Source organism: Nocardioides lianchengensis, assembly GCF_900101465.1.
Taxonomy (GTDB): domain Bacteria; phylum Actinomycetota; class Actinomycetes; order Propionibacteriales; family Nocardioidaceae; genus Nocardioides; species Nocardioides lianchengensis.
The window spans coordinates 227,133-424,997 of record NZ_FMZM01000004.1 but is presented as its reverse complement, the minus strand read 5'-3'; the positions used below and the strand labels follow the sequence as shown (position 1 = coordinate 424,997).

145 protein-coding genes, 3 tRNA genes, 1 other RNA gene and 1 pseudogene (1 of these 150 cut by a window edge) are annotated in these 197,865 nt (G+C 72.9%); 103 read left to right on the top strand and 47 right to left on the bottom strand.

What is annotated here, in order from left to right; all coding sequences use genetic code 11:
• The 6 genes from BLT76_RS09785 to BLT76_RS09760 form a co-directional block, all read left to right on the top strand.
• The coding region (locus BLT76_RS09785; protein WP_139175466.1) for a substrate-binding domain-containing protein at window positions 1-531 on the top strand (531 nt) is incomplete at its 5' end.
• A 365-nt stretch (window positions 532-896) separates the two neighbouring features.
• Window positions 897-1,283 carry an L-rhamnose mutarotase gene (locus tag BLT76_RS09780; RefSeq protein WP_090854453.1) on the top strand — a complete coding sequence of 129 codons (387 nt, stop codon included), beginning with the start codon at window positions 897-899 and terminating at the stop codon, window positions 1,281-1,283.
• 7 nt (window positions 1,284-1,290) lie between these two features.
• Window positions 1,291-2,454 carry an L-rhamnose isomerase gene (gene rhaI / locus BLT76_RS09775; RefSeq protein ID WP_090854450.1) on the top strand — a complete coding sequence of 388 codons (1,164 nt, stop codon included), beginning with the start codon at window positions 1,291-1,293 and terminating at the stop codon, window positions 2,452-2,454.
• A gap of 56 nt (window positions 2,455-2,510) precedes the next feature.
• Window positions 2,511-4,547, top strand: a complete 2,037-nt coding sequence (locus tag BLT76_RS09770; protein WP_090854447.1) for a bifunctional aldolase/short-chain dehydrogenase — start codon at window positions 2,511-2,513, stop codon at window positions 4,545-4,547.
• Window positions 4,544-6,028, top strand: a complete 1,485-nt coding sequence (locus tag BLT76_RS09765; protein ID WP_090854444.1) for a rhamnulokinase — start codon at window positions 4,544-4,546, stop codon at window positions 6,026-6,028. The genes BLT76_RS09770 and BLT76_RS09765 overlap by 4 nt, the downstream gene beginning before the upstream one ends.
• Before the next feature lie 54 nt (window positions 6,029-6,082).
• The gene (locus tag BLT76_RS09760; RefSeq protein WP_090854441.1) at window positions 6,083-9,067 is read left to right on the top strand and encodes a glycosyl hydrolase; all 2,985 of its coding nucleotides are present in this window, start codon (window positions 6,083-6,085) and stop codon (window positions 9,065-9,067) included.
• Window positions 9,068-9,231: 164 nt separating this feature from the next.
• On the opposite strand, the gene BLT76_RS09755 is transcribed toward BLT76_RS09760, so the two are convergent.
• A complete protein-coding gene (locus tag BLT76_RS09755) occupies window positions 9,232-9,897 on the bottom strand; it encodes a response regulator (protein ID WP_090854573.1) in 666 nt (221 codons plus the stop codon).
• Window positions 9,894-11,099, bottom strand: coding sequence for a sensor histidine kinase (locus BLT76_RS09750; RefSeq protein ID WP_090854438.1), 1,206 nt, complete (start codon window positions 11,097-11,099; stop codon window positions 9,894-9,896). The genes BLT76_RS09755 and BLT76_RS09750 overlap by 4 nt, the downstream gene beginning before the upstream one ends.
• A 112-nt stretch (window positions 11,100-11,211) precedes the next feature.
• Here BLT76_RS09750 and BLT76_RS09745 point away from each other — a divergent pair, with 112 nt between their 5' ends.
• Window positions 11,212-12,402 carry a serine hydrolase domain-containing protein gene (locus BLT76_RS09745; protein WP_090854433.1) on the top strand — a complete coding sequence of 397 codons (1,191 nt, stop codon included), beginning with the start codon at window positions 11,212-11,214 and terminating at the stop codon, window positions 12,400-12,402.
• A gap of 222 nt (window positions 12,403-12,624) precedes the next feature.
• Here the strand turns inward: BLT76_RS09745 and BLT76_RS09740 are convergent, their stop codons facing one another.
• The gene (locus tag BLT76_RS09740) at window positions 12,625-13,347 is read right to left on the bottom strand and encodes a FadR/GntR family transcriptional regulator (RefSeq protein WP_090854430.1); all 723 of its coding nucleotides are present in this window, start codon (window positions 13,345-13,347) and stop codon (window positions 12,625-12,627) included.
• Between the two features lie 101 nt (window positions 13,348-13,448).
• Between BLT76_RS09740 and BLT76_RS09735 the strand changes: the two genes are divergently transcribed.
• The 3 genes from BLT76_RS09735 to BLT76_RS09725 are packed head-to-tail and all read left to right on the top strand — an operon-like array spanning window position 13,449 to window position 16,317.
• Window positions 13,449-14,234: a (Fe-S)-binding protein gene (locus BLT76_RS09735; protein ID WP_090854427.1), complete on the top strand. Its 786-nt coding sequence runs from the start codon at window positions 13,449-13,451 to the stop codon at window positions 14,232-14,234.
• Window positions 14,231-15,721, top strand: a complete 1,491-nt coding sequence (locus BLT76_RS09730; RefSeq protein WP_090854424.1) for a lactate utilization protein B — start codon at window positions 14,231-14,233, stop codon at window positions 15,719-15,721. The genes BLT76_RS09735 and BLT76_RS09730 overlap by 4 nt, the downstream gene beginning before the upstream one ends.
• Window positions 15,718-16,317: a LutC/YkgG family protein gene (locus BLT76_RS09725; RefSeq protein ID WP_090854421.1), complete on the top strand. Its 600-nt coding sequence runs from the start codon at window positions 15,718-15,720 to the stop codon at window positions 16,315-16,317. The genes BLT76_RS09730 and BLT76_RS09725 overlap by 4 nt, the downstream gene beginning before the upstream one ends.
• A gap of 52 nt (window positions 16,318-16,369) precedes the next feature.
• Here BLT76_RS09725 and BLT76_RS09720 read toward each other — a convergent pair whose 3' ends face one another.
• Window positions 16,370-16,600 carry a LysR family transcriptional regulator gene (locus BLT76_RS09720; RefSeq protein WP_139175465.1) on the bottom strand — a complete coding sequence of 77 codons (231 nt, stop codon included), beginning with the start codon at window positions 16,598-16,600 and terminating at the stop codon, window positions 16,370-16,372.
• Window positions 16,601-16,887: 287 nt separating this feature from the next.
• Here BLT76_RS09720 and BLT76_RS09715 point away from each other — a divergent pair, with 287 nt between their 5' ends.
• Window positions 16,888-22,614, top strand: coding sequence for a family 78 glycoside hydrolase catalytic domain (locus BLT76_RS09715; RefSeq protein WP_139175464.1), 5,727 nt, complete (start codon window positions 16,888-16,890; stop codon window positions 22,612-22,614).
• Window positions 22,615-22,671: 57 nt separating this feature from the next.
• Here BLT76_RS09715 and BLT76_RS09710 read toward each other — a convergent pair whose 3' ends face one another.
• Window positions 22,672-23,139 (bottom strand): MarR family winged helix-turn-helix transcriptional regulator, encoded by a 468-nt coding sequence (locus tag BLT76_RS09710; protein WP_090854411.1) that lies wholly within the window; start codon window positions 23,137-23,139, stop codon window positions 22,672-22,674.
• Window positions 23,140-23,199: 60 nt separating this feature from the next.
• On the opposite strand from BLT76_RS09710, the gene BLT76_RS09705 reads away from it, so the two are divergent.
• Entirely contained in the window at window positions 23,200-23,568 is a 369-nt protein-coding gene (locus BLT76_RS09705) for a VOC family protein (protein ID WP_090854408.1), read from the top strand.
• A gap of 31 nt (window positions 23,569-23,599) precedes the next feature.
• Here BLT76_RS09705 and BLT76_RS09700 read toward each other — a convergent pair whose 3' ends face one another.
• Both BLT76_RS09700 and BLT76_RS09695 read right to left on the bottom strand, forming a co-directional pair.
• Window positions 23,600-24,445 carry a PfkB family carbohydrate kinase gene (locus BLT76_RS09700; protein WP_090854405.1) on the bottom strand — a complete coding sequence of 282 codons (846 nt, stop codon included), beginning with the start codon at window positions 24,443-24,445 and terminating at the stop codon, window positions 23,600-23,602.
• A 79-nt stretch (window positions 24,446-24,524) separates the two neighbouring features.
• Window positions 24,525-29,615 carry a family 43 glycosylhydrolase gene (locus BLT76_RS09695; RefSeq protein WP_090854403.1) on the bottom strand — a complete coding sequence of 1,697 codons (5,091 nt, stop codon included), beginning with the start codon at window positions 29,613-29,615 and terminating at the stop codon, window positions 24,525-24,527.
• A 255-nt stretch (window positions 29,616-29,870) separates the two neighbouring features.
• Here BLT76_RS09695 and BLT76_RS09690 point away from each other — a divergent pair, with 255 nt between their 5' ends.
• The 7 genes from BLT76_RS09690 (at window position 29,871) to BLT76_RS09660 (ending at window position 55,221) form a co-directional block, all read left to right on the top strand.
• Window positions 29,871-37,262 carry a family 43 glycosylhydrolase gene (locus BLT76_RS09690; RefSeq protein WP_090854400.1) on the top strand — a complete coding sequence of 2,464 codons (7,392 nt, stop codon included), beginning with the start codon at window positions 29,871-29,873 and terminating at the stop codon, window positions 37,260-37,262.
• A 227-nt stretch (window positions 37,263-37,489) separates the two neighbouring features.
• Window positions 37,490-41,803: a beta-L-arabinofuranosidase domain-containing protein gene (locus BLT76_RS09685; protein WP_090854397.1), complete on the top strand. Its 4,314-nt coding sequence runs from the start codon at window positions 37,490-37,492 to the stop codon at window positions 41,801-41,803.
• 106 nt (window positions 41,804-41,909) lie between these two features.
• Window positions 41,910-44,768: a LamG-like jellyroll fold domain-containing protein gene (locus BLT76_RS09680; protein WP_090854394.1), complete on the top strand. Its 2,859-nt coding sequence runs from the start codon at window positions 41,910-41,912 to the stop codon at window positions 44,766-44,768.
• 12 nt (window positions 44,769-44,780) lie between these two features.
• On the top strand, window positions 44,781-49,373 hold the full coding sequence (locus BLT76_RS09675; protein WP_090854391.1) for an alpha-L-arabinofuranosidase C-terminal domain-containing protein: 4,593 nt from the start codon (window positions 44,781-44,783) through the stop codon (window positions 49,371-49,373).
• A gap of 20 nt (window positions 49,374-49,393) precedes the next feature.
• Window positions 49,394-53,068, top strand: coding sequence for an immunoglobulin-like domain-containing protein (locus tag BLT76_RS09670; RefSeq protein ID WP_170866991.1), 3,675 nt, complete (start codon window positions 49,394-49,396; stop codon window positions 53,066-53,068).
• A gap of 139 nt (window positions 53,069-53,207) precedes the next feature.
• Window positions 53,208-54,185 carry a LacI family DNA-binding transcriptional regulator gene (locus tag BLT76_RS09665; protein ID WP_211752828.1) on the top strand — a complete coding sequence of 326 codons (978 nt, stop codon included), beginning with the start codon at window positions 53,208-53,210 and terminating at the stop codon, window positions 54,183-54,185.
• A 16-nt stretch (window positions 54,186-54,201) separates the two neighbouring features.
• A complete protein-coding gene (locus tag BLT76_RS09660) occupies window positions 54,202-55,221 on the top strand; it encodes an aldose epimerase family protein (RefSeq protein ID WP_090854381.1) in 1,020 nt (339 codons plus the stop codon).
• Here the strand turns inward: BLT76_RS09660 and BLT76_RS09655 are convergent.
• Window positions 55,163-56,083, bottom strand: coding sequence for a helix-turn-helix domain-containing protein (locus tag BLT76_RS09655; protein ID WP_090854378.1), 921 nt, complete (start codon window positions 56,081-56,083; stop codon window positions 55,163-55,165). The genes BLT76_RS09660 and BLT76_RS09655 overlap by 59 nt on opposite strands.
• Before the next feature lie 202 nt (window positions 56,084-56,285).
• On the opposite strand from BLT76_RS09655, the gene BLT76_RS09650 reads away from it, so the two are divergent.
• From BLT76_RS09650 to araA, 8 genes are all read left to right on the top strand, one after another.
• Window positions 56,286-57,284 (top strand): ABC transporter substrate-binding protein, encoded by a 999-nt coding sequence (locus BLT76_RS09650; protein ID WP_090854375.1) that lies wholly within the window; start codon window positions 56,286-56,288, stop codon window positions 57,282-57,284.
• A gap of 158 nt (window positions 57,285-57,442) precedes the next feature.
• Window positions 57,443-59,041 (top strand): sugar ABC transporter ATP-binding protein, encoded by a 1,599-nt coding sequence (locus BLT76_RS09645; protein WP_244509347.1) that lies wholly within the window; start codon window positions 57,443-57,445, stop codon window positions 59,039-59,041.
• The gene (locus tag BLT76_RS09640; RefSeq protein ID WP_244509346.1) at window positions 59,034-60,110 is read left to right on the top strand and encodes an ABC transporter permease; all 1,077 of its coding nucleotides are present in this window, start codon (window positions 59,034-59,036) and stop codon (window positions 60,108-60,110) included. Before BLT76_RS09645 ends, BLT76_RS09640 begins: the two co-directional genes overlap by 8 nt.
• Window positions 60,107-61,108, top strand: coding sequence for a galactofuranose ABC transporter, permease protein YjfF (gene yjfF, locus BLT76_RS09635; protein WP_090854372.1), 1,002 nt, complete (start codon window positions 60,107-60,109; stop codon window positions 61,106-61,108). Before BLT76_RS09640 ends, yjfF begins: the two co-directional genes overlap by 4 nt.
• Window positions 61,105-62,163, top strand: coding sequence for a LacI family DNA-binding transcriptional regulator (locus tag BLT76_RS09630; RefSeq protein WP_244509345.1), 1,059 nt, complete (start codon window positions 61,105-61,107; stop codon window positions 62,161-62,163). The genes yjfF and BLT76_RS09630 overlap by 4 nt, the downstream gene beginning before the upstream one ends.
• 3 nt (window positions 62,164-62,166) lie before the next feature.
• Window positions 62,167-63,849, top strand: coding sequence for a ribulokinase (gene araB, locus BLT76_RS09625; RefSeq protein ID WP_090854370.1), 1,683 nt, complete (start codon window positions 62,167-62,169; stop codon window positions 63,847-63,849).
• Window positions 63,846-64,523 carry an L-ribulose-5-phosphate 4-epimerase gene (locus BLT76_RS09620; RefSeq protein ID WP_090854367.1) on the top strand — a complete coding sequence of 226 codons (678 nt, stop codon included), beginning with the start codon at window positions 63,846-63,848 and terminating at the stop codon, window positions 64,521-64,523. Before araB ends, BLT76_RS09620 begins: the two co-directional genes overlap by 4 nt.
• Window positions 64,524-64,566: 43 nt before the next feature.
• Window positions 64,567-66,069, top strand: a complete 1,503-nt coding sequence (gene araA / locus BLT76_RS09615; RefSeq protein WP_090854364.1) for an L-arabinose isomerase — start codon at window positions 64,567-64,569, stop codon at window positions 66,067-66,069.
• A gap of 179 nt (window positions 66,070-66,248) precedes the next feature.
• On the opposite strand, the gene BLT76_RS09610 is transcribed toward araA, so the two are convergent.
• Window positions 66,249-66,620, bottom strand: coding sequence for a winged helix-turn-helix transcriptional regulator (locus BLT76_RS09610; protein ID WP_090854361.1), 372 nt, complete (start codon window positions 66,618-66,620; stop codon window positions 66,249-66,251).
• Between the two features lie 73 nt (window positions 66,621-66,693).
• Here BLT76_RS09610 and BLT76_RS09605 point away from each other — a divergent pair, with 73 nt between their 5' ends.
• The 4 genes from BLT76_RS09605 (at window position 66,694) to BLT76_RS09590 (ending at window position 70,877) form a co-directional block, all read left to right on the top strand.
• Window positions 66,694-67,074, top strand: coding sequence for a DoxX family protein (locus BLT76_RS09605; RefSeq protein ID WP_244509344.1), 381 nt, complete (start codon window positions 66,694-66,696; stop codon window positions 67,072-67,074).
• 68 nt (window positions 67,075-67,142) lie between these two features.
• On the top strand, window positions 67,143-68,429 hold the full coding sequence (locus BLT76_RS09600) for an O-acetylhomoserine aminocarboxypropyltransferase/cysteine synthase family protein (RefSeq protein ID WP_090854358.1): 1,287 nt from the start codon (window positions 67,143-67,145) through the stop codon (window positions 68,427-68,429).
• 7 nt (window positions 68,430-68,436) lie between these two features.
• On the top strand, window positions 68,437-69,513 hold the full coding sequence (gene metX / locus BLT76_RS09595) for a homoserine O-acetyltransferase MetX (RefSeq protein ID WP_090854356.1): 1,077 nt from the start codon (window positions 68,437-68,439) through the stop codon (window positions 69,511-69,513).
• On the top strand, window positions 69,510-70,877 hold the full coding sequence (locus BLT76_RS09590; RefSeq protein ID WP_090854353.1) for an NAD(P)-binding protein: 1,368 nt from the start codon (window positions 69,510-69,512) through the stop codon (window positions 70,875-70,877). The genes metX and BLT76_RS09590 overlap by 4 nt, the downstream gene beginning before the upstream one ends.
• Before the next feature lie 186 nt (window positions 70,878-71,063).
• On the opposite strand, the gene BLT76_RS09585 is transcribed toward BLT76_RS09590, so the two are convergent.
• Window positions 71,064-72,104, bottom strand: a complete 1,041-nt coding sequence (locus BLT76_RS09585; protein ID WP_090854350.1) for an NAD(P)-dependent alcohol dehydrogenase — start codon at window positions 72,102-72,104, stop codon at window positions 71,064-71,066.
• A 56-nt stretch (window positions 72,105-72,160) separates the two neighbouring features.
• Here BLT76_RS09585 and BLT76_RS09580 point away from each other — a divergent pair, with 56 nt between their 5' ends.
• The 3 genes and pseudogenes from BLT76_RS09580 to BLT76_RS26335 form a co-directional block, all read left to right on the top strand.
• The gene (locus BLT76_RS09580) at window positions 72,161-72,727 is read left to right on the top strand and encodes a TetR/AcrR family transcriptional regulator (protein ID WP_090854347.1); all 567 of its coding nucleotides are present in this window, start codon (window positions 72,161-72,163) and stop codon (window positions 72,725-72,727) included.
• A 231-nt stretch (window positions 72,728-72,958) separates the two neighbouring features.
• Window positions 72,959-74,125 carry a hypothetical protein gene (locus BLT76_RS09575; RefSeq protein WP_090854344.1) on the top strand — a complete coding sequence of 389 codons (1,167 nt, stop codon included), beginning with the start codon at window positions 72,959-72,961 and terminating at the stop codon, window positions 74,123-74,125.
• A gap of 34 nt (window positions 74,126-74,159) precedes the next feature.
• Window positions 74,160-74,609, top strand: a pseudogene (locus BLT76_RS26335) (NAD(P)-binding domain-containing protein); the annotation flags it as partial.
• A gap of 262 nt (window positions 74,610-74,871) precedes the next feature.
• Here the strand turns inward: BLT76_RS26335 and BLT76_RS09565 are convergent.
• Complete coding sequence (locus BLT76_RS09565) at window positions 74,872-76,080, bottom strand: MFS transporter (RefSeq protein WP_170866990.1); 1,209 nt, start codon at window positions 76,078-76,080, stop codon at window positions 74,872-74,874.
• Window positions 76,081-76,151: 71 nt separating this feature from the next.
• Between BLT76_RS09565 and BLT76_RS09560 the strand changes: the two genes are divergently transcribed.
• Window positions 76,152-76,715 carry a TetR/AcrR family transcriptional regulator gene (locus tag BLT76_RS09560; protein ID WP_090854335.1) on the top strand — a complete coding sequence of 188 codons (564 nt, stop codon included), beginning with the start codon at window positions 76,152-76,154 and terminating at the stop codon, window positions 76,713-76,715.
• Here the strand turns inward: BLT76_RS09560 and BLT76_RS09555 are convergent.
• Both BLT76_RS09555 and BLT76_RS09550 read right to left on the bottom strand, forming a co-directional pair.
• Window positions 76,702-77,955, bottom strand: a complete 1,254-nt coding sequence (locus BLT76_RS09555; protein ID WP_090854332.1) for a calcium-binding protein — start codon at window positions 77,953-77,955, stop codon at window positions 76,702-76,704. The genes BLT76_RS09560 and BLT76_RS09555 overlap by 14 nt on opposite strands.
• Window positions 77,956-78,037: 82 nt before the next feature.
• Window positions 78,038-78,703: an AIM24 family protein gene (locus BLT76_RS09550; RefSeq protein WP_090854330.1), complete on the bottom strand. Its 666-nt coding sequence runs from the start codon at window positions 78,701-78,703 to the stop codon at window positions 78,038-78,040.
• Between the two features lie 125 nt (window positions 78,704-78,828).
• On the opposite strand from BLT76_RS09550, the gene BLT76_RS09545 reads away from it, so the two are divergent.
• Window positions 78,829-80,127, top strand: a complete 1,299-nt coding sequence (locus BLT76_RS09545; RefSeq protein ID WP_090854329.1) for a hypothetical protein — start codon at window positions 78,829-78,831, stop codon at window positions 80,125-80,127.
• 21 nt (window positions 80,128-80,148) lie between these two features.
• Here the strand turns inward: BLT76_RS09545 and BLT76_RS09540 are convergent, their stop codons facing one another.
• Window positions 80,149-81,801 carry a DEAD/DEAH box helicase gene (locus tag BLT76_RS09540; RefSeq protein ID WP_244509343.1) on the bottom strand — a complete coding sequence of 551 codons (1,653 nt, stop codon included), beginning with the start codon at window positions 81,799-81,801 and terminating at the stop codon, window positions 80,149-80,151.
• A gap of 227 nt (window positions 81,802-82,028) precedes the next feature.
• Between BLT76_RS09540 and BLT76_RS09535 the strand changes: the two genes are divergently transcribed.
• Window positions 82,029-82,979 (top strand): class II glutamine amidotransferase, encoded by a 951-nt coding sequence (locus BLT76_RS09535; RefSeq protein ID WP_090854323.1) that lies wholly within the window; start codon window positions 82,029-82,031, stop codon window positions 82,977-82,979.
• Window positions 82,980-83,015: 36 nt separating this feature from the next.
• Here the strand turns inward: BLT76_RS09535 and BLT76_RS09530 are convergent, their stop codons facing one another.
• Entirely contained in the window at window positions 83,016-83,705 is a 690-nt protein-coding gene (locus BLT76_RS09530; protein ID WP_139175463.1) for a hypothetical protein, read from the bottom strand.
• 248 nt (window positions 83,706-83,953) lie between these two features.
• Here BLT76_RS09530 and BLT76_RS09525 point away from each other — a divergent pair, with 248 nt between their 5' ends.
• The 4 genes from BLT76_RS09525 (at window position 83,954) to BLT76_RS09510 (ending at window position 90,175) form a co-directional block, all read left to right on the top strand.
• Window positions 83,954-84,424 carry a hypothetical protein gene (locus tag BLT76_RS09525; protein WP_090854317.1) on the top strand — a complete coding sequence of 157 codons (471 nt, stop codon included), beginning with the start codon at window positions 83,954-83,956 and terminating at the stop codon, window positions 84,422-84,424.
• Window positions 84,425-85,041: 617 nt separating this feature from the next.
• Window positions 85,042-86,346 (top strand): ATP-binding protein, encoded by a 1,305-nt coding sequence (locus tag BLT76_RS09520; protein ID WP_139175462.1) that lies wholly within the window; start codon window positions 85,042-85,044, stop codon window positions 86,344-86,346.
• Window positions 86,343-87,713 (top strand): DUF6414 family protein, encoded by a 1,371-nt coding sequence (locus BLT76_RS09515; RefSeq protein WP_090854311.1) that lies wholly within the window; start codon window positions 86,343-86,345, stop codon window positions 87,711-87,713. Before BLT76_RS09520 ends, BLT76_RS09515 begins: the two co-directional genes overlap by 4 nt.
• Window positions 87,714-88,267: 554 nt before the next feature.
• Window positions 88,268-90,175: a CocE/NonD family hydrolase gene (locus BLT76_RS09510; protein WP_090854307.1), complete on the top strand. Its 1,908-nt coding sequence runs from the start codon at window positions 88,268-88,270 to the stop codon at window positions 90,173-90,175.
• 21 nt (window positions 90,176-90,196) lie between these two features.
• On the opposite strand, the gene BLT76_RS09505 is transcribed toward BLT76_RS09510, so the two are convergent.
• Window positions 90,197-90,622, bottom strand: a complete 426-nt coding sequence (locus BLT76_RS09505; protein WP_090854304.1) for a MarR family winged helix-turn-helix transcriptional regulator — start codon at window positions 90,620-90,622, stop codon at window positions 90,197-90,199.
• 72 nt (window positions 90,623-90,694) lie between these two features.
• Here BLT76_RS09505 and BLT76_RS09500 point away from each other — a divergent pair, with 72 nt between their 5' ends.
• Window positions 90,695-91,525 carry a ceramidase domain-containing protein gene (locus BLT76_RS09500; RefSeq protein ID WP_244509342.1) on the top strand — a complete coding sequence of 277 codons (831 nt, stop codon included), beginning with the start codon at window positions 90,695-90,697 and terminating at the stop codon, window positions 91,523-91,525.
• 33 nt (window positions 91,526-91,558) lie between these two features.
• Here BLT76_RS09500 and BLT76_RS09495 read toward each other — a convergent pair whose 3' ends face one another.
• Together BLT76_RS09495 and BLT76_RS09490 are read right to left on the bottom strand one after the other, a co-directional pair.
• Complete coding sequence (locus BLT76_RS09495) at window positions 91,559-91,825, bottom strand: hypothetical protein (protein WP_090854302.1); 267 nt, start codon at window positions 91,823-91,825, stop codon at window positions 91,559-91,561.
• 26 nt (window positions 91,826-91,851) lie between these two features.
• Window positions 91,852-92,229, bottom strand: a complete 378-nt coding sequence (locus BLT76_RS09490) for a VOC family protein (RefSeq protein ID WP_090854299.1) — start codon at window positions 92,227-92,229, stop codon at window positions 91,852-91,854.
• Window positions 92,230-92,305: 76 nt separating this feature from the next.
• On the opposite strand from BLT76_RS09490, the gene BLT76_RS09485 reads away from it, so the two are divergent.
• The 3 genes from BLT76_RS09485 (at window position 92,306) to BLT76_RS09475 (ending at window position 94,029) form a co-directional block, all read left to right on the top strand.
• Complete coding sequence (locus BLT76_RS09485; RefSeq protein WP_090854296.1) at window positions 92,306-92,908, top strand: TIGR03086 family metal-binding protein; 603 nt, start codon at window positions 92,306-92,308, stop codon at window positions 92,906-92,908.
• 69 nt (window positions 92,909-92,977) lie between these two features.
• Window positions 92,978-93,067 (top strand) — tRNA-Ser (locus BLT76_RS09480).
• A 278-nt stretch (window positions 93,068-93,345) separates the two neighbouring features.
• Entirely contained in the window at window positions 93,346-94,029 is a 684-nt protein-coding gene (locus tag BLT76_RS09475; protein WP_090854292.1) for a response regulator transcription factor, read from the top strand.
• A gap of 14 nt (window positions 94,030-94,043) precedes the next feature.
• On the opposite strand, the gene BLT76_RS09470 is transcribed toward BLT76_RS09475, so the two are convergent.
• Entirely contained in the window at window positions 94,044-94,400 is a 357-nt protein-coding gene (locus BLT76_RS09470) for an Hpt domain-containing protein (protein ID WP_139175460.1), read from the bottom strand.
• 112 nt (window positions 94,401-94,512) lie between these two features.
• On the opposite strand from BLT76_RS09470, the gene BLT76_RS09465 reads away from it, so the two are divergent.
• The 5 genes from BLT76_RS09465 to BLT76_RS09445 all read left to right on the top strand — a co-directional run bounded on the left by BLT76_RS09465 (window position 94,513) and on the right by BLT76_RS09445 (window position 103,241).
• The gene (locus tag BLT76_RS09465; protein WP_090854286.1) at window positions 94,513-95,142 is read left to right on the top strand and encodes a putative pterin-binding protein; all 630 of its coding nucleotides are present in this window, start codon (window positions 94,513-94,515) and stop codon (window positions 95,140-95,142) included.
• Window positions 95,142-97,361, top strand: a complete 2,220-nt coding sequence (locus BLT76_RS09460; RefSeq protein ID WP_170866989.1) for a hybrid sensor histidine kinase/response regulator — start codon at window positions 95,142-95,144, stop codon at window positions 97,359-97,361. Before BLT76_RS09465 ends, BLT76_RS09460 begins: the two co-directional genes overlap by 1 nt.
• Window positions 97,362-97,404: 43 nt before the next feature.
• On the top strand, window positions 97,405-98,187 hold the full coding sequence (locus tag BLT76_RS09455) for a hypothetical protein (RefSeq protein ID WP_090854280.1): 783 nt from the start codon (window positions 97,405-97,407) through the stop codon (window positions 98,185-98,187).
• A 174-nt stretch (window positions 98,188-98,361) separates the two neighbouring features.
• The gene (locus tag BLT76_RS09450) at window positions 98,362-102,633 is read left to right on the top strand and encodes a phosphodiester glycosidase family protein (RefSeq protein WP_211752825.1); all 4,272 of its coding nucleotides are present in this window, start codon (window positions 98,362-98,364) and stop codon (window positions 102,631-102,633) included.
• Between the two features lie 68 nt (window positions 102,634-102,701).
• Window positions 102,702-103,241, top strand: coding sequence for a gamma carbonic anhydrase family protein (locus BLT76_RS09445; protein ID WP_090854556.1), 540 nt, complete (start codon window positions 102,702-102,704; stop codon window positions 103,239-103,241).
• 75 nt (window positions 103,242-103,316) lie between these two features.
• Here BLT76_RS09445 and BLT76_RS09440 read toward each other — a convergent pair whose 3' ends face one another.
• Window positions 103,317-103,613: a hypothetical protein gene (locus BLT76_RS09440; RefSeq protein WP_090854274.1), complete on the bottom strand. Its 297-nt coding sequence runs from the start codon at window positions 103,611-103,613 to the stop codon at window positions 103,317-103,319.
• 60 nt (window positions 103,614-103,673) lie between these two features.
• On the opposite strand from BLT76_RS09440, the gene BLT76_RS09435 reads away from it, so the two are divergent.
• The 4 genes from BLT76_RS09435 (at window position 103,674) to BLT76_RS09420 (ending at window position 107,135) form a co-directional block, all read left to right on the top strand.
• On the top strand, window positions 103,674-104,537 hold the full coding sequence (locus tag BLT76_RS09435; RefSeq protein WP_090854271.1) for an AAA family ATPase: 864 nt from the start codon (window positions 103,674-103,676) through the stop codon (window positions 104,535-104,537).
• Complete coding sequence (locus tag BLT76_RS09430; RefSeq protein ID WP_244509341.1) at window positions 104,534-105,925, top strand: vWA domain-containing protein; 1,392 nt, start codon at window positions 104,534-104,536, stop codon at window positions 105,923-105,925. The genes BLT76_RS09435 and BLT76_RS09430 overlap by 4 nt, the downstream gene beginning before the upstream one ends.
• A 66-nt stretch (window positions 105,926-105,991) precedes the next feature.
• Window positions 105,992-106,828, top strand: coding sequence for a sigma-70 family RNA polymerase sigma factor (locus tag BLT76_RS09425; RefSeq protein WP_170866988.1), 837 nt, complete (start codon window positions 105,992-105,994; stop codon window positions 106,826-106,828).
• A 73-nt stretch (window positions 106,829-106,901) separates the two neighbouring features.
• Entirely contained in the window at window positions 106,902-107,135 is a 234-nt protein-coding gene (locus tag BLT76_RS09420; protein WP_218856745.1) for a hypothetical protein, read from the top strand.
• A 1-nt stretch (window position 107,136) separates the two neighbouring features.
• Here BLT76_RS09420 and BLT76_RS09415 read toward each other — a convergent pair whose 3' ends face one another.
• From BLT76_RS09415 to BLT76_RS09395, 5 genes are all read right to left on the bottom strand, one after another.
• The gene (locus BLT76_RS09415) at window positions 107,137-108,432 is read right to left on the bottom strand and encodes a hypothetical protein (protein ID WP_090854260.1); all 1,296 of its coding nucleotides are present in this window, start codon (window positions 108,430-108,432) and stop codon (window positions 107,137-107,139) included.
• On the bottom strand, window positions 108,429-109,361 hold the full coding sequence (locus BLT76_RS09410) for a hypothetical protein (RefSeq protein ID WP_090854257.1): 933 nt from the start codon (window positions 109,359-109,361) through the stop codon (window positions 108,429-108,431). The genes BLT76_RS09415 and BLT76_RS09410 overlap by 4 nt, the downstream gene beginning before the upstream one ends.
• Complete coding sequence (locus BLT76_RS09405; RefSeq protein ID WP_090854254.1) at window positions 109,358-109,732, bottom strand: hypothetical protein; 375 nt, start codon at window positions 109,730-109,732, stop codon at window positions 109,358-109,360. The genes BLT76_RS09410 and BLT76_RS09405 overlap by 4 nt, the downstream gene beginning before the upstream one ends.
• Before the next feature lie 72 nt (window positions 109,733-109,804).
• Window positions 109,805-110,575 (bottom strand): inositol monophosphatase family protein, encoded by a 771-nt coding sequence (locus BLT76_RS09400; protein ID WP_090854251.1) that lies wholly within the window; start codon window positions 110,573-110,575, stop codon window positions 109,805-109,807.
• The gene (locus BLT76_RS09395; protein WP_244509340.1) at window positions 110,572-111,750 is read right to left on the bottom strand and encodes a pyridoxal phosphate-dependent aminotransferase; all 1,179 of its coding nucleotides are present in this window, start codon (window positions 111,748-111,750) and stop codon (window positions 110,572-110,574) included. Before BLT76_RS09395 ends, BLT76_RS09400 begins: the two co-directional genes overlap by 4 nt.
• Window positions 111,751-111,913: 163 nt before the next feature.
• Between BLT76_RS09395 and BLT76_RS09390 the strand changes: the two genes are divergently transcribed.
• Window positions 111,914-118,129, top strand: coding sequence for a family 78 glycoside hydrolase catalytic domain (locus tag BLT76_RS09390; RefSeq protein ID WP_090854247.1), 6,216 nt, complete (start codon window positions 111,914-111,916; stop codon window positions 118,127-118,129).
• A gap of 139 nt (window positions 118,130-118,268) precedes the next feature.
• On the opposite strand, the gene BLT76_RS09385 is transcribed toward BLT76_RS09390, so the two are convergent.
• Window positions 118,269-119,741, bottom strand: coding sequence for an FAD-binding protein (locus BLT76_RS09385; RefSeq protein WP_090854244.1), 1,473 nt, complete (start codon window positions 119,739-119,741; stop codon window positions 118,269-118,271).
• Between the two features lie 45 nt (window positions 119,742-119,786).
• On the opposite strand from BLT76_RS09385, the gene BLT76_RS09380 reads away from it, so the two are divergent.
• Complete coding sequence (locus tag BLT76_RS09380) at window positions 119,787-120,806, top strand: TlpA disulfide reductase family protein (RefSeq protein ID WP_090854241.1); 1,020 nt, start codon at window positions 119,787-119,789, stop codon at window positions 120,804-120,806.
• 73 nt (window positions 120,807-120,879) lie between these two features.
• Entirely contained in the window at window positions 120,880-122,385 is a 1,506-nt protein-coding gene (locus BLT76_RS09375) for a potassium/proton antiporter (RefSeq protein WP_090854238.1), read from the top strand.
• Window positions 122,386-122,544: 159 nt separating this feature from the next.
• On the opposite strand, the gene BLT76_RS09370 is transcribed toward BLT76_RS09375, so the two are convergent.
• The 3 genes from BLT76_RS09370 to BLT76_RS09360 all read right to left on the bottom strand — a co-directional run bounded on the left by BLT76_RS09370 (window position 122,545) and on the right by BLT76_RS09360 (window position 123,654).
• A complete protein-coding gene (locus tag BLT76_RS09370; protein ID WP_170866987.1) occupies window positions 122,545-123,075 on the bottom strand; it encodes a LytR C-terminal domain-containing protein in 531 nt (176 codons plus the stop codon).
• Window positions 123,076-123,079: 4 nt separating this feature from the next.
• On the bottom strand, window positions 123,080-123,376 hold the full coding sequence (locus BLT76_RS09365) for a type II toxin-antitoxin system VapB family antitoxin (protein ID WP_090854233.1): 297 nt from the start codon (window positions 123,374-123,376) through the stop codon (window positions 123,080-123,082).
• 92 nt (window positions 123,377-123,468) lie between these two features.
• A complete protein-coding gene (locus BLT76_RS09360) occupies window positions 123,469-123,654 on the bottom strand; it encodes a hypothetical protein (RefSeq protein WP_090854231.1) in 186 nt (61 codons plus the stop codon).
• A gap of 165 nt (window positions 123,655-123,819) precedes the next feature.
• Between BLT76_RS09360 and BLT76_RS09355 the strand changes: the two genes are divergently transcribed.
• On the top strand, window positions 123,820-124,278 hold the full coding sequence (locus BLT76_RS09355; protein ID WP_170866986.1) for a nuclear transport factor 2 family protein: 459 nt from the start codon (window positions 123,820-123,822) through the stop codon (window positions 124,276-124,278).
• Here BLT76_RS09355 and eccCa read toward each other — a convergent pair whose 3' ends face one another.
• Window positions 124,279-128,286: a type VII secretion protein EccCa gene (gene eccCa, locus BLT76_RS09350; protein WP_244509339.1), complete on the bottom strand. Its 4,008-nt coding sequence runs from the start codon at window positions 128,284-128,286 to the stop codon at window positions 124,279-124,281.
• A gap of 127 nt (window positions 128,287-128,413) precedes the next feature.
• Here eccCa and BLT76_RS09345 point away from each other — a divergent pair, with 127 nt between their 5' ends.
• The 7 genes from BLT76_RS09345 to BLT76_RS09315 all read left to right on the top strand — a co-directional run bounded on the left by BLT76_RS09345 (window position 128,414) and on the right by BLT76_RS09315 (window position 138,503).
• Window positions 128,414-129,772, top strand: a complete 1,359-nt coding sequence (locus BLT76_RS09345; RefSeq protein ID WP_090854219.1) for a hypothetical protein — start codon at window positions 128,414-128,416, stop codon at window positions 129,770-129,772.
• Window positions 129,773-129,904: 132 nt separating this feature from the next.
• Window positions 129,905-130,231 carry a WXG100 family type VII secretion target gene (locus BLT76_RS09340; protein WP_090854215.1) on the top strand — a complete coding sequence of 109 codons (327 nt, stop codon included), beginning with the start codon at window positions 129,905-129,907 and terminating at the stop codon, window positions 130,229-130,231.
• A 30-nt stretch (window positions 130,232-130,261) separates the two neighbouring features.
• Entirely contained in the window at window positions 130,262-130,564 is a 303-nt protein-coding gene (locus BLT76_RS09335; protein ID WP_090854212.1) for a WXG100 family type VII secretion target, read from the top strand.
• 111 nt (window positions 130,565-130,675) lie between these two features.
• The gene (gene eccD, locus BLT76_RS09330) at window positions 130,676-132,031 is read left to right on the top strand and encodes a type VII secretion integral membrane protein EccD (RefSeq protein WP_090854209.1); all 1,356 of its coding nucleotides are present in this window, start codon (window positions 130,676-130,678) and stop codon (window positions 132,029-132,031) included.
• Window positions 132,032-132,034: 3 nt separating this feature from the next.
• Complete coding sequence (locus BLT76_RS09325; protein WP_090854206.1) at window positions 132,035-133,471, top strand: type VII secretion protein EccB; 1,437 nt, start codon at window positions 132,035-132,037, stop codon at window positions 133,469-133,471.
• 14 nt (window positions 133,472-133,485) lie between these two features.
• Window positions 133,486-134,742 carry a S8 family peptidase gene (locus BLT76_RS09320; protein ID WP_139175459.1) on the top strand — a complete coding sequence of 419 codons (1,257 nt, stop codon included), beginning with the start codon at window positions 133,486-133,488 and terminating at the stop codon, window positions 134,740-134,742.
• A complete protein-coding gene (locus BLT76_RS09315) occupies window positions 134,739-138,503 on the top strand; it encodes a SpoIIE family protein phosphatase (RefSeq protein ID WP_139175458.1) in 3,765 nt (1,254 codons plus the stop codon). The genes BLT76_RS09320 and BLT76_RS09315 overlap by 4 nt, the downstream gene beginning before the upstream one ends.
• Before the next feature lie 194 nt (window positions 138,504-138,697).
• Here BLT76_RS09315 and BLT76_RS09310 read toward each other — a convergent pair whose 3' ends face one another.
• Window positions 138,698-139,489: an IclR family transcriptional regulator gene (locus tag BLT76_RS09310; protein ID WP_090854194.1), complete on the bottom strand. Its 792-nt coding sequence runs from the start codon at window positions 139,487-139,489 to the stop codon at window positions 138,698-138,700.
• Window positions 139,490-139,697: 208 nt separating this feature from the next.
• Between BLT76_RS09310 and kduI the strand changes: the two genes are divergently transcribed.
• The 10 genes from kduI (at window position 139,698) to BLT76_RS09260 (ending at window position 155,345) form a co-directional block, all read left to right on the top strand.
• Window positions 139,698-140,480, top strand: coding sequence for a 5-dehydro-4-deoxy-D-glucuronate isomerase (gene kduI / locus BLT76_RS09305; RefSeq protein ID WP_244509338.1), 783 nt, complete (start codon window positions 139,698-139,700; stop codon window positions 140,478-140,480).
• Window positions 140,477-141,256: a 2-dehydro-3-deoxy-D-gluconate 5-dehydrogenase KduD gene (gene kduD, locus BLT76_RS09300; RefSeq protein ID WP_090854189.1), complete on the top strand. Its 780-nt coding sequence runs from the start codon at window positions 140,477-140,479 to the stop codon at window positions 141,254-141,256. Before kduI ends, kduD begins: the two co-directional genes overlap by 4 nt.
• Window positions 141,257-141,377: 121 nt before the next feature.
• Complete coding sequence (locus BLT76_RS09295; RefSeq protein WP_090854186.1) at window positions 141,378-142,466, top strand: sugar ABC transporter substrate-binding protein; 1,089 nt, start codon at window positions 141,378-141,380, stop codon at window positions 142,464-142,466.
• 62 nt (window positions 142,467-142,528) lie between these two features.
• Window positions 142,529-143,476 carry an ABC transporter permease gene (locus BLT76_RS09290; protein WP_090854550.1) on the top strand — a complete coding sequence of 316 codons (948 nt, stop codon included), beginning with the start codon at window positions 142,529-142,531 and terminating at the stop codon, window positions 143,474-143,476.
• Window positions 143,473-145,035, top strand: coding sequence for a sugar ABC transporter ATP-binding protein (locus BLT76_RS09285; protein ID WP_244509337.1), 1,563 nt, complete (start codon window positions 143,473-143,475; stop codon window positions 145,033-145,035). Before BLT76_RS09290 ends, BLT76_RS09285 begins: the two co-directional genes overlap by 4 nt.
• Window positions 145,036-146,031, top strand: a complete 996-nt coding sequence (locus BLT76_RS09280; RefSeq protein WP_090854183.1) for an ABC transporter permease — start codon at window positions 145,036-145,038, stop codon at window positions 146,029-146,031. It abuts the gene before it with no gap.
• A gap of 44 nt (window positions 146,032-146,075) precedes the next feature.
• On the top strand, window positions 146,076-147,569 hold the full coding sequence (locus BLT76_RS09275; protein WP_090854180.1) for an aldehyde dehydrogenase family protein: 1,494 nt from the start codon (window positions 146,076-146,078) through the stop codon (window positions 147,567-147,569).
• Window positions 147,566-148,213, top strand: coding sequence for a bifunctional 4-hydroxy-2-oxoglutarate aldolase/2-dehydro-3-deoxy-phosphogluconate aldolase (gene eda / locus BLT76_RS09270; RefSeq protein ID WP_090854177.1), 648 nt, complete (start codon window positions 147,566-147,568; stop codon window positions 148,211-148,213). The genes BLT76_RS09275 and eda overlap by 4 nt, the downstream gene beginning before the upstream one ends.
• Window positions 148,210-149,307, top strand: a complete 1,098-nt coding sequence (locus tag BLT76_RS09265) for a sugar kinase (RefSeq protein ID WP_280139633.1) — start codon at window positions 148,210-148,212, stop codon at window positions 149,305-149,307. The genes eda and BLT76_RS09265 overlap by 4 nt, the downstream gene beginning before the upstream one ends.
• Window positions 149,308-149,699: 392 nt before the next feature.
• Window positions 149,700-155,345: a LamG-like jellyroll fold domain-containing protein gene (locus BLT76_RS09260; protein ID WP_244509336.1), complete on the top strand. Its 5,646-nt coding sequence runs from the start codon at window positions 149,700-149,702 to the stop codon at window positions 155,343-155,345.
• 207 nt (window positions 155,346-155,552) lie between these two features.
• Here BLT76_RS09260 and BLT76_RS09255 read toward each other — a convergent pair whose 3' ends face one another.
• Entirely contained in the window at window positions 155,553-155,780 is a 228-nt protein-coding gene (locus tag BLT76_RS09255; protein WP_090854171.1) for a tautomerase family protein, read from the bottom strand.
• A gap of 159 nt (window positions 155,781-155,939) precedes the next feature.
• Here BLT76_RS09255 and BLT76_RS09250 point away from each other — a divergent pair, with 159 nt between their 5' ends.
• From BLT76_RS09250 to BLT76_RS09235, 4 genes are all read left to right on the top strand, one after another.
• On the top strand, window positions 155,940-156,566 hold the full coding sequence (locus BLT76_RS09250; RefSeq protein WP_170866985.1) for a YcnI family copper-binding membrane protein: 627 nt from the start codon (window positions 155,940-155,942) through the stop codon (window positions 156,564-156,566).
• Entirely contained in the window at window positions 156,563-158,230 is a 1,668-nt protein-coding gene (locus BLT76_RS09245) for a copper resistance CopC/CopD family protein (RefSeq protein ID WP_090854165.1), read from the top strand. The genes BLT76_RS09250 and BLT76_RS09245 overlap by 4 nt, the downstream gene beginning before the upstream one ends.
• 75 nt (window positions 158,231-158,305) lie before the next feature.
• Entirely contained in the window at window positions 158,306-160,444 is a 2,139-nt protein-coding gene (gene helR, locus BLT76_RS09240; RefSeq protein ID WP_244509335.1) for an RNA polymerase recycling motor ATPase HelR, read from the top strand.
• Between the two features lie 174 nt (window positions 160,445-160,618).
• Window positions 160,619-161,815 (top strand): MFS transporter, encoded by a 1,197-nt coding sequence (locus BLT76_RS09235; RefSeq protein ID WP_090854159.1) that lies wholly within the window; start codon window positions 160,619-160,621, stop codon window positions 161,813-161,815.
• Window positions 161,816-161,855: 40 nt separating this feature from the next.
• On the opposite strand, the gene BLT76_RS09230 is transcribed toward BLT76_RS09235, so the two are convergent.
• Window positions 161,856-161,945: transfer RNA gene (locus BLT76_RS09230), tRNA-Ser, on the bottom strand.
• Window positions 161,946-162,038: 93 nt separating this feature from the next.
• On the opposite strand from BLT76_RS09230, the gene ffs reads away from it, so the two are divergent.
• From ffs to BLT76_RS09195, 7 genes are all read left to right on the top strand, one after another.
• Window positions 162,039-162,129, top strand: an RNA gene (gene ffs, locus BLT76_RS09225) — signal recognition particle sRNA small type.
• A 191-nt stretch (window positions 162,130-162,320) separates the two neighbouring features.
• A complete protein-coding gene (locus tag BLT76_RS09220) occupies window positions 162,321-164,417 on the top strand; it encodes a DNA polymerase III subunit gamma and tau (protein WP_090854156.1) in 2,097 nt (698 codons plus the stop codon).
• Between the two features lie 25 nt (window positions 164,418-164,442).
• A complete protein-coding gene (locus BLT76_RS09215) occupies window positions 164,443-164,832 on the top strand; it encodes a YbaB/EbfC family nucleoid-associated protein (RefSeq protein ID WP_090854153.1) in 390 nt (129 codons plus the stop codon).
• Between the two features lies 1 nt (window position 164,833).
• Window positions 164,834-165,433 carry a recombination mediator RecR gene (gene recR / locus BLT76_RS09210; protein WP_090854150.1) on the top strand — a complete coding sequence of 200 codons (600 nt, stop codon included), beginning with the start codon at window positions 164,834-164,836 and terminating at the stop codon, window positions 165,431-165,433.
• Entirely contained in the window at window positions 165,426-166,010 is a 585-nt protein-coding gene (locus BLT76_RS09205; protein ID WP_090854147.1) for a DUF5063 domain-containing protein, read from the top strand. The genes recR and BLT76_RS09205 overlap by 8 nt, the downstream gene beginning before the upstream one ends.
• A gap of 64 nt (window positions 166,011-166,074) precedes the next feature.
• Window positions 166,075-167,349, top strand: a complete 1,275-nt coding sequence (locus BLT76_RS09200; RefSeq protein ID WP_090854144.1) for an aspartate kinase — start codon at window positions 166,075-166,077, stop codon at window positions 167,347-167,349.
• Window positions 167,346-168,395 (top strand): aspartate-semialdehyde dehydrogenase, encoded by a 1,050-nt coding sequence (locus BLT76_RS09195; RefSeq protein WP_090854141.1) that lies wholly within the window; start codon window positions 167,346-167,348, stop codon window positions 168,393-168,395. Before BLT76_RS09200 ends, BLT76_RS09195 begins: the two co-directional genes overlap by 4 nt.
• A 15-nt stretch (window positions 168,396-168,410) precedes the next feature.
• Here BLT76_RS09195 and BLT76_RS09190 read toward each other — a convergent pair whose 3' ends face one another.
• From BLT76_RS09190 to BLT76_RS09180, 3 genes are all read right to left on the bottom strand, one after another.
• Window positions 168,411-169,238, bottom strand: coding sequence for a hypothetical protein (locus tag BLT76_RS09190; protein ID WP_090854139.1), 828 nt, complete (start codon window positions 169,236-169,238; stop codon window positions 168,411-168,413).
• A gap of 119 nt (window positions 169,239-169,357) precedes the next feature.
• Window positions 169,358-169,431: transfer RNA gene (locus BLT76_RS09185), tRNA-Pro, on the bottom strand.
• 78 nt (window positions 169,432-169,509) lie between these two features.
• A complete protein-coding gene (locus BLT76_RS09180; protein ID WP_090854136.1) occupies window positions 169,510-170,433 on the bottom strand; it encodes a metallophosphoesterase in 924 nt (307 codons plus the stop codon).
• A gap of 26 nt (window positions 170,434-170,459) precedes the next feature.
• On the opposite strand from BLT76_RS09180, the gene BLT76_RS09175 reads away from it, so the two are divergent.
• Complete coding sequence (locus tag BLT76_RS09175) at window positions 170,460-170,918, top strand: GatB/YqeY domain-containing protein (protein WP_090854541.1); 459 nt, start codon at window positions 170,460-170,462, stop codon at window positions 170,916-170,918.
• A gap of 11 nt (window positions 170,919-170,929) precedes the next feature.
• Here BLT76_RS09175 and BLT76_RS09170 read toward each other — a convergent pair whose 3' ends face one another.
• Window positions 170,930-173,197: a transglycosylase domain-containing protein gene (locus BLT76_RS09170; protein WP_090854133.1), complete on the bottom strand. Its 2,268-nt coding sequence runs from the start codon at window positions 173,195-173,197 to the stop codon at window positions 170,930-170,932.
• 208 nt (window positions 173,198-173,405) lie between these two features.
• On the opposite strand from BLT76_RS09170, the gene BLT76_RS09165 reads away from it, so the two are divergent.
• Window positions 173,406-173,714 carry a WhiB family transcriptional regulator gene (locus BLT76_RS09165; protein WP_090854130.1) on the top strand — a complete coding sequence of 103 codons (309 nt, stop codon included), beginning with the start codon at window positions 173,406-173,408 and terminating at the stop codon, window positions 173,712-173,714.
• 27 nt (window positions 173,715-173,741) lie between these two features.
• On the opposite strand, the gene bagB is transcribed toward BLT76_RS09165, so the two are convergent.
• From bagB to BLT76_RS09150, 3 genes are read right to left on the bottom strand one after another with little or no spacing between them, the layout of a single operon-like run.
• Entirely contained in the window at window positions 173,742-174,923 is a 1,182-nt protein-coding gene (gene bagB / locus BLT76_RS09160; protein ID WP_090854127.1) for an ArsA family ATPase, read from the bottom strand.
• Window positions 174,923-175,930: an ATPase BagA gene (gene bagA / locus BLT76_RS09155; RefSeq protein WP_090854122.1), complete on the bottom strand. Its 1,008-nt coding sequence runs from the start codon at window positions 175,928-175,930 to the stop codon at window positions 174,923-174,925. Before bagA ends, bagB begins: the two co-directional genes overlap by 1 nt.
• A 31-nt stretch (window positions 175,931-175,961) precedes the next feature.
• Window positions 175,962-176,699, bottom strand: a complete 738-nt coding sequence (locus BLT76_RS09150; protein WP_090854119.1) for an IclR family transcriptional regulator — start codon at window positions 176,697-176,699, stop codon at window positions 175,962-175,964.
• A 103-nt stretch (window positions 176,700-176,802) separates the two neighbouring features.
• Here BLT76_RS09150 and BLT76_RS09145 point away from each other — a divergent pair, with 103 nt between their 5' ends.
• Together BLT76_RS09145 and BLT76_RS09140 are read left to right on the top strand one after the other, a co-directional pair.
• Window positions 176,803-177,558 (top strand): CoA transferase subunit A, encoded by a 756-nt coding sequence (locus BLT76_RS09145; protein WP_090854538.1) that lies wholly within the window; start codon window positions 176,803-176,805, stop codon window positions 177,556-177,558.
• The gene (locus BLT76_RS09140) at window positions 177,558-178,184 is read left to right on the top strand and encodes a CoA transferase subunit B (RefSeq protein ID WP_090854116.1); all 627 of its coding nucleotides are present in this window, start codon (window positions 177,558-177,560) and stop codon (window positions 178,182-178,184) included. Before BLT76_RS09145 ends, BLT76_RS09140 begins: the two co-directional genes overlap by 1 nt.
• A gap of 175 nt (window positions 178,185-178,359) precedes the next feature.
• Here BLT76_RS09140 and BLT76_RS09135 read toward each other — a convergent pair whose 3' ends face one another.
• Window positions 178,360-178,695, bottom strand: coding sequence for a TfoX/Sxy family protein (locus BLT76_RS09135; protein WP_090854112.1), 336 nt, complete (start codon window positions 178,693-178,695; stop codon window positions 178,360-178,362).
• Window positions 178,696-178,757: 62 nt separating this feature from the next.
• Here BLT76_RS09135 and BLT76_RS09130 point away from each other — a divergent pair, with 62 nt between their 5' ends.
• From BLT76_RS09130 to BLT76_RS09120, 3 genes are read left to right on the top strand one after another with little or no spacing between them, the layout of a single operon-like run.
• On the top strand, window positions 178,758-179,498 hold the full coding sequence (locus BLT76_RS09130) for an SDR family oxidoreductase (protein WP_090854109.1): 741 nt from the start codon (window positions 178,758-178,760) through the stop codon (window positions 179,496-179,498).
• The gene (sigJ, locus tag BLT76_RS09125) at window positions 179,495-180,373 is read left to right on the top strand and encodes an RNA polymerase sigma factor SigJ (RefSeq protein ID WP_090854535.1); all 879 of its coding nucleotides are present in this window, start codon (window positions 179,495-179,497) and stop codon (window positions 180,371-180,373) included. The genes BLT76_RS09130 and sigJ overlap by 4 nt, the downstream gene beginning before the upstream one ends.
• A 30-nt stretch (window positions 180,374-180,403) precedes the next feature.
• Window positions 180,404-180,880 carry a DUF3060 domain-containing protein gene (locus BLT76_RS09120; RefSeq protein ID WP_090854106.1) on the top strand — a complete coding sequence of 159 codons (477 nt, stop codon included), beginning with the start codon at window positions 180,404-180,406 and terminating at the stop codon, window positions 180,878-180,880.
• A gap of 135 nt (window positions 180,881-181,015) precedes the next feature.
• Here BLT76_RS09120 and BLT76_RS09115 read toward each other — a convergent pair whose 3' ends face one another.
• A complete protein-coding gene (locus BLT76_RS09115; RefSeq protein ID WP_211752823.1) occupies window positions 181,016-182,359 on the bottom strand; it encodes an MFS transporter in 1,344 nt (447 codons plus the stop codon).
• Window positions 182,360-182,421: 62 nt separating this feature from the next.
• Between BLT76_RS09115 and BLT76_RS09110 the strand changes: the two genes are divergently transcribed.
• Genes BLT76_RS09110 through BLT76_RS09100 form a run of 3 tightly spaced genes read left to right on the top strand, consistent with a single transcriptional unit; the run spans window position 182,422 to window position 185,058 of the window.
• Window positions 182,422-183,102, top strand: a complete 681-nt coding sequence (locus tag BLT76_RS09110) for a VOC family protein (protein WP_244509334.1) — start codon at window positions 182,422-182,424, stop codon at window positions 183,100-183,102.
• A 22-nt stretch (window positions 183,103-183,124) separates the two neighbouring features.
• Window positions 183,125-184,411 carry an Nramp family divalent metal transporter gene (locus BLT76_RS09105; protein WP_090854100.1) on the top strand — a complete coding sequence of 429 codons (1,287 nt, stop codon included), beginning with the start codon at window positions 183,125-183,127 and terminating at the stop codon, window positions 184,409-184,411.
• A 53-nt stretch (window positions 184,412-184,464) separates the two neighbouring features.
• Complete coding sequence (locus BLT76_RS09100) at window positions 184,465-185,058, top strand: YdeI/OmpD-associated family protein (RefSeq protein ID WP_244509333.1); 594 nt, start codon at window positions 184,465-184,467, stop codon at window positions 185,056-185,058.
• Here the strand turns inward: BLT76_RS09100 and BLT76_RS09095 are convergent.
• The 4 genes from BLT76_RS09095 to BLT76_RS09080 form a co-directional block, all read right to left on the bottom strand.
• Window positions 185,055-187,454 carry an ABC transporter permease gene (locus BLT76_RS09095; protein WP_090854094.1) on the bottom strand — a complete coding sequence of 800 codons (2,400 nt, stop codon included), beginning with the start codon at window positions 187,452-187,454 and terminating at the stop codon, window positions 185,055-185,057. The two genes, BLT76_RS09100 and BLT76_RS09095, sit on opposite strands and share 4 nt — an antisense overlap.
• On the bottom strand, window positions 187,451-188,200 hold the full coding sequence (locus BLT76_RS09090) for an ABC transporter ATP-binding protein (RefSeq protein ID WP_090854091.1): 750 nt from the start codon (window positions 188,198-188,200) through the stop codon (window positions 187,451-187,453). Before BLT76_RS09090 ends, BLT76_RS09095 begins: the two co-directional genes overlap by 4 nt.
• A 162-nt stretch (window positions 188,201-188,362) precedes the next feature.
• Window positions 188,363-189,034 carry a response regulator gene (locus BLT76_RS09085; RefSeq protein ID WP_090854088.1) on the bottom strand — a complete coding sequence of 224 codons (672 nt, stop codon included), beginning with the start codon at window positions 189,032-189,034 and terminating at the stop codon, window positions 188,363-188,365.
• A gap of 8 nt (window positions 189,035-189,042) precedes the next feature.
• Window positions 189,043-190,191, bottom strand: a complete 1,149-nt coding sequence (locus BLT76_RS09080; RefSeq protein WP_090854085.1) for a sensor histidine kinase — start codon at window positions 190,189-190,191, stop codon at window positions 189,043-189,045.
• A 72-nt stretch (window positions 190,192-190,263) separates the two neighbouring features.
• Between BLT76_RS09080 and sp36 the strand changes: the two genes are divergently transcribed.
• The 4 genes from sp36 to BLT76_RS09060 are packed head-to-tail and all read left to right on the top strand — an operon-like array spanning window position 190,264 to window position 192,569.
• Complete coding sequence (sp36, locus tag BLT76_RS09075) at window positions 190,264-190,422, top strand: Sp36 family protein (protein WP_090854082.1); 159 nt, start codon at window positions 190,264-190,266, stop codon at window positions 190,420-190,422.
• 1 nt (window position 190,423) lies between these two features.
• Window positions 190,424-190,882 carry a RidA family protein gene (locus tag BLT76_RS09070; RefSeq protein ID WP_090854079.1) on the top strand — a complete coding sequence of 153 codons (459 nt, stop codon included), beginning with the start codon at window positions 190,424-190,426 and terminating at the stop codon, window positions 190,880-190,882.
• Window positions 190,883-190,884: 2 nt separating this feature from the next.
• The gene (locus BLT76_RS09065; RefSeq protein ID WP_090854077.1) at window positions 190,885-191,751 is read left to right on the top strand and encodes an NUDIX hydrolase; all 867 of its coding nucleotides are present in this window, start codon (window positions 190,885-190,887) and stop codon (window positions 191,749-191,751) included.
• Window positions 191,748-192,569 (top strand): MBL fold metallo-hydrolase, encoded by an 822-nt coding sequence (locus BLT76_RS09060; protein ID WP_244509332.1) that lies wholly within the window; start codon window positions 191,748-191,750, stop codon window positions 192,567-192,569. Before BLT76_RS09065 ends, BLT76_RS09060 begins: the two co-directional genes overlap by 4 nt.
• Window positions 192,570-192,711: 142 nt before the next feature.
• Here BLT76_RS09060 and BLT76_RS09055 read toward each other — a convergent pair whose 3' ends face one another.
• Window positions 192,712-194,013, bottom strand: a complete 1,302-nt coding sequence (locus BLT76_RS09055) for a nucleotide sugar dehydrogenase (protein ID WP_090854073.1) — start codon at window positions 194,011-194,013, stop codon at window positions 192,712-192,714.
• 116 nt (window positions 194,014-194,129) lie between these two features.
• Between BLT76_RS09055 and BLT76_RS09050 the strand changes: the two genes are divergently transcribed.
• The 3 genes from BLT76_RS09050 to BLT76_RS09045 form a co-directional block, all read left to right on the top strand.
• Entirely contained in the window at window positions 194,130-195,341 is a 1,212-nt protein-coding gene (locus BLT76_RS09050; RefSeq protein ID WP_170866984.1) for an Ig-like domain-containing protein, read from the top strand.
• A gap of 68 nt (window positions 195,342-195,409) precedes the next feature.
• Entirely contained in the window at window positions 195,410-197,251 is a 1,842-nt protein-coding gene (locus tag BLT76_RS25360) for a fibronectin type III domain-containing protein (RefSeq protein WP_139175457.1), read from the top strand.
• Window positions 197,248-197,865, top strand: partial view of a glycosyltransferase family 2 protein gene (locus BLT76_RS09045; protein WP_139175456.1) — the 5' end (the start) only. Its footprint extends 963 nt past the window's final position; 618 of the gene's 1,581 nt are visible here — the first part of the coding sequence; its start codon is at window positions 197,248-197,250; its stop codon lies beyond the right edge, outside the window. The genes BLT76_RS25360 and BLT76_RS09045 overlap by 4 nt, the downstream gene beginning before the upstream one ends.

The window sequence follows — 197,865 nt, the reverse complement described above, 5'->3', positions numbered from 1 at the left end:
GAGATCGCGTTCCTCTCCGCGGCGGCCAACGCCACGAACCAGAACGAGTGGATCGGCCTCATGGAGGACGAGATCGCTGCCTCGCACCCCGACATCAAGGTCGTCGACACCGTCTACGGTGACGACGACGACCAGAAGTCGTTCGACGCGACCGCGGCGCTGCTGAACAAGCACCCCGACCTCAAGGGCATCATCTCCCCGACCACGGTCGGTATCGCCGCTGCCGCGCGCTACCTGTCCACCTCCGACGCCAAGGGCAAGGTCGCGCTGACCGGTCTGGGCACCCCGAACCAGATGCGTGACTTCGTCAACGACGGCACCGTCACTGAGTTCGCCCTGTGGAACCCGGGCGACCTGGGCTACCTGGCCGCCTACGCCGCCGAGGCGCTCGTCAAGGGCGACATCGAGGGCGAGGGTGACTCCTTCACCGCCGGCGACCTCGGCGAGTTCACCGTCGGCGCGGACAACACCGTCCTGCTCGGCGACCCGTTCCGCTTCAACAAGGACAACATCGCCGACTTCGACTTCTGAGCGGAGACGCGTCAGCGGATCCGCTGATGGTGGTCGAGCGAGCCGTGCGACTGAGGAACGAAGTCGCAACCGGCGTGTCGAGACCCATCTGGTTCCGCAGTCTCACCAGCACCGAAGTCAGCACCAGGCGATCAGGTTGAGGAGGGTTGCGCAGAGCCGAGCTTGCTCGGGGCTGCGCACCCCGTCTCGAAACCTCGACCAAGGGTCGCGATCAGCACCGAAGCAGCACGTACCGAAGCACCACCGCACCACCCCGCGAGACCCGCCCGGCCGGCCATGGCTCTCCCGTGGCCGGCCGGGCACCCCACACCCCGCCGTACCGGCACCGCACCACCAGCACCGAACACCCCTGAAAGGCAGGAACCGTGCAGCGCGTCTGCTTCCAGCTCCAGGTCCGACCGGACCGGATGGCGGAGTACCAGGAGCGGCACGCGGCCGTGTGGCCCGACATGCTCGCGGCCCTGCACGAGACCGGCTGGCACAACTACTCCCTCTTCCTGCGCGAGGACGGGCTGCTGATCGGCTACGTCGAGACGCCCGACCTCGCCGCCGCCCAGGCCGGCATGGCCGCCACCGAGGTCAACGCCCGCTGGCAGGCCGAGATGGCCGAGTTCTTCGTCGACCTCGACGGGGCGGCGCCCGACACGGGCTTCGTCCAGCTCCGCGAGGTCTTCCACCTGGAGGACCAGCTGGCCCTCCTCCCGAACACCACGGCAGCCACACCCCCGGCCGCCCCGACCACCGAGAAGTGATGTCACGATGACGACGTTCAGCCAGATCGCCCCGCAGCTCGAGGGCCAGGCCATCGAGCTGCCCTCGTGGGCGTTCGGCAACTCCGGCACCCGGTTCAAGGTGTTCGGCACGCCCGGCACCCCGCGCTCCATCGAGGAGAAGATCGCCGACGCCGCGACGGTCAACCGCTTCACCGGCCTCGCGCCGAAGGTCGCCCTGCACATCCCGTGGGACAAGACCGACGACTACGCCGCCCTCCGCGCGTACGCCGCGGAGCAGGGTGTCGCGCTCGGCACCGTCAACTCGAACACCTTCCAGGACGACGACTACAAGTTCGGCGCCCTGACGCACATCGACAAGAAGGTGCGCCAGAAGGCGATCGACCACCACTTCGAGTGCATCGACGTGATGGACGCGACCGGCTCGCGTGACCTGAAGATCTGGCTGGCCGAGGGCTCCAACTACCCGGGCCAGGCCGACCTGCGCGGCCGTCAGGACCGCCTGCACGAGTCGCTCTCCGCGATCTACGACCGGATCGGCGAGGAGCAGCGCCTGGTCCTGGAGTACAAGTTCTTCGAGCCGGCGTTCTACCACACCGACGTCCCGGACTGGGGTACGTCGTACGCGCAGGTGAGCGCGCTCGGCGAGCGGGCCACGGTCTGTCTCGACACCGGCCACCACGCGCCCGGCACCAACATCGAGTTCATCGTGATGCAGCTGCTGCGCCTCGGGAAGCTCGGCTCGTTCGACTTCAACAGCCGCTTCTACGCCGACGACGACCTGATCGTCGGCTCGGCCGACCCGTTCCAGCTGTTCCGGATCATCTTCGAGGTCATCCGCGGCGGCGGCTACGGCCCCGACTCCGACGTGGCCTTCATGCTCGACCAGTGCCACAACGTCGAGGACAAGATCCCCGGCCAGATCCGCTCGGTCCTCAACGTCCAGGAGATGACGGCGCGCGCGCTGCTCGTCGACCGTGACGCGCTGAGCGCGGCGCAGGAGGCCGGCGACGTCCTCGGGGCCCACGAGATCTTCAACGACGCGTTCTACACCGACGTCCGCGCCGACCTCGCCGCCTGGCGCGAGGAGCGCGGTCTGCCCGCTAGCCCGATGAAGGCGTACGCCGCGTCCGGCTACCAGCAGCAGATCGAGGAGTCCCGCGTCGGCGGGACCCAGCTGTCCTGGACCTGACGGTCCGCCCCTGATCGCGCACCCGAACCCCTTCCCCAGAAGACGAGAAAGGCATCATGACCAACCCTGCTGCGGCCGAGCTGATCGCCCGGTCCAACCGCCTCGGCGCCGACCCCAAGAACACCAACTACGCGGGCGGCAACACCTCGGCGAAGGGCACCGAGACCGACCCGGTCACCGGTGAGCCCGTCGAGCTGCTCTGGGTGAAGGGCTCGGGTGGCGACCTCGGCACCCTGAAAGAGAGCGGCCTGGCCGTGCTCCGCCTGGACCGGATGCGCGCGCTGGTCGACGTCTACCCGGGTCTCGACCGCGAGGACGAGATGGTCGCCGCGTTCGACTACTGCCTGCACGGCAAGGGTGGTGCGGCGCCGTCGATCGACACCGCGATGCACGGTCTCGTCGACGCCGCGCACGTCGACCACCTGCACCCCGACTCCGGCATCGCGATCGCGACCGCCGCGGACGGCCAGGAGCTGACCACCACGATCTTCGGCGACAAGGTCGTCTGGGTCCCGTGGCGTCGCCCCGGCTTCCAGCTCGGTCTCGACATCGCCGAGATCAAGGAGAAGAACCCGCAGGCGATCGGCTGCATCCTCGGCGGCCACGGCATCACCGCGTGGGGCGACACCTCCGAGGAGGCCGAGTCCAACTCGCTGTGGATCATCGACACCGCGGCGTCGTACATCGCCGAGCACTCGAAGGCCGAGCCCTTCGGTCCCGCCCTCGAGGGGTACGGCGCCCTGCCGGAGGCCGAGCGTCGCGCCAAGGCCGCTGCCCTGGCCCCGACCATCCGCGGCATCGCGTCGGTCGACCGTCCGATGGTCGGCCACTTCGCCGACCACGACGTCGTCCTCGACTTCCTGGCCGCCAGCGAGCACCCGCGCCTGGGTGACCTGGGCACGTCCTGCCCGGACCACTTCCTGCGGACCAAGGTCAAGCCGCTCATCCTCGACCTGCCCGCGTCGGCGTCGGTCGAGGACTCGATCGCCCGCCTGAAGGAGCTCGCGGTCTCCTACCGCGAGGACTACCAGGGCTACTACGACCGCAACGCCACGCCGGAGTCCCCGGCGATCCGCGGCGCGGACCCGCTCATCGTGCTGGTCCCCGGCGTCGGCATGTTCAGCTTCGGCAAGGACAAGCAGACCGCCCGCGTGGCCGGCGAGTTCTACACCAACGCCATCAACGTGATGCGTGGCGCCGAGGGCCTCTCGACGTACGCCCCGATCGACGAGGCGGAGAAGTTCCGCATCGAGTACTGGGCGCTCGAGGAGGCCAAGCTCCAGCGGATGCCGAAGCCCAAGCCGCTCGCCACCCGGATCGCGCTGATCACCGGTGCCGCCGGCGGCATCGGCAAGGCCACGGCCAAGAAGCTCGCGGCCGAGGGCGCCTGCGTCGTCATCGCCGACCTGGACCTCGCGAAGGCCCAGGCCGCCGCCGCCGAGATCGGTGGCTCGGACGTCGCCGTCGGCGTCGCCGCCGACGTGTCCAAGGAGGACGCCGTCCAGGCCATGGTCGACGCGGCCGTGCTCGCCTTCGGCGGTCTCGACCTGGTCGTCAACAACGCCGGTCTGTCGCTGTCCAAGTCGCTCCTCGAGACCACCGAGGCCGACTGGGACCTGCAGCACAACGTGATGGCCAAGGGCTCGTTCCTGGTCTCGAAGGCCGCGGCCAAGGTGCTCATCGAGCAGGAGATGGGCGGCGACATCGTCTACATCTCCTCGAAGAACTCCGTCTTCGCCGGCCCGAACAACATCGCCTACTCCGCGACCAAGGCCGACCAGGCCCACCAGGTCCGGCTGCTCGCCGCCGAGCTCGGCGCCCACGGCGTCAAGGTCAACGGCGTGAACCCGGACGGCGTCGTCGCGGGATCGGGCATCTTCGCCAGCGGCTGGGGCGCCAACCGCGCCGCGGTCTACGGCGTGGAGGAGAAGGACCTCGGCAAGTTCTACGCGCAGCGCACCATCCTCAAGCGCGAGGTGCTGCCGGAGAACATCGCCAACGCCGTCTTCGTGCTCTGCGGTCCCGACATGACCCACACCACCGGCCTGCACGTCCCCGTCGACGCGGGCGTGGCTGCGGCGTTCCTGCGATGACGGGAGCCACCCGGCCCGGCTCGCCGGTCCGCGTCGCGGCCGTCGACCTCGGCGCGACCAGCGGCCGCGTGATGGCGGGCCGGGTGGGCCCGCGCTCGCTGCACCTGGAGGAGCTGCACCGCTTCCCCAACGGCGGCGTGCGCGCCAACGGCTCGCTGTTCTGGGACGTCCTCGGCATCCACCGCGAGGTCCTGAACGGCGTCCGTGAGGTCGCCCGCACCGGTCCGCTGCACGGCATCGGCATCGACTCCTGGGCGGTCGACTACGGCCTGCTCGACCGGGACGGCAACCTGCTCGGCAACCCCTACAGCCACCGCGACTCCCGCACCGACGGCGTCCCCGCCCGGGTGCTGGAGAAGGTCGGCGCGGCCGACCTGTACGCGACGACCGGTCTGCAGAACCTGCCGTTCAACACGATCTACCAGCTCGCGGCGGCCCAGGGCACCGCGGCGCTGGAGTCGGCCGAGCAGCTGCTCCTGCTGCCCGACCTGCTGGCGTACTGGCTGACCGGGAAGATCGGCGCCGAGCGCACCAACGCCTCCACCACCGGCCTGTACGACGTGACCACCCGCGAGTGGGCGGTCGACCTGGCCAAGCGGGTCGGGGTGCCGTGGGCGATCCTGCCGCCGCTGCGTGACGCCGGCGACGTGATCGGCCCGGTCCTCGGCGAGGTGGCCGAGCAGCTCGGCGTCGACGCGGGCGTCCCCGTGGTCGCGGTCGGGTCGCACGACACCGCCTCGGCGATCGTCGGCGTGCCGGCCACCGAGGACGACTTCGCCTACATCTCCTCCGGCACCTGGTCGCTCGTCGGGCTGGAGCTGGAGAAGCCGGTGCTGTCGGAGGCCGCGCGGCTCGCCGACTTCACCAACGAGGGCGGCGTCGACGGCACGGTCCGGTTCCTGAAGAACGTGATGGGCCTGTGGGTGCTCTCGGAGTGCCTGCGGACCTGGTCGGACCAGCGGATCCGCGAGGCCAGCCTCGCGGCCGTCCTCGAGGGTGCGGTCGACGCACCCGCGCTGCGGACCGTCGTCGACATCAACGACCCGCGCCTGCTGCCGCCCGGGGACATGCCGTCCCGGATCCAGCAGCTGGCCGAGGAGGCTGGCGAGCCGATCCCGCGGACGCCGGTCGCGATCGCCCGCACGGTCATCGACAGCCTGGCCCTGGCCTACCGCAAGCACCTGCGTACGGCGGCCGAGCTCGCCGGCCGGTCGCCGTCGGTGGTGCACATCGTCGGGGGCGGCTCGCAGAACCACCTGCTCTGCCAGCTCACCGCCGACGCGGTCGGGATCCCGGTCCTCGCCGGCCCGTCCGAGGCGGCCGCGCTCGGCAACGTGCTGGTCCAGGCCCGCACCCTCGGGGCGCCGCTGAAGGACCTGGGCGCCATGCGCGACCTGGTCCGTCGTACGCACGAGCTGCACCGCTTCGAGCCCCGTCCCGGCACCGACTGGGACGCGGCGGAGGCCCGCATCACCCGCTGACCCACCCCGCACCACCGACCAACCATCCCCTCACTCCACCTCTCGGGAGCCCAGATGAACGACGTCCGACCGACCCCTCATCCCCTTCGTCGGCGGACGCTGTTCGGAGGAGCCGCCGCCGGCCTCGGTCTCGCAGCCGTGGCCGGGGCGGCGCCGGCGGGCGCCCACGGCGGTGGACCCGGCCGGGCGACGGACCTGCTCCGGTCCTTCGCCCGGCCCGGCACCGCCACCGCGGCCGGGTTCCGCTGGTGGTGGCCGAACGGGCTCGTCGACCCCCGCGAGGTCGAGCGCGAGGTCGACCAGGTCGCCGACGCCGGCTTCGGCGTCCTGGAGATCGCCGACGTCACCCACAGCCTCAACGCCCGGGGCATCGAGATGGACCTGGCCCGCCACGGCTGGGGCACTCCGGCCTGGGTCCGCGGCGTCAAGGCCGCCCTGGCCCGCGGCGCCCGTCGCGACGTGCGCATCGACGTCACCGTCGGCCCGTCCTGGCCGGCGGCCGTCCCGACCGTCACGCCCGACGACGACGCCGCCTGCGCCGAGCTGGCCCACGGCGTCGTGACGCTCGCGGCGGGGGCGTCGTACGACGACGTCGTCCCGGAGCCGGTCGTCGCACCGGCCGCCGCCAGCACCCGGCGGGAGCTGGTGGCCGTGCAGGCCTTCCGCGACCTCGGCACGGTCAAGGCGATCACCACCCTCGACCCGGCGTCCCGCGTCGACCTCACCGACCGGGTCCGTGACGGGCGGCTGGCCTGGACCGCGCCCGGTGACGGCGCCTGGGTGCTGCTGTCCTACTGGCGCCGCGGCTCCGCGCAGGAGCCGGAGGCGGGCCCGCACACCGACCCGCCGTCGTACGTCGTCGACCACTTCAGCGCGGCCGGCTCCGCGGCCGTGGTCGACCTGTGGGAGGACCGGATCCTCGACCGCGAGATGCGGCGGCTGCTGAGGAAGGCCGGCGGCTACCTCTTCGAGGACTCCCTCGAGATCGAGACCGACGCGACCATCTGGACGCCGCTGATGCTGGCGGAGTTCCGGAAGCGGGCCGGCTACGACCTGCTGCCGTACCTCCCAGTGGTCGTCGAGGCGCACGAGAAGTACCTCTTCGCGTTCGACGCCGTGACCACCACCCGGGTGCGCGACGACTTCAACCAGGTGCTCAGCGACCTCTACCGCGACCACCACCTGCTGGTGCTGCAGCGCTTCGCGCGCTCGCTCGGGATGGGCCTGCGGGTGCAGCCCTACGGCCTGGAGACCGACACCGTCGAGCACGCCGCGCTGCTCGACGTACCCGAGACGGAGTCGCTGGGCTTCAAGAACCTCGACGACTACCGGGTGATGGCGGGCGGACGCGACCTGGCCGGCCACACGATCCTGTCGTGCGAGGCGGCCTGCTACAACGGCGCCGCCTACAACACGACCTGGGACCGCGCGCTGCAGACGCTCAACAGCATCTTCGCGGCGGGTGTCAACCAGTGCGTCCTGCACGGCTTCGCCTACGCCGACGCGCCCGGCGTCAGCTGGCCCGGCTTCGCCGCGTTCTCGCCGTACTACAAGGGCGCCATCGGGTACGGCGAGGCCTGGGGCCCGCGCACCCCGCAGTGGCGGCACATCCCCGACGTGGCCGGCTACCTCGCCCGCACCCAGCTGGTGCTGCAGACCGGCACCCCGACGTACGACGTCGTGTTCCTGCGCCAGAAGGGCTGGACCTCCACCGGCATCGGCGCGCCCTGGGCGACCAACACCGGCATCCCGACCGGCTGGACGCACTCGTTCGCCACGCCCGCGCTGCTCGACCTGCCGCTGGCCCGCGTGCGGGGCGGGGTGCTCGCGCCGGACGGGCCGTCGTACCGGGTGATGGTGATCGGGCCGGACCAGTTCCGAGGCGCCGAGCGGACGATGGCCGTCGCGACGGCCCGTCGGGTCCTGGCGCTCGGGCGGGCCGGGCTGCCGGTCGTGCTGCTCGGCGACTGGTCGACGGCCGAGCCGGTCGGCCTCGCGCAGCCGGGGGAGACCTCCGCCCTGCGCGCGCTCCTGGCCGAGCTCGCGGCGCTGCCGACGACCCGGTCGGTGCTCACCGACGCCGAGCTGCCGGGTGCGTTCGCCGCGCTGGGCGTGCGCCCGGCCGTCACCCACGAGACGTCGACCGTCGCGCACGTGCGCCGGGTGGTCGGCGACACCGATCTCTACTACCTGGCCAACGCCAAGCACGCCGAGAACCGCAAGCTGGTCCGGGTCACCCAGGACGTCTGGCTGACGGCGACCGACCGGTCGTCGGTGCCGCACCTGCTCGACGCCTGGACCGGCACGGTCACGCCGGTCGCCGCCTACGAGCGGTCCGGCGACCGGGTCCGGGTCACCGTCGACCTGCTGCCCGGCCAGTCGACCGTGGTGGCGCTGACGCCCGCCTCGCGCAGTGACCGGACCCCGGCCGTGGTCGCCTCGACCGCGCCGGTGCGGCGCGTCGGGTCGCGGGTGGTGCTCCGGGCCGCCACCGCCGGTGCGCACACCGCCACGCTGGCCTCCGGGCGGGTCGTCCGGACCTCTGTCGACCGGGTCCGCGAGGCCGTCGTACCGACGTCGTGGGAGCTGGCGGTCGAGGACTGGCAGCCGGGTTCCTCGGCGACGCAGACGGTGCGGCCGGTCCGTCGTACGACGCTGACGACGCTGGCGCCCTGGTCGCAGCTGCCCGGGCTGGAGGACGTGTCCGGCATCGGCCGCTACCGCACCGTCGTCGACCTCGGCCGCGACTGGACCGACGGCGACGGCGCCGTCCTGGAGCTCGGCGAGGTCAACGACACCTTCCGGGTCACCGTCAACGGCCACCGGCTCCCGCCCAGCGACGTCCTCGACACCACCGTCGACCTCGGCGACCGGCTGCGCCGCGGGCGCAACGTGATCGAGGTCGAGGTGGCCTCCACCCTCCTCAACCGGCTCCGCACCGTCACCCCCGAGGTGTACGGCGTCGCCGCCCGCCAGCCCTACGGCCTCCTCGGCCCGGTCCGCCTGGTCCCGTACGCCGAGCGCACCCTCCGCCTCTGACCTGCGGCCGGGCGGCCGGCGCCGGGGGTGAGAGTTTTATCGGCTAGCCGATGAAACTCACGGCTGGACGATGAACCTTTGTCGTCCCGGCGTGAGCTTTGTCGGCTAGCCGATGAAACTCTCCGGGCGGCCCCGAGCCCGCCCACGCCGGCTCGCCGCGGCGCTCAGTCGGGGACGTCGACGATCTTGTTCTGGTAGGCCCAGACGGCGGCCTGGAGGCGGGAGCGGACGCCGAGCTTGGGCATCATCCGGGCCAGGTGCGACTTCACCGTCGACACCTCCAGGACCAGCTCGGCGGCGATCTCGTCGTTCGAGAGGCCCTGAGCGAGCAGCAGCAGGATGTCGAGCTCGCGCGCGGTCAGCAGGTCGGAGCCGCCGACGGCGACGACCGGGCGGGTGCCGCGCCGGGTGACGACCTCGCGCAGCACCCGCCGGGTGAGCGAGGTGTCGATGGTGCCCTCGCCGGCGGCCACGGCGCGTACGGCGGCCAGCAGCTCCTCGGGCTCCGCGTCCTTGAGCAGGAACCCGGAGGCGCCGGCCTCGAGGGCGCCGAAGAGGTACTCGTCGATGTCGAAGGTCGTCAGCACCAGCACCGCGATCGGGTCCTCGACGCCCGGCCCGCAGAGCGCGCGGGTCGCGGTGATGCCGTCGGTCCCCGGCATCCGGATGTCGGTGCAGACCACGTCGGCGTGCAGCTCCCGGGCGGCGGTCACGGCCGCGGCGCCGTCCTCGACCGCCGCCACGACGTCGATGTCGGGGGCGGCACCGAGCAGGGTGGTGAGGCCGGCCCGGACCATCGGCTGGTCGTCGGCCACCACGACCCGGATCACGCGTCCCCCTCGGCCCGCGGCGTCCACAGGCGGACCCGCCAGCCGCCGGCGGACGTCGTACCGGCCTCGACGGTGCTGCCGGTCAGCTCGGCCCGCTCGCGCATCCCCACGAGGCCGAGTCCACCACGGACGCCCGGGTCGGCCTGCCGCGGTGCCGGTCCGTTGGTCACGGTGACCACCAGCGCGGCGGCGTCGCGGTCGTCCACCGTGACGGTGCACGGCGCCCCGGGCGCGTGCCGCGCGGCGTTGGCGAGGGCCTCCTGGACCATCCGGTACGACGCCAGCTGCGCCAGCGGACCGATCCCCGCGCCGAGCACACGGGCCGCGTCGGGCAGCACCTCCAGGTCGACCTGCTGGCCCGCGACCCGGGCCAGCTCGACCAGCCCGGCGATGCCCGCCAGCGTCTCCGTCCGTACGCCGGCCGCCACCCCGTCGTCCTCGCGGAGCAGCCCGACCAGCCGGCGCAGGTCGCGCAGGACGGCGGTGCTCTCGCGCCGTACCTCCGCGACGGCGGCCTTCGCGCCCGCCGGGTCGGTGTCGACCTGGGTGGCGATGGCCGCGCTGAGCACCGCGATCCCGGTCAGGTGGTGGGCGGCGATGTCGTGCAGCTCGCGGGCCATCGCCGTGCGCTCGCGGGCGACGGCGGCCTGGACCAGGGCATCCTGCTCGCGCTCCAGCGCCCGGATCCTCTCGTCCTGGGCGGTGCGGGTCTCGCGGCGGGCGACCACCAGCGCGGCGACCAGCAGGGTGCCGCCGGTCAGCACGAGCGCCTGCAGCGCGCCCGCGCCTACCGCCGTACCGGGGGCGACGCCGTCGTCGACCGCGGCGCCGGCCTGGCCGGCCGCCACCAGCAGGCCGGCCGCCGTCAGGACCGGCCAGCCGTCCTGCCACGGGCGCTGGGTGGCCAGCGTGTAGAGGCCGACCAGGAAGGCCACCGACGTCACGCCGATCGCGCCGGCGGCACCGAGGGCCGCAGCGGCCGGGACGGCTGCCGCGGTCGCGAGCGCGACCGCGGCGGGCCGGCGCCGTCGTACGACGAGGGCGGCGGAGGCCGCGGTCACCACGCCCAGGGTCGCCCACCAGGCGGCGTGCTCGAAGGACGGGATGCCGTCCTCGTCCGTGGCCAGCAGCGGGAGGGCGACCAGCAGCAGCACCGCGAGCACCCATGCGCCCGCGGCGACCCTCGCTCCGCTCCGCGCCATGGCAGCACGCTAGCCGGGGCGCCGACGGCCCGGCTTCCACCGAAGGATGCAACCCGCAGGCTCCATCCTTCGCCGCTCGATGCGCAGGGGGCGGCCTTCCTAGCGTCGAGCCATGACCACTTCTCGGAAGATCCTGCTGGCCGCGGCCCTCGTCGCCGCCACCCTCACCCCGACGGCGCCCGCCCCGGCGGCTCCCGCTCCGGCGGCACCAGCTCCGGCGGCTCCCGCCGCCGATCCACGACCGGCGCACGACCCCGGCCTGCAGCGCCGCCTCGACCGGCTCGTGACCGACCAGCGGCTCCCGGGGGTGATCGCCACGGTCCGCGGCCGCGACGGCCGGGTGCGCCGCTACACCGCCGGCGTCGGTGACCTGCGCGACGGCTCGCCGGTCCCCGCCGACGGACGGGTGCGGATCGCCAGCAACACCAAGATGTTCACCGCGACCGTCGTCCTGCAGCTGGTGGGGGAGGGGAAGGTCGACCTCGACGCGCGGGTCGAGCGGTACCTGCCGGGCGTCGTCCGGGGGAGGGGGAACGACGGCCGCCGGATCACCGTGCGCCAGCTGCTCCAGCAGACGAGCGGGCTGCCCGACTACGACACCATCGTCGAGGCGCAGGGCGGGTCCCTGCAGTCCATCGCCGGCCAGTACTTCGAGCCGTACGACCTTCTCGGCGCCGCCCTCGGGGAGCGCCGGCACTTCAAGCCCGGCCGGAAGTGGGAGTACAGCAACACCAACTACGTCGTCCTCGGGCTGCTCGCCCAGCGGGTGACCGGACGGCCGATCGGTGAGGAGATCACCCGGCGGATCATCCGGCCCATCGGACTCGAGGACACCTACTGGCCGCGGCAGGGGGAGCAGCGGATCCGCGGCGTGCACCCGCGGGGCTACTGGGCCGACGAGCCGGGGGCGCCGTACGAGGACATCACCCGGATGGACCCGTCCCTCGGCGGGGCGGCCGGGCAGCTGGTCTCTACGACGGCCGATCTGGGCCGGTTCATGCAGGCGCTGCTCGACGGTCGCCTGCTCGCCCCGGCGCAGCTGGCGCAGATGCGCCGGACCGTGCGGGCGCCCGGCTTCGACGCCGAGCCGGGCTGGCGTTACGGCCTCGGGCTGGCCAGCCACCGGCTCCCGTGCGGCCTCCGCGGCTGGGGCCACGGCGGCGACATCCAGGGCTTCGAGACCCGCAACCTGGTGACCGACGACGGCCGCTGGGCGGTCGTCGCCGTCACCGCCCTGCCCGACACGCTTGAGGGCGTCGCGGCGGTCAGCGCCACGGTGGAGGCCGCCCTCTGCCGCTCCTGACCCGCACCCCTGTGGACAACTCCGCCGAGTCGGCGCACATGTGCGCCGACTCGGCGTGGCTGTCCACAGGGGGAGGGCCGCACATGGCCGATCGGTCCCGGCAGGCTGACCGATCGGACGATGCCGGGCGGGGTGTCGTTCGGAGATGGTTGACCTCTGCACGGGGAACCGCCCCGCCGATCAATCCCCCCGGTCGGCGGGGCGTCCCCGTGCTTCGGCGGCTCAGGGCGCCAGCAGTCGGCGCGACGAGTGGATGTGTCCCTCCATCAGCGTGGCCGCGCGCTCGGGATCACCGGCGGCGATGGCGGCGTGGATGGCCCGGTGCTCGGCGGTCAGCGCCGCGCGCACCTCGGGCCAGCGCTCGCCGAGCTGCTCCAGCTCGCGCAGGATCGGCAGCCGCATGGCCTCGCGGATGGCGATCGTCATGTCGGCGACCAGCCGGTTGCCGCCGGCCTCCGCGACGGCGATGTGGAAGGCCGTGTCGAGGTCGTTGAACGTCTCGCGGTCGGCGTCGCCGGCCATCGCCTCCAGCGGGGACGCGATCTCGGCCAGGGCCTCGGCCGACGCGTGCGCCGCGGCCAGCCCGGCGCTCGAGCGCTCCAGCATCACCCGGGCCGCGACCACGTCGGCCATCGCGAAGTTGGCCAGCGCGACGTGCAGCCGCAGCACCCGGGTCAGCGCCTCGGACGGCAGCGCGGAGACCACGGTCCCGGCGTCCGGGCCCGAGCCGACCCCCGAGCGGACCACGCCCTGCGCCTCGAGCGTCCGCATCGCCTCCCGTACGGCGGCCCGCGACACCTGCAGCCGCGCGGCCAGGTCGCGCTCCGCGGGCAGTCGGTCGCCGACCTTCAGGGTGCCGGCCAGGATCTGCTCCTCGACCCGCTCGACGACCAGCTCGTAGGCGCGCGCCCGGGCGACGGGCTGCCAGCCGTCGGTCGTGGTCACGCGGTCCTCCCTCGTCGTACCGCCGTTTGACCGGCGGAGCGGGGCGAGCCTATCGTTCTGTCCTGTGGTCTGACCACAGCAAGGTCAGAGGATGGAGAAGCATGCGGGTCGCACTGATGGTCACCTGCGTCAACGACGCGATGTTCCCCGAGACCGGGAAGGCCGTCGTCACGCTGCTGAGGCGGCTCGGCGTCGACGTCGAGTTCCCGGCGGCGCAGACCTGCTGCGCGCAGCCGATGGTCAACACCGGCTACCTCGACGAGGCGGTGCCCGTCGTCCGCACCTTCGTCGACGCCTTCGCCGGGTACGACGCCATCGTCACCCCGTCCGGCTCCTGCGCCGGCTCGGCCCGCCACCAGCACGGGATCGTCGCGAAGCGCTCCGGTGACGCCGGCTTGGTGCAGGCGGTCGCCGAGACGGCGCCCAAGACCTACGAGCTGACCGAGTTCCTGGTCGACGTGCTCGGCGTGACCGACGTGGGCGCCTACTTCCCCCACCGGGTCACCTACCACCCGACCTGCCACTCGCTGCGGATGCTCGGGGTCGGCGACCGGCCCCGGCAGCTGCTCGAGAAGGTCCGCGGGATCCGGCTCACCGACCTCCCGAAGGCCGAGGAGTGCTGCGGCTTCGGCGGCACCTTCGCGGTCAAGAACGCCGACACCTCGATCGCCATGGGAGCCGACAAGGCCCGCCACGTCCGCGACACCGGCGCGGAGGTGCTGGTCGCGGGCGACAACTCCTGCCTGATGCACATCGGCGGCGTGCTCTCGCGGCAGCGCTCCGGCGTCCGCGTCATGCACCTGGCCGAGATCCTGGCCTCGACCGAGGACGCGCCGGTGCTCGCCGCCCCGGCCGCCCCGACCCGCGCCCAGGAGGCCCCCCGATGAGCGGCACCTTCGTCGGCATGCCGGCCTTCCCGACCGCGGCCAAGGCCGCGCTCGGCGACACCCAGCTGCGCCACAACCTCTCCCACGCGACCGGGGTCATCCGGGCCAAGCGCTCCAAGCTGGTCGCCGAGGTCGAGGAGAACCTGGGCTGGGAGGACCTCCGCCTGGCCGGTGCCGCGGTCAAGGACCGCGCGCTGCGCGACCTGGAGACGAACCTGGTCCTGCTCGAGGAGCGGCTGAGCGCCGCCGGCGCGACCGTGCACTGGGCCCGCGACGCGGCCGAGGCCAACGCGATCGTCGTGGCGGTGGCGAAGCAGCATGCGGCCGAGGAGGTCGTGAAGGTCAAGTCGATGGTCACTCAGGAGATTGGCCTCAACGAGGCACTCGAGGCCGAGGGCATCTCGGCCTGGGAGACCGACCTGGCCGAGATCATCGTCCAGCTCGGCCACGACCTGCCCAGCCACATCCTGGTCCCGGCCATCCACCGCAACCGGGCCGAGATCCGCGAGATCTTCATCCGCGAGATGGGCCTGGTCGGCAAGCCCGCCCCCGAGGGGCTCACTGACGAGCCGGCCGCGCTGGCCGGTGCCGCCCGCGAGCACCTGCGCGAGAAGTTCCTGCGCGCCAAGGTCGCCGTCTCGGGCGCCAACTTCGCCGTCGCCGAGACCGGGACCCTGGTCGTCGTCGAGTCCGAGGGCAACGGCCGGATGTGCCTGACCCTGCCCGACGTGCTGGTCTCCGTGGTCGGCATCGAGAAGGTGGTCCCGAGCTGGACCGAGCTGGACCCGCTGCTCCGGCTGCTGCCGCGCTCGTCCACCGGCGAGCGGATGAACCCCTACACCTCCACCTGGACCGGGGTCACGCCCGGCGACGGCCCGCAGGAGGTGCACGTCGTCCTCCTCGACAACGGCCGCACCAACGCGCTCGCCGACGAGGTCGGCCGTCAGGCGCTGCGCTGCATCCGCTGCTCGGCCTGCCTCAACGTCTGCCCGGTCTACGAGCGCACCGGCGGGCACGCCTACGGCTCGGTCTACCCCGGCCCGATCGGGGCGATCCTCAACCCGCTGCTCAAGGGCACGGGCGACGCCCAGACCGACTCGCTGCCCTACGCCTCCTCGCTGTGCGGCGCCTGCTTCGAGGCCTGCCCGGTCCGCATCGACATCCCCGAGGTGCTGGTCCACCTCCGCTCGAAGGTCGTCGACGGCCACCGTGACGACACCGTCTCGAAGCTCGAGGCGGTCGCGTTCAAGGGGGCGGCGTACGTCCTCTCCGACGCCAAGCGACTCTCGCTCGCGGAGCGTGGCTCGGGCCTGGCCGGCCGGGTCCTCTCCCGCTTCGGCCGTACGACGCTCCCGGGTGGTCGCAGGGCCGCCGGCCGGATCCCCGGTCCCGGCGCCGCGAAGTGGACCAGCGCCCGCGACCTGCCCGCCCCGCCCGCGGAGTCGTTCCGCGCCTGGTGGAAGCGCACCGACGGAGGCACGAAGTGACGACCGCCCGCGACGAGATCCTGGGCCGCGTACGACGCGCGCTGGCCGACGTCGAGCCCGACCGCGAGCCGGTCGCCTCCCCGCGCCTGGCCGAGCGGCCGCACGCCGAGGTGGTCGACCTGTTCGCCGAGCGGGTCGAGGACTACCGCGCGATCGTCGAGCGCTGCACGCCGGCCCAGCTGGCCCGCAAGGTCGGCGCCGCCGTACCGAAGGGCGCGACGGTGGTCGTGCCCGCCGGCCTCTCGGTCGCCGTCAAGGGCGCGACCGTCGACGACGGCACGCTGACCTCGGCCGACCTCGACGCGATCGACGTGGTCGTCACCGACGCCCGGGTCGGGATCGCCGAGACCGGCACGATCGTGCTCGACCACACCGCCGGCATGGGTCGCCGGGCGATCACCCTGGTGCCCGACCGGCACGTCTGCATCGTCCGCACCGACCAGGTCGTCGCCGACGTCCCCGACGCGGTCGAGCTGCTCGACCCGGCCCGCCCGCTGACCTGGATCAGCGGCCCCTCGGCCACCAGCGACATCGAGCTCGACCGGGTCGAGGGCGTCCACGGCCCCCGCACCCTGCACGTCATCATCGTCGGCTGAGCTGCTCCAGTGGGGCCCGCCCGCCCAGCGCCGGAGCCCGCGCCCGCCCGGCTCAGACCAGGCCGAGCCGCACCGCGTGCACGACGACCTGCATGGTGTTGTCGAGCCCCCAGGCGCGCCGCAGCGCCTGCATCCGGCGGGTCAGGGTGCTCTCGGAGACGTTGCACGCGGCCGCGGCCTGGGCGGTCGTCGCGCCGTCCGCGATCTGCGCCAGCAGTCGCAGGGTCAGGTCGTCGGGGCGGTCGGGCACCGGGTTCTCGCCCTCGCTGTAACGATTCATCATTCCAGCCGGATTGTGGCAGCCGTCACCCCCTTTGGGAAGGGGGGCCAGACCAGCACTTCTCGTCGGTTCAGCCCGCTGAACCGCGTCTGACCGGATCCCGTCAACCTGAGACGCATCCCTAGCGCCTGTCAGTCCTCTGTGAAACGGTTCACGACAGTGCGTGACCGCTGTCACGCCGATGGTTCGATCGATGGGACTGACGCAGTGAACCGAGTTCTGACCCCCGCCGCACGTCGCGGCACCGCGGCGCTCGCGGCCCTCGCCCTCGTCGGGGGCTCGGCGTGGCGGTGACCGCCCCCGCAGGCGCGGTCGCCACGGCCGCAGTCGCCGCCGATCCGGCGGTGGTGCAGCTGTCCGGGCTGACGGTCAACGGCCGCACCGACCCGCTGGGCATCCCCGGCGAGGACCCCAGCCTGGGCTGGCAGGCCGCCTCGACGGCTCGCGGCGTCGTGCAGAGCGCCTACCAGGTCCGGGTCGCGAGCAGCGAGGACGCACTCGGCGACGCCGACGTCTGGGACTCCGGCAAGGTCGCCTCCGACCGCCAGACCGACGTCCTGTACGACGGGCCCGCGCTGACCTCGCAGACCCGCTACGTGTGGCAGGTCCGGACCTGGGACGGCACCGACCAGGCCTCGGCCTGGAGCGCGCCGGCGTCCTTCGAGACCGGCGTCCTGGCCGCGGGCGAGTGGCAGGCCGACTGGATCGGCAAGTCCACGTCGGGCGAGGTCGACACCTGGGACGACTACACCGCCGACATCGACTTCGACATCGCCGACCTGGCCATCGGCGTGTTCGTCCGGGCCGCCAACACGAGCAACGCCTACATGTGGCAGATCTCGACGGCCGACGGCACCGGCGTCCCGAAGTTCCGCCCGCACAAGCGGGTCAACAACGGCTACGCCCTCCTCGGGAACCAGCCGATCACCAGCATCACCTCGGCCCAGCTCCTCGAGGGCACGCACCGCCTGACGATCACGGTCGACGGCAGCACCATCACCACCCTGCTCGACGGCACCCAGATCGACCAGCGCACGGACTCGCAGTTCACCCGGGGCTTCGTCGGCTTCCGCCAGGACTTCGCCGACGGCAAGGGCGACGAGTCGGCCGACATCAAGAAGGTCAAGGTCACCCGCAAGAACGGCACCGTCCTGCTCGACACCGACTTCTCGTCGAGCAACCCGTTCGACGGCGGCCGGCTGACCGCGCAGGGTCTGCGCGTCGCCGAGCGCAAGGACGTCCTCTACCGCTCGAAGGACGCGAACAAGCCGCTGCTGCGCACGTCGTTCACGACCCAGCCCGGCAAGACGGTGGAGTCGGCGCGGGTCTACGCGTCGGCCCAGGGCGTCTACGAGCTGCAGCTCAACGGCGAGAAGGTCGGCGACCAGCTGCTCGCGCCCGGCTGGACCGAGTACCGCAAGCGGATCCAGCACCAGACCTACGACGTCACCGCCCAGGTCCGCAGCGGCGAGAACGCGTTCGGCGCGGAGCTCGGCGACGGCTGGTGGGCGGGCAAGATCGCGTCCTTCGGCTTCCGTCACTACGGTGCCAACCTGGGCCTGATCGCCCAGCTGCGCATCGACTACACCGACGGCACCTCGCAGGTCGTCGCGACCGACGACACCTGGACCAGCCACTTCGGCCCCTACGTCGCCGCCGACAACGTCGAGGGCGAGTCGTACGACGCCCGCGCCGAGCAGCCCGGCTGGGACGAGCCCGGCTTCGACGACACCGGCTGGAACCCGGTCACCGCGGCCACCGACACGACGGCCCGCCTGGTGCCGCAGCCCGACGAGCCGGTCCGCGTGACCGGTGAGGTCCCGGCACGGGTGCACACCACCCCCGCGCCCGGCGTCGAGGTCTACGACCTCGGCCAGAACCTGGTCGGCGTCGCCCGGATGAGGCTGCAGGGCCAGGCCGGGAGGACCGTCACCATCCGGTACGGCGAGGAGCTCAACCCCGACGGCACGCTCTACACCGCCAACCTCCGCTCGGCGAAGGTCACCGACACCTACACCTTCGCCTCGACCGGCACGGCGACCTACACGCCGAAGTTCACCCAGCACGGCTTCCGCTACGTCGAGATCACCGGGACGACGGCCGCCCCGGCCCTCGCCGACGTGACCGGCGTGGTCTGGGGCTCGGACCTCGCCGCGACCGGCGACCTGGCGACCTCGGACCCGATGCTGAACCAGCTGGTCAGCAACATCTCGTGGGGCCAGCGCGGCAACTTCCTGTCGGTCCCGACCGACACCCCGGCCCGCGACGAGCGGCTCGGCTGGACCGGCGACATCAACGTGTTCGCCCCGACGGCCAGCTACCTGCGCGACACCCGCGGCTTCCTCGCCAAGTGGATGACCGACCTGCGCGACGCGGCGTACACGGACGGGAACTTCCCGGGGATCGCGCCGGTGGTGCCGAACGCCGGCGACTTCGGCTCGGGCCTCGGCTGGTCCGACGCCGGCATCACGGTGCCGTATGCGACCTGGAAGGCCTGGGGCGACGGTCGGATCGTGCGTGAGAACTATGCGGCGATGGAGAAGTTCCTCGGCTTCGTGCGCACCAGCGCGGGCGCCGACCTGATCGACTCCAACCGCGGGCACTGGGAGGACTGGCTGAACCTCGACGATCCGACCAGCGTCGGCGTGCTCGGCACCATGTACTACGCCGAGGACGCCCGGATGCTCTCGGAGATGGCGGCGGCGATCGGCGAGGACGCGGACGCCGCTGAGTACGCCGCGCTGTCGACCTCCGTCCGCGAGGCGTTCGTCGACGAGTTCGTGCAGGCCAACGGTGTCGTGCAGGGCAACAGCCAGGCCGGCTACGCGATGGCGCTCGGGATGGGCATGGTCGCCGACCCGGCGCTGCGCGAGAAGGTGGCCGCCAAGTTCGTGGCCAAGCTGGCGGCGAGCGACAACCACCTGACCACCGGGTTCCTCGGCACCCCGTGGCTGCTGCCGGCGCTGAGCAGCATCGGCCGCGACGACCTCGCCTACACGATGCTGCTCCACAAGGACTACCCGTCCTGGGGCTACGAGATCGAGAAGGGCGCCACCACGATGTGGGAGCGCTGGAACTCGATCATGCCGGACGGCTCGTTCGGCCCGGTCGAGATGAACTCCTTCAACCACTACGCGTACGGCGCGGTCGGCGACTGGATGTACCAGAACATCGGTGGCATCACGCCGGTCGAGGCCGGCTACAGGTCGACCCGCATCGCCCCGGTCGTCGGGGGTGGCCTGACCCACGGCGCGGGTGACTTCGCCTCGGCGTACGGGCCGATCTCGACCGACTGGAGGCTGACGGGCGAGGACCTCGCGCTGCAGGTGCAGGTGCCGGTCAACACCACGGCCCAGGTCGTGCTGCCCGCCGCGAACCCGTCGGCGGTCAGCGAGGGCGGTGAGCTGCTCGGCGACGTCGACGGCGTCACCGACGTGACCGACGACGGCGACACGGTCACCGTCACGGTCGGCTCCGGCCGCTACGACTTCGACGTCACCGAGGGTAACACCCGGGTCGGCGAGATCGCCGCGGACCTCGACGAGCTGAAGTCCCACGTGGCCGACCTCGCCGGGGCCGGGGACGTCTCCGCGGCGCAGCGCCAGCAGCTCGACACCGCGGTCGACGCGGTCCGCTCCGACGTCGACGCGGCGCTCCTCGCCGGGCTCGGCGACGACCGGGCCGCCGTCACCGCGGCGCTCGACGAGGCCCTCGACGGGGTGCGCGGGCTGCGCACCTGGCTCACGACGGCCGAGCTGGCCGAGCCGGTCCGGGCCGACCTGGTCGCCCGGGTGACCGGGCTCGAAGGCCTGCTCGTGAACGCCTACACCGCCTCGGTCGGCGTAGCCGTCGCCCTCCCGCCGGTCGCCGGCGTGGCGGTCCCCGGCGGCACCCTCGCCGGCACGGTCGAGGTGACCAACGCCGGGACGAAGGCGCTCACCGGGCTCCAGGGCACGGTCACCGTGGCCGGCCTCGGGACGGCGGCCGTCTCGGCCGCGTCGGTGCCCGCCGGCGGCTCGGTGCAGCTGCCGTTCACGGTGTCGGTGCCGAAGCAGGCCGACCCGGGCGGGTACGACGCCACCCTGGCGCTGTCCCTCACCCTGGACGGCGAGCCGTTCACGGTCACCGCCTCGACGCCCGGCTGGGCGTCGGTGACCTCCGGCCTGGCCGTCGGCACCGTCACGGCGGCGACCGACGCGACCGACCCGGCCGACCACGCGGTCGTCACCGTGCCGGTCAGCAACAGCGGGACGACGGACGTCCGCGCGCACGTGGCGCTGACCCTGCCGGCCGGCTGGCGGACGGTCCCGTCGTCCGACGTGCTGGTGCCCGCCGGTGGCCAGGTGGACGTGACGGTTCCGGTCGTCGTACCGCTCGACCGGGCCAGCACCGAGCCGATCACCGTGGACGTCGCCGTCCGCCGGGCGGGGGCGACCCTGGCCGAGCGCACCGTCGACCTGACGCTCACCGCGCCCCGCCCGCCGGCGGCGTCGGTGGACCACGTCGACTTCGGGGACACGGCGTCGGAGAACGCCCACGCCCTGCAGAAGTCGCCGAGCAGCGGCGTCAACACCGAGGCCGGCCTGACCCGGCGCTACGCCAACTCGGGCACGCCCGGCTCGTGGTTCTCGGCCCAGGTGCAGGTGCCGGCCGGGAAGCCCTTCGTGCTCCGCAACGTGGAGACCTACTCGGGTCCCTACACCAAGAAGTACGACGTCTACGTCGACGACGTCCTGGTCCGGGAGCACCTGCTGCCGCGCGCCGAGGGCGGCGAGGGGTTCAAGGTCTACGACTTCCCGGTCACCGACCCGGCCGCGCTCGACAACACCGGGACGGTGCGGGTCCGCTACGAGTACCGCCTCGGGACCCGGGCCCAGGACGGCTTCTTCGACCCCTCGATCGCCGACCTGTGGGTGCTGCCGCTCGCGGCCGACACCCGCGGCCCGGACGTCTCGGCGGTCGTCGCGGCCGGCGCGGCCGGCGACGCCGGCTGGTACCGCTCGGACGTCACCGTCGCGGTCGCCGCGGCGGACACCCGGGACCCGGCTCCGCTCGTGGAGACCGCGAGCGGGGCGACCTGGGCGCCGTACGCCGGGCCGGTCGCGGTGACCGGGGACGGCAAGCAGGAGCTGTCGTACCGGGCGACCGACGCCGACGACAACGTCTCCACCGGCACCCTGCCGGTCTGGATCGACACCGTGGCGCCGGTGACGACGCTGACGGCGACCCGCGGCGCGGGCGTCGACGGGTCCGACCGGGCGACGCTCGCCTTCGCCGCCACCGACCCCACCAGCGGGGTCGCGGCGACGACGTACCGGGTCGACGGCGGGGAGTGGACGACGCTCGGCGAGCAGCCGGTCGTGGTCAGCGGGTACGGCGAGCACGTGGTCGACTTCGCCTCGACCGACGTGGCCGGCAACCCCGAGGCGCTGCGCACCGAGACGGTCAGCCTGACCGACGTCGACACGGTCGCCGCGATCGTGGCGCCGCAGGTCGCGGGGGTCGCGAAGCTCGGCTCGACGCTGCGGGCGACCACCGGGTCGTGGAACACCAAGGGGCTGACGTTCGGCTACCAGTGGCTGCGCAACGGGGCCGCGATCAGCGGTGCCCGCGCGGCGTCGTACCGGGTCGGCGCCGCCGACATCGGCAAGCGGCTCTCGGTGCGGGTGACCGCGTCGAAGGCCGGGAAGGCGCCCGGCGTCAGCACGTCGGCGGCGACCGCGCCGGTGGCCAAGGTGGCCTCGCGGACCACGGTCAGCGTGAACAAGGCCCGGGTCAAGAAGGGCAAGCCGGTCACGGTGACCGTGGTCGTGGCGTCGAACCCGCGGGCCACGGGCACGGTGGCGGTCCGCGTCGACGGCAAGGTCGTCAAGCGGGTCGTCCTGCGCGGCGGCCGGGCGGTCGTGACGGTCAAGATCCGCAAGGTCGGCAAGCACCGGATCGGGGCCGCCTACCTGGGCTCGGCCAGCACCGCCCCCTCCACCGCCGTCCAGCGCACCGTGAAGGTGGTCCGCTGACCGTCGGCTGAGCATCGACCCGGAGGGCCCCGCGCACCGCGCGGGGCCCTCCGTGCGTCACGGCTGCGGCGACTCCGGCCCCGGCTCGCGCAGGGCCGCGCCGCACCGGGACAGCAGCTGACCCAGCTGCGCCTGCTCGGCCGCGTCCAGCCCGGAGGTCATCCGCAGCTCGACCTCCCTGACCGCAGCGCTCGCCGCTGCGCGCTGCGCCCGGCCCGCGGCGGTGAGCTCGGTCGGCAGCACCCGGCCCGCGGCGGGTTGCTCGGGCCGGGTCACCAGCCCGTCGCGCTCGAGCGCCTGGAGCAGCACGTTCATCGACTGACGAGTGACGAAGGTGCCGCGGGCCAGCTCGGAGCTGGACAGCCCGGGCCGCTGGGCCAGCAGCTCGAGGCAGGAGTAGTGGGTGATGGTCATGCCCAGCGGGCGCAGCACCGTCTCCATCGCGGTGCGCAGCGCGCTCGACGTCTCCTTCAGCAGATAGCCCAGCGACGTCTCCAGGTCGATGCCGGCGCGCGATTGACTCATGTCAGTAGTCTGACATATCTTCAGTGTCAGATAACTGACAAACTTTCGAGAGGACCCACCATGCCCGCCATCGGCCCCGACTTCATCTCGCTCCAGGTGCGCGACCTCGACGCCTCGCAGGCGTTCTACGAGCGCTACCTCGGCCTGGTCCGCTCTCCGGCCGGCCCGCCGCACGCCGTCGTGTTCGAGACGAAGCCGATCGCCTTCGCGCTCCGCACCGTCGTACCCGGGACCGATCTCGACTCCGTCGCCCAGCCCGGACTCGGCGTCGCGATCTGGCTGCACGCCACCGACGTCCAGGCCATCCACGACGCCCTCGCCGCGGACGGTCACCCGATCGTCTCGGCGCCGATCGACGGTCCCTTCGGCCGGACCTTCACCTTCGCCGACCCCGACGGCTATCAGGTGACCCTGCACGACCGGGCCTGAGCCGGTCGCTGGGCCGAACGCGGGTCGGCCGTTACAGCCGGGCCCGGGCCCCGGCGTACCCGACGGACTCGGCCGCGGCGGCGATGGCGCGACGGACGGCGGCGTCGAGGTCGGCGCCGTCGGCCAGGGCGGCGGCGAGGGTGCCGGCGAGCACGTCGCCCGCGCCGGTGGTGTCGACGGCGTCGACGCGCGGGGCCGGGAGCTGCCGGCTGCCCGTGGCGTCGGCCAGCTGGGCGCCGGCGGCGCCGAGGGTGACGACCACCGACCGCGCGCCGGTCCGGGCCAGGACGGCCGCTGCGCTCGACTCGCCGCACAGGTCGGCCGCCTCGGACTCGTTCACGACCAGCGGGTCGGCGAGGGCCAGCGTCTCCGACGCGAGGGGTACGACGGGCGCCGGGCTGAGCACCAGCCGGCCGCCGCCGGCGGCCGCCGCGCGGGCGGCCGCGTCGACCGGTCCGGCGCCGACCTCGGTCTGGGCGAGGACGACGGCCGCGCCGGAGCAGGTGGCGGCGACCTCGTCGTCGGCCAGCGTCGCGTTCGCGCCGGCACCGACCACGATGGCGTTCTCGCCGTCCGGCGTCACCACGATCAGCGCGGTCCCGGTGGCCGCGTCGCGTCGTACCGCCACCCGGTCGGTGGCCACGCCGGCCGCCGCGAGCTGCTCCAGCTGCGTCCGGCCGGCCGCGTCGTCGCCGACCGCCCCGCACAGGACGACGGCCGCCCCGGCCCGGGCCGCTGCGACCGCCATGTTGGCGCCCTTGCCGCCCGCGCTGACCGCGGGCCCGTCACCCACCACCGTCTCGCCCGGCGCCGGCCGGGCCTCGACACGGACGGTCACGTCCTGGTTGATCCCGCCCACCACGACCACGCCACTCATGCCGGCCAGTCTCCCGTGTCCCCGAAATGGAGCACGCCCCGGCGGTCCGTGAGGGCCGCCGGGGCGTGCTCGGCAGGCGTCAGCGCCGCGCGCGCACCACCGCCGTCGCGGTGTCGGCGGTGACGGTGGCCGAGCCGGCGTACGCCACCTTCAGGGTGTGCTTGCCGGCCTTGAGGCGCACCTTGACCGTCGTGGTCCGGCCCGCGTTCGCGACCCGCTTCACGACCTTGCCGTCGACCCGCAGCGTGACGGCGCCGCGGGCGGCGACCGACGAGGGGCGGGCGGCGAGGGTGATCCGGACCGTCACGGGACGACCGGCCTTGGCCGTGCGCGCCACCTTCAGGGTCACCGTGCCGGTGGCCTTAGCCACCGCGCGGGTGGCGACCGAGCGGGCGACCCCGGCCGGGCCGGACCCGGCGCGGGCGGTCACCTGGACCGAGATCCGGCGCCCGACGTCGGCGGCGGCGAGGCGGTAGCGCGACGCGGTCGCGCCCCGGATCGCCGCCCCGTCCCGCAGCCACTGGTAGCCGAAGGACAGCCCGTCGACCGACCAGCGGCCGGTCGTGGCCGCCAGCTGCTGACCGACCACGGCGGACCCGCTGACCACCGGCAGGGCGGTGGCGGACGGCGCCGTCGGGCCCGACGCCGCGTCGACCGACACGGTGTCGACCGCCGAGGTGTTGCCGGCGACGTCGGTGACCCGGAACGACACGGTGTGCGCCGCGCCGTCGAGCTCGACCGCGCCGGTGTAGGCGAGCCAGCCGCCGCCGTCGAGGTGGTACTCCACCAGCGCGACACCCGAGTCCGCGTCGGACGCGGTCAGCGTCACGACCCGGTCGGCCACGGCCGCGGTCACGGTCGGGACGACGTCGTCGACCTTCACCGCCTCCGTCCAGGTCTCGCTCCACTGCAGGTTGGCGCCGCGGGCGCGGTAGGCCACGTCGTACGAGCCGGCCGGCAGGTCGACGGCGGCCGTGTACGTCGTCCACTCGCCCGACCCGAGCCGGTACTGCAGGGTCGGCGCCGAGCCGGACAGCGTCAGCGCGGCGGCCGCGCCGTACCAGCCGGACGAGCCCGCGTCGGACACGGTCGCGGTGACCGGACCGTCGGTGTAGGCCAGCGGCGCCACCGACGACAGGGTCGGCACCACCTTCTGGATCAGCCCGTCCTCCCCGAAGGTCAGCCGGTCGATCGTGGTCTCCCGGTTGGTGCCGTTGCCGCCGGGGATGGCGAAGCGGTGGTAGGCGATGTACCACTCGTCGGTGCCCGGCACCTGGACGATCGAGCTGTGGCCGGTGGCCAGGATGCCCTGCGACTCGTCCTTCTCCAGGATCACGCCGCGGTAGGTCCACGGCCCGGTCGGGCTGGTCGAGGTGGCGTAGCCGACCCGGTAGTTCGGCGAACCGGTGTCGTCGATCGCGTAGGTGAGGTGGTAGATCCCGTTCCGGTAGTTCATGAACGAGCCCTCGCGGTACGACGTCAGCCCGCTCATCGCCGAGATGGTCCCCGGCTTCAGCGACACCATGTCGTCGGCCAGCTCGGCCATCACCGGCGAGCCGTTGCCCCAGTAGAGGTAGTACTTGCCGGACACCGGGTCGTGGAACGCGGCCGGGTCGATCGCCTGGCCGGAGGTCACCGACTCGTTGTTGAGGATCATCGCCTGCGGCTGCGCGGTGAACGGCCCGGTCGGGCTGTCCGCCACGGCCACGCCGATCGTCTTCCGGTTGTACGTCGGGTTGTGGCCGGAGAAGTAGAAGTAGTACTTCCCGCCCCGCTCGATGATCGTCGGGGCCCACGCGTTGCCGGTCGCCCACGGGACGTTGCCGTTGGCGCCGTCCAGGGTGAGGAACGGCTGCTCCGAGCGGGTCCAGTCGACCAGGTTCGTCGAGCTCCAGACGTAGAAGTCCTTCCCGCCCCAGCCGGGCGTGCCGTCGGTGGTCGCGTAGAGGTAGTAGACCCCGTCGAAGACCGCGATGTTCGGGTCGGCGTAGAGCCCGGGCAGCACCGGCGAGCGCATCACGACCGCCCGCACCGTCCAGGTCCGGCTCGCGCCGCCGTTGGTCACGGTGACCTGGACCGGCGACGTGTAGTCGGCCGGGCCGGACGGGGTGACCGTCGCGCCCGCGGGGACGACGTACGTCGGGTTCAGCGTGGTCAGGTCGGTGCCCGGCTCGACCGGCAGGGTGACCGTGCCGGCGGTGCCGTCGATGGTGACCGGCGCCTTCAGCGAGCCGAGCGTGACGTTGACGATGTCGGTCGGGGCGGCGGCCAGCTCGGCCACCTCGCCGGCGGACAGGGCCCGCGAGTAGATCCGGACGTCGCGCAGCTTGCCGCGCAGCCGGTTGTCGCCGTTGTACGCCGAGCGGCCGAGGTAGTTGGCCGTGGTGACGCCGTCGCCGAGGTCACCAGGCTTGAGGCTGACGTTCGCGTTCCGGGCGACCTGCCGGCCGTCCAGGTAGAGCGTCGAGGCCCCGCCGCCGAGCGTGTAGGTCAGCGTCTTCCAGGCGCCGCGGCCCAGCGCGGAGCCGGACGTCATGCCCTGCTCGGTCGTCCAGTTGCCCGAGGCGATCGCGGCCCGGTAGGTGCTGTTGCCGGTCGCGAACAGGTAGCCGTTGCCGTTCCCGTCGGTGCCGGTGTTGCCGAGGTTCCAGACGAAGTAGTTGCCGGTCTGGGCGCTGTCGACCCACACCTTGGTGGAGACGGTGATCTCCTCCAGGCCGCTCATCAGGTTGTTCGGCAGCTTCACGTGGCCGGCGGTGCCGCCCAGGTTCAGCGCGCCGTCGACGAACGAGGTGTCGCCGACCAGGGTGCCGTCGTACCCGTGGCCGCTGGTGTCCTTCGCGTCCCCGCTCAGCGGGTACGACGCCACGAGCCCGTCCTCGGTGCTCTGCACCGGCGGCGGGGGAGCGGGCAGGTCGGCGCGCAGCGCGTCCAGCTCGGCCTGGGTGACCGGGATGACCGTGCCGTGGCGCGGGCTGGCGGGCAGCTTGTAGCCGGTGGGGACCTTCCAGTCCGGGTTCTCCAGGTCGTCGGTGGTCAGCGGGATGTAGCCGCGGCCGCCGTACTCGTCGACGAAGAGGTAGTACTGGCCGCCCGAGGTGTCGCCCGGGTTGCGCTTGAAGACCGTCGGACCCTCGACCGCCGAGGTGCCGGCCCCCTTGCCGATGCAGCCCTTCATGAACTGCCAGGTCGGTGCCCCCGGCTGGTCGACGGCGGTCAGCGAGGACGCCTTCTCCTGGATGATGTCGGAGCAGCCGGTGCCGCCCCCGCCTTCGTCCTTGGTGAAGCGGTAGAACGTGTCGCCCTCCTTGATCACGGTCGAGTCGATGCGGGACTCGCCGCGGTCCTGCCAGATCTTGGCCTCGCTGAAGGTCACGAAGTCACGCGTCGTGGCGTAGAGCATCCGGTTGTAGGTGCTGCCGGTGTGGTTGACGTCGCTCTCGGCGTAGAGCTTGGAGGCCCAGAAGACGACGTACTGCTGGAGCTCCTCGTCCCAGTAGGCCTCGGGGGCCCAGGTGTTGCCGGCGGTGGGCGGCGAGACGAGCACGTGCCGCTGCGCCGACCAGGTCTTCAGGTCGGTCGACTCCCACACCTCGAGGTAGCGGCTGCCGGTGCGCTGCGAGCGGTCCCAGTCGCCGTTGCGGCCGATGGACAGGTCGGTGGCGATCAGGAAGAACCGGTCGCCCTCGGGGGAGCGGATCAGGAACGGGTCGCGCAGGCCCATCTCGCCGTACGTCGACTCCAGCACCGGCTGGCCGCCGTTGAGCTCGTCCCAGCGCAGCGCGTTGTTGCCCTTGCTGGCCGCGAAGTAGATCTTCTCGCCCTGGATCGAGTTGTTGGCGAAGTAGCTGAACGCATAGCCCGCGTACGGCGCGGCCGCGCGCTTCTCGCGCACGGTCAGCGGGATCGCACGGGTGGCGGTGGCCGCCCCGACCGTGACGGTTGCGGTCAGGGTGACGCTGGTGTCGCCGGCGCCGTGGGCGGGGCGGGTCACCAGGCCGGTGGTGGAGACGACCGCGGGCGCCGAGGACGCCCAGGTGACGGTGCTGCCGTGCCGGCCGGTGGCGGGCAGGGTCAGGTGCCCGCGGACGTCGTCGGCGTGCACGAGCGCGAGCGCGGCGGCCGCGGCGTCGGCCTTGGACTGGTCGCTGTCGGCCGGGAGGACGGTGGCCGCGAAGGTCTTGGTCTCGCTGGACGCGCCCTTGGTGATCGTGGCGGTCAGGGTGACCTGGGCCGGGTCGGCACCGACGCCGGGTCGGGTCACGGCGCCGGTGGTGCTGATGACGGACGGGTCGCTCGAGGCCCAGGCGACGGCCGAGCCGAAGGCGCCGGTGGTCGGCAGCGCGAGGTTCGCGGTCACGGCGGAGACGTCGCCGAGGGACAGGGCGTCCTTGTCGCCCGCGACCCGGTTGGCGTCGGTCAGCGAGATGTCGGCGACCTCGCCGGCGCTCAGCGCGCGGGAGTAGATCCGGAAGTTCTTGACCTTGCCCTTGAGCGTGTTGTCCGCGGCGTAGTTGGACTCGCCCAGGACGTTGTTGGTCGTGGTGCCGTTGCCGATCGCGCTCGGGAGGACCGAGACAGCGGTGTTCTGGCCGACCTGGACCCCGTCCTCGTAGAGCGTGCCGGTGGTGCCGGTCTGCGTGTAGGTCACGGTCTTCCACACGCCGCGGGCCAGGTTGCCCCCCGACGTGCGGGCGGTGACCTTCTCGCCGGACCAGTTGCCCGGCGTCGTCGCGGCGCGGAACCCGTTGCCGCTGGCCATCAGGTAGCCGGTCCCCGTGCTCGAGGTCGCCGGGTTGCCGAGACCCCAGATGAAGTACGGCGTCGCCTGCGAGGACTCGATGAACACGTCGGTCGACACCGTGATCGACGACAACCCGGCCATCACGTTGTTCGGCAGCTTCACGTGGTCGTCGACGCCGTCGAGCGCGAGACCCTGGGCGCCGCTCCAGGTGCCACCGCCGACCACGGTCCCGTCCCGCCCATTGCCGGAGGAGTCGGTGACCGTGGTGCCGGACGCCTGGGTCAGGTCGTAGCGCAGGAGCAGGCCGTCGGTGACGTCGGCCGCGGCGGCGCGGGCCGGCGTCGCCAGCAGCAGCCCTCCGCACAGGGCGAGCACCACGGCCGAGGCCAGGGCTCGCAGGGTGGACGGGGGCGGTGCTGGGGTCATGGTGCGTCCTTCGTCGGCGGGGCCGGTCGGGCGAGTGTGAGCGCTAACAAAGTGGCAGTGTGACCGTGGGCACACGGGGCCGTCAAGAGGCCCGGTCAGGCGGAGAACAGCCGGTCCGAACGACCTGAGCAAAGTTGTGAACGTTCACAAGACTGATCCTTGACCCAGGTCAGTGTTAGCGCTAACAATGCAGGCCTTGTGTCGGCTGTCACATCGGGGGCTGCCGTTCGTCGTCGTCCGAGGAGCCCGCTGAAAATGACGTCCGTCGCGCCCCGTCGCGTCTCCCCCGTGCCGCTGCTGGTGGCCCTCACCGCGCTCGCGCTGATGCTGGCCGGGCTGGTCCTGCCGGCCACCGCCTGGGCCGCCCCCACCGCGCCCGCGGCCCCGACCGCCACCACCGACGGTCAGTCCGTCACGGTCGCCTGGGCCGCCCCGGGCGGCACCCCGGTCACCGGCTACCTGGTCGAGGTGCGCGGCGCGAACGACGCGGTCGTCGCGTCCTACCAGGTCGGCGCCGACGTCACGTCGTACGCCTTCGCGGGCCTCGACGACGGCACCTACACCGCCACGGTGACCGCGCTCGACGCCGACGGGGCCGCCGCCTCGCCGGCCTCCGCGCCGGTGACCGTCGACCTCGACCTGCTGGCCAGCTGGCAGTTCGCCGGCCTCGGCACCGCAGCCGGTACGACGGTCCCGGACGCCTCCGGCAACGGCAACGCCGCCACCCTGCGCGGCTCCGGCGCCACGGTCTCCGGCGACGCGCTGACCCTCCCGGGCGGCGCCAGCGGCTCGAGCGCGGCCTACGTGCAGATGCCGACCGGCCTGCTCAACGGTCAGGACACGGTCACGATCTCCGCCTGGCTGCGCAACGAGACCGGGTCGGGCAACTACGCCGCGCTCTTCTACGGCGCGGCCGCCAACCCGCCGTCGCGCTACTTCCTGCTCAACCCCAAGAACCCCTCCGGGCTGCTGAAGACGGTCGTCACGACCGGCACCACGAGCACCTCCGCCCCCTGGGGCACCGAGACCGGCATCTCGCCCACCACCGCCAGTCGCGGCATCGCCGGCCCGACCACGACCGCCGGCGCCTGGGGTCTCTACACGACGGTCATCGAGCCGACCCGGATCACCGGGTACTACAACGGCGCCAAGGTCGGCTCGGTCACCCACGCCACCGCGCTGAGCAGCTTCGGCACCAACCTGGTCGGCTACATCGGGCGGTCGTCGTACGCCGACATCTTCTACAAGGGCGGCGTCCGCGACGTGCGGGTCTACACCAAGGCCCTCACCGACGCCTCCGTCGCCGCGCAGTACGCCTACGACCAGGCCACGGCCGACGCCGCCGCGCTGAGCGTCCCGGCCACCACCGCGGCCGACCTGGCCCTCCCGACCGCCGGCGCCCGCGGCTCCCAGGTCCGCTGGACCAGCTCGAACCCGACGCTGGTGACCAGCTCCGGCGCGGTCACCCGCCCGAGCGGTGCCGACGTCGACGTCACCCTGAGCGCCGTCGTCACCAAGGGCGGCAAGCAGGTCACCCGCGAGTTCGTCGTCTCGGTCCTGGCCGACAACGCCGAGGCCGACGTGGTCCGCGTGGCCGCGGCGTACGACGTCGCGATCAGCGAGATCGCGTCCGACATCACCCTGCGGACCCAGGTCGACGGCGTCGACGTCGCCTGGCAGTCCTCCGCCCCGGGCGTGCTCGCCGCGAACGGCGCCGTGACCCGGCCCGCGACCCGGACCCCCGTGACCCTCACCGCGACCTTCTCGCGCGACGGCCACACCCGCACCCGCACCTTCGACGTGCACGTCCTGGCCGCCGACGCGGGCCGGGTCGGGAGCTACATCGCCACCGGCGACACCAACCGCACCGACGCGATCCACCTGGCCCTGGCCGAGGGCGGCGCCACGACGTACGCCCCGCTGAACAACGGCCGCCCGGTGCGCTACGCCGACAGCTACGCGGTCAAGCTCGGCTCCCCGAGCATCTTCCGCCGGCCCGACGGCCGCTTCGGGGTGGTCGCCACGGTCAACAGCAACAGCTCATCGGTCTACCTCTACGACTCGCCCGACCTGGTGACCTTCCGCAACCAGCGGCTGGTGGCGTTCAACGGGCTCGGCCTGAACGCGCGGTCGGTCGCGGTCGCCTACGACAACGGCATCGCGGCCTACCGGCTGACCTTCACCGCGCTCGGCGACAGCAAGACCTACCAGGTCACCAGCGCCGACCTCGCGACCTTCTCGGCCCCGGTCGAGGTCGCCGCCCCGTCGGCACCCGCCGTCGCCACCTTCCCGGCCGGCGCGATCGAGACCTCCAGCATCGGCGTCACCCCGAGCGAGTACGCCGCGGTGCGGCAGGCCTGGACCCGCATGCGCGCCACCGGCGTCCAGCCGGTCGACGACGTCACCATGGCCGCCGGCGGCAGCCTGCGACTGCCGAAGGGCGCGGCGGTCACCTACAGCAACGGCGGGTCGGACACCGTCCAGCCGGTGACCTGGGACGCGGCGTCCGTCGCCGCGGTGGACACCGACACCCCCGGTGAGTACGTCGTCACCGGCACGGTCGGGCGCACGGCGTACCCGGAGAAGCTCGCGCACCAGCGGGCCGACCCGGACGTGACCGTGGGTGACGACGGGAGGTACTACCTGACCGCGTCGTACCCCGCGATCGGCAGCGACCCCGAGGGCTACGACCGGGTCGTGCTGCGGCGCGCCGACACCATCGCCGGCCTGGCCGACGCGCAGGAGGCGGTGCTCTGGGACGAGGCCAACTCGGCGCTGCAGCGCTACGTCTGGGCGCCCGAGCTGACCAAGATCAACGGCGGCTGGTACATCCTGTTCACCGCCAGCCGCAGCTCCAACGTCTTCGACATCCGGCCGATGATGCTGCGCCACACCGGCGGCGACCTGATGGACCCGGCGAACTGGGTCGAGGTCGGCGCGATGCTGGCGAAGTCGGGTGACACGCTCGCGTTCGCGAACTTCTCGCTCGACATGACCTACTTCGAGCAGGGCGGGCGGCACTACGTGATCTGGGCGCAGTCGGCCCCGTCGTCGGCGCTGCTGATGGCCGAGATCGACCCGGAGAACCCGCGCCAGCTGATCTCGAACGCGCGGATCATCGCCTACCCCGACCTGGCCTGGGAGGGCAACACCGCCACCAACCAGCAGATCGACGAGGGCGCGGCCGTCATCAAGCGTGGCGACAAGGTCTACGTGACCTACTCCGCCTCGACGGTCGACGACAAGTACAGCGTCGGCCTGCTCACCGCCGACCAGGACGCCGACCTGCTCGACCCGGCGTCGTGGACCAAGACCAACCACCCGCTGCTCACCACCGCCGACCTGCCCGCCGGGCAGACCGGCCCCGGCCACAACTCGTTCACCGTCGACGAGCTCGGCAACCCGGTGATCGTCTACCACGCCCGGACCACCGCGGACACGACCGACGGCGGCCTCACCGACCCGAGCCGGCACGCCCGCGCCCGGACGGTGCACTTCGACGCGACCGGTGCCCCGGTGCTGAACGTGACGGCCGAGGAGGAGCTGCCCGCGGACCGCGCGGTCAGCGTCACCGTGCACGTCGAGGCCGTCCCGATCGAGGTGCCGGGCGCGCCCGGCACGCCGGTCGTCAGCCAGCGCAGCAGCACCGGCGCGGTCCTCGCCTGGACCGCGCCGACCCAGGACGGCGGCGCGGACGTCACCGGCTACCGGGTCCGGGTCACCCGGGGCGGCGGCCAGGTCTCCGAGCAGGAGGTCACCGGGACGTCGGTCTCGCTGGCCGGTCTGACCGCGGGCGAGACCTACCAGGTCACCGTCGCGGCCCGGAACTCCGCCGGGTACGGCGCCGCCACCGCGCCGGTCGAGTTCACCACCCTCGTGCTGCCGGCTCCGCTCGTGCACTACCCGCTGAAGAGCGACCTCGAGGAGACGGTCGGCGACCGTGACGCCACCGCCGTCGGCACCGTGACGTACGACGACGGCGTGACCCTGCCGGGCGGCAGCACGTCGGCGACCAACTACGTGAAGCTGCCGAACGGCCTGCTCCCGACCGCCAGCCCGAACGTCAGCGTCTCGGTCTGGATCAAGAGCGACACCCCGGCCCGCAACGGCGCGGCGATCGGCTTCGGCACGCCGCCGGTCAACAGCCTGCCGACGAACTACTGGCTGCTGAACCCGACCGGCCCGAACGGCTCGGCCCGCTCGGTGATGACCAACGGGGTCAACGCGACGCAGCCGTGGACCACCGAGGTCGGCGTGACCGGCCCGGCCACCACCGCGAAGCGCGGGGCGTGGGTCAACTACACGACCGTCTTCACCGCGGGCACGCTCACGTCGTACGTCGACGGCGTGCGGGTGGGCTCGGTCGCCAAGTCGCGCACCTTCGCCGACTACGCGGCCGCCGGGACGCTGGAGGGCTACCTCGGTCGCTCCGGCTACGCCGCGGACGCGGCGTTCAAGGGCTCGTTCCGCGAGCTCAGCATCTTCGACGCCTCGCTGAGCGACGACCAGGTCCGCGAGCTGGCGGCCGACGACGCGTTCATCCTGGCCGGTGCGCGGGAGCGGCTGTCGCTCGGCGACACCTCCGCCGTCACCGGCGACCTGACCCTGCCGACCACGCTGGCCGACGGGGTGACGGTCGCCTGGGCGACCAGCGACGCCTCGGTCGTCTCGGCGAGCGGTGCGATCACCGTGGCCGGGGCCGCCCGGACCGCGACCCTGACCGCCACCCTCACCCGGGGAGCCCGCACGGCCAGCAAGGAGTTCGCGGTGACCGTCCCGGGTCGGGACGCCGTCGTGGCCGCGGCGGCCGACCTCCTGGTCGCGCCCACCGTGGTCGCCTCCGGGGACCGGCTGCCGGTCCTCGACGTCGACGGGATCACCACGACCTGGTCGACGGCGACGCCCGGCCTCACGGTCACGGACGGCGTCGTCACGGCCACCCAGCGCACCAGCGGCACGGTCACGGCCGTGGTCTCCGCCTCCGGCGCGCAGTCGGTGACCAAGGCGTTCACGGTGACCGTGCTGCCGGCGGCCGCCGCGCGGTTCGTGCTCGGCTACACCCGCGCGCCGCTCGCCACGCAGACCTATGGACCGAACCTGGCCCACGGCCTGCACCTGGCGCTCGGCGCCGAGCGGGCCGGCCTGACGGCGCTCAACGAGAACCAGGGCATCGTCTACGCCCGGGCGGTCCCGACCGCCACGGTCGAGCTCAACGACGTCCGCACGATGGTCGACCCCTACGTCTTCCGCACCGCGGAGGGCGGGTACGGCGTGGTCGCCACCCGGACCCTGTCCGGGGGCAGCCCCGACAGCAGCGCCGCGACCAGCATGCTGCTGTTCACCTCGCCCGACCTGCGCGACTTCACCGAGGTCGGCCTGCTCGAGGTCGACCCGGCCGCGGGCGGCGTGCGGAAGCCGCGCGTGCTCTGGGACTCCGCCGAGAAGCGCTACCTGATCTCGTGGGAGACCTCCACGGGCACGGCGCGCTACGCCACCACCGAGGACCTGGACGAGGCGCCGAGCGCGCCGACGAACGGCCGCCCGGTGACCGACGAGACGCCGGCGACGACCGCCGCGACGGGCGCCGTACCGGTGAACAACCTGGTCGTCGATGCGGCCACCGCCGAGGGCCTGCGGGTCCGCTTCGGCCGGATCGCCAACACCGGCGTCGAGGTCGACCCGGTCGACGTCGCCGCCGGCGGCGAGGTGGACCTGGCCGACGTGCGGGCGCAGCTGTCGTACGACGACGGCTCGACCGCGACCCGCGCCATCACCTGGGACCCGGCCAGCCTGGCCGCGGTCGACACCGACACCCCGGGCGACTACACGGTCACCGGCACGGTGAAGCAGACCGACTACCCGTTCCCGTTCCTGGTCGGCCGGGCCGACCCGGCGGTGGTCCGCTGGCAGGGCAAGTACCTGTTCATCGCCACGACCGAGGGCGCGCAGGCCGACCTGCGGGTCCGCACGGCCGACACGGTGCTGGGGCTGCGCACGGCTCCCGAGAGCACGATCCTCACCCAGGGAGGCAACGTCCCGGGCCCGCTGTGGGCGCCCGAGTTCCACGTGATCCAGGGCCAGCTCTACGTGTTCTTCGCCTCCGGCGTGGACCAGAACTGCTGGTGCAACGTCCAGTCGCACGTGATGCGGCTGACCGGCACCGACCCGACCCTGGCCGCGTCCTGGGGCACCCCGCAGGTCGTCCAGGAGAAGGACGGCGGCCGACTGCAGCTCGACGCCGAGCACCCGGGCATCTCGCTCGACATGACCTACTGGGAGGACACCCGCGGCGGCCAGACCGTCGGCTATGTGTCCTGGTCGCAGCGCTACATCGCCGGCGGCGTCACCGGTGACGCCCAGCTCTGGGTGGCCACCGTCGACCCGGCGAACCCGGCGCGGCTCACCAGCGAGCCGCGGCTGCTGACGGCGGCGGAGTTCGGGTGGGACCACAACACGGCCGCGGTCGCGGAGGCGCCGTACGTCGTCCGCCACGGCGACACGATGTACCTCACCTACTCGGGCTCGGCCACCGACAACACCTACGTCGTGGGCCTGCTGACCGCGCCGGCCGGAGCGGACCTGACCGACCCGGCGGTGTGGACCAAGCACGTCTACCCGGTGCTGAAGTCCGACCCGTCGATCCAGCAGACCGGTCCGGGCCACAGCATGTTCTCCGTCGACGAGGACGGCAACGACATCCTCGTCTACCACGCGAAGAACAACGGCGGCTCCCGCGACGCCGCGGTCCGGCGGATCCACTGGGCGGCGGACGGCATGCCGATCCTCGACATGACCAAGGACGAGGAGGTGGCCCCGGCCAACCGCGCGGTCAGCACCACGGTCACGGTCCGGGCGGCGTCCGACACCACGGCCCCGGTGGTCGCGGTGACGGTCGACCCCGCCGAGCCGGGCGGGGCCGCGGGCTGGCACACCGGGCCGGTCACGGTCACGGCGAGCGCCACCGACGACGTCGCGGTCACGGCCCTGGAGCAGCGGATCGGCGCCGGCGTGTGGACGTCGTACGACGGGCCGCTGAGCCTGCCGGAGGGCGTCACCGAGGTGTCGTTCCGGGCGTCCGACGCGGCCGGCAACACCTCGGAGCCGGTGACCAGGACGGTCCGCCGCGACGGTACGGCGCCGCGGGCGACCGCCGCGACGACGCCGGCGCGACCGAACGGGACGGCCGGCTGGTTCACCACCCGCGCGGTGCGGGTCGTGGTGGCCGGGACGGACGGAGGCTCGGGCGTCGTCCGACGTGAGGTCCGGGTCGGGACCGGGCCCTGGCGGGTCTACTCCGCCCCGGTGGCGGTGCCGGTGGGGACCACGGCGGTGCAGTACCGCGCGGTCGACGCGGCCGGCCTGGTCTCCGCGGTCGGCACCCTCGCGGTGCGGCTCGACCCGACCGCCCCGAGCCTGGCGCTGAAGCAGCGCAAGGCGCGCGGCAAGGTCACCGTGACGGCCACCGCCCGCGACACCGGCTCGGGGGTCGCGAGCGTCCGCTACCGGGTCGACGGCGGCGCCTGGAAGGTGCTCCGGTCGACGGTCGCGGTGAAGAAGGCCGGCCGGCACACGGTCGCCGTCCGGGTCACCGACCGGGCCGGGCTCGTGACGACCAAGCAGCTGAAGGTGCGCGTCACGAAGCGCTGAGACCGCGCGCCGCACGGGCCGCCACCCCGCCCCGGGGTGGCGGCCCTCGGCGCGCCCGCAGCCCGTCGTACCCCGCCTGGATGTGAACGCTCACCCCTTCGGATAGTCCCTGACGTCCGGCAGGCCCAGATCCCGCAGAACGTCGGGGACTATCCCGGCGGGGTGATCGTGTGAGCGTTCACATCCACCCCTTGACGCGAGCAGTGTTAGCGCTAACAATCCTCCCCATGTGTCGACTGTCACACCTCCTGCGGGCCGGCGTCCTGGCTCTCTCCGTCGCCCTGGCCACGCTCGTCGTGGTCCGGCCCGCCTCCGCTGCCGAGCTCAGCGTCGGCGCCCCCGTGCTCTCACTCGGCTTCGAGGACACCCTCGCCGACGGCAGCACCCTGGCCCACCCGGTCACCGCCAAGGCGCCCGGCGCCGGCACCCCGTCGGTGACCTACGTCCCCGGCGTCACCGAGGGCTCGAAGGCGGTGAAGCTGGCCAACACCTACCTCGACCTCGGCGCCAGCACCGCGCTCCAGCCGTCCAGCCTGAGCCTGTCGTTCTGGCTGAAGCCGGACGTCGCGATGGCGGGCGAGGAGGTCATCACCTGGAACAAGCAGGCCTACAACAGCGACGGCTTCTACCTCACCTCCGAGAGCGGCAGCGTCCCGCTCGCGCTCTCGGTCGGCCCGTCGACCGGCCAGCCCTACAAGGTCAAGGTGGGCTCGACCAACCGCGACACGTTCTTCCCGGTCGGCCAGTGGACGCACATCGTGGTGACCCTCGACGAGACCACCCAGCAGGTCCGGTTCTTCCGCAACGGCCTCCCGGTCACCTCCGTGGTCGCGAACGCGGTCGGCGGCAGCTCCACCGGCGTGGTCACCGCGAGCCCGGCGCTGCCGAAGACCATCGGCTTCAACGGGCCGTCGTACAACGGGGCGTTCCTGAAGGGCGCGCTCGACGAGTACCGGCTCTACGCCGGCGTCGCCACGCACGCCGACGCGGCCGCGCTCTACGAGCAGGGCGGGGGCGTGCTGAACAAGGAGGCGCTCGCCCACATGGACGCCGACACGGTGTCCCTGCCCGACACGGCGTCCGTCGCCCTGGCCCTCCCGTCGGCGGGGGCCAACGGCTCCGCGATCACCTGGGCCTCCAGCGACGAGGACGTCGTCTCCCCGACCGGCGCGGTCACCCCGCCCGGCGCCGGTGAGGACGACGTCGTCGTGACCCTGACCGCGACCGTGCGCTTCCTCGACGGCCCGCCCGTCACCCGGGAGTACGACGTCACCGTGGCCTCGGTCCGCGAGACGCTCTCCGACTCCGGCCTCGACGTGCTGGTCACCGACGAGTACCTCACCAACGCCGCCGAGAAGGAGCACGAGTACCTGCTCAGCCTGGACAGCGAGAAGTTCCTGTTCTGGTTCTACAAGACCGCCGGGCTGACCCCGCCCACCGCGCAGGGGTACGGCGGCTGGGAGAACGGCAACGTCTCCGGCAACTTCCGCGGGCACGCCTTCGGGCACTACATGTCGGCGCTGGCCATGTCCTACGCCAGCACGACCGACCCGACGGTCAAGGCCGCGCTGCACACCGAGATCGTCGAGGCGGTCGAGGGCCTGGCCGAGGTGCAGGCGTCGTACGCCGGGACCGCGCGAGCCGGCTACGTCGGCCCGTTCCGCGACTCGGCGCTCAACGCCGTCGAGGGCCGCGGCGCCTCCGACGACCCGGTGGTCGTGCCCTACTACAACCTGCACAAGGTGCTGGCCGGCCTGCTGGCCATCGACCGGTACGTCGACGACGAGACCGGCACCCTCGCCCTCGAGGTGGCCGAGGGCTTCGGCGAGTACCTCTACGGCCGGGTCTCCACGCTGGCCGACACCAGCGTCATGCTCCGCACGGAGTACGGCGGCATGAACGACTCCCTCTACGACCTCTTCCTGGCCAGCGGGGGCAACCCGCACTTCAAGGCCGCGGCCGAGGCGTTCGACGAGAGGTCGCTGTTCACCGCGCTGGCCGCCGGCACCGACGTGCTGCCGGGCAAGCACGCGAACACCACCATCCCGAAGCTGCTCGGTGCGCTGAAGCGCTACACGATCTTCACCCAGCACCCGGAGCTCTACGCGACGCTGACCCAGGCCGAGAAGGACGCGCTGCCGTCGTACCTGGCGGCGGCCCAGAACTTCTTCCGGATCGTGGAGCAGCACCACACCTACGCGACCGGCGCGAACAGCCAGTCCGAGCACTTCCACGACCCCGACTCGCTGGCCCGCTTCGCCACCGAGATGGGGGAGACGGGCAACCCGCAGACCGCGGAGACCTGCAACGAGTACAACATGCTCAAGCTGGCCCGCGAGCTGTTCAAGCTCACCCACGACGTCCGGTACGCCGACTACTACGAGAACACCTTCATCAACACGATCGTGTCCTCGCAGAACCCCGAGACCGGGATGACGACGTACTTCCAGGCGATGGCGCCGGGCTACTACAAGCTCTACTCGCAGCCGGTCACCGACTTCTGGTGCTGCACGGGCACCGGCATGGAGAACTTCTCCAAGCTGGGCGACTCGATCTACTACACGGGCGCCGGCGCCACCTGGGTGACGATGTTCTGGAGCTCGTCGTTCACCGACGCGGCCGGCATGACCGTGACCACCGAGGCCGACCTGCCCAACGACGACACCGTCCGGTTCACCGTCTCGGGCGCGGCCGGCACGCTGCGGCTCCGGGTCCCGGACTGGGTCGCGGGCGCCCCGACGCTGAAGGTCGACGGCGCCGCCGTCACCCCGGTCGTCAAGAAGGGCTTCGTGGTCCTGCCGGTCGAGGCCGGCGACGTCGTCGACTACACGCTGCCGATGGAGGTGCGGGTCGTCGACACCGAGGACGACCCCGACTTCCTGGCCCTGAAGTACGGCCCGGTGCTGCTCAGCGCGGGCCTCGGGACCCGGTCGCTGGACGCCTACACCGGCGTCGGGATCGGGGTGCGGGTGCCGCGCGTCGACGCCGACGCGCGGACCAGCGTGGTCGTCGACGCCGCCTCGGTCGCGGCGTGGAAGCAGGACGTGGCCGACAACGTCGTCCGGGTCGCCGACACCGCCGACGGCCAGGTCCAGTTCCGGCTCGCGAACACCGTCGACGCCGCCGACCTGCGGTTCACGCCGCACTACCGCCGCCACGACGAGCGCTACGCCCTCTACCTGTCCTACGAGGTCAAGGACTCCGAGGCCGCCCAGGCCAAGATCCTCGCGGCCAAGCAGGCGGCGCGGGCCATGGAGTTCGCCGTCGACTCGCTGATGGTCTTCGACAACAACAACTCCGAGGCGGCCAAGAACGTCCAGTCGTCCGGCAGCGAGGTCGGCTCCTTCAACGGCCAGACCTTCCGGCACGCGTTCGGGCCGAGCGGCTGGTTCAGCTACGACCTCGCCGTCGACCCGGCCGCGGCGCAGAACCTGCTCGGCGTCCGCTACTACACCGGCGACGTCAACCGCTCGTTCGACATCTACGTCGACGGCACCAAGCTGAAGACCCAGACCGTCAGCAACGCGGCGGGATCCGGGGTCTTCTACTGGCAGCAGGACGCGCTGCCCGCGGCCGCGGTCGCCGACGGCAAGGTCACCGTCCGCTTCCAGTCGACGGGCGGGTTCGTCGGCGGGGTCTTCGGCATCCGCACCTCCCGGCCCGAGGTGTACGACGCCGACCCGGCCCTGGCCGCGCTCGCCGCGACCCCGGGCACCCTGGAGCCGGCCTTCGACACCGCGACCACGGCGTACACGCTCTCTGTCCCGGAGGGCACCGAGCAGGTCGCGCTCGACCTCGACCCGCACGTCGCGAGCGGCCTGGTCCGCGTCGACGGCGTCCTCGTCGACGACGCGGAGCCGCGCACGGTCCGCCTCGACGCCGACGGGTCGACCACGGTCGAGATCCGGTCGTTCGCCCAGGACCACGAGACCTCGCGGGTCTACACCCTGACCGTCGAGGAGGCCGACGAGCCGGTCGAGCCGGAGCCCGAGGCGCTGGCGGCCACCGTCGCCCCGCGGGTCACGGGGACGGCCATGGTCGGTCGCCGGCTGGCCACGACCACTGGCACCTGGAACGTCGCCGGCGCGCAGACCCGCGTGCAGTGGCTCAGCGGCGGGGTGGCCGTCCCGGGCGCCACCGCGACGTCGTACGTCGTCCGGCCGGCCGACGTGGGCAAGCGGATCTCGGTGCGGGTGGCGGCCACGAAGGCCGGTCACTCCTCCGGGACCGCCGGCTCCGCGGCGACGGCGCCGACCGCCCGGGCGGCCACCGCCCTGCGGATCTCGGCCGCCCGGAAGGTGCGCACCCGCAAGCCGCTGACCGTCGTCGTCCGGGTCGGCGCCACCGGCGTCGTCCCGACCGGGACGGTGACGATCCGCGACCGCGGCCGGGTGGTCAGGACGGTCCGGCTGACCGGTGGTCGCGCCGTCGTGAAGCTCCGCCTGACGAAGACCGGGAAGCACCGCCTGGTCGCGACGTACGCCGGCACGGCCTGGGCGACCCCCAGCAGCTCGGCGACGACGGTCACCGTCCGTCGGTGACCGAAGGCGGGACGCGCCGCTCCGGACTCTCCCCCGGAGCGGCGCGTCCCGTCCCTCCCGCTCCTGTTCCGCCGCCCGTCCACCGCCTGTCCACGAGAGGCCCTCGATGAAGCTCCCGACCCGCCGCCTCGCCGCGCTCGCCGCCACCGGCGCCCTGCTCGGCGCCGGCCTGGCCGCCACCGCGCCCACCCCCGCGCTCGCCGCCGACGACCCGGTCGCGCCCCGCGACGGCCTGGTCGCGGAGTACCTGCTCGACGAGACCGCGGGCACCGTCGTCCACAACACCGCCGACGGCTCGGCGTCCGGCACCGACGCCCGCGACGCGACGCTGCGCCAGGGCAGCGACACGCTCTGGGGCAACGGCTCGCTCGGCTTCACCGGCGGGGCCAAGACCAGCGGCAGCTGGGTCGAGCTGCCCGACGACCTGCTCACCGGGAAGCAGCAGGCGACCATCTCGACCGAGCTGTGGGCCGACCCGACGATGCTCAACGGCTTCCACTTCCTCTGGAACATCGGGAACGACGCGACGAGCAGCTACTTCTTCTCGTCGCTCAACTGCGGCAACGGCCGGCGCACCCTGGTCGGGCTGAAGAGCGCCGGCACCGAGCGCCTCGTCCAGGCCGGCAGCTGCGCGACCCAGGCCCAGCGCTGGACCAACCTGACGGTCACCGTCGACGGCGCCACCGACACCGCCAAGGTGTACGTCGACGGCACCGAGGTCGCCAGCGGCGCGATGCCGTACTCGCCCGCCGACGTCGTCGACCAGACCCTCAACACGATCGGCCGGGCGCCCTGGCCGGACCCCAACTTCAAGGGTCGGGTCGGCGCCTTCCGGGTCTACGACCGCGCGCTGGCGCCCGCCGAGGTGACCGCGCTGTCCGACGCCGACGCGGTCGAGCACGCCAGCGAGCTGCAGGCCAGCGCCCAGGCGCTGCTCGCCGGCATCGGCGACCGCACGGTCAACGGCGACACCACGCTGCCGACCGGGAACGGCACCATCACCTGGACCTCCGCCGACCCGGCGGTCGTGGGCACCGACGGCGACGTCGTCCAGCCGCCGACCGGCGCGGAGCCGGTCGAGGTCGACCTCACCGCGACCGTCACGATCCGCGGCCTGGTGGCCACGAAGACGATCACCGTGACCGTGCTGCCCGAGGCCGACCCGGAGGACCCCTACGGCTACCTGATGGTCCACTTCATCGAGGACTCCGCCGGGTACGCCGAGAAGATCTACCTCGACGTCTCCCGCGACGACGACCCGACGCACTGGCTGCCGCTCAACGACGGCGAGCCGATCCTGGCCTCCAACCTCGGCACCACCGGCGTCCGCGACCCCTACCTGACCTACAACCCCGAGACCGAGACCTACTACCTGATCGCCACCGACCTGCGGGTCTTCGGCGGCGACAACGCCGGCTGGGGCACCTGGTCGCGCCGCGGCAGCCAGTTCCTCAACATCTGGGAGTCGAAGGACCTCGTCGAGTGGGGCCCGCTGCGCCAGCTGAAGGTCTCGCCGCCGACCGCCGGCATGTCCTGGGCGCCCGAGGCGACCTGGGAGCCCTCGCTCGGGAAGTTCGTCGTCTACTGGGCCTCGACCCTCTTCGACCCGGCCGACACCGCCCACACCGGCAGCACCTACAGCCGGATCCTCTACGGCACCACGTCGGACTTCGCGACCGACTACGAGTACCAGGGCGTCATGATCGACACCGGCGCCGACGTCATCGACACGACCGTCCTGCAGAACGACGGGACGACGTACCGGCTCTCGAAGGACAACGGCTCGGGCCGCGGCATCTACTACGAGAAGACGACCGCCGCCGACTGGTGGAAGCCGACCACGACCTGGACGCAGATCCAGACCAACCTCGGCCAGGCCGACTACGGCAGCGTCGAGGGCCCGGCCATCTTCAAGGACCACAGCCGCGACCACTGGTACGCCTACGTCGACGTCATCCCGAGCATCGGCTACCGGCCCTACGAGACGACCGACCTGGACGCCGGCTTCACCAAGGTCGACGTCGCCTCGACCGGCTTCGTGATGCCCCCGAGCACCAAGCACGGCGGCGTGGTCTCCCTGACCAAGGCGCAGTACGACGAGGTCCGCGCGAGCGACGTCGCCGAGCTGGTGACCCAGGAGGTCGACGTCACGACCGACGCCGGCACCGCCCCGGAGCTGCCCGCCACCGCCGAGGTGGTGCTGGAGGACGGCCGCACGGACGACGTCCCCGTCGCCTGGGACGCGGTCGAGCCCGCGGCCTACGCCACGGCCGGCTCGTTCACCGTCGAGGGCCGGGTCAAGGCGATCGCCAACAACCTGAACCAGGCCACGGGCGTGGGCCAGCCGCTGACCAGCACGACCGCGATCGACAACGTCGTGACCGCGACCGTGACGGTCGAGCCGCTGCCGGTCCCGCCCGCCCCGGTCGCGACCGTCCCACCGCGGGTCGCCGGCGCTGCCGTCGTCGGCCGGACGCTGAGCGCCACCACCGGCACCTGGGACGTGCCGGGCGCCGTGCTGACGCGGCAGTGGCTCCGCGACGGCGTCCCCGTCGCCGGCGCCACCGGGTCGTCGTACACGCTGCGGCCGGGGGACGCCGGACGTCGGTTCGCCGTCCGGGTGACCGCGACCGCGCCGTCCCGGCCGGCCGGCACCGCCACCTCGGCGCGCACCGCCGCGGTGGCCCGGGCCGCCTCGGCCACCCGGCTGAGGGCCTCGGCCACCCGCGTCCGCCGCGGCAAGCAGGTCCGGCTCACCGTCACCGTCACCGGCGTGCAGCCGACCGGCACCGTCCGGATCACCGACAACGGTCGGGTCCTGCGGACCCTGACCCTGCGTGCCGGGACCGCCACGGTCCGGGTGCCGCTGAAGAAGCGCGGCCGGCACCGCCTGGTCGCCACCTACCTCGGCACCGCCTGGGCCCTGCCCAGCCGCAGCGCCACGACCACCGTCACCGTCAAGTAGAGGACCCCGCCGATGAGACGCACCACCGCCACGGTCACCGCCGTGTCCACCCTGCTCGCGGCCGGCCTCGCCGTCGTCGCGACGACCGCCCCGGCCGGCGCCGCGGACGAGCCGGTCACCTGGACCGACACCTTCGACGGCAGCACCCTGGACAGCCGCTGGGAGGTCGTGAACCCCCAGCCGTCGGCGCTGGCCGTCTCCGGGGGGTCGCTCCGGATCGCCGGCCAGCCCGGCGACACCTGGCAGACCAACAACACGGCCAAGAACGTCGTGATGCTCGACGTCCCGGCCGGTGACTTCACCGCCACGGCCGACGTGTCGGCCGCGGTCGCGAAGGTCTACCAGGGCGCCGGCTTGATCGCCTGGAAGGACATGGACAACTACGTCCGCTCTGGGCTGACCTTCGTCGGGTCGCTGGCGCCGTCCGGGATCGCCATCGAGAACGACGTCGAGTCCGCGGGCGTCTTCACCGCGAACGCCTTCACCGACCGCCCGGCCTCGGCCGTCGAGCGGATCCGGCTGCAGCGCACCGGCAGCACCATCGCCACCAGCTACTGGACCGGCACCGCCTGGGCGCCCGCCGGCTCCACCACGGTCGGCTTCGACACCACCCAGGTCGGCCTCTACGCGCTGGCCGCCCAGGACGGCACCGTCCTGCCTGCGGCCTTCGACAGCTTCACCATCGAGCACGCCGCCCCGTCGGCGGTGGTCCCGACCGGCAGCTTCGTGCTCCAGGCCGAGGGCGGCGCGCCGTACCTGGTGGCGGACGGGGACGCGCTCGAGCTGAGCGCCGACCAGCCGACCGCCAGCCTGCGGCTGACCGCGGAGGACCTCTCCGACGGTGACGTGGCGCTGCGCAACGACGGTCGGCCGGTCGTGCTGTCCGGCGGCGCGCTGCGCCTCGGCACCGGGACGCCGACCCCGCTGCGGATCGTCGACGCGGGCGGCGGCGGCGTCGTGCTGCGCGCGGCGAGCGACGCGGCGTCGTACCTCACCGCCGGGAGCGGGGGCGCCCTGGTGACCGGCACCGAGGCGAACGCGGTCCGGTTCGTGCTGGCCGAGGTCGACGACAGCACCGCGACGCTGTCGATCGACGGCGACGGGACCGGGGCCGAGATCAGCGACTCGATGTTCGGCATCTTCTACGAGGACATCAACTACGCCGCCGACGGCGGGCTGTACGCCGAGCTGGTGCGCAACCGCTCCTTCGAGTTCAACGCAACCGACGCCGCCGGCTTCACCGGCCTGACCGCCTGGCAGGTGCTGAACCGCAGCGGCGCCGGCACCACCGGCACGGTCGTGAACGACGACGGCCGGCTGAACCGGATGAACCGCAACTACCTGAACCTGGTGGCCGCGGCCGCCGGCGACGGCGTGCGCAACATCGGCTTCAACAACGGGCTCCCGGTCAAGGTCGGGGCGACGTACGACGCGTCGGTGTGGGCCCGGTCCACCACCGCCCAGGCCCTGACCGTCCGGGTCGAGGACAACGCCGGCACCGGCGTGCTCGCCACCGGCACGGTCGCGCTCGACGGCAGCGGCACCTGGAAGAAGCACGACGTCACCCTGACCGCCACCGGCACCTCCGACGCGGGCCGGCTGGCCGTGCTCGCGGGCGCGCCGTCGACGGTCGCGCTCGACATGGTCTCGGTCTTCCCGCGCGACACCTGGGTCGGCCCGGTCAACGGCCGCTCGCCGCTGCGCAAGGACCTGATGGAGAAGGTCGCCGCGATGGACCCCGGCTTCCTGCGCTTCCCGGGCGGCTGCGTCACCAACGTCGGCACCTTCAAGACCTACGAGGAGAGCGGGTACGCCGACCGCCAGCGGACCTACCAGTGGAAGGAGACCATCGGCCCGGTCGAGGAGCGGCCGACGAACAAGAACTTCTGGGGCTACAACCAGACCTACGGCATCGGCTACCTCGAGTACTTCGAGCTCGCCGAGGACCTCGGTGCGGAGCCGCTCCCGGTCGTCTCGGTCGGTGCCAACGGCTGCGGCTCGACGATCCCGGAGATGCACGACCCGCAGCTGATCCAGCGCTGGGTCGACGACACCGTGGACCTGATCGAGTTCGCCAACGGCGACGTGACCACCGAGTGGGGCGCCAAGCGCGCGGCCCTCGGGCACCCGGAGCCGTTCGGCCTCGACATGATCGGCCTCGGCAACGAGGAGAACACCACGACCTTCGAGGCCAACTTCCCGGCGTTCCGCGACGCGATCGCGGCGCGCTACCCCGACATCAAGATCATCTCGAACTCCGGCCCGGACTCCTCCGGCAGCCGCTTCGACACCCTCTGGGCGTTCAACCGGGCCCAGAAGGTGGACCTGGTCGACGAGCACTACTACCGCGACCCGTCGTGGTTCCTGGCCAACAACCACCGCTACGACGACTACGACCGCGAGGGGCCGCAGGTCTTCCTGGGCGAGTACGCCTCGCGCGGCAACACGTGGGGCAACGCGCTGGCGGAGGCGTCGTACATGACGGCGCTGACGCGGAACGCCGACGTGGTGCGGCTGGCGTCGTACGCCCCGCTGCTGGCCAACGAGTCGCACGTGCAGTGGAACCCGGACGCCATCTGGTACGACAACGACGAGTCGTGGGAGACCCCGAACTGGGAGATCCAGAAGCTCTTCGGCACCAACCCCGGCGACGAGGTCGTGCCGAGCACGTTCGACGGCGCGGTCAACGCGCCCGAGGACATCGACGGCGGCGTCTTCCTGTCGACCTGGTCGACCAGCGCGGCCTACGACAACGTCACGGTGAAGGCCAACGGGTCGGGCGACACGCTCTTCTCCGACACCTTCGACAACGCGGCGCAGTGGACGCCCGGGTCGGGCAGCTGGGCCGTGAACGGCGGCCGCTACGTCCAGTCGTCGACCTCGGTCAACGACGCCCGCAGCGTCCCGGTCGGGGCCTACGGCAAGGACTGGAGCAACTACACGCTGGAGCTGGACGCGACCAAGCTGGCCGGGTCCGAGGGCTTCATGGTCGGCTTCGCGGCCGGCGGCGCCAACGACTACTACTGGTGGAACCTGGGCGGCTGGAACAACACCCGCTCGGTCCTCCAGCGGGCCAACGGCGGCGCGGCCGCCGAGGTGAAGGCGCTCGAGGGCGTCGGCGTGACGACGGGGACGACGTACCGCCTGAAGATCGTGGTGAGCGGGACGACCATCTCGCTCTACCAGGACGGCGAGCTGCAGCTGACCTACGACCAGGCCGACGCGAGCGAGAAGCTCTTCCAGGTCGTCACCCGCGACACCGCGACCGGCGACGTGGTCGCCAAGGTGGTCAACACCTCGACCGCGCCGGTGCGCACCGACGTGACCGTGACCGACGTGGACGTCGAGCCGACCGCGACCGTCACCACGATGTCCGCCGCCCTGTCGGCGACCAACACCAAGGCCGCGCCGAACACGGTGAAGCCGCGGACCCGCGAGGTCTCGGGCATCGACGGCGCGTTCACCTACGAGTTCCCGGCGTCGTCGGTGACCTTCCTGCGGATGCACACGGTGGACGGGGCCGCCCCCGTCGTCAGCGAGCTGGCGGTCGAGGGCACCTCGGCCAACGGCTGGTACGCCGAGCCCGCGACCGTCCGGGTCACCGCCACCGACGACCGCTCGGTCGACCACCTCGAGGTGCAGGTCGACGACGGCGCGTGGACCGAGATCGCCGGCGCCACCGGCACGGTCCAGGTCACCGGCGACGGGCAGCACACGGTCCGGGTCCGGGCCGTCGACGCGGCCGGCAACGTCGGGGAGGTCCGGCCGGTCGTGGTCGGCATCGACACCACCGCGCCGGTCACCCGGGCGGCCTGGGACGACGAGGAGCGCACGGTCACCCTGACCGGCGCCGACTCGGGAGCCGGGCTGGACGGGATCGAGTACCGGCTCGGGACCGGCCCCTGGACGTCGTACGACGGGCCGGTCGAGGTCGGCGCGGCCGCGACGACCCTGCAGCACCGCGGCACCGACGCCCTCGGCAACACCGAGGAGCCCGGGAGCCTCGAGGTGCCGGCCGCCGGCGCGCCGCAGGCGGTCACCACGACCGCCGGCGTCGTCGGCACCGACCCGGTGGCGATCGGCGGCACGGTGCGGGTGCAGGTGCGGGTCACCGGCGGCTCGCCGACGGGCGCGGTCCGGCTGCTGCAGGACTCGCGGGTCCGGGCGACGGCCACCCTGGCCGGCGGGCGGGCGACCCTCGCCGTACCCGCCGCGACGCTGGGGGTCGGCGCGCACGCGCTGACCGTCGCCTACGCCGGCGACGCGGGGCACACCGCCTCGACCGACGGGGTCTCGGTGCGGGTGGTCAGGGCGTCGTCGTCGACGACGGTCACCGCCCGCCGCACCACCGCGCGGAAGAAGGCCAAGGCCGTCGTGAAGGTGCGCTCCGCCGTGGCCGCCACCGGCCGCGTGGCCGTGGTCGTCCGCAAGGGCGGCCGGGTCGTGGCCCGGGCCACGGTCACCCTCCGCGGCGGCGCCGCCACCGCCAGGCTCCCGCGCCTGAAGGCGGGCAGCTACCGCGTCACCGCGACGTACGCCGGCTCGGCCGGCGTCGCCCCCTCGTCGGGCAGCACCGCCCTGCGGGTCACCAAGGCCGGCCGATGAGCCGGGGAAGGAAGTCGACGATGAGGATGGGGACGCTCCGCTCGTGGCTCGCCGGGACGGCCGCGCTGGCCGTCTCGGCGGCCGGCCTGGCCGTGGTGGGGCCGCCGGCGCCGGCCACGGCCGTCGAGGGCGACCTGACCACCGACCTGGTCGGCTGGTGGAAGCTCGACGAGACCAGCGGCACCACCGCGGCCGACTCGTCCGGGAACGGCCGCAACGGCACGGTGGCCGGGACGGCGTCCTGGAACGCCGGCGACGGCTTCACCTTCAGCGGCGGGGCGAGCAGCGGCGGCAACGCGATCACGCTGCCGAACAACCTGCTCACCGGGCTGGAGGACGTCACCGTCGACTTCGACGCCTGGGTCGACCCGACCCTGACCAGTGGCAACTGGTTCATGTTCAACCTGGGCAACCTGGCGACGTACCCGAACGGGACCGGCTACCTGTTCACCACCAACGACGCGAACGGCCGCTACCGCGGGACCATCGCCGAGGACGGCTTCGCCAGCGAGCAGAGCGTCTCCCGCGCCGGGCACGTCGCCCGCGGCCAGTGGAGACACCTCACGCTCAGCATCGACGGCGGTACGCCGGCCGCCCCGGGCGCGGCGCGGCTCTACGAGGACGGCGTGCTGGTCGCGTCCAACACCAACCTCACCACCAACCCGGGGCTGCTCGGCACGCCGGACGGCACCACCACGCGCAACGTCCTCGGCCGATCGGCGTACGCCGGCGACGCGTCGTTCAAGGGTCGGCTGCGGGACTTCCGGGTCTACTCCCGCGCGCTGACCGGCGCCGAGGCGGCGTCGTCGGCGCAGGACACCAGCACCGCCGCGGCCGAGGCCGACCGCACCGCGCTGACCCTCGGCGACACCAGCGCCGTCGTCGCGAACCTGGCGCTGCCGGCGAGCGGCACCAACGGCAGCACGATCAACTGGGCGACCAGCAACGCCGCGGCCGTCACCGCGGCGGGCGTGGTCACGCGGCCGTCGTACGGCCAGCCGGACGGGACGGCGACCCTCACCGCGACCATCACCCGCGGCGCGGTGACCCGGACCAAGGACTTCGCGGTCACGGTCCTGGCCGAGGAGCAGGACGACGCGGGCAAGGCGCAGGCGGCGGTCGCCGCGGTGACGCTCGTGAAGCCCGACGACGTCCGCGGCAACCTCACCCTGCCGACCGCCGGACGGCACGAGACGGCGTTGACCTGGGCGTCGTCCGCCCCGGCCGTCGTCAGTGCGACCGGCGTCGTCACCCGCCCGGCGTACGGCGCGCAGCCGGTCGACGTCACGCTGACCGTGACGGCGGCCCGCAACGCGGCGACCGCCTCGCGGCCGATCGTGGTCCGGGTCCAGCCCGCGCCCGCGCCCGCCGACTACGACGCCTACGCGTTCGCCTACTTCACCGGCGAGAGCACCGACGACGGCGAGAAGATCTACCTCGGCGCGAGCAAGGGCAACGACCCGCTCGACTACGACGAGCTCAACGACGGCGACCCCGTCCTGGAGTCGACGTACGGCGAGCGCGGGCTGCGCGACCCGTTCATCATCCGCTCCCACGAGGGCGACCGGTTCTGGATGCTGGCCACCGACCTGAAGATCTACGGAGGCAACGACTTCGGCACCGCCCAGGAGACGGGCAGCAAGTACCTCGAGATCTGGGAGTCGACCGACCTCGTCAACTGGTCGCCGCAGCGGCACGTGAAGGTCTCGTCCGACCTGGCCGGCAACACCTGGGCGCCGGAGGCGTTCTACGACGAGGAGGCCGGCGAGTACGTCGTCTACTGGGCCTCGGCGTTCTACCCGACCGCCGAGACCGCGGGCCGCGACATCAACACGTCGTACCAGGAGATGGTCTACGTGACGACGCGGGACTTCGTGACCTTCAGCGACCCGCAGCCCTGGATCGACGTCAAGCGCGGCACCGGTCGCGGCATGATCGACGCGACCGTCGTCCAGGACGGCGACACCTACTACCGGGTGGTCAAGGACGAGGCCGTGATGCGGCCGCGTCAGGAGCGCTCGACCGACCTGCGGGCGACCGTGACCGGCTCGCTGCCGACCACCTCCTCGCCCGCGACGGGCTGGCAGCTGGTCAAGGCCGACGTCGGCCTCAACCAGCCGAACCCGTGGGGCGGCACGTTCACCGGCGGCGAGGGGCCGACGGTGTTCCGCGACAACGAGGTCGAGGACCGCTGGTACATGTTCGTCGACCAGCCCAGCTACCACGGCGGCCAGGGCTACCTGGCCTTCCGCACCGACGACATCGGCTCCGGGAACTGGACCTCGGTCCCGTCCGCGGACCTGCCGGCCAGCCCGCGGCACGGCACCGTCATCCCGGTGACCCAGGCCGAGCTCGACGGCATGCGGGCGGCCTTCCAGCCCGAGCTGCTGGTCGCCTCGGTCGGCGACGCCGCGGTGCGCACCCGCGAGGGGGTCGCGCCGGCGCTGCCGGCGACCGTCCCCGCGACCTTCGGGGACGGCACCAGCGGCCCCGTCGCGGTCACCTGGGACGCGGTCGCGCCCTCGTCGTACGACGGGCCGGGGACGTTCACCGTCACCGGCACGGTCACCCGCGGCTCGGCCGACCGCCCGGTCGCCACGGTCACCGTCACCGACGCGGCCGACCCGGTCGTCACCTTCGAGCAGGAGCCGGACGGCGAGGACGGCTGGTGGGTCACCGACCCGGCCTCGGTCGCTGTCACGGCCACCGACGACACCGGCGTGACGTCGGTGGAGACCGCGCTCGACGGCGGCGCCTGGACCACCACGGCCGGCTCGTCGGCCACCGTGAGCGTGCCCGGCGACGGGCGGCACACCGTGGCCGCCCGCGCGCTCGACACGACCGGCAACCTGTCCGTCGCCGACGACGTCCCGGTGCTGGTCGACACCACCGAACCGGTCAGCCGGGCCACCGCGGTCGGCCGCCAGGTCACGGTCCGCGCGGCCGACGCGACCTCGGGGGTCGCCCGCGTGGAGACGCGGGTCGCCGGCGCCGAGGCGTGGACGTCGTACGACGGACCGGTCCCGGTGGACGGGACCGGCGGCACGGTCGAGTACCGCGCCGTCGACGTCGCCGGCAACGTGGAGGCGACGCACGCGCTGGTCGTCCCGCCGGCCGGCTCGGAGCTGGCCGCCACGACCGTGGTGGCGACCGCCGAGCCCGGCTCGGTCCGGTACGGCGCCGCCGTGCCGGTCGTGGTCCGGGTCAAGGGCGGGACCTCCGCCCCGACCGGGACCGTGCGGGTCCTCTCCGGCGGCCGCTGGCTCGCCGCGGGCACGCTCGCGGACGGCCGGCTGCGCGTGGTCGTCGACTCCGCCGACCTCGGCCGGACCGGCGCGCACACCCTCGTGGTCCGCTACTACGGCGACGCGAGCCACCGGGCCGACGAGGACGCGGTCCCGCTGACCGTGACCCGCGCCGTCTCGACCACCCGCGTGTCCGTGTCGGGTCGGCGGGCGACCGTCCGGGTCGCCACCGACCCGGCCGGCCAGCTCCCCGCCCGGGTCCGCGTGGTCCTGGCCCGGGGCGGGAAGGCCACCGCCACCCGCGAGCTCGCCCTCAGCCGCACCGGCACCGCCTCCTGGCGCCTGCCCCGGCTGCGCGCGGGCACCTGGAAGGTCACCGCCACGGTCCCCACCACCCCCACCCTCCAGGGCTCCTCCGCCACCGACACCCTGAAGGCCCGGAGGAGGTAGCCCACCACCCCGCCCACCGGCGAGTCAGCAGCAATGGTGGGCCGAGTCAGCACTACTGGTGCTGACTCGGCCCCCTACGATGCGGGGCATGCCGGGTCAGAGGGACAGGAGCGGGCGGCGTTCGCCGAGCATGGCCGAGGTGGCCGCGCACGCGGGGGTGTCGCACCAGACGGTCTCGCGGGTGCTGAACGACTCGCCGCTGGTCAAGGAGGACACCCGGGTCAAGGTGCTCGCCGCGATCGAGGAGATGGGCTACCGGCGCAACAACGCGGCGCGGATGCTGGCCACCAACCGCTCCGGGCGGATCGGGATGATCTCGGCCCACCTGGCCCTGCACGGCCCGAGCATGATCGCGGTGTCGGTGCAGGAGGCCGGCCACGACGCCGGGTACGACGTCTCGCTGGTCGGTGTCTCCGACTTCGCGCCGGAGTCGCTGCAGGGCGCCGTCGACCGGCTGCTCGACGAGGCGGTCGAGGCGCTGGTCGTGGCGGTCGCCCACCGCACCGCCACCGAGCGGGCGCTCTCGCTCGACCTCTCCGTGCCGGTCGTGCTGGTCCAGGGCGTGAGCGCGGGCCAGCCGATGGCCGCCGGGATCGACCAGGAGGCCGGCGCCGGCGTGGCCACCGAGCACCTGCTCGACCTGGGTCACCGCCACGTCGCCCACGTCACGGGGCCGACCGACTGGGTCGAGGCCGGTCAGCGCCGGGACGGGTGGCGGCAGGCCCACGAGGACCGCGGCCTGCTGCCCGGACCAGAGCTGCCCGGCGACTGGTCGGCCCGCAGCGGCTACGAGGCCGGCCTGCGGATCGCCGACGACCCCGAGGTGACCGCGGTGTTCGCGGCCAACGACGCGATGGCCCTCGGCGTACTCCGTGCCCTGCACGAGCGCGGCGTCGACGTCCCGGGTCGGGTGAGCGTGGTCGGCTTCGACGACGTGCCCGAGGCAGCCTTCTACTGGCCCGGTCTGACGACGGTCAGCCAGGAGTTCTCGGTGCTCGGCCGGAGCGCCGTCGACCTGACCCTGCGGGCCCTCGGCGGGGAGGTGGAGCCGGCCACCGAGCTGGTCCGACCCGCGCTCGTGGTCCGGGGCTCGACGGGGCCCGCAGCGCCCGCCTGATGTTAACGTTCACATCATGACGCAGGCCCCTGAGCAGCCCCTCCGGACCCTCACTGTCGGAGCCGCGCCAGGGGTGGTGGTCGAGGTGCTGCCGCTCGGCGCGACCGTCCACCGGCTGGAGGTCGCCGGCGCCGACGGGACCCGCCGCAACGTGGTGCTCGGCCACGCGTCCGTCGCCGACCGGCTGGCCAGTACGTCGTACCTCGGCGGGACGATCGGCCGCTACGCCAACCGGATCGCGGCCGGCCGCTTCCCGCTCGACGGCCGCGAGGTCGTGGTCGGCGCCCACGACCGCGGGCACAGCCTCCACGGCGGCCCCGACGGCTTCGACCGGCGGGTCTGGGACGTCGTCGCGCACACCCCCGACGAGGTGGTGCTGCGCCTGGTCAGCCCGGACGGCGACCAGGGCTTCCCCGGCGAGGTCGAGGTCGAGGTCCGCTACCGCGTCGAGGGCAGCGTCGTCCGCGTCGAGATGACCGCGACGACCGACGCGCCGACGGTCATCAACCTCACCAACCACGCCTACTTCAACCTCGACGGCGAGGGCTCCGGGACCGTCGACGACCACGTCCTGGGCATCCCCGCCGACGAGTACACCCCCGTCGACGCGACCGCCATCCCGGTCGGCGGGCACGCCCCGGTCGACGGTACCCCGTTCGACTTCCGCGACCCTGCCCCGCTCGGCCCGGCCCTGCGCCGCGACCATCCGCAGCTGCTCGACGCCCACGGGATCGACCACAACTACGTCGTCCGCGGCAGCGGGCTGCGGACCCACGCGACCCTCGTCTCGCCCCGGTCCGGGATCGCGCTGGAGCTGCGCTCCGACCAGCCCGGGCTGCAGGTCTACACCGGCAACTTCCTCGACGGCAGCAACCCGTCGACGGGTGGCGGCCGCTACCGCCAGGGCGACGGCATCGCCCTCGAGCCGCAGCTCTTCCCGGACTCCCCGAACCGACCCGAGTGGCCGTCCGCGCAGGTCAGGCCGGGTGAGACCTACCGGGCGACCCTGGAGTGGGAGTTCTCGGGCACGCCCTGAGCAGGGCGCCCGCGGGCAGCCCGTAGGCCTCCTCCAGGCGGGTCCGCAGCACCGCTGACGGGACCCCGCGCCCCCGTTCCCAGCCCCGTACGGCGTCCGCGCTGCAGCCGACCCGCGCGGCCAGCTCGGCCTGCGTCCGACCGCTCCACGCGCGCAGCGTGCGCAGCGCCTCGGGCAGGTCGCCGGGGGTCCAGCGGCGCGGGTCGAGCAGCGGCGGCGGGGTGACGCCGGCGGCCCGCGCGACGGTCGCCACCGGCACGCCGTACACCCGCGAGAGCCGGCGTACGACGCCCAGCGGCGGCACCTGGCCGCGCTCCCACGCCCCGACGCTGTGCCGGCTCGCGCCGACCTGGCGGGCGACCGCCTCCTGCGACAGCCCGGTACGACGCCGCAGCCTTCGCAGCGGTCGGTCGACGACCGCGGGCGGGGGTGCCGGCGTGCTCAGCAGGGTCCGCAGCTCGGCCGCCTCGACGGCCAGCAGCTCGGCCAGCGTGGGCAGGTGGCGCAGCGGGAGGCGGGTGCGCCCGGCCTCCCAGCGGTAGACGTGCGCGGGCTCCACCCCGACCGCCTCGGCGACCCGGGACGCGGGCAGTCGGGCGGCCGAGCGGAGCCGGCGCAGGCCGGGCGCGCGGACGCCGGGGGAGGGGTCGGGGGCGTCCGTGCGGGCCTCGTCGAAGAAGCGCGCGACGGCGGCCGGGTCGACGGCCAGCGACCGGGCCAGGCCGTGGATGTGGCCCGGCCCGGGCAGCCGTTCGCGGCGCTCCCAGCGCAGCACGGAGGTGGGGTGGACGCCGAGCTGGCCGGCCAGCTGCTCGGCGCTGAGGGCCCGGCTGAGACGACGGTCTCGCAGGAAGGTGCTCACGATCTCCTCGGATAGACGGCGGTGGACGCTAGCGGACGGCGGGCGGGAACGGGATACAGGTCCAGACCCCCAAGTGAGCGTTCACATTTTTCAGACGTTTCTGATCGCCGGGGGTTGACGAGGTGGAATGTTAGCGCTCACACTCATCCATCAGTGACACCGGTCACAGGGCGAGAGCCCGTCGATCTGGAGGAAGAAACCAGTGCTGAAGAAGACCCTGATCGCCGCGAGCGCGATCTCCCTGAGCGCTTTCGCGCTCACCGCCTGCGGTGGCGACTCGGACGCCGACAGCAAGGGCGGAGACAGCGACGGCAAGATCACCATGGGCTTCGCCCAGGTCGGTGCCGAGAGCGGTTGGCGCACCGCCAACACCAAGTCCATCCAGGAGACGGCGGAGGCGGAGGGCATCGACCTGAAGTTCACCGACGCCCAGGGCAAGCAGGAGAACCAGATCCAGGCGATCCGGTCCTACATCCAGCAGAAGGTGGACGTCATCGCCTTCAGCCCCGTCGTCGAGACCGGCTGGGACGCCGTCCTGCAGGAGGCCAAGGCCGCCAACATCCCGGTGATCCTCACCGACCGCGCGGTCGACTCCGAGGACACCTCGCTCTACAAGTCGTTCCTCGGCTCGGACTTCGTGGTCGAGGGCGAGCGGGCCGGCGACTGGCTCGTCGAGAACGCCGCCGACTCCGACACCAACGGTGACGGCAAGGTCAACGTGGTCCAGCTCGAGGGCACCACCGGTGCCGCTCCCGCCATCGACCGCGCCGAGGGCTTCGCCGAGAAGATCGCGGCCGACCCGACCATCGAGGTCACCGCCTCGCAGACCGGCGACTTCACCCGCGACGGCGGCAAGCAGGTCATGGAGTCGTTCCTGCAGTCCGACGACACCATCGACGTCGTCTACGCCCACAACGACGACATGGGCCTGGGCGCCATCGAGGCCATCGAGGCCGCCGGCAAGAAGCCGGGCGAGGACATCAAGATCATCACCGTCGACGCCGTCAAGGACGGGATGACCGCTCTCTCCGAGGGCAAGATCAACTTCATCGTCGAGTGCAACCCGCTGCTCGGTCCGCAGCTGATGGACCTGGCCAAGAAGGTCGTCGACGGCGAGGAGGTCGAGGCCCGGGTGCTCACCGAGGAGGGCACCTTCACCCCCGAGCAGGCCAAGGAAGTCCTGGCCGACCGCCAGTACTGAGCCGACCGCTCTGACCCCCGGTCGCAACCCGACCACCACCCCAACCACGTCGCTCGGGTGACGCGCTCCGCCTGATGTCGTCGGGCCCGTCCGGTCACCTCCGGACGGGCCCGGCCGACGCACGCGAGGGCAGCCCCACCAGCAGGGAGAGGAACGAGATGACGCAGATGGACGTCCAGCCCTCGGAGACGGGCACCGCCGCCCCGACCGCCCGGACCCCCGTGATCGAGATGCGGGACATCTCGATCACCTTCGGCAGCGTCCGCGCGCTGAGCGAGGTGTCGCTGCGCCTCTACCCCGGTGAGGTGCACGCCCTGATGGGCGAGAACGGCGCCGGCAAGTCGACGCTGATCAAGGCGCTCACCGGCGTCTACACGATCGACTCGGGCACCGTCCTGGTCGGCGGGGAGGAGCACTCCTTCTCGTCCCCAGCCGCCTCCCAGGCCGCCGGCATCAGCACGGTCTACCAGGAGGTCAACCTGGTCCCGAACCTGACCGTCGCCGAGAACATGCTGCTCGGCCGCGAGCCCCGGCGCTTCGGCGCCATCAACGTCCGGGCCATGAACCGCCGGGCGCGCGAGACCCTTACCGGTCTCGGCCTCGACATCGACCCCGCCTCCGTCCTCGGCGAGCACCCGATCGCGATCCAGCAGCTGGTCGCCATCGCCCGCGCCGTGGACGTCGAGGCCCGGGTCCTGATCCTCGACGAGCCCACCTCCAGCCTCGACTCCGACGAGGTGGCGAAGCTGTTCGAGGTGATGCGCCGGCTGCGCGAGCAGGGCGTGGCCATCGTCTTCGTGTCGCACTTCCTGGACCAGATCTACGAGATCTCCGACCGGATGACCATCCTGCGCAACGGCCGCCTGGTCGAGGAGCGGATGGTCTCCGAGACCAGCCAGCTGGAGCTGGTGAAGCTGATGATCGGCCGCGAGCTGGAGGCCCTCGAGCGCCTCGACCGCGAGCCCCCGAACACCGAGGCGGAGGTCGGCACCCCCGTCCTCCAGGCGCTCGGGATCGGCCGCAAGGGCTCGCTGGAGGCCACCGACCTGGAGCTCTTCGAGGGCGAGGTCATCGGCATCGCCGGGCTCCTCGGCTCGGGCCGCACCGAGCTGGCCCGGCTGCTCTTCGGTGCCGACACCGTCGACACCGGTGAGCTGACCTTCCGCTCCGAGCGTCGCCGGCTGCGCAGCCCGCGACACGCCATCGACCGCAAGATCGCGTTCTCCAGCGAGGACCGCAAGGCCGAGGGCGTGGTGGGCGACCTGACCGTCGCCGACAACATGCTGCTCGCGCTGCAGGCCTCGCGCGGCTGGCTGCGGCCCATCCCGCAGTCGACCCGCACCCGCCTGGTCGACGAGTACATCCAGGCCCTCGACATCCGGCCCGCCGACCCGAGCGCCCTGATGCGCAACCTGTCGGGCGGCAACCAGCAGAAGGTGCTGCTCGCCCGGTGGCTGATCACCGAGCCCGAGGTGCTGATCCTCGACGAGCCGACGCGGGGCATCGACATCGGCGCCAAGGCGCAGATCCAGGCCAAGGTGGCCGAGCTCGCCGCCGAGGGTCTCTCGGTGGTCTTCATCTCCGCCGAGCTGGAGGAGGTGCTGCGCCTCAGCGACCGCCTGGTCGTGATGCGCGACCGCCGCAAGATCGACGAGCGCCCCAACTACGACGTCAGCGTCAGCGACGTCCTCGAGATCATCGCGGGCGAGGCCCGCTCCGAGCAGCAGCCCGAGCAGCAGGAGGAGACCCGTGCCTGAGTCCCCGACCCTCGTCCAGCGCGTGGTCCGCCACCAGCTCATGTGGCCGGTGCTGGCCCTCGTCGCGCTGCTGGTCGTCAACGTCGTCGCGACGCCGACCTTCTTCAACATCCGGATGCAGGACGGCCACCTCTACGGCAACCTCGTCGACATCGTGCGCAACAGCGCGCCGGTGATGCTGGTCGCCCTCGGCATGACCCTGGTCATCGCCACCCGCGGCATCGACCTCTCGGTCGGCGCCATCGCCGCCATCGCCGCGGCCGTCGCCTGCACCCGCATCGTCGGCGCCGCCGACGAGGGGGCCGCCACCACGGCGATCATGGCCTGCACCTACGCGCTCGTCGTCTGCCTGCTCCTCGGCGCCTGGAACGGCTTTCTGGTCTCGGTGCTCGGCATCCAACCGATCATCGCGACCCTGATCCTGATGGTCGCCGGTCGCGGCATCTCGATGGCCATCACTGACGGCCAGATCACCACGGTCAACAACAGCTGGTTCAGCGACCTGGCGTCCGGCTTCGTGCTCACCCTCCCGCTGGCCTTCCTGGTCGCCGTCGGCGTCTTCCTGCTCACCGCCCTGCTGACCCGCCGTACGGCGCTCGGCATGCTGATCGAGGCGGTCGGGATCAACCCGGAGGCCAGCCGGCTGGCCGGCGTCCGCTCGCGCACCATCATCTGGACCGTCTACGCCTTCGCCGGCCTCTGCGCCGGCATCGCCGGCCTGGTCATCGCGGCCAACACCAACTCGGTCAACGCCAACAGCCTGGGCCTGTGGATCGAGCTCGACGCGATCCTCGCCGTCGTCATCGGCGGTACGTCGCTCGCCGGCGGGCGGTTCTCGCTGACCGGCACGTTCATCGGCGCGCTGTTCATCGCCACCCTGGCCCGCACGATCCCCAACATCGGGATCCCGTCGGAGCTCAACTACCTCTTCAAGGCCGTCGTCGTGATCGCCGTCTGCCTCCTCCAGTCGCCCAAGGCGCGCGCGGTGTTCCGCTCCCGCCGCGGCGGCCCGACCGTCCCGACCGGCCCCGCCGCTCCCGTCCCCGCGAAGGCAGGTTCCGTCGCATGAGCGCCATCACCTTCCCCACCTCGTCCACCTGGGACCGGGTCAAGGGCTACACGCCGCCCACCCGCTTCCTCCCCGTCATCGCCACCCTGGCCCTGTTCGTCGGCCTGTTCGGCGCCGGCGGCGTCCGGTACGACGGCCTCGCCGACCCGCAGGTGCTGCTCAGCCTGCTCATCGACAACGCGTTCCTGATCGTGCTCGCGGTCGGCATGACGTTCGTGATCCTCACCGGCGGCATCGACCTCTCGGTCGGCTCGGTGGTGGCGCTGTCCACGATGATCGCGGCGAAGACGCTGCAGATGGGCTGGTCGCCGTACCTCTCCATCGCGGCGGTGCTCGCGACCGGCACCCTGCTGGGGCTGCTGATGGGGCTGCTCATCCACTACTTCGACATCCAGCCGTTCATCGCCACCCTGGCCGGGCTGTTCCTGGCCCGCGGCCTGACCTACCTGATCAGCGTCGAGTCGATCTCGATCAGTGACGAGACCTTCACCCAGCTGGCCTTCAAGACCGTCTACTTCGGCGAGTACTACCTGCGCTGGACGGCGATCGTCGCGCTGATCACGGTCGCCATCGCGGCGTACGTCCTGGCCCGCACCCGCTTCGGCCGCACCGTCTACGCCATCGGCGGCAGCGAGAGCTCGGCGATGCTGATGGGCCTGCGGGTGGCCTTCACCAAGGTCGGCGTCTACGTCATCAGCGGCTTCTGCGCCTCGCTCGCCGGCCTGCTCTTCTCGCTCTACATCCTCTCCGGCAACAGCCTGCACGCGGTCGGCATGGAGCTCGACGCGATCGCCGCGGTGGTCATCGGCGGCACCCTGCTCACCGGTGGCCGGGGGTACGTCGTCGGCTCGCTGCTCGGCGTGCTCGTGCTGGGCATCATCAAGACGCTGATCTCCTTCGACGGGACCCTGAGCTCCTACTGGATCCGGATCATCACCGGCGTGCTGCTGCTGGCCTTCGTCGTCGTCCAGCGGTTCGCGACCCGGCGGCAGTCGTGACCGACCTCGCCCCGCGCCCGACGGTCGAGCGCACGCCGGTCATGGCCGACGTGGCGCGGCTGGCCGGCGTCTCGCACCAGACCGTCTCGCGGGTCATCAACGGGCAGAACAACCTGCGCCCGGAGACCCGCGAGCGGGTGCTGCAGGCGATCCGCCAGCTCGGCTACCGGCCCAACAGCGCCGCCCGGGCGCTGGTCACCCGGCGCTCCGCGACCATCGGGGTCATCGGCTCGAAGTCCGGCTACTGGGGCCCGAGCACCGTGCACCGCACCATCCAGGCCGCCGGCCGCGAGGCCGGCTACTACGTCAGCTCGGCCAACCTGCAGAGCCTGAACCGCGACGAGCTGGTCGACGCGATCAGCCACCTGCGCGACCAGAGCGTCGAGGCGATCGTGCTGATCGGCGGCACCGACGACGCCCTCGAGGTGGCCCGCGCCCAGGAGGACCTCGGGACGCCGGTGATCGTGGTCGAGGGCGACGAGAGCAAGACCCGCTGGACCGTCGGCGTCGACCAGGTCGCCGGCGCGGAGCTCGGGACCAGCCTGCTGATCGAGCTGGGCCACACCGAGATCCTGCACCTCGCCGGACCGCCGGAGTGGACCGAGGGCCGCTCGCGGCACACCGGCTTCCGCAACGCGATGTTCGCGGCCGGCCTCCGCCCGCTGGCGCCCGTCGAGGGCGACTGGTCGGCGCGCAGCGGCTACGAGGCCGGCCTCGAGATCGCCCGCCGCGACGACGTCACCGCGGTCTTCTGCGCCAACGACCAGATGGCGCTGGGCCTGCTCCGCGCGCTCTCCGAGGCGGGCCTCTCGGTCCCCGGCGACGTCAGCGTCGTCGGCTTCGACGACATCCCGGAGGCGGCGTACCTCATCCCGCCCCTGACCACCGTCCGCCAGGACTTCACCGCCGTCGGCCGCCGGGCCATCGAGATCATCCAGGCCGCTCTCGCCGGCACTCCCGGTCCCGAGCGGCTGATCGGCCCCGAGCTCGTCGTCCGGGCCAGCAGCGGCCCGCCCCCCTCCCGCACGCAGACCCGCTCTCAGAAGAGGAACTAGACCATGTCCGACCAGTACGTCGTGGGCGTCGACTACGGCACGCTCTCGGGCCGTGCCGTCGTCGTCCGCGTCTCCGACGGGGCCGAGCTCGGCACCGGGGTGCACGAGTACCCGCACGCCGTCCTCGAGACGAGCCTGCCGAACGGCCGCCCGCTGCCCCCCGACTGGGCGCTGCAGGTGCCCGAGGACTACCGCGAGGTGCTGCGCGTCGCCGTACCCGCTGCGATCGCGGCCGCCGGCATCGACCCGGCCGACGTCGTCGGCATCGCCACCGACTTCACCGCCTGCACGATGGTGCCCTGCCTCGCCGACGGCACCCCCCTCGTCGAGACCGGGTACGACGACCGACCGCACGCCTACGTCAAGCTCTGGAAGCACCACGCCGCCCAGCCCCAGGCCGACCGGATCAACCGGCTGGCCGAGGAGCGGGCCGAGCCCTGGCTGCCCCGGTACGGCGGGCTGATCTCCTCGGAGTGGGAGTTCGCCAAGGGCCTCGAGCTCTTCGAGGAGGACCGCGACCTCTACGACCGGATGGAGCACTGGGTCGAGGCCGCCGACTGGATCGTCTGGCAGCTGTCGGGCGAGTACGTCCGCAACGCCTGCACCGCCGGCTACAAGGGCCAGCGCCAGGACGGCGCCTACCCGACCACCGACTACCTCGAGGCGCTCGCGCCCGGCTTCGGCTCGTTCGTCGAGGACAAGCTGGAGCACCGGATCGGCCAGCTCGGCGAGCAGGCCGGACGGCTCACCGAGGAGGCCGCCGCCTGGACCGGGCTGCCCGCGGGCATCGCGGTCGCGGTCGGCAACGTCGACGCCCACGTCACCGCCCCCGCCGCGCAGGCGGTCCGGGCCGGCCAGATGGTCGCCATCATGGGCACCTCCACCTGCCACGTGATGAGCGCCGAGGTGCTCCGCGAGGTCCCCGGCATGTGCGGCGTCGTCGACGGCGGGATCATCGCGGGATCCTGGGGCTACGAGGCCGGCCAGTCCGGCGTCGGCGACATCTTCGGCTGGTTCACGAAGTTCGGGGTGCCCGCGTCGTACGCCGAGGCCGCGGCGGAGGCGGGGGAGTCCCTGCACGAGCACCTGACCCGGCTGTCCGCCGTCCAGGAGGTCGGCGAGCACGGCCTGGTCGCGCTCGACTGGCACTCCGGCAACCGCTCGGTGCTGGTCGACCACGAGCTCTCCGGCCTGGTCATCGGGCAGACCCTGGCCACCCGGCCCGAGGACGTCTACCGCGCGCTGCTCGAGGCGACCGCCTTCGGGACCCGGGTGATCGTCGAGACCTTCCGCGACAGCGGGATCCCGGTCGAGGAGTTCATCGTCGCCGGCGGCCTGGCCAAGAACGCCCTGCTGATGCAGACCTACGCCGACGTCACCCGGCTGCCGCTGTCGATCATCGACTCCGAGCAGGGCCCGGCCCTCGGCTCGGCGATCCACGCCGCGGTCGCGGCCGGCTGCTACCCGGACGTGCCGACCGCGGCGAAGTCGATGGGCAAGGTGCGGCCGTCGGTCTACCTGCCCGACGAGACCCGCGCGCAGGCCTACGACCGGCTCTTCGAGGTCTACCTCGACCTGCACGACCACTTCGGCCGTCGGACCACCACGATGCGGCGCCTCAAGGCGCTGCGCCGCGACGCGGTCGCCCGCCGTACCTCCGAGGGCGCCGAGGGGGAGACCCGATGACGATCACTGCCGACGTCGCCGCGACGATCACGACCCTGCGGCGCGAGGTCTGCGCGCTGCACGAGCAGCTGACCCGCTACCGGCTCGTCGTGTGGACCGCCGGCAACGTGTCCGCCCGGGTGCCCGGCCAGGACCTGCTCGTCATCAAGCCGTCCGGCGTCTCGTACGACGACCTCACCCCCGAGAACATGGTCGTCTGCGACCTCCAGGGCCGGGTCGTCGAGGGGCAGCACGCGCCGTCCTCGGACACCGAGGCGCAGGCCTACGTCTACCGCGAGCTGCCGCACGTCGGCGGCGTGGTGCACACGCACTCGACGTACGCCACGGCGTGGGCGTCGCGCGGCGAGGCCGTGCCGTGCGTGCTGACCATGGGCGCCGACGAGTTCGGCGGCGAGATCCCGGTCGGGCCGTTCGCGATCATCGGCGACGACTCGATCGGCCGGGGGATCGTCGACACCCTGCGCGACCACCGCTCGCCGGCCGTCCTCATGCAGAACCACGGCGTCTTCACCATCGGCCCGACCGCGAAGGCCGCCGTGAAGGCCGCGGTGATGTGCGAGGACGTCGCCCGCACCGTGCACAAGGCGCGCCAGCTCGGCACGCCGCTGGCCATCGACCAGACCCACGTCGACTCCCTCTACGACCGCTACCAGAACGTCTACGGCCAGCGCTGACCGCGCGCTCGGTCCCGCTCCTCAACGGAAGGCAATCCCTCCCATGACCACCCCGACTCCCGAGGTCTGGTTCCTCACCGGCAGCCAGTCCCTCTACGGGCCCGAGACCCTCGACCAGGTCGCCGCCCAGAGCCAAGGCATCGCCGCCCGCCTCGACGCGACCTCCGACTTGCCGATCAAGGTCGTCTGGAAGCCCGTCCTGCTGGACGCCGGCTCCATCCACCGCCAGGTCCTGGCCGCGAACAGCGCGCCCGAGTGCGTCGGCGTGATCACCTGGATGCACACGTTCTCGCCGGCCAAGATGTGGATCGCCGGCCTCGACGCGCTGCAGAAGCCGCTGCTCCATCTGCACACCCAGGCCGGCATGGAGCTGCCGTGGTCGACCATCGACATGGACTTCATGAACCTCAACCAGGCCGCCCACGGCGACCGGGAGTTCGGCTACATCCAGTCGCGGCTCGGCGTACCGCGGAAGACGGTGGCGGGCCACGTCGACTCGCCCGTCGTCGCCGCGCGGATCGGCCAGTGGGCCCGGGCCGCCGTCGGCCGGCGCGAGCTGCGCCAGCTGAAGCTGGCCCGCTTCGGCGACAACATGCGCGACGTCGCGGTCACCGAGGGCGACAAGGTCGAGGCGCAGCTGCGCTTCGGGGTCTCGGTCAACACCTACGGCGTCAACGACCTCGTCGCGGTCGTCGACCAGGTCGCCGACGCCGACATCGACAAGCTGGTCACCGAGTACGCCGACACCTACGCCGTCGACGCCTCGCTGCTCCCGGGCGCCGAGCGCCACGAGTCGCTGCGGTACGGCGCCCGCATCGAGCTCGGCCTGCGCGCGTTCCTGGGCGAGGGCGGCTTCGGCGCGTTCACGACGAACTTCGAGGACCTCGGCGGCCTGCGCCAGCTCCCCGGCCTGGCCGTGCAGCGGCTGATGGCCGACGGCTACGGCTTCGGCGGCGAGGGCGACTGGAAGACGTCCGTGCTGCTGCGCGGCATGAAGGTGATGGCCGCCGGGCTGCCTGGCGGCACGTCGTTCATGGAGGACTACACCTACCACCTGGTCCCCGGCGAGGAGAAGATCCTCGGCGCCCACATGCTCGAGGTCTGCCCGACCATCACCTCCGCCCAGCCGTCCCTGGAGATCCACCCCCTCTCCATCGGCGGCCGCGAGGACCCGGTCCGCCTCCGCTTCACCGCCGACCCCGGCCCCGCCGTCGTCGCCGGCCTCTCCGACCTCGGCGACCGGTTCCGCCTCACGGTCAACGAGATCGACGTCGTGGAGCCCGACGCGGCGCTGCCGAACCTCCCCGTCGCCTGCGCCGTCTGGGAGCCCCGCCCCTCGCTCGCCACCTCCGCCGAGTCCTGGCTGATGGCCGGCGCCCCGCACCACACGGTGCTGTCGAAGGCCATCGGCGTCGAGATCCTCGAGGACTTCGCGGAGATGACCGGGGTCGAGCTCGTCACCATCGACGCCGACACCACCCCGCGGTCCTTCCAGCGCGAGCTGCGCTGGAACGCCGCCTACCACCGGCTGGCCAGCCGGCTCTGATCACGGCTCGGGCCGGTCCTTGATCCGCCGGCCCGAGTCGTCTCCAGGGGGCGGGGTGAGTTTTATCGGCTAGCCGACGAACCTCACGCCGGGACGACAAAGGTTCATCGTCCAGGCGTGAGTTTTATCGGCTAGCCGATAAAACTCACCCGGCCACCCCGGCCCACCCCGCGGCGGCCTCAGCGCTCGTCGTACGACGCCCGGCTGGCGTCGACGTCGCGGTTGTGGGCGACCGCCCACTCGGCGAGCGCGACGGCCGGGCCGAGCAGGGTGCGGCCGAGCGGGGTGAGCTCGTACTCGACCCGCGGCGGCACCTCGCCGTACGACGTCCGCGACACCAGGCCGTCGCGCTCGAGCTGGCGCACGGTGCGGGTGAGCATCCGCTGCGAGATGCCGCTGACCCGCTGCTGGAGCTCGGAGAACCGCAGCCGCTCGCCGTCGAGCGTCGCGACCACGAGCAGCGACCAGGTGTCGCCGATCCGGTCGAGGACCGCCCGCACGGCACGCCCGCCGTCGCCGCGGATCAGGCAGGTCTTCTCGTAGGCCGTCACGGTGCCTCCTCCTCGATCAGGCACACCGGTGTGCCTTTTGTACGCCCCTCGATTCTGCTCCAGCATCCGTCCCATGGACCCCATGGACCCCGTGGACATCGCGTACTGGATCGTGGCCGGCCTGCTGGCGGCCTTCTACCTCTACTCCGGCGGGCTGAAGGTCGTCCGCAGCCAGGAGCAGCTGGCGCCGATGATGGGCTGGGTCGACACGATCCCGATGCCCCTCGTCCGCGCGGTCGGGGCCGTCGAGGTGTTGGGAGCGCTCGGCCTCGTGCTGCCGCCGCTCACGGGTGTCGCGCCGGTCCTGGCCCTGGTCGCCGCGCTCGGCTTTCTGGTCCTGCAGCTGCTGGCCACCGCCCTGCACCTCTCGCGCGGCGAGGCCCGGGTGACGGGCCTGAACGCCGTCCTGGTCGTGCTCGCGGGCGTGGTCGCCTGGCTCGCGACCACCTGGTGAGCAGGCTTATTGTCCACTAACTAACTCTGCTTTATGTTGAATCGACCCCGACTCAACGAGGAGCACCCGTGTCGCACCGTCCCGAGACCCTGGCCGTCCACGCAGGTCAGGAGGAGCACGACCCCACGACCAACGCGCGGGCCGTGCCGATCTACCAGACCACGTCCTACGTCTTCAACGACACCGAGCACGCCGCGAACCTGTTCTCGCTGGCCGAGCCCGGCAACATCTACACCCGGATCATGAACCCGACCCAGTCGGTCTTCGAGGAGCGGATCGCCCAGCTCGAGGGCGGTGTCGGGGCCCTGGCGACGGCGTCCGGCTCGGCGGCGACGACGTACGCCGTCCTCAACCTGGCTGGCACGGGCGACAACATCGTGGCCCTCTCGACCCTGTACGGCGGGACGTACGCGCTGTTCGCGCACACGCTGCCGCAGTTCGGCATCACGGTGCGGTTCGTCGACCCGGAGGACCCGGCCGCGCTGAGGGACGCCGTCGACGACCGGACCCGGCTGGTCTTCGCCGAGACCATCGGCAACCCCAAGATCAACGTCGTCGACATCCGCGCGTGGGCCGACGCGGCGCACGCGCAGGGCCTGCCGCTGATCGTCGACAACACCGCGCCGACGCCGCTGCTGGCCCGGGTCTTCGACCACGGCGCGGACGTGGCGGTGCACTCCGCGACCAAGTACATCGGCGGCCACGGCACCTCCATCGGCGGCGTCATCGTCGACTCGGGCAACTTCGACTGGGCGGCGCACGCAGAGCGGTTCCCGGGCCTCACCGGGCCGGACGCGGCGTACCACGGCGTCGTGTGGACCGAGGCCGTCGGCAACCTGGCCTACATCATCCGCGCCCGCACGGTCCTGCTGCGCAACACCGGCGCCGCGATCACCCCGATCAACTCGTGGCTCTTCCTGCAGGGCCTGGAGACCCTCCCGCTGCGGATCGAGCGGCACAGCGAGAACGCGCTGCGGGTGGCCGAGTTCCTCGCCGGCCACTCCGAGGTCTCGTGGGTCAGCTACCCCGGCCTGCCCGACAGTCCCTACAAGGCGGTGGCCGACCGGATCTTCACCGGCCGCGGGTACGGCGGGCTCGTCAGCTTCGGCGTGAAGTCCGGACGCGACGGAGGCAAGCGGTTCATCGAGGCGCTCCAGCTCTTCTCCCACCTGGCCAACATCGGCGACGCGAAGTCGCTGGCCATCCACAACGCGACCACCACCCACTCGCAGCTGACGCCCGACGAGCTCGAGGCGGCCGGCGTGCCGGAGGACGGCGTCCGGCTCTCGGTCGGCATCGAGCACGTCGAAGACCTGATCGCCGACCTCGAGCAGGCGTTGGCCGCCAGCAAGTGACCGAGTCGTGAGCAGCACCCCGGAGCGGGTCGTCCTCGCCACCGAGGACGACCCGCTCACCCTCGAGCACGGCCGCCGCCTCGACCACGTCGAGGCCACCTACGAGACCTGGGGCGAGCTCGCGCCGGCCCGCGACAACGTCGTCTTCATCGCGCACGCCCTCACCGGCGACGCCCACGCGGCCGGCCCCGGCGGCTGGTGGGAGAACCTGATCGGCCCCGGCCGGGCGATCGACACCGACCGCTTCCACGTGGTCTGCCCCAACCTGCTCGGCGGCTGCCGCGGTACGACGGGCCCGTCGTCGCCCGACCCGGCCACCGGCGCGCCGTACGGACTGGACTTCCCGCTGCTGACCGTCCGCGACCTGGTCGCCGTCCACCGCCGGCTGCTGCGCCACCTCGGCGTCGACCGCCTGCACGCCGCGATCGGCGGCTCGCTCGGCGGGATGCAGGTGTTGCAGTGGGCGATCGACGACCCGGCCGCGATCGAGCGGGCCGTCGTGGTGGCCGCGTCGTCGCGGCTCTCGGCCCAGAACATCGCCTTCTCCGCCGTCGCCCGCGACGCCATCCTGCGCGACCCCGACTTCCACGACGGCCGGTACGCCGAGCGCGGCGTACGGCCCGATCGGGGCCTGGCCGTGGCCCGACGGATGGCCCACATCACCTATGTCTCCGAGGAGTCGCTGGAGGCCAAGTTCGGCCGCGAGCGGCTCGCCGACGGGCCGCCGCGGCACGGCACCGACTTCCAGGTCGAGGCCTACCTCGACCACCAGGCATCGGTCTTCCTGGAGCGCTTCGACGCGCTGTCCTACCTCTATCTCACCCGGGTCATGGACTACTTCGACCCGTTCGCCGACCCCGCCGCGGCCGCCCGCGCCGGCTCCGGCGGCACCCGGTTCCTGGTCGTCTCCTTCGACACCGACTGGCGCTTCCCGACGGCCCACTCCCGCCGGATCCACGAGCACCTCGCCGCCGCCGGCACCCCCAGCGAGCACGTCGAGCTCCGCTCACCCTGGGGCCACGACTCGTTCCTGCTCCAGCCGGCTGGCTACCACGACCTGGTCGGTGCTTTCCTGAGTCGGTGACCCGCATCGACGCCGACTACCTGGTCGTCGGGGCCGGCGCCTCCGGCCTGGCCTTCACCGACGCGCTGGTCGACCACGATCCGCGCGCCCGGGTCGCGCTGGTCGACCGCCGGACCGGTCCCGGCGGCCACTGGCGCGAGGCGTACCCGTTCGTCCGCCTGCACCAGTCGTCGACCTTCTACGGCGTCGCGTCGACCCTGCTCGGTGGCGGCCGGATCCAGACCGCGGGCCCCGAGGCCGGTCTGCACGAGCGGGCCGACCAGCCCACCATCCAGGCCTACTACGACGACGTCCTCGAGCGCCTGGTCGGCACCGGCCGGGTCGAGCTGCTGACCGGCAGCGAGTACGACGACCGCACGGTCGTCGCGCAGGAGACCGGGGCGCGGTCCGTCGTACCCGACGGGTGCCGGGTGGTCGACGCCCGCTACCTCGCCCCCGACATCCCGGCCGAGACGCCGCCACGGTTCGCCGTCGACGGCGTGCGGGTGATCCCGGTCAACGACCTGCCGCGGGTGGAGGACGACCCGAGCCAGTACGTCGTCGTCGGGTCCGGCAAGACCGCCACCGACGCCGTGGTCTGGCTGCTCGGCCGCGGCGTCGACCCGGACGCGATCTGCTGGGTGCGCCCGCGCGACCCGTGGATGCTGGACCGGGCCCAGATCCAGCCCGACCCGGCCGTCTACCTCGCGATGGTCGCCGACCTGATGGGTGCCGCCGCCACCGCCCCGTCCCTGGACGCGCTCTTCCTCGCCCTGGAGGACGCCGGGATCATGATGCGGATCGACCGGTCGGTGACCCCGACGATGGCCAAGGCGCCCACCCTCGGCCGCTGGGAGCTCGACCTGCTCCGCACCGTCGAGCACGTCGTCCGCCTCGGCCACATGCTGTCGGTCCGCCCCGGTCGCCTCGAGCTGGAGCGCGGCACGGTCGCCCTCGCCCCCGACGCCCTCGTCGTGAACTGCGCCGCCGACGGCCTGAAGCTGCCCCCGCTCGTCCCGATCTGGCGCCCGGACGTCATCACCATCCAGCCGGTCCGCGCGGGCTTCCCGTGCTTCGGCGCCGCGCTCACCGGGTACGTCGAGGCGACCCGCGCCGACGACGCCGACAAGAACCGGATCGCCCCGCCCTCGTCGTACGGCAACACGCTGGTCGACTGGGCCCGGATGAACGTCCTCGGCTCCCGCGCCACCGCCGCCTTCAACGCCGAGCCCGACATCCGCGACTGGGCGAACCGCGTCCCCCTCAACCCCGCCCGCATCCCGCCCGACCACCCCGGCTCCCCGGCACTCGACGACGCCCTCGCCCGCCTGTCCGCCACCACCGCCCCGGCCATGGAACGGCTCGCTCAGCTCGCCGGTGGCTGAGCAGGTCGCGCAGCGACCCTGTCGACCCCCCTGCACCCGACTGCCGACCTCGATCGGGGTCGCTTGTCGGCTGCGGGGGTTTCGACACGCTCAGGCGCCAGAGCGCCTTCGCTGCTCAACCACCGGCCGGTGGTTGAGCAGGTCGCGCAGCGACCGTGTCGAAACCCCCGCACCCGACCGCCGACCTCAGCCCAGGTCGGCCAGATCCAGCACGAACCGGTAGCGCACGTCGTTCCGTCCCAACCGCTCCAAGGCGGTGCCCACCTCCCGAGAGGGCACCACCTCCACGTCCGCGGTGATCCCGTGCTCCCCACAGAAGTCGAGCAGCTCCTGGGTGTGCGGCCGCCCGCCGCTGCCGCCGGAGGCGAGGCTCTTGCGTCCGATGAGCAGCGCCATCGTCTCGATGTCGATCGGCCCGAGGTGGCCGACCGAGCAGAGGGTGCCGTCGAGCGCGACGACCCCGAGGTACGGCGTGAGGTCGTGCGCGGCCGAGACCGTGTCGACCACCAGGTCGAGCGAGTTCGCCACTGCGGCCATCGCGGAGGGATCGGTGGAGACGACCACGTGGTCCGCCCCGAGGGCCCGCGCGTCGTCGGCCTTGCCGGGGGAGGTGGTGAAGACGGTGACCTGCGCGCCGAGGGCGTGCGCGAGCTTGACCGCGAGGTGCCCGAGTCCGCCGAGCCCGACCACGCCGACCCGGGAGCCCGGGCCGACCTGCCAGCGCCGCAGCGGCTCCCACACGGTGATCCCGGCGCACATCAGCGGGGCGACGGCAGCCGGGTCGAGGCCGGCCGGCCGGTGGTAGACGAAGCGGTCGCGGACGACGTACTCGCCGGAGTAGCCGCCCAGCGTGCGCGAGCCGTCCACGCGGTCGCGGCCGCCGTACGTGAGGGTCGGGAACTCGGCGCAGAAGTTCTCCTGCCCGGCCACGCACATCGCGCAGACCCCGCAGGAGTCGACAATGTTGCCGACCGCGACCGGGTCGCCGACCGCGAACTCGGTGACGGACGCGCCGACCGCGGCGACCTCGCCCACGAACTCGTGCCCCGGTACGACGGGGAACGCGTTCGGGTCCTGGCTGCTCACGGCGTGCAGGTCGGTGTGGCAGACCCCGCAGTGGGTCACTCGCACCGCCACGTCGTCGGGGCGCAGCTCGCGCCGCTCGACGGTGACCAGCTCGAGCCCGCTGCCGGGGGCCGCCGCCTGGAAGGCCTGGATGCTGCGCATTTCGTCTCCTCAAAACCAACTGGTTAGTTACTTTTGTCCAACGTAACCTACGACCCATGACGGGCAAGGGCGAGGCGACCCGCCAGCGGATCCTGGCCGCGGCCACCGAGGAGTTCGCGCAGCACGGCATCGCCGGCGCCCGGGTCGACCGGATCGCCGCTGCGGCCAGCACCAACAAGGCCCAGCTCTACGCCTACTTCGGCGGCAAGGACCGGCTCTTCGACGCCGTCTTCGAGGTCTCGATGCAGAGCATCATGGAGATCGTCCCGATCTCGCCCGACGACCTCGCCGACTGGGCGGTCCGCCTCTACGACGAGTACGTCGAGCGCCCCCAGCTGATCCGCCTCGCCACCTGGGCCCGCCTGGAGCGCACCCCCATCGGCCACCTCATGGACAACGAGCGGCGCGAGGGTCCCAAGCTCGCCGGCATCGCCTCCGCTCAGGAGTCCGGCGCCGTCGCCCCCGCCGACCCCTTCGACGTGATGGCCATGGTGATCGCCATGTCGATGGCCTGGTCGCCGGTCAGCAACGTGTACGCCGCCACCGCCGACGAACCGAAGCGCGTGCACGAGCAGCGCCGCGCCTTCCTGCGCGAGACCGTCCGTCGCGCGTTCGCGCCCTGACCCGCGTCGTACACCGACGGGCACAAGTGGCCGCGGGAGCCGCCCGCCAGGCTCAGGGGCGGCGCGCGAGGACGACTTGTGTCCGTTCGGGTACGACGCCCCCGCGGGTCAGCGGGATCCGGTCTGCGTCCTGACGCCCGCGCGGCTCGGCCGGGTTGTCGCGAAAGCAGCGCGTGCGGGCGGTCGACGGACTACGGTGCCGGACACGTCACGTGTCATGGAGGTCTCATCGTGAGTCGTACAACCCGGATCCTGGTCGGCGCGCTGTCGATCGCGCTGCTCGGCGGAACGGCGTACGCCGTTCCGCCGCCGGCTCGGGCGGTCGTCGAGCCCGGTGACTGGTACGCCTTCGGCGTCGAGGCCACCGGCGCGGTCGAGCTCGCCGCGGAGCCGCTCGTGTCCGGCGGGCCGGAGACCGACCAGGGGATGGCGGTCACCGACGTCGGCGACCTCGAGGGGCGGGTCGAGGCCACGGACGCCGAGGTCTCCCTGTCGCAGACCCGGGTCGCGAGCTCGCTGGGGTACCTCCACCTCTTCCCCGACACCGACGCCGAGGTCGAGCTGGCGGACCTCGAGACCGTGGCCACCACGAGCGGCGTCGTCGTGCGCTCCGAGGGCGGGACGGTCCTCGGGCACCCGGTCCCCGCCGGACCGATCGCCCCGGGCACGTCGTACGAGCTCGAGGGCACGAGCACCGTCGTCCACCTCGCGGTCACGGAGACCGACGCCTCCGGGCTCACCGTCGTCCGAGGTCTGGTCCTCACCAGCCCCGACGACCTGGAGACCACGGTCACGGCGGCCGCGATCGCCGTCGGCGAGCTCCAGGCTCCGCCGGTCCTGGCGCCGACCACGGTCGCCGCGACGCAGGTGCGCTCCGCGGTCTGGGGGACGCCGACCGCCCTGAGCATCCGCACCACCGGTGCGAGCGCCGGCAGGGTCTTCATCCGGCAGGGGCGCGGCATGATGGCGTCGGCCGCCGTCGTCGGCGGGCGGGCCAGCCTGCGGCTGCCGGCCTGGCTCGGGGCCGGACGGAACTCGCTCGAGGTCGTCTTCCAGCCCGACTCCGAGGCTGCGGCAGTGAGCAGCACCACCGCCGTGGTCCGGGTCGCCCAGCTCCGTCCGCGCCTGTCCGTCCGGGCCTCCGGTCCGCGCCTGCGGGTGCAGATCGGCGGCCTGCCGCACTGGTCGGTGGCGCCGCACGTCGTCTGGGTCAAGGTCTACGACCAGGCCCGCCCGCACCGGCTGCTCACGCTGAAGCAGGCGGTCGGCTCCCGGGTCCGGCTCACCGTCCCCGGGCTGTCGCCGGGGCGGCACCGGCTGCGTGTCGAGATCCCCGGCACCGAGAGCGTCAACATCAAGAGGACGGTGCGGAAGGTCCGCGTCCGCGTCCGCCCTTGACCTCAAGCGAGGTTGAGCTCCTAGCGTCGAGGACATGACCACCACCGCCGTCCTCGGGACGGGCGCGATCGGCACCGCGGCCGGCTCGGCCCTGCTGCGCGCCGGGTACGACGTCGTCGCCTGGAACCGCACGCCGGACCGCGCCCACGCCCTCGTGAGCGCCGGTGCCCGGCGGGCCGTCTCGGCCGCCGAGGCCGTCGATGTCTCGGCGCTGGTCCTGGTCGCCGTCACCGACCAGGCCGCCCTCGGCGACGTGCTCGAGGCTCTCGACGATCTGACCGGCACGGTCGTCGTCGGTCTCTGCACCGGCACCCCGTCCCAGGTGGCCATGAACGACCGGCGGGTGCGCGAGCGCGGCGGGATCCTCCTCGGCGCCGGGGTCCGGTCGTCGCCGGACGCCTACGCGAGCGGGGCCGGGAGCCTGCTGGTCAGCGGCCCGCGGCCGTCGTACGACGAGCACCGCGCCGCGCTCGACCTCCTCGGCGACGTGCGCTGGGTGGGCGAGCAGCCGCAGGCGGCGGCCACGCTCGACCTCGTCCTCTTCGGTCTCTGGTACGACGCCCAGCTCGGACTGCTCCGCGCGGTCGGGGCGCTGGCCGCTGCGGGCGTGGACCCGGCCGGCCTGGTCCCGGACCTCGCCGCGCAGCTCGACCACGTGCGGGCCGACGTCGCGCCCGCGATCGACCAGCTCCGCACGCGGAGCTTCCCGCGCGGTCCCGCGGACCTGCGCGAGCACCTCGTGCTGCTCAGCAGCCTCCGCGGGGAGCGGCTGCTGCCGCTCGGCGACGGCGGTCTCGGTCCCGTGGTGGAGCGGCTGCAGGAGCTGGTCGACGCAGGTCGCGGCGGCGAGGGCCTGACCGCCCTCCTGGACGCCTGATCCCGGCCGCGGCGGCGACGCCCGTGACCGCGGCCGCGAGCAGGAAGGCGGCGGTCGTGCCCCTCGCCTCGACCACGCCGCCCGCGGCCGACGAGCCGACGGCCTGGCCGAGCACGAGCGTGACGAACAGCAGCGCCGTACCCGGTCCCGCCCGCTCCGGCACCACCCGTCCGGCCCAGGCGATGAGCGCGGACGTCGCCGCCACGAACCCCCACCCGAACACCGTGCACGCCACGATCGCCACCGCCAGCCGCTCGGCCGCCAGTCCGAGCGCGGCCGTCGCGGCTGCGGTGGCGACCGCGGTGACCAGCCAGGCCAGCTCTGGACGCCGGTCGCTGAGCGCGCGCGCCGTCGCGACCGTGAGCGTGCCGCCGAGGCCGAGGGCGACCCAGGCCAGCGTCGACGCCGCGTCGCTGGCCCCGCGGTCCACCAGCAGCGTCCGCCCGTAGGTCCACACCACCGCCGACCCCGCTCCCAGCAGCAGTGCCGCCGCGGCCGGTACCGCGAGCCCGCGCACCCATCCGTACGACGCCCCGCCCGCCGCCGTCGCGCGGCCGGGGCCGCCCCGGTCGAGCAGCAGGACCCCGACCCCGACCGCCGCGGTCACGACCGCGCTGACCGTGAGCCCGACCCGCCAGTGGGGGAGCAGGACCAGCGCCAGCGCCCCGGCGGCGACCAGCCCGGGACCGGTCCCGGCGTTGACGGCGGCCTGCGCGCGGTCGCGCCGTACCTCGGTGACGTTGCGCTCCACGACGACCACGAGCGCCGGCGACGCGAGCCCGGCCCCGCTGGAGGCGAGGACGGCCGAGGCGGCGAAGAGCGGTACGGCGCCCGCGACCGCCATCCCGATCGACCCGATCGACGCGGTCGCCAGCGCGGCCACCACCAGCGCCCGCGCGTGCCGGGGCGCGGCCAGCCCGCAGAGTGCGCCGACGCAGTAGGCGACCGAGGCGCCCGACGAGATCCGCCCCGCGACCGCGTCGCCCATGGCCAGCGACTCCTGGACGTCCGGCAGGAACAGCCCGTACGCCAGCCGCACCAGCCCGTAGGTGCTCGCGATCAGCCCCGTGGCCACCACGATCAGCGCGGTTCCTCGGCGTACCTCAAACGAAAACGGGCGTTTCACTTTGCCGAGTCTAGGCTGACGGGGTGGCGACCCGCGACAGCACCCGCACCAAGCTCCTGGACGCGGCCGACGAGCTCCTCTTCACCCGCGGCGTCGTGGCCACCCCGGTCGACGCGATCCTCGAGCGCGCGGGTGTCTCGCCCGCCACCCTCTACCGCGCCTTCGGCAGCAAGGAGGGCCTGGTCGCCGCCGTCCTCGACCGCCGCCACCGGGAGTGGATCGCCGTCTGGGACGCCTGTGTCGCCCGCGCGACCGACGACCGCGGCCGGCTGCTCGCCGTCCTCGATGCCCTCGACGAGTTCCAGCGGCGCCCCGACGCCGCCCGCTGGTGCGCCTTCCTCGGCACCGCCGCCGAGTACGCCGACCCGCCCGCCGTCCTCGCCGCCGCGATCCAGCAGGACTCCGACTCGATGCGCGCCCGGCTGACCGCGCTCGCCGAGCCGCTCGCCGGGTCCGGTGCGCCCGCGCTCGCCGACGCGCTCGTCCTCGTCGTCTCGGGTCACCTGGCCCTGGGGCTGCGCGGCGTCGGTGCGGACGGGACGGCCGTCGCGAGGTCGGTGGCCGAGGCCCTGGTCAGCAGGACCTGACCCGCTCCGCCTGGCAGCGGTCGCGCCCGGGGCCGCCGTCGGCCCGGTCGCTCCCCCGTCCTCCGATGAGCACGTCGCGCCCACCGCGGCCGGCCAGGACGTCGTTCCCGCCCTTGCCCTCGATCACGTTGCGTCGGCCATCGCCGCGGATAACCTCGGCCGTGGGGGTGCCGAGGACGTTCTCCAGGGACCGCAGGCGCGCCCGGGCCGCGGCTGCGCGGTAGCGACGAGCGGCGAGGTCGACCCGCGACCGGTTCTCGACCAGGACCAGGGTGTCGCGACCCGTGCCTCCGTCGAGGAACGAGCGGGCGCAGACCTTCGGGCAGCGCTCCTGCTCGACCGTGTACGCCGTCGCGGGCTGGAGACGATCGGGGCCCGGTCCGCCCAGCAGGCGGACCGCCACCGGCCGCTCGCCGCCCTCGTCGAAGTCGTTCCCGCTGCTCAGGACGTCGGCGCCCTCGCCGCCGTGCGCGGCGCCGCCGGTCTCGAGGTTGATCCGGTCGTCGCCGGGGCCGCCGAAGACGTCCGCGCTCGCAACCGCCGCCTCGTCGTCGCCCGGGCCGAGCTCGATCCGCGCGTGCCGGCCCGTCACCGTGTCGTCGCCCGCTCCGGTCCGGACCACGTCGCGGTCCTTCTTCGTGCCTCGCCTGGGGAAGTAGCCCGTGTCGAAGACGTCGTCGCCGGCCGAGCCGACGAAGAGGTCGCGGTGGTTGCTGCCCTGAACGTCGTGGATGCCGACCAGGGTGTCGATGTCCGGGCCCTCCGCCACGGTGCCGAGGTCGAGGCGGACCACCACTCCGGTCGTCGACTCGAGGTAGTCGGCGCGGGTCTTCGTAGCGGGACCACCGACGATCCGGTCGTCGCCCGGACCGCTGCGCACCCAGGTCTCCTTCAGGTATCCGTCGACGCTGGTCGGCCCGATCTCGTCGATGATCGTGTCGTGGCCCGCTCCGGCGAGGACCGCCGAGTTCGTCAACGCGGTGCTGCAGATCAGGTCGTCGCCCCCCTTCGCGTCCACGCGGACCCCGTCGAAGCCCGCGGTGCTGATCACGTCGGCACCCGCCGTACCGTCTAGCCGCTGGCCGTCCTCGGTCGCGACCAGCGTCGGGGTCTGTCCCGAGCAGCTCGGGACGGCGGCGTACGCGCCCGGTGTCGGTGCGCTCAGCAGCGCGACGGTGAGCCCCGTGGTGACGAGGGCTGCCGTCCCTGCGAAGAGCGTGCGTGAGGGGTGGACGGTCATGGCTTCTCCCGATGTCGGCGACCTGGTCACACCGTCTGATGCTCGGGCGGAGCGATCGGTTCGCCGCCGACCTCGGCGGGGCTCAGTGCGAGTGCGTCGGCACCGTCCGGCCCTCGCTGGCCTGGACGACGACGAACCCCTGCCCGCTGAACGCGAGCTGGAACGCCTCGCCGGAGCCGCGCCCGATGAGCGCGCCGGCCCCCGCCGTACGTCGGACCGCCGTGGTGAGGGAGGACGACCAGGCCACGGCCGACTGGATGTCGGCGTACGTCGGGGCGTCGACGTTGAGCACGACCGGCTCGCCGTGGGTGGTGATGGCGACGGTGCCGGTCCCGGTGAAGGTGGTGTTGAAGACGCCGCCGGCCATCATCGACGCGCCCTCGACGCGCTTGATGTCCCAGGCCAGCGTGCTGTCGAAGGCCAGGACGTTCCTGCCGTTGACCGTGAGGGAGTCGTTGTCGAGGTTGACCAGGTGGACCTCGGAGGCGTCGTCGGCGAAGAAGACGTCACCGCGGCCGGTGACCTTCATCAGCGGCAGGCCCTCGCCGGTGATGGCCTTCTTCAGGAACTTCCCCATGCCGCCGGAGCCCTGGTAGGCGAAGTCGACCTGGCCCTGGTAGGCGATCATCGCGCCCTGCCGCGCCATCACCTCGCCGTCGAGCGCGACCCGCAGCATCCGGGGGTTCTGCAGCCCGAACCGGTCACCGCTGGTGGACTCGAGGTTGGTGCCGAACAGGTCGCTGCGCATGGGTCTCCTTGGGTCGTCGTGGGTTGCCAGAAGACTAGGCGGCGCGCCCAGCCGACTCTGGGTGACGGTGGGTCGCGAACCGATCGGCGTCCGGGTGCATCGGACCTGGCATGAGGACCTTCCCCGTGACCGGATCCACCCCGCGCCGTACCCGATCCGCGCTGCCCGCCATGGCTCTCGCGACGGCCGGCGTCGTCGTCTCAGCCGGCCTGGTCGCGACGGGTTCGGCCGCCCCGGCGTCGGCGGCGGTCGAGATGTGCCAGGGTCGGGTCGCCACCATCGTGGCCACCGAGCGCGACCAGGAGCTGACGGGCACCGACGGCCCGGACGTCATCAGCACCGCGGGCGAGTATCAGGTCCAGGTCGACGGCCGGGGCGGCGACGACCTGATCTGCACGCGCGCCGGCACCAGCGCCCGGGCGAGCGGTGGCGCAGGAGACGACACCCTGGTGGACTCCGTGGGCCCGCTCGACGAGAACCTGGCCGGCAACTCCACCTACCTCCTGGGCGGTGCGGGAGACGACCGGATCGTCGGCGTTCCCGGCATCCCCAACACCGTCGCCGCCTACGCGACGATCGCCGACTTCAGCGATGCCACCGACGCCGTCACCATCCGTCTCGACGCCGGTGTCGCGACCGGTGGCGGAGCCGGGCGGGACGAGCTCGAGGGGATCACCGCCGCCAGCGGCAGCTACTACGCGGACACGTTCATCGGCTCGTCCGGCGCCGACTACTACGACACCGGCAATCACCCGGACGGCCGGACGAAGGCCCTGGACGACGTGCGGACCGGAGCCGGTGACGACGAGGTCAAGGGGATCCGGGGATCGGTGCGCCTGGGCGCCGGTGACGACGAGGCCGACCTGGACATCTCGCGGATCTGGGGCGAGGCGGGTGACGACGTACTGAACATCAGCATCAAGGGCTTCGCCCGCGGCGGCAGCGGCAACGACACCGTCACCGGCTCCTCGGACTACGAGTACAACTTCCGGCCGACGCACACCTGGGTGCGCACGTACGGCGGATCGGGAGCCGATGTCATGCTCCTGCCCGGCGTCGTCGCCGAGGGCGACCCCTCGTGCCCGGAGGTCTGCGGCCGGGGTTCGGTCGACGGCGGCTCCGGCATCGACCGGCTGCATCTGGGCTCGGACCCCTCGGTCGTCGACCTGGCGGCCGGCACCGGCAGGAGCCGCGCCGGGCGGGGGCGGCTGCGGTCCATCGAGCGGGTGATCGGCAGCAACTACGGCGACATCCTGCGCGGCAGCGCGCGGGACGACGTCCTCAGCGGCGGCGGAGGTCGCGACGTCCTGATCGGTCGCGGCGGCGACGACCTCCTGATCGGCGGCGAGAGCAGCCGCGACCGTGCCGACGGCGGCCCCGGTCGGGATCGGTGCCGGCAGGTCGAGATCCGCCGGTCGTGCTGATCCCCTGACGCCTGCTCCTCGTCAGGTGCCGTCGTCGGTCAGCGTGGTGGCCGGCAGCCAGTCGGCCCCGAGCAGATGGGCGACGTCGGCGAGCCCGGCGGTGTCGCTGCCCACCGTGTCGGACGCGGCGGCGATCCGCTCCACCATCACCCGGCCGACCTGCTCCTCGACGGTGCCCTCGGCGTACGCGATGTGCCACGGCGAGACCTGGTGGTCACGGTGGGTGCGACCGGTCACCTGCCGCGCGGCGATGCCGGAGAAGCGGGCCTGGTGGAAGACGCCGACCCGCGGCTGCGTGCTCGCCTGTCGGCCGTCGGCGAGGGTCTCGCCGGCGTGCAGGCTGATCGAGGCGACCGTGGTGAAGACGCAGACCCTCGCCTCCCCGGTCTGGAACCGGAGCCGCTCGGCCTCGGCGTCGAACCGGTCGCGGCCATAGATCGTGGCCACGTCGAGGCCGGAGTCCCGCAGCCGGTCCGCGATGGGGTCGGCGGCGGTGCTGACGAACTCGACCGAGCACGCCACCTGCCGCTCGGCCTCGACCTGCTGGGCGATCCACGCGACCGTCGAGTCGACCCGGATCAGCCCGGCCTTCTGCCGGAAGCGCAGCAGCGCGGCCCGCCCCTTCACGACGTTCCGGCCACGCCGCGCCAGGTCCATCTCGCGGCAGAACTCGCCCCACTCGGCGTCGTACGACGCCCGCTCCGCCGGCGTGAGCGCCACCGGCATGCCGGAGATCGGCACCGGCCCCCACGGCGCGGCGCGGTGCAGCATCGCCGGAGGCCGCTCGTCGGCGAGCCAGCCGCGCACCAGCTTCAGGTCCGCCGCGCGGCGCGCCGGATCCGTGGTCCAGCTCGCGCCGTACCGTCCCGGCTCCACGCCGACCCCGTGCCGCTCGAGCGCCGCGGTGAACGTGGGCCCGGGCTGCGTCGCCGAGGTCCACTCCTTCATCGGCTCGCCGAGCACCTGCGCGTAGGCGGGCGCGAGGTAGGGCAGCTCCAGCGGCGTGTGCCCCGGCGTCGCGGTCGTCGCGATGACGAACGGCGCCCGGTCGTGCGCCCGCCCGTGCCCCGAGACCTTGGCCCACAGCTTCCACCGCTTCGTCGTCGTACGACCCAGCGCGTGGGCCTCGTCCGCGATGATCACATCCCAGTCGTGGTCCGCGACCTTCTCCAGCCGGTCCCAGGTGATCACCACCCACTCCAGCCCGCCGTCGCCCAGCGCCGCGATCGTCCGGCACCAGTGCCCGATGGTGATCGCCGCCGGCCGGTCGGCCACGACGAGCACCTTGTGCGCCCCGCGGAGGTCGCCCACCGTGATCGCGCCGAGGACCGCGGAGATCGTCTTGCCCACCCCGGGTTCGTCGGCCAGCAGGAACATCCGCCCGCCGGCCGCCGCCCGCTCCGCGATCGCGTCCGCCGCCTCGAACTGGATCCTCCGCGGCTCGAACGCGTCGGTCGCCTCGGGGGCCGGCGTCGGATCGTCGGGGTTGAGCGTGTTCTCGACGAACCGCCCCAGCGTGTACGGCCCCGGCGCGTACGGCGCGAGGTGCGCCGGCAGCGTTTGGCCGACGTACAGGTGGGTCTTGACCGCCGGGTGCCAGGTGGCGCCGTCGACCTGGGTTCCGTACGGGACGTCGAGCACCCACAGCCGCTCGCCCGGCCCGGCCTCGGGCAACGGGCGCTGCTGTCCCTTCCCGCTCCTCCGCGGTGACGAGCCGCGGCGGCCGGCACTGGATCGGCGGCGACTGGACACCCCCGGACGCTATCGGGGCGTCCGCGGTGATCAGGGCTGGCTCGCCCGAGTCCCGCGGGACCTTCCTGGGCGCAGGAGCGGCGCAACGACGTCCGGTCCGCCCGTAGGGTGGCGACGCTCCGGGACGCCGACGTCAGTGAGGGAAGTACATGTGCCGAGTGCTCGCCTACATCGGACCCGAGATCCCGCTCGAGGAACTGCTGCTGACGCCGTCGAACAGCCTGGTCAACCAGGCCCTCGACCCTGAGCACTACCCGGATCTGCAGCTGGCCGGCTGGGGCTTCGGGCTCTGGAGCGAGCACCTGCTGAAGCCGGAGGACCCGTTCATCTACCGACGGCCCATGGCCGCCTTCTACGACGACAACGCCGAGCGCATCATCCCGAGCCTGCGGGCGAGCACGATGCTCGGCCACGTGCGCGCGGCCCTCTACAACTCGTCGACCGTCCTGGTCGACGAGAACTGCCACCCCTTCTCCTTCGAGGAGACCCCCTGGATCGTCGCCCAGAACGGCGAGCTGCCGAACTGGATGCTCCTGCAGCGGGAGCTGCTGCAGCACTGCGAGGACAGGTACCTGAAGCAGATGCGGGGCACGACGGACACGGAGTTCCTCTACGTGCTCCTGCTCTCCCTGCTCGACGGCAACAGCGACGAGGACGTCCGACGCGCGTTCGAGAAGATGGTTCGCCACATCGCCCAGGCGATGAAGGACCTCGACCTCCCCGGCCTGACCAAGCTGAAGATGGCCCTGGTCTCGCCGAACCGGATCATCGGGGTCAACGTCGGTCTCGGCCACCAGGGCGAGACCAACCCGGCGGGCGACTGGAAGAAGCTGCGAGAGGCCGCTCCGGGCACGGACGACTTCGCCCTCTCGATGGTCCTGGAGCCGATGTACCTGCTGACAGGGCGACACGTTCCGAGCGACGACACGTCCTTCGACTTCGAGGCGTGCGAGGTGGGCGAGGCGACGGCCGCCATCTTCGCCTCCGAGGCCCTGACGGAGGACGCCGAGGGCTGGTCGTACGTCGAGTTCGGCCAGATGGTGTTCCTCGAGAACAGGGCGGGGCAGATCACCAAGACCGTCAGCACGCTGTCGGTGTAGGTGCGCCCGGCGTGGTCACCAGGGACCACGCCGCGGTCAGCCCTGCACGAGCGCGATCAGGACGATCACCAGGAGAAGGGCAGCAACCGAGCCGAAGCCGACCGCCAGCGCGAACGTCAAGGGACGGCGCTCACGGAAGCTCATCGCACCCGGTATCGCCTCGTTCACCTGCCGCGCCGTGCTGACGTGGTCGGCGACGTGACCGTTGGCGGCCTCCGTCACCGCCCTGAGGTCGTCCGTGTCCCAGTCGCTTCCGGCGACGCGGACCTGCTGGCTGCTGTCCGCGATGAACAGCTGCAGCGTCTTCGGCGGGAACACTCCTCCGTACGGAGGCGCGGTCGGCTCGACCCACGACAGCAGCGCGGTCAGGGTGGGGTCGCTGCGGTCGAACGTGGTCGACCTGCCCCGACGGTCGACGTGCGTCACGGTCTCGGGTGTCACGGTGAGGGAGCTGTTGGTGAACAGCATCCGATTGCGGACCGACAGCACCGCGACGATCGGTGCGGCGATGAGCCCGGCCACTGCGAACAGCCCGCCGTACACCAGCAGTGCGTAGCGCCGGTCGTCGGCGGACAGCACCCCGGCGGTGGCACCGCCGATCAGCAGCAGCGACGGCAGGACCGCGATGTACCGGAGCCGCGTGTTCTCCTCCTGCTGGCTGGCGCGCGACGGACGGTACGTCGCCACGCGTGGTGGCGGATCGTGTCGCCTGCGGCGGAAGAACATCGTGCACCTGGTCAATCGTCGAAGGGCAGGATCATCGTGACACTCGCCGTCTCCTCGTTCAGCGTCTGAGGGGAGTGTCGAGCTGTACGCCTGTGTTGCCCCGCGCGTGACGTGGTGGTCCAGAAGTACGAGCACGGGGCAACCGCCGATGCTCATCATCGTCTCCTGCGACATTCCTCCTCCGCGGCAGTCGACCGACCGTCACCTCCTCCGGACACCGTGCCGGAGACCGGTGCGAGGATGCGTCAATGAGCTGGGGAGATGTCTGGGTCAACGGGGACAAGGTTCGACCCGGGATAGACGCCACCGGCCCACGGGCGCCGTGGATCCCGGCCGGCCTCATCTCGTCGGAGGCGCGGGCGTTCGTCGAGGCGATGCAGTTGCTGCGAAGGACCCGCGGTGCGCACGCCCGGGCGGTCGAGTTCGACCTCCATGTCACCTCGTCCGCAGTGAGCAAGGGGCGCGCCGGTACCGGGAAGGCCGTCGTCGGCTTCGAGCCGGACGGGTTGTGGCTAGCGGTGGACGTGACGCCGGCGGGGGGCCTCCCGGAGGAGGCTTGCTTCGTGGTGTTCACGCAGCGCGTGCACGTCGTCGCCGGGGCCCGGCGGGCCGCCGAGCGCGGTACGACGGGCCGCCCACGGGCGACCATCCCGCTTCGCGGTCGCGCGCGATCCCGCGAGAGCGCCCTCGAGTGGGCTCACCAGGCGGCTCGAGACTGACCGAGGGAGTCGGCGGCGAGATCGCCGACTGGATCCGACAGACACCCGGGGCGCTAAAGGTCTGGTGGGACCGGCTGGCAGCGACGTAAGCGGCGGATAGACGCAGCGCCGACGCAGTCGCTACCGTTTGCTCCTACATGAGCCGTCGAGCTCGTAGCCGGGCACATCGCACGTGAGGCGAGGACCCAGGCACTGGGTTGGATATGGGTCGGCCGGGCGTCCAGATGAAGGACGCTCAACATGCCCAACTGCATGAAGGTCACCTACCTAAATCACGCCGAGTCCCTCGTCGCCCTCCGAGCCATCGCTAGCAAGCAGGCACGTCGAGGGCGGCCAGTGCCGAAGGGCGTCTATCTGTGCTCTCCGTGCGGCGGTTGGCATCTAACCTCGCGACGAGGAATCCAGGCCCCGCCCTGGAGCCCGCGTCCAAAGGGGCGCTGAACGCGGCGGAATGACGTGCGTCAAGTGCGGAAGAGAGCGCCCGTGCGGTTGACGACTTCGTAGTCACCACTGTGTCTGGTGGCGGCGCCGATGCATGAACGGGCCCACGACGACGTCGGTTGAACCGGTAGTTGTCGGGGGCGCTCACTACCCTCGTCCCCGACGGCGACGCACCTTTGCCCGACCTGACCCCGGTTCTCCAAGTTGAAGAAGGCTCAGCCTTGAACGCTGATGGTACTGACTACGCTCCGGCCGAACCCTCCGCCGGCCAGATCATTCGGGTACGTCTTGTCGACCTCGACAAGAATCGGGTCTATTTCGACCGATTGCCTGACGGCGAAGGGCACCTTTGGCATCCTGACCTCGCAGGTGCGGATAAGGGCGAGATCTACTACCTCCCCGAAGACCTCACCTACGAAAGCATCGAGCAACTGCCTGCGGAAGCCTGGCCGAAACAGTCCAACGATGTCGCGACCGTCGTCGAAATCAGCGATGACGGCAAGAGTGCAATCCTCGAGATCAACGGCCGGCTGAAGGAGGTCCCGCAACGCACCGCAGCACCGTTCGAGGCCGGACAGTCCGTCTCGTTCTCCGAAGGTGAGCCCGGGGCTGTCCTGACGACCAAACCCATCGACCGGCATGGCATCCACCGCGACGGATCCGGTCTCGACCCGTCCGTCATGCTGGTCGAACCTGCTGACATCGACGTGAAGCTCTCCGACTTCGGAGGCTCACCCGATCTGGTCCGCCACGCACTCGACTTGGTGCGTGTCGCTCTGGACCCCGAACAGTTGCTGGATCGCATCGGGGTCAATCCGGTCAAAGGGATCCTATTCAGCGGTCCGTCTGGAACCGGCAAGACCCATCTGGCTCGTGCTCTCAGTCGTGAGGCGAACGCCAGGTTCTACCTCATCGACGGCCCCGAAATCATCAACAAGTGGGTCGGCGAAAGCGAGCAACGCCTCCGCGATCTGTTCGACCACGCCGCAGCCAACGCCCCCGCAATGCTGTTCTTTGACGAACTCGACAGCATCGTGTCCAGACGAGGCGCCGATGCACCCGAATACATCACCCGATTCGTCGGCCAGTTCCTCACCATCCTCGACGGATTCGACCCCGCGAAAGGAGTCCTCGTGGTCGCTGCAACGAACCTCCCCGGCTCCCTCGACACAGCACTCCTACGACCCGGCCGCCTGAGTTACAAGGTCGAGTTCAACGGACACCCAGACGCCGACGACCGTCTCTCCATCCTTCGTGCCTCCTCCCGTCACGTTCGAGGAGCCGACAACGCCGACCTCGAAACGCTCGTCGAGGAAACTGACGGCTGGACAGCAGCCGAGATGGCAATGATCTGGACCGATGCCGGCGTCCTCGCAGCACTGGATGGCCGCGACAACCTCAACTTCACAGACATTCGCGAAGGCCACGCCCGCGCGAAACGAAATCGAGCCACCACTCGCAGACAGGAAGGTCAGGCGTGAACCTCAAGTTCTGGAAGCCCCGCAACCGCGCCTGGGAACAACGACGTCGCGAGTTCGTCTACCTCGACGAGGTCAGCGTTACCAGCCTCGTCGCCGCACGCCACGGCTCCATCGCCGAATCGTTCAAGAACACCCACAGCGAGACGTCCGGCGCCCAGGTTGGCAGCTCCCTCACTGTCCCCGCGACCCCGCTCACGCCCGGCGCCAACCTCACCTCCCGCATGACCTCCTCGCGGACCACCACACAAGAGGTGGTACGTCGCGCCGTCGTACAAGGGACGTTCCGCAGCCTCCGAATCACCGACACCGATCTGAAGCTCTCCGTCGAAGACAGGCAGCCCGAGAACAAACCTCCGCCCGCGACTACAGAAGCTGAACTCACCAAGGCGCTAACTAAGCTCGCCAAGCAGCGACGAGCCGTCCGAGTGACCGACCTCAAACGCGGCGACGTCATCGAACTCCGCGTCCAGCTCAGCGCAGATCCCACCTACCAGTTCGCTGCCGCAGCCTCATCCATGCTCGACCTCATCAAGGGCAGATCAGCCATGTTCGGCATCGACGAACAACAGTTCGCCGACATCGCGCCCATGCTCGAGCTACTCCCACAGATGCTCGTCGACCTCGTACCCCTTAACGCCAAGGTCATCAGCCACCGACGCATCGACCTCGACGACGAATCCTGGCTCGTCGACACCACCATGCTCACCCCCGGCAGCTCCCTCGCGGCAGTGGCCGAAACCATCGCCATTGTCGGTGTCACCGAAATACCGCTCTACTGGAAAGATGCCCGCCGCGTACTCTTCGACAACGCCGAATACACGGTCTACACACGTCTAGCCAAACCCGGCCTCGCCACCACCTGGACCCCCATCAAGCTCGCCGACGTCTTCGACACCCTCGACCCCAAAATCGGCAAAGACTTCCGCGAACTCCCCAACGGCTTCAAGAACCTCCACAAAGCAGGCGTCGAAGTGCTAGCAGTTCCGTTCGTTGAAATCTTCGCAACCGAGGGTCTTATCCCCTTCGGACACGCACTCGCCCAACAAACGGGCCGAATCCTCGACGAGGACAAACTCACCAGCACCGCGCACGAAGCCGCTCAAGCCATCAACGACCTCGACAGCCTCGGAGACATCAGCGCCACCCGTTCAGCCTTCGAGCACATCGTCGCCGCAGTCGAAGCCAGCCCACCACTCCTCCTGACGCCCATAGACCGCAATCTCGTCGCCGCTCTACGTGAACCACACCAAGCGCTGGCCCAGCTTTCGGCTACGGTCCCCGCACTTCAGACAGCAATCGAAGAGCCCGAGGAGACCACACACGACCGGAAACTGCTTGAGGTCGAGTTCGTCGCGATCTATTGGTAGATGACGGTCGTAGTTCTGGACAGTTGGGGCGCCGGGTGAGTGACGACAAGCGAACTGACTGCGCGTCGCTGACGTACCTACAATGGTCGGCACTATGGAGATTCAAACTGGCGACTACAGGACCACCGGCTTTCAAGGGATAAACGTCATTCTGGGCAAAGAGTGGGTCTGAAAAGAGAACCATGCTCAGGATCCGTGACTAGAACTTGTTGGCAACTGACGACTACGGATCGGTCAAGTGCGTCACCCCTTAGCGGGGCGGCGTTATCGTATATGAACCGAATGTCGACAAGGACGTGCTGAACAATGCGCGTTTGATGATGGAAGGTCGGCGCAAGAATCAGACGAACCAGTCTCGCCAGCAAACGGTAAGTCAGTACTGCCTAGGTTCCGCCAGAGGGCATGCTGCCCTTGGCTGAAGTCGACTCGACCGCGCCATCAGGCAGGAGGCGTCCGTCATTCTGGGCAGAGTGCCGCGCACCGCGACGCGGGTCACCGATGCGTGACCACCGCCATCCCCGCGCGTTGACCCGAGGAGACCTCGGGAGGACCTCATGCTGCGACGCCTGTCCGCACCACTGACCACGATCGCCCTGCTGGCCGGGACCCTGGCCGCCGTACCGACGGAAGCGACGGCGGCGCCGCCGGCCGCCCAACAGGTGCAGGCGCCGGCCAAGGCCGAGAAGAGGGTATGGAAGCCGCGGAAGGCGACGTACCCGAAGACGGTGACGCAGAAGGACCTTGCGATCCCGATGCGGGACGGGACGATCCTGCGCGGCGACCTGATCCTCCCGGCGAACGCGGACGGTGTGGCAGTGAAGAAGCGGTTCCCGGTGGTCGTGACGATCACCGCTTACAACAAAGGCATCCTCGGGTCGGGTGGGGCGCTCGGGGGTGGGAGCGGGCCGGAGTACCTCGTGCAGCGCGGCTACGCGCAGCTCACCGTCGACGCGCGCGGGACCGGCAGCTCCGAGGGCGTGTGGCAGGCGTTCAGCCGGCAGGAGGAGCTCGACGGCAAGCAGGTCATCGAGTGGGCGCACTCCAAGAAGCGGCCGTGGAGCAACGGACGGGTCGGGATGCGCGGGCCGTCGTACATGGGGATCAACCAGATCTTCACCGCCGCCCAGCGTCCCAAGGGGCTGAAGGCGATCTTCCCGCAGGTGCCGGCGGCCGACGTCTACCGCGACGTCGTCGCGTCCGGCGGGGCCATCGACGTCGGGTTCATCCCGCTCTGGCTCGGTCTGGTCACCACCACCGGCGTGCTGCCGCCCGCGGTGACGGCGACCGACCCGGGCTCGGGCTTCGGCGCCCTGCTCCAGCACCTGTACGGCGCGGTCACGTTCACCGTCCCACTCATGCTGGACGCCCTGCTCGGCGGCGACGCGGCGTACGACGGCGCTTTCTACCGCCAGCGCTCGCCCATCGAGGTCGTCAAGAGGGTGAAGGTGCCGACCTTCCTGGTCGCCGGCCAGCAGGACCTCTTCCAGCGCGGAACCCCGCTCCTCTTCGAGCAGCTGCAGAAGAGGAAGGTGCCCGCCAGGATGATCGTCGGGCCCTGGGATCACCTGCAGGGCTCGTCCGGCGCCGACGTCGGCAAGGCCGGGCACGGGTCGCTCGCCGAGCTGCAGCTGCGCTGGTTCGACCGCTACCTGCGTGGTGACACGTCAACAAAGGTGCGCAGGATCCCGGCGGTCACGACGTACGAGCAGGGCAGCGGCGTGTGGCGCGAGACCGACCGGTGGGTCACCCGCAACACCACGGCCCGCAGCTACCGACTCTCCGGCGGTGCGGTCACGGGTGTCCGGAACGGCGTCCTGACCAGCGGAAAGGCCCGGGCCGGCACCGCCGACGTACCGCCCGTGCCCGTCGCCGGGCTCTGCACCCGCTCGGCCAACCAGTGGACCGCGGGCCTGCCGCGCGCGATCCTGGCCGACCTGCCGTGTTGGGAGGACAACGCGCTCAACGACCGCGCGGGGATCGTCTACGAGACCAAGCCGGTCACCAAGGCGGTCCGGCTGTCCGGGCCGATCAACGCCAGGCTCTTCGCCTCCAGCCTCAGCGGCGACGGCATGCTCGCGGTCTCGGTCTCCGACGTCGCCCCGTCGGGCAAGGTCACCCGGCTGACCGGCGGCTGGCAGGTCATCTCGCTGCGCCGGCTCGACAGGAAGCGCAGCCGGTACGTCGGCGGCAAGCTGCTGCAGCCCTACCACCCGTTCACCCGTGCCTCGAAGAAGCGCCTCGAGCCCGGCCAGGTCGGACGGGTGGACGTCGAGGTCTTCCCGACCGCGGCCAAGATCCGGAGGGGTCACCGGCTGCGGATCTCCGTGCAGGCCTTCGACGTCCCGCACCTGCTGCCGAGCGTCCCCGACCTGCCCGGCGCGCTCACCGTCATCCGGCTGCACAGCTCGGACCGCTACCCGTCCGAGCTCACCGTCCCGTGGGTGCGTCCGCGGCGCCGCTGAGGTGACGTGACAACGCAGTTGTCAGTCGGCCAGCAGGCGCAGGAGGGTCAGTAGGCGGTCCCGGTCGCGCGCCGGCACGGCGTCCACCAGGTGTCGTCGTACGGCGGCCGCGTGCACCGGTCGGGCCCGCAGCAGCGCGGCCCGGCCCATGGTCGTGGTGCGGAGCTCGACCCCGCCCGCGACGCTCTCCCGCGTCACCAGTCCGCGCTCCTGCATCCGGCTGAGGTGGTGGGAGAGTCGGCTGCGGTGCCAGCCCATCGCGACCGCCAGCTCGTGCTGGCGCAACGCCCCGCCGCCCCCGTCGTGCACGTGGGTCAGCACGCTGACGTCCGCCTCGGAGAGCCCGGTCTCGCCGGCCACCTCCGCGTTGATCCGAGCCCGGACGCCCTCGGTCGACCGCTTCCAGGCGTCCCAGAGCTCGCGCTCACCCTCGTCCAGCCCGGCCACGCGGATCAGGGTAGAGCAGGTTGACGGGTCAACACACGGCCTCGTTGACGTGTCAACGGCTAGGTTGAGCGCGTGCCGACCCGGTCCCTCCGCCCCCTCGCCCTGACGGGCGCCGTGACCGTGGTGTCGGTCGGGCTGCTGGTGCTGGCCGTCGGCCAGGGCTGGCTCGGCGCCGACGTCGGACGGGGCGCCAACTTCTGCGAGCACCCCCGCGACGGGCACGTGAAGCAGCCGGCCAACTCGTTCTCCAACCTTGGCTTCGTCGTCGCCGGCCTGCTGATCGCCTGGCACGCCGGCCGCGCCGACCGGCTCGGCGAGGTGCTGCCGCGCCACCGCGGGCTGGCGACGGCGTACGCCTGCGTCGTCGTCCTGCTCGGACCGGCCAGTGCCGCCATGCACGCGACCCAGTCGGAGTGGGGCGGCCACCTCGACATGCTCAGCATGTACCTCGTCGCCTCCTTCTCCGCCGGCTACGCCCTGATGCGCTGGGTCGGTCAGGGTCGCGTGTTCTTCGCCCAGCTGTTCAGCCTCTTCGTCGCCGGCTGTGAGCTCGTCGGCCTGTACGACGGCCGCGTGCCCGTCGTCGACTTCGCCGGCAACGTGGCCTTCGCCGTCCTGCTGCTGACCGCGGTCGTGATGGAGGTCCGGCTCTGGCGCCGCCGCGCTGACGGCCTGCGCACCGACCTGCGGTGGGGCGCGGGCGCGCTCGGCTCGATCCTGCTCGCCTTCACGATCTGGAACGTCACCAAGTCCGCCTGGTGCGACCCGCACTCGCTGATCCAGGGCCACGCGGTCTGGCACCTGCTCTGCGCGGTGGCGGCGTACCTGATGTTCCGGCTGTGGGCGAGTGAGCGGACCCGTCAGTCGCCGACGGGCAGCATCGGACCGGCCGGGACGGGTTGATCGAGATGGGCTGTCGGCCAGTGAGCGAACCCGTCAGCCGCCGATCGGCAGGATCGCCCAGAACGCGGCGTACAGCACGAGTGCGCCGACCAGGGTCCCCCAGGCCAGTCCGACGGCCAGCGGACGTCCCGGCGGTCGCCAGCTCAGCAGCCCGGCTGCGATCAGGCCGACCGTGGCGACAGCGACGCTCCACGTGGTGTCGATCCACCAGCTGACCAGGAGTGCCGCACCGATGGGCACGCCCAGGGCCACCCCGGCGCCGAAGACGACGGGCGGGGATGGATCGGTCGACGCGGCCACGGGAATCATCATGGACCGCCCAGTGCTCAGCCAGCGCTGAGCTCGGCCTCGGCGTCGGCGAGCGAGGACACGCAGAACTCGTTGCCCTGCGGGTCGGCGAGGGTGACCCAGCGGAAGTTCTCGTCGCCGCGGTCGCCGACCAGGGTGGCGCCGGCCGCGGTCAGTCGGGCGACCTCGGCGTCGAGGTCGGGGGCGGCGAGGTCGAGGTGGAGGCGGTTCTTGCCCGGGGTGGGATCGCCGACCAGCTGGAAGGCCAGGACGAGCGGCAGGTCGCCGCCGCGGACCAGGAAGAAGGTGCCGCCGAACGGGTCGGCGACTTCGCCGCCGGTCTGCTCCGCCCACCAGGAGGCGAGCGGGCCGGGGTCGGTGCTGTCGAAGTTGATCATGCCGAGGGAGAGGGTCATGGCTGGACGCTAGGGGAGGGCGCCGACAGTCCGCGCTGGCCGATGAGATCCCGGCCCGCGGCCGGTCAGCACCACCATGACGATCCTCGACCTCCGCCCCGCCTGCCGCGAGCTCGCCCGGGTGGTGACCGCGATCGGCGACGAGCAGCTCGCCGGGCCGACGCCCTGCCCGGCGTACTCCGTCGCCGACCTGCTCGACCACGTCGACGGCCTGGCGCTCGCCTTCACCGCCGCCGCCCGCAAGGAGGTCCTGCCCGGCGGGGCCCAGCCGGCGGGCGACGGTGCCCGCCTGGGGGAGGGCTGGCGCGAGCGGATCTCTGGACGGCTGGCCGGGCTCGCGGAGGCCTGGCGGTCCCCGGAGGCGTACGACGGCCTCACGATGGCCGGTCCCGTCGAGCTGCCCGGCGAGGTCGCGGTGCTGGTGGCGGTCAACGAGGTGGTGGTCCACGGCTGGGACCTGACCCGCGCGACCGGCCAGCCGTACGACGCCGACCCGGCCGCCGTCGAGGCCTGCCTCGGCTTCGTCGCCTCCTTCGAGCCGCCCGAGGGCGGAGCGGCCGGCGAGCCGGCCGACGACGGCGGTCTCTTCGGCCCGCCCGTGCCCGTGCCGGACGACGCGCCCGCCCTCGACCGGCTCGCCGGAGCCACCGGACGAGACCCGGCCTGGGCGCCCGCCTGACCCCGGCGGCGCTCCGGGCACCCCGACCGGATTTCGTCGCCCCCGGACGCCTCCGGTACATTCCTCGGCGGTGGCGTGTCCGAGCGGCCTAAGGAGAACGCCTCGAAAGCGTTTGTGGGTGCAAGCCCACCGAGGGTTCAAATCCCTCCGCCACCGCCAGTACGAAGGATCAGGGGGACCCCTGACGGGAGAGATCCCGTCAGGGGTTTCGTCCGTCCTGGAGTCCTGGCCCGGCAGCAACGAGCGTGCGGGTGTCGATCTCGGTCGACAAAGGTGCTCAGGGGTCAGGATGTCGTTGCGGGAGAGGGCAACGGCGACGGTTTCCAGCGCGGACGGGGCGGCAGAGATCGCCCCGGAGTATCAGCCCGATCGTTCGTGCCGTCCAGGAAGACCCGGAAACCGGTTCACCTCCCTGTAACCGTGACTAAGGTGGGAAAATGCTAGCGCCGAAGGCCCTCGTGGTGGAGGACGCCGAGGAGTTCGTGCGTCTGAACCGCCGGATCCTGGAGCAAGAAGGCTTCGAGGTGCACGTCGCGACCTCGGGCGAGCGGGGCCTGATGGCCGCTCGCGAGCAGGACTTTGAGCTGGTCCTGGTCGACGTGGCCCTGCCCGGCATGGACGGCTTCGACGTCTGCCGCGAGCTGCGCACCTTCAGCGACGCCTACGTCCTGATGGTCACCGGCCGCAGCGCCGAGGTCGAGAAGATCGTCGGCTTCCGCGTCGGGGCCGACGACTACGTCACCAAGCCGTACTCCCCGGTCGAGCTGTCCGCGCGGATCGCCGCGATGCGGCGCCGTCCGCGCCAGCCCAAGACCGGCAGCGGCTCCTCGTTCGGCCGCCTCGAGCTCAACGCCGACGCCCGCGAGGTCACCGTCGACGGCGACCCGGTCGCGATGACCCGGATCGAGTTCGACCTGCTCCACGTGCTCAGCGGGGCGCCGCGGCGGGTCTTCTCCCGCGTCCAGCTGCTGGAGACCGTCTGGGGGCACGCCCAGGGCGACGCCCACGTCGTCGACGTCCACATCGGCAACCTGCGCCGCAAGCTCCGCGAGGCGCTCGCCCAGGAGGACCCGATCCGCACCGTGCGGGGCGTGGGCTACAAGTTCGACCCCAGCACCTGACCCACGAGGGTCGGCTACTGGTGGCGCGGGTTCCGCGCCAGCGCGTTGGCGAGCCAGCGCCGCCAGTCGCGAGCGGCCGACCGGGCCTCGACGCGCACGGCCTCGACCGAGCCACCGCCGTGCTCGACCTGCTCGGCGGCACCGGCGAGGGCGCTCGCCCCGAGCAGCATCGCGCCCGACTTCAGGGTGTGCGCCGCGAGCCTGCGCGGGCGGGTGGCCTCGTCGCCGGTCTCGGTGGCCGGGTCGATGTCCAGCTCGTCGAGCCGGCTCGGGAGCAGGTCGAGGTACCCGCGGACGATCTCGACGACCGCCTCGTGGTCCCCCAGCTCGTCCGCGAGGCGCTCCAGCACCGCACGGTCGACTGCTTCCATACTGCGAGCCTAAGAGGTCCGACCAGGGCGGGAGTACGAATGCCGATTGATCTTGTCGGAATCCTGAACTTCGCTTGTCGATCCCTTGGGCTGCGTCGACCAGCCTGAGGGCATGCTCCTCACCCGTCCGTCGTACGTCCGCCCTGCCCTCGCCCTGCTGGCCTCCGTCCCGCTGCTCCTCGGACTGGTCGGGTGCTCGGCGTCGGGTGACGACGCGGTCGGTGCGGTCGCCGTGGCCGGCGCCGGCGGGGACGACGAGCAGGCCGACCTCCGGGTCTCCGAGGCCACCCTGCACCCGGGCGACCCCGTCCCGCGCCCCTCCGGCAAGGTGGTCCTCGTGGTCCGGGGAGGTACGACGACGAACGTCGGCGACGAGCTCCGGCTCGACCTGGCCCAGCTCGACTCCCTCGGCACCGTCGAGTACGCCGTGGACGACGACCTCGCGACCGGTGGTCGGGCCACCTTCAGCGGTCCCCTCGTACGCACCGTCCTGGAGCTCGCCGGCGCCGACGAGGGCACCACGATGCGCACCGAGGCCCTCAACGACTACCTTGTCGACGTGCCGGTCACCGACGCCACCGAGCTGCCGCTGATGCTGGCGACCCGCATGAACGGCAAGCGGATGAGCGTCGCCAACTACGGGCCCACCCGTTTCGTCTACCCGACCGAGGGTTACGGGCTCGACCCCGTCACCTACGACCCGCGCTGGATCTGGCAGCTGAGGAGCATCGAGGTCGAATGATGCGTCTGCTCCGTGGGCAGGGTCCCCGCGGCGTCGCCCTGGGCGTGCTCGGGTTCCTGATGCTCGCGGTCAGCGTCGCGGTCTCGGCCGACCTGGTGGTGGGGTCGCGCGACACGGCCCGACGGATCGACGAGACCCAGGCCCTGATCGAGGCGGACCCGCGGACCCTGGGGCAGGTGCAGCGCGAGCTGCTGCGGCTCGAGCTCCTGCTCCGCGAGCGGGCCAGGCCGGCCGACGTACGGCTGGGGGAGCAGTTCGTGACCCAGCGGGTCCGCGAGAGCGCGCTGCCCAAGCAGCGCGACGTGCTCGGCTCCCAGGCCCTCGTCCAGGAGGCCCAGGAGGTCGAGGACCGCTGGCTGACCCAGGTCCGGCCCTACGTGCGCGAGTCGCTCGGGAAGGGCGACCGGGCCGCCGACGCGCGGCTGGCGGCGATCGAGGGGATCAGCCGGCTCGAGGAGGACTACAACACCCTGGCCGCGGCCGGCGAGATCAACCGCCGTCAGCAGGCGGCCGCCGCCAGCGAGACCACCGCCGACATGCTGTGGGACATGCGCCGGATGCTGGTGCTGCTCAGCCTGCTCTTCATCGCCGGCATCGCCTTCACCGTGATCGGCGCCTGGCTCCTGGTCCGCACCAACCGGCACCGCCTCTCCGCGCTCCGCAACCTGGAGGAGCTCAACGAGGAGCTCACCTTCTACTCCCGGGTCGTCCAGGCCACCGACAGTGCGCTGGTCGCGACCGACCGGATGGGCCACGTCACCTGGGTCAACGAGGCGTTCGAGCGCACCACCGGCTACCGGCTGGACGAGATCCGCGGCCGTCGGGCGGCCGACTTCCTCACCGGCGAGACGACCAGCCGCGAGGTGCTCCGCCAGATCGACGAGGCCGGCGCGCGCGGGCTGCCGATCCGCACCGAGCTGGCCCAGTACACCGCCGACGGCGAGGAGTTCTGGGTCTCCCTCGACCTCTCGCCGCTGCACAGCGACGCCGGCGAGCTGGAGGGCTTCTTCGGCGTCCTCACCGATATCACCGAGCGGCACGAGGCCGAGGAGCTGCTCACCGCCGCGCGCCAGGCCGCGGAGGCCTCGGCGCAGGAGAAGGCCGGCTTCCTGGCGACCATGAGCCACGAGATCCGCACGCCGCTGAACGCCGTACTCGGCCTGACGGACCTGCTGCTGCTCACCGAGCTCGACGAGGAGCAGCGCGACTACACCGAGACCGCCCACCAGAGCGGCAACCACCTGCTGGCCCTGGTCAACGACGTCCTCGACTACTCCGCCCTCGAGGCCGGCCGCCTCGAGTACGCCAACCAGCCGTTCTCGATGGCCCAGCTCCTCGACGAGACGCTGACGATGTTCGTCGCGAACGCCGAGGCCAAGGGGATCGAGCTGCGGCTGCGCCAGTCGCCCGACGTGCCGCCCGCCCTGCGCGGCGACGCGATGCGGCTGCGTCAGGTGCTGGTCAACGTGGTCGGCAACGCGATGAAGTTCACCGAGCAGGGCTCGGTGAGCGTCGACTGCGACCTCGTCGGCTCGCCGTGGGGCCACCGGCTCGAGGTGGTCCTGCGGGTCACCGACACCGGCATCGGCATCCCGCGCTGGCGGATCCCCGACCTGTTCCGCTCCTTCGTCCGCGGCGACGCCTCCAGCACCCGGCAGTACGGCGGCACCGGCCTCGGCCTGGCCATCTCGCGCCGGCTGGTCGAGGCGATGGGCGGCACCATCGACCTGGAGTCCGAGGTCGGGGTCGGCACCACCGTGACCATCCGGATGGTGCACGACCGGGTGGAGGAGGAGCCCCCGCCGGTGCCGCGCGCCGCGCAGGCGGTCCTCGACCACTCCGAGCGGCGGGTGCTGGTCGCCGAGGACGACGTCGTCAACCAGAAGGTCGTCGTCCGGATGCTCGGTCGGATCGGGATCGTCCCGACCGTCGTCGAGAACGGCCGCGAGGCGGTCGAGGCGGTGCGGACCGGGGCCTTCGACACCATCCTGATGGACGTCGAGATGCCCGTGATGGACGGCCTCCGGGCGGTCCGCCTGATCCGCGACACCGACCTGCCGGTGCAGCCCTGGATCGTGGCCCTGACCGCCAACGCGCTCTCCGGCGACCGCGACCGGTTCCTCGCCGCCGGCATGGACGACTACGTCAGCAAGCCGGTCACCCTGGACGCCCTCTCCGGGGCTCTCGACCGCTCGCGGGTCGGCCACGTCGCAGGCTGAAAAACTGTCCGATAGTCGGCCGGACGGTGGGTACCACGCCGTCATGGGCTTCCGACGGAGCACGGCCTACAAGGTCCTGCCGGGCGTCCGCCTCACCCTTCGGGAACCCGGAACGGGCGTGCAGCGGCCGCTCGCGCTGCGGTCCGTCGTACCCCTCGCGCCGGAGCGGTCACCCCGCCCTCCCGGCCGGCGCTGCCCGCCCTGGGAGCACCGGCTGCACCGCTCGCTGCTGCTCGGTGACCCCGACCGCGTGCACGAGGTCGCCACCCGCCACGGTCACGCCGTCCTCGGGGCCACCCTCGCCGGCCTGGCCGCGTACGCCGCCGACGCCGGCTCGGCGCGACCCCTGCTGCGCGACGCCTGGCAGGCCGGCTGCCCCGTCGAGCGGCATCCGTTCCTCCTCGACCACCTCGCCCACGCGACGGTGCGCATCGACCTGACCGAGCACGTCCAGGCCGCCGTACCGATCTCGCGGGACGCAGTCGGCCTGGCCCTGGTCGCCGTGGAGCGGGACCTCGGCGACCTCGACGCCGCGGTGGAGGTGGCCGAGGACCTGGACCCGTCGGTCGTCGCGACCCTGGCGCTGGCCGAGCTCTATCGCCGCACCGACCGCCCGCACGACCTGGTCGAGCTGACCGAGGGGATGACGAACACCGACGACGCGCTCGCGCTGCTGCTCGTCCAGCGGGCGGCGGCGCTGCGGGCCTGCGGCTGCGAGCAGCAGGCCGGGTCCGTGCTGGCCGACGCGATCCGGCGGGGCGTCCGGGGCTCCGCCGTACGGCGGCTCGCGCAGCGCGAGCAGGCACGGATGCGCCGCGAGGAGTAGGTCGCCGACGTTCGTCCGGCATTTACCTTAAAGAGCCATCTTGGGCAACGGCCCGTGGTGTCCCGATGGGAGGAAGGGATGCCTCGCAACCGCGGGGCGCCCGCTCGGATCCCAAGGACCCCCATGCCCCACGCATCCTCACGCCCGAGTCGACGATGGTGGTCGTCGATCTCGGTGCTGGCGGTCAGCGGCGTCGCGGCCGGCACCCTCGCCGCCACGCCCGCAGCCCAGGCCGCTGCCGCTCCGCCCGTCACCACGTCCGTCCAGGCCCCCGCCCTGGCGGCGGCCGACAGCCTCACCCTCACCGACGAGACCGAGCCGCTCGGTCCCGGCATCAGCCTGCGGCGGCTGACGACCGTCACGCCGTCCGGCTGGTTCGACCAGCAGGTCCTCACGGCCGACCTGGCGAACCCGGCGGTGTCGAGTGACCTGCTCGCGGGCGAGCACGTCACCGACCGCGGCCCGATCTCGGGCAAGGCCGACGCCGCCGGCGCGGTCGCCGGCGTCAACGGCGACTTCTTCGACATCGACGCCTCCGGCGCCCCCCGCGGGGCGTCGGTCAAGGACGGCCGGCTCCTGAAGTCCTCCGACGTCGGCTCCTGGAACCACGTCGGTGTCGGCCGGGACGGCATCGGCCGCGCCGTCGACATGGCGCTGCAGGCCTCCGCGACCTTCGGCGGTACGACGCACCCGGTCGTCTCGCTCAACGCGCCCAACAAGAACCCCGAGGGGACGCCGCCGGGCTCGATCATCGCGTTCACCTCCGGGTGGGGCGAGTACAACCGCGGTGTCGCCGTCCCGGGGGTCGCCGACGTCGCCTCGGTCCTCGTGCAGGACGGCGTCGTCGTCTCGGTCGACCCCGCGGCCGCCGGCACCGGCGCCATCCCCGACGGGGCCTTCGTCCTCGTGGGGCGCGAGGCGGGCGCCGCGGCGATCCGGGCGCTGACCTCTGGCGACCCGGCCTCGCTCGACTACGGCCTCAGCGACACGGTCGCCCAGCAGATGAAGTTCGTCATCGGCTCCAACCGCGAGCTGGTCCGCGACGGCGTGGCCCGCCCCGACAGCGAGCTCGACAACGACCTGCACCCGCGCACCGTGATCGGCTTCAAGGACGGCGGGCGCACGATGCTGCTCGTCACCAACGACGGTCGGCAGGCGCCGGTCAACGGCATGACCATGCGTCAGCTGGCCGCGTTCATGGTCAGCCAGGGAGCCGAGACCGCGTTCAACCTCGACGGCGGCGGGTCGACCACGATGGTCGCCCGTCCCCTCGGCGAGACCCGGGCGACGGTGCGCAACAGCCCGTCCGACGGCGCCGAGCGGCTCGACCCCAACGGCGTCGGCGTCTTCGTGAGCCCCGGGACCGGCACGGCCGAGGAGCTCGTCGTGACCCCCGCCCCCGAGGACGCCCAGGTCTTCCCGGGCATGCACCGGACCCTGACCGCCAAGGCCGTCGACGACCACCTGACGCCGGTCCCGCTCGCCCGCGGCGACGTCCGCTGGAGCACCTCGCAGGGCACGATCGACAGTGGCCTGCTGGCCGCCCCGCGCGACGCGTCCGGCGCCATCACGGTCCGCGGCACCGCCGACGGGGCCACCGGCTCCACCCGGGTGCGGGTGCTCGGTCGCCTGCACGCGCTGGAGACCTCCAGCAGCCGGCTGTCCATCACCGACCCGGTCGCGGCGAACGCCGTACGCGTCACCGTCACGGGGCGTGACGCCCAGGGCTTCACCGCCCCGGTCGAGCTGCCCGACCTCGAGCTCGAGTACGACGAGCGCGTCATCCGGGTCCAGCCGTCCGGCACCGGCCTGCGGATCACCCCGCTGACCGACGGCGGCACCGTGCTGGTCGCCTCCGCGGGCGGGCAGACGGTCAAGCTGCCCATCACCGTGGGCGTGCAGAGCGTGACTCCGTACGCGTTCGACGACGAGGCCGCCGGCACCGGCCGGTGGACCGGGAACCCGGTCTCCTCCGTGACGAGCATCAGCAAGGTGGCCGAGGGGGTGCGCCTCGACTTCGTCCAGGCGCGCAACAAGGGCATCACCGCCGCCGGCGCCGCCAACCGGTGGGTGGAGATCCCCGGCCAGCCCCTCCGCGTCCGGATCAAGGTCAAGTCGGACGTCTTCGTCCCCGCCGGTCTCACCTACGCCGGCTTCTGGGACGCCGCAGCCAAGTCGCACGGCCTCTACGGGACCGGCCTGGAGCCGCTCGGCGTCGGGCCCGGCGACCCGTGGCAGTACGTCACCTTCACCATCCCGACGACCGGGGTGACCTTCCCGGTGCGCTGGAACTCCTTCCAGGGCATCAACACCGCCGTGGACCAGCAGCGGGCCGGCAGCTTCGTCTTCGGCGGCGTCGAGGCCGACGTCCCGTCCGAGATCGAGCTGCCCGCCCAGGACCCGCTCCGCTCGGACCCGCTGTTCTCCGCCGACGGGGAGGCGGACGAGGACGCCGACTGGACGTTCGCGACGCTCTCGGACGTCCAGTTCACCTCGGACTCCCAGGAGCTGACGAAGGTCGCGGCCGCGGCCCTCGCCCGGATCCGGCGCGAGCAGCCCGACCTGGTCGTGCTCAACGGCGACATCATCGACCGGGCCCTGCCCGCCGACGTGACCCTCGCGCGTCAGACCCTCGAGGCCGCCGGGTGCGACCTGATCGCGGTCGGCGCCGAGCCGGCCCCGGAGAGCACGCCCGACCACGCCAGCGGGAAGATCCCCTGCTACTACGTGCCCGGCAACCACGAGTCCTACGGCCTGAACAACGTGCAGTCGACGCTGGAGAACTGGGAGGCGGAGTTCGGGACGCCGTACCGGACCTTCGACCACAAGGGCACCCGCTTCATCCTGCTCAACAGCGCGTTGGGCAACCTGCGTGCCTCGGACTGGGAGCAGCTGCCGATGCTGCGTGACGCCCTCGCCGACGCGGCGACCGACGAGGCCGTCGACAACGTGATGGTCTTCGCCCACCACCCCGTCGACGACCCGGCCGCGACCAAGTCGAGCCAGCTGACCGACCGCACCGAGGTGCGCCTGGTCAAGAAGCTGCTCTCCGACTTCCGCGCGACCAGCGACAAGGGCGTCGCGATGGTGGGCTCGCACGCGCAGATCGCCAACGTGCAGCGCGTCGAGGGCGTCCCGTACGTCGTCCTCCCGTCCTCCGGGAAGTCGCCGTACGGCGTGCCGGACCGCGGTGGCATCACCGGCTGGCTCGAGTGGGGCGTCGACCGTGACGCGTCGGCGGCCCAGCAGTGGCTGACCGCGGACGTGAAGGCGTTCTCGCAGGAGACCGTGGTCGACGCCCCCGAGACCGTCGAGGTCAGCCGGACCGCCACCGTCGGCGGACACCTGGTGCAGCCGTCGGGCGTCGTGCCCGGCAGTCGCGTGGTGCCGCTGTCCTACCCGGTCTCGGTCGACTGGTCCGGCGACGAGAATCTCGCCGTCGGCACGGGCGAGGCCGCTGTCCGTGCCGCCCGCGAGGCCCGCAAGGTGGCGATCCTCGACCCGCAGACCCGGCAGCTCACCGGCCTGCGTGCGGGCTCGGTGACCCTGCGGGTGTCGAGCGAGTCGATGCGCGAGCTCACCGACGAGTCGTCGCTCGCGCCGGTCGTCGGCGAGCGGGTCGTCCAGGTGGTCCCGTTCTCCGGCCCCGGACCCCGCGTCGACGCGCCGACGCCGGTGTTCCCGACGCAGCCGGTCGGCACGACCGGGGTCGGCCAGACCGTGGTCGTCACGAACACCGGCGACCAGCCGTTGCGGATCACCGACGTGGCGCTCCGCCGTACCGGCACCAGCCCGGCCGGTGAGTTCGTGCTGGCCGGCGAGGAGTGCCGGGACGCCGAGATCGCCCCGGGCGCCTCGTGCGCCGTCCTGGTGCGGTTCTCGCCGTCGGTGGCCGAGGTGACCTCGACCGGCGAGCTGGTGCTGGAGACCAACACCGCCGAGGGTCGGGTGGAGGTCCCGCTGTCCGGGCTCAGCATCGTGGCCCCGCGCGGGGAGCAGGGCGAGCCGGGTGAGACCGGGCCGCCGGGACCGACGGGTCCGACGGGTCCGACCGGTCCGGACGGCGAGTCCGGCACCCCCGGGGCGAGCGGTCCGCAGGGGCCCCAGGGTCCCGGCGGCGTGAAGGGCGACAAGGGGGACAGGGGTGACCGCGGTCCTCGCGGCCTCCGCGGCCCCCGGGGCAAGACCGCGCGGGTGAGCTGCGTCGTACGGCCCCGCGACGGGCGGCGCCAGGTGCGCTGCCAGGTCCGCTACCGCCAGGTCGCCGGGCGCTGGAGCGTGCTGAAGCGGGGCGACCAGGTCGTCGCCCGCGGTCCGCTGGGCAAGCTGCGCACCCTCCGGTCGGTCCGGGCCGGTCGCTACCAGCTGCGGGTCCGGACGGACGCGCGGACCGTCGAGGTGCTCCACCTGGTGGTCCGCAAGAACGGGCGCGTGGTCTTCCGCTGAGCCCGCGGGGGTGCCGGTCCCGGGACCGGCACCCCCTTCCGGCGCCCGGACCGTGTGGAATGGGCGGCATGCACCTCATCGAGTTCGAGGGGCGTCGCCCCTCGGTCCACCCCGACGCCTGGATCGCCCCCACCGCCACCCTGATCGGTGACGTGACCGTCGAGAAGGGCGCCAGCGTCTGGTACGGCGCCGTCCTCCGCGGCGACGTCTGCACGATCGTCGTCCGCGAGGGGAGCAACATCCAGGACAACTCCGTCCTGCACGCCGGCCCCGACCAGACCCTCGTGGTCGGCCCGAACGCGACCGTCGGCCACGCCTGCGTCGTGCACTGCACGTCGGTCGGCGAGCAGTCGTTGGTCGGCAACGGCTCGATCCTGCTCGACGGCGCCACCGTCGGCCCGCGCACCCTCGTTGCCGCCGGCTCGGTCGTCACGCCCGGAGCCGAGATCCCCGGCGGCGTGGTGGCCGCGGGCTCGCCGGCCTCGGCCCGCAAGCCGATCGAGGGCACCTCCTCGGAGTTCTGGATCGAGACCAACGCCGCCTACTACGGCGAGCTCGCCGGACGGCACCGCGACGGGGCGCGGGCCGTGGAGGGGTCGGCGGGGTAGTCCGTCACAGGAGGGTTGGCAAGAGCCCTCTTGGCAACCCTCCTGTGACGGACTACCCCACCGGAGGGTGAGACCTCAGGGCTGCCGTGTGCAGACCGCGACGAGGACGCCGGGGCGGCGGCCGTCGTACACGGCGCGGCCGCGGGCGGCGGAGACCAGGACCAAGCGGCCCCGGGGCGTGCGGACCAGGGCGGCGCGGGGGCGCTCGACGGCGTCGAAGCCCACCGGGCGGCAGCCGTGCTGCACGAGCAGCGGCCGGACCACCCGCTCGTAGCCGTCCTCGGTGGCCGGCGCCGGGGCGGACCCGCCGCCGGAGAGCCCGACGGCGAGCAGGCCGACGAGCAGCAGGGCGGGGAGGGAGCGGGGCGCCATGATGTTCCGTTCAACGACACAGGCCGCACCGGGTGACGGGGCGTGGGTGAGGATGGGGCGATGACGACCTGGTTCGCCTCGCCCGCCGACGCCGTCGACCGTCTCGGCACCGCGGGCTACCTCGCCGACCGGGCCACGGCCACCACCGCCTTCCTCGCCGGCTCGCTCGAGAAGCCGCTGCTCGTGGAGGGTCCGGCGGGCGTCGGCAAGACCGAGCTGGCCAAGGCGGTCGCCCGCGCGACCGGCGCCGAGCTGGTCCGGCTGCAGTGCTACGAGGGGCTCGACGAGGCCCGCGCGCTCTACGAGTGGAACTACAAGAAGCAGCTGCTCCGCATTCAGGCGTCCGGGGAGCAGGAGTGGGACGCGACCCACGACGACATCTTCACCGACGAGTTCCTGCTGACCCGCCCGCTGCTCACCGCGATCCGGCGCGAGGAGCCGACGGTGCTGCTCATCGACGAGGTCGACAAGACCGACGTCGAGGTCGAGGGCCTGCTCCTGGAGGTGCTCTCGGACTTCCAGGTCACCATCCCCGAGCTCGGCACCGTCACCGCCGTACGACGTCCCTTCGTCGTGCTCACCTCGAACGCCACCCGCGAGCTGTCCGAGGCGGTCAAGCGGCGCTGCCTCTTCCTGCACCTGGACTACCCCGACGCCGAGCGCGAGCGCGAGATCGTGTCGTCGCAGGTCCCGGAGCTCGAGGACCGGCTGGCCGAGCAGCTGGTCGCGATGGTCGGCCGGCTGCGCGAGCTGGAGCTGAAGAAGGCCCCCTCGATCGCCGAGTCGGTCGACTGGGCCCGGACCCTGGTCGCGCTGGAGATCCGGGACCTCGACGACAAGGCCGTCGACGACACCCTCGGGGTGGTGCTCAAGCACGCCTCCGACACCGACCGCGCCGTCCGAGAGCTGCGGCTGCGCAAGTGAGCCGGTCCGGGCTGCTCGACCGCCACCTCGCCTTCCTCGAGGCGCTGCGGGCCGCCGGGCTGCCCGTGTCGCTGGCCGAGGACCTGGACGCCGTCACCGCCCTGCAGGCGCTGCCGTGGGACGACCGTGCCACCCTCCGTGAGGGGTACGCCGCCACGCTGGTCAAGAAGCCGTCCTTCCGGCCGACCTTCGACACGCTCTTCGACCTGTACTTCCCCCGGCTCGTCGGCGCGGGGGCGGACCGCGGGCCGGACGACGAGGCCGGGGCGGGCGAGGACGCGCCCGGCCCCCGCGACAACGGGCCGGCGCTCGCGGCCTTCCGCGAGCAGCTGCTCGACGCGCTCGCCGCGGGCGACCAGCAGACCCTGGCCCGGCTCGCGGCCGAGATGGTCGGCCGGTTCGGCGCGATGCCGGGCCGCGGGCCCGGCCTGTCCAGCTGGTCGGCCTACACCGCGCTGCAGCGGGTCGCGCCGAGCGAGCTGGTCGACAAGATCGTCGCCGCGCTGCTCGCCCAGGGCCGCACCGGCGAGGAGGCGCAGCGGGTGGCCGGGCGGCGGCTCGGCGGGTTCACCGGGATGGTCGAGGACGACGCCCGACGGCGGATCGCCGAGGAGAAGGGGCCCGACCACGTCGCGAAGGTCGCCGTACGGCCGACGATCGACCGGCTCGACTTCCTGCAGGCCCGGCGGTCCGACCTGGAGGAGATGCGCCGCGAGATCTATCCGCTGGCCCGCCGGCTGGCGACCCGGATGACCCAGGAGCACCACGCGCACCGGCGCGGAGCGCTGGACTTCCGCCGTACCGTCCGGGCCTCGCTGTCCACGGGCGGCGTCCCGCTCACCACCCACCACAAGCCCAAGCGCCCGCACCGCACCGAGCTCGTCGTGCTGTGCGACGTGAGCGGCTCGGTGGCCAACTTCGCGCAGTTCACCCTGCTGCTGGTCTTCGCGCTCCGCGACCAGTTCCAGAAGGTGCGGGCCTTCACCTTCATCGACCACGTCCACGAGGTCACCCAGCACTTCCGCCCGGGCGCGGACGTCGCCGACGTGATGGCCGACCTGGCCGCCAGCACCTCGCACGCCGCCCTGTGGGGCCGCACGAACTACGGCCGGGCGTTCACCAAGTTCGCCGAGGAGCACCCCGACGCCCTGGGGCCGAAGTCCTCGCTGCTGGTCCTCGGCGACGCGCGCTCCAACTACAGCGACCTCGCGCTCGGCCCGTTGAAGGAGATGGCCGCGACCGCCCGGCACTCCTGGTGGCTCAACCCCGAGCACCGCCGGCACTGGGACACCGGCGACTCCGCCGCCCGCGCGTACGGCGAGGTCGTGCCGATGGCCGAGTGCCGCAACCTGACCCAGCTCGGGGAGTTCGTGCACGACATCCTGTGACCCGGTCACCTTTGCCCCGGCCCACCCGTCAGGAAGATGACCAGTCATCGAGGGAAGGGGAGGACCGTGGACCTGACGGAGCGCTTCGAGGCGGAGCGGCCGCGGTTGGTGGGGATCGCCGGGCGGGTGCTCGACGACCACGCCGAGGCCGAGGACGTCGTCCAGCAGGCCTGGCTGCGGTTGCACGGCACGACGGCCGAGATCGACAACCTGCCCGGCTGGCTGACGACGGTGACCACCCGGCTCTGCCTGGACCGGCTGCGGGCCCGGACGCCTGTGCCCGCCGACGAGGTCGAGCCCGAGGGGACGGCCGACGACCCGGCCGACGACGTCGTGCTGGCCGACACCGTCGGCCTCGCGCTGAACGTCGTGCTCGACCGGCTCGCCCCGCGGGAGCGGGTCGCCTTCGTGCTCCACGACAGCTTCGGCTTCGACTTCCCCACCATCGCGACCCTGCTCGACACGACGCCGGTGGCCGCGCGCAAGCTGGCGTCGCGGGCCCGGGCCAAGGTCGCCCAGCCCCGGCCCGAGGACCGGCTGGCCGACTGGGAGGTGGTCGACGCCTTCATGGCCGCGGCCAAGGGCGGTGACTTCGAGCGGCTGCTCCGCCTGCTCGCCCCCGACGCCGGCGTCAGCGCCGACGACGCCGCCGTGCTGGCCGGCACCCCGAGCCGGATCGAGGGGCGCGACGAGGTGGCGACGTTCTTCAACGGCAGCGCCCACGCGGCCCTGCCCGTCCTGGTCGGCGACCGCCCCGGGACCGCCTGGTTCCACCTCGGCGAGGCCAAGGTGGTCTTCGACTTCACGATCGAGGACGGCCTGGTCCGGGCCATCACCTTCCGCGCCGCACCCGAGGTCCTGGCGACCGTCGTACGACGGGACGGCGGGACGCCGCGCACCTGAGCCGGTCACACCCGACCGCTCCCACTCGTCAGCAGATCAGCACACCAACCCGAAGGAGACGACCGTGAAGACCATGACCTGCCGAGCCCTCGGAGGGCCCTGCGACCTCGAGCACCACGGCGAGAGCGCCGACGACGTCATCAACGCCCAGGACCAGCACCTGAAGGAGGCCGAGAAGGCGGGCGACGCGACCCACCAGGAGGCCCGGGACGCCATGAAGGGCCGCTGGCGGCACCCGAAGAAGTCGCTCGGCTGGTACCGCGACACCAAGGCCGCCTTCGCCGCCCTGCCCGACGACCCCGCGTGACTCAGGCGCTCAGGTAGCCCAGCGCGCGCAGCCGGTCGACGACGGCCACCAGCTCGGGGTGCCGGGCGGCGTCGCAGGCCAGTCCGCCGGCGACGTGGACGTCGTCGTCGCCCTCCTCGCGGCTGTCGAAGACCACGGTCACCCGGTTCGCGGCGCCGGCGTTGAGCAGCGAGCCGAGGAGTACGACGGGGTCGGACCGGTCCTCGACGCTCAGCACGTGGGTGCCGTCGGGGATCAGCGGCAGCTGCGCCGACGGGGCGCCGGCCGTGACGACCTGGTCGACGGTGAACGCCGCCGACGGTGCCGCGACGGCGATCTCGGTGGCGGTCATGCCGCCCTGGCCGCTGCCGACGAGCAGGACGTGCGGGTGGTGGTCGTCCCCGGCGACCGCCGCCTCCAGGGCCCGCACCACCTGCGAGGAGTACGACGACAGGTCGCCGCCGACCAGCCGCAGCCGGCGACCCGGTCCGCCGGTCGGCCCGGGGAGGTAGCCGACGTACCGGCCGGGGCCGAGCCGCTCCACCGCGACCGGCTGCTCCTCGCGGCCCAGCCGGCGCATCAGGTCGGAGATCGAGCCGGGCAGCCGCTCGACCGGCACCGAGGACCCGGCCTCGGTCGCCGCCGGGGCGGGGGTGGTGAGCCCGCCCGCGACGTCGCGGAGGGCCGGCCCGAACCCGGCGTCGAACGGCCCGGCGCCGAGGGCCCGCATGCCCGCTCGCGCGGCACCGGCCCCGGCGTCGCCGGCCAGCGCGGCCGAGGTCAGCAGCGAGCGCATCCGCAGCCCGTCGAGCAGCCCGCCGCCCCCGCTGGAGACGTGGTCCATCAGTTCGGGGTTGTTCTCGGCCAGCTCGCCGAGGTAGCCGGCGACGTCGTCGCGGTCGAGCGCGTCGGTCTCGATCAGCCCGGCCGACACGATCGCCCCGCCCAGCGCGACCTCCGGCGCGAGGTAGCCGATGGCCCGCCCGGCGATCGTCCCGATCGTCTCGTACGCCGCCCGCTGCAGCTCGTCGATCCAGCGGTAGGTCAGCACCGTCGCGCGCAGCACCACCGCGTCGGCGTCCAGCTCGAGCGAGCGCCCGCGCAGTCCCTGGCGGCCTCCGGTGGCGGCCCGGACGTCCTCCTCGACCTGGCTCCAGGTCGGCGGGGCGAGCTCGGCCGACTCCGCCACCGCAGGGTCGCCCAGCACCGCGTCGCCGAGCTCGGAGCGGGCGCGGACCTCGGCCCCGACCCGGTCGAGGACGTCGGCCAGCCGCACCAGGTCGTCGTACCGGTCGGTCACGCGGGGCTCGTCGGTCATCGGGCCACCTCGGCGAGCACCGGGGCCAGGTCGGCGGCGAGGTCGGAGGCGTCGACCCGGCGTACCTCGACGCGGTCGCCGTCGGCGGCGTGGCGGGTCCGCAGCGCGTGCCAGCCGTCGGCCAGCAGCGTCCAGGAGACGACGCCGACCGTCGCGGTCGGGGTCCGGGTGGCGTCGGCGACCATGGCGCGGAGCCGGCCGCGCGCCTCGAGGGCCAGCCCGCGGAGCACCGCTCCCGCGTCGACCGCGCTGAGCGGGGAGCCGGTCGCGTCGGTCACGGCAGCGTGCTGCTCGGCCAGGACCGCCAGCAGGTCGGCGCGGTCGGTCCGCACCGCCTCGGCCGCGGCGTCGGCGAGCTCGTAGGGCAGCTGGACCACGCGCGGGACGGCGGAGTCGCGCAGGGCGGCCTCCTCCGGCAGCGCCGCGATCCGGGCGAGCTCGATCGGCCACTGGGCCGCCGGGAACCAGGCCAGCTCGAAGACCAGGCCGTCGACGGTCGCGAGGGTGGCCACGGCGTCGGCCGACAGGCGGTGCCAGGCGCGGGCGTGCACGCCCTCGGCGACGACCTCCAGGTCGAGCGCCACCGCCGGGCTGGCCAGCAGGCCGACGGCGCCGGCGAGGCCGGGGTCGACCGCACCCTCCGGGTCGACCAGGCCGCGTCGGGCCAGCGAGGAGACCGGCTCGTGGAGCGCGGCCAGCGCCTCGGCGTACGCCGCCGCGTCGGACGCGGGGCGGCTCCGGCCGAGCCGGTCGTCGAGGCCGGTGCCGTCCGGCCGCTCGGGGTCGCGGACCTCGAACGGCAGCGGGGCGCCGCCCGCCGCGGCGGCGACGTGCTGGAGCTCCAGGAGGGTCAGGGCGACCCGGCGCGGCAGCGCGTCCAGGATGCCGGCGGGCACCGGAGGTGGAGCGCTGAGGTCGATGAGGGTCACGGCCCGTCGCCCCCGGCCCGGCCGGGCAGCGCCGTGCTCAGCCAGCCGCGGTGGCCCGGGGGCGGGGCGGCGAAGGAGTCGGGGTCGAGCCGGGTGGCCTGCTGCTCGCTCTCGGCGATCAGCTCCTTGAGTCGGTCGACCTCGAGGAGGTGGCGCTCCAGGGACTCGGCGGCGGCCTCGTGCCGCGCGGCCGAGCGGCGCAGGTGGGTGGCGCGGTCACGGACCCGCTCGCGCAGCGAGTCGGCGGCCCGGCCCGACCAGGCGACGGCCTCGGTCTGGGCGACGACCCGGTCGGCGAGCGATCGCAGGTCGACGGCCTGCTCGCGCAGCTGGCCCGCGCGGCGGCGCATGACCTCGGTGTCGCCGTACATCGCCCTCGCCCTCCCCGCTGGTCGCTCCGAGGGGCGCATTCCCTCCGGGGGGCGGTTGAAACGGCGCCCCGATCACGCCTCGGACACGATGTCCAGCATGCGGGCGTGCGTGGTGCGGTCGGCGGCCGCGACCAACCCGCCGGCGTCGGCCAGCACCGGCTGACCCGCCAGCCCGCTGAGCACCACCCCCGCCGCCCGGCAGATCGCCAGCGGGGCTGCGAAGTGCACGCTGCCGCGCAGGTCGCCTGCTTGGAGGTACGCCGCGCGCCGCCCCGCCGCCACCCAGACCAGGGCCAAGCTGGTGGAGAACCCGCGGAAGGCGTACGACGCCAGCCCGGGCGAGGCCAGTACGGCGGCTGCCCAGGCGCGTTCATGGTCGACGTCCACGTCGACCAGCCGGGAGTCCGCCGAAGGGACGAGAGGCGCATCGGTGCCGTCCACGCCGCGGACCCAGGCACCGGTCCCGTCGGTCCAGAAGGCCTCGCCGGTCAGCGGATCAGCGACCGCGGCCGGACCGGGCTCGCCCGCCACCAGCAGGGCCACGTTGACGCCGATGCCCGGCGTCCCGGCGGCGAAGTTGAGGGTGCCGCAGAGCGGGTCGACCAGCCAGCGCCGTACGGCGTCGGGGTCACCCTGCAGACCCTCCTCCTCGCCGACGAACGCGTCGTCGGGGCGGGCCGCCCGCACCACCGCGCGCACGGCGTGCTCGGCGGCCAGGTCAGCCTCGGTGGCGAAGTCGATCCCGCCCTTGCTGTGTCGGGTGACCGGTGCGCCGTACCTCGAGCGCACCTCGGCCGCCCCCGCGAGGGCGGCGGTGATCGCGACGTCCGCGTCAGTGCTCACGCGCGACCCCGCTCGAAGACCGGGGCGATGCGCCCGAGCGCCTCCTCGATGTCGGCGCCCGGGCCGGCGAAGCTCATCCGCACGAACCGGCCGCCGTCGACGGTGTCGAAGTCGATGCCGGGCGCCATCGCGACGCCGGTGCGGGCCAGCAGGTCGTGGGCGAAGGCCATCGTGTCGTCGGTCAGGTGGCCGACGTCGGCGTAGACGTAGAACGCGCCGTCCGCGGGCGCCAGTCGGGTCACGCCGAGCCGGGCCAGGCCGTCGAGCAGCAGGCGGCGGTTGCCGGCGTACCGGGCGACATGGCCGTCGAGCTCGGCGTACGACGCGTCCGCGAACGCGGCCAGGCAGGCGCGCTGGGCGATCACCGGCGGGCAGATCGTGAAGTTGCCGGTGAGCACGTCGACCGCGCGGCGCAGCCGGTCGGGGACCAGCATCCAGCCGATCCGCCAGCCGGTCATCGAGAAGTACTTCGAGAAGCTGGAGAACACGACCGCCTCCCGCGAGGTCTCCCACGCGCTGCGGGCCAGGTGCTCCTCGGCGTACTCGATGCCGTGGTAGATCTCGTCGCTGATCAGCTGGATCCCCTGCTCCTCGCAGTACGACGCCAGCGCGGCCAGCTCGCTCGGGAGCAGCATCGTGCCGGTGGGGTTCGCCGGGCTCGCGACCACCAGTCCGCGGACGTCCGGCCCGAGGGCGGCGACCTGGTCGACGGTCGGCTGGAACCGGGTCTCCGGGCCGGTCGGGATCTCCACGACCTCGCAGCCCAGCGCGGTCAGCACGTTGCGGTAGCAGGGGTAGCCGGGCCGGGCCATCGCGACCTTGTCGCCGACCTCGAAGGCGGCCAGGAAGGCCAGCAGGAAGCCCCCGCTGCTCCCGGTCGTCACGACGACCTCCTCGGGGTCGACCGCGATCCCGTGCGCCCGCGCGTGGTGGCCGGCGATCGCCTCGCGCAGCTCCCGGATCCCGCTCGCGGGGGTGTAGCCCAGCGGGTCGCCGCTGCCCAGCAGCCGCACCGCCTCCGCGTTCACGGGGCCTGGCGCCCCGGTGCTCGGCTGCCCGGCCAGCAGGTTGAGCAGGTCGCCGTGGGTCCGCTGCCGCTCGGTGGCCGCCGCCAGCAGGTCCATCACGTGGAACGGCGGGACGTTGGCGCGGCTGGCGACGGCGAGGCGGCTCACGGGGCCCGACTGTAGGTGGCTTGTCGTCGAGCGCTGTCCGGATGGTGTCGCTGACCAGATTCGGTCATCGGGTGGCGGATTAACGAAACGTTTCATATGGTGACCGTCACAGTGTGACCAGCGTCGCTCGGGGTGACGTGTGAAACGAAGGAATTGTGCCCGGGTGAACTCCCTGATCCATCGCGTCCTTGCCGCCAGCGTGGCGACGTCCCTCCTGACCGCCGGGCTGGCGATCTCCGCCCCGGCAGCGACCGCAGCACCCGCCGCCCAGGCCGCCGCGGCCGCGACCGGCGCGGAGCCGCGCGGGCTCCGCGTCAACGGTCTGGCCGAGCCGGCCGACCTCGGCGACCTCACCGACCCGGACTACTCCTGGCAGGTCGGCGCCGGGATGCAGTCGGCGTACCGGATCGTCGTCTCGACGAGCGCCGCGAAGGCCGAGGCCGACGAGGGCGACGTCTGGGACTCCGGGCAGGTCGACTCGACCCAGCAGCTCAACGTGGCCCACGGGGGCCCCGACCTGGTCGCCGGCGAGCGCTACTACTGGAAGGTTCGCACCTGGGACGGCGCGCAGGCCTCGCCCTGGTCCGACGTGACCTCCTTCGGTACGGCGCCCGGCGTCACCTGGGCCGGCAGCGAGCCGATCTGGGCGAGCGCGCAGCTGCCCGGGGAAGCGGCGGCCCCGTGGGTCGACTACACCGTGAGCGGCCGGATGCGGATCACCGCCGGCGCCCTGGGCGTCCGGTTCCGCGCCTTCGACGCCGGCAACTCCTTCATGTGGCAGTTCCGGGCCTCCGACAACCGGCTCACGCCGCACGTCCAGGTCAACGGCACCTACTCCACCCTGGGCGCCTCGGTCCCGCTGCCCGCCGGCACGCTGGTGGCCAACACCTGGGCCGACTTCCGGATCGTGGTGGCCGGCACCACCTTCACCACCTTCATCAACAACGTCCAGGTCGACCAGCGCACCGACTCGCGCAACGTCAACGGCACCGTCGGCGTCCGCACCGGCAACACCGAGTCGGGCCAGCTCGACGACCTCCGGGTCGTCGAGACCGGCACCGCCCGGGTCCTGTTCGAGAACGCGTTCGAGGGCACCAACCCGTTCCCGTGCGGCTCGGTCTCGGGCGGCGTGCTGAACGTCGGCAACGCCCAGAACTGCGGCCTGATCAACCCCGCCAACGTCCCCGCCAACTGGGCGTTCCTGCGCGGTGAGGTGGAGCTGGCCGACAAGGAGATCGCCTGGGCGACCCTGAACGCCACCGCCACGGAGTTCCGCAACCACCTGCAGTACGTCTACAAGACCTACGTCAACGGCACCTTCGTCGGCCTCGGCCCGACCAACCGGATCGGCACCGAGGCCCGGTACGACGGCTTCGACGTCACCGGCCTGCTCCGGCGCGGCGAGACCAACGCGGTCGCCGCGCTGGCCTACACCACCAACGCCAACCGTCGCTTCCAGGCGCAGCTGAAGGTCGCCTACACCGACGGGACGACCCAGGTGTTCGGCTCCGGCCCGAGCTGGACGTCGCTCAACGGGGCGCTCGTCTTCCCCGAGGCCGGCAGCATCGGCACCAGCTACTTCACCGCCCCGATGGAGAACCTCGACGCCCGCCAGTTCCCCTTCGGCTTCGCGTCCCCGGGCTTCGACGACAGCGCCTGGGCACCCGCCGTGGCGCGGCCCGCGATCCCGCAGCTCGAGTCGACGCCGATGGGCAAGGTCGAGCAGCAGCTGCACGACCCGGTGAAGATCGTCGACAAGGGCAACGGCAACTACTTCGTCGACTTCGGCCGCACCTGGATCGGCGGCGTGCAGTACGACGTCGCCGACGGCACCGCCGGCGACCGGGTCGAGCTCCGGTTCGGCGAGGTGACCTCCAGCGCGAACACCGTGCGCTGGGAGCTCAACACCACCAACAAGTACCGCGACATCGTCACCCTCAAGGACGGCCAGCAGCGCCTCGAGACCTGGGGCATGCGGGTCTTCCGCTACCTGGAGATCGTCGGGGCCACCGAGCCGGTGACCGCGGAGAGCCTGAAGGCCCTCGCCCTGGTCTACCCGTTCGACCAGGAGGCGTCGTCGTTCACGTCGTCGGACGAGAACCTCAACCAGGTCTACCAGCTCTCGAAGAACTCGATCGAGTCGCTGAACGTCAACTTCTACACCGACTCCTGGACCCGTGAGCGGACCAACTACGAGGCCGACGGCTACCTCCAGCAGCTCTCGTCGCTCTACCTCATGGAGGACCTGTCACTGGGTCGCTACTCGATGAACTACTTCAAGAGCAACCGGACCTGGCCCACCGAGTGGCCGATCTTCGTGGTGCTCTCGGTCTACGACGCGTGGCGCCAGACCGGCAACACCGAGCAGGTCGCCGACTACTACGACAACCTGAAGACCAAGCTGCGGCCGGCCTGGCTGGAGGCCTCGACCGGCCTGGTGCGCAAGACCACCGGCTCGAACGGCTCCAGCAGCTGCAACGACTGCGACATCGTCGACTGGCCGACCAGCCAGCGCGACGGCTACCAGTTCCGCGAGTACAACACCGTCATCAACTCGCTCTACTACCGCGCGACCCGGGACATGGCCGCGATGGCCGGGATCCTCGGAAAGGACGCCGAGGCCGAGCAGTTCACCCAGCAGGCCGACCGGCTGCGGACCCAGATCAACGAGCGGCTCTACGACGCCGAGGGCGGCCGGTACGACGACGGCATGAACGCCGCCGGCGCCAAGACCGGGCACTACTCGGTGCACGCCAGCGCCTTCGCCCTGGCCTTCGGCGTACCGGAGGACGACCAGGTCGCCCGGGTCGCCGAGTTCGTCGACTCCCGCGGCATGGCCTGCAGCGTCTACTGCGCCGCCTTCCTGGTGAAGGGCCTGTACGACGGCGGCAACGGCCAGGCCGCGCTGGACGCGCTGACCGACGAGGGCACCAGCAGCTGGATGAACATGATCCGGCTCGGTGCGGGCTCCACCATGGAGGCCTGGGACCCGTCGCAGAAGAGCAACCTGACCTACTCGCACCCGTGGGCCGCCTCGCCGGCGTTCAACGTGCCCTCGGGCCTGTTCGGCATCCAGCCGCTCAGCAACGGCTACGGCGAGTTCCAGGTCAAGCCGCAGCCCGGGGACCTGGCCTCGGCCGAGATCACGGTGCCCACGGTGCGCGGACAGATCTCGGCCGCCTTCGAGCACGACCGCCGCGGCCGCACCGAGCTGTCCGTGACGGTGCCCGGCAACACGACCGCCACCGTGCAGGTCCCGCTGCCGAGCACGGTGCGTGCCGAGTACGTCCCGAGCCACCCCGAGGAGGCCGAGTACGTCGGCCGCTCCGAGCTGCCGGGCGGCACCTACGCCACCTTCCGGGTGGGCCCCGGTGCCTGGACGTTCGGCCCGAAGGCCGCCGACGACCTCGGGGTCTTCCAGGACGTCCTCGACGAGCTGCTGAACCTGGGCGACCGGGTGGACGGCCACCTGGCCGCCGGGGACCTCGAGCCGGAGGAGGCGTCCGACCTCTCCGGACGGATCGAGGCGATCGAGACCCTGGTCCGCTCCGCGTCCGCGGCACACACCGCCGCCGACGGGGCCACGGCCCGGGCCGACCTGGGTGACGCGCTCGACGGGCTGCGCGACCTGCGCGGCTCGCTGGCCGACCGCGTGACCGACGAGGCCGTCGTCGCGGACCTCGCGGCGCGGCTGGCGACGATCGAGCCGCTGATGGTCGAGGTGGCCCTCGCGATCCGGGGTCTGACGCTGACCCTGGCGCCGGTCGAGGCGCCGGTGAACCGCGGCCAGCAGGTCACCGGCACGGTGCGCCTGACCAACGGCGGGGACGCCCCGGTGGGGCCGTTCATCGCGGGCTTCACCGTCGCCGACTGGGCGGTCGCCAGCGACGACACCGCGCCGGCGGCCCTCGCGGCCGGGGCGAGCACCGACCTGACGTTCACGACGCGGGTCCCGTCCGGCCAGGCCTCCGGCCCGGTCCGGGCCGGGGTGACGCTGAGCTTCACCGACGGCGGGACGACCTACCCGATCGCGCTGGAGCGGGAGTGGGCGAGTGTCGACTCCCAGGTCAGCCTGGTCGACGTGGCCGCCACCCACCCGGTGGACTTCTCGAACGAGGTCGCCGAGATCGTCGCGACGGTCCGCAACGCCGGGTCGGTCGCTGCGACCGGTCGGCTGCGGGCCGAGCTGCCGACCGGCTGGCGGCAGGCGGCGCCCGCCGTACGCACGGTCGCGCCGGGTGGCGAGATCACCCAGCGGATCCGGGTCTTCGTCCCGATCGGCTACGTCGGGGGCGACGTGCGCGACGTCCGGGTCTCGTTCGGCGGCGACCAGGTGCTGGCCACCGCGACCGCGCCGCTGACGTTGCAGCTCGACGTCCCGGAGGCGGCGGTCCTGCTCGACCACGTCGACTTCGGTGAGCCGACCTCCGAGCAGGCCCACGCCCTCCTGGCCGCCCCGAACAGCGGGATCAGCAGCGAGGCCGGCTTCACGCGTCGGTACGCGCACTCCAACTACCCCGGCTCGTGGTTCTCCGCCGAGGTGAACGCGATCCCCGGCGAGCCGTTGGTGCTGCAGGTCCGGGAGACGTTCAACAACCCGGTGACGAAGAAGTACAACGTCTACGTCAACGACGTGCTGGTCGACCAGCGGACCCTCGCCGGCCCGGGGCAGTCGACCAAGATGTACCGCTTCCTGGTCGACGACCCGGCGGTGCTCGCGCACCAGGGCAAGGTCCGGGTGAAGTTCGAGTTCCCGGTCGGTGCGACGGGGTTCTACGACCCGTCGGTGGCCGACCTGTGGGTCACCTCGGGCGTCGACCGGCGGGCGCCGGCGACCTCGATCGAGCTGGACCGCGAGACGCCGGGCGAGAACGGCTGGGACCGCGGTCCGGTCACGGCCACCGTCGCAGCGGCCGACGACCGGGACGACGCCCCGGTCGTGGAGGTCGACCGCGGCGCGGGCTGGACGTCGTACGACGCACCGGTGGTGCTCGACACCGACGGCGAGCACACCCTGCAGTACCGGGCTCGCGACGCCGCCGGGAACACCTCGGCCCCGCGGTCGATGACCGTGCGCATCGACGCCACCGCTCCGGTCACGACCCTCGCCGCGATCGCGGCAGGCCACGAGACCCGGCGGCTGACGATCGCGGCCTCCGACGCGGGCAGCGGGGTCGCGACGACCCGCTACCGGATCGGCGACGGCGAGTGGCAGGTGCTCGGGCAGACCGCGCCGGAGATCACCGGCGCGGGCGACCACGTGGTCCGCTTCGCCAGCACCGACGCGGCCGGCAACGTCGAGGAGACCCGGTCGCAGACCGTCTCCATCGACGCCGAGTACGCCGAGGGCCCGGTGACCGCCACGGTCTCGCAGGCCGGCGAGGGCGGCTGGCACGGGACCGGTGCGGCGCTGACGCTCGCGGCGACCGGCGAGCCGGACAGCCTCGAGTACCGGCTGGACGCCGGCGAGTGGCAGGTCTGGACCGCCGCGGTCCCGCTGCCCGCGGGCACCGTCGTGATCGACTACCGGGCCACCGATCGGGGCGCCTTCTCGCCGGTCGGCACCCTCACGGTGAAGGTCGACCTCGGGGCGCCGACCAGCGCGCTGACCTGGGACGGGCGCACCTTCGCCCTGACCGGCGACGACGAGGGCGGCTCCGGCGTAGCGATGCTGGAGTACCGCGTGGACGCGGGTGAGTGGACGACGTACGTCGACCCGATCACCCTCGACGGCGCCGCCCACACCGTGACCCACCGGGCCACCGACCTCGCCGGGAACGTCGGTGCGGAGGCCTCGGCCACCCTCGCCGCGGTCCCGACCGGGCCGGCCGTGGCTCCGCAGGCGACGACCGCCCCGGTCGTGACCGGGACGGCGCGGATCGGCCAGCGCCTGCGGACCACCACCGGCGTCTGGGACGTCGCCGGGGTGCGCACCTCGGTGCAGTGGACCCGCGACGGCGCGCCCGTCCGGGGCGCCACGGGGACGTCCTACGTGCTGACCCGGGCGGACCTCGGGGCCCGCGTCGGCGTACTCGTCACCGCGACGAAGGCCGGGCACGCGACCGGTACCGCCCAGGTGGTCCGGCCGCAGCGCGTCGCGAAGGCCACCTCCCGGCTGAGCGTCACCCGCCCGGCCCGGGTCCGGCGTGGTGCCGTGGTGCGGGTGACGGTCCGCGTGGCCGTCAGCGGCCTGAGCGCCGACGGCCAGGTGCGGGTGCTCGACGGGCCGAAGCGGGTCGGGACCGCGAAGGTGCGCAACGGCCGGGCCGTGGTCCGGTTCCGGGCCACCCGCCCGGGCGTCCGCACGATCCGGGTGCAGTACCTCGGCAACGGCTCGATCCAGGGCTCGACCGCGCGGACCAAGGTCCGCGTGCGCTGATCCCTCCGGGACTCACGCCCGGGCGACGCGCCGTCGTCGTCCGGGCGTGAGCCGTCGTCGTCCGGGCCGGGAGAGTTTCATCGGCTGGCCGACGAACCTCATGCCGGGACGATGAACCTTTGTCGTCCCGGCGAGAGTTTCATCGGCTAGCCGATGAAACTCTTCCCGCCGCGTGCCGCCCCGCCCGCCGGCCGAAGAACGACCCCTCGCCGAGCTGCGTGCCCGAGCAGTAGCCCTTGCCGTCCTGGGCGAGGTTGGACGCGCAGGCGCCGGCGGCGTACAGCCCGGGTACGACGGAGCCGTCGGGCCGCTGCACCTCGCCGTCGACCGACACCCGGATCCCGCCGAGCGTGAAGCCGGCGTAGATCGCCTTGCCCAGTCGCAAGTCGAAGACGGCCCACGGACCGGTGGTCAGCGGGGCGACGTACTCGCTGCTCTTGTGGAAGTCGGGGTCCTCGCCGCGGGCGGCGCCCTCGTTGTAGCGCGCCAGCGCCTTGGCCACCGAGCCGGCGGGCAGCGCGAGCGCGTCCTCGAGCTCTTCGACCGTCTCGTAGCCGTCGATCAGCGGCACCAGCGGGAACTTGGGGTACTCGACGTGCTCGCTGTCCACGATCAGGTACGCCGTGTGGTCGGCCTGCTCCATGACGAACTGCGACGTGCGCGAGTGGTAGCTGTCCTCGGCCACGAACCGCTCGCCGTCGGAGTTGACCAGGATCCCGGTGAGCAGTGCGGCCGGCGGGTAGATCGGGGCCGTGATGAACGGCTCCTCCATGTGCTTGAGCTCCGCGCCGACCGACGCGCCGAGTCGGATGCCGAGGCCGTCGTCGTACGTCGAGCCCAGGGTGAAGGGCTTCTCGGCCAGGGCCGGGGTGTGCTCGGCGACCATGTCGGGGTTCATCACGAAGCCACCGGCGGCGACGATCACCGCGGGGGCGCGGACGACCCCGGTCTGCTCGAACGACTTCCAGGCCACCCCGACCACGGCGTCGTCGGCGGTCACGAGATTGGTCACCCCGGTCTCGTAGCGGACCTCGACGCCCGCCTCCTCGATCCGGTCACGGAGCAGGTCCATCACCATCTTGGTGCCCTCGGTGTCGCCCGGCACCGGCACCTTGTGGCCGCGCGGCGCCGGCACGGCCTGCTCCTTGAAGGGCCAGACCTTCTCGTTGCCGGTGTACATCAGCCCCTGGGTGCCGGGCTGGATGACCGCCTTCTCGGGGTAGAACGACCGCTCGAACTCGAAGCCCAGCGCCTCCAGCCAGTCGCAGTGCTCGACCGAGCCCTCGCAGTAGGCGCGGATCTTGTCGTGCTCGGGCTGCTTGGAGACCGCGACGAGGTACTGGTACATCTCCTCGACCGAGTCCTCCTGTCCCGTCGCGCGCTGCACGACCGTGCCGCCGCCGAGGTAGAAGTGGCCGCCGGACATGCTCGAGGTCCCGCCGTGCACCGCCGCCCTCTCCAGCAGCAGCACCCGCGCGCCGGCCCGGGCCGCCTCGAGTGCCGCGCACCCGCCGGCGATGCCGAACCCGGCCACGACCACGTCGTACGACGGGGTGTCGTCGGCCAGCACGGTGGCGGGGAGGACGTCGGGAAGCGCGGTGCCCTTGCTCATACGGCAAAGGTAGAACATGTTCCAGTTCCGTGCGATCCTCGGCAGGTGGAGACCCTCACCCTGATCGACGTCGACGGCAGCGCGCACGACGTCCGCGCCGACGGGACGTACGTCGACGCCGCCGACCTGACCGCCGCGACCGGCTGGGACCTGAAGCCGGTCGGCCTGTGCCGCGGCGACGTGTGCGTCCCGCTGTTCGGGAAGGTCGTCGCGGCCGACGACGGGCGGATCGACCTCGCGGCCTGGGCGGCCGCGCTCGGCCTCCTGCTCGCGCACGACCCGGCCGAGGGGGTGGCCGCGCTCGCGCCGTCCGCCGCCGCCCGGCAGCAGGACGTCGCCGACGGACGGGCCCCCAGCCTCGCGCTGCGCGACGTCGACGGCCACCCGGTCTCCTTCGACGAGCAGTCCGGCCACAAGCGGGTGCTCGTCACCTGGGCCAGCTGGTGCGGCTGTCGCCACGAGCTGGCCGGCTGGCAGAAGCTCCAGGACGAGCTCGCCGACACCGGGCTGAGGATCTTCTCCGTCGCGCTCGACGCCGACCCGGAGGACAGTCGCCCCTGGATCGAGGCGGCGTCCCCGTCGTACCCCGTGGCGGTGGACACCGCCCACGTCACGGCCGAGCGGTACGGCATCACCAACGTGCCGTCGGTGGTCTGGGTCGACGAGGACGACCGGGTGGTCAAGCCGCCCACCATCGCGCCCGGGGACGACCAGTTCGTCGACTACACCTTGATCCCCAGCGAGCAGCACCACGACCTGCTCCGGGCCTGGGCGCGCGACGGCGTGCTCCCCGAGAGCGCGGCGGGCGCGCTGCCCGAGCGCACGGACGACGAGCAGCGCGCACTGGCCGAGCGGCGGGTGGCGGCGTACCTCCAACGCGGCGGGCGCACCGAGGCCGCCAAGGCCCACCTGGCGGCCGCGCAGGACCTCGCGCCGTGGGACTGGACCGTACGCCGGGGCGGGATCATGATGACCGGCGGCGACCCGTTCCTCGGCGAGGAGTTCACCTCGTTCTGGGAGGAGTGGGACGCCTCCGGGCGGCCCGGCTACACGCCGACCACCTGAGCGACCGGTGACCGGAGGCAGTCTCCGGGAACGGTAGACTCGCCCCACGTGCCACGCCGACACCTGAGGTGAGATGACCTTCGACGCCCATCAGCTGGACCTGTTCCTGCTGGTCGGCTCGGCCGTCACCCTCGCGGCGATCCTCGCGGTCCGGGCCTCCAGCAGGGCCGGGCTCCCGAGCCTGCTCGTCTACCTCCTGATGGGGGTGCTGCTCGGCGAGCGCGGCCTCGGCATCCACTTCGAGGATGCCGAGCTGGCGCACGCGCTGGGCTTCGGGGCGCTGGTGCTGATCCTCGCCGAGGGTGGTCTCACGACCAACTGGCGCGAGATCAAGCCGTCGATGCGGCTGGGGGTGATGCTGGCGACCGTCGGGGTCAGCATCTCCGTCGGCATCGTGGCCGTGGGCGCCCACTACCTGCTCGGCATGGACTGGAAGCTGGCCATCCTGCTCGGCGCCGCGACCTCCGCCACCGACGCCGCCGCGGTGTTCTCGGTGCTTCGTGCGGTCCCGCTGCCGCGCCGGCTGACCGGCGTCCTCGAGGCCGAGTCCGGGCTCAACGACGCCCCGGTCGTGGTGCTCGTCGTCTTGGTCTCGTCCGGCGCCGCCGCCGAGGACGGCCCGCTGCTGATGCTCGCGCTGATCCTCTTCGAGCTGGTCGTCGGCGTGCTGATCGGTCTCGCGGTCGGCGTCGGCGGCGCCTGGGTGATGCGCCGCGCGGCGCTGCCGTCGTCCGGTCTCTACCCGATCGCCGTGCTCGTCCTCACCCTCCTCGCGTACGGCGCGGGCGCGGCCGTGCACGCCTCCGGCTTCGCCGCCGTGTACGTCGCCGCGCTGGTCCTCGGCAACTCCGAGCTGCCCCACCGCGCCGCGACCCGATCGTTCTCCGAGGGCATCGCGTGGATCGCCCAGATCGGGCTGTTCGTGATGCTCGGCCTGCTGCTGAGCCCCGACCGGCTGACCTGGGAGGTCGTCGGCCTGGCCCTGACGGCCGGTCTGCTGCTGACCTTCGTGGCCCGCCCCATCTCGGTGCTGATCAGCTCGTTGGTGCAACCGATGCCGTGGCGCGAGCTGGGCTTCATCTCGTGGGCCGGCCTGCGCGGCGCGGTCCCGATCGTCTTCACCACCATCCCGCTCGCCGACGGGATCGACGGGGCGGAGAAGCTCTTCGACATCGTCTTCGTAATGGTCGTCGTCTACACCCTGCTGACCGGCCCGACCCTGCCCCTGGTCGCCCGGGTGCTGCGGGTCGCGCGCCGCTCCGAGCCGCGTGAGCTCGAGCTCGAGGCCGCCCCGCTCGAACGGGTGGCCGCCGACCTGCTGCAGATCACGATCAGCCCCGCCTCGCGGATGCACGGCGTCGAGGTGGGCGAGCTGCGCCTGCCCGTGGGTGCGTCGGTGTCGATGATCGTCCGGGGCGAGACGACGCTGGTGCCGGAGCGTCGTACCGTTCTGCGCCACGGCGACGACCTGCTGGTCGTCACGCCCCGGCGGCTGCGCTGGAAGACCGAGGACCGGCTCCGTGAGGTCAGCCTCGGCGGCCGCCTCGCCCAGTGGCTCCCCGAGGAGAAGGCCGACTAGCGACGCCGACCCGTCACTCAAGCACCGTTTTGTACGGCGTGTCGGTCCGGGATCGACGACTCGGCGCCGCGCTGACCGGCCCGACGCGTGGATCGACCCGTCGATCGCCGACCGACACGCCGCGGATCCCGGTCATCCAGTGACGGGTCGGCGGGGGCTCTAGCTGGCGAGCTCGGGCGGGGGCGGGCTGCAGATCGTGGTGGCGACCTTGGAGGTCGCCTTGTCCCGTCCGGCCGACGAGAGGTCGCGGAAGTCGTCGCCGACCACCACGACCACGCCGGAGACGGTGGTGGTGACCGGGGCGGGCACCACCTCGACGCCGCGGCCGAGCCAGGACTGCACCAGCCGGACCGCCGGGCTGTTCGGCTCGTCGGTCCAGATCTGGGCCTTGCCGACCGTGACGCTGTCGGGGGCGTTGCCACGGTCGCCGGCCGCGAAGCCCTGCTCGACGAGCAGCTGCATGGTGCGGCTGGCGAGGCCGCTGCGCTTGCCGGCGTTCAGGACGCTGACCAGGACCTGGTCGACCTGGACCGTGTCGCCCTCGCTGACCTCGGTGCTGGTGCAGTCGTCCACCTCGACGGCGGACTCGGGCAGCGGCGAGGTGGCGGCCGACCAGCCCCAGGCGAGTCCGACGACGAGCAGCGCGAGCAGGACCAGGAGGGTGGTGGCGGTACGGGCGGCTTGGGACACGGGCTCAGGCTCCGACCGGGTGGACGCGCGCGTGCAGGACGTGGCGCTGCTGCAGGGCGGCGCGCAGCGCGCGGTGCAGACCGTCCTCGAGATAGTACTCCCCGCGCCACTCGACGACGTGGGCGAACAGGTCGCCGTAGAACGTGGAGTCCTCGTCGAGCAGGGCGGCGAGCTGGAGGGTGTCCTTGGTGGTGACCAGCTCGTCGAGGCGCACCTGCCGGGGTGGCACCGCCGCCCAGGCTCGAGAGGACAGCCCGTGCTCGGGATACGGGCGCCCGTCGCCGATGCGCTTGAAGATCACGCGGGGGAGTCTAACGAGACCTGGTCAGGACATGCCGCGGCCGCGCCACCGTGGCTGGGGGGAGCGACGGTGACGCGGCCGGGGGTCGGTGCTCAGGCGGACCAGCGCAGAGAGTCGGACACCAGGTCCGCCAGCGCGTTCACGCCGTAGAGGTCGGCGCGCTCGTCCATCAGCTTCGCGAGCGCCTGCGAGTGGCGGGTGCGCAGCTCGTTGCGGTGGTCGCTGAAGCGGGCGAGCTCGTTGTCGACGATGACGTCGGTCGTGGTGGGGTTCTCCATCTCGGCCTCCTGGGTCCGTGGGGTGGATCATCGGTGTGGATCGTTCCAAGCGGTGATCCCAGGGTGCGCTGCAAACGTGAGCAGGGTGTTGATGGCCGGTTACGAGCATGTTCCGGAAAAGGTGATCACCGCCACAGCAACGAGAACATGTTCTAGATTGGCCGCGTGGACGACATCACCGCGATCGCGCAGCTGAAGTACCGCTACCTCCGGGCGCTCGACACCAAGCAGTGGGACGACTTCGAGGCTTGCTTCCACCCCGACGCCACGGGCGACTACAACGGCCTGGTCTTCGACGACCGCGGCGCGCTGGTCGCCTACATGCGGGAGAACCTCGGGGAGGGGATGCTGACCCTGCACCAGGCCCACCACCCCGAGATCGCCGTGGAGGGCGACACGGCCACCGGCCGCTGGTACCTCCAGGACAAGGTGATCGTCGAGGCGTTCAAGTTCATGCTCGAGGGCGCCGCGTTCTACGAGGACCGCTACGTCCGCACGCCCGAGGGCTGGCGGATCGCCCACACCGGCTACCGCCGTACGTTCGAGATGTCCTACGACCTCAGCGACCTGCCGGGCGTGAAGATCACCGGCCCGGGCGTGCACACGCACGTCCCGGCGTCCTGATCAGAGGGACGGCTCCGTCCAGGCCGTCTGCACGACCTCGAGGCCGCGCTCGCGGGTGACCAACCGACCCCGGCCCGGAGGCGCCGGGGAGGGACGCAGGTTGCCGATGAGCGGACCCTCGTCGGGCGCGCCCGAGAGCAGCAGGCCCGGCATCGCGAGGTCGCGCATCGACTGGATCACCGGCTCGTAGAGCGCGCGCGACGCGCCACCGGAGCGCCGGGCCACCACGACGTGCAGGCCGGTGTCGCGGCCCTGGGCCATCAGCGGCTGCAGCACCTGGACCGGCGAGCTCTGCTGGGTCGCGACCAGGTCGTAGTCGTCGACCACCACGAACACTTCGGCCCCCGACCACCACGACCGGTTGCGCAGCTGGTCGGGCGTGACGTCCGGCCCGGGCAGCCGGTTCTCGAGGTACGCCGCGAGGTCCTTCAGCGCCGGTCCGGCCTGGCTGGCCGAGGTGAGGTAGTTGAGCAGGTACTCCTCCGGCACCTCGCCGAGCAGCGAGCGTCGGTAGTCGACGACGACCAGCTGCGCCTGCTTCGGGGTGCGGGTGCGCATCACCTCGTGGACGTAGGAGCGCAGCAGCGAGCTCTTGCCGGACTGGCCGTCGCCGAAGACCAGCAGGTGCGGCTCGGCGTCCGGATCGAGTGAGACCGGGGCCAGCTCCTTCTCGTCGATGCCGACGAGCAGCCGGCCGCCGTCCTTCTCGCCGCCGTCGTCGGTCGTCGGTACGCCGGCCAGCTCGCGGATCCGCTCCAGGCCGATCCGCTCCGGCAGCAGCCGCAGCTTGGGACCGGCGGGGCCCTGCCACGCGGCGGTCACCCGGGCGATCAGGTCGTCGACGCCGTCGCCGAGCGAGTCGCCCTCGGTCACGCCGTCGATGCGGGGAAGCGCGGCCAGGATGTGCAGCTTGCCGGCGATCAGGCCGCGGCCGGGACGACCGGTCGGCACCAGCGCCGCCGCCTTGCGGTCGACCTCGGAGTCCATGGCGTCACCCAGGCGCAGCTCCAGCCGGGTGCCGAACACGTCGCGCATCGCGGCCCGGAAGTCCGCCCAGCGGGACGCGCCGGCCACGACGTGCAGGCCGAAGGTCAGGCCGCGCGCGGCCAGCTGCTGGATCTCCATCTCCAGGTCGTCGAAGTCGGCCCGCAGGGTGCTCCAGCCGTCGACCACCAGGAAGACGTCGCCCCAGCCGTCGTCGGCCCGGCCCCGGGCGCGGCGGGACCGGTAGGTCTCGATCGAGTCGATCCCCTGGGCGCGGAAGTAGGCCTCGCGGCGATCGACGATGCCCTGGACCTCGGCCATCACCCGTCGTACGACGTCGGGCTCGGCGCGGGTGCCGACACCCGCGACGTGGGGCAGCTTGGCCAGCGGCGCGAAGGTGCCGCCGCCGAAGTCGAGCACGAAGAACTGCGACTCCAGCGGGGTGGTGGTCAGCGACATGCTCGTGACCACGGTGCGCAGCAGCGTGCTCTTGCCGCTGCGCGGGCCGCCGACCACCGCGACGTGGCCGGCCGCGCCGCTGAGGTCGACGCTGAGGGTGTCGCGGCGCTGCTCGCGCGGGCGGTCGATGATGCCGAGCGGCACGGTGAGCCCGCCGACCCGACGCCACTGCTGCGAGATCAGGCCCAGCTCCGGATCGGGAGCCAGGTCGCCCATCAGCCGGTCCAGCGTGTCGGGTACGTCGAGCGGCGGCAGCCAGACCTGGTGGGCGGCGGGTCCGCGGTCCTCCATCCGCTCGACGGCGATGTCGAGCAGCGAGGCCTGGTCGTCCTGCTCCTGCGCGACCGGGACCGGCTCGGGCTCCGGCTCGGGGACGTCGAGCTTCAGCACCTCCGCGATCGTGAACGGCAGGATGCCCTCGACGTGTCCGCCGTCGTCGCGGCGTACCCGCTGGACGCCCGAGGGCGGCCCCGAGACGTACGCCGCCTTGAAGCGCAGCATCGTGGTCGGGTCGGGCTTGAGGTAGCCGAGGCCGGGGACCGGCGGCAGCTCGTAGGCGTCGGGGACGCCGAGGACGGCGCGCGACTCCTGGGCGCTGAAGGTGCGCAGACCGATCCGGTAGGACAGGTGGGACTCGAGCCCGCGCAGCCGGCCCTCCTCCAGCCGCTGCGAGGCGAGCAGGAGGTGCAGCCCGAGCGAGCGGCCGAGCCGGCCGATCGCCACGAACAGGTCGATGAACTCGGGCTTGGCGGTCAGCAGCTCGGAGAACTCGTCGACCACGATGAACAGCGACGGGAGTGGGGCCAGGTCCTCGCCGTTGGTGCGGGCCCGCTCATAGTCGCGCACCGAGGCGAAGTTGCCGGCCTCGCGCAGCAGCTCCTGGCGGCGCACCATCTCGCCGGACAGCGCGTCCTGCATGCGGTCGACGAGGGTGAGCTCCTGGGCCAGGTTGGTGATCACGGCCGAGACGTGCGGCAGCTCCGACATCCCCGCGAACGTCGCGCCGCCCTTGAAGTCGACCAGCACCAGGTTGAGCTGCTCGGGGGAGTGGGTCATCGTCAGGCCGAGCACCAGGGTGCGGAGGAACTCCGACTTGCCGGAGCCGGTAGCGCCGATCACCAGGCCGTGCGGACCCATGCCCTGCTGGGCCGACTCCTTGATGTCGAGGTGGACCAGCGCGCCGCCCTCGCCGAGGCCGATCGGCACGCGCAGCCGGTCGCGGGCGGGCCGCGGTCGCCAGGCGGCCCCGGGGTCGAAGCGTCGTACGTCGCCGAGCGCCAGCAGGTCCATGAAGTCGGTGGGGCCGGCGATCTCGCCGGCCGTGCTGTCGGGGTCGGCCACCAGGGTCACGGTGTGGAGCGGCGCCAGCCGGCGGGCGAACGCCTCGGCCGTGGCGAGGTCGCACTGGTCGGCGCGGGCCCGGATCGGCTCCTCGCGCAGCCGCAGCGCCGAGATCGCCGGGCGGCCCCCGCGCTCCTCGCCGTCCTCGACCTGCAGCCGCAGGCGGCTGGAGTCCTCCAGGGCGTCCCACCGGGTCGGCAGGTCGAGCACGGTGACGCCGTGCAGCCCGTCCGGGGGTACGACGTGGTTGCCCGGCGGCAGCTCGGCCCCGTCGGTGACGAGCAGGATGTGCGGCGTCGGCTGCCGCTCGTCGGCCCCGAACCGCGGCCGGTCCCCGAGGTCCGGCGGGAGCAGGGAGGCCAGCTCGGCCAGCGACGTCGACACCATCCGCCGCGGGCCGACGGCGTCGGACTCCTGCGGGCTGGCCGCGTGGGGGAGCCACTTCACCCAGTCCCAGTGGGCCAGGGTCTGGTCGGAGGCGAGCACGGCGACCACGAGGTGCTCGGGGGAGTGGAAGGCGGTCGCCGAGCAGATCAGCGCCCGGGCCAGGGAGCGGACCGGCTCCTCGGGGCCGCACACCTCGACCCGGTCGAAGGCGCGCAGGTCGATGGAGGCCGGGAGATCGGGCTGGAGCCGGTGCACGACCAGCAGCCGGTGCAGCGCCGAGGCCGCTGCCGGGTCGACCTGGTCGATGGGGGCGCTCTCGGGCGGCACCAGCTCCAGCGACAGCGGCTGGTGGCACAGGCCGTAGCGGATCTGGAGGAAGCGCTCGTCGGAGGCGCCGTGCTCCCACAGCCGCGACCGCTCCTCGGCCAGGGACGGCAGCGAGGACGGGTCGGGGTGGTGCCAGGTCAGGGCGCGGCGCTGCTGGTCGGCGGCCTCCCGGGCCAGCTTGCGGACGTTGGCCAGGTAGCGGAGGTACTCGGTGCGCGAGCCCGTCACCTGCTGGGTGCGCTGCTTCCGCTGCCGGTCGATCTGCACGACGATGAAGCCGAGGGTGGCGAAGAGGAACATGCCCGCAGCGATGTAGCTGCGGCCCGCGGTGGCGCTGCCCATGGTCGCGACGAGCACGATCGAGCCCAGGCTGCCCAGCATCGGGATGGCGTTCATGAGCACGCCGCCGGCGCCCTCGTGGGGCTGGATCTCGGGCGGCGCCTGCAGGACGATCTGTCCGGTCGGCAGCTCCGGCTCGTCCAGGCGGGTCCGCCGCAGCGTCGTACTCACGAGGGAGACACTTCCTCCCGGCCGTCTTCGCAAACGTCGCGTGGTTTCCCCCGCGCGCGGCGGGGCAACTCTCCAGAGCACCGCCGATGCCCGGCGGCCCCCCGTCGTGCCCGAGGAGGCGACGCCCATGGCCGGATCCCGGCGGCTCGCCGAGAACCTCCCGGTGAGCGTCCACGGACCGGCCGGCGTCCTCGACCTGATGGTGCCTCCGGGCGCCACCGCCGCCGACGTGGCGGCCGAGTACGCCGCACTCGCGGGCACGCCCCGCCCCTCGCTCCGGGACCGTCTCGGCCGCCCGTTCCCCGTCGAGGGCACCCTCGCCGACGCCGGGGTGCGTCCCGGCGACCTGCTCGTGGCCACCCCGCCCGACGCGCCTCCCGGCACGGTCGGCGCCGTCCCACTGGTCCAGTCCGGTGCTCCGCGCCCGTCCGGGCGGGCGGGCGTGTGGTGGTGCGCGGTCGCCGCAGCCGTCGCCGTCCTGGCCGGCTGGTGCGCGGCCCGGTCCGACGACGAGCTGCTGCAGGAGATCACCCTCGGGCTGCTGGGGTTGGGCGTGTTGATCACCCTGCTGCCCGGGGGCCGGTTCGCCCCGCAGCGGCTGGCCGTCGGTCCGGTCCTCGGCGCCTCGGCGGCCTTCGTACTGGCCTGGCACCCCGATGCCGAGCGGCTCCCCGTCGCCGTCGGCGTCGCGGCCCTGACGGCCGCGGTCGTCGCGGCCGTCGCCCGGGCGCTGGACCGCAGCGCGGACGAGGTGCTCCGGACCTGGATGCTCGTGGGGTCGGGCGTGTTCGTGCTGACCGGGCTGTGCACGCTCGCCGACCTGCCCCCGCGGGTGCCCTGGGCGCTGCTGCTCGTGGCGGCCGTGCTGATGTCGCGCTTCGTGCCGGCGCTCGCGGTCGACGTGCCCGACCACTACCTGCTCGACCTGGAGCGGCTGGCCGTCACGGCCTGGTCGGCCCGCGAGCGGCCGACCGGCCGGCGCGGCCGCACCGTCGTACCTGCGGGCGCGGTGGCCGACATCGCCCGACGGGGCACGCGGCTCGTCGTCGCGTCCGCGGCCGCCGTCCTCGCGCTGGTGGCCGTGTCCGCGCCGATGCTGCTCGCCACGGCGACGCTGCCGATCGACCGGATCGGTGCCCGGGTGCTGGTCGGTCTGGTCGGCGCCGCGCTGCTCCTGGCCGCCCGCAGCTACCGGCACGTCCCGGCGCGGGTGCTGCTGCGCGCCGCCGGGCTGGTCGCCTGGGTGGCGCTCGCGGTCGAGCTCCTGCCCGGCCTGGGCGAGGGCCAGCTGACCGCGCTCGCGATGGTGTCCGTCGGGCTCGCGGCGGTCGTCGTCGTGGTGGCCGTGGCCACCGGGCGCGGCTGGCGGTCGGCCTGGTGGTCGCGCCGGGCCGAGGTCGCCGAGGGACTCGCCGGCTCGGGTGCCATCGCCGCGGTCTTCGTGGCCGTGGGGCTGTTCCGCGGCCTGTGGGAACTGACTTCTTGAGGTTTACCCGAGGGTGCCTCGGGTAGATCCAGCCGTGTCCGACCGACTCGTGGTCGGCCACGTCGATCCAACCACCATCACCACAGATCTCGGCGCGCGGTGATCGACCGCCACGGGGAAGGAGCAGGCGAGATGTCGCAAGGAGCATCCGAGTTCGGGCAGGGCGAGAAGACCCTGACCAAGGCCGCCGGTCTCGTGGCCGACGCCAAGCGTGACTTCGACGGCCTGGCCCGTCAGCTCGACGACCAGATCAGCGCCCTCAAGGGCAAGTGGGTCGGCCAGGGCGGCGCGGCGTTCTTCACGCTGCACCAGGCCTGGACCGAGAAGCAGACGGTCATCGTCCAGGCCCTCAACGAGTTCGAGGCCTCGCTGGTCTCGACCGAGCACGACAACGTCTCGACCGACGAGACCCAGTCCTCCAACTACGTCCGCACCGCCGGCCGCCTCGACGCGGTCTGAGCGCCGGCCCCCACCCTTCAGGAGCTACTCATGGATCTCGACGGCATCCGCGTCAACCACGCCGGTCTCGACCAGGCCGCGCAGGACATGTACAAGAAGGTCAAGGACATCGACAACCGGATGAACCAGCTCGAGAGCGAGCTGAGCCCTCTCCGCAACGAGTGGGCCGGTAACGCCCGCACCGCCTACGACACCGCCAAGGCGAAGTGGGACTGGGCCATCCAGGAGATGAAGGACCTGCTCGACGAGAGCAGCCGCACCGTCTACCAGTCGAACGCCGACTACGCGGCCGCCGACCAGCGCGGCGCGCAGGCCTTCCAGATCAAGGCCTGATCGCCCCTCGGGCACTCCGCCCGGACCGGCTGACGCCGGTCCGGGCGGTGCTCTCTCTGCACGACCCGCACGACCCGCATCACCCTCACCGTCCCGCTCGAAGGAGACTCGATGACCCAGGCGCCCGCCGTCGGGGCCTCCGGCCTGGTCCGCGTCACCGTGGCCTCCGGCACCCGCCGGGTCGACCTCGTGCTGCCGGGCTCGGTGCCGGTCGCCGAGCTGCTCCCCGAGCTGGCGCGCAGCGTGGGCCTGCTCGACGCGCTGACGGTCTACGGCGGCTACCGCCTCGTCACCGCTGAGGGCCGTGTCCTGGCCCTCGACAGCGGCCTGGTCATCCAGGGCATCGAGGACGGCGGGCTGCTCTCCGTCTCCGCCGGCGTCGACGACGAGCCGCCCCGGGTCTACGACGACGTCGTCGAGGCGATGACCGACGTGGTCGAGCGCGACCTGGAGCCGTGGCGCCCCGAGGCCGGTCGCCGTACGGCGCTGTGGGCCGCGGCCCTGCTGATGGCCCTCGGGGCGATCGCGCTGCTCATCCAGCGCGGCTCGCTGCTGGCCGCGGTCTCCGCGGTCGTCGTCTCCGTGGTCCTGGTCGGCGGCGCGGTCGTGCTCTCGCGCGTGCAGCACGAGCGCGAGGCCGCGGTCGCGGTCGCCTGGATGGGCACGGCGTACGCCGCGGTCTCCGGACTGATGCTCCTCACCGACGAGCCCTTCTTCGGGCTCCCCCTCGCGTGCGCGGGCGCGGGTGCGCTGCTCGCCGGGCTGCTCGCGCTGGTCGGCATCGGCGACGGCCGGACCCTGGTCATCCCGCCGGTGGTGGTGGGCGCGGTCGTGCTCGCCACGGGCCTGCTGATGCGGGTCGCCGACGTGGACGCCGAAGTGGTCCTCACCACCGCCCTGGTCCTGGTCGTGCTCGCCGGCAGCGTCTTCCCGTGGCTGGCCCTGGGGGTCACCGGCACCACCGTCGAGCAGCTCTACACCGACGCCGACATCACCGCCGACCCGGCGGAGGTCGACCCGCAGCGGGTCCGGGCCGACGCCCGCGTCGCCCACGAGATCCTGGTCGCCATCTCCGGCACGGTCGGCCTGCTGCTCGTGATGATCGCGCCGCTGGCCGTGCGGCTCGGCGTCACCGGGACCGTGCTCGCGATCGTCGCCTGCTGCCTGGTGATGCTCCGAACCCGTCAGTACCGCACCGGCGCCGAGGTCCTCGTGGGCCTGGTCTCCGGCGTCGTCGGCCTGGCGGTCGTGGCCGTCTCGGTCCTGGCCTGGTGGCCCGACTGGCGCCCGACCGCGGCCGTCGCGCTGGCCGCCTCGGGCGCCGTGCTGCTCGCCGTGACCCTGCTGCCCTCGCCGCCGTCGGTGCGCCGCGGCCGGCTCGGCGACGTCGTCGAGACCATCGGCCTGCTGGCGCTGCTGCCCCTGCTCGTGGTGTCCACGGGCGTCCTGTCGTCGATCGGCGGCTGAGGCGTGGCGACCAAGCGCGACCTGGTCGAGGCGCACGCCTTCAGCCGTCGCCGGCTGGTCACCGCCTTCGTCTCGGGCGCGCCGGGCGGGCGCGAGGTCGAGCCGGCCCGTCCGGGCCGGACCATCGTCGGGGGCCTCGCGCTGTCGGTGCTGCTCGTGGCCGGCGCCGCGGTCGCGGGGATCCTGGTCGGCCGCGACCCCGAGGACTGGAACAAGCCCGGGCTGCTCATCTCGGAGGACAAGGGCGGCCTCTACGTCATCCTCGAGGAGAGCGACGACCCCGAGCTCCACTCGATCCTCAACATCACCTCGGCCCAGCTGATCCTCGGTCCCGACCTCGAGCCCAAGATCCTGGCCGAGGACACCATCGCCGCCCAGGACCTCGGCTCCGACCTGGGGATCCTCGGCGCCCCGCAGACCGTCCCCGACACCGCGCGGCTGATCGACAGCGGCTGGTCGGCGTGCACCTCCGCCGACGGGGGGATGGCGGTCACGATGTCCAACGACCCGGTGGTCCAGCCGATCCCCGACAAGGGCTTCGTCGTGAGGAGCCAGGACCGCTACTACGTCATCGCGACCGGTCGCGACGAGTCCGGAGAGCCGCAGCGGGCCTACAGCTACGCGCTGCCCACCGGGGTGCCGCTCGACCCGCTGCTCCGCGCCCTCGGGCTGCCGATCACCGACGAGGCCCGCGACGTCCCCGAGAAGTGGCTGCGGCTCTTCCCGGTCGGGGGGCCGCTCGCCTTCTCGAGCCTCGGCCTCGAGGGGTACGGCGACCCCGCGCCCGAGCAGGGTCCCGGCCAGCTGCCGACCGGGTCCCGGATCGGGCAGATCATCACCCTCGACGGCGAGTCGTTCCAGCTGCTGACCAAGGACGGCCCGGCCGACCTGGACCCGTTCGCGAAGGCCGTCTACGAGACCACGGCCAAGCCGCCGCTGGCCCAGCCCCTCGACCTCGCGCCGGTCACCCTCGACGCGGCCCCCCAGGTCAGCGGCTCGCTCCCGCCCTTCGACGCGGCGCACTGGCCCGACCGGCTCCTCGACGACGAGCTCGACGAACACTGCGCGCTGCTGGTCACCGCCGACGGCGAGAAGCCGGTGGCGATGCTGGCCACCGACCCGACCGACGCAGCCTCGGCCGGCGACCTGGTGGCCCCCGCCGAGCGGGTCTCGGTCGACCCCGGGCACGGCGCCTACGTCCGGGTCGGCGATTGGGACAGCACGACCAGCCGCTCGTCGTACGTCGTCGACGCCAAGGGCGTCGCCTACCCGCTGGTCGGTCCGGGGGCCGCGGACCAGCTGGGCTACGGCTCGTACGACGCCCCGCTCGTGCCCGACCCGTGGGTCGAGCTCTTCGAGCCCGGGGTCCCGCTGTCCCGAGACAGCGCGCTGTGTCCGCCGGTGCAGGGCGAGCAGGGGGCGAGCCGCACGTGCGAGTGAGGCTGCTGCCCGCGGTGCTGCTGCTTCCCCTGGCGGCCTCGGTGCCGGTGATCCTGCCGGCCGCGCCGGCGATGGCGGTCGAGGAGGACTGCGGGGCGGTCCAGGTCAAGGAGGCGGGCGAGGCCCGGTCGGCGGCCACCCGCGAGAGCGCGCCCCTCGAGCAGCTGCGGATCGCGGACGCCCACGCCTACCTCGCCGCGCGCGGCAGGCAGCCGGGCGCGGGGGTGACCGTCGCGGTCCTGGACTCCGGGGTCACGGCCAGCGGGGGCCTGCGGGTCTCCGAGCACGTCAGCGTCACCGGTCGGCAGGGCGAGCTCGACGACTGGCACGGCACCGCGGTCGCGGGGCTCATCGCGGGCACCCCGCGCGCGGACGACGCGGGCGGGCTCGTCGGCATCGCGCCGTACGCCGAGATCCTCGACGTCCGGGTCTTCGACTCCGGCGACGCGGGCAGCACCGAGGGCAAGCCGGTCAGCGCCGACGGCCTGGTCGAGGGGCTCGGCGTGGTGCTGGCGCACCCCGAGGTCGACATCGTGAACGTCTCGCTCTTCGTCGACCAGCCCGACCCGCGCATCGAGAAGCTGCTCACCCGGCTGCACCGCCGCGGGGTCGTCGTGGTCGCCGCCGCCGGCAACCGCCCGACCGAGGACGACCAGCCGCTGTACGACGACTTCGGCACGCCGGAGGCCGGTCAGGACGCTGCGCTCCGGGTCTTCCCGGCCGGCTATCCGTCGGTCGTCGCCGTCAGTGCGACGGTCGACGGCCTCGGCGACCGCGAGGACGCGGCGGCGTACGTGCTGCCCAACAGCCGCACCGACGTCGCCGCCCCGGTCGTCGGCGGCGTCACCGTCGGCGTCGACGGCGGCACCTGCACCGTCGACGACGTCGTGACCTCCTGGGCCGCGGCCGAGGTCAGCGGCGTGCTCGCCCTGATGCGCACGGCCGACCCGGACGCGACCGGCGACCAGCTGGTGGCCCGGCTGCTGTCGACGGCCGACGGTCGCACCGACGTGCGCAGCCCGATGACCGGGGCGGGCGTCGTACAACCGCTCGACGCGCTGCGTCGTCCGGTCACGCCGGCCGAGGACGGCACCCTCGACACCACGGCCGAGCGCAGCGACCGCCGGGCGGTCGCCCCCGAGCCGGAGGTCGACACGATGGCCGCGACCCGGCGCGACGCCGTGTGGTGGGGCGTCCTCGGCGGCGGCGTGCTGCTGCTCGCGCTGGTGCTCCGGCCGTTGCTGGCCCGCCGCGGACCGCGGTCGCCGTGAGTGCCGCGCGCTCGATGGAGGACGTGCTCGCCGCCAGCGGCGAGGTCGGCGCGGACCTGCTGCGCGTCGACTGGTCGGGCACGCCGCTGGGCCGGCCCGACGGCTGGCCGCTCAGCCTGCGCAACGCCGTCCGGATCCTGCTCACGTCGAAGTTCTCGATGTGGATGGCCTGGGGTCCCGAGCTGACCTTCTTCTGCAACGACGCCTACCGGCGCGACACCCTCGGCGGCAAGTACCCCTGGGCGCTGGGTCGGTCCGCCGCCGAGGTCTGGTCGGAGATCTGGACCGACATCGCGCCGCGCATCGAGACGGTGATGTCGACCGGCGAGGCCACCTGGGACGAGGCGCTGCTGCTCTTCCTCGAGCGCTCCGGGTACGCCGAGGAGACCTACCACACCTTCTCCTACAGCCCGCTGGCCGACGACGACGGGCAGATCGCCGGGATGCTCTGCGTGGTCACCGAGGACACCGAGCAGGTGGTGGCGACCGGGCGGATGGCCACCCTGCGCGACCTCGGCATCCGGGTGGCGGGCGCCCGCGACGAGCGGCACGCCGTACGCACGGCGTGCGCGCAGCTCGCCCAGGATCCGCGGTCGCTGCCGTTCGCCGCGGTCTACCTCTTCGAGGACGACGGCCGCACGGCCCGGCTCGCGGGGGCGGCCGGGGTCGAGGGCGAGCACGCCGCGTTCCCGCCGCTCGTGGTCGCCGACGACCCTGCGGCGACGTGGCCGGCGCCGCGGCTGTGGGAGGGCGAGGCCCTGGTCCACGACCTCGACCGGTTCGCCGACCTGCCGCGCGGCGCCTGGCCGGAGCCGCCGCTCCAGGCCTATCTCACCCCGCTGCTGCAGCCGGCCCAGGCCCACCCCTACGGCTTCCTGGTCGCCGGGCTCAACCGCTACCGCCCGTTCGACGACGCCTACCGGGGCTTCGTCGACCTGGTCGCCGGGCACCTCGCCGCGGCCGTCTCGGACGCTCGCGCCATCGAGGCCGAGACACAGCGGGCGGAGACCCTGGCCCGCCTCGACCAGGCGAAGACCGACTTCTTCGCCAACGTCAGCCACGAGCTGCGGACCCCGCTCACCCTCCTCCTCGGCCCGACCGAGGACGCCCTCGCCGACGAGGCCGAGCCGCTCGCGCCGGTCCACCGCGACCGGCTGGCCACGGTGCTGCGCAACGGCCAGCGGATGCTCCAGCTGGTCAACACGCTCCTCGACTTCTCCCGGCTCGAGGCGGGTCGGGCCGCCCCGGAGCTCCGCCTGACCGACCTCGGTCAGGCCACCGGCGAGCTGGCGGCGATGTTCCAGTCCGCCGCCGAGCGGGCCGGGCTGCGGCTCGAGATCGACGTACGCCCCGGCACCGAGGCGTACGTCGACCGCGACCACTGGGCCAAGATCGTGCTCAACCTGCTGTCGAACGCGCTGAAGTTCACCTTCGAGGGCGAGGTCTCGGTCCGCCTCGGGGTCGACGGCGACTGCGCCGTGCTGTCCGTGCGCGACACCGGCAGCGGCATCCCCGAGTCCGAGGTCCCGCACCTGTTCGAGCGGTTCCACCGGGTGGCCGGCGCGCGGTCGCGCACCCACGAGGGGTCCGGTATCGGCCTGGCCCTGGTCGCCGAGCTGGTCGCCCTGCATGGCGGCACGGTCGGGGTGGCGAGCCGGCTCGGCGAGGGGACCACCCTCACGGTCGCGGTGCCGCTCGGACGCGACCACCTCGACCCGGCGTACCTCGTCGACGACACCTCGGCGGGCGCGATCGTCGACGGGCGGACCGGGCAGATGGTCGCGCAGGCGCTGAGCTGGCTGCCGGAGGAGGACGAGGCGACCGACGCCGTCGCGCCGGATCCCGACCGGGCCGACCAGCCCCGGGTGCTGGTCGTCGACGACAACGCCGACATGCGCACCTACGTCGCGGGGATCCTCCGCGAGGAGTACGACGTGAGCGTCGCCTCGGACGGCGTCGAGGCGCTCGCCCTGATGGCCGAGCAGCGGCCGCACCTCGTCGTCACCGACGTGATGATGCCGCGGCTCGACGGCTTCGGGCTGCTCCAGCGGATGCAGGCCGACCCGGTGCTGACCGTCGTACCCGTGGTGATGCTGTCGGCCCGGGCGGGGGAGGAGGGCACCCTCGAGGGCCTGGCCGCGGGCGCGGTCGACTACCTCGTCAAGCCGTTCTCGGCGCGCGAGCTGCTCGCCCGGGTGCGGGTCAACCTCGAGCTCGACCGCGAGCAGCGGGTCCGGCACGCGCTGGAGCTGAACGAGGAGCTGCTCGACCAGGCCCAGCGGCTGGCCCGGATCGGCAGCTGGGAGATCGACCTCGACACCGACACGATCGTCGCCTCGCGCACGTTCCACGAGCTGATGCAGATGGACCGCGAGACGATGGATCGGCTCGGCACCACCGCGGTGATCGAGTCCCTGGTCCACCCCGACGACCTGCCGATGGTCCGCGAGCGCCTCGGCGAGGCCATCGACGGCGAGGTCATCGAGTACGAGACCCGGATCGTGCTCCCCACCGGCGAGCAGCGCCTCTTCCACGCCCGCGGCGAGGTCGTCCCGCGCGCGGACGGGGCCCGGATCCTGCGCGGCTCCTTCCAGGACGTCACCGAGCAGGACGCCACCCGGCGCCGCCTGGTCGCCGCCGAGGCCGAGCGCGAGGCCGCGGTCCGCGAGCGCCGGGTCGCCGAGCAGCTCCAGGCCAGCCTGCTCCCCGCCAGCGACTTCGAGGTCGACTCCCTCGAGGTGGCGACGTTCTACCGCGCCGGCGTCGAGGGCACCTACGTCGGTGGCGACTGGTACGACGTGATCGACCTGGGTGCGGGCCGCACCGCGTTCGTGATCGGCGACGTCATGGGACGGGGCGTGCCCGCGGCCGCGGTGATGGGTCAGCTGCGCGCCGCCGTCCGGGCGTTCGCGACCCTCGACCTCGGGCCGGCGGAGGTCCTCGAGCACCTCGACAACCTGGTCCAGGAGCTCGCTGCCGACCAGATCGTCACCTGCGTGTACGCCGTCCACGACGCCGCCGAGCAGACCTTCACCTACGCCAACGCCGGTCACCTCCCGCCGCTGCTGGCCCGCCACGACCTGGTCGAGACGATGGCTCGGATCGAGGCGACCGGCCCGCCGCTCGGCGCCGGCTACTTCGGCATGACCGCCGAGGTGTACGACGTCCGCGCCGACGACGTCGTCGTGCTCTACACCGACGGCCTGGTCGAGCGGCGGGGCGAGGACCTGTTCGCCGGCATCTCCCAGCTGGCCGACCTGGTCCGCGCGCACGGCGACCAGCCGTTGCGCCGGCTGCCCGAGACCCTGGTCCGCAGCCTGGTCGGCGACGACGGCGGCGACGACGACGTGGCCCTGGTGCTGGTGAAGGTCGAGGAGCCGCAGGAGCTCACCTTCACCGCCCGCCTCGCCGAGGTCGGCACCGCCCCGCGCGACGCCCGGCGCGCGGTCGCCGACCAGCTCGGTCGCTGGGGCGTCCGGGCCGAGGCGGTCGACGACCTGGTGCTCATCACCAGCGAGCTGGTGACCAACGCGCTCGTGCACGCCCGGCCGCCGATCGACCTGCGGCTGCGTCGTACCGGTCACCAGGTCGTGCTCGAGGTCCGCGACCGCGCGCAGCTGCGCCCGCGGCGGCGCCGGCCCGAGGAGAGCGACGAGAACGGCCGCGGCCTCAACATCGTCGAGGTGCTCAGCGAGAGCTGGGGCACCCGCACCAACGAGTCCGGCAAGACCGTGTGGTGCTCCGTGCGGGTCGACGACTGACGGTCCCGGTCGGACCGAGACCTTCGGCCCTGCCCCACCGGCCGGTCGCGGCGGGAGTACGACTTCGGCTGGGCGCTCGTGGTGCTCCCGGACAGTGGGACCGGGGGCGCCCCGGCTGGTGGTCCGGGAGCGTTACCGCTGCCCGACGCCCGCGGATGCTACGGGGCATCCGGGACCGGAGCGTCCGGTAGGGGTCAGCGGACGATGCTGTTGTCGTTCACGACCGACAGGCGGGCCTTCACGCTCAGCAGGGTCTCGATGATGAAGTCCTCGCGGCCGTCGCCGAGCCGGCTGATCGGCACCGCGACGCTCATCGCGTCGACGGCCTCGCGCCCGAAGGGCAGGGTGACGCCGAAGCAGCGGACGCCGAGGCAGGACTCCTCGCTCTCCACGGCGTAGCCGACCTGCGAGGCGCGGTCGATGATGTCCAGCACCGCGCCCTTGTCGGTCGTGGTGTGCGTGGTCATCGGGGCGATGGAGTCCGGGACGTGACCGGCCCGCTCGTCGAGCGGCTGCTCGGCCAGGATCGCCCGCCCGAGGGCGGTGGCGTACGCCGGTAGCCGGCGACCCACGGCGGAGTGCATCCGCAGCGGGTGCGCGGACTCGCGCTTCGCGGTGTAGATGACGTGGGCCCCGTCGAGCCGGCCGAGGTGGACGGTCTCCTCGGTGGCGGCCGCGACCTCGTCGAGCAGGTGCGAGGCCCGGGCCAGCACGGAGTCGCCGTCGAGGAAGGCCGAGCTGACGACCAGCGAGTGGATGCCGAGCTTGTAGACGCTGCCGGTCGGGTCGGTCTCGAGCCAGCCGCGGTCGGTCATCGTCCGCAGCAGCGCGTGCAGGCTGCTCTTGGGGATGCCGAGTCGCGTCGAGAGCTGGAGCTGGGTGCCGGGTCCGTTGGCGGCGATCTCGTCCAGCAGGTCGAGCGCGCGCGCTGCCGACTTGACGGGGGCGGCGGCGGGGCCGCCGTTGATCGTCTTCTCCAGCTGCATCGCGGAGGGCCTTCCGAGGTGGTGGTCAGGTCGTCGGTCAATGGTGGCATGACAGTACGCCAGTTCACATCCGTAAACCAGTTTCGATCACTTGACCTGTGATGACGGCCACGTGTACGTTCCTGCCAGTTCACATAGCCGAACGTAGTTCATAAGACCGAGGAGTTCCCGCGTGATTCAGGTCCGATATTCCACAGCCCCTTCGAGCGTGGAGACAGCGTCCGCCGCGGACCTGCGGGACAACTTCCTCCTGGCGGACCTGTTCGTCGCCGGGGAGGTCCAGGGTGTCTACACCCACGACGACCGGATGGTGGTGGGCGGCGCCGTACCCGGCACCGGTCAGCTCGACCTGCCGGCCTGGACCGAGGTCCTCGGTGCCGAGAAGCACCTGGAGCGTCGCGAGCTCGGCGTCATCAACGTCGGCGGCTCGGGCCACGTCCTGGTCGACGGCGAGAAGTTCGAGCTCGACCACCTCGACGGCCTGTACGTCGGCCGCGGCAGCGACGTCACCTTCGCGGGTGCCGACGCCGCCTTCTACTTCGTCTCGGCGAACGCCCACGCCACGCACCCGGCGGTGCTGCTGAACCACCAGGAGGTCGAGCCGGTCGCGCTCGGCACTCCGGCGTGCGCCAACGAGCGCAGCCTCTACCGCTACGCCTGGGGGCAGGAGCTGCAGACCTCGGTCCTGCAGTTCGGCGTCACCGTCATATCCGACGGCTCCGTCTGGAACACCTTCCCCCCGCACCTGCACGACCGGCGCACCGAGGTCTACATGTACGTCGACCTCCCCGAGGACGACCGCGTCTTCCACTTCATGGGCGAGCCGGGCGCGACCCGCCACCTCGTCCTGCGGAACCGCCAGGGCGTCATCTCGCCCCCGTGGTCGATCCACTCCGGCGCCGGCACCGGCTCCTACGCCTTCATCTGGGCGATGGCCGGCGAGAACAACGCGTACACCGACCTCACCCCTGTCTCCCTGGAGGACCTGTGACCACCCAGACCGCCACCGAACGGCGTTCCCCCTTCGACCTGCACGGCAAGACCGCGGTCGTGACCGGGGCCGGCCGCGGGCTCGGCCAGGGCGTCGCGCTCGGGCTGGCCGAGGCCGGCGCCGACCTGGTGCTGGTCGGCCTGGCCGGCAGCCAGGACGGCACCCGCGACCAGGTCGCCGAGCTGGGCCGCGAGGTCGAGGTCATCGACCTCGACGTCTCCGACCACGCCGCCATCGAGCGGGTGTGCGCCCAGATCACGGCCACGCACGAGGTCGACATCCTCATCAACAACGCCGGCATCATCGAGCGCGAGGACACCGTCGACCTGACTCCCGAGTCCTGGAACCGCGTGGTCGACATCAACCTCAGCGGACTGTTCTTCCTGAGCCAGCACCTCGGCCGCCCCATGGTCGAGCGCGGGCACGGCAAGATCGTCAGCATCGCGAGCCTGCTCGCCTTCCAGGGCGGCATCCGCGTCATCTCGTACGCCGCCAGCAAGCACGGCGTCGCCGGCATCACCAAGGCCCTCGCCAACGAGTGGGGCGCTGCCGGGGTGCAGGTCAACGCCATCGCGCCCGGCTACATGGCCACCGACAACACCACGGCGCTCCGCGCCGACGCGGACCGCTCGCGCGCGATCCTCGAGCGGATCCCGGCCGGTCGCTGGGGCACGCCCGACGACATCGCCGGTGCGGCGGTCTTCCTGAGCTCGTCGGCGGCCGACTACGTGAACGGGCACGTCCTGGTCGTCGACGGAGGGTGGATGGCCCGCTGACCGTAAAAGTGACCCCCGCCACACCGTAGTAAGCAACCCGCATTAATCTCCGCAACAGCGGACCCCTGACCTCTCGGGCCAACCGCCGGAGCATCTGGCGTCAAGAAAATGAGGATCAACGATGAACTTCAAGTCACGTCCCGCAGTCGCTCTGCTGAGCCTGTCGCTGGCGGCCATCGCGCTGACCGGCTGCAGCGAGGAGTCGAACGCCGGCACCGGCGGCAGCGACAAGGCCGGCGCCTGTGACCCCGCCGACGTCAAGCTGGTCGGCCAGGTCCGCAACGAGTCGAACCCCTACGAGGCCTCCTGGCTCGACGGTGGCGACGCGTTCGCGAAGTCGGTCGACCTCGAGCAGCAGCGGCTGACCTACGACGGCGACTCGACCAAGCAGCAGGAGCAGATCACCCAGCTCCTCGCCGGTGACACCGACTGCCTGGTCATGAACATCCTGCCGAACGGCGACTCGGACACCCCGCCGATCGTCGAGCAGGCCCAGGAGGCGGGCGCCTACCTGGTGACGCAGTGGAACAAGCCGGCCGACCTGAACGTCACCGACTACGACCACTGGATCAGCCACATCACCTACAACGGCGTCGAGTCCGGCAAGCAGATCGGTGACGCGCTCGCCGAGGCCATCGGCGGCTCGGGCGGCATCATCGCCCTGCAGGGCATCCTCGACACCGGTGCGGCCAAGGACCGGTTCGCCGGCCTGGAGGAGTCCCTCGCGGCCAACCCCGACGTGAAGCTGCTCGACCAGCAGACCGCCAACTTCTCCCGCGCCGAGGCGCTGGAGGTGACCAAGACGCTGCTCACCAAGCACGGTGACGACGTCAAGGGCATCTGGGCCGCGAACGACGACATGGCGCTCGGCGCCCTCGAGGCCCTCAAGGCCGCCGGCAAGGAGGGCGAGATCGCGGTCGTCGGCATCGACGCCGTGCCCGACGCCCTCACCGCCATCGAGAGCGGCGCGATGACCGCGACCGTCTCCAGCGACGGCCCGTGGCAGGGCGGCATCGGCCTGGCGGCCGGCTACTGCGTCGCCACCGGTGAGCTCGACGTCGCCGACATCGCCGACGAGGACCGCGCCTGGTTCGCCGAGCAGTTCCTCATCCAGCAGGACAACGTCGCCGAGTACCTCTCCCCGGCCACCGACGAGGCCGACTTCGAGTGCGACAACGTCTTCAGCCGGTCGCAGGGCGCGATCTCGTGACCATGACATCCCCCGCCGAGGACGTCGACGTCGCCGCGGCGCGCCCCCAGCCTCGGCGGGGGGTGTCCCTCCGGGACTCGGGTCCTCCCCTCGCCCTGGTGGTCATCTTCGTGGCCTTCTCGGCCCTGAGCTCGGACTTCCGCAGCATCGGCAACGTCCAGAACATCATGGACACCGCCGCCGTCCTCGCCGTCGTCACGTGCGGCATCACCTTCGTGCTGATGATGGGCTCGATCGACCTGTCGGCCCCCGGGGTCATGGGCGCCGCCGCCATCGCGGTGGCGCTGCTGGTCGCCAACAACCGCAACGGCAACGAGCTCGGCGTCATCGGGATCCTGCTCGCGATCCTGCTCGCGGCGGCCCTGGGATGCGTGAGCGGGTTGGCGCTGGTGCTGCTGAAGGTGCCGTCGTTCATGACCACCCTCGGCGTCTCGGCCGTCGGCCTCGGCCTCGCGACCCTGATGTTCAACGGCGTCCAGCCGAACATCACCGACGGCACCCTGGCCAGCTGGCCGGTCGAGCGGCTCCTCGGGCTGTCCTACCTGACCTGGATCGCCTTCGCGTGCGTCCTGGTCGGCTACCTGATCCAGCGCTACACCCGGCTCGGCCGTTACGCCTTCGCCATCGGCGGGGCCGAGGAGGTGCTGGCGCTCTCGGGCGTCAAGGTGGCGCCGTACAAGGTCGCCGTCTTCACCCTGGCCGGGGCGTTCTACGGCCTCGCCGGGGTGATGGTGACCAGCCAGCTCAGCGCCGGCCTGGTGCAGGCGGGCAAGGGCTACGACTTCGCCGCCATCACCGCCGCCGTCGTCGGCGGCACCCTGCTGACCGGCGGCCGGGGCGGCATCCTCCACTCCGCCGTCGGCGTCCTGATCGTCATGGTGCTGACCAACGGCCTGGTCCAGGTGGGCGTCAGCCCGTACTGGCAGGGCGGCGTCCAGGGCCTCATCGTCGTCGCCGCGGTGGCCGCCGCGGTGCTCCCGCAGCGTCGTAGGAACCAGGTGACCAAGTGATCCCCCCGGCGAATCCCGAGATCGGCCAGCAGCCGCACCCGATGGTGCCCGCGCTGGAGGTGAAGAACCTCGTCAAGCACTACCCGGGCGTCAAGGCCCTCGATGGCGTCGACCTGGTCGTGCGCCAGAACGAGGTGCTCGGCCTGGCCGGCGAGAACGGCGCGGGCAAGTCCACCCTGCTCAAGGCGCTGGTCGGCCTGGTCCGTCCCGACTCCGGCGAGATCTGGGTCCGGGGCGAGAAGGTCCGGCTGCGCAGCGTCGTCGAGGCCGCCAACCACGGCATCGGCATGGTCTTCCAGGAGCAGTCGCTGGTCCCCAACCTCACCGCGGCCGAGAACATCGTCCTCGGCTCGGAGGGGGCGGGCGTCCGCGGCGGGGTCTACCGCTGGGAGACGATGCGCAAGCTGGCCCAGGAGCAGCTCGACAAGATCGGCTCCGACATCAACCCGCTCGCCCGGACCGACACGCTCTCCTTCGCCGACCGGCAGATGGTCGAGATCGCCAAGGTGCTGCGGATCGAACAGCGCAGCCAGCACCCGCCGGTGATCATCCTCGACGAGCCCACCTCGGTGCTGGAGTCGAAGGAGATCGAGACCCTCTTCACCCAGGTACGACGCCTGCGCGAGTTCGCCTCCGTCGTGTTCGTCTCGCACCGTCTCGACGAGGTGCTCGACGTCTGCGACCGCGTGAGCGTGCTGCGCGGCGGCCAGTCGGTGGGGGAGGTGGCGACCGCGGGCGCGGCGCCCGCCGACCTGCACCGGATGATGATCGGGTCGACCGGGTCCGACGACCACTACCACGACCAGGCCTACGAGCGCTCCGCGGAGCCGCTGCGGCCGATGCTGTCGATCCGCGGCCTGTCCGGCAAGACGTTCCGCGACGTCGACCTCGAGGTCGCCGCCGGCGAGATCGTCGGGATCGTCGGCGTGCACGGCTCCGGCCGCGAGGACGTCTGCCGCGCGCTGTTCGGCGCCGAGCCGACGCTCGCCGGCGAGGTGACGCTCGACGGGAAGAGGCTGGACCTGTCCAGCACCCGCGCCGCGGTCGCCGCCGGCATCGGCTACGTGCCGGCCGAGCGCAAGATCGAGGGCATGGTCGGCCCGATGTCGGTCGCCGACAACATGACGCTGACCAAGCAGCAGTCCCGCTGCGCCGGTCCGATCGTGATGCCGAAGAGGCAGTCGTCCCTCGTGGACCGCTGGATCGAGCGGCTCTCCATCCGCACGCCCCACCGGGGCACCCAGATCCAGCGCCTCTCGGGCGGCAACCAGCAGAAGGTGGTGCTGGCCCGCTGGCTGGTGGCCGGCGACATCCGGCTGCTGCTCCTCGACCACCCGACGCGCGGCCTCGACATCGGCGCGCGCTCGGAGGTCTACCGGCTGATGCGCGAGCTCGCCGACAGCGGCGTCGCCACGGTGCTGCTCGCCGACAGCCTCGAGGAGGCCATCGGCATGTCCGACCGGATCGTCGTGATGAGCGACGGCAAGGCCACCAAGCACGTCCCGTGCCCCTCCGGCGACAAGCCCACCCCGCTCGACCTCGTCAAGGAGATGGTCTAGGTGTCCACCCCCGTCATCGCCCAGCCCGCCGCCGAGCCGGTCGTGGTCAAGGGTGGGCCCACCCCGGCGCAGCGGCTCACGTCGTTCATGCCGGTGATCGCGCTCGTCGCGCTGCTCGCGGCGCTGACCATCGCGGACCCGGACTTCCTCACGCAGAAGAGCCTGACCGCGGCCATCCGCACCTCGGCGCCGCTCGTGGTGCTCGCCGCGGGCGCGACCCTGGTCGTGCTCTGCGGCGGCATCGACCTGTCGATCGCGGCCCTCGCGTCGCTGTCGACGGTCTTCTTCGCGATGTGGCTGCCCGACCTGGGCGGCCTCACCACGCTGGCGGTCATCGCCGCGGCGGCCGGCATCGGCGCGATCCAGGGCATCGCCCACGTCGTGCTCCGCATCCCGTCGTTCATCGTGACGCTCGGCGGCATGAGCATCTTCTCGGCGGTCGCCCTGGTGATCTCCGACGCGGGCCCGATCCGGGTCGTCGACCGCGACGCCACCAACTGGCTCACCCTGTACGTCGCCGGCTACATCCCGATGGCCTTCTTCGTGGCCGTCGTCGTGGTCGCCGTCATCGCGCTGGTCCTGAAGCTGACGCCCCTGCAGAGCTACATCACCGCCACCGGCTACTCGGAGTCGGCGGCCCGGCTGGCCGGCACCCCCGTCGACCGGGTCAAGGTCGGCGCGTTCACCGTGTCCGGCGCCTGCGCCGGCCTGGCCGCGGTCATGCTCGTGTCCCGCAACTTCAGCGGCAGCCCGACCATGGCCGACAACCTGCTGCTCCCGGCCGTCGCCGCGATCGTCGTCGGCGGCACCGCGATCACCGGTGGTCACGGCAGCATCTGGCGCTCGCTCGTCGGCGCGCTCGTCATCACCCTGCTCCGCGTCGGCCTGCCGATCGTCGGCGTTCCCTCGGCGTACGAGCAGATCCTCTACGGCGCCATCATCGTGGCCGCCGTCGCCCTGACCCTCGACCGCTCCAAGGTGCTGACCATCAAGTAGTCGCGCCTCCTCCCCTGTATCGCACCCACCACCTGGAAGGCACCATGTCGTACGACCGCCCCGAGCTCCTCCCCGCCGTCCGCTCGTTCCTGTCCTCGCCGAAGCAGCTGCTGATCGACGGCGAGTGGGTCGACGCCAAGGACGGCAAGACCTTCGCCACCGTCGACCCCGCCACCGAGCAGGAGCTCGTGCAGGTCGCCCAGGCCTCCGCCGTCGACATCGATCGCGCGGTCGTCGCGGCCCGCAACGCCTTCAAGTCCCCGTCCCCGTGGTCGCGGATGACCCCGCGCGAGCGCTCGCACCTGCTGTGGCGCATCGGTGACCTGATCGACGCCCAGGCGGAGGAGTTCGCCCAGCTGGAGTCGCTCGACAACGGCAAGAGCCTCGCGTCCGCGCGCGGCGACGTCGGCGTCGCGGCCGAGCTGTTCCGCTACTTCGCCGGCTGGGCGACCAAGATGGAGGGCACCTCCATCCCGATGTCGGTCCCCGGCAAGGAGTTCCACGCCTACACCCGCCGCGAGGCGATCGGTGTCGTCGCCGGCATCGTGCCGTGGAACTTCCCGCTCACCATGGCCGCCTTCAAGGTCGTCCCGGCCATCACCGCCGGCAACACGGTGGTCCTCAAGCCGGCCGAGCAGACCCCGCTCACCGCGCTCCGTCTCGGCCAGCTGCTGCTCGAGGCCGGCGTCCCCGCCGGCGTCGTCAACGTCGTCCCCGGGTACGGCGACGCGGGGGCCGCGCTGGTCGACCACCCGGACGTCGACAAGGTCGCCTTCACCGGCAGCACCGAGGTCGGCAAGAAGATCGCGGCCGGCGCCTCCAAGAACCTGAAGAAGGTCTCCCTGGAGCTCGGTGGCAAGGCGCCCAACATCATCTTCGCGGACGCCGACCTCGACGCCGCGGTCGCGGGTGCGGCCCTGGCCGGCTACTTCAACGAGGGCCAGTGCTGCGTCAACGGCTCGCGCCTCTACGTCCAGCGCTCGGTCTTCGACCAGGTCATCGAGGGCGTCGCCGCGGCGGCCCGGGCGATCACGGTCGGCAACGGCTTCGACTCCGCCACCACGATGGGCCCGCTGGTCTCGCAGGAGCAGCACGAGAAGGTGATCGGCTACGTCCGCGGCGCGATCGCCGACGGCGCGACCATCGCCGCCGGCAGCGGCGACCCGGCCGCCGACCAGGGCTACTTCTTCCGGCCGACGCTGATCACCGACGTGACCGAGCAGATGGCGATCCAGACCGACGAGATCTTCGGCCCGGTCGTCACCGCGATCCCGTTCGACACCGAGGACGAGGTCGTCGCGGCCGCCAACAACACCGTCTACGGCCTGGCCGCGGGCGTCTGGTCGAAGGACCTCGGCACCGCCCACCGGGTCGGCTCCAAGCTGCGCGCCGGCACGGTGTGGCTGAACACCTGGCACGCCGACGACGTCACCCTCCCGCGGGGTGGCTTCAAGCAGTCCGGCTGGGGCCGCGAGCTCGGGTCGTTCGGCCTGGACGACTACACCGAGCTCAAGACCGTGATCGCCGAGCTCCGTTGAGCCTGCTCGACGAGCTCGGAAGGCACCGCGTCGTCCCGGTCGTCGTCCTCGACGACGCCGACCGGGCCGACGACCTCGGTGCCGCGCTGGTGGCGGGTGGGCTGCCCGTCGCGGAGGTCACCCTCCGCTCCCTGCGGGCGGGGGCGGTCCTGGCCGCCCTCGCCGCGCGCGGGGACGTGCTGGTGGGGGCGGGCACCGTGCTCACCCCCGACCACGTCGACCTCGCCCGCGACGCGGGGGCCGGCTTCATCGTGTCGCCGGGCCTCAGCGCCGACGTCGTACGACGCTGCCGCGAGGTCGGCCTGCCGGTGATCCCGGGGGTCAGCACGGCGACCGAGGTGATGGCCGCGCGCGAGCTCGGCCTCGACACGGTCAAGTTCTTCCCGGCCGAGGCCAGCGGCGGCGCGCCCGCGGTCAAGGCCCTGGCGTCGGTGTTCCCGGGGCTCGGCTTCATGCCGACCGGTGGGATCACCGAGGCCACCGCGCCGGCGTACCTCTCCCTGCCGGCGGTCACCGCGGTCGGGGGCAGCTGGATGGTCGCGCCCGACCTGCTCGCCGCCGGCGACTGGGACGAGGTGACCGCCCGCTGCGCCGCCACGCGTCGTCTCGAGACGCCGCTGCTGGCCGGGGGGCCGCCTCCGTGATCGCGCTCCGCCCCGAGGCCGAGTGCGAGCTGGACGTGGTCGCGCTCGGCGAGGTGATGCTGCGCCTCGACCCCGGGGAGGGCCGGATCCGGACCGCCCGGCGCTTCGACGTGTGGGAGGGCGGCGGCGAGTACAACGTCGCCCGCAGCCTGAGCGCGGTCTTCGGGCTGCGCTCGGGCGTCGTGACCGCCCTGGTCGACAACGAGATCGGCCGGCTGGTCGAGGGCCTGGTCCGCCAGGGCGGCGTCGACACCTCGCTCATCCGCTGGGTGGACTTCGACGGCATCGGCCGCGCCGCCCGCAATGGGATCAACTTCGTCGAGCGCGGCTTCGGCGTACGAGGGGCCCTCGGCGTCTCCGACCGCGCCGGTACGGCGATCAGCCAGCTGCGCCCCGGCGAGATCGACTGGGACGACCTGTTCGGCCGCCGCGGCGTGCGCTGGCTGCACACCGGCGGCGTGTTCGCCGCGCTGGCCGACGGAACCCTGGCCGTCGCCGAGGAGGCGATGGCCGCGGCCCGTCGGCACGGCACCGTGGTCTCCTACGACACCAACTACCGCCCCAGCCTCTGGGCGGGTCGCGGCGGCTCCGACCGCGCACGCGAGGTCAGCACCGCGCTGGCCCGGCACGCCGACGTGCTGGTCGGGCACCCGGGCGACTTCGTCCTCGGGACCGGCGACCCGGGCGACCCCGGCGACCCCGGCGACTCCGTTCCCCCCGAGGAGCGGTTCGCGCGCCTCGTGGCGGTGCTGGCCGAGCAGATGCCGTGGGTGTCGGTCGTGGCGACCACCCTGCGCGTCGTGCACTCGGCCGGCGACAACGACTGGCAGGGCATCGCCTGGTCCCCGGGGACCGGCGTGCTGACCTCGGTCGCCCGCGACCACCTGGCGGTCCTGGACCGCGTCGGGGGCGGCGACGGGTACGCCGCCGGGCTGCTGCACGGACTGCTCGAGGGGGAGTCGCTGGCGACCGCCCTGGAGCTCGCCGCGGCCCACGGCGCGCTCGCGATGACCACCCCGGGCGACACCTCCATGGCGACACGGGAGGAGGTCCACGCGCTGGCGCTCGGCGGCAGCGCGCGGGTCCGCCGCTAGCGACCCGACCCCGCAGACACCTCCGACGCAGCACCGACGACGACGCCGGCCCCCCGGGCAGGCGTCCCTGCCGGGCACCCGTCGTCGAGAGCGATGTGAGGCCGGCTTATCGCCTCGTAGTTCGTATATATGAACGAAATCAAGAATCTGTTCACAAATCGGGACATAGTTCTTGACTCTGATGTGACGACCGCCATACGTTCGCTCGACTAGAGGGTGTTCGGACTTCGGGGCCGCCCCTCCAGAACGAGCCGAACCCCAGTCAAGGGAGCCCCATGAACGTGCTTCGCAGGTCTGTCCGCAGACGTGCTGCAAGGCGGCTAAGCCGCTCCGCCACACGCCTCCTCGTCCTCGCCGTCGGCCTGGTCGTCGCCCTCCCGGTGCTCGCCGCCGTGAGTGCCTCGCCCGCCACGGCCGCGGCCGACGACGGCAAGCTCAGGATCCTTCTGTTCTACAAAGAGAACTTCCACGCCTCGCAGGCCCAGGCCCGCGTCGCCGTGAAGGAGCTCGCCGCGAGCATCGCGAGCGAGTACGGCCAGACGCTGGAGATCCAGGAGACCGACAACCCGGTCGTCTTCACCCCGGAGAACCTCGCCACCACCGACGGCATGGTCTTCGTCCAGACCGGCGGGGTGCTCTTCAACGGCGCCCAGCGCACGGCCCTGGAGAACTACATCCGCGGCGGCGGCGGCTTCGCCGGCATCCACTACACCGGCTGGTCGGTGGGCACCAGCGAGCACGACGAGAACCCCTTCTACCTGCGGCTCGTCGGCGCGATGTCGGAGGGCCACCCGGAGAACCCCGGCGTGCGTCCCGGCACGGTCAAGGTCTCCGCGACCGGCCACCCGCTGACCGCCGGCATCGACGCCAGCTTCAGCCGCAGCGACGAGTGGTACGACTGGACCCTCAACCCGGCGCCCAACGTCAAGACGCTGCTCGAGGCCGACGAGATGTCCTACGGCAGCCTCGGTCGCCAGGGCACCAAGCACCCGATCACCTGGTGCCAGACGATCGACAGCGGTCGGTCCTGGTACACCGGCATGGGTCACGAGGGCACGGCGTACAGCGAGCCGGTCATGCGCCAGCAGATCCGGCACGGCATCGCCTACGCCACCGGTCTGCTCGCCGCCGACTGCTCGCCCCCGAAGAAGGACGTCGCCGGCGCCTGGAGCGGCGTGAAGCCGTGGCCGCTGATGCCGATCAACATGGCCCTCACCTCTGACGGCAAGGTCCAGTCCTTCGGCAGCGTCGGGACCGCGACCTGCAACGACAACGCCCTCTACGACTTCACCGGCAACAGCTGCGTGGTCCAGGGCGGCCAGACCGAGATCGACGTCTGGGACCCGAACGGACCCGCGCGCACGGTCGAGAACCTGCGCACCGGCATCGTCCAGAACGCGACGTACACCGACCTCTTCTGCTCGATGCAGGTCCAGAACCCGCACACCGGCGCCACGATGACCGTGGGCGGTGACGACGGCCTGGGCGGCAACGACCCGAACGACGCCGCGATCGGCGTGACGAGCTACACGACCAACCAGGGGCTGCGCAACGAGGCCCCGATGAACTACCCGCGGTGGTACCCGACCGGCACCACCATGCCCGACGGCTCCATCGTCGTGCAGGGCGGCAGCTCGCGCGGTGGCCCCGGCGGCCCCGGCGTGCTGACCCCGGAGATCTACACGCCCGACTCCGGCAACGGCTGGAAGGCCCTCACCGGCGCGACCAGCGGTGCGGCGTACGGCGACGGCGGTGCCGACCACGCCGGTGACGACGAGAACCGCTGGTGGTACCCGCGGGCCTTCGTCGCCCCCGGCAGCGGCAAGCTGTTCAACATCAGCGGCACCCAGATGTTCGAGCTGGACCCGAGCGGCAACGGCACGCTGACCCTGCGGGGCACCCTGCCGACGGCCGCGGCCAACCAGGGCGGCACCCTCGGCCGGCCCGTGGGCGCGACGTCCACGGCGACCATGTACCGCCCCGGCAAGATCCTCCAGGTCGGCGGCGGCGCCTGGTCCAACGGCGGCGGCGGCGCCGGTGCGCGCGGTGCGTTCACCGTCGACATCACCGGCGGCACGGCCAACCCGGTCGTCCAGGCCACCGACCCGATGCAGTACCAGCGCCACTGGGCCACCTCGACGGTGCTGCCCGACGGTGACGTCCTGGTCACGGGCGGCAGCCGCGACAACAACGGCGACGGCGGCTACGTCACCAACCCCGAGATCTGGGACCCCGAGACGGGCGACTGGACCACGATCGAGGTGCCGGCCGAGCGGGCCCGGCTCTACCACTCGTCGGCGCTGCTGCTGCCCGACGGTCGGGTCATGGTCGGCGGTGGCGGGGCCCCCGGACCGCGCAACTACACCGACGTCGAGTACTACTCCCCGTCGTACCTCTTCGACGGTGACAGCCCGGCCGCGCGGCCGACGCTGTCCTCGGTCCCCGACAAGGTCGGGTACGGCGGCACCTTCCAGGCCCAGGCCACCGGCACCGTCTCGCGGGTGACCCTGGTCCGCAACGGCTCGGTGACGCACGGCTTCAACAACGACCAGAACTTCCAGGACCTGCAGTTCACGCAGAACGGCGGCGCGCTGACCATCACCGCCCCGCAGGACGGCACCTACGCCCCTCCGGGCGCGTACATGCTGTTCGTCTTCAACGCCGCGGGCACCCCGTCGGTCGCGAAGATCCTGGACATCGACCCCGCGGTGAAGCAGGACCAGCGCACCCCGCAGGTCGTCGACCAGTTCGAGTACCCGCGGCTCCCCGCCGACTGGCGTGGCGGCAACCCCGCCCAGGTCGTCGACGTGGCTGCGGGCGCGCCCCGGATGAACCCGTGGAGCGTCAAGAGCGACGTCCAGCTGGTCCGCGGCATCGCGGCCAGCCAGGGCGGTCTCGGTGCCCAGGGCTACCACCTGGGTCTCGGTCAGTCGGGTCACCTCGAGCGCCGGCTCACCGGCCTCGACGTCGGTCGTGAGTACCGCGTCTCGCTGCGGTACGCCCGGGACAGCCGGGTCGCCGGCACCGGGTCGGCCACGGCCCAGCTGGCGGTCGCCGGGCTCGACGCGACGCTGACGGCCACCACGGCCAACCCGTCGCAGGGCAAGGCGGGCACGTTCGCGACGTACGTCGGCACCTTCACGGCGACGAAGCGCTCGGAGGTCCTCACCCTGAAGGCACCGGGCTCGGGCGCGGCGATGATGATCGACGACCTCGTCGTGATCAGCCAGGACCCGGGCACCGCCGACGTGCCGATCCGCTACCAGTTCGAGGAGGGCACCGGGCAGACGGTGGCCAACACCGGCACCGACTCCGGGGTGGGCCCGGCCGTGCTGACCGGCACCGCCGGCTACGCGAACGACGGCGTGTTCGGCAAGGCCCTGTCGATGACCGGCGGCAGCAACGTCAACGCGGTCGACCTGCCGGACAACCTGCTGCGCAACGAGACCGACTTCACCACCTCGTTCTGGGTGCGTCCGTCGGCCAAGCAGAACTGGATCGGGATGTTCCACATCGGCGACGACCTCGGCGACAACGGGAGCTTCTTCCAGATCCAGATGCAGACGCAGGCGGCCGGCAACACCGGACTCGCGGCGACGTTCAAGAAGAAGGGCTCGACCCTGCAGGAGCGGGTCTACGCGACCCCGACCAAGGACGTCGTCGCCAACCGGTGGAACCACGTCGCCTTCACCCGGACCGGCACGACCGGCACGCTCTACCTGGACGGCGTCCAGGTCGCGCAGCGCACCAACCTGACGCTCACCATGGCCGACATCGGTGCCACGGCGAACAACTGGCTGGGTCGCAACGGCTACCCGGACCCGGCGTACAACGGCGCGATGGACGAGGTCCGGCTCTACCGGTCCGCGCTCGCCGCGTCCGACATCGCCGCCCTCTACGAGGACGGTGCGGCCCTGCGCACCACGACGACGGTCACGGCCTCCCCGGCCTCGCCGTCGCCGGCCAACGAGCCGGTGGTCTTCACCGGCACGGTGCAGGGTGAGAACAGCCAGCCGGCCGCCGGCTCGGCCGAGCTCTGGGTCGACGGTGCGCAGGTCGGCGCCGGCGTCCCGCTCGCGCAGGGCGTCGTCACGTTCCCGGGCCACACCATGGGCCGCGGCAACCACGCGGTCGAGGTCCGCTACGTGCCGGACACCGGCTACCGCGCCTCGACGGGGACGCTCACCCACGAGGTGCTGCGCCCGCCGCCGGGCTCGGGCGTCCCGATCCGGTACCCGCTCAACGAGGGCACCGGGACGACGACCGCGAACGTCGGCACCAGCACCACGGTCGGCGCCGCCCAGCTCCAGGGTTCCTCGGCCTGGACCACGCAGGGCAAGTTCGGCCGCGGGGTGAACCTGCCCGGCGGTGCGTCGACGACGAACAGCCACATCCGACTGCCCGACAACATCCAGGAGGGCATGGACGAGGAGTTCAGCATCTCGATCTGGACGAACCCGCGGGCCCTGCCCAACTGGGTCCCGCTCGTCCAGATCGGCAGCAGCACGGACACGTTCTTCCTGCTGCAGTCGAGCACCCAGGCCGGTCCGAACGGCTCGGGCTCCGGGTTCGCCGCCACCTTCAAGAAGGCGGGCAACGGCAACCAGGAGCGGTTGACCCTGGGCGCGGGCAACGACGTACCGCTGAACCAGTGGACGCACGTGGTCTACACGCACAGCGGCACCACCGGGAAGATCTACTTCAACGGTGAGCTGAAGGCCACGCGCACCAACTTCACGTTCGACATGAGCGACGTGGGGGTCAACGGCACCACGACGGCGAACTGGATCGGTGGCACCAGCTGGCCCGACCCGCGCTGGAACGGGGTGGTCGACGAGTTCCAGATGTACGACTACGAGCTCACCCCCGAGCAGATCACGACGATCGGCAACGGTCCGGTGAACACGGCTCCGACCGGGGTCGCGGACACCTTCACCACCGGTGAGGACACCCCGCTCACCGTCCCGGCGCCGGGCGTGCTCGGCAACGACACCGACGACGAGGGCAACACCCTCACGGCGACGAACGCCACCCAGCCCGCCCACGGCTCGGTGACGCTCGCGGCGAACGGATCGTTCACCTACACGCCGGACCTCGGGTTCCACGGCACGGACACCTTCACCTACACCGCGTACGACGGGACGACCGCCTCGGCGGTCACGACCGTCACCCTCACGGTGACGAAGGCGCCCAACACCGCCCCCGAGGCGAGCGACGACGCGTACACGACCGACCAGGGCGATCCCCTCACGGTCGCGGCACCCGGCGTACTCGCCAACGACAGCGACGCCGACGACGACGAGCTGACCGCCACGAACCTCACCCAGCCGGACCACGGCACGGTGGAGCTCGCGGCGAACGGGTCCTTCACCTACACGCCGGACGCCACGTTCTTCGGGACCGACGCGTTCACCTACACGGCGCACGACGGTGAGGACGACTCCGAGCCGGCGACCGTGACGATCACGGTGGAGAAGGGTCCGGAGGCCACCACGGTCTCGGGCACCACCGCCTCGGTCGTCTACGGCCGGGCGGGCAGCGTGCAGGTCCGGGTCGCACCGGCCACCGCCGGTGGTCGGGTCGAGCTGGTCCACGGCTCGAAGGTCCTCGGGGCGGGCACCCTCGCCTCGGGCCGGGCCACGATCGCGCTGCCGGCGAAGTCGCTGGTGCCGGGGTCGTACCGGCTGAGCGTCCGCTACGTCGGCGACGCGGGGCACCGGGCCTCGACCGGGGCCGTCCAGGTGCGGGTCGCGAAGGCGACGCCCACGCTGAAGGTGACGGCGCCGAAGTCGGTCAAGCGCGGGGCCCGGCCGACGGTCAAGGTCACGCTCTCGGCGACGGGCGGCGTACCCCTGACCGGCACGGTGACCGCGAAGGTGGGCGGCAAGACCGTCAAGGGCACCGTCCGGGGCGGCAAGGTCACGCTGCGGCTGGCCAAGGCCACCAAGGCGGGCACGCTGAAGGTCACCGTGACCTACGCGGGCAGCAGCCTGGCGAACAAGGCGGTGAAGACCGTCAAGATCAAGGTCAAGCGCTGATCACGACCTGATCGAACGGGCGGGCCCGGAGGACGACGTCCTCCGGGCCCGCTTCGTTCGTTCGCCGGCGGGTCGCCCTCCCCATTGGCGCACTTGCGCTGGTGGCGGGCGGTCGGCCCGGGGGCACGCGGGCGGCCCGCCGGACACAAACAGACCGGCCGGCGATCCCCGTGGGATCGCCGGCCGGTCTCGTGGAGCAGCGTCGGGTCAGGACCCGTCGGCGAGCGCGGCGACCACGCCCGCGCGGCTGTCGTCCTCGCTGGCCAGCACGCCGCCGTTGGCGACGATGTCGGGGGTGATCTCGCTGAAGACCATGCGGACGTCCTGACGGCGGGCGCCGAGGATCTCGACCGCGTCGTCGGCCACGGCCTGGGCGAAGGCGCGGCGCTGCTCGAGGGTGCGGCCGGCCAGCAGCTCGACGGTGATGTTGGGCATGGAGAGGGGTCCCTTCGTTGGTGGCCGCATCCGGGAGGCAATCCACATGAGCGACCTTGGTTCGTCATTCTGAACCCTAGAGACGATTCACATTCTTGACAAGAGTTCAGTGGGCTGGTTCAGTGCGCTGGGTCACACCGATCAGGACAGGACGTGAACGTGGACCGGCGGCACCTCTCCACCCGCGCGCGCCGGGCGGCGCTCGTCGTCGCGGCGGGCGTGGTCCTGTCCGTGGGGCTCTCCGTGGGCCTCGCCGCCCCGGCCGCCGCCCACGTCACCATCTCGCCCTCCACGACCGCGGCCGGCGAGGTCGCCGTGCTCCGGGTCGCCGTCGAGCACGGCTGCGAGGACTCGGCCACCACCGAGGTGGCGATCCGGATCCCCTCCGGGATCAGCGAGGCGGCTCCCGCCCCGCACCCGCTGTGGGAGGCCGAGACCGTCCCGGCGCCGGAGGGGTCGACCTCGGTGGTCTTCCGTGCCGACCGGCCGGTCCCGGACGGGCAGGCCATCGAGCTGGAGCTGGAGGTACGGCTGCCCGAGACCGGCGGCACGCTCGTCTTCCCCACCGTGCAGACCTGCGAGAGCGGCGAGCTGGCCTGGCTGGAGACGGCCCCGGACGGGACCGACCCGGAGCGCCTCGAGCTGCCGGCGCCCACGATCGTCGTCACCGAGGCCGACGCCGACGGTCGCAGCACCACCTCGCTGGCCGTCGGCGTCCTGGGTGCCGGCGTGCTCGGCACCGCCGTCGTCGGCGGCGTGCTGGCCCGGCAGCGCCGGCGCCCATGACCCGATCCCTCCCGCAGGTGCGGCGGAGCGGCGTGCTCCTCGCCCTGGTGGCCCTGGTCGCCGCCCTGGTGCTCGGCACGGCCGCGCCCGCGAGCGCCCACGCGCTGCTGGTCAGCACCGACCCGGTCGAGGGCTCGGTGCTGCCCGAGTCGCCCGAGCGGATCACCTTCACGTTCAGCGAGGCGGTGACCTCGGTCCCCGACGGGGTCCAGGCGTACGACGCCGCCGGCGAGCCGCTCGGCTCCGCGGTCGAGGTGAGCGGCGAGGAGGTCGGCGTCGTCCTCGACGAGGAGGTCGCCGAGGGGACCGTGGTCGTCGTGTGGCGGGTCCTCTCCGACGACGGTCACCCGGTCAGCGGCTCGCTCACCTTCTCCGTCGGTGCGCCGAGCCCCACGGTGGTGCCGCCGCCGGACGTGGACACGTCCACCTCCGACGTACCACCGGAGCTGAGCGCCGCCCGCGGTGTCGGGTACGTCGGGCTGCTCCTCGCGGTCGGCCTGGTCGGCTTCGCCCTGCTGCTCCTGCCGGGCGACCGCACGACGGACAGGGCCCGGCGGCGGCTGGTGGTCGCGACCCGGGGCGCGACCGCGGTGACCGCCCTGGCCTGGCTCGTCACCCTGCCGCTGACCGCGACGTACCAGCTCGGGGGCCAGGGCTCCTGGACCAGCGGGGACGCCTGGGCCCTCCTCACCCTCACGGAGTACGGCGTCGTCGCGGCGGTCGTGCTCGGCACCGCCCTCGCCGTGCTGCTGCTCGGCGACGGCCGGCCCGGTCCGGTCCGTACCCGCGTGGCCCTCGCCGCGGCCGCCGTGGCGGTCGCCGCCCCAGCCCTGACCGGCCATACCCGCGCGGCCCCGCCGGAGCTGCTGGCGATCGGCGCCGACGTGGTCCACCTGGTGGCCGGCAGCGTCTGGCTCGGCGGGCTGGTGGCGCTGGTGCTGGTGCTGCCCGACCTGGCCGGGCGGGGCGAGCTGGGGGCCGAGGTGCTGGCCCGCTTCTCCGGGGTCGGGGCGGTGGTCCTCGGGGTCCTGGTCGTCACCGGCTCGGTGCTGGCCTGGCGGATCCTCGGGTCGTGGGGCGGCCTGGTCGACACCGGCTACGGCCGGCTGCTGCTGGTCAAGATCGGGGCCGCGGCCGTGGTCGCCGCCCTGGCCGCGTGGAACCGGTTCGCGCTGGTCCCGCGCTTCCGCCGGGCCGAGCGTCGTCGCGATCGCCGCTCAGGTGCCGAGCTGGTCGTCCGCACGACCTTCGCCGAGGCCGGCGTACTGGTGGCGCTGCTGCTGGTCACCGGGGTCCTCGTCGACACCAGTCCCGAGACCGGGCGCGCGGCGGTCGAGGCGGCCGACACCGGTCCGCACGAGGGCCAGCTGGGCCCCTACGAGATCGTCGCGGCCATCTCTCCGCACACCGTCGGCCCCAACACCGTCACGGTCCAGGTCCGCGACGGCGGGGCGCCGATCGACGCCCTCGAGGCGCCCCGGGCCCGGCTCTCGACCGACGACGTCGACCTCGGCACGCTGGCGCTGGAGAAGGTCGGAATCGGCACCTACTCCGCGGAGGTGGTGGTCCCCGCGGCCGGCCGGTGGGACCTGCAGGTGTCGCTGCGGACCACCGAGTTCGACAACCCGGTCACGTCGCTGCGGTTCACCGTGTCGGAGCGGTGAGCCCCTCCACTCTCAACGTATAGCGCAGCAGGGGGCTTGCGGCAAGGCCCCTGGGCGGACCCAGAATCTCCCGCCGTGACGACCGTCTTCGCCCTTCCCGACCACCTCTCCGCTAAGGCCGACCCCCGTCTCGTCGGCGCCGACGAGCAGTTCTTCGCCACCCTCGCGACCAGCCTCGAGCGGTCGGTCGCCGACCTGACCGCACGGCTGGACGAGGCCCGCCGCGCCCCCGCCGGGCACGGCACCGCGGCCCTGGAGCGCGACCAGGAGGTGCACCGGCTGACCGCCCGGCTGCGGACCCTGCGCCGCTTCGGGTTGGACCTCTGCCTGGGGCACCTCGTCCCCGCCGACGGCGGCGCCCCCGTGTACGTCGGCCGCCTCGGCCTGACCGGCCCCGCGGGGGAGCGGCTGCTCCTGGACTGGCGCTCGCCCGCGGCCGAGCCGTTCTTCGGCGCCACCCACGCCGACCCGATGGGCCTGGCCAGCCGGCGCCGCTACCGCTGGACGCTCGGGCGGATCAGCGACTACTGGGACGAGGTCTTCACCCCCGACGGGTACGACGGCCACGCCGCCGCGCTCGACGACCAGTCGGCGTTCATCGCCAGCCTGGGCGCGGACCGGTCGGACCGGATGCGGGACGTGCTCGGCACCATCCAGGCCGACCAGGACGCGATCATCCGGGCCGGCTCCCGGGGCGCGCTGGTCGTCGACGGCGGGCCGGGCACCGGCAAGACCGTGGTCGCGCTGCACCGCACGGCGTACCTCCTGTACGCCGACCCTCGGCTCGGCCACCGGCGCGGCGGGGTGCTCTTCGTCGGGCCGTCGGCGCCGTACCTGACCTACGTCGGGGACGTGCTGCCGAGCCTCGGCGAGGAAGGCGTGCAGGCGGCCACGCTGCGCGACCTGGTGTCCGAGGGTGCGACCGCGGTGCCGGAGACGGACCCGGAGGTGGCCCGGCTGAAGGCGAGCGCGGCGATGGTCGCGGCGATCGAGCCCGCGGTGGCGCTCTACGAGGAGCCGCCGACCGAGGGGTGCGTGGTCGAGACGCCGTGGGCCGACCTGTGGCTGAGTGCCGAGGACTGGGCCGAGGCGTTCGGCTCACCGGATCCCGGGACGCCGCACCACGAGGCGCGCGAGGAGGTCTGGGAGGCGCTGGTGACGATCCTGGTGGACGCGTGCGAGGACGCGGACGTGCCGGAGGACCAGCTGCGGCGGGCGCTGCGCCGCAACGACGACCTGGTCGACGCGTTCGGCCGGGCCTGGCCGGTGATCGAGCCCACCGACCTGGTCGGCGACCTGTGGACGGTGCCGGCGTACCTGCGCCGGTGCGCGCCCTGGCTGGCGCCCGAGGAGGTCCGGGCCCTGCAGCGCCGCGACCCGCACGCCTGGACGCTCGCCGACCTGCCGCTGCTCGACGCCGCCCGGCTGCGGCTCGGCGACCCGGGGATCTCGCGGCGCCGGCGGCGCGCGGAGGCCGCCCGGGCCGCCGAGCGGGCGGAGATGGACCGCGTCGTCGAGCACCTGATCGCCACCGACGACTCGGAGATGCACCTGATGTCGATGCTCCGCGTGGAGGACATGCAGGCCAAGCTGGTCGACCAGGACGCGCTGCCCGCCGCGGACCCCGACCTGCTGGCCGGCCCGTTCGCACACGTCGTGGTCGACGAGGCCCAGGAGCTCACCGACGCGGAATGGCAGATGCTGCTGCGCCGCTGCCCCTCGCGCAGCCTGACCGTCGTCGGCGACCGGGCCCAGGCCCGGCACGGGTTCGTGGGGTCGTGGCCGGAGCGGCTCGCGCGGGCGGGCCTGGACCAGGTCGAGGTCGCGTCGCTGAGCATCAACTACCGCACGCCCGAGGAGGTGATGGCCGAGGCCGCGCCCGTCGTACGGGCGGCGGTCCCGGACGCCAACGTGCCGACGTCGGTCCGCAGCACCGGCGTCCCCGTCCGCCACGGCGGTACGGCGGAGCTCGCCCGCGTGCTGGACGACTGGCTCGCCGCGCACCCGGACGACGGCACGGCCTGCGTCATCGGCGACCCGTCGTACCGCCCCACCGACCGGGTCCGCTCGCTGACCCCCGAGCTGGCCAAGGGGCTGGAGTTCGACCTGGTCGTCCTGGTGCGGCCCGCCGCGTTCGGCACCGGCGTCTCCGGCGCGGTCGACACCTACGTCGCGATGACCCGGGCCACCCAGGAGCTGGTGGTCCTCAGCTGAGGGCCGGTCCCGTCTCGGCCACGACCATCGCCGCCGCTGACCGGATTCCGGTCCCCCACGTCCGGGCGGAGGTGAGAGCCTTGCGGTCGCGTCTCGGGGCCCGGACCAACGTCCAGGCTGTGGTGGAGGCGGTCCGGCGGGGAGTCATCGAGGCGGGCCAGAGGTGGGGGAGTGATGGGGGGAGCCGGGCGCACCGGCCTGGTGGTCGGGTTGGCGTCGTACCTCGACGCGGGGGCGCTGGTCACCTCGGGCCTGGCCGTCGGCGGCATCTACGCCGACACCCTGCCCCTCGGGGACGGCGCGGTCGGCGCGCTGCTCGGGACCCAGACCCTGGCCTTCGCCGTCGGCGCCGTGGCCGGTGGCCGGCTGGCCGACCGGATCGGCCGCCGGCGGGTCCTCCTCGTCTCCCTCGTCCTCTACGCGCTGGGGGTCGCGCTGCTGGCGGGCGCCCAGGGGCCGGCGACCCTGGCCGCGGGGCTGCTGCTCTCCGGCCTCGGCATCGGGGCCGACCTGCCCTCGTCCCTCGCCCTCGCCAGCGAGTCCGCGCCCCCGGGCCGCAAGGCTCGGCAGGTGGCCCTCACCCAGGTGTTCTGGGGGGTGGGCATCGGCGCGACGGGACTGCTCGCGCTGCTGCTCTCGCCCTGGGGCGAGGCCGCGGCCCGGCTGCTCTACCTGCACCTCCTCCTCGTCGCCCTGGTGACGCTCGGCCTGCGCCTCTCGGTCCGCGAGACCGTCGAGTGGACCGAGGCGCGGGCCACCCGCACGGTCACCCCGGTCCGGGCCCGGCTCGGGCCCCTGCGCGGTCCGGCGGTCACCGCGGCCCTGGCGACCGGTCTCTACTACGCCCTGTGGACGCTGGGGGCGAACACCCTCGGCCAGTTCAAGCCGTACCTCTGGGTCCAGGTCCTGGGCGGGAGCGCGGGTGGCGCCTCCGCCCTGCTCCTGCTCGCCCTCCCGCTGGGGCTGACCGGATCCTTCGTGTTCGCCGCGGTGGCCGACTCCGGGCGTCGTACCCGGTGGGTCGCCGTGGGCTCGCTGACCGTGGCGGCGGGCTGGGCGCTGCTGCTCGTCGTCCCCGGCCGCGCGACCTTCGTGCTCCTCGTCGCCGTCTCCGCGCTCGGCGCGACGCTCGCCGGCGAGTCGCTCTACAAGGTGGCGACGCAGGAGCTGGTCCCGACCCTCCAGCGCGCGACCGTCCAGGGCCTCACGATGGCCGTCGCCCGGGTCCTCGCCGCCGGGTTCGCCGTCGTCACCCCGGCCCTCGCCCGGGCCGACCTGTCCCTGCTGGTCGGGATCGTCCTGGTCACCCAGCTGCTGGCCGCCGGGATCGCGCTGGCCTGGCTGCCGCGCCTGCGGCAGCGGGCCGCTTGAGCAGAACGGCGCCGTACGAAGTCGCACGGCGCCGTTCCGGTGGCGGAGGATAGGGGATTCGAACCCCTGAGGGCTTTCACACCCAACCCGCTTTCCAAGCGAGCGCCATAGGCCACTAGGCGAATCCTCCGCGGAGGAGCGTACCCGTCGCCCTCGGTGCGGGTGAAATCCCCCTCGCCCCCTCGCTTTGGTGGCTCCGGGATCACTCACCTACACTCGGGCCAACCCCCCGTGTGGCGGCATCTCGCCCAACTCCCCCAGGGCCGGAAGGCAGCAAGGGTAAGTGAGCTCTGTCGGGTGCGCGGGGGGCCTTTTCATGCCCCCACGCCCGAGCCCGCGAGGGCGTGGAGAAGGGCAGGAGGTCGAGTAGCGTCGGGCGGAATCGCGAGCGAAGCGAGCGAGCCCGCCGACGCGTATCGAGACCCATTCGGTGATCGCGAGTCGATCCGGACCTCTCGTACGACGCCCGCTACCGACTGTCGGACCCGGTCGTTAGTGTTCTGGCGTGGAGTCCCCCCTCGCGCTGTACCGCCGCTACCGGCCGGAGACGTTCGCCGAGGTCATCGGCCAGGACCACGTGACCGCGCCGCTGCGGTCCGCGCTGGCCAACAACCGGGTCAACCACGCCTACCTGTTCTCCGGCCCGCGCGGCTGCGGCAAGACGACGAGCGCCCGGATCCTGGCCCGCGCCCTCAACTGCGAGCAGGCGCCGGTGGCCGACCCGTGCGGCGAGTGCGACAGCTGCCGCGACCTGGCCCGCGGGGGGCCGGGCTCGATCGACGTGATCGAGATCGACGCCGCCTCCCACGGTGGCGTCGACGACGCGCGCGACCTGCGGGAGAAGGCGTTCTTCTCGCCGGTGCGCAGCCGCTACAAGGTCTACATCATCGACGAGGCCCACATGGTGACCACGCAGGGCTTCAACGCCCTGCTGAAGCTGGTCGAGGAGCCGCCGCCCCACCTGCGGTTCATCTTCGCCACCACCGAGCCGGAGAAGGTGCTCCCGACCATCCGGTCGCGGACCCACCACTACCCGTTCCGGCTGATCCCGCCGCGGCTGCTGTCGTCGTACCTCTCCGAGCTGTGCGAGAAGGAGCAGGTCGCCATCGAGCCGGCCGCGCTGCCGCTGGTGGTCCGCGCGGGCGCCGGGTCGGCGCGCGACACCCTGTCGGTGCTCGACCAGCTGCTCGGCGGTGCCGGCCCCGAGGGGGTCACCCACGACCTGGCGACCGGGCTGCTGGGCTACACGCCGGACACCCTGCTCGACGAGGTGGTCGACGCGTTCGCTGCCGCCGACGGCGGTGCGGTCTTCGGCGTGGTCGACAAGGTGGTGGAGACCGGCCAGGACCCGCGCCGGTTCACCGAGGACCTGCTGCGCCGGCTGCGCGACCTGGTGATCGTCGCGGCCGTCCCGGAGGCGACGGCCTCCGGCCTGATCGACGTCTCGGAGGACCAGGGGGAGCGGCTGGTCGCCCAGGCGGCCCGCTTCGGCGCCGCCGAGCTCAGCCGCGCCGCCGACCTGGTGGCCACCGGGCTGACCGAGATGCGCGGCGCGACCGCGCCCCGGCTGCTGCTGGAGCTGATCTGCGCCCGGGTGCTCCTGCCCGGCGCCGACCACTCGACCGCCGGTGTCATGGCCCGGGTCGACCGGCTCGAGAAGCGGCTCACCATCACCGGCGTCCCGTCGGCCGCGGTCGCCGCGCCGGCCCCGCCCGCCCCGCCGGCCCAGGACCGCCCCGCCGACGTCAGCGTGGCCTCCGACCGGGCCACCGAGGCGGCCCCGCCGCCGACCCCGCCGGTCGAGTCGCGCCGTCCGGTCGACACCCCCGCGGCGCCGGCCGCCCCGGCGCCCGCGCCCGAGCGGGAGCCCGAGCCCGCGCCGGTGATGGCCCCCACGCCGACGGCAGCGCCCGCCCCGGCCGCGCCGGTCTCGGCCCCGGCCGCAGGCGGCCTCACTCTGGTCGAGGTCCGCCGGCTGTGGCCCGACATCGTCGAGGCCACCAAGCTGCGTCGGCGGGTGGCCTGGATGATCCTCACGCAGAACTGCCAGGTGGTCGCGGTCGAGGGCAAGGTCGTCACCATCGGCTTCTCCAACGCCGGCGCCCGCGACTCGTTCGTCCAGGGCGGCTGCGACGAGGTCTTCCGCCAGGCGGCGATCGACGTCGTCGGGGCGGACTGGAAGGTCGAGACCATCGTCGACCCCGGCACCCAGCCCGGGTCCGGCGGCCAGCCGGCGGCGCCCGCTGCTCCGGCGCCCGCCGCCCCGACCCCGGCCGCGCAGGCCGACGCGGCGCCCGCCGCCCCGGCCGCGCCGCCCGACTGGGCGGCCGAGCCCGCGCCCGAGGCGGCCGCCCCGCCCCCGGAGCGGGCCGAGCGGCCCGAGCGCCCCGGGCCTGACGCGATCGCCCGCGCCCGCGAGGCCGTCCAGCAGACCCGGCCGGCCGGCCAGGGTGAGCCGGCCGCGCCCGACCCGGACGCCTACGACGCCGACGCCGACGTCCACCCCGACGACCTCGACGCCGACATCGACCAGCTCGGTGCCTCCGAGCTGCTGGCCCGCGAGCTCGGTGCTCGCGTGGTCGAGGAGATCCGCCACCAGTGACCATCAACTTCCCCGAGGTGACCCCATGACCCAGAACCCCTTCGACGCCCTCGGCGGCGGTGGCTTCGACATGAACGCCCTGCTCCAGCAGGCCCAGCAGATGCAGAGCCAGCTGCAGGAGGCCCAGGAGCGGCTCGGCGAGGCCCGGGTCGACGGCACGGTCGCCGGCGGCGCCGTGACGGTCACCGTCAGCGGCGTCGGCGAGCTGGTCGGGGTCGAGATCAAGGCCGGCCAGTTCGACGGCGGCGACGCCGACGACCTCTCCGACCTCGGCGACATGATCGTGGCCGCCTTCCGCGACGCGAAGGCCCAGGCCGACGCCCTCGCCGGCGAGGCCCTCGGCCCGCTGGCCGGCGGCCTGCCCGGCGGCGACCAGCCCGGGGGCCTCCCGGGCCTCGGTCAGCTCGGGTTCTGAGTTGTACGAAGGCGTCGTCCAGGACCTGATCGACGAGCTCGGTCGGCTGCCGGGCGTGGGTCCCAAGAGCGCGCAGCGCATCGCGTTCCACCTGCTCCAGGCCGACCCCGTCGACGTACGCCGCCTCGCCGACGTGCTGATCGAGGTCAAGGCCAAGGTCAAGTTTTGCAGCATCTGCTTCAACGTGTCCGAGGACGAGCAGTGCCGGATCTGCCGTGACCCGCGCCGCGACCCGACCGTGTTGTGCGTGGTCGAGGAGTACAAGGACGTCGTGGCCATCGAGCGCACCCGCGAGTACCGCGGCCGCTACCACGTCCTCGGCGGGGCGATCTCGCCGATCGACGGCATCGGGCCCGAGCAGCTCCGGATCCGCGAGCTGATGACCCGGCTGGCCGACGGCACCATCACCGAGACCATCCTCGCCACCGACCCCAACCTCGAGGGCGAGGCCACCGCCACCTACCTCACCAGGATGCTGAAGCCGATCGGGTTGCGCGTGACCCGTTTGGCGAGTGGACTGCCCGTGGGGGGTGACCTGGAGTACGCCGACGAGGTCACCCTGGGACGAGCCTTCGCAGGGAGACGATCCGCAGATGACTGACACGACCGCCACCGAGGACTTCGCGCAGCAGATCGCCGACCAGGTGGAGAGCTTCCTGGTCGCGATCCAGGCCATCTCGCGCGACGAGGAGGGCAGCGGTGCGATCTCGCTGCTGCTGCTGGAGGTCAGCCAGCTGCTGCTGGCCGGCGCCCGGCTCGGCGCACAGGCCGACTTCGAGCCCGACCAGGAGTACCAGCCCGACGTGGGGCCCGACCCCGACCTCGACGCGATGCGGTTGCGGCTGGCCACGCTGCTCGGTCCGGTCGACACCTACAGCTACGTCTTCGACCCCTACGTGCCCGAGCTCGACACGGCCAACCTGTCCGACGAGCTGACCAGCGTGGCCACCGACGTGGCCAACGGTCTGCGCCACTTCCGCAACGGCGACGTCGCCGAGGCGCTGTGGTGGTGGCAGTTCTCCTACGTCTCGTCGTGGGGCACCAGTGCCAGCGCGTCGCTGCGGGCGCTGCACTCGATCGTCACCCACTCGCGCCTGGACGCCGACGACGAGGTCGACGCCGAGGTGGTCGCGGTCGCCGATGAGATGCTCGCCGGACGCGACGTCACGGGCCGGTAAACTCGGGGCCGGTCGCGAGCAGGTGCGGCCGTCGTACACCCCCGAACCCCGAAGGTAGAACCCCGTGGGCATTGTCGTGCAGAAGTACGGCGGGTCGTCGGTCGCCGACCCCAGCGCGATCAAGCGCGTCGCCCGACGCATCGTGGAGGCCAAGAAGGCCGGTCATGACGTCGTCGTCGCGGTCTCGGCGATGGGCGACTCGACCGACGAGCTGATCGAGAAGGCGCAGGCGGTCAGCCCCGCGCCGCCGGCCCGCGAGCTCGACATGCTGCTCACCGCGGGTGAGCGGATCTCGATGGCGCTGGTCGCGATGGCGATCTCCGACCTCGGCTACAGCGCTCGGTCGTTCACCGGCTCGCAGGCCGGCGTGATCACCGACTCGGTCCACGGCAAGGCCAAGATCATCGACGTCACGCCGGGACGCATCGAGTCGGCGATTGCCGAGGGCCACATCGTCATCGTGGCCGGCTTCCAGGGCGTGTCCCAGGACACCAAGGAGATCACCACGCTCGGCCGCGGAGGCACCGACACCACCGCCGTCGCCCTGGCGGCGGCGCTCGGCGCCGAGGTGTGCGAGATCTACACCGACGTCGACGGGGTGTTCACCGCCGACCCGCGGATCGTCCCCGCCGCCCGCAAGCTCGACCGCGTCTCCACCGAGGTGATGCTCGAGATGGCCGCCAACGGCGCCAAGATCCTGCACCTGCGGTGCGTCGAGTACGCCCGCCGTTACGACATGCCGGTCCACGTCCGCTCCTCCTTCTCGCAGAAGGAGGGGACGTGGGTCATCCCCGACCAGCAAGAGGGAGCAGAACCCATGGAGCAGCCGATCATCGCCGGGGTCGCGCACGACCGCAGCGAGGCCAAGATCACCGTGGTCGGCGTGCCCGACAAGGTGGGCGAGGCGGCCCGCATCTTCGAGGCCCTCGCCGGCTCCGAGGTCAACATCGACATGGTCGTCCAGAACGTCTCCGCCGCCGCGACCGGCCGCACCGACATCTCCTTCACGCTGCCGCGCACCGACGGCCAGACCGCGATGGCCGCGCTGGCGCGGATCCAGGACGAGGTCGGCTACGAGCAGCTCCTCTACAACGACCAGATCGGCAAGGTCTCGCTGATCGGCGCCGGCATGCGCTCGCACCCCGGCATCACCGCGAAGTTCTTCTCCGCGCTGGCCTCGGCCGGCGTCAACATCGAGATGATCTCCACCTCCGAGATCCGGATCTCGGTGATCGTCGACGAGGCCCAGGTCGACGAGGCCGTCCGCGCGACGCACACCGCGTTCGACCTCGACGCCGACGAGGTCGAGGCCGTCGTGTACGGCGGGACCGGCCGATGAGCGCCCGCCTGAACATCGGTGTCGTCGGCGCCACCGGCCAGGTCGGCGTCGCCATGCGCCAGATCCTGGAGGAGCGGGACTTCCCGGTCGACCAGATCCGGTTCTTCGCCTCGGCCCGCTCGGCCGGCAAGGTGCTCCAGTACGCCGGCCGCGAGGTCGTCGTCGAGGACTCCGAGACCGCCGACCCCACGGGCCTCGACGTCGCGCTCTTCTCCGCCGGCGCCACGGCTTCGCGCGCGCTGGTCCCGAGGTTCGTCGACGCCGGCGTGATCGTCGTCGACAACTCCAGCGCCTTCCGCAAGGACCCCGCGATCCCGCTGGTCGTCTCCGAGGTCAACCCGGACGCCGCGGCCGACGTGATCGCGGCCGGGCGCGGCATCATCGCCAACCCGAACTGCACCACCATGGCCGCGATGCCGGTCCTGAAGGTGCTGCACGAGGAGGCCGGCCTCGTCCGGCTCGTCGTGTCGACCTACCAGGCCGTCTCCGGCTCCGGCCTCGCCGGCGTCGACGAGCTGGCCACCCAGGTCGCCGCGGCCGGCGACAAGGCTCGCGAGCTGGCCTACGACGGCTCCTCGGTCGCGTTCCCCGACCCGGTCAAGTACGCCCGCACCATCGCCTACAACGTGCTGCCGCTGGCCGGCGCCCTCGTCGACGACGGGCTGAACGAGACCGACGAGGAGCAGAAGCTCCGCCACGAGTCCCGCAAGATCCTCGGCCTCCCCGAGCTGAAGGTCTCCGGCATCTGCGTGCGGGTCCCGGTCTTCACCGGCCACTCGCTGTCGGTGAACGCCGAGTTCGCCGCGCCGCTCTCGCCCGCGCGCGCCACCGAGCTGCTGGCCACGGCGCCGGGCGTCGAGCTGTCCGACATCCCGACGCCGCTGCAGGCGGCCGGCCAGGACCCGTCGTACGTCGGCCGGATCCGGCAGGACGAGGGCGTCGACGACGGCCGCGGCCTGGCGCTGTTCATCTCCAACGACAACCTCCGCAAGGGTGCGGCGCTCAACACCGTGCAGATCGCCGAGCTGGTCGCCGCCGCGCGCTGAGCCGACCGACGGGGGCTACTCCCGCGCGGGCTCGATGACCGCGGTGGTCACCCAGTGGCTGCCGGCGTAGGTCGCCGTCGAGACCGCCGGGATGACCAGCAGCATCCACCACGAGTCGAGCGACTCGACGAGGAACAGCAGCGCGGTCACGGCGAGCAGGCCGACGCCGAGGAAGCTGGTGCTCGTCGGGTCGGGGACGCCGGACCAGCGCAGCAGCGCCCCGCCGGCGATCACGGCGACGATCAGGATGGCCAGGACGAGCGGGTAGCCCGCCCCGCCGCACGACGACGTGCCCTGGGCGGCCTCGCAGACCTGCTGCCCGCCCGCGGTCAGCAGCACGACCAGCACGCCCACCAGCAGGCCCGTCACGACCGCCGCGGTCAGGCCGGTGACGATCGGTCCGCGCGGCGTCCTCGCGGCCTTCTCCGGCCGCGGCGCGGGCGCAGGCTCCGGGGCGGGTACGACGGCCGCGGGCTCGACCTCGTCGGCGTACAGCGGCGGCGCCTCGTGCGCCGGCTGGATCGGCCGCGACTCCGCGGCCGCGACCTGGTCGTGGACCGGCTCCGGCTCGGGGGTCGGCTCGGGCTCGGGGACCGGTTCCGGCTCGGCGATCGGCTCAGGCTCGGGGACGGGCTCGGGCTCGGGCACGGACTCCACGGCCGGCACCGCCTCCAGCACCTCGGTCGGCTCCGCAGGAGCGGGCTCGACCGTCTCGACCACCTCGGTCGGCTGCTCGTCCACGGTCGGCTGCGCGGGTGCCGGCTTCGGCTTGCGTCGGCGCCGGAACAGCGAGGGCGGTTCGAGGGACGGCGGCGGCGCTGCCGGGTCGCGGTCGTCTGCCATGCCGGTGAGTGTGCCACGGGCGCAGGAGATCCCTGACGATCTGCGGGGAGCGGGCCGCCGCGAACCGACGAAATGAACGGGTGCCCCGGACCTGAAGGTCCGGGGCACCCGGTGATCGGTCGGGCTGACAGGATTTGAACCTGCGGCCTCTTCGTCCCGAACGAAGCGCGCTACCAAGCTGCGCCACAGCCCGATCCATGAGCTCCGGCCGAAGCCGGGCTCACAAGCACGGGAGCATACCGGAGCGGGTCAGGCCGAACCCAATCGAGGGTCAGCTGCGAGACACCAGGGTCAGCAGGGTCGCCTCGGGACGGCAGGCGACCCGGATCCGGGCGTAGGGGCTGGTGCCGAGGCCGGCCGACACGTGCAGCCACGACGAGCCCGGGTCGCCGGGGCGGGAGCCGGCCGGGTGCCGGTGCAGGCCGCGGGCGCGGGCCGGCTCCAGGTCGCAGTTCGTGGTCAGGGCGCGGCCACCCGGCAGGCAGACCTGGCCGCCGTGGGTGTGGCCGGCGAGGACGGCGTCGTACCCGTCGGTGGCGAACTGGTCCAGCACCCGGAGGTACGGCGCGTGCGCGACCCCGAGCCGCAGGTCCGCAGTCCGGTCCGCGGGTCCGGCGATCTCGTCGAGGCGGTCGTACTCGAGGTGCGGGTCGTCGACGCCGGCGAAGGCGATCGTCGTCCCGCCGACGGAGACGGTCGCGCGGGTGTTGGTCAGGTCGACCCAGCCGCGGTCGGTGAACGTGGTGCGCAGCTCGCGCCAGGGCAGCTGGGCGACGTCGGTGTGCCGCTTGCCGGTGTCGGGGAGCAGGTAGAGGAACGGGTTGCGGAAGGACGGCTCGAAGTAGTCGTTGCTGCCCATCACGAACACGCCGGGTACGTCGAGCAGCGGGCCGAGCGCGTCGCGGACGGCCGGGACGGCGTCGCGGTGGGCGAGGTTGTCGCCGGTGTCGACCACCAGGTCGGGGCGCAGCACCGCGAGGCTCGAGAGCCACTCGAGCTTGCGGGTCTGGTCGGGGGTGACGTGCAGGTCGGAGAGGTGCAGCACGCGCAGCGACGGCCGGCCGGGGGCCAGGACCGGCACGGTCACCCGCCGCAGCGTGTAGCGCCGCGCCTCGACCAGGGCGTACGACGTGAGGGCCGCGCCCGCGACGGCGCCCGCGCCCAGCAGGCGGGGGACAACTCGGTCGAGGAGCACGTGGCAAGGCTGCCACAATGGCCCTCATGAGCTCCCTGAAGGACCGTCTCCGTGCCGACCTCACCACCGCCATCAAGGGCCGTGACGAGGTGCGCTCCTCCACGCTGCGGATGGTGCTGACGGCGCTGACCAACGCCGAGGTCGCCGGCAAGGAGGCTCGCGAGCTCAGCGACGACGACGTCGTCAGCGTGCTGTCCAGCGAGGCCAAGAAGCGGCGCGAGGCCGCCGTCGCCTTCGACGACGGCAACCGGCCCGAGATGGCCGCCAAGGAGCGGGCCGAGGCCGCAGTGCTCGCCGACTACCTGCCCCAGCAGCTGAGCGTGGAGGAGATCTCCGCGATCGTCACGGCCGCCGTCGAGCAGGTCGGCGCCGCCGGCGAGGGCATGAAGGCGATGGGCAAGGTGATGGGCGTGGTCCAGCCCCAGGTCAAGGGCCGGGCCGACGGCTCCGCCGTCGCCGCGGAGGTACGCCGCCAGCTCGGCTGACGCCGCGACGGTCAGCGACCGCCGCGGCCACCGTTCCCGCGGCCGCCGTTGCCGCGGCCACCCCGGCCGTCGTTGTCGTTGTCGCGGCCATCGCGACCGCCCCTCCTGGGCGGCGGGGCGGGCGCCGTGACGCCGGCGCCCGCCACGCCCGAGGGGTAGACGAAGTCCTTGTTGTCGTAGAGGTCGAGGGTGGCGCGCATGGCCGAGCCCCAGATCGGTGCGGCCAGGCGGGAGCCGGAGACGGCGCCGTAGATGGTCTGCGAGCCGATGTCGACCCCGTTGAGGCTGGAGGGGGACCCCTCCTGGTTGGCGCCGGCGATCATCGCCGCCGCCGCCATCGTCGGGGTGTAGCCGGCAAACCACACCGAGTTGCCGTTGTTCGTCGTACCGGTCTTGCCACCGGCGTCGCGGCCGAGGTTCTGGGCGGCGGCGAAGCCGGAGCCCTCGAGGAGCCCGCGGAGCACGTCGCTGACCGCGTCGGCGGTGCTCTCCTGCATCACCCGGGTGCAGGTCGGCTTGTACTCCTTGAGCACGTTGCCCTTGCTGTCCTCGATCGAGGTGACCGGTCGCGTGTCGCAGTGCTTGCCGCGGGCGGCGAAGGTGGCGTAGGCCTCGGCCATCTCCAGCGGGCTGACGTCGGCGACGCCGAGGGTGAAGTTGGGCACCCGCTCGGCGCCGTTGCCGCGCTTGTCGCCGGTCGGGTTGGTGAGGTCGAGGCCCATCTTCTTGGCCAGGTTGTACGGCTTGCAGATGCCGGTCATCTTCTCGAGGCCGAGGAAGAAGGTGTTCACCGAAAGTCGGGTGCCGTTGTACATGTTGGCCACGATGCTGCCGGTCGTGGAGTTGGGCACCTGGAACTCGCCGTAGCCGTAGGGCTCACCGTCGCAGTCCTCGTAGTCCTCCTCCTGGAAGGTCCCGGGGGAGGGCGAGTTGATCGCCTCGGAGAGCGGGATGCCGTCCTCGATCGCCTGGGCGAGCACGAAGGCCTTGAACGTCGACCCGCCCTGGAAGCCCTTGGCCGTGCCGTACTTCTCGTTGACGGCGTAGTTGATGAAGGTCTGGCCGGCCTTCTTGTTGCGACCCATCGGGCGGGACTGGGCGATCGCGCGGACCTCGCCGGTGCCGGGCTCGACCATCGCGAGGCCGCCGATGGCGTTGGCCTTGGGGGAGGAGACGGTGTCGGTCACGGCCTTGTCGGCGGCGTCCTGGAAGCGCTGGTCGAGCGTGGTCCGGATGGTCAGACCGCCGGACTTCAGGATCTGCTCGCGGTCGGCGCGGGTGCGGCCCAGCGACTTGTCGCGCATCAGGTACTTCAGGACGTAGTCGCAGAAGAACGGAGCCGAGGCGGAGGTGCAGCCGTTGTTGGCGGGCTGGACGCGCAGGCCGAGCGAGCGCTCCTTGACCCGGTCGGCGCGCTCCTGCGGGATGACGTTGAGCTGGGCCATCCGGTCGAGGACGACGTTGCGGCGGGCCAGGGCCCGGTCCTCGTTGTCGGTCGGGTCGAGCGCGTCGGGGCTCTGCACCAGGCCCGCGAGCATCGCGGACTGACGCAGGTCGAGCTTGCGCGCGTTGACGTTGAAGTAGTGCTTGGCCGCGGCCTGGATGCCGTACGCGCCGTCGCCGAAGTAGGCGATGTTGAGGTAGCGCTCGAGGATCCAGTCCTTGCTGTGCTCCTCCTCCATCGCGATCGCGTAGCGCAGCTCGCGGATCTTGCGGGAGTAGTCGGTCGCGGTCGCCTCGCGCCGCTCCTCGTCGGTGTTCGCCTGGGTCACCAGGGTCTGCTTGACCAGCTGCTGGGTGATCGAGGAGCCGCCCTGCACGGTGGCCCCGTCGTTGGCGGCGTTGGTGACGAAGGCGCGCAGGGTGCCCTTGAGGTCGAGCGCGCCGTGCTCGTAGAAGCGGTAGTCCTCGATGGCCACGATGGCCTTGACCATCGTGCGCGAGATCTGGCCGAGGGAGACCTCGACGCGGTTCTGGTCGTAGATGGTCGCCATCACGTTGTCCTGGCTGTCCAGGATCTGGGTGCGCTGCGGGAGGACGCCGGTGTCGAGCTCCTCGGGCAGGTCGGCCAGCGCCTCGGAGGCGTTGCGGGCGCCCACGCCGGCGACGCCGGCAAACGGGATCGCCAGGCCGGCCACGATGACGCCCAGGACCGCCGAGACGGCCAGCATCACCACGACGTGCGAGACCACCCGGCCGGCGGTCAGGCGGTCGCCACCGGAGGTCGGCGGCGGCGAGGACGGCGGCGGCGAGGACGGCGGCAGGGGCGACGACGGCATGGCTCCCAGGGTACGGGAGCGCGGGAACCCCAGCCGCTTCCCCGAGGTTGGAGTGGCCCGTTATGACTAGTCAATTCGGACTAGTGAGATTGGTTCCTCTGTGTCTGTCTGGACCTCTCAGCATTCTTTAACTTTGTCCCTGAGGGAATCCCGAGAACAGTGCGTCATGGGGACGCGGTCTGGCTCGGATGATGTGGGGACATCAAACATGTGGGTTGAGGACTGGACGCCGCGCGCCGCCTGCCGGACGGCTTCGCCGGACCAGCTGTTCGTGCGTGGCGCGGAGCAGAACAAGGCCAAGCAGCTGTGCGCGGGTTGCCCCGTGCGCACCGAGTGCCTCGCGGAGGCGCTCGACAACCAGATCGAGTGGGGCGTCTGGGGCGGCATGACGGAGCGGGAGCGCCGCGCGCTGCTGCGCCGGCGCCCGGCCGCGTCGTGGCGCTCGGTGCTGGAGACGGCGCGGGAGCAGGGCGGCCAGCCCGCCACCACGCCGGTCACCCCGGCCGTTCACGCCTGACCGGTCCCGGTCGACTCGTCCGGGGCGTCAGCCCTGGGCGAGCAGGGTGCCGACGCGCCGCAGACCCTTGAGGTCGTGCACGTCCGTCGGCAGCGCCGGTACGACGGCCGTAGCGACGTGCGGGTGCGCCGCCGCGAATCGCTCGCGGAGCACCGCCTCGCGCTCGGTCGTGCGCACCCGGTCGGCGTGCAGCCGGAGGAGTCCGGCCGTCAGCGACGTCGGGTCGAGCTTGCGCAGTCGGGCAGCTGCGGTCGTGGCCTCGTCGGCGGAGAGCCGCCCGCGCGGGGCCGGGCTCGCCCGGTTGACGACCAGGCCCGCGAGCGGCATCCGGTCCTCGCCGAGCCGCTCGACGAAGTACGCCGCCTCGCGCAGCGCGTCCGGCTCGGGCGCGGCGACGACGAGGAACGCCGTCCCGTCGGCCTGGAGCAGCGCGTAGGTCTTCTGCGCGCGCGCCCGGAAGCCGCCGAAGACGGTGTCGAGGGCGGCGACGAACGTCTGCACGTCGCGCAGCACCTGCCCGCCCAGGATCTTGGTGAGCGCGTTGGTGATCAGCCCGATGCCGGCGCTCATCAGCCGGGCCGGTCCCTTGGCCGGGGCGAGCATCAGCCGGATGAACCGGCCGTCGAGGAAGCTCGAGAGCCGCTCGGGCGCGTCCAGGAAGTCCAGCGCGGACCGCGACGGCGGGGTGTCGACCACGATCAGGTCGTAGCTGCCGTCGCGCTGCGCGTCGGCGTGGAGCTGGCCGAGCTTCTCCATCGCCATGTACTCCTGGGTGCCGGCGAACGAGCTCGACAGGGCGACGTAGAAGGGGTTCTCCAGGATCTGCTGCGCCTTCTCCGGGCTGGCCTGACCCTCAACCACCTCGTCGAAGGTGCGCTTCATGTCGAGCATCATCGCGTCGAGGTGGCCGCCGGCCGCGGCGTCGACGCCGGTCACCGGCCGGGGCGTGTTGTCGAGCTGCTCGATGCCCATCGACTGGGCCAGCCGCCGGGCCGGGTCGATGGTCAGCACCACGACCTTGCGGCCGCGCTCGGCCGCCCGGAGCGCCAGGGCCGCGGAGGTGGTGGTCTTGCCGACCCCGCCCGAGCCGCAGCAGACGATGATCCCGGTCGACCGGTCGTCGAGGAGCGCGTCGACGTCGAGGGCCGGCGCCGCGCCGGAGCGGGCGGCCAGCGGGCCGACCCGGGTGCGGGAGCTGCGCGCGGCCATCAGGCCATCCCCTGCTCGCGGAGCCGGGCGGCCAGGTCGTAGAGCCCGCCCAGGTCGATGCCGCCCGCCAGCAGCGGCAGCTCGTACGACGGCGCGTCCAGCTCGGCCACCAACGCGCGCTGGGCGTCCTCGAGCGCCCGGCGCTCGGCGTGGTCGCGGGCCTCGGCGGCCAGCCCGTCCACCAGCGTCTTGGTGGCCGTCACGCCGGCGGCCTCCAGGTCCTCGCGGACCGCTTCCTTGTCGAGGCCGCCGGACCGGGCGGCGAGAAGGTCGTCCGCGGCGATGTCGCGGGGGCGGACCTGGTTGACCACGACCGCGCCGACCGGGAGCCCGTTGGCCCGCAGCTCGGCGATGCCGTCGGCGGTCTCCTGCACCGGCATCTCCTCGAGCACGGTCACCAGGTGCACGGCGGTCCGCGGCGAGCGGAACAGCGTCATCATGGTGTCGGACTGGCTCTTGATCGGGCCGACCTTGGCCAGCCCGGCCAGCTCGCCGCTGACGTTGAGGAACTGCGAGATCCGGCCGGTGGGCGGGGCGTCGAGCACGACGGCGTCGTACTCGATGGCGCCCTTGTTGCGACTGTTGCGCTGCACCGCCTCGAAGACCTTGCCGGTCAGCAGCACGTCGCGGACGCCGGGGGCGATCGTGGTGGCGAACTCGATGACGCCGAAGCGGTCGAGCGCCCGGCCGGCCCGGCCGAGCTTGTAGTACATGGCGAGGTACTCGAGCAGCGCGGCCTCGGGGTCGATGTGCAGGGCGTGGACGACCCCCGCGCGCCGGCCGTCGCCGGGGTCGAGGCCGGCGGCGATGCGCCGCTCGGCGTAGGGGAGCGGGTCGACGTCGAACATCCGGGCGATGCCCTGGCGGCCCTCGACCTCGCAGAGCAGCACGTGCTTGCCGTGGGAGGCGAGGGCCAGCGCGAGGGCGGCGGCCACGGTGGACTTGCCGGTGCCGCCCTTGCCGGTGACGACGTGCAGGCGCACCTTCGCCCACGCCGCGTCCGTCATGGCCAGAAGGTTAGCCAGATCGGCCTCGCCGCTAACGCTTCGCGAGCGTCCGGGTCAGCTCGTGGGCCTCGCGCAGCAGCAGAGCGCCGAGGTCGGGACGGCGATCGTCGGCGAACCGGTGGGCGACGCCGGTGAGGCTGAGCGCCCAGCGCGGCCGGCCCTCGGCGTCGAAGACCGCGGCCCCCAGGCCCCAGCTGCCCTCGACGACCAGGCCGGGGTTGACGGCGTACCCGGTCTCGCGAGTGCGCTCGACGTGCTCCCGCGCGGCGGCGGCGTCCAGGTCGGCGCGCTGGAGGTAGGCGTCCACCTCGCGGTCGGGCAGGTGGGCGAGGAGCACCATGCCCGCCGACGCGACACCCAGCGGGAAGCGGACCCCCTCGCTGAGCACGTGGCTGCGGATGGGGAAGCTGCCGTCCTCGCGGACCAGGCAGATGGTCTCGTCGCCGCGGCGGGCCGAGAAGAAGGCGCTCTCGCCGGTGGCCCGGGCGAGGCGGCGCACGACCGGTTGCGCGAGCGCGGTGACGTCGTACCGCGGGGCGGCGGCGACGCCCAGGAAGTAGAGCTCGGGGCCGAGCAGCCAGCGTCCGGAGCCGGGATCGCGGTCGACCAGTCCCTCGGACTGCAGGGAGGCGAGCAGGCGGTGGGTGGTGGGACGGGGCAGGCCCGCGGCGCGCGCGGCCGCCGACGTGGTGGTCCCGGTCGGCTCCTGGGCTGCGACCGCGCGGAGGACGGCGCCGGCCCGGCCGAGGACGTCGGACGGTGCGTTCACCCAGTGGACGCTAGCTCAATCCCGGGTCCACTCGCCGACTGATCCACGTCTGCTGGGTGGGCGCTCGTTGACGGGCCGCCCGGGCCTGGCTGTGATGGGGGTCATGGACAAGGTGGTGGACTCGGCCGCGGAGGCCGTGGCGGACATCCCCGACGGCGCGACGATCTCGGTCGGCGGCTTCGGGTTGTGCGGGATCCCGTCGGTGCTGATCGCGGCCCTGCTGGAGGCCGGGACGACCGACCTCGAGGCGGTGTCGAACAACGCCGGCGTCGACGGCTGGGGCCTCGGGCTGCTGCTCGGCGCCGGCCGGCTGCGGCGGATGGTGGCGTCGTACGTCGGGGAGAACAAGGAGTTCGCGCGGCAGTACCTCGCCGGTGAGCTCGAGGTGGAGCTGACCCCGCAGGGGACGCTGGCGGAGCGGATGCGCGCGGGCGGGTCCGGGATCCCGGCGTTCTTCACCGCGACCGGCGTGGGGACGCAGGTCGCCGACGGCGGCCTGCCGTGGCGCTACGACGCCGCCGGCAACGTGGTGGTGGCGAGCCCGGCCAAGCAGACGCAGGAGTTCGACGGGCGCGAGTACGTCCTCGAGCACGCGATCGTGGCCGACTACGGACTGGTCCGGGCCTGGCGCGGCGACCGGCACGGCAACCTGGTCTTCCGCGACTCCGCGCGCAACTTCAACCCGCTGGCCGCGATGTGCGGGCGGGTGACGGTGGCGGAGGTCGAGGAGTTGGTCGAGCCGGGTGAGCTGGACCCCAACCAGGTGCACACGCCCGGGGTGTTCGTGCACCGGGTGGTGGCGCTGACCCCGGAGCAGGCGGCGGACAAGCGGATCGAGAAGCGGACGGTGCGTTCCTGATGGCGTGGTCACGCGAGGAGATGGCCGCCCGGGCGGCGAGCGAGCTGGCGGACGGGTCGTACGTCAACCTCGGCATCGGGTTGCCGACGCTGGTGCCGAACTACGTCGAGGACGGCGTCGAGCTGGTGCTGCAGTCGGAGAACGGGGTGCTCGGGACGGGCGCCTACCCGCTGGCGGGCGAGGAGGACCCGGACCTGATCAACGCGGGCAAGGAGACGGTGACGCTGCGGCCGGGGGCGTCGATCTTCGACTCGGCGACGTCGTTCGGGATGATCCGCGGCGGCAAGATCGACGCGGCGATCCTCGGGGCGATGCAGGTCTCGGCCGCGGGCGACATCGCGAACTGGATGATCCCCGGGAAGATGGTCAAGGGGATGGGCGGCGCGATGGACCTGGTCCACGGCGCGAAGCGGGTGATCGTGCTGATGGAGCACGTCGCCAGGGACGGCTCCTACAAGATCGTCGAGGAGTGCTCGCTGCCCTACACCGGGCGTGGGGTCGTGCAGCGGATCATCACCGACCTGGGCGTGATCGACGTCGAGCCCGAGGGGCTGAAGCTCGTCGAGCTGGCGCCGGGCGTCACCGAGGACGAGATCCGCGAGAAGACGGAGCCCGTGCTGCGCTGACCGCGGGTGGTTGAGGAGGGACGGAGTTCCGTCTCGAAACCCGGCGAGCCCGGGGTAGGCGTCCGGGAGGCCGACTGTCGGCTCACCGGGTTTCGAGACGGTGGCTGCGCAACCTCCTCGACCACCGGAAAGCCGGGTCGCTGCGCGACCTCCTCAGGCATGGGTGAGCCGGTGGCTACGGCTTGGGTGGGAGGGCCTGCGCGGTGGCGACGCCGCGGGCGATCCAGGTGGCCAGGTCGTCGTCGGTGGCGAGGGCGGGCGCGGCGACGTGCAGCCAGGTGCGGGACGACTGGGAGCCCATCACCATCGGGCCGACGTGCTCCTGGGCGAGCAGCTCCTCCGACTCGGTCCCGTCGGTGCGCACCAGCAGCCCGCCCTCGTGGCTCGCGCAGACCGCGAGATGACCTCCGAGCAGGAACGCCAGCCCGCCGAACATCCGCTTCTCCTCGACCGGCCCGTGCTCGGCGACCAGGTCGCGGACGCGGGCGGCGAGCTGCTCGTCGTACGGCATGACGAGATTGTGTGTCACAGAGCGGGTGGCCGTCTCGTCCTCCTTCCATGAACACTCAGCACATGAGGATCGCGGTGGCCGGGGCAACCGGGACGGTCGGACGGTACGTCGTGCAGGCCGCCCGCGAGCGCGGGCACGAGGTGGTCGAGCTGGCGCGGGGCCGCGGGGTCGACCTGACCACCGGCGAGGGGCTGGCCGCGCGGCTCACCGGGGTCGACGCGGTCGTCGACGTCACGAGCGTGGCCACGCAGCGGCAGGAGCAGGCGGAGGCGTTCTTCGGGGGCGTCACCCGGACCCTGCTCGCCGGCGAGCGGGCGGCGGGGGTCGGGCACCACGTCGCGCTGTCGATCGTCGGCATCGACGACGTCCCGTCGGGCTACTACCGCGGCAAGCAGCTCCAGGAACGGCTGGTCGTCGAGGCGCCGGTCGGCTGGAGCATCCTGCGGGCCACCCAGTTCCACGAGTTCGCCGAGCAGGCGCTCGGGTTCGTGCGGGTCGGGCCGTTCTCGCTGGTGCCGAGGATGCTCAGTCAGCCGGTCGCGGCCGTCGAGGTCGCCGGCGCTCTGGTCGACCTGGTCCAGGCCGGCCCGTCCGGGCGGGTCGCCGACCTCGCCGGTCCGGACCGGCTGGAGATGGTCGGCCTGGCCCGGCGCGTCTCGCGGGCCCGCGGGCTGGGACGGCGCGTGGTCGGCGTACGGCTCCCGGGTGCGGTGGGTCGCGGGATGCGCGACGGGTCGCTCTGCCCCGCGGGCGACGGCCCGCGCGGCACCATCACCTTCGACACGTGGGTGGCGGGGTCGTGAGCGACTGGGACCTCGCCCTCGTCGAGGAGTACGACGCCGCGCGCCCGCGGCTGGTCCGGGTCGCCTACGCGATCCTCGGCAGCCACGCCGAGGCCGAGGACGTGGTCGCCGACTGCTGGCTGCGGCTGGTCGAGGCGGACCGGCGCGACCCGGTTCGCGACGTCCTCGGCTGGGCCACCGTCGCGGTGTCCCGGGCGGCCCTCGACGTGCTCCGCTCGGCCCGCGTCCGTCGGGAGGCGTACGTCGGCCCGTGGCTGCCCGAGCCGGTGGTGACCGGTCCGGACCCGGCGGAGCGGGTGACCCTCGACGAGTCGGTCCGCTACGCGCTGCTCGTCGTCCTGGAGCAGCTCAGTCCCGCGGAGCGCACGGCCTGGGTGCTGCACGACCTGTTCGGGATGCCGTTCCCGGAGGTGGCCGACGCGGTGGGCCGCACCCCGGACGCCGTACGGCAGCTGGCCAGCCGAGCCCGGCGGCACGTCTCCGCCGGCACGCCGCGGCTCGACGTCGACCGCACCGCCCACGACCGGGTGGTCGCCGCCTTCGCCGCGGCGGCGGCCGGGGGCGACCTGGCCGCCCTGGTCAGCACGCTCGACCCCGGCGTGGTGCTGACCAGCGACGGCGGCGGGGTGGTGAGCGCCGCCCGGCGGCCGGTCCTCGGCGCGGACCGGGTCGCGCGGTTCCTGCTCGGCACCTTCGCGCGCGGCGAGAACGCCCGGGTCGAGGTGGTGCTCGTCAACGGGGCGACCGGCTTCGCCGTGGTCGACCCGTCCGGCCGGGTCGGCACCATCGCCTCGCTGACCGTCGACGGGGAGCGGGTGGTCCGGGTCGACCTCGTGCGCGCGCCCGACAAGCTGGCCGGGGTGGTGCTGGGTTAGGCACCGCTGCTCACGGGCAGGGAGACCTTCGTGAAGACCTTCCGCACCCTCGCCACCGCGGCCGCGGTGGCCGCCGCCACCCTCGTCTGGACCCCGTCGCCGGCCTCCGCCGCGACCACGGTCGACTGCTCCACCGGCCCGGTCACGCTTCGCGGCTCGGCCGAGACCTACACGCTGACCGGCGCCTGCTCGACGGTGACGATCAAGGGCAGCGGCCTGAAGGTCACCCTCGCCTCTGCCCAGCGGGTCACGCTCCGGGCCAGCAACACGATCGTGAAGGTCCGCGGCAACGCCGGCGTGGTCCGGGTCATCGGCTCCACGGCCAGGCTCCAGGTCGGCCGGGCCAAGAGCCTCTCCATCCGCGGTGCCGGCAACCAGGCCCGGCTGACCCGGGTCCCGCAGGTCACCGTCCGCGGCGCCAGCAACAAGGTCGTGGTGACCAAGGGCCGCACCCGGGTCAAGGTCGTCGGCGCCGGCAACAAGGTGCGGGTCAACCGGCGGGCCTGACCGCCGCGCTCCGCCCCTGACCGGCGCAATTGCGCTGGTTACGGGTCGGTAGGCGTGCTACTCGCCCGTCATGAGCGCAATTGCGCTGCTTGCGGGGCCGCGGCACCGCCCGACCTGGGCGGGACCCGGCGACACTCAGGTCCGGGTCCGGGTCGCGGCCAGCACGCCGAGCACGGCCAGGGCGGCGGCGAGGACGAACACCGGCAGGAACGGGTCGGCACCGGAGCGCTCGGCGGTGGCGTAGACGATCCCGGACGCCGACAGCGCGAACGCGCCGCCGAGCGAGTCGGCGATCGACAGGGCCGAGGAGTTGAAGCCGCGGTCGGCGTCGGAGGAGGCGGCCAGCATCGCCACGCCGGTGCGCGGGTAGCCGAAGCCCATCCCCGCCCCGGCCACGACGTACGACGCCACCGCGAGCGCCGGGTGCAGGTGCGTCGCGACGACCAGGGCGAGGGCGGCGGTCCCGACTAGGACGAGCAGGGTGCCCGCCCCCATCGCGGTCGTGTCGGCGACCCGGTCGCCGAGCCGGCCCTGGAGCTGGCTGGACGCCGCCCACACCACCCCGACGATGGTCAGCGCGAGACCGGCCCGGCCGGCGCTCAGCCCCCAGCTCTCCTGCAGCACGAAGACGATGTAGGCCTCGCCGCAGAAGAACGCGGCGCTGAGCAGGCCGCGGGTGGCGATCACGGCCGGGAGCCCGCGGGCCCCGCTCAGCGCACCCGCGGGGAGCAGCCGCCGCAGGGCGATCCCGACGACCACCAGGGCGACGCCGGCCAGCAGGAGCAGCGGGCCGCGCCGGGATCCGAGCATCTCGAGGACCAGGACGGCGACCGCGGCGGTCACCGCCCACTGCAGGCGGCGCACCGGGAACGGGGCGGCGGTGGGCGCGACGACGACGCGGCGCAGCGCGGGCAGGACCAGCGCGGCGGCCAGGGCGACGAGCACGACCACGCCCAGGAACACCCACCGCCAGCCGACCGTGTCGGCGACGAACGCCGCGAGAGCGGGGCCGAAGAGCGACGGCAGCACCCACGCCGCGGCGAACGACGCGAACACCGACGGCTGCAGCACGGCGGGGAAGACCAGGCCCACCGAGACGTAGAGGCACACGGTCAGCGCTCCGCCGCCCAGGCCCTGGAGAACCCGGCCCGCGACCAGCACCTCCATCGACGGTGCGGAGCCGCAGACGACGAGCCCGAGCGAGAAGAGCACCAGCGCGACGGCCAGCGGCAGCATCGGCCCGCGCCGGTCGCTCCAGCCGCCCGCCGCCACCATCCCGACCACGCCGCTGGCCAGCGGCGCAGCGAAAGACAGCGCGTAGAGCCCGACCCCGTCCAGCCGGTCGGCCACGCCCGGCATCACCGTCGTCACGGCGGTCGCCTCGAACGCCACCAGCGCGCAGAGCGCGAACATCCCCGCCGTCGTCGCGGCGTACGACGGGGAGAGCAGCCGGGGGCGCGGTGGGGCGGTGACGGTCACCCGGGGAACGCTAGGACTTGAAGTCGGGTTGAGGTCAACCGGATTCGGAGAGGATGGGGCGGGTGAGCCCCCTCGCCACGTTCAAGGACCTCTGCGTCGACGCGGTCGACCCGGCCCGGATGGGCCGGTTCTGGGCCGGCGCGCTCGACCTCGAATACGCCGAGCGCGGGGACGGTCTGGTGCAGCTCACCGGCCGCACCCGGCACCACACCGTGTGGGTCAACCCGGTCCCGGAGCCGGTGACCGTCAAGCAGCGGGTCCACCTGGACCTGCACGTCGCGTCGGTCGACGACGTGCTCGCGCTGGGCGCGACGCCGTACGTCGTCGACCGCTTCCGCTGGCAGGTGCTGCGCGATCCCGAGGGCGGCGAGCTCTGCGTCTTCGAGCGCGACCGGCTGCCCGACGACCGGCTCTACGAGATCGGCGTCGACAGCGCCGACCCGGAGCGGATGGCCACGTGGTGGGCCGACGTCCTCGGCGCCCGGGTGGTGTCCGATGCCGACGACGAGGGCCCGTGGTGGACGGTCGAGGACATCGACGGCGCCCCGTTCGAGGGGCTGGTGTTCGTCGCGGTCCCGGAGGCCAAGACGGTCAAGAACCGGATCCACTGGGACGTCGACACCCCGTCGGTCGACGCGCTCGTCGCCGCCGGCGCGAGCGTCGTACGACGGCCGGACGCGGACATCTCGTGGACGATCCTGGCCGACCCGGAGGGCAACGAGTTCTGCGCGTTCACCGACTGAGCGGAGTGGGCACCATCCCCGGATGACGGACACCGGCCAGCAGACCGACGCCCGCCCGCCGCGCTGGAAGGTGGTGGGGCCCGGCTTGGTGGTCGCGGCGACCGGCGTCGGCGCTGCCGACCTGGTCGCGACCCTCGTCGCCGGCGCGAAGTTCGGCTACACGCTGCTGTGGGTCGCCGTCCTCGGCGCCGTGATCAAGGTGGTGCTCGTCGAGGGGGCGGGCCGCTACTCGCTGGCCACCGGCCGCACCATCTTCGAGGGCTGGCGCAGCCTGGGTCGCTGGACGACCTGGTACTTCGCGCCGTACATCGTCGTCTGGGGCCTCGTGTACGGCGCCACCGCGATGTCGTCGTCGGCGCTGCCGCTGGTCGCGCTGTTCCCCGACCTCTCGCTGCGCTGGACCGCGATGGCGATCGGGCTGGTCGGTCTGGCCCTGGTGTGGCTCGGGTCGTACGCCGCGTTCGAGAAGGTGATGGCCGCGCTGGTCGGGATCATGTTCGTCACGGTCGTCGGCGCGGCCCTGCTGGCCACGCCGAACCTCGGTGAGATCGTGCTCGGCCTGCGCCCGGTCTTCCCCGACGACTCGGTGGTCAACGTGCTCGCGATCGCCGGCGGCGTGGGCGGCACCATCACCCTCGCGGCCTACGGCTACTGGCTGCGCGAGAAGGGCTGGGCCACGCCGAGGTTCATGAGGGTGATGCGGATCGACAACGGCGTCGCGTACGCCGTCACCGGCGTCTTCGTCGTCTCGATGCTGATCCTGGGCGCCGAGCTCTACTACTCGGCCGGCATCGCCGCGCAGACCGGGGACCAGGCGCTGGTGCAGCTGTCCGACATCCTCGAGGACCGGTACGGCACGGTCTTCGGCAAGGTGTTCCTCATCGGCTTCTTCGCCTCGTCGTTCTCATCGCTCATCGGCGTCTGGAGCGGCGTCAGCCTGATGTTCGCCGACTACGTCGGCAACCTGCGCGACCTGCCGTCGGGCCACCCCGACACCCGCACCGGCGGCCGCTACTTCCGCGCCTACATGCTCTGGCTGACCTTCCCGCCGATGCTGCTCCTGCTGCTCGACGAGCCGGTCGGGCTGATCCTGGCCTACGGCACCCTCGGCGCGCTGTTCATGCCGTTCCTCGCGATCACCCTGCTGGTGCTGCTGAACAAGCGGCGCGACGGCGCGCTGCCGCACTCCGAGGTGCCCGACGAGTGGCGCAACGGCTGGCTCTCCAACGGGTTCATGGTGCTCTGCGCGCTGCTGTTCCTCGCCTTGGCGGTCAACGAGATCCGGGAGACGATCTCGCCGTACGTCTGAGCCGACGGGTCCACCCTCGACCTGCGCCACCCAGGTGCGGTATGCCGTACGACGTGACTGATCTCGAAGAGCTGCTCGTCCCCGACGCCGCCGCGTGGCGGGCCTGGCTGGAGGAGCACCACGCCGACGTGCCGGGCGTGTGGCTGGTGCTGACCAAGAAGGGCGGCGACACCACCGCCCTGACCCGGGCGGACGCGCTCGACGAGGCGCTCTGCTTCGGCTGGATCGACGGGCAGGCCCGCAGCCGCGACGCGGCCACGTCGTACCAGCGGATGACGCCACGCACCGCCCGCAGCCGCTGGTCCCAGGTCAACGTCGGCCTGATCGCCCGGTTGGAGGCCGAGGGCCGAATGGCGCCCGCCGGCCGGGCTGCTGTCGAGGCGGCCCAGGCCGATGGGCGGTGGGCGGCGGCGTACGCCCCGCCGTCGACCGCCGTGGTCCCCGAGGACCTGCTGGCGGCGGTCGCGGCGAACCCCGAGGCCCAGGCGATGCTCGACGTGCTGACCAGCGCCAACCGCTTCGCGCTGATCCACCGGCTCGGCGCCGTCAAGCGGGCCGAGACCCGGGAGCGGAAGATCCGCGAGTTCGTCGAGATGCTGGCCCGGCACGAGACGTTCTACCCGCAGAAGGCCAAGCCCTCGTCCTAGTCCAGGGCCAGCCCCGCCGCGGGCACGATCCGGGCGGCCCGGCGCGCGGGCAGCACCCCGGCCAGCAGCCCGGCCACGCCGGAGACCAGCACGACGACCGCGAGCTGGCCCCACGGCAGCACCATCGAGACGTCCTCGACCGCGACGTCGACCATCGTGCGCACCGCGACCCAGGCGAAGAGCACGCCGATGAGCGTGCCGAGCACGGTGGCGACCACGGACAGCAGGACCGCCTCCGCGGCCAGCATCCGTCGCAGCTGGCGCCGGGTCAGCCCGAGCGCGCGCAGCAGCGCGTTCTCGCGAGCGCGCTCCAGCACGGACAGGCCGAGGGTGTTGCCGATGCCGATCAGGGCGATCACGACCGCGATGCCGAGCAGCGCGGCGACCGCGCCGGTGAGGATGTCGAGCTGCAGCTCCACCCAGTGGCGCTCGGCGTACCCGTCGGTGAGGTCCACCCCGGCGTTGGTGGCCAGGGCGCCGAGGTCGCCGGCGAGGTCCTCGGCGTCCGCGGCGTCGTCGGCCCGCACCCACACGGCGCGCGGCAGCGGGTCCGCCGTGAGCCGGGCGAGGGTCTCGGGTGCGACCAGCGCGGCCTCGCCCCAGCCCTCGGAGACCGACACCAGGAGCCGCTCGGTCCGGCCGTCGACGGTCACGGCCAGTCGCTCGGGCACGTTGCCGTCGGGCAGCAGGTCCCAGGGGACCACGATGGTCCCGGGCTCGGGGACGACCAGGCCGGTGTCGCGGACCACGCCGTCGACGCCGTCGGGGGCGATCACGGGGAGGGTGCCCAGACCGGCCGCCTCCGCGTCGATGCCGTCCAGGGCGACCGCCTCGCTCACCCCGGCCGTGGACTGGACGTCGCCGAGCAGGCTCGCGGGCAGCGGACCCGTCGCGGAGGTGATCGCCAGGTCGACCGGGTGGTCGGCGTCGAGGTCGCCGGCGACCGCGGTCCGCGAGCTGGCCAGCCCGGTGAGCACCGCGGTGGTGAGGGTGACGCCGATCAGCAGCGAGGCCGTCGTCGCCGCCGTACGACGGGGGTTGCGCACGGCGTTGCCGGTCGCGAGCCGGGCCGTGGTCCCGCGGACCGGTGAACCGGCGGCCCGAACCAGCGCCGGGACCACGAGCGGGCCGAGCACCAGCACGCCGGTGAAGGAGACCATGCCGCCGGCGAGCATCGCCGGGACGGAGTTGGACGACATCGCGACGACGAGCAGGCCGGCGCCGAGGACCAGCGCCAGGACCCCGGACGCGGTGCGGACCCGGCCGGCGGTGCTACGGACGTCGACGCCGCTGTCCGGGCGCAGCGCGGCGAGCGGGCTGACCCGCACGACCTTGCGGGTCGGCAGCCAGGCGGCCACCACCGTGACCAGGAGACCGACCGCGAACGAGCCGGCGTACCAGGCCGGCGAGACCGCGGCGCTGCCCATCGTCCCCGTCGGCATCTGGGAGCGGGCGATCGCGACCAGGGCCCAGCCGAGGACGGTGCCGACGACCAGCCCGAGGCCCGACGCGGCGACGCCGAGGACCAGCGCCTCGACCCGCATGGCCCGCAGCAGCTGGCGCCGGGTGGTGCCGACGCAGCGCAGCAGGGCCAGGTCGCGGGTGCGCTGGGCGAAGAGGATCGTGAAGGTGTTGGCGATGACCAGCACGGAGACGAAGAGCGCGATCGCCGCGAAGACCAGCAGCAGGATCGCGATCACGTCGACCTCGCGGGTCAGCTCGGCCTGGCGCTCCTGCACGAACTCGGCGGCGGGCTGGACCGTCGCGCCGGTGCCGGCCGCGGCCTGCTCCGCGCCGGCGCCGAGGTAGGCGACGCTGTCGACGTAGAACGAGGACGACCAGCGCTCGAGGTCGGACCAGAAGAGGTAGACCGACCCTCCCGCGGACGCCGACGGGCTGTCGACGGTGCCGACCACCCTCGCCTCGAGGGCGCGGCTGCCCGCGCCGACCCGGATGGTGTCGCCGACGTCGAGGCCGTTGGTCTTGGCCGCGTTGACGTCGACGACGGCCTCGCCGGGTCCGCTGGGCCAGGTGCCCGCGCGGAGCTCCTGCCAGCGCAGCGCCGGGTCGTCGGCGATCGGCGCGATGTCGGCGTCCTGGTCGGCGACCTTCCCGCCGGAGCTGACGGGCAGCGGGACGTAGCCGAGCACGGCCGCGCTGTCCCCGGCCGCCGCGGCCCGTCGTACGACGGTCGCGGCGTCGTCGGTGCCGATGGCCGAGACGACGGAGTCGGCGTCCGCGTAGGGCAGGCCGACCCCGGCCACCAGGCCGTCCTTGGTGGCCGCGGAGAGCGCGCTGGTGACGACGACGAACGAGACGCCGATGACCACCGCGACCGCGGCGGCGACGTACCGCCGGGCGTGGGTGCGCAGCGAGGCGAGCAGCACGGTCCTCATCGCTCGCCCCGCAGGGTGGCGACCAGCTGGTCGGCGGTCGGGTCGACGAGATGGGCGCGGACCGCGCCGTCGGCGATGACGACCACGTCGTCGGCGTACGCCGCGGCGTCCAGCTCGTGGGTCACCATCACCACCGTCTGGCCCAGCTCGCGCACCGAGCGGCGCAGGAAGCCGAGCACCTCCGCGGACGACTCGCTGTCGAGGTTGCCGGTCGGCTCGTCGGCGAACACGATCGCCGGGCGGGCGATGAGCGCGCGGGCAATGGCCACCCGCTGCTGCTGGCCGCCCGAGAGCTCGCTGGGCCGGTGCCCGAGCCGGTCGGCGATGCCGAGGGTGTCGGTGAGCAGGTCGTAGCGCTCGCGGTCGGCCGGGCGGCCGGCGAGCTCCAGGGGCAGCAGGATGTTCTGGCCGGCGGTCAGCATCGGCAGCAGGTTGAAGGACTGGAAGACGAAGCCGAGGTGCTCGCGGCGGAAGAGGGTCAGCTGGTCGTCGCTCATCGCCTCCAGGCGCCGGTCGGCGACCGTCACGCTGCCGCCGGTGGGCTGGTCGAGGCCGGCCAGGCAGTGCATCAGCGTCGACTTGCCCGACCCCGACGGGCCCATGATCGCCGTGAACCGGCCCGCGGGCAGGTCCAGGTCGACCCCGCGCAGGGCGTGCACCTGCGCGTCTCCGCGGCCGTAGGTGCGGGTCAGGCCGCGAGCGCTCGCGGCAGTGGTGGAGGTGGTCTCCGGCATGGTCTGCGTCATGGCCACGAGTCTTCGCGGATCGGGGCCCCGGGTCGTCAGGCTGCGGGTTGGTCCCGTCGTACGACTGGGGGATGACGGCGAGGGCGGCCCACGGGGGCGAACAGCTCCAACCAGGGGCTCAGCGGGGCTCGTCGCCGCCGTTCGCCCCCACAGAGCGCCCTGCTATCCGACCAGCCCCGCCTCGTAGGCGAGCACCACCAGCTGGACCCGGTCCCGCGAGCTGGTCTTGGCGAGCAGTCGGGACACGTGCGTCTTGACCGTGGCCTCGGCGACGACCAGGTGGGCGGCGAGCTCGGTGTTGGAGAGTCCGCGGCCGACCAGGACCAGCACCTCCCGCTCCCTGTCCGTGAGTACGGCGAGCCGCGGGTCGGGGCCGGTGGGGGCGGCCGACGGGGCGTCGGGGAGGGCCGCGGCGAAGTGCTCCAGCAGCCGCCGGGTGGTGCTGGGGGCGACGACGGCGTCGCCGGCGTGCACCGAGCGGATGGCGTTGAGCAGGTCGGGCGGGGCGGCGTCCTTCAGCAGGAACGCGGCGGCGCCGGCCTTGATGGCGGCGAAGGCGTACTCGTCGAGGTCGAAGGTGGTCAGCACGATCACCCGCGGCGCGTCCGGGCGGGCGACCAGCAGGCGGGTGGCCTCGACGCCGTCCATGCGGGGCATCCGGACGTCCATCAGCACCACGTCGGCCCGGGTGACCCTGAGCTGCTCGAGGGCCTCGGCGCCGTCGCCGGCCTCGCCGACGACCTGCAGGTCGGGCTGGCTGTCGACGAGCATCGTGAACCCGGCGCGGACCATCTGCTGGTCGTCGACGAGGAAGACGCGGATCGGATCGCTCACAGGTCTCGTCACAGGGGCAGCCTCGCCGACACCCGGTAGCCGCCGCCCGGCCGGGGCCCGGCGGTCAGCGACCCGTCGTGGACGTCGACCCGCTCCCGCATGCCGACCAGACCCAGCCCGCGGCCGTCGTCGTCGCTGGCCGCCCCGCGCCCGTCGTCCTCCACGAGCACCTCCAGCTCCCGGCCGACCGTGACGACGATGCGGGCTCGGACGCCCGGCCCCGCGTGCTTGCGGATGTTGGTCAGCGCCTCCTGGACGACCCGGTACGCCGTCAGCGCGACCCCGGCCGGCACGGTGGCGGCGACGGCCGGCTCGGGCAGCGTGGCCTCGACCTGCTCGCCGGCGGTCTGCGCCTCGGCGACCAGCACCGCGACGTCGTCGAGTCGCGGCTGCGGCCGGGTCCCGGTGTCGCCGGCACGGAGCAGGCCGAGCATCCGGCGCATCTCGGTGAGCGACTCGCGACCCGTCGCGGAGATCGTCTCCAGGGTGCGGGTCGCGATCGTGGGGTCGTGCTCGGCGGCGTAGCGCGCTCCGTCGGCCTGGACGACGATCACCGACAGTCCGTGCGCGACCACGTCGTGCATCTCGCGGGCGATCCGCGCGCGCTCCTCGCCGGCCGCCAGCTCGACCTGCTGCTCGGCCTCGCGCCGGATCTGCTCGCCGCGCTCGACCAGGGTGGCGACGTACGCCGCCCGGGTGCGGCCGAGGGTGCCCAGCGCCCAGGCCGTCGCGACGATCGCGGCGACGAAGAAGACGTAGGAGACCAGCGCCTGCCAGCCGGTGGTGTCGAACTCGTTCAGCCAGTCGTACGACGCCACCACCGCGCCGCAGAACCCGACGACCAGGGCCGCCGCGGCGGGCGCGGCGCGCGAGAAGCGGGCGACCGAGTAGACGGCGACGGGGAACGCGACCTGCCCCCACACCGGCTGGTCGATCAGGACCGCCTGCAGCACGCTCGCCGCTGCGACGGTCGTGAAGACCGCGACCGGCCGGCTCCGGCGCAGGGCCAGCGGGGCGATCTGCAGCAGCGAGAGCCCGGCCTCGGCCGGACCGACGGCGACGCCCAGCAGCGGCACCGGCAGCAGCAGCCCGCCGACGAGGAGGAGGTCGAACCAGCGGTGCCAGCGCGGGTCGAGTCGCCAGGGCTGCCGGTCCACGCGAGCCACCGTAGACGCGAGGACCCGCGAGCGCGTCAGCCCACGGGATGATCCGCGAGTAGGGTCGGCGCCATGACCAAGTGGGAGTACCTCACCGCGCCGATCCTCACGCACGCGGCCAAGCAGATCCTCGACAACTTCGGCGCCGACGGGTGGGAGCTCGTCCAGATCGCGCCGGGCATGAACCCCGAGAACCTGGTGGGCTACTTCAAGCGCCCGCTGGCGGGCTGAGATGGCCACCCCGGAGGAGCGCCTGGCCGAGCTGGGCCTGAGCATCCCGGAGGTGCCGAAGCCGGTGGCGGCGTACGTCCCCGCCGTCCGCTCGGGCCACCAGGTCTTCACCTCCGGCCAGCTGCCGATGCGCTCGGGCGAGCTGATGGCGGTCGGCAAGGTCGGGGGCGAGGTCACGGCCGAGGAGGCCTACGAGTGCGCTCAGCAGTGCGCCCTCAACGCCATCGCCGCCGTCAAGAGCATCGTCGGCGAACTGTCGGAGGTGAAGCGGGTCGTCAAGGTCGTCGCGTTCGTCGCCTCGACCCCCGACTTCACCGGCCAGCCCGGCGTGGCCAACGGCGCCTCCGAGCTGCTCGGCAAGGTCTTCGGCGACGCCGGCATCCACGCCCGGTCCGCGGTCGGGGTCCCGGCCCTGCCGCTGGACGCCCCCGTCGAGGTGGAGATCCTGGTAGAAGTCTGAGGGTGCGCATCCCACTGCCGCCCGTTCCGCTGCCGGAGAAGATCGTCGCCGTCGCCCAGGAGTACGACGCCGGCCGCAAGACCCCGGTCGACCCGCGCGACGCCGCGACCGTCGTCCTCATGCGCCCCTCCGCGCAGGGGCCCGAGGTCTACTACATGCGCCGCCACGTGACGATGGACTTCGCCGGGGGCATGTGCGTCTACCCGGGCGGCGGCGTCGACCCGCGCGACTTCGACGCGACCGTCGGCTGGGCCGGCCCGTCGCCCGCGGAGTGGGCCGCCCGGCTGCACTGCGACGAGGAGACCGCCCGCGCCCTGGTGTGCGCGGCGGTGCGCGAGACCTTCGAGGAGTCCGGGGTCCTGCTCGCCGGGACCTCCGCGGATGCCGTCGTCGCCGACACGACCGGCGACGACTGGGAGGCCGACCGGGTCGCCCTGGAGTCGCGCGAGCTGGCCATGACCGACTTCCTCAACCGCCGCGGGCTGGTGCTGCGCACCGACCTGCTCGGCGTCTGGGACGCCTGGCTGACGCCGGTCTTCGAGCCCAAGCGCTACCGCACCTGGTTCTTCGTCGCGCTGCTGCCCGAGGGCCAGCGGACCCGCGACGTGTCGACCGAGTCGTCGTCGGTCGCCTGGATCCCCGCGCGGGTCGCGGCGGCCCAGGCCGACGCGGGCGAGCTCGCGCTGATGCCGCCGACGTACCTCACCAGCCTCGAGATCGGCACGTACGACGGCCCGGCCGCGGTCCTCGAGGTCGCCGCCGGCCGCAGCGTCGAGATGTTCACGCCCCGCGTCGAGCCGCTCGCCGACGGCTGGACCCTGTCGATGCCCGACCGGCTGCGCCCGCTGGTCGCGGAGCGCCGCGCGTGACCCCCTGGTCGGGCGGTGCGTTCCCGCCGCGCGCCGACTGCCTGCTCGCTCCCAATCCGGGGGTGATGACCCTCGACGGCACCAACACCTGGGTGCTGCGCGAGCCGTCGTCCGCGGGGCAGGCGCGCGCGGTCGTGGTCGATCCCGGTCCGATCGAGAACGGCCACCTCGACCGGCTGGTCGAGGAGACCGGCGAGGTCGGGCTGGTGCTGGTCACTCACCATCACTTCGACCACTCCGAGGTCGCGGCGGCGTTCGCCGAGGCCAAGGGCTGCGCGGTCCGGGCCCTCGACCCGGCGTACTGCCTCGGGGCGGAGCCGGTCGTCGACGGTGAGGAGCTCGACGTCGACGGGCTGCGGCTGCGGGTCGTGACGACCCCCGGCCACACGGCCGACTCGATCTCGCTGGTGCTGCCCGCGCAGAAGGCGCTGCTGTCCGGCGACATGGTCCTCGGCCGCGGTACGACGGTCGTCGCCCACCCCGACGGCCAGCTCGGCCCCTACTTCGACTCGATCGAGAAGATGCGCGCGCTGGTCGCCGCGGGCGAGGTCGAGGCCATCTGGCCGGCCCACGGCCCGGTGCTCGACGACGCCGGCGCGGTGCTCGACCACTACCTGGTGCACCGCCGCGAGCGGCTCGGCCAGGTCGAGGCCGCGCTGCGCGAGCTCGGCGAGCCGCTCACCCCCGAGCTCGCCGAGGACGAGACGCTCCCGCGCCGCGTGGTCGAGGTCGTGTACGCCGACGTCGACCAGGCGGTCTGGTTCGCCGCCGAGATGTCCGTCCGCGCCCAGCTCGCCTATCTCGCCGGCGCTGGTTGAGGTGCTCCGGAGCGACGAAGGAGCGGAGGAGCCTCGAAACCTCCGCAGCCCGAGAGGCAGCCGGTGGTGCTGGCCGACTCTCGGCTCACTGGGTTTCGAGGCTCGTCGCTAGCGCTCCTCGCACCTCAACCAGCGTGGGGCGTCAGACGCGGGTGCCGAGGTTGGCGGGGAGCTTGTAGGTCGCGTCGAGGACCAGGCCGGCGTGGGCGAGCCAGTGCACGTCCTCGTCCGGGTGCAGGGTGTGCACGACGACGAGGTCCCAGGCACGGCGCCAGGGCTGGCCGGTGCTGGACAGGACGCCGTCGTCGACGGCGACGTGCTCGACGTACGGGTCGGCGTACGACACCTCCGCACCGCCGCGGCGCAGGCGCTCGATGATCTCCAGGGCGGGCGACTCGCGGACGTCGGCGACGCCCGGCTTGTAGGAGACGCCGACGACCAGGACCTGCGCGCCGGCGAGCGGACGGCCGGCCTCGGCGAGCACGTCCTTGGCGCGCTGGACGACCCGGCCGGGGCGGGCGGCGACGGCGCGCATGGCGGCGTCGACGACCGGGGCCTCGGCGCGGTCGGCGCGCAGCTGCCAGAGCAGGTAGTGCGGGTCGCAGGGGATGCAGTGGCCGCCGACGCCGGGGCCCGGGTTGAAGGCCATGAAGCCGTACGGCTTGGTCGCGGCGGCGCCGATCACCTCGGTGACGTCGAGGCCGAGGCGCTGGCACACGTCGGCCATCTCGTTGGCGTACGCGATGTTGACCGCGCGGAAGGTGTTCTCGTGCAGCTTGGTCATCTCGGCGGCCTCCGGGGAGCTGACCTCGTGCACCAGCGGAGCGGTACGACGCAGCACGTCCGCCGCCCGCGCGGTGCAGGCCGGCGTGAGCCCGCCGACGACCCGCGGGGTGGCCTCGACGGGGAAGTCGACGTTGGCGGGGTCGATCCGCTCGGGGGAGAACGCGACGTGCACGTCGACGCCGGGGACCAGGCCGCGGGCCCGCAGCGGGCCGTCGAGCAGGTCGCGGGTGGTGCCGACGTACGTCGTGGAGGTGAGCACGAGCAGCTGCCCGGGGCGGGCGCGCTCGACGACGACCTGGCAGGCCGCGCGCAGCGCGGTCAGGTCGGGGGTCAGGTGGTGGTCGACCGGGGTCGGCACGCAGACGATGACGGCGTCGGCCTCGCCGAGCCGGTCGGCGTCGCCGGTGACGACGAGCCGCTCGTCGCCCTGCAGCCCGGCCAGCCGGTCGAGGTCGCGCGGCAGCAGGTCGACGTCGTTGCGGGCGATCGCGGTGCGCCGCGGCTCGCTGACGTCGTACCCGACGACCCGGCCGCCGCTGGCGACGTAGGCGAGGGCGGTGGGCAGGCCGACGTACCCGAGGCCGACGACGGCCAGGGTCGGGACGTCGGTCGGGACGAGGGTGGCGCCGGTGGTCGGACGCTCCTGGGTCTGCGACATGTCAACGGCATCGGTCGTGTCGGCGGCATCTTGAGCGAATCCACACGATGTCCTCAGGCCCGCCCGGACCGGGCCGACTCCTGGAGGGACGCCCCCTTCACAGGAGACAACTTCCCATGACCTCATCCCCCGTCCGCCGCACCGCCTTCGGTGCCGTCGCCGCGACCGTCCTCGGCCTGGTGGCCGCGGTCGCGCCGGTCCAGGCCGCCAGCCCGTCGTACGCCGTCGTCTGCTCCTCCTCGAACGTCGACGTGCAGCGCGACCAGGCGAACACCTTCACCCTCAGCTGCCTGGACACCGACGGCGAGGCCGTCGACCAGTACGTCGTCGTCACGCAGCCGACCAAGGCGCAGTCCTTCTCGGTCGACTCCGCGACCGGCGCCGTGAGCTACCGCCCGCTCGCCAACGCGACCGGCACCGACACCTTCACCTTCAAGGGCGTGCGCACCGGCCTCGCCGAGAGCCCCGTGACCACCGCCGTCCTCACCATCGAGAACGAGCGGCCCACCTGCGGCACCGTCGCCCCGCTGACCGTCAAGCACGACGCCTCCGTGGCCGTCCCGCTGGTCTGCACCGACGCCGACGGCGACCCCCTCCAGATCCAGACCGGTACGACGGGCGCCGCGCACGGCACCGTCGCCGTGGTCGCCGGCCAGGCCGTCTACACCCCGGCCCCGCGCTACACCGGCGCCGACTCCTTCACGCTGGTCGCCACCGACGGCGCCCTGGTCTCGACGCCGGCCACCGTGGCCGTCACCGTCACCAACGCCCGCCCGGCCTGCACCGGCGGCGCCCTGCGCACCGTCCACGACCGGACCGCCGCCTTCGCGGTCTCCTGCACCGACGCCGACGGCGACGCGCTGACCCGCTCGGTCGTCGCGAAGGCCCAGCACGGCACCGTCACGGTCAAGGGCGGGACGGCGACCTACAAGCCGGCCGCCGGCTACGTCGGCACCGACGTGTTCACCCTGGCCGCCACCGACGGCATCCAGGCCTCGGCCCCCGTGGCCTTCGCCGTCCAGGTGACCAACGCGCTGCCGCGCTGCACCGGCACCACCCGGCTCACGGCTCGGGCGGCCAGCAAGGCCAAGAAGGCCAAGATCGCGGTGAAGCTGACCTGCGCCGACGCCGACCGCGACGCGCTGACGATCTCCGTGGCCGCGAAGCCGAAGCACGGCGACCTGGTCCGCAAGGGCGCGTCCTGGACCTACGTGGCCGACAAGGGCTACAAGGGCAAGGACTCGTTCTCCCTGAAGGCGTCCGACGGCGTCTCGGCGAGCAAGCCGGTGAAGTACTCGGTCACCGTCAAGTCCGCCAAGAAGCGCTGACCGATCCCGTCCCGGGTGACCCGGGGGCCGTGCGCCCCCGGGTCACCCGCACCTCCAGGAGTCCGAACGTGCCGTCGTCCGCCGCGACCGTGGTCGCTGCTCTCCTCACCAGCCTGGGGCTGGGCCTGCTCGCCGCGGCTCCGGCCGAGGCCGCCCCCGCCGCGGGGCCGACCCGCCCCGGACCGCTCACCGTCGCGACCGTGACCCAGCAGGGTGCCGTCGTCGACTTCGGCCGCTCGCGGGGCGCCGGCCGGCTCACCTACCGGATCAAGGCCGGCGGCAAGACGGTCGCCACCACCCGCCGTACCTCCCGGGTCGCCGTGCCGCTCGCCTGCGGCCGCACCTACCGCGTCACCGCCGTGGCCGTCGACCGCCGGGGCCGCCGCTCCGCTGCCTCGCCCGGGGCCAGGCTGCGCACCCCCGCCTGCCTCGACCGCACCGCCCCGACCGCGCCCGCGACGCTGAGCGCCACGAGTCGGACCGGCAGCGAGGTCCGGCTCACCTGGCCGGCCGCCGGCGACCGGGTCGGCGTCACCGGCTACCTCGTCTACCGCGACGGCGTCGTCCTGGGCGGCTCGGCGACTCGCTCGTACGTCGCCCGCAACCTCCGCCCCAGCACGACGTACACCTTCGCGGTCCGGGCCCGCGACCGCGCCGGCAACCTGTCCCGGCCGGTGACCCTCCGGACCACCTCCGGCCGGCCCGAGCAGGCCACCGGCGACGTCCGCGCCTACGTGCTGACCAGCGACGGCGAGTCGTTCACCGACGCGCAGCGCCACTACCGCCAGCTGGACCGGGTCTTCCCGACCTTCTTCGAGGTCTCCCGCGCCGGGGACGTCACCGGGACCGGCCGGCCCGCCCTCACGACCTGGTTCCAGGACCGGGGCGTCAAGGTGCTGCCCCGCTTCCACTCCGAGGACCCCGGCGCCATCGAGGCGCTGGTCGCCGACCCGGCCGCCCGCGCCCACGGCGCTGCCACAATCGCCGCGATCGTCCGCGACGGCGGGTACGACGGCGCCAGCCTCGACCTCGAGATGAACATGCCGGCGACCGGCGTCGGCGACCTGACCAAGATGCAGCGCTGGCAGCGGCTCCGCGACGGCTACAGCGCCTTCGTCGAGGAGATCACCGCGCTGGTGCACGCCGACGGCGGCCTGGTCAGCGTGGCCGTCTCGCCCAACTGGTGCACCCGCACCGACCCGCAGACCCGGGCGGTCCTCTACTGCACCGACTCCGCGTCCGCCAGCACGGTCCGCCCACGCGCCTACCTCTTCGACTACGCGCGGCTCGGGGCCGTCGTCGACGAGCTCTGGGTGATGTCGTGGGGCCTGCACTGGTCGACCAGCGAGTCCGGCCCGGTGGCCGACGCGCGCTGGCTGGCGGCCGTGACCGACTACTTCCACGACCTGCTCGAGGACCGGCCGGACGTCACCGCGGAGCTCACGCTCGGCACCAACCTCTACGCCATGGACTGGTCCGAGACCGTCGTCCGCACCGACCGGATCGCCTGGCCGGGCACGCCGTTCCCGACCGCCCCGGCCTGCCCGGTGCCGAGCCGCACGGCCCGTGCGCGGACGTCGTACGAGGGCACGCCGGGGGCGGGCACGCTCGTCGTCGAGTGGGTGTGCCTGAGTCGCGCCGCGACGACACGCGAGTACGACGGCGTCCTGGCCGTGCTGGGTCAGTTCACGTCGCACGTGTTCGACACCGACTCGGCGGAGAACGTGATGACCGCCGCCGACCCGTCCGTCCCGGGCGCCCAGCGGGTGCTCTGGTACGTCGACGACCGCACCATCCAGCGGCGCGCGGCCCTCGCGGCCGACCGCGGCTGGAACCTCGGGTTCTGGCGGCTGGGCCGCGAGGACCAGACGATCTGGAACCTCGCCGAGCTGCAGGGGAGCAAGCCGTGACCGCCGTCCTCGAGCCGGAGCTCGTCGTTCCCGCGGAGCCGGCGCCCACGCCGGCCCCGCACCGTCGCGTCGGCTGGGCGCACGCCCTGTGGCGGCTCACCGTCGTCGCGTACGCCGCCGCGCTGCTCGTCTTCGTGCTGTCGCTGAAGGTCGGGGACGCGCTGGCGACCTCGCTGGTGCTGCAGGTCTACGCCTACCTGCTCGCGGCGTACCTGGTCACCCGGGTGGCGGTGGCCTCCCGCTACCGCCCCGACACCACCACCGTGCCCGACGCCGACCTGCCGAGCCTGGTCATCGCCGTGCCCGCCTTCAACGAGGAGGCGCACGTCGAGGACACCATCGACGCGCTCTTCCGGGTCGACTACCCGGCCGACAAGCTGCGCGTGGTCGTGGTCGACGACGGCTCCAGCGACGACACCTGGGCGCGGATCAAGGCCAGCGCCGTGCGCCACCCGCTGCTGGACGGCATCAAGTTCTCGCGCAACCGGGGCAAGCGGGCCGCGATGGCGGCCGCCGTACGAGCCGCGGACGGCGCCGACCTGGTGGTCTTCGTCGACTCCGACTCGGTCCTGGAGCCGCAGGCGCTGCGCGAGCTGGTCAAGCCGTTCGTCGGC

Excerpts from the sequence above, each read along its gene's own strand:
- BLT76_RS09475 (WP_090854292.1), top strand. The coding sequence starts at position 93,346 with ATGCTAGCGCCGAAGGCCCTCGTGGTGGAGGACGCCGAGGAGTTCGTG.
- BLT76_RS09445 (WP_090854556.1), top strand. The coding sequence starts at position 102,702 with ATGCACCTCATCGAGTTCGAGGGGCGTCGCCCCTCGGTCCACCCCGAC.
- BLT76_RS09170 (WP_090854133.1), bottom strand. The coding sequence starts at position 173,197 with ATGCCGTCGTCGCCCCTGCCGCCGTCCTCGCCGCCGCCGTCCTCGCCG.
- BLT76_RS09605 (WP_244509344.1), top strand. The coding sequence starts at position 66,694 with ATGGACCCCATGGACCCCGTGGACATCGCGTACTGGATCGTGGCCGGC.
- BLT76_RS09190 (WP_090854139.1), bottom strand. The coding sequence starts at position 169,238 with ATGGCAGACGACCGCGACCCGGCAGCGCCGCCGCCGTCCCTCGAACCG.
- BLT76_RS09345 (WP_090854219.1), top strand. The coding sequence starts at position 128,414 with ATGGCCGGATCCCGGCGGCTCGCCGAGAACCTCCCGGTGAGCGTCCAC.
- BLT76_RS09295 (WP_090854186.1), top strand. The coding sequence starts at position 141,378 with ATGAACTTCAAGTCACGTCCCGCAGTCGCTCTGCTGAGCCTGTCGCTG.
- BLT76_RS09095 (WP_090854094.1), bottom strand. The coding sequence starts at position 187,454 with ATGAGGACCGTGCTGCTCGCCTCGCTGCGCACCCACGCCCGGCGGTAC.
- BLT76_RS09140 (WP_090854116.1), top strand. The coding sequence starts at position 177,558 with ATGGCGTGGTCACGCGAGGAGATGGCCGCCCGGGCGGCGAGCGAGCTG.
- BLT76_RS09465 (WP_090854286.1), top strand. The coding sequence starts at position 94,513 with ATGCTCCTCACCCGTCCGTCGTACGTCCGCCCTGCCCTCGCCCTGCTG.
- BLT76_RS09535 (WP_090854323.1), top strand. The coding sequence starts at position 82,029 with ATGTGCCGAGTGCTCGCCTACATCGGACCCGAGATCCCGCTCGAGGAA.
- BLT76_RS09375 (WP_090854238.1), top strand. The coding sequence starts at position 120,880 with ATGACCTTCGACGCCCATCAGCTGGACCTGTTCCTGCTGGTCGGCTCG.
- araA (WP_090854364.1), top strand. The coding sequence starts at position 64,567 with ATGACCACCCCGACTCCCGAGGTCTGGTTCCTCACCGGCAGCCAGTCC.
- BLT76_RS09555 (WP_090854332.1), bottom strand. The coding sequence starts at position 77,955 with ATGACCGTCCACCCCTCACGCACGCTCTTCGCAGGGACGGCAGCCCTC.
- BLT76_RS09645 (WP_244509347.1), top strand. The coding sequence starts at position 57,443 with ATGACGCAGATGGACGTCCAGCCCTCGGAGACGGGCACCGCCGCCCCG.
- BLT76_RS09070 (WP_090854079.1), top strand. The coding sequence starts at position 190,424 with ATGGCCACCCCGGAGGAGCGCCTGGCCGAGCTGGGCCTGAGCATCCCG.
- BLT76_RS09620 (WP_090854367.1), top strand. The coding sequence starts at position 63,846 with ATGACGATCACTGCCGACGTCGCCGCGACGATCACGACCCTGCGGCGC.
- BLT76_RS09310 (WP_090854194.1), bottom strand. The coding sequence starts at position 139,489 with ATGCAGCTGGAGAAGACGATCAACGGCGGCCCCGCCGCCGCCCCCGTC.
- BLT76_RS09690 (WP_090854400.1), top strand. The coding sequence starts at position 29,871 with ATGACGTCCGTCGCGCCCCGTCGCGTCTCCCCCGTGCCGCTGCTGGTG.
- BLT76_RS09340 (WP_090854215.1), top strand. The coding sequence starts at position 129,905 with ATGTCGCAAGGAGCATCCGAGTTCGGGCAGGGCGAGAAGACCCTGACC.
- BLT76_RS09580 (WP_090854347.1), top strand. The coding sequence starts at position 72,161 with ATGACGGGCAAGGGCGAGGCGACCCGCCAGCGGATCCTGGCCGCGGCC.
- BLT76_RS09750 (WP_090854438.1), bottom strand. The coding sequence starts at position 11,099 with ATGGCGCGGAGCGGAGCGAGGGTCGCCGCGGGCGCATGGGTGCTCGCG.
- BLT76_RS09175 (WP_090854541.1), top strand. The coding sequence starts at position 170,460 with ATGAGCTCCCTGAAGGACCGTCTCCGTGCCGACCTCACCACCGCCATC.
- BLT76_RS09135 (WP_090854112.1), bottom strand. The coding sequence starts at position 178,695 with ATGCCGTACGACGAGCAGCTCGCCGCCCGCGTCCGCGACCTGGTCGCC.
- BLT76_RS09695 (WP_090854403.1), bottom strand. The coding sequence starts at position 29,615 with ATGACCCCAGCACCGCCCCCGTCCACCCTGCGAGCCCTGGCCTCGGCC.
- sp36 (WP_090854082.1), top strand. The coding sequence starts at position 190,264 with ATGACCAAGTGGGAGTACCTCACCGCGCCGATCCTCACGCACGCGGCC.
- araB (WP_090854370.1), top strand. The coding sequence starts at position 62,167 with ATGTCCGACCAGTACGTCGTGGGCGTCGACTACGGCACGCTCTCGGGC.
- BLT76_RS09660 (WP_090854381.1), top strand. The coding sequence starts at position 54,202 with ATGACGCAGGCCCCTGAGCAGCCCCTCCGGACCCTCACTGTCGGAGCC.
- BLT76_RS09710 (WP_090854411.1), bottom strand. The coding sequence starts at position 23,139 with ATGAGTCAATCGCGCGCCGGCATCGACCTGGAGACGTCGCTGGGCTAT.
- BLT76_RS09770 (WP_090854447.1), top strand. The coding sequence starts at position 2,511 with ATGACCAACCCTGCTGCGGCCGAGCTGATCGCCCGGTCCAACCGCCTC.
- BLT76_RS09550 (WP_090854330.1), bottom strand. The coding sequence starts at position 78,703 with ATGCGCAGCGACCTGTTCGGCACCAACCTCGAGTCCACCAGCGGTGAC.
- BLT76_RS09680 (WP_090854394.1), top strand. The coding sequence starts at position 41,910 with ATGAAGCTCCCGACCCGCCGCCTCGCCGCGCTCGCCGCCACCGGCGCC.
- BLT76_RS09335 (WP_090854212.1), top strand. The coding sequence starts at position 130,262 with ATGGATCTCGACGGCATCCGCGTCAACCACGCCGGTCTCGACCAGGCC.
- BLT76_RS09585 (WP_090854350.1), bottom strand. The coding sequence starts at position 72,104 with ATGCGCAGCATCCAGGCCTTCCAGGCGGCGGCCCCCGGCAGCGGGCTC.
- BLT76_RS09735 (WP_090854427.1), top strand. The coding sequence starts at position 13,449 with ATGCGGGTCGCACTGATGGTCACCTGCGTCAACGACGCGATGTTCCCC.
- BLT76_RS09720 (WP_139175465.1), bottom strand. The coding sequence starts at position 16,600 with ATGATGAATCGTTACAGCGAGGGCGAGAACCCGGTGCCCGACCGCCCC.
- BLT76_RS09530 (WP_139175463.1), bottom strand. The coding sequence starts at position 83,705 with ATGTTCTTCCGCCGCAGGCGACACGATCCGCCACCACGCGTGGCGACG.
- BLT76_RS09525 (WP_090854317.1), top strand. The coding sequence starts at position 83,954 with ATGAGCTGGGGAGATGTCTGGGTCAACGGGGACAAGGTTCGACCCGGG.
- BLT76_RS09165 (WP_090854130.1), top strand. The coding sequence starts at position 173,406 with ATGTGGGTTGAGGACTGGACGCCGCGCGCCGCCTGCCGGACGGCTTCG.
- BLT76_RS09685 (WP_090854397.1), top strand. The coding sequence starts at position 37,490 with ATGTGTCGACTGTCACACCTCCTGCGGGCCGGCGTCCTGGCTCTCTCC.
- BLT76_RS09435 (WP_090854271.1), top strand. The coding sequence starts at position 103,674 with ATGACGACCTGGTTCGCCTCGCCCGCCGACGCCGTCGACCGTCTCGGC.
- BLT76_RS09440 (WP_090854274.1), bottom strand. The coding sequence starts at position 103,613 with ATGGCGCCCCGCTCCCTCCCCGCCCTGCTGCTCGTCGGCCTGCTCGCC.
- BLT76_RS09130 (WP_090854109.1), top strand. The coding sequence starts at position 178,758 with ATGAGGATCGCGGTGGCCGGGGCAACCGGGACGGTCGGACGGTACGTC.
- BLT76_RS09470 (WP_139175460.1), bottom strand. The coding sequence starts at position 94,400 with ATGGAAGCAGTCGACCGTGCGGTGCTGGAGCGCCTCGCGGACGAGCTG.
- BLT76_RS09420 (WP_218856745.1), top strand. The coding sequence starts at position 106,902 with ATGACCTGCCGAGCCCTCGGAGGGCCCTGCGACCTCGAGCACCACGGC.
- BLT76_RS09090 (WP_090854091.1), bottom strand. The coding sequence starts at position 188,200 with ATGACGCAGACCATGCCGGAGACCACCTCCACCACTGCCGCGAGCGCT.
- BLT76_RS09360 (WP_090854231.1), bottom strand. The coding sequence starts at position 123,654 with ATGGAGAACCCCACCACGACCGACGTCATCGTCGACAACGAGCTCGCC.
- BLT76_RS09700 (WP_090854405.1), bottom strand. The coding sequence starts at position 24,445 with ATGAGTGGCGTGGTCGTGGTGGGCGGGATCAACCAGGACGTGACCGTC.
- BLT76_RS09455 (WP_090854280.1), top strand. The coding sequence starts at position 97,405 with ATGGGCTTCCGACGGAGCACGGCCTACAAGGTCCTGCCGGGCGTCCGC.
- BLT76_RS09145 (WP_090854538.1), top strand. The coding sequence starts at position 176,803 with ATGGACAAGGTGGTGGACTCGGCCGCGGAGGCCGTGGCGGACATCCCC.
- bagA (WP_090854122.1), bottom strand. The coding sequence starts at position 175,930 with ATGACGGACGCGGCGTGGGCGAAGGTGCGCCTGCACGTCGTCACCGGC.
- BLT76_RS09055 (WP_090854073.1), bottom strand. The coding sequence starts at position 194,013 with ATGTCGCAGACCCAGGAGCGTCCGACCACCGGCGCCACCCTCGTCCCG.
- BLT76_RS09510 (WP_090854307.1), top strand. The coding sequence starts at position 88,268 with ATGCTGCGACGCCTGTCCGCACCACTGACCACGATCGCCCTGCTGGCC.
- BLT76_RS09105 (WP_090854100.1), top strand. The coding sequence starts at position 183,125 with ATGACGGACACCGGCCAGCAGACCGACGCCCGCCCGCCGCGCTGGAAG.
- eccD (WP_090854209.1), top strand. The coding sequence starts at position 130,676 with ATGACCCAGGCGCCCGCCGTCGGGGCCTCCGGCCTGGTCCGCGTCACC.
- BLT76_RS09405 (WP_090854254.1), bottom strand. The coding sequence starts at position 109,732 with ATGTACGGCGACACCGAGGTCATGCGCCGCCGCGCGGGCCAGCTGCGC.
- rhaI (WP_090854450.1), top strand. The coding sequence starts at position 1,291 with ATGACGACGTTCAGCCAGATCGCCCCGCAGCTCGAGGGCCAGGCCATC.
- BLT76_RS09275 (WP_090854180.1), top strand. The coding sequence starts at position 146,076 with ATGTCGTACGACCGCCCCGAGCTCCTCCCCGCCGTCCGCTCGTTCCTG.
- BLT76_RS09705 (WP_090854408.1), top strand. The coding sequence starts at position 23,200 with ATGCCCGCCATCGGCCCCGACTTCATCTCGCTCCAGGTGCGCGACCTC.
- BLT76_RS09730 (WP_090854424.1), top strand. The coding sequence starts at position 14,231 with ATGAGCGGCACCTTCGTCGGCATGCCGGCCTTCCCGACCGCGGCCAAG.
- BLT76_RS09760 (WP_090854441.1), top strand. The coding sequence starts at position 6,083 with ATGAACGACGTCCGACCGACCCCTCATCCCCTTCGTCGGCGGACGCTG.
- BLT76_RS09385 (WP_090854244.1), bottom strand. The coding sequence starts at position 119,741 with ATGAGCAAGGGCACCGCGCTTCCCGACGTCCTCCCCGCCACCGTGCTG.
- BLT76_RS09205 (WP_090854147.1), top strand. The coding sequence starts at position 165,426 with ATGACTGACACGACCGCCACCGAGGACTTCGCGCAGCAGATCGCCGAC.
- BLT76_RS09670 (WP_170866991.1), top strand. The coding sequence starts at position 49,394 with ATGAGGATGGGGACGCTCCGCTCGTGGCTCGCCGGGACGGCCGCGCTG.
- BLT76_RS09745 (WP_090854433.1), top strand. The coding sequence starts at position 11,212 with ATGACCACTTCTCGGAAGATCCTGCTGGCCGCGGCCCTCGTCGCCGCC.
- BLT76_RS09195 (WP_090854141.1), top strand. The coding sequence starts at position 167,346 with ATGAGCGCCCGCCTGAACATCGGTGTCGTCGGCGCCACCGGCCAGGTC.
- BLT76_RS09675 (WP_090854391.1), top strand. The coding sequence starts at position 44,781 with ATGAGACGCACCACCGCCACGGTCACCGCCGTGTCCACCCTGCTCGCG.
- bagB (WP_090854127.1), bottom strand. The coding sequence starts at position 174,923 with ATGGCCGCGCGCAGCTCCCGCACCCGGGTCGGCCCGCTGGCCGCCCGC.
- BLT76_RS09485 (WP_090854296.1), top strand. The coding sequence starts at position 92,306 with ATGACGATCCTCGACCTCCGCCCCGCCTGCCGCGAGCTCGCCCGGGTG.
- BLT76_RS09415 (WP_090854260.1), bottom strand. The coding sequence starts at position 108,432 with ATGACCGACGAGCCCCGCGTGACCGACCGGTACGACGACCTGGTGCGG.
- BLT76_RS09460 (WP_170866989.1), top strand. The coding sequence starts at position 95,142 with ATGCGTCTGCTCCGTGGGCAGGGTCCCCGCGGCGTCGCCCTGGGCGTG.
- BLT76_RS09050 (WP_170866984.1), top strand. The coding sequence starts at position 194,130 with ATGACCTCATCCCCCGTCCGCCGCACCGCCTTCGGTGCCGTCGCCGCG.
- BLT76_RS09245 (WP_090854165.1), top strand. The coding sequence starts at position 156,563 with ATGACCCGATCCCTCCCGCAGGTGCGGCGGAGCGGCGTGCTCCTCGCC.
- BLT76_RS09490 (WP_090854299.1), bottom strand. The coding sequence starts at position 92,229 with ATGACCCTCTCCCTCGGCATGATCAACTTCGACAGCACCGACCCCGGC.
- BLT76_RS09235 (WP_090854159.1), top strand. The coding sequence starts at position 160,619 with ATGGGGGGAGCCGGGCGCACCGGCCTGGTGGTCGGGTTGGCGTCGTAC.
- BLT76_RS09255 (WP_090854171.1), bottom strand. The coding sequence starts at position 155,780 with ATGCCCAACATCACCGTCGAGCTGCTGGCCGGCCGCACCCTCGAGCAG.
- BLT76_RS09215 (WP_090854153.1), top strand. The coding sequence starts at position 164,443 with ATGACCCAGAACCCCTTCGACGCCCTCGGCGGCGGTGGCTTCGACATG.
- BLT76_RS09765 (WP_090854444.1), top strand. The coding sequence starts at position 4,544 with ATGACGGGAGCCACCCGGCCCGGCTCGCCGGTCCGCGTCGCGGCCGTC.
- yjfF (WP_090854372.1), top strand. The coding sequence starts at position 60,107 with ATGAGCGCCATCACCTTCCCCACCTCGTCCACCTGGGACCGGGTCAAG.